Origin of the sequence: Stenotrophomonas hibiscicola ATCC 19867, from assembly GCF_000382065.1 — a bacterium.
Lineage (GTDB): Bacteria > Pseudomonadota > Gammaproteobacteria > Xanthomonadales > Xanthomonadaceae > Stenotrophomonas > Stenotrophomonas hibiscicola.
Window position 1 is genome coordinate 1 of record NZ_KB907500.1, and the last position, 230686, is coordinate 230686.

212 protein-coding genes and 6 tRNA genes (1 of these 218 cut by a window edge) are annotated in these 230686 nt (G+C 65.7%); 98 read left to right on the plus strand and 120 right to left on the minus strand.

Going from position 1 to position 230686, the window contains the following annotated elements; genetic code table 11:
- Positions 1-343: 343 nt before the first annotated feature.
- Positions 344-1627: an MFS transporter gene (locus tag G370_RS0108445; RefSeq protein WP_342662192.1), complete on the minus strand. Its 1284-nt coding sequence runs from the start codon at positions 1625-1627 to the stop codon at positions 344-346.
- Positions 1628-1629: 2 nt separating this feature from the next.
- On the opposite strand from G370_RS0108445, the gene G370_RS0108450 reads away from it, so the two are divergent.
- Complete coding sequence (locus G370_RS0108450) at positions 1630-2559, plus strand: LysR family transcriptional regulator (protein ID WP_019660202.1); 930 nt, start codon at positions 1630-1632, stop codon at positions 2557-2559.
- Between the two features lie 119 nt (positions 2560-2678).
- Here the strand turns inward: G370_RS0108450 and G370_RS0108455 are convergent, their stop codons facing one another.
- Both G370_RS0108455 and G370_RS0108460 read right to left on the minus strand, forming a co-directional pair.
- Complete coding sequence (locus G370_RS0108455; RefSeq protein WP_026347047.1) at positions 2679-4136, minus strand: amidohydrolase family protein; 1458 nt, start codon at positions 4134-4136, stop codon at positions 2679-2681.
- Between the two features lie 51 nt (positions 4137-4187).
- Entirely contained in the window at positions 4188-4889 is a 702-nt protein-coding gene (locus G370_RS0108460) for an ankyrin repeat domain-containing protein (RefSeq protein ID WP_019660204.1), read from the minus strand.
- A 122-nt stretch (positions 4890-5011) separates the two neighbouring features.
- Here G370_RS0108460 and G370_RS0108465 point away from each other — a divergent pair, with 122 nt between their 5' ends.
- Complete coding sequence (locus tag G370_RS0108465; RefSeq protein WP_019660205.1) at positions 5012-5893, plus strand: LysR substrate-binding domain-containing protein; 882 nt, start codon at positions 5012-5014, stop codon at positions 5891-5893.
- Positions 5894-6025: 132 nt separating this feature from the next.
- Positions 6026-6463, plus strand: coding sequence for a DUF3806 domain-containing protein (locus G370_RS0108470; RefSeq protein WP_019660206.1), 438 nt, complete (start codon positions 6026-6028; stop codon positions 6461-6463).
- Between the two features lie 78 nt (positions 6464-6541).
- On the opposite strand, the gene G370_RS0108475 is transcribed toward G370_RS0108470, so the two are convergent.
- The gene (locus tag G370_RS0108475; RefSeq protein WP_019660207.1) at positions 6542-7702 is read right to left on the minus strand and encodes an amidohydrolase family protein; all 1161 of its coding nucleotides are present in this window, start codon (positions 7700-7702) and stop codon (positions 6542-6544) included.
- A gap of 182 nt (positions 7703-7884) precedes the next feature.
- On the opposite strand from G370_RS0108475, the gene G370_RS0108480 reads away from it, so the two are divergent.
- Positions 7885-8526: a hypothetical protein gene (locus G370_RS0108480; protein WP_019660208.1), complete on the plus strand. Its 642-nt coding sequence runs from the start codon at positions 7885-7887 to the stop codon at positions 8524-8526.
- An 80-nt stretch (positions 8527-8606) separates the two neighbouring features.
- Here G370_RS0108480 and G370_RS0108485 read toward each other — a convergent pair whose 3' ends face one another.
- Entirely contained in the window at positions 8607-11333 is a 2727-nt protein-coding gene (locus G370_RS0108485; protein ID WP_019660209.1) for a TonB-dependent receptor plug domain-containing protein, read from the minus strand.
- 216 nt (positions 11334-11549) lie between these two features.
- Between G370_RS0108485 and G370_RS0108490 the strand changes: the two genes are divergently transcribed.
- Positions 11550-12149 carry a GNAT family N-acetyltransferase gene (locus tag G370_RS0108490; protein ID WP_019660210.1) on the plus strand — a complete coding sequence of 200 codons (600 nt, stop codon included), beginning with the start codon at positions 11550-11552 and terminating at the stop codon, positions 12147-12149.
- Here G370_RS0108490 and G370_RS0108495 read toward each other — a convergent pair.
- Positions 12146-12922 (minus strand): CDP-diacylglycerol diphosphatase, encoded by a 777-nt coding sequence (locus G370_RS0108495; protein WP_019660211.1) that lies wholly within the window; start codon positions 12920-12922, stop codon positions 12146-12148. The genes G370_RS0108490 and G370_RS0108495 overlap by 4 nt on opposite strands.
- 68 nt (positions 12923-12990) lie before the next feature.
- Positions 12991-13653 (minus strand): hypothetical protein, encoded by a 663-nt coding sequence (locus tag G370_RS0108500; protein WP_019660212.1) that lies wholly within the window; start codon positions 13651-13653, stop codon positions 12991-12993.
- Positions 13654-13829: 176 nt separating this feature from the next.
- Between G370_RS0108500 and G370_RS0108505 the strand changes: the two genes are divergently transcribed.
- Complete coding sequence (locus tag G370_RS0108505) at positions 13830-14126, plus strand: I78 family peptidase inhibitor (protein WP_010485066.1); 297 nt, start codon at positions 13830-13832, stop codon at positions 14124-14126.
- A 96-nt stretch (positions 14127-14222) separates the two neighbouring features.
- On the opposite strand, the gene G370_RS0108510 is transcribed toward G370_RS0108505, so the two are convergent.
- The 8 genes from G370_RS0108510 to G370_RS0108545 all read right to left on the minus strand — a co-directional run bounded on the left by G370_RS0108510 (position 14223) and on the right by G370_RS0108545 (position 22760).
- Positions 14223-15107, minus strand: coding sequence for a hypothetical protein (locus tag G370_RS0108510; protein WP_019660213.1), 885 nt, complete (start codon positions 15105-15107; stop codon positions 14223-14225).
- Positions 15108-15189: 82 nt separating this feature from the next.
- The gene (locus G370_RS0108515; protein WP_019660214.1) at positions 15190-15798 is read right to left on the minus strand and encodes an SMI1/KNR4 family protein; all 609 of its coding nucleotides are present in this window, start codon (positions 15796-15798) and stop codon (positions 15190-15192) included.
- Positions 15799-15890: 92 nt separating this feature from the next.
- The gene (gene dld / locus G370_RS0108520; protein WP_026347049.1) at positions 15891-17597 is read right to left on the minus strand and encodes a D-lactate dehydrogenase; all 1707 of its coding nucleotides are present in this window, start codon (positions 17595-17597) and stop codon (positions 15891-15893) included.
- On the minus strand, positions 17594-18733 hold the full coding sequence (gene lldD, locus G370_RS0108525; protein ID WP_019660215.1) for an FMN-dependent L-lactate dehydrogenase LldD: 1140 nt from the start codon (positions 18731-18733) through the stop codon (positions 17594-17596). Before lldD ends, dld begins: the two co-directional genes overlap by 4 nt.
- Before the next feature lie 4 nt (positions 18734-18737).
- The gene (gene lldR / locus G370_RS0108530; RefSeq protein ID WP_005417039.1) at positions 18738-19502 is read right to left on the minus strand and encodes a transcriptional regulator LldR; all 765 of its coding nucleotides are present in this window, start codon (positions 19500-19502) and stop codon (positions 18738-18740) included.
- A 53-nt stretch (positions 19503-19555) separates the two neighbouring features.
- Positions 19556-21214, minus strand: a complete 1659-nt coding sequence (gene lldP, locus G370_RS0108535; protein WP_019660216.1) for an L-lactate permease — start codon at positions 21212-21214, stop codon at positions 19556-19558.
- Between the two features lie 205 nt (positions 21215-21419).
- Positions 21420-21872: an MgtC/SapB family protein gene (locus tag G370_RS0108540; RefSeq protein ID WP_005413774.1), complete on the minus strand. Its 453-nt coding sequence runs from the start codon at positions 21870-21872 to the stop codon at positions 21420-21422.
- Between the two features lie 129 nt (positions 21873-22001).
- Positions 22002-22760 carry an SDR family NAD(P)-dependent oxidoreductase gene (locus G370_RS0108545; protein ID WP_019660217.1) on the minus strand — a complete coding sequence of 253 codons (759 nt, stop codon included), beginning with the start codon at positions 22758-22760 and terminating at the stop codon, positions 22002-22004.
- Positions 22761-23083: 323 nt separating this feature from the next.
- Between G370_RS0108545 and G370_RS0108550 the strand changes: the two genes are divergently transcribed.
- Positions 23084-24037, plus strand: coding sequence for a helix-turn-helix transcriptional regulator (locus tag G370_RS0108550; protein WP_019660218.1), 954 nt, complete (start codon positions 23084-23086; stop codon positions 24035-24037).
- A gap of 165 nt (positions 24038-24202) precedes the next feature.
- On the opposite strand, the gene G370_RS0108555 is transcribed toward G370_RS0108550, so the two are convergent.
- The 3 genes from G370_RS0108555 to G370_RS0108565 all read right to left on the minus strand — a co-directional run bounded on the left by G370_RS0108555 (position 24203) and on the right by G370_RS0108565 (position 28071).
- Positions 24203-26113 carry a CocE/NonD family hydrolase gene (locus tag G370_RS0108555; RefSeq protein WP_019660219.1) on the minus strand — a complete coding sequence of 637 codons (1911 nt, stop codon included), beginning with the start codon at positions 26111-26113 and terminating at the stop codon, positions 24203-24205.
- A gap of 213 nt (positions 26114-26326) precedes the next feature.
- Positions 26327-26713, minus strand: coding sequence for a DUF4440 domain-containing protein (locus G370_RS0108560; protein WP_019660220.1), 387 nt, complete (start codon positions 26711-26713; stop codon positions 26327-26329).
- Positions 26713-28071: an MFS transporter gene (locus G370_RS0108565; RefSeq protein WP_019660221.1), complete on the minus strand. Its 1359-nt coding sequence runs from the start codon at positions 28069-28071 to the stop codon at positions 26713-26715. Before G370_RS0108565 ends, G370_RS0108560 begins: the two co-directional genes overlap by 1 nt.
- 105 nt (positions 28072-28176) lie before the next feature.
- Here G370_RS0108565 and G370_RS0108570 point away from each other — a divergent pair, with 105 nt between their 5' ends.
- The gene (locus G370_RS0108570; RefSeq protein WP_019660222.1) at positions 28177-29082 is read left to right on the plus strand and encodes a LysR family transcriptional regulator; all 906 of its coding nucleotides are present in this window, start codon (positions 28177-28179) and stop codon (positions 29080-29082) included.
- Between the two features lie 132 nt (positions 29083-29214).
- Here the strand turns inward: G370_RS0108570 and G370_RS01000000120765 are convergent, their stop codons facing one another.
- Positions 29215-32010 (minus strand): beta-glucosidase family protein, encoded by a 2796-nt coding sequence (locus G370_RS01000000120765; RefSeq protein WP_019660223.1) that lies wholly within the window; start codon positions 32008-32010, stop codon positions 29215-29217.
- 338 nt (positions 32011-32348) lie between these two features.
- On the opposite strand from G370_RS01000000120765, the gene G370_RS0108580 reads away from it, so the two are divergent.
- Positions 32349-32783 carry a VOC family protein gene (locus G370_RS0108580; RefSeq protein WP_010485036.1) on the plus strand — a complete coding sequence of 145 codons (435 nt, stop codon included), beginning with the start codon at positions 32349-32351 and terminating at the stop codon, positions 32781-32783.
- 305 nt (positions 32784-33088) lie between these two features.
- Positions 33089-33793, plus strand: coding sequence for an AraC family transcriptional regulator (locus tag G370_RS0108585; RefSeq protein WP_019660224.1), 705 nt, complete (start codon positions 33089-33091; stop codon positions 33791-33793).
- A 9-nt stretch (positions 33794-33802) separates the two neighbouring features.
- On the opposite strand, the gene G370_RS0108590 is transcribed toward G370_RS0108585, so the two are convergent.
- A complete protein-coding gene (locus tag G370_RS0108590) occupies positions 33803-34681 on the minus strand; it encodes a sterol desaturase family protein (protein WP_227844431.1) in 879 nt (292 codons plus the stop codon).
- A gap of 116 nt (positions 34682-34797) precedes the next feature.
- On the opposite strand from G370_RS0108590, the gene G370_RS0108595 reads away from it, so the two are divergent.
- The 7 genes from G370_RS0108595 (at position 34798) to G370_RS0108625 (ending at position 43490) form a co-directional block, all read left to right on the plus strand.
- Positions 34798-35748: a LysR family transcriptional regulator gene (locus G370_RS0108595; protein WP_019660226.1), complete on the plus strand. Its 951-nt coding sequence runs from the start codon at positions 34798-34800 to the stop codon at positions 35746-35748.
- Positions 35749-35840: 92 nt separating this feature from the next.
- Complete coding sequence (locus tag G370_RS0108600; protein ID WP_019660227.1) at positions 35841-36491, plus strand: DsbA family oxidoreductase; 651 nt, start codon at positions 35841-35843, stop codon at positions 36489-36491.
- A gap of 34 nt (positions 36492-36525) precedes the next feature.
- The gene (locus G370_RS0108605) at positions 36526-37533 is read left to right on the plus strand and encodes a cyclase family protein (RefSeq protein ID WP_019660228.1); all 1008 of its coding nucleotides are present in this window, start codon (positions 36526-36528) and stop codon (positions 37531-37533) included.
- A 218-nt stretch (positions 37534-37751) separates the two neighbouring features.
- Entirely contained in the window at positions 37752-38366 is a 615-nt protein-coding gene (gene imuA / locus G370_RS0108610) for a translesion DNA synthesis-associated protein ImuA (RefSeq protein WP_019660229.1), read from the plus strand.
- Between the two features lie 9 nt (positions 38367-38375).
- Positions 38376-39785, plus strand: a complete 1410-nt coding sequence (locus G370_RS0108615) for a Y-family DNA polymerase (protein WP_019660230.1) — start codon at positions 38376-38378, stop codon at positions 39783-39785.
- A 6-nt stretch (positions 39786-39791) separates the two neighbouring features.
- Positions 39792-42902, plus strand: a complete 3111-nt coding sequence (locus G370_RS0108620; RefSeq protein ID WP_019660231.1) for an error-prone DNA polymerase — start codon at positions 39792-39794, stop codon at positions 42900-42902.
- Between the two features lie 81 nt (positions 42903-42983).
- Entirely contained in the window at positions 42984-43490 is a 507-nt protein-coding gene (locus G370_RS0108625) for a hypothetical protein (RefSeq protein ID WP_019336451.1), read from the plus strand.
- A gap of 102 nt (positions 43491-43592) precedes the next feature.
- Here G370_RS0108625 and ptsJ read toward each other — a convergent pair whose 3' ends face one another.
- Positions 43593-44879: a MocR-like B6 salvage transcription factor PtsJ gene (ptsJ, locus tag G370_RS0108630; RefSeq protein ID WP_019660232.1), complete on the minus strand. Its 1287-nt coding sequence runs from the start codon at positions 44877-44879 to the stop codon at positions 43593-43595.
- A gap of 76 nt (positions 44880-44955) precedes the next feature.
- Here ptsJ and G370_RS0108635 point away from each other — a divergent pair, with 76 nt between their 5' ends.
- The 9 genes from G370_RS0108635 (at position 44956) to G370_RS0108675 (ending at position 52835) form a co-directional block, all read left to right on the plus strand.
- Entirely contained in the window at positions 44956-45729 is a 774-nt protein-coding gene (locus G370_RS0108635) for a YggS family pyridoxal phosphate-dependent enzyme (RefSeq protein WP_019660233.1), read from the plus strand.
- A complete protein-coding gene (locus G370_RS0108640) occupies positions 45726-46427 on the plus strand; it encodes a glutamine amidotransferase (protein ID WP_019660234.1) in 702 nt (233 codons plus the stop codon). The genes G370_RS0108635 and G370_RS0108640 overlap by 4 nt, the downstream gene beginning before the upstream one ends.
- Positions 46424-46648, plus strand: a complete 225-nt coding sequence (locus G370_RS0108645) for a hypothetical protein (RefSeq protein WP_010485009.1) — start codon at positions 46424-46426, stop codon at positions 46646-46648. The genes G370_RS0108640 and G370_RS0108645 overlap by 4 nt, the downstream gene beginning before the upstream one ends.
- A gap of 94 nt (positions 46649-46742) precedes the next feature.
- Positions 46743-47249, plus strand: a complete 507-nt coding sequence (locus tag G370_RS0108650) for a hypothetical protein (protein WP_019660235.1) — start codon at positions 46743-46745, stop codon at positions 47247-47249.
- 124 nt (positions 47250-47373) lie between these two features.
- Positions 47374-47883: an RNA polymerase sigma factor gene (locus G370_RS0108655; RefSeq protein ID WP_019660236.1), complete on the plus strand. Its 510-nt coding sequence runs from the start codon at positions 47374-47376 to the stop codon at positions 47881-47883.
- Positions 47880-48806, plus strand: coding sequence for a FecR family protein (locus G370_RS0108660; RefSeq protein WP_019660237.1), 927 nt, complete (start codon positions 47880-47882; stop codon positions 48804-48806). The genes G370_RS0108655 and G370_RS0108660 overlap by 4 nt, the downstream gene beginning before the upstream one ends.
- A gap of 64 nt (positions 48807-48870) precedes the next feature.
- Entirely contained in the window at positions 48871-51342 is a 2472-nt protein-coding gene (locus G370_RS0108665; protein WP_026347051.1) for a TonB-dependent receptor, read from the plus strand.
- Entirely contained in the window at positions 51329-52129 is an 801-nt protein-coding gene (locus tag G370_RS0108670; protein ID WP_019660239.1) for a ChaN family lipoprotein, read from the plus strand. Before G370_RS0108665 ends, G370_RS0108670 begins: the two co-directional genes overlap by 14 nt.
- Positions 52122-52835, plus strand: a complete 714-nt coding sequence (locus G370_RS0108675) for an energy transducer TonB family protein (protein WP_019660240.1) — start codon at positions 52122-52124, stop codon at positions 52833-52835. The genes G370_RS0108670 and G370_RS0108675 overlap by 8 nt, the downstream gene beginning before the upstream one ends.
- Here the strand turns inward: G370_RS0108675 and G370_RS0108680 are convergent.
- The 8 genes from G370_RS0108680 to G370_RS0108715 all read right to left on the minus strand — a co-directional run bounded on the left by G370_RS0108680 (position 52832) and on the right by G370_RS0108715 (position 62845).
- Positions 52832-53266 carry a RidA family protein gene (locus tag G370_RS0108680; protein WP_019660241.1) on the minus strand — a complete coding sequence of 145 codons (435 nt, stop codon included), beginning with the start codon at positions 53264-53266 and terminating at the stop codon, positions 52832-52834. The two genes, G370_RS0108675 and G370_RS0108680, sit on opposite strands and share 4 nt — an antisense overlap.
- Positions 53267-53389: 123 nt before the next feature.
- Entirely contained in the window at positions 53390-54292 is a 903-nt protein-coding gene (locus G370_RS0108685) for a cation diffusion facilitator family transporter (RefSeq protein WP_019660242.1), read from the minus strand.
- A 28-nt stretch (positions 54293-54320) separates the two neighbouring features.
- Positions 54321-56609, minus strand: coding sequence for an Orn/Lys/Arg family decarboxylase (locus G370_RS0108690; protein WP_019660243.1), 2289 nt, complete (start codon positions 56607-56609; stop codon positions 54321-54323).
- 20 nt (positions 56610-56629) lie between these two features.
- Positions 56630-57982 (minus strand): arginine/agmatine antiporter, encoded by a 1353-nt coding sequence (gene adiC / locus G370_RS0108695; protein WP_019660244.1) that lies wholly within the window; start codon positions 57980-57982, stop codon positions 56630-56632.
- A 76-nt stretch (positions 57983-58058) separates the two neighbouring features.
- Complete coding sequence (locus G370_RS0108700; RefSeq protein WP_019660245.1) at positions 58059-59507, minus strand: DcaP family trimeric outer membrane transporter; 1449 nt, start codon at positions 59505-59507, stop codon at positions 58059-58061.
- 513 nt (positions 59508-60020) lie between these two features.
- The gene (gene dsbG, locus G370_RS0108705) at positions 60021-60863 is read right to left on the minus strand and encodes a thiol:disulfide interchange protein DsbG (RefSeq protein ID WP_019660246.1); all 843 of its coding nucleotides are present in this window, start codon (positions 60861-60863) and stop codon (positions 60021-60023) included.
- A gap of 30 nt (positions 60864-60893) precedes the next feature.
- Positions 60894-61697, minus strand: coding sequence for a TlpA disulfide reductase family protein (locus G370_RS0108710; protein ID WP_019660247.1), 804 nt, complete (start codon positions 61695-61697; stop codon positions 60894-60896).
- Between the two features lie 80 nt (positions 61698-61777).
- Positions 61778-62845, minus strand: coding sequence for a GlxA family transcriptional regulator (locus G370_RS0108715; RefSeq protein ID WP_019660248.1), 1068 nt, complete (start codon positions 62843-62845; stop codon positions 61778-61780).
- Between the two features lie 184 nt (positions 62846-63029).
- Here G370_RS0108715 and G370_RS0108720 point away from each other — a divergent pair, with 184 nt between their 5' ends.
- The 5 genes from G370_RS0108720 to G370_RS0108740 all read left to right on the plus strand — a co-directional run bounded on the left by G370_RS0108720 (position 63030) and on the right by G370_RS0108740 (position 64122).
- Positions 63030-63443 carry a heavy metal-responsive transcriptional regulator gene (locus tag G370_RS0108720; RefSeq protein WP_019660249.1) on the plus strand — a complete coding sequence of 138 codons (414 nt, stop codon included), beginning with the start codon at positions 63030-63032 and terminating at the stop codon, positions 63441-63443.
- Positions 63444-63532: 89 nt separating this feature from the next.
- Positions 63533-63608, plus strand: a tRNA-Ala gene (locus tag G370_RS0108725).
- A gap of 54 nt (positions 63609-63662) precedes the next feature.
- Positions 63663-63738, plus strand: a tRNA-Glu gene (locus G370_RS0108730).
- Positions 63739-63922: 184 nt separating this feature from the next.
- Positions 63923-63998 (plus strand) — tRNA-Ala (locus tag G370_RS0108735).
- A 48-nt stretch (positions 63999-64046) separates the two neighbouring features.
- Positions 64047-64122: transfer RNA gene (locus G370_RS0108740), tRNA-Glu, on the plus strand.
- Positions 64123-64262: 140 nt separating this feature from the next.
- Here G370_RS0108740 and G370_RS0108745 read toward each other — a convergent pair.
- Complete coding sequence (locus tag G370_RS0108745; RefSeq protein WP_019660250.1) at positions 64263-64679, minus strand: GNAT family N-acetyltransferase; 417 nt, start codon at positions 64677-64679, stop codon at positions 64263-64265.
- A 77-nt stretch (positions 64680-64756) separates the two neighbouring features.
- On the opposite strand from G370_RS0108745, the gene G370_RS0108750 reads away from it, so the two are divergent.
- Positions 64757-65713, plus strand: coding sequence for an SOS response-associated peptidase family protein (locus G370_RS0108750; RefSeq protein WP_019660251.1), 957 nt, complete (start codon positions 64757-64759; stop codon positions 65711-65713).
- Positions 65714-65723: 10 nt separating this feature from the next.
- Here G370_RS0108750 and G370_RS0108755 read toward each other — a convergent pair whose 3' ends face one another.
- Complete coding sequence (locus tag G370_RS0108755) at positions 65724-66104, minus strand: response regulator (RefSeq protein ID WP_019660252.1); 381 nt, start codon at positions 66102-66104, stop codon at positions 65724-65726.
- Between the two features lie 132 nt (positions 66105-66236).
- Between G370_RS0108755 and G370_RS0108760 the strand changes: the two genes are divergently transcribed.
- A tRNA-Leu gene (locus G370_RS0108760) sits at positions 66237-66322 on the plus strand.
- Positions 66323-66708: 386 nt separating this feature from the next.
- Complete coding sequence (locus tag G370_RS0108765) at positions 66709-68145, plus strand: GGDEF domain-containing protein (RefSeq protein ID WP_019660253.1); 1437 nt, start codon at positions 66709-66711, stop codon at positions 68143-68145.
- Here the strand turns inward: G370_RS0108765 and G370_RS0108770 are convergent.
- Entirely contained in the window at positions 68142-69968 is a 1827-nt protein-coding gene (locus tag G370_RS0108770) for a methyl-accepting chemotaxis protein (protein WP_019660254.1), read from the minus strand. The two genes, G370_RS0108765 and G370_RS0108770, sit on opposite strands and share 4 nt — an antisense overlap.
- Before the next feature lie 578 nt (positions 69969-70546).
- On the opposite strand from G370_RS0108770, the gene G370_RS0108775 reads away from it, so the two are divergent.
- Positions 70547-71635 (plus strand): DUF5694 domain-containing protein, encoded by a 1089-nt coding sequence (locus tag G370_RS0108775; RefSeq protein ID WP_019660255.1) that lies wholly within the window; start codon positions 70547-70549, stop codon positions 71633-71635.
- A 39-nt stretch (positions 71636-71674) separates the two neighbouring features.
- Here G370_RS0108775 and G370_RS0108780 read toward each other — a convergent pair whose 3' ends face one another.
- From G370_RS0108780 to G370_RS0108825, 10 genes are all read right to left on the minus strand, one after another.
- Positions 71675-71905, minus strand: coding sequence for a hypothetical protein (locus G370_RS0108780; RefSeq protein ID WP_019660256.1), 231 nt, complete (start codon positions 71903-71905; stop codon positions 71675-71677).
- A 62-nt stretch (positions 71906-71967) separates the two neighbouring features.
- Complete coding sequence (locus G370_RS0108785; RefSeq protein WP_019660257.1) at positions 71968-74157, minus strand: PAS domain S-box protein; 2190 nt, start codon at positions 74155-74157, stop codon at positions 71968-71970.
- Between the two features lie 208 nt (positions 74158-74365).
- Positions 74366-76753: a Tex family protein gene (locus G370_RS0108790; protein ID WP_019660258.1), complete on the minus strand. Its 2388-nt coding sequence runs from the start codon at positions 76751-76753 to the stop codon at positions 74366-74368.
- Between the two features lie 207 nt (positions 76754-76960).
- Positions 76961-77176 (minus strand): hypothetical protein, encoded by a 216-nt coding sequence (locus G370_RS0108795; protein WP_005410085.1) that lies wholly within the window; start codon positions 77174-77176, stop codon positions 76961-76963.
- A gap of 761 nt (positions 77177-77937) precedes the next feature.
- Entirely contained in the window at positions 77938-78390 is a 453-nt protein-coding gene (locus G370_RS0108800) for a hypothetical protein (protein WP_019660259.1), read from the minus strand.
- Positions 78387-78590 (minus strand): PspC domain-containing protein, encoded by a 204-nt coding sequence (locus G370_RS0108805; protein WP_019660260.1) that lies wholly within the window; start codon positions 78588-78590, stop codon positions 78387-78389. The genes G370_RS0108800 and G370_RS0108805 overlap by 4 nt, the downstream gene beginning before the upstream one ends.
- 64 nt (positions 78591-78654) lie before the next feature.
- On the minus strand, positions 78655-79023 hold the full coding sequence (locus G370_RS0108810) for a YfeK family protein (RefSeq protein WP_026347052.1): 369 nt from the start codon (positions 79021-79023) through the stop codon (positions 78655-78657).
- A gap of 33 nt (positions 79024-79056) precedes the next feature.
- Complete coding sequence (gene phaC, locus G370_RS0108815; protein ID WP_019660262.1) at positions 79057-80124, minus strand: class III poly(R)-hydroxyalkanoic acid synthase subunit PhaC; 1068 nt, start codon at positions 80122-80124, stop codon at positions 79057-79059.
- Entirely contained in the window at positions 80121-81185 is a 1065-nt protein-coding gene (gene phaE / locus G370_RS0108820; protein ID WP_019660263.1) for a class III poly(R)-hydroxyalkanoic acid synthase subunit PhaE, read from the minus strand. The genes phaC and phaE overlap by 4 nt, the downstream gene beginning before the upstream one ends.
- A 22-nt stretch (positions 81186-81207) precedes the next feature.
- Entirely contained in the window at positions 81208-81822 is a 615-nt protein-coding gene (locus tag G370_RS0108825) for a CDP-alcohol phosphatidyltransferase family protein (RefSeq protein ID WP_019660264.1), read from the minus strand.
- 293 nt (positions 81823-82115) lie between these two features.
- Here G370_RS0108825 and G370_RS0108830 point away from each other — a divergent pair, with 293 nt between their 5' ends.
- Entirely contained in the window at positions 82116-82817 is a 702-nt protein-coding gene (locus G370_RS0108830) for a class I SAM-dependent methyltransferase (protein WP_019660265.1), read from the plus strand.
- Positions 82818-82898: 81 nt separating this feature from the next.
- On the opposite strand, the gene G370_RS0108835 is transcribed toward G370_RS0108830, so the two are convergent.
- The 5 genes from G370_RS0108835 to ppsR all read right to left on the minus strand — a co-directional run bounded on the left by G370_RS0108835 (position 82899) and on the right by ppsR (position 87168).
- Positions 82899-84260, minus strand: a complete 1362-nt coding sequence (locus G370_RS0108835) for an MATE family efflux transporter (RefSeq protein WP_019660266.1) — start codon at positions 84258-84260, stop codon at positions 82899-82901.
- Between the two features lie 117 nt (positions 84261-84377).
- Complete coding sequence (locus G370_RS0108840; RefSeq protein WP_019660267.1) at positions 84378-84995, minus strand: DUF2239 family protein; 618 nt, start codon at positions 84993-84995, stop codon at positions 84378-84380.
- 143 nt (positions 84996-85138) lie between these two features.
- Positions 85139-85627 carry an NUDIX hydrolase gene (locus G370_RS0108845; protein ID WP_019660268.1) on the minus strand — a complete coding sequence of 163 codons (489 nt, stop codon included), beginning with the start codon at positions 85625-85627 and terminating at the stop codon, positions 85139-85141.
- A 41-nt stretch (positions 85628-85668) separates the two neighbouring features.
- Positions 85669-86178 (minus strand): DUF1249 domain-containing protein, encoded by a 510-nt coding sequence (locus G370_RS0108850; protein ID WP_019660269.1) that lies wholly within the window; start codon positions 86176-86178, stop codon positions 85669-85671.
- 168 nt (positions 86179-86346) lie between these two features.
- Entirely contained in the window at positions 86347-87168 is an 822-nt protein-coding gene (gene ppsR, locus G370_RS0108855; protein WP_005417170.1) for a posphoenolpyruvate synthetase regulatory kinase/phosphorylase PpsR, read from the minus strand.
- A 144-nt stretch (positions 87169-87312) separates the two neighbouring features.
- On the opposite strand from ppsR, the gene ppsA reads away from it, so the two are divergent.
- Together ppsA and G370_RS0108865 are read left to right on the plus strand one after the other, a co-directional pair.
- Complete coding sequence (ppsA, locus tag G370_RS0108860; protein ID WP_019660270.1) at positions 87313-89691, plus strand: phosphoenolpyruvate synthase; 2379 nt, start codon at positions 87313-87315, stop codon at positions 89689-89691.
- A 145-nt stretch (positions 89692-89836) separates the two neighbouring features.
- The gene (locus G370_RS0108865; RefSeq protein WP_019660271.1) at positions 89837-90736 is read left to right on the plus strand and encodes a mechanosensitive ion channel family protein; all 900 of its coding nucleotides are present in this window, start codon (positions 89837-89839) and stop codon (positions 90734-90736) included.
- A gap of 89 nt (positions 90737-90825) precedes the next feature.
- Here G370_RS0108865 and G370_RS0108870 read toward each other — a convergent pair whose 3' ends face one another.
- The 5 genes from G370_RS0108870 to G370_RS0108890 form a co-directional block, all read right to left on the minus strand.
- Entirely contained in the window at positions 90826-91941 is a 1116-nt protein-coding gene (locus G370_RS0108870) for an alkene reductase (RefSeq protein ID WP_026347054.1), read from the minus strand.
- 206 nt (positions 91942-92147) lie between these two features.
- Positions 92148-93020, minus strand: a complete 873-nt coding sequence (locus tag G370_RS0108875) for an EcsC family protein (protein ID WP_019660273.1) — start codon at positions 93018-93020, stop codon at positions 92148-92150.
- A gap of 170 nt (positions 93021-93190) precedes the next feature.
- Positions 93191-93763, minus strand: a complete 573-nt coding sequence (gene orn, locus G370_RS0108880) for an oligoribonuclease (protein ID WP_019660274.1) — start codon at positions 93761-93763, stop codon at positions 93191-93193.
- 74 nt (positions 93764-93837) lie between these two features.
- Positions 93838-94362, minus strand: a complete 525-nt coding sequence (gene tadA / locus G370_RS0108885) for a tRNA adenosine(34) deaminase TadA (protein ID WP_019660275.1) — start codon at positions 94360-94362, stop codon at positions 93838-93840.
- A 75-nt stretch (positions 94363-94437) separates the two neighbouring features.
- Positions 94438-94797 (minus strand): winged helix-turn-helix transcriptional regulator, encoded by a 360-nt coding sequence (locus G370_RS0108890; protein ID WP_010484895.1) that lies wholly within the window; start codon positions 94795-94797, stop codon positions 94438-94440.
- 77 nt (positions 94798-94874) lie between these two features.
- Here G370_RS0108890 and G370_RS0108895 point away from each other — a divergent pair, with 77 nt between their 5' ends.
- Both G370_RS0108895 and G370_RS0108900 read left to right on the plus strand, forming a co-directional pair.
- Positions 94875-95642 carry an NAD(P)H-dependent oxidoreductase gene (locus tag G370_RS0108895; protein ID WP_019660276.1) on the plus strand — a complete coding sequence of 256 codons (768 nt, stop codon included), beginning with the start codon at positions 94875-94877 and terminating at the stop codon, positions 95640-95642.
- A 68-nt stretch (positions 95643-95710) separates the two neighbouring features.
- The gene (locus G370_RS0108900; RefSeq protein ID WP_019660277.1) at positions 95711-96148 is read left to right on the plus strand and encodes an acetyltransferase; all 438 of its coding nucleotides are present in this window, start codon (positions 95711-95713) and stop codon (positions 96146-96148) included.
- A gap of 21 nt (positions 96149-96169) precedes the next feature.
- Here the strand turns inward: G370_RS0108900 and G370_RS0108905 are convergent, their stop codons facing one another.
- Positions 96170-96688 (minus strand): GNAT family N-acetyltransferase, encoded by a 519-nt coding sequence (locus G370_RS0108905; RefSeq protein WP_019660278.1) that lies wholly within the window; start codon positions 96686-96688, stop codon positions 96170-96172.
- Between the two features lie 254 nt (positions 96689-96942).
- Here G370_RS0108905 and G370_RS0108910 point away from each other — a divergent pair, with 254 nt between their 5' ends.
- The 3 genes from G370_RS0108910 to G370_RS0108920 are packed head-to-tail and all read left to right on the plus strand — an operon-like array spanning position 96943 to position 99621.
- Entirely contained in the window at positions 96943-97599 is a 657-nt protein-coding gene (locus G370_RS0108910; protein WP_026347056.1) for a hypothetical protein, read from the plus strand.
- A gap of 43 nt (positions 97600-97642) precedes the next feature.
- The gene (locus G370_RS0108915) at positions 97643-98296 is read left to right on the plus strand and encodes a hypothetical protein (protein WP_019660280.1); all 654 of its coding nucleotides are present in this window, start codon (positions 97643-97645) and stop codon (positions 98294-98296) included.
- Positions 98293-99621 (plus strand): XVIPCD domain-containing protein, encoded by a 1329-nt coding sequence (locus G370_RS0108920; protein WP_019660281.1) that lies wholly within the window; start codon positions 98293-98295, stop codon positions 99619-99621. The genes G370_RS0108915 and G370_RS0108920 overlap by 4 nt, the downstream gene beginning before the upstream one ends.
- Before the next feature lie 52 nt (positions 99622-99673).
- On the opposite strand, the gene G370_RS0108925 is transcribed toward G370_RS0108920, so the two are convergent.
- From G370_RS0108925 to G370_RS0109005, 19 genes are all read right to left on the minus strand, one after another.
- Entirely contained in the window at positions 99674-100942 is a 1269-nt protein-coding gene (locus tag G370_RS0108925; RefSeq protein WP_425423326.1) for a hypothetical protein, read from the minus strand.
- A gap of 97 nt (positions 100943-101039) precedes the next feature.
- Positions 101040-102047: an XVIPCD domain-containing protein gene (locus tag G370_RS0108930; protein ID WP_019660283.1), complete on the minus strand. Its 1008-nt coding sequence runs from the start codon at positions 102045-102047 to the stop codon at positions 101040-101042.
- Between the two features lie 57 nt (positions 102048-102104).
- A complete protein-coding gene (locus tag G370_RS0108935) occupies positions 102105-102641 on the minus strand; it encodes a hypothetical protein (RefSeq protein ID WP_019660284.1) in 537 nt (178 codons plus the stop codon).
- 541 nt (positions 102642-103182) lie between these two features.
- Positions 103183-103713, minus strand: a complete 531-nt coding sequence (locus tag G370_RS1000000121310) for a DUF4189 domain-containing protein (protein ID WP_080112519.1) — start codon at positions 103711-103713, stop codon at positions 103183-103185.
- 347 nt (positions 103714-104060) lie between these two features.
- A complete protein-coding gene (locus G370_RS1000000121315; protein WP_329842100.1) occupies positions 104061-104630 on the minus strand; it encodes a DUF4189 domain-containing protein in 570 nt (189 codons plus the stop codon).
- A gap of 266 nt (positions 104631-104896) precedes the next feature.
- Positions 104897-105448, minus strand: coding sequence for a DUF4189 domain-containing protein (locus tag G370_RS1000000121995; RefSeq protein ID WP_080112520.1), 552 nt, complete (start codon positions 105446-105448; stop codon positions 104897-104899).
- Between the two features lie 38 nt (positions 105449-105486).
- Positions 105487-106629 carry a TrbL/VirB6 family protein gene (locus G370_RS0108945; protein ID WP_019660286.1) on the minus strand — a complete coding sequence of 381 codons (1143 nt, stop codon included), beginning with the start codon at positions 106627-106629 and terminating at the stop codon, positions 105487-105489.
- Between the two features lie 79 nt (positions 106630-106708).
- Positions 106709-107506 carry a hypothetical protein gene (locus G370_RS01000000120770; protein WP_019660287.1) on the minus strand — a complete coding sequence of 266 codons (798 nt, stop codon included), beginning with the start codon at positions 107504-107506 and terminating at the stop codon, positions 106709-106711.
- 59 nt (positions 107507-107565) lie between these two features.
- Positions 107566-110004, minus strand: coding sequence for a VirB4 family type IV secretion/conjugal transfer ATPase (locus G370_RS0108955; protein WP_019660288.1), 2439 nt, complete (start codon positions 110002-110004; stop codon positions 107566-107568).
- A gap of 81 nt (positions 110005-110085) precedes the next feature.
- Positions 110086-110394, minus strand: a complete 309-nt coding sequence (locus tag G370_RS0108960; RefSeq protein WP_019660289.1) for a VirB3 family type IV secretion system protein — start codon at positions 110392-110394, stop codon at positions 110086-110088.
- Positions 110387-110797 (minus strand): TrbC/VirB2 family protein, encoded by a 411-nt coding sequence (locus G370_RS0108965; RefSeq protein ID WP_019660290.1) that lies wholly within the window; start codon positions 110795-110797, stop codon positions 110387-110389. Before G370_RS0108965 ends, G370_RS0108960 begins: the two co-directional genes overlap by 8 nt.
- Before the next feature lie 73 nt (positions 110798-110870).
- Entirely contained in the window at positions 110871-111854 is a 984-nt protein-coding gene (locus G370_RS1000000122050) for a lytic transglycosylase domain-containing protein (protein ID WP_019660291.1), read from the minus strand.
- A gap of 3 nt (positions 111855-111857) precedes the next feature.
- Positions 111858-112901 carry a P-type DNA transfer ATPase VirB11 gene (gene virB11, locus G370_RS0108975; protein WP_019660292.1) on the minus strand — a complete coding sequence of 348 codons (1044 nt, stop codon included), beginning with the start codon at positions 112899-112901 and terminating at the stop codon, positions 111858-111860.
- Between the two features lie 14 nt (positions 112902-112915).
- The gene (locus tag G370_RS0108980) at positions 112916-114187 is read right to left on the minus strand and encodes a TrbI/VirB10 family protein (protein WP_019660293.1); all 1272 of its coding nucleotides are present in this window, start codon (positions 114185-114187) and stop codon (positions 112916-112918) included.
- Positions 114184-114963 carry a TrbG/VirB9 family P-type conjugative transfer protein gene (locus tag G370_RS0108985; RefSeq protein ID WP_019660294.1) on the minus strand — a complete coding sequence of 260 codons (780 nt, stop codon included), beginning with the start codon at positions 114961-114963 and terminating at the stop codon, positions 114184-114186. The genes G370_RS0108980 and G370_RS0108985 overlap by 4 nt, the downstream gene beginning before the upstream one ends.
- The gene (locus G370_RS0108990) at positions 114960-116015 is read right to left on the minus strand and encodes a VirB8 family type IV secretion system protein (RefSeq protein WP_019660295.1); all 1056 of its coding nucleotides are present in this window, start codon (positions 116013-116015) and stop codon (positions 114960-114962) included. Before G370_RS0108990 ends, G370_RS0108985 begins: the two co-directional genes overlap by 4 nt.
- An 89-nt stretch (positions 116016-116104) precedes the next feature.
- A complete protein-coding gene (locus G370_RS0108995) occupies positions 116105-116551 on the minus strand; it encodes a hypothetical protein (RefSeq protein WP_021202791.1) in 447 nt (148 codons plus the stop codon).
- 424 nt (positions 116552-116975) lie between these two features.
- Entirely contained in the window at positions 116976-118655 is a 1680-nt protein-coding gene (locus G370_RS0109000; protein ID WP_019660297.1) for a type IV secretory system conjugative DNA transfer family protein, read from the minus strand.
- 36 nt (positions 118656-118691) lie between these two features.
- The gene (locus G370_RS0109005; RefSeq protein WP_019660298.1) at positions 118692-118949 is read right to left on the minus strand and encodes a hypothetical protein; all 258 of its coding nucleotides are present in this window, start codon (positions 118947-118949) and stop codon (positions 118692-118694) included.
- Positions 118950-119078: 129 nt separating this feature from the next.
- Here G370_RS0109005 and G370_RS01000000120775 point away from each other — a divergent pair, with 129 nt between their 5' ends.
- From G370_RS01000000120775 to G370_RS0109050, 9 genes are all read left to right on the plus strand, one after another.
- Entirely contained in the window at positions 119079-119375 is a 297-nt protein-coding gene (locus G370_RS01000000120775; RefSeq protein ID WP_233654032.1) for a hypothetical protein, read from the plus strand.
- 246 nt (positions 119376-119621) lie between these two features.
- The gene (locus G370_RS0109015; RefSeq protein ID WP_019660299.1) at positions 119622-120833 is read left to right on the plus strand and encodes an MFS transporter; all 1212 of its coding nucleotides are present in this window, start codon (positions 119622-119624) and stop codon (positions 120831-120833) included.
- Between the two features lie 196 nt (positions 120834-121029).
- Positions 121030-121299, plus strand: a complete 270-nt coding sequence (locus G370_RS0109020) for a hypothetical protein (protein WP_019660300.1) — start codon at positions 121030-121032, stop codon at positions 121297-121299.
- A 253-nt stretch (positions 121300-121552) separates the two neighbouring features.
- Positions 121553-121801, plus strand: coding sequence for a hypothetical protein (locus tag G370_RS0109025; protein WP_019660301.1), 249 nt, complete (start codon positions 121553-121555; stop codon positions 121799-121801).
- 10 nt (positions 121802-121811) lie between these two features.
- Positions 121812-121994, plus strand: coding sequence for a hypothetical protein (locus G370_RS1000000121735; RefSeq protein WP_019660302.1), 183 nt, complete (start codon positions 121812-121814; stop codon positions 121992-121994).
- Between the two features lie 217 nt (positions 121995-122211).
- A complete protein-coding gene (locus G370_RS0109035; RefSeq protein ID WP_026347058.1) occupies positions 122212-123915 on the plus strand; it encodes a hybrid sensor histidine kinase/response regulator in 1704 nt (567 codons plus the stop codon).
- 236 nt (positions 123916-124151) lie between these two features.
- The gene (locus G370_RS0109040) at positions 124152-126293 is read left to right on the plus strand and encodes a TonB-dependent siderophore receptor (protein ID WP_019660304.1); all 2142 of its coding nucleotides are present in this window, start codon (positions 124152-124154) and stop codon (positions 126291-126293) included.
- Between the two features lie 199 nt (positions 126294-126492).
- Positions 126493-127059 (plus strand): putative periplasmic lipoprotein, encoded by a 567-nt coding sequence (locus tag G370_RS0109045; protein WP_019660305.1) that lies wholly within the window; start codon positions 126493-126495, stop codon positions 127057-127059.
- Positions 127060-127067: 8 nt separating this feature from the next.
- Positions 127068-127526 carry an outer membrane lipoprotein gene (locus G370_RS0109050; RefSeq protein WP_019660306.1) on the plus strand — a complete coding sequence of 153 codons (459 nt, stop codon included), beginning with the start codon at positions 127068-127070 and terminating at the stop codon, positions 127524-127526.
- A gap of 133 nt (positions 127527-127659) precedes the next feature.
- On the opposite strand, the gene G370_RS0109055 is transcribed toward G370_RS0109050, so the two are convergent.
- Entirely contained in the window at positions 127660-128013 is a 354-nt protein-coding gene (locus G370_RS0109055) for a winged helix-turn-helix transcriptional regulator (protein ID WP_019660307.1), read from the minus strand.
- 101 nt (positions 128014-128114) lie between these two features.
- Here G370_RS0109055 and acuI point away from each other — a divergent pair, with 101 nt between their 5' ends.
- The 3 genes from acuI (at position 128115) to G370_RS1000000121325 (ending at position 133414) form a co-directional block, all read left to right on the plus strand.
- Positions 128115-129104: an acrylyl-CoA reductase (NADPH) gene (acuI, locus tag G370_RS0109060; protein WP_019660308.1), complete on the plus strand. Its 990-nt coding sequence runs from the start codon at positions 128115-128117 to the stop codon at positions 129102-129104.
- 150 nt (positions 129105-129254) lie between these two features.
- Positions 129255-132008, plus strand: coding sequence for a UvrD-helicase domain-containing protein (locus G370_RS0109065; protein WP_019660309.1), 2754 nt, complete (start codon positions 129255-129257; stop codon positions 132006-132008).
- 221 nt (positions 132009-132229) lie between these two features.
- Positions 132230-133414, plus strand: coding sequence for a tyrosine-type recombinase/integrase (locus G370_RS1000000121325; protein WP_080112521.1), 1185 nt, complete (start codon positions 132230-132232; stop codon positions 133412-133414).
- Between the two features lie 77 nt (positions 133415-133491).
- On the opposite strand, the gene G370_RS0109070 is transcribed toward G370_RS1000000121325, so the two are convergent.
- The 4 genes from G370_RS0109070 to G370_RS0109085 are packed head-to-tail and all read right to left on the minus strand — an operon-like array spanning position 133492 to position 135369.
- A complete protein-coding gene (locus tag G370_RS0109070; RefSeq protein ID WP_019660310.1) occupies positions 133492-134322 on the minus strand; it encodes a hypothetical protein in 831 nt (276 codons plus the stop codon).
- Positions 134323-134341: 19 nt separating this feature from the next.
- Entirely contained in the window at positions 134342-134503 is a 162-nt protein-coding gene (locus G370_RS1000000121595) for a hypothetical protein (RefSeq protein ID WP_019660311.1), read from the minus strand.
- A 30-nt stretch (positions 134504-134533) separates the two neighbouring features.
- Positions 134534-134968 (minus strand): hypothetical protein, encoded by a 435-nt coding sequence (locus G370_RS0109080; RefSeq protein ID WP_019660312.1) that lies wholly within the window; start codon positions 134966-134968, stop codon positions 134534-134536.
- A gap of 50 nt (positions 134969-135018) precedes the next feature.
- The gene (locus tag G370_RS0109085; RefSeq protein WP_019660313.1) at positions 135019-135369 is read right to left on the minus strand and encodes a hypothetical protein; all 351 of its coding nucleotides are present in this window, start codon (positions 135367-135369) and stop codon (positions 135019-135021) included.
- Between the two features lie 272 nt (positions 135370-135641).
- Here G370_RS0109085 and G370_RS0109090 point away from each other — a divergent pair, with 272 nt between their 5' ends.
- Positions 135642-135965, plus strand: a complete 324-nt coding sequence (locus tag G370_RS0109090) for a helix-turn-helix domain-containing protein (protein ID WP_050563267.1) — start codon at positions 135642-135644, stop codon at positions 135963-135965.
- 3 nt (positions 135966-135968) lie between these two features.
- Entirely contained in the window at positions 135969-136538 is a 570-nt protein-coding gene (locus tag G370_RS0109095) for a hypothetical protein (RefSeq protein ID WP_154081330.1), read from the plus strand.
- On the opposite strand, the gene G370_RS0109100 is transcribed toward G370_RS0109095, so the two are convergent.
- Positions 136535-137089, minus strand: coding sequence for a recombinase family protein (locus tag G370_RS0109100; protein ID WP_019660316.1), 555 nt, complete (start codon positions 137087-137089; stop codon positions 136535-136537). The two genes, G370_RS0109095 and G370_RS0109100, sit on opposite strands and share 4 nt — an antisense overlap.
- A 149-nt stretch (positions 137090-137238) precedes the next feature.
- Here G370_RS0109100 and G370_RS0109105 point away from each other — a divergent pair, with 149 nt between their 5' ends.
- The gene (locus tag G370_RS0109105) at positions 137239-138849 is read left to right on the plus strand and encodes an AAA family ATPase (protein WP_026347060.1); all 1611 of its coding nucleotides are present in this window, start codon (positions 137239-137241) and stop codon (positions 138847-138849) included.
- Positions 138850-138980: 131 nt separating this feature from the next.
- Here the strand turns inward: G370_RS0109105 and G370_RS0109110 are convergent, their stop codons facing one another.
- Both G370_RS0109110 and G370_RS0109115 read right to left on the minus strand, forming a co-directional pair.
- On the minus strand, positions 138981-139514 hold the full coding sequence (locus tag G370_RS0109110; protein WP_019660318.1) for a hypothetical protein: 534 nt from the start codon (positions 139512-139514) through the stop codon (positions 138981-138983).
- Positions 139515-140086: 572 nt separating this feature from the next.
- Positions 140087-140176 (minus strand) — tRNA-Ser (locus G370_RS0109115).
- A gap of 124 nt (positions 140177-140300) precedes the next feature.
- Between G370_RS0109115 and G370_RS0109120 the strand changes: the two genes are divergently transcribed.
- Entirely contained in the window at positions 140301-141371 is a 1071-nt protein-coding gene (locus G370_RS0109120; protein WP_019660319.1) for a DUF4241 domain-containing protein, read from the plus strand.
- Between the two features lie 81 nt (positions 141372-141452).
- Here G370_RS0109120 and G370_RS0109125 read toward each other — a convergent pair whose 3' ends face one another.
- Positions 141453-142445, minus strand: a complete 993-nt coding sequence (locus tag G370_RS0109125; RefSeq protein WP_005410175.1) for a LysR family transcriptional regulator — start codon at positions 142443-142445, stop codon at positions 141453-141455.
- A gap of 127 nt (positions 142446-142572) precedes the next feature.
- On the opposite strand from G370_RS0109125, the gene G370_RS0109130 reads away from it, so the two are divergent.
- Positions 142573-143160 (plus strand): FMN-dependent NADH-azoreductase, encoded by a 588-nt coding sequence (locus G370_RS0109130; RefSeq protein WP_019660320.1) that lies wholly within the window; start codon positions 142573-142575, stop codon positions 143158-143160.
- Positions 143161-143296: 136 nt separating this feature from the next.
- Positions 143297-143653: an SH3 domain-containing protein gene (locus G370_RS0109135; protein WP_019660321.1), complete on the plus strand. Its 357-nt coding sequence runs from the start codon at positions 143297-143299 to the stop codon at positions 143651-143653.
- Between the two features lie 148 nt (positions 143654-143801).
- On the opposite strand, the gene serS is transcribed toward G370_RS0109135, so the two are convergent.
- Positions 143802-145082 carry a serine--tRNA ligase gene (serS, locus tag G370_RS0109140; protein WP_019660322.1) on the minus strand — a complete coding sequence of 427 codons (1281 nt, stop codon included), beginning with the start codon at positions 145080-145082 and terminating at the stop codon, positions 143802-143804.
- Between the two features lie 113 nt (positions 145083-145195).
- On the opposite strand from serS, the gene G370_RS0109145 reads away from it, so the two are divergent.
- Both G370_RS0109145 and G370_RS0109150 read left to right on the plus strand, forming a co-directional pair.
- Positions 145196-145834 carry an energy transducer TonB gene (locus tag G370_RS0109145; protein WP_026347061.1) on the plus strand — a complete coding sequence of 213 codons (639 nt, stop codon included), beginning with the start codon at positions 145196-145198 and terminating at the stop codon, positions 145832-145834.
- A gap of 119 nt (positions 145835-145953) precedes the next feature.
- A complete protein-coding gene (locus tag G370_RS0109150) occupies positions 145954-146526 on the plus strand; it encodes an energy transducer TonB (protein WP_019660324.1) in 573 nt (190 codons plus the stop codon).
- A gap of 173 nt (positions 146527-146699) precedes the next feature.
- Here G370_RS0109150 and aroA read toward each other — a convergent pair whose 3' ends face one another.
- The 4 genes from aroA to G370_RS0109170 form a co-directional block, all read right to left on the minus strand.
- Complete coding sequence (aroA, locus tag G370_RS0109155; RefSeq protein WP_019660325.1) at positions 146700-148007, minus strand: 3-phosphoshikimate 1-carboxyvinyltransferase; 1308 nt, start codon at positions 148005-148007, stop codon at positions 146700-146702.
- 78 nt (positions 148008-148085) lie between these two features.
- A complete protein-coding gene (gene pheA / locus G370_RS0109160) occupies positions 148086-149285 on the minus strand; it encodes a prephenate dehydratase (protein ID WP_019660326.1) in 1200 nt (399 codons plus the stop codon).
- A 51-nt stretch (positions 149286-149336) separates the two neighbouring features.
- Positions 149337-150422 carry a 3-phosphoserine/phosphohydroxythreonine transaminase gene (serC, locus tag G370_RS0109165; protein WP_019660327.1) on the minus strand — a complete coding sequence of 362 codons (1086 nt, stop codon included), beginning with the start codon at positions 150420-150422 and terminating at the stop codon, positions 149337-149339.
- Between the two features lie 253 nt (positions 150423-150675).
- The gene (locus G370_RS0109170) at positions 150676-151482 is read right to left on the minus strand and encodes an FHA domain-containing protein (RefSeq protein ID WP_019660328.1); all 807 of its coding nucleotides are present in this window, start codon (positions 151480-151482) and stop codon (positions 150676-150678) included.
- 125 nt (positions 151483-151607) lie between these two features.
- On the opposite strand from G370_RS0109170, the gene G370_RS0109175 reads away from it, so the two are divergent.
- The 3 genes from G370_RS0109175 to G370_RS0109185 all read left to right on the plus strand — a co-directional run bounded on the left by G370_RS0109175 (position 151608) and on the right by G370_RS0109185 (position 153704).
- A complete protein-coding gene (locus G370_RS0109175; protein WP_019660329.1) occupies positions 151608-151883 on the plus strand; it encodes a polyhydroxyalkanoic acid system family protein in 276 nt (91 codons plus the stop codon).
- 80 nt (positions 151884-151963) lie between these two features.
- Positions 151964-152455 (plus strand): phasin family protein, encoded by a 492-nt coding sequence (locus tag G370_RS0109180; protein WP_019660330.1) that lies wholly within the window; start codon positions 151964-151966, stop codon positions 152453-152455.
- A 238-nt stretch (positions 152456-152693) separates the two neighbouring features.
- Positions 152694-153704: a restriction endonuclease gene (locus G370_RS0109185; protein ID WP_019660331.1), complete on the plus strand. Its 1011-nt coding sequence runs from the start codon at positions 152694-152696 to the stop codon at positions 153702-153704.
- A 101-nt stretch (positions 153705-153805) separates the two neighbouring features.
- On the opposite strand, the gene hutC is transcribed toward G370_RS0109185, so the two are convergent.
- Positions 153806-154534, minus strand: a complete 729-nt coding sequence (gene hutC, locus G370_RS0109190; protein WP_019660332.1) for a histidine utilization transcriptional repressor HutC — start codon at positions 154532-154534, stop codon at positions 153806-153808.
- Positions 154535-154561: 27 nt separating this feature from the next.
- Entirely contained in the window at positions 154562-155932 is a 1371-nt protein-coding gene (locus G370_RS0109195) for a formimidoylglutamate deiminase (RefSeq protein WP_019660333.1), read from the minus strand.
- Between the two features lie 67 nt (positions 155933-155999).
- Between G370_RS0109195 and hutI the strand changes: the two genes are divergently transcribed.
- The 4 genes from hutI to hutU are packed head-to-tail and all read left to right on the plus strand — an operon-like array spanning position 156000 to position 161276.
- Complete coding sequence (gene hutI / locus G370_RS0109200; protein WP_019660334.1) at positions 156000-157223, plus strand: imidazolonepropionase; 1224 nt, start codon at positions 156000-156002, stop codon at positions 157221-157223.
- A complete protein-coding gene (hutH, locus tag G370_RS0109205; protein WP_019660335.1) occupies positions 157220-158761 on the plus strand; it encodes a histidine ammonia-lyase in 1542 nt (513 codons plus the stop codon). The genes hutI and hutH overlap by 4 nt, the downstream gene beginning before the upstream one ends.
- The gene (hutG, locus tag G370_RS0109210; RefSeq protein WP_019660336.1) at positions 158758-159612 is read left to right on the plus strand and encodes an N-formylglutamate deformylase; all 855 of its coding nucleotides are present in this window, start codon (positions 158758-158760) and stop codon (positions 159610-159612) included. Before hutH ends, hutG begins: the two co-directional genes overlap by 4 nt.
- Positions 159609-161276, plus strand: a complete 1668-nt coding sequence (gene hutU, locus G370_RS0109215) for a urocanate hydratase (protein ID WP_019660337.1) — start codon at positions 159609-159611, stop codon at positions 161274-161276. Before hutG ends, hutU begins: the two co-directional genes overlap by 4 nt.
- A 146-nt stretch (positions 161277-161422) precedes the next feature.
- Here hutU and G370_RS0109220 read toward each other — a convergent pair whose 3' ends face one another.
- The gene (locus G370_RS0109220; protein ID WP_019660338.1) at positions 161423-162091 is read right to left on the minus strand and encodes a GAD-like domain-containing protein; all 669 of its coding nucleotides are present in this window, start codon (positions 162089-162091) and stop codon (positions 161423-161425) included.
- A 190-nt stretch (positions 162092-162281) separates the two neighbouring features.
- On the opposite strand from G370_RS0109220, the gene G370_RS0109225 reads away from it, so the two are divergent.
- Together G370_RS0109225 and G370_RS0109230 are read left to right on the plus strand one after the other, a co-directional pair.
- Positions 162282-163718: a serine hydrolase domain-containing protein gene (locus tag G370_RS0109225; protein ID WP_019660339.1), complete on the plus strand. Its 1437-nt coding sequence runs from the start codon at positions 162282-162284 to the stop codon at positions 163716-163718.
- 190 nt (positions 163719-163908) lie between these two features.
- A complete protein-coding gene (locus G370_RS0109230; protein WP_019660340.1) occupies positions 163909-166017 on the plus strand; it encodes a TonB-dependent receptor family protein in 2109 nt (702 codons plus the stop codon).
- Between the two features lie 46 nt (positions 166018-166063).
- Here the strand turns inward: G370_RS0109230 and G370_RS0109235 are convergent, their stop codons facing one another.
- The 6 genes from G370_RS0109235 to G370_RS0109260 form a co-directional block, all read right to left on the minus strand.
- Complete coding sequence (locus G370_RS0109235) at positions 166064-166582, minus strand: hypothetical protein (protein ID WP_026347062.1); 519 nt, start codon at positions 166580-166582, stop codon at positions 166064-166066.
- Between the two features lie 13 nt (positions 166583-166595).
- On the minus strand, positions 166596-167468 hold the full coding sequence (locus G370_RS1000000121055; RefSeq protein WP_050563261.1) for a hypothetical protein: 873 nt from the start codon (positions 167466-167468) through the stop codon (positions 166596-166598).
- Positions 167468-168313: a hypothetical protein gene (locus G370_RS0109245; protein ID WP_019660341.1), complete on the minus strand. Its 846-nt coding sequence runs from the start codon at positions 168311-168313 to the stop codon at positions 167468-167470. The genes G370_RS1000000121055 and G370_RS0109245 overlap by 1 nt, the downstream gene beginning before the upstream one ends.
- 52 nt (positions 168314-168365) lie before the next feature.
- Positions 168366-169145, minus strand: coding sequence for a hypothetical protein (locus tag G370_RS0109250; protein ID WP_026347063.1), 780 nt, complete (start codon positions 169143-169145; stop codon positions 168366-168368).
- 153 nt (positions 169146-169298) lie between these two features.
- Positions 169299-169682 carry a nuclear transport factor 2 family protein gene (locus G370_RS0109255; RefSeq protein ID WP_019660343.1) on the minus strand — a complete coding sequence of 128 codons (384 nt, stop codon included), beginning with the start codon at positions 169680-169682 and terminating at the stop codon, positions 169299-169301.
- Positions 169683-169734: 52 nt separating this feature from the next.
- Positions 169735-170310 carry a TetR/AcrR family transcriptional regulator gene (locus tag G370_RS0109260; protein WP_019660344.1) on the minus strand — a complete coding sequence of 192 codons (576 nt, stop codon included), beginning with the start codon at positions 170308-170310 and terminating at the stop codon, positions 169735-169737.
- Between the two features lie 69 nt (positions 170311-170379).
- Between G370_RS0109260 and G370_RS0109265 the strand changes: the two genes are divergently transcribed.
- On the plus strand, positions 170380-170925 hold the full coding sequence (locus G370_RS0109265; RefSeq protein WP_019660345.1) for a thioesterase family protein: 546 nt from the start codon (positions 170380-170382) through the stop codon (positions 170923-170925).
- Between the two features lie 89 nt (positions 170926-171014).
- On the opposite strand, the gene G370_RS0109270 is transcribed toward G370_RS0109265, so the two are convergent.
- Both G370_RS0109270 and G370_RS0109275 read right to left on the minus strand, forming a co-directional pair.
- Entirely contained in the window at positions 171015-171845 is an 831-nt protein-coding gene (locus G370_RS0109270) for an SGNH/GDSL hydrolase family protein (protein WP_032955301.1), read from the minus strand.
- 47 nt (positions 171846-171892) lie between these two features.
- Complete coding sequence (locus tag G370_RS0109275) at positions 171893-172858, minus strand: DUF2268 domain-containing putative Zn-dependent protease (RefSeq protein ID WP_019660347.1); 966 nt, start codon at positions 172856-172858, stop codon at positions 171893-171895.
- Positions 172859-172996: 138 nt separating this feature from the next.
- Between G370_RS0109275 and G370_RS0109280 the strand changes: the two genes are divergently transcribed.
- Positions 172997-173980, plus strand: a complete 984-nt coding sequence (locus G370_RS0109280) for a hypothetical protein (protein ID WP_026347064.1) — start codon at positions 172997-172999, stop codon at positions 173978-173980.
- Between the two features lie 13 nt (positions 173981-173993).
- On the opposite strand, the gene G370_RS0109285 is transcribed toward G370_RS0109280, so the two are convergent.
- The 3 genes from G370_RS0109285 to G370_RS0109300 all read right to left on the minus strand — a co-directional run bounded on the left by G370_RS0109285 (position 173994) and on the right by G370_RS0109300 (position 179025).
- Entirely contained in the window at positions 173994-174314 is a 321-nt protein-coding gene (locus G370_RS0109285) for a hypothetical protein (RefSeq protein ID WP_019660349.1), read from the minus strand.
- A gap of 250 nt (positions 174315-174564) precedes the next feature.
- Positions 174565-176397, minus strand: a complete 1833-nt coding sequence (locus G370_RS0109295; RefSeq protein WP_019660351.1) for a M3 family metallopeptidase — start codon at positions 176395-176397, stop codon at positions 174565-174567.
- Between the two features lie 165 nt (positions 176398-176562).
- Positions 176563-179025, minus strand: coding sequence for a S9 family peptidase (locus G370_RS0109300; RefSeq protein ID WP_019660352.1), 2463 nt, complete (start codon positions 179023-179025; stop codon positions 176563-176565).
- A 294-nt stretch (positions 179026-179319) separates the two neighbouring features.
- On the opposite strand from G370_RS0109300, the gene G370_RS0109305 reads away from it, so the two are divergent.
- Both G370_RS0109305 and G370_RS1000000121905 read left to right on the plus strand, forming a co-directional pair.
- Positions 179320-179991, plus strand: a complete 672-nt coding sequence (locus G370_RS0109305; protein ID WP_019660353.1) for a hypothetical protein — start codon at positions 179320-179322, stop codon at positions 179989-179991.
- Positions 179992-180092: 101 nt separating this feature from the next.
- Entirely contained in the window at positions 180093-180620 is a 528-nt protein-coding gene (locus tag G370_RS1000000121905) for a hypothetical protein (RefSeq protein ID WP_245541212.1), read from the plus strand.
- Positions 180621-180674: 54 nt separating this feature from the next.
- On the opposite strand, the gene G370_RS0109315 is transcribed toward G370_RS1000000121905, so the two are convergent.
- Positions 180675-181004: a hypothetical protein gene (locus G370_RS0109315; protein ID WP_019660355.1), complete on the minus strand. Its 330-nt coding sequence runs from the start codon at positions 181002-181004 to the stop codon at positions 180675-180677.
- Positions 181005-181243: 239 nt separating this feature from the next.
- Here G370_RS0109315 and G370_RS0109325 point away from each other — a divergent pair, with 239 nt between their 5' ends.
- A complete protein-coding gene (locus G370_RS0109325; RefSeq protein WP_019660357.1) occupies positions 181244-182020 on the plus strand; it encodes a HipA family kinase in 777 nt (258 codons plus the stop codon).
- A complete protein-coding gene (locus G370_RS0109330; RefSeq protein WP_019660358.1) occupies positions 181998-182399 on the plus strand; it encodes a DUF3037 domain-containing protein in 402 nt (133 codons plus the stop codon). Before G370_RS0109325 ends, G370_RS0109330 begins: the two co-directional genes overlap by 23 nt.
- Positions 182400-182521: 122 nt before the next feature.
- Here G370_RS0109330 and G370_RS1000000121330 read toward each other — a convergent pair whose 3' ends face one another.
- From G370_RS1000000121330 to ligA, 8 genes are all read right to left on the minus strand, one after another.
- On the minus strand, positions 182522-183058 hold the full coding sequence (locus G370_RS1000000121330; RefSeq protein ID WP_019660359.1) for an REP-associated tyrosine transposase: 537 nt from the start codon (positions 183056-183058) through the stop codon (positions 182522-182524).
- 205 nt (positions 183059-183263) lie between these two features.
- Positions 183264-185786: a membrane-bound PQQ-dependent dehydrogenase, glucose/quinate/shikimate family gene (locus tag G370_RS0109335; protein ID WP_019660360.1), complete on the minus strand. Its 2523-nt coding sequence runs from the start codon at positions 185784-185786 to the stop codon at positions 183264-183266.
- A gap of 373 nt (positions 185787-186159) precedes the next feature.
- Positions 186160-188874: a DNA gyrase subunit A gene (gene gyrA, locus G370_RS0109340; protein WP_019660361.1), complete on the minus strand. Its 2715-nt coding sequence runs from the start codon at positions 188872-188874 to the stop codon at positions 186160-186162.
- A 261-nt stretch (positions 188875-189135) separates the two neighbouring features.
- Positions 189136-190200: an S-methyl-5-thioribose-1-phosphate isomerase gene (gene mtnA / locus G370_RS0109345; RefSeq protein WP_019660362.1), complete on the minus strand. Its 1065-nt coding sequence runs from the start codon at positions 190198-190200 to the stop codon at positions 189136-189138.
- A 47-nt stretch (positions 190201-190247) separates the two neighbouring features.
- A complete protein-coding gene (locus G370_RS0109350; protein WP_019660363.1) occupies positions 190248-190976 on the minus strand; it encodes a DUF3011 domain-containing protein in 729 nt (242 codons plus the stop codon).
- Between the two features lie 142 nt (positions 190977-191118).
- Positions 191119-192075: an EF-P lysine aminoacylase EpmA gene (gene epmA / locus G370_RS0109355; RefSeq protein ID WP_019660364.1), complete on the minus strand. Its 957-nt coding sequence runs from the start codon at positions 192073-192075 to the stop codon at positions 191119-191121.
- Positions 192072-192557, minus strand: coding sequence for a GNAT family N-acetyltransferase (locus tag G370_RS0109360; protein ID WP_019660365.1), 486 nt, complete (start codon positions 192555-192557; stop codon positions 192072-192074). Before G370_RS0109360 ends, epmA begins: the two co-directional genes overlap by 4 nt.
- Before the next feature lie 47 nt (positions 192558-192604).
- Positions 192605-195076, minus strand: a complete 2472-nt coding sequence (gene ligA / locus G370_RS0109365) for an NAD-dependent DNA ligase LigA (protein WP_195670305.1) — start codon at positions 195074-195076, stop codon at positions 192605-192607.
- Between the two features lie 280 nt (positions 195077-195356).
- On the opposite strand from ligA, the gene G370_RS0109370 reads away from it, so the two are divergent.
- Positions 195357-196481, plus strand: a complete 1125-nt coding sequence (locus G370_RS0109370; protein ID WP_019660367.1) for a pyridoxal phosphate-dependent aminotransferase — start codon at positions 195357-195359, stop codon at positions 196479-196481.
- Between the two features lie 95 nt (positions 196482-196576).
- Here the strand turns inward: G370_RS0109370 and zipA are convergent, their stop codons facing one another.
- Positions 196577-197314, minus strand: coding sequence for a cell division protein ZipA (gene zipA, locus G370_RS0109375; RefSeq protein WP_019660368.1), 738 nt, complete (start codon positions 197312-197314; stop codon positions 196577-196579).
- 46 nt (positions 197315-197360) lie between these two features.
- Positions 197361-200864: a chromosome segregation protein SMC gene (gene smc / locus G370_RS0109380; protein ID WP_019660369.1), complete on the minus strand. Its 3504-nt coding sequence runs from the start codon at positions 200862-200864 to the stop codon at positions 197361-197363.
- Positions 200865-201175: 311 nt separating this feature from the next.
- Between smc and G370_RS0109385 the strand changes: the two genes are divergently transcribed.
- On the plus strand, positions 201176-201784 hold the full coding sequence (locus tag G370_RS0109385; RefSeq protein ID WP_019660370.1) for a DUF1963 domain-containing protein: 609 nt from the start codon (positions 201176-201178) through the stop codon (positions 201782-201784).
- Between the two features lie 110 nt (positions 201785-201894).
- On the opposite strand, the gene rplI is transcribed toward G370_RS0109385, so the two are convergent.
- The 4 genes from rplI to G370_RS0109405 form a co-directional block, all read right to left on the minus strand.
- Complete coding sequence (gene rplI / locus G370_RS0109390) at positions 201895-202344, minus strand: 50S ribosomal protein L9 (protein WP_005410227.1); 450 nt, start codon at positions 202342-202344, stop codon at positions 201895-201897.
- A gap of 104 nt (positions 202345-202448) precedes the next feature.
- Positions 202449-202679 carry a 30S ribosomal protein S18 gene (gene rpsR, locus G370_RS0109395; protein ID WP_002804494.1) on the minus strand — a complete coding sequence of 77 codons (231 nt, stop codon included), beginning with the start codon at positions 202677-202679 and terminating at the stop codon, positions 202449-202451.
- Between the two features lie 11 nt (positions 202680-202690).
- On the minus strand, positions 202691-203128 hold the full coding sequence (rpsF, locus tag G370_RS0109400) for a 30S ribosomal protein S6 (RefSeq protein WP_005410228.1): 438 nt from the start codon (positions 203126-203128) through the stop codon (positions 202691-202693).
- 221 nt (positions 203129-203349) lie between these two features.
- Positions 203350-203688: a HesB/IscA family protein gene (locus G370_RS0109405; RefSeq protein ID WP_019660371.1), complete on the minus strand. Its 339-nt coding sequence runs from the start codon at positions 203686-203688 to the stop codon at positions 203350-203352.
- A gap of 128 nt (positions 203689-203816) precedes the next feature.
- On the opposite strand from G370_RS0109405, the gene asnS reads away from it, so the two are divergent.
- The 12 genes from asnS (at position 203817) to G370_RS0109465 (ending at position 214293) form a co-directional block, all read left to right on the plus strand.
- On the plus strand, positions 203817-205211 hold the full coding sequence (gene asnS / locus G370_RS0109410) for an asparagine--tRNA ligase (protein ID WP_019660372.1): 1395 nt from the start codon (positions 203817-203819) through the stop codon (positions 205209-205211).
- Positions 205212-205241: 30 nt separating this feature from the next.
- Positions 205242-205541 carry a hypothetical protein gene (locus G370_RS0109415; protein WP_005417403.1) on the plus strand — a complete coding sequence of 100 codons (300 nt, stop codon included), beginning with the start codon at positions 205242-205244 and terminating at the stop codon, positions 205539-205541.
- Between the two features lie 7 nt (positions 205542-205548).
- Complete coding sequence (locus tag G370_RS0109420) at positions 205549-205863, plus strand: hypothetical protein (protein WP_019660373.1); 315 nt, start codon at positions 205549-205551, stop codon at positions 205861-205863.
- A gap of 7 nt (positions 205864-205870) precedes the next feature.
- Positions 205871-206509, plus strand: coding sequence for an FMN-binding negative transcriptional regulator (locus G370_RS0109425; protein WP_019660374.1), 639 nt, complete (start codon positions 205871-205873; stop codon positions 206507-206509).
- A gap of 72 nt (positions 206510-206581) precedes the next feature.
- Positions 206582-207244: a carbonate dehydratase gene (gene can, locus G370_RS0109430; protein WP_005417406.1), complete on the plus strand. Its 663-nt coding sequence runs from the start codon at positions 206582-206584 to the stop codon at positions 207242-207244.
- Positions 207245-207263: 19 nt separating this feature from the next.
- On the plus strand, positions 207264-207785 hold the full coding sequence (locus G370_RS0109435) for a 3-hydroxyanthranilate 3,4-dioxygenase (protein ID WP_026347065.1): 522 nt from the start codon (positions 207264-207266) through the stop codon (positions 207783-207785).
- A 138-nt stretch (positions 207786-207923) separates the two neighbouring features.
- Positions 207924-209198, plus strand: coding sequence for a kynureninase (gene kynU, locus G370_RS0109440; protein ID WP_019660376.1), 1275 nt, complete (start codon positions 207924-207926; stop codon positions 209196-209198).
- A 31-nt stretch (positions 209199-209229) separates the two neighbouring features.
- Positions 209230-210597 carry an FAD-dependent oxidoreductase gene (locus G370_RS0109445; protein WP_019660377.1) on the plus strand — a complete coding sequence of 456 codons (1368 nt, stop codon included), beginning with the start codon at positions 209230-209232 and terminating at the stop codon, positions 210595-210597.
- Positions 210597-212036: an exodeoxyribonuclease I gene (gene sbcB, locus G370_RS0109450; protein WP_019660378.1), complete on the plus strand. Its 1440-nt coding sequence runs from the start codon at positions 210597-210599 to the stop codon at positions 212034-212036. Before G370_RS0109445 ends, sbcB begins: the two co-directional genes overlap by 1 nt.
- Positions 212033-212719: a DUF2461 domain-containing protein gene (locus G370_RS0109455; RefSeq protein ID WP_019660379.1), complete on the plus strand. Its 687-nt coding sequence runs from the start codon at positions 212033-212035 to the stop codon at positions 212717-212719. The genes sbcB and G370_RS0109455 overlap by 4 nt, the downstream gene beginning before the upstream one ends.
- Positions 212719-213699: an aldo/keto reductase gene (locus G370_RS0109460; RefSeq protein WP_019660380.1), complete on the plus strand. Its 981-nt coding sequence runs from the start codon at positions 212719-212721 to the stop codon at positions 213697-213699. Before G370_RS0109455 ends, G370_RS0109460 begins: the two co-directional genes overlap by 1 nt.
- A gap of 42 nt (positions 213700-213741) precedes the next feature.
- Positions 213742-214293 carry a DUF2939 domain-containing protein gene (locus G370_RS0109465; protein ID WP_019660381.1) on the plus strand — a complete coding sequence of 184 codons (552 nt, stop codon included), beginning with the start codon at positions 213742-213744 and terminating at the stop codon, positions 214291-214293.
- 61 nt (positions 214294-214354) lie between these two features.
- On the opposite strand, the gene G370_RS0109470 is transcribed toward G370_RS0109465, so the two are convergent.
- The 3 genes from G370_RS0109470 to G370_RS0109480 form a co-directional block, all read right to left on the minus strand.
- Entirely contained in the window at positions 214355-215299 is a 945-nt protein-coding gene (locus G370_RS0109470; RefSeq protein WP_019660382.1) for a 5'-nucleotidase, read from the minus strand.
- Positions 215300-215346: 47 nt separating this feature from the next.
- A complete protein-coding gene (locus G370_RS0109475) occupies positions 215347-216120 on the minus strand; it encodes an NAD kinase (protein ID WP_019660383.1) in 774 nt (257 codons plus the stop codon).
- Between the two features lie 194 nt (positions 216121-216314).
- Positions 216315-221291: an NAD-glutamate dehydrogenase gene (locus tag G370_RS0109480; protein ID WP_019660384.1), complete on the minus strand. Its 4977-nt coding sequence runs from the start codon at positions 221289-221291 to the stop codon at positions 216315-216317.
- Positions 221292-221541: 250 nt separating this feature from the next.
- Between G370_RS0109480 and G370_RS0109485 the strand changes: the two genes are divergently transcribed.
- From G370_RS0109485 to G370_RS0109495, 3 genes are read left to right on the plus strand one after another with little or no spacing between them, the layout of a single operon-like run.
- Positions 221542-222198 (plus strand): TetR/AcrR family transcriptional regulator, encoded by a 657-nt coding sequence (locus tag G370_RS0109485; RefSeq protein WP_019660385.1) that lies wholly within the window; start codon positions 221542-221544, stop codon positions 222196-222198.
- Positions 222198-223466 (plus strand): efflux RND transporter periplasmic adaptor subunit, encoded by a 1269-nt coding sequence (locus G370_RS0109490; RefSeq protein WP_019660386.1) that lies wholly within the window; start codon positions 222198-222200, stop codon positions 223464-223466. Before G370_RS0109485 ends, G370_RS0109490 begins: the two co-directional genes overlap by 1 nt.
- Before the next feature lie 15 nt (positions 223467-223481).
- A complete protein-coding gene (locus G370_RS0109495; RefSeq protein WP_019660387.1) occupies positions 223482-226655 on the plus strand; it encodes a multidrug efflux RND transporter permease subunit in 3174 nt (1057 codons plus the stop codon).
- Positions 226656-226807: 152 nt separating this feature from the next.
- Here the strand turns inward: G370_RS0109495 and G370_RS0109500 are convergent, their stop codons facing one another.
- Positions 226808-227101: a hypothetical protein gene (locus G370_RS0109500; protein ID WP_019660388.1), complete on the minus strand. Its 294-nt coding sequence runs from the start codon at positions 227099-227101 to the stop codon at positions 226808-226810.
- 288 nt (positions 227102-227389) lie between these two features.
- Between G370_RS0109500 and G370_RS0109505 the strand changes: the two genes are divergently transcribed.
- On the plus strand, positions 227390-228307 hold the full coding sequence (locus G370_RS0109505; protein ID WP_019660389.1) for a hypothetical protein: 918 nt from the start codon (positions 227390-227392) through the stop codon (positions 228305-228307).
- Positions 228308-228352: 45 nt separating this feature from the next.
- Here G370_RS0109505 and G370_RS0109510 read toward each other — a convergent pair whose 3' ends face one another.
- Positions 228353-229501: an acyl-CoA dehydrogenase family protein gene (locus tag G370_RS0109510; protein WP_019660390.1), complete on the minus strand. Its 1149-nt coding sequence runs from the start codon at positions 229499-229501 to the stop codon at positions 228353-228355.
- Positions 229502-229654: 153 nt separating this feature from the next.
- On the opposite strand from G370_RS0109510, the gene G370_RS0109515 reads away from it, so the two are divergent.
- Positions 229655-230584, plus strand: a complete 930-nt coding sequence (locus tag G370_RS0109515) for an ArsR/SmtB family transcription factor (protein WP_019660391.1) — start codon at positions 229655-229657, stop codon at positions 230582-230584.
- Positions 230585-230597: 13 nt separating this feature from the next.
- Positions 230598-230686: the start of a homocysteine S-methyltransferase family protein gene (locus G370_RS0109520; RefSeq protein WP_019660392.1), read on the plus strand. Its footprint extends 1006 nt past the window's final position; the window shows 89 of its 1095 coding nt (coding positions 1-89); it begins with the start codon at positions 230598-230600; its stop codon lies off the right edge, out of view.

A 230686-nucleotide genomic window follows, 5' to 3' on the forward strand; every position in this document is an offset into this window, starting at 1 on the left:
CGAAGGCGGGGTGGGTCCGGTTGCGGGGGCGTGAGCGCCATGGGCCCGAGGCATGCCTCGGGCGGGTTGGGCAGGACGCCCAACCCCGGTCTTGCCGTGTGCGCAGGACAGCGCACACGAGCAAGGCGCGACCGAGCCCCCATGGGTGAGGGCGCTTCGCTTGCGAAGCATTGCTTCGCAAGCGCCCGAACGCCCAGCCGCCAGCGGCTGGGCCGGACTGGGGATTCACGGCGTCCCCCGCAACCGGACCCACCCCGCCTCCCTACAGGAACCCCGCTGTTGCTGTTGCTGTTGCTGTTGCCTCCAGCAGGTGCAGGGCTGCAAGCCCTGCCAAACACCCCCCTTACTTCAAGCGCAGCAGCAGGCTGCCGCCCGCACACACCACCGCCAGCCAGGCCACGCCGTGCCACCCCCACTGTGCCAGCGCCAGGCTGCCCAGCGCACCGCCGGCGGCCATGCCGATGAACATGCCGGTGAACAACAGCGCATTGAGCCGGCTGCGTGCCGGCGGTACCAGGCCGTAGACCAGGGTCTGGTGCGCCACCAGCGCCGACTGGAAGCCGAAGTCGAACAGCAGCGCACTCACCACCAGCAACGGCAGCAGCGCGGCGGCCGGCAACCAGGCTTCGGCGAGCAGCAGGCCGAAGCCCAGCAGCGCCACCGCAATCGCCAGCCGTGCCACCGCATGGCACCCCAGTCGATCAGCAAAACGGCCGGCAAACGGCGCGGCCAGTGCACCGGCCGCACCCGCAATACCAAACGCACCCGCCGCCGCACTACCCAGCCCCAGGCGGGCATGCAGCATCAGCGCCAGGGTCGACCAGAACGCGCTGAATCCCACGGCCAGCAGCGACTGGCTGGCCACCGCACGGCGCAGCTGCGGCTGCTCGCGCCACAACGCCAACAACGAACCCAACAACGCCGGATAGCGCAGCGTGCTGGTCGGCGCGAAGCGCGGCAGCGCACGCGCCATCACCGCGCCCATCGCCGCCACCGATACCGCCGCCAGCACGAACTGCGTGCGCCAACCCCACGCTTCAGCCACCACGCCACTGACCACCCGCGACAACAGGATGCCGAGCAGCAGGCCGGTCATCACCCGGCCGACGATCTGGCCGCGCTGCGCGTCCGGCGCCAACACCGCCGCTGCGGGCACGATGTCCTGAGCCAGGGTGGCCGTCAGCCCGACAAGCAGGCTGGCCACCAGCAAGCCCGGCAGCTGCCCGGCCATTGCTGCTGCGCCCAGGGCGAGCGCCAGCAGCGCGGACTTCAACAGGATCAGGTGGCGGCGGTCAAAGCGATCGCCCAGCGGTGCCAGCAGCAGGATGCCCAGTGCGTAGCCGAGCTGGGTCAGGGTTGGCACCAGGCCGGCGGCGCGCTCACCTGCGCCGAGGTCCTGGGCGATCAGGCCCAGCATCGGCTGGCTGTAGTAGAGGGAGGCGACCGAGAAGCCGGCACCGGCAGCCATTGCCAGCACCAACGGGGTGGAAGGTACGGTCGCCGGTGCGGCCGCAACAGACAGCGAGGGGGTAGACATGGGGGAGTCCGGATAGGAAGTGGGCGTATCCTGCCTGTATTCGCCAGACGTCTGTAGTAGGCTCTGGCACATATACTTCATACGCCACATGCATGAATGACCTCGCCACCGGCGCTGATCGCCTGGATCTGCTGCGCACCTTCCTGCGCATCGTCGATGCCGGCAGCCTGTCTGCTGCGGCCCTGCAGCTGGGCACCACCCAGCCGACGGTCAGCCGACGCCTGCAGGCACTGGAGCGGCAGCTCGGCCTGCGCCTGCTGCAGCGCTCCACCCACGGCCTGCAACTGACCGAGGACGGCCTGCGCTGCCAGCGTCATGCACAACGCGTGGTCGACGAATGGGAGTCGCTGCAGGCCGAACTGAACGGCGAACCGGAAACGCTGCGCGGACGCCTGCGGGTGATGGTGCCGCATGCCTTTGGCCAGGCGCAGCTGCTACCGACCATGCTCGCGTTCCTCGCCCAGCACCCACAGCTGAGCCTGGAGTGGATCCTGGAAGATCGTCGCCCGGATTTCATCGCCGAAGGCATCGACTGCGCGGTGCGTGTGGGACCGGTCGACGAACCGCGCATGGTGGCACTGCCGCTGGCCGAAGTGCCGCGCATCGTCGTGGCAGCGCCCTCGCTGGTGGACGTCACGGCGGTCAGTACGCCGGAACAGGCGCAGGCACTGCCATGGATCTCGCTGGTCACCTACTACCGCGAACGCCTGCTGCTGCATGACGCGCAGGGGCGCGCGCATACCCTTTCGATCAGCCCGCGCCTGCTCAGCGACAACCTGTTCGTGGTGCAGCAGGCTGCACGCGCCGGGTTGGGCGCAGCGGTGGTCTCGGCTTGGCTGGTGGCCGACGACCTCGCCCAAGGGCGGCTGGTGCAGCTGCTGCCGGACTGGCAGCCGCCGGCACTGCCGGTGCATGTCGTGTTTCCGGCCGCGCGCCAGCAGCCGCCGCGGCTGCGCGCCTTCATCGGTGCGATGAAGGCCGCACTGCCGCAGCTGCATGGCATGCGGCCGGCACCGCGTTAGGTCATCGGCCGCATCATCCACGCATGGCGTGGATCTACTGCTGATCGCGGGTATGGATGCCCGGACGGCAACCGGTAGATCCACGCCATGCGTTGCGTGGATTCCGCCCCGCCCCACCCTCAATTGGCCTTCGCCGCCTCCGCATTCCACGCCGCGACCTTGGCCCTGGTATCAGCCAACATCCTGTCCAGCGCAGCGCGGTCATACACGTTGCCGCGCAGGATCACGCTGTCGATCTTCTCGGTGGCGGCGATGTCCTGCAGCGGGTTGGCGGTCAGCAGCACCAGATCGGCAGCCTTGCCCTGTGCAACGCCACCGTAGCGGTCCATCTGGCCGAACCAGGCCGGGCCGGAACGGGTGGCGGCCGACAGCGCCTGCGGCGCGCTCAGGCCCTCCTTCACGAACAGCTGCAGCTCCTGGTGCAGGGCGATGCCCGGGAAATTGAACGAATTGAGGAAGCCCGCATCGGTACCGGCGATGATCGTCACGCCGGCCTCCTGCAGCATCGGCAGCACTGCGGCCACCTGGTGGTACTGCGCGTGGCGCGCTTCGATCTGCGCCGGCGTCGCCTTCGCCGCGCGGTCCACGCGCCACTGGTAGGTCGCGCGCAGGCCCGGGCCGATGTAGGCCAGGTACGGGTCGTTGGCGTGGTCATCCTGGTCGAGGAAGTCGAGGATGCGGCCGCCGTTGAGGGTCGGGGTCACGAATACGCCACGCTTGGCGAAATCACGGTAGGCCCGCATTGCGGTGTCACGGTCGAAGCTGGCGTCGAGGCGGCGATTGGCTTCGGCGCGATCGATGCGCCCGGCGCCGAAGTCGGCGGCGATCTGCGCTTCGTCCTTGCTGCCGGCCTTGAATGCGTAGTCCAGATGCTCGATCGAGGCCAGGCCGGCATCGACCGCCTGCTCCACGGTCAGCGCCATTGGAATGTGGCCCGAGGCCTTGAAGCCGGCCTTTCGCGCAGCGCTGGCCGAGTACAGGAACAGTTCCGGCGTCAGCGTGCTGTCGGTGATCTTCACGAAATCGACCTTGTCGTGCTGCAGTCGGGTAATCGCCTTGTCGACGTCGGTCTCGCTGCCCACTTCGATCGTGCCCTTCCACACCGGCTTGATGCCCTCGATCTTCGCGCCGGAACTGAGCAGGCGCGGGCCGAACAGCGTGCCCTTGGCGATTTCGCCACGCCACTGCAGCACCTGCTCGGGCAGATCGCCGGAACAATCACGCACGGTGGTGATGCCGTGCGCGATGTACAGCGGCAGCAGTGCCTTGTTCTCTTCGATCAGCGCCGGGCCACCGCCGAAATGCACGTGCATGTCCCACAGCCCCGGGATCAGGTACTTGCCCTTGGCGTCGATCTGGCGGGCCGCGCTCCATTGGCTGCGCAGCTGCGCATCTGGACCGACGGCGACGATGTCCTCGCCGCGGATCACCACGCTCTGCCCGGCCAGGGTGCTGGCGTGCTCGACATCGACCACGGTGGCATTGCGGATCAGCAGGTCGGCGCGCTCGGCGGCAGAGGCCGACAGCGGTGCTACCGCAAGGAGGATGGCAAGGGACAACGGACGGGAACGGAACATGGACAGCATCCTGATGGGCACGCCCAGCGTGCGGGTGGAAGGGGTTTGCATTCAGCGCACCGCGCCGTGCTGGCGCAGCAGGGTCTCAATTCCGGTATAGCCGCGCTGGCGCGCGTGCGTCAGCGGCGTCACGCCATCGCCGTCGGCAAGCTCCGGGTCGGCACCGGCCTCCAGCAGCAGCTGCACGATCTGCACGTGGCGCGCACCGCCATCGCCGAGCAGGATCGCTTCCAGCAGCGCGGTCCAGTGCAGGCGGTTGACATGGTCCACCGCCACGCCCGCGCGCAACAGCGTACGTACGGTGGCGACGTGGCCACGCTCGGCGGCCGGAATCAGCGCGGTGCCGCCATAGCGGTTGGTGCTGCGCAGATCGGCGCCATGCGCCAGGGTCATCGCCAGGATCTCATCCAGGCCACGCGCACCGGCGTACAGGTAGGCGCTGTCCTGCATCGCGTCCTTGGCATTGACGTCGGCACCGGCTTCGATCAGCTCGCGCGCGGCATCCACGTTGTTGCCGTGCGTGGCCAGCAGCAGCGCGGTGCGGCCCTGGCCATCGCGCGCCTCCAGCGTGGCGCCATCCTCGATCGCCTGTCGCACTGCATCGGCGTCGCCGCGGCTGGCAGCATCCCGCAGGCGCGCGTCTGCGTCGGCCCGGGACGTGGCGGTGCAGGCGGGGGTGACCATGGCCAGCAGGCACAACAGCAGCACGCGCGTGAAGGGCGCAGGCCAGCCAGCGGAATGATGGACGCGCATGACAGTGTCTCCTCGTGTCCGTCGCCACGGAACGCCGTGCGACGGTAGCAACAGCCGCGCATTGCCGGCCCCTGCCCTGCATGGTAGAAGTCGGCCTGGGTATCCAGAAGTGAAATGTTCAAATGCAAGACAGTGCCAAATCGAATAGAACCCTGTTCGAACTGGACCTGCTGCGGGCGCTGGTGATGGTGGCCGACTGCGGCAGTTTCACCACAGCGGCCACGCGCCTGCATTCGACCCAGTCCACGGTCAGCCAGAAGGTGCGGCGGCTGGAGGAACTGGCCGGGCATCGCCTGCTCGAGCGCGGCCACCGCGATGTACACCCCACCGACGCCGGCCACACCCTGCTCGGCTACGCGCGGCGCATGCTCGACCTGAACGAGGAAATGGCACAGGCGCTGGCCGGCGCGACGGTGGAAACCGCGGTCCGCATCGGCGTGCCGGAGGACTTCGTCAACCCGCAGACCACCCGCATGCTGGCCGCCTTCAGCCGCCGCCACCCGCAGGTGAAGCTGGAGATCAGCAGCGGCCTCAGCCGTGACCTGGCGCAGGGCTTCGACCACGGCGAGCTGGACCTGGTGCTGGTCAAACAACGCCGCAACAGCCGCCAGGCGGTGCATTGCCGGCGCGAGCCGATGCACTGGATCGACAGCCTGCGCAGCAGTTGCCTGCAGCAGGACCCACTGCCGCTGGTCACGTTTCCGCCGCGCGGCCTGTACCGCGACGAGATGATCCACGCCGTGGAAGCGCTGGGCCTGCGCTGGCGCATCGCCTTCACCAGCTCATCGCTCAGTGGCATCCAGGGCGCGGTGGCCGATGGCATCGGCATCAGCTTGTTGCCGCGCCGTGCAGTCACCCGCGAGCACCGCATCATCGATGGCGAGCGCGACCTGCCGGTGATCGACAACTACGAGATCGGCCTGCTGCATCGTGCCGACGCCGATGATGCGGTGCGGGCACTGGCCAGCGAGCTGTGGCGGCAGGTACGGCGCGAACCGGACTGACCACAGTAGATCCACGCCATGCGTGGATGCCTTTCGCGCATCACGCATCGAAACATGGTCACTCCGGCCGTACGACGGGCAACAATCGCCTCGTAGAGTGCCTGTTGTTTCCGTGCTCCACGGCGCCCTGGCATGTCCGACCAATTCCCCACCCGTTTCGATCCCCTGCCTGCTGCACTGCAGACCCATCTGCAGCACCAGCGCTCGCTGATCGCCGCGCGCGTGGCCGCCAGCTTCCCGACGCTGCCGGTGCAATGGCCGCTGGCCCCCAGCACATTGCAGCGCGTGGTCGATGCCGAGCTGATCGACCGCGCCGACTGCGATGGCTGGGAAGCACTGGGCGTGGCATTCGGTGACACTCTGGCCCAGCGTGTGCCGGGCCTGACCTGGATGCAGGTGACCGATGCCTGGGGCATCGACGCGGTGCTGCGCTATGCCGACAGCAGCCTGCAGATCGGCGCCAGCACCCTGCTGCTCAAGCGCGTGGAGCAGGGCGAGATCATCGACATCGCCCACCTGCTTGCGTGGCTGGAAGAGTTCGTCGCTACCCGCGCTGACGATTACGCCTGACGGCATATCGGGGTAGATCCACGCCATGCGTGGATGAATGAGACCGCGCGATGGTGCCGTCCACGCCATGACGCGGATCTACAGCCAGCGGCCGTCGACCACCACCCTGCGCTCCACCGGCACCCCGGCCACGGCGGCCGGGCCGTGGTCGGCACGCACGGCCACGAAGGTCGCCGGCCGGCCTTCGGCAATACCATGCTGCGGCAGGCCGATCACCTGCGCGGCATGGGTGGTGACCATGTCCAGCGCCAGCATCAGGTCGGCATCGGTGTAGAAGCCGGAACGGTAGCCCAGCAACATCGCCCGCTGCAGCAGGTCGCCGTTGCCGTAAGGCCACCAGCAGTCGCGGATGTTGTCGTTGCCTGCGAACACGCGCACACCGGCATCATGCAGCGCGCGCAGCGGCGGGAACGGATGATCGCCCGGCGCATTGCTCATGATCGCCACACCCGCCGTGGCCAGTGCTTCGCCCACCTGCAGCGCGCGCGCCAGCGGCACGTCGCCCAGCGAATAGGCATGGCTTACCGCAACCCGCCCCTGCAGGCCGGCGGCCCGCGTCCGCGCTGCAATGCGCAGAAGCTGCGCCAGGCCGGTTTCGCCGGGCTCGTGCAGATGGATGTCCAGCTGCACGCCGTAGCGCTCGGCCAGGCCGAACAGCAGCGCCAATTGGCCTTCGGCATCACCATCGAGCGTGGTCGGGTCGATGCCGCCGAGCACCTCCACGCCCGCAGCAAGCGCCTGCTCCAGTACGGCGGCGGTGCCGGGACAGGAGATCACCCCTGCCTGCGGAAACGCCACCAGCTGGATCCGCATGATGTCGGCGCAGCGCAGCGCCGCCTCGCGCACTGCTTCGAGATGGCCGAGACCGGTGCTGGCGTCGATATCGACATGGCAGCGCATCGCCACGGTACCGAAAGCACTGCATTGGCGGATCAGCGCCTCGGCACGGTCCACCATCGGTGCCGCATCCGCCAACGCCGCCTTCTCCACCGCCAGCCGCTCACGCAGGCTGTTCACCGGCTGGTGCGGGTGCCAACGGTCGCCGACAAAGCTCTTGTCGAGGTGAATGTGGCCGTCGACCAGCCCGGGCAGCACCGCGAAGCCCTGCAGGTCGACGCATTCCGCCCCTTCTGCCGGCGTGGCCTCGTCATTGAGGCCGCTGATGCGGCCATCACGGACATGGAAATGCAGTGGCGCACCGTCGCGGTCGACACCGCCATGGACGAACTGGAGGGTCATCGGGAACTCCCGGAATGCCAAGAATGGCGCCATCGTGCGCCTCGCCGCAGCCATCGACCAACGAAATATCTGGATGGTACGCATTCACCAGAACGATGATTGCCCTGCGACAACCGGTCGCAGCCACGCCGTGCACACCCCTGAACGGGTAACATGGGCGCCTGTTTCCGCTGTGATGCCGCATGGGCCCGTCCGACCGCCACGATCGTCTCCGCCGCTGGCAGGCCGCGTCCCTGCTTGCCGCCGCCCCGATCGCCAGCCTGTCCGCCACTGATGCGGCGGCCGCTGCGCCGCTGCAGTCGCCGCCGGGCCAGCAGCGCATTGCCCCGGCTGCACTGGTCGAGCGCCTGCACCAGCGCGTGCTGTCCGGGCAGAGCGCCACCGCCACGCTGGAACACTGGTGTGCCGAACATGGCCTGGCCGAACAGGCGCGGGTCCGCGCGGTGCGCATACACGGTCACGACAAGCCGGCCCCGGCCGACGTACTGCAGGCACTGGGTGCAGCACCCGGCGCCGAGCTGCGCTATCGCCGGGTGCAGCTGGTCTGCGGCAGCCGCGTGCTGTCCGAGGCCGACAACTGGTACCTGCCCGGCCATCTCAGCCCGGCCATGAACCAGGTGCTGGACAGCACCGACGAACCCTTCGGTCGCGTGGTCGGCCCGCTCGGTTTCCAGCGCCAGACCTTGGCCGACCAGACGTTCTGGCCGCCGCGGGGCGAAGGCGACCGCGGCGTGGTCCTGGAGGTGCGTGCCCTGTTGCGCGACCGCCAGCAGCAGCCTTTCAGCTACGTCATCGAGTCGTACCTGCAGCAGGCACTGCCCTAGGCCGCCGGCGCGCGCCATCACAGCGGATAGGGACACAGCAGAAGGCCCGGCATTGCCGGGCCTTCTGTCTGCCCGCCCGATCAGCGGAACCGGTAGTCCAGCTGCACCCAGTACTGGCGGCCATACGGGTCGTAGTTGCCGACCGGGTAGAACGGCCAGCCGCCACCGTTCCTGTCCGCCGGCGGGCGGCTGTCGCGCAGGTTGTTGACGATCACGCCCACCGACAGGTTCTCGCCGAACTGGCGGAACACGCTGGCGTTGTACGTCATGTACGGCGCGATGCGGCCACTGCCATCGGTCTTCGGCAGCGAGCCGAAGCGGTTGCCGTACAGCGTAGTGGTCCAGTCACCCTGGTTCCAGGTGATGCTGCCGTTGGCCTTGCTGCGCCACTGGTAGTCATCCAGCGAATTGCGGATGTCACGCTCCGGATCATCGGAGAACTGCCGGTACTTGTGCTCCAGCACCACGGTGTAGGCCAGGCGCGTGGTGAACCGCCCATAGTGGCCGGCATCGAAACGCCAGTTGCCCTTCAGGTCCAGGCCGCGCACCGATTCGGAGGCGGCGTTGATCGGGTTGATCAGCACGCGGGTTACCTGGTCCGGCTGCACCGTGGCATTGGACGGGTTGCGGATCACCCGCGACAGCGCGTCCTGGCACAGCGGTGAACCGATATCGCGTGCTTCGCCACCCAACGTGCGGCCCAGGCGGCAATCGGCTTCATCACGAAGAATACGGCTGGTGTCGAGGCTGGTGACCTCATTGTCGATACGGATGTCGTAGTAGTCAGCACTGAAATCCAGCCCGGACAGCGGCGACCAGACCACGCCGAAACCATAGGATTTGGCGGTTTCCGGCTGCAGCTGTGCGTTGGCGCGGTTGCTGTAGTCGATCGACAGGCCGTTGTAATCGCAGTTGTCATACGACTGGCCTGCGGTGCGGCAGCGCCAGTAATCGGTCATGCCCGGGTTGTAACCACGCGTCTCGGTCGCGAACACGTAGTTCATGTCCGGCGCCCGGAAGCTGGTGGCAGCGGTACCACGGATCAGCAGGCTCTCGATCGGGCGGAACTCGACGCCGAAGCTCCAGGTCGCCTTGCCGATGTGCTCACCACCGGCACGGTACTGGTCATAGCGCCCGGCCAGGGTGGTGGTGAGCGACTGCAGCAACGGCAGCTGCAGCTCCACGCCGGCAGCATAGCGGTCGCGCTCGCCACCGGCACCAATACCGGCGCTGGTGTTCCAGAATTCACCGGTGCCCAGTCGCGGGTCCGGTCGATTGCGATAGCCCTGGCTGCCAGCCTCGACCACCGCGGCCAGCGCAGCGTCGCCACCGGGCAGTGCGAACAGCCGGCCGTTGACGCTGGCGCTGAAGGTCTGCAGCCACGCCGCGTTGCGGCTCTCCTGGTAGCCGGACAGGCTCTGGTACTCGTTCGGGCTCAGCGGCTGGAACAGGCGCGCCGGATCCGGCGCATAGACCTCTACGCCATTCCGCACGCCCAGCTTCGGGCCAAGCAGGTATTCGTTGATACCGGCCAGCAGCACCGGGCGGCGGGTGCGGTTCTCGTAACGCGAGCGGCTGTAGACCGCCTCATAGTCCCAGCCACTGTCACCGATCTGGCCACGTGCGCCGACGTTGAACGACCACGAGTTTTCCAGGAAGCGGTTGGCATTGCGCGGCAGGCCGCCGATTTCTTCCGGCGCGAAGCGGCGGTACCAGCTTTCCAGATTGCCGGTGGTCTGGTTGTAGAAGTAGTTGCGCGCCGAGGTCCAGGTCGGCGCACGCGTGTTGTTGTAGATGCGCGCGCTGCCCACGGCGACATCGGCGAACAGATCGGTGGTCTCGTTGACGTGGAAGGTCAGCAGGCCATAGCCATTGAGGTTGCGCTTCTGGGTCTGCACGGTCCAGTAACTGGCTGCGGCCTCATTGCTGCCGCAGTACCAGCCCTGGCGCGGGTTGTTGGCGCGGAACACGCTCCCGCCATAGATGTCCGACGCTGCGTCGCAGCCGTTGACGCCCGGATCGATGTTGCGGCCGGTGGCAGCATTGCGGCGATAGGCGATCGCGGTCGCCTGCGGCGCCTTGCCGGCCGGGTCATCGTCCAGCGAATCCATGAAGTCGCGCTGGCGCGCATGGATCGCCTTGCGCACATCGAACTCGAAGCCGAACAGCGCATCCCAACGCTCGCCGGAACTACCCCCGACCACCTGCGCGCGCTGGTTGTCACCACCGCCCTGCTGGGTGCCACCGGCGCGCACGTTCACGTCCACACCCTCAAAGCGGTCCTTGAGAATGATGTTGACCACGCCGGCGATGGCATCGGAGCCATACACCGCCGACGCACCGGCCGCCAGGACCTCGATGCGCTCGATCAGCGCACTGGGAATGTTGGCCAGGTTGACCACGTTCACCGAGCCCTCGTAGGCCAGCGGATAGTCGGCCTGGCGGCGGCCGTTGACCAGCACCAGCGTGCGGTTCGGGCCCAGCCCGCGCAGGTTGATGGTGTTGGCGGCCGGGGTGAAGGTATTGCCGAAGTCCTCGCCCTGCACGTTGCCGGTGTTCTCGGTCAGCGCGCTCAGCGCATCGAAGGCATTGCGGTAGCCCTGCGCGTCGATCTGCTCGCGGCTGATCACCGTCACCGGCGAGGGCCCCTCGACACTGGCGCGCGGAATGCGCGAGCCGGTGACCTTCACTTCCTGCAATGTGGTGGGCGCGCTTTCCTGCGCGAAGGCCGGCAGCGAAACCAGCATCAGGGACGACAGTGCGAGCACCAGCGGACGCGGGCGCAGCGCCTTGGGGGAGGCGGACATGGGCTTCCTGGGGGGAGTTGGGCGGGTGGTAGCGGGAGCGGCCTGTGGGGCACATAACGATCCCGTAACGAAAGTGTCCTGAATGGGTGGTTTCAACGGAAATGACCAGGCCTGATGGCCTTATGCCTGAACCGAATCAGTCCCCCGGCGCCGCTCACCGCATTTTTGCAATGTTTTGAATGGTGCAGGGGGGCGGGCACGGCCATCGTGCCGGGGATGATGATCCCGTATCCCACCCCGCTTCTCCCCCCGTTGCGGCCGGTGCTGCGCCGTCACCTGCTGCAGCTGCAGGCCGCACCGGTCACCCTGCGCCCGTTCCAGCGTACCGACCTGCCGCGCTGGCGCCTGTTCGATGACCGCCGCCGGCGCGGCCGACGCCATCCGGCGGGTATCGACGAGGAAGCCCGCTTCCTGGCCCACATGCACCGTTCGCGGCTGGAGCAGGACAACGATCAGCTGATGCTGGGAGTATTCGATGACGAGCACGGCACAGTACTGGACCAGTTGCATGTCCGCCTGCAGTGCTTGCAGACGCGCTGCGCCGAGCTGCTGTCGCTGCAGCATTGGCACCCGCACGCGGATGCAGCGCTGCGGGCGCTGTGCCCGTTCCTTTTCGAGGATGTGGGCGTGCACCGCCTGTTCGTGATGCTGCCACCGGACTGCAGCAGCCCGTTCGCCACTGCACTGCACGCCTTCGGCTTCGAACAGGAAGGGCTGCTGCGCGACCATCACCTGGATCTGGACGGTTGGCAGGATCGCCAGCTGCTGGCGCTGACCGCGCCGGTCTGGCGCAGCCGCCAGCAGCCCCAGGGTTAGCGGACCCGCTCCAGCGATACGCCTGCGCCGGTCAGCACCGCGCAGGCGTGGTCCTGCAGCTCTTCAGCGCTGGCCTCGTTACCGGTGCCGGGGTCCACACGGGTGGCCAGCAGGATGAAACCCGGGCCACCCTGCACCGGGTCCCGTCCCGCCACCACCAGGCTCCACTGGCCCACGTCGTCCACGCCGGCGAGGTCATAGGCCAGCAGATTGAGCGGATTGGCGGTCAGTTCCGCGCCCGGCAACAGGCGGGCCTGGTACTGATGACCACGCAGCGGCACCGGCAGCGGTGCCCAGCGGCTGCCCAGGGCAACGGCATGCGCGTCCAACGCCTGCAGCACGTCGGCACGCAGGCAATCCACGTGGATGTGCAGCTGGTGCTGCGAACGGCCGTGCGGCGAGTTCAACGCCAGGCTCGCGACGTTGCGCGGCAGCGGTTGCCGCAAGGCCTGCTCGGTATGGCTGCGCGCCTGCCAGGCCGCAGCGAAGTAGTTCGGTGCACCGCGCTGGTACAGGCTGCGGCTCTCGATACCGCTGACCTTGTCCAGCGGCATCAGCAGGAACTGGTAGTCGCCGTGCGCGTCCTTGACCAGCACATCGCGGCGGTCTGCGGCCGGCTCCACCCGCAGGCAGTCACCCCGCGGCCCTCCAGCGCCACGGCAGTCACGCTCGATCAACCGCCACAGCGCATCGGCATGAGCCGGTGGCGGCGGCGCGCTTGCACAGGCAGACAAGAGCAGAAGGGACGGCAGCAGGAAGGGGCGCAGGGACACGGAAACAACTCACGGAACAGGCACCGCACACAGCGCCGCGCTGCATTCTAGCCAATGCGCTGCTGCAATCAGTAGGTGCCGAACGGCACTTCAACCACGATCGGTGCCCCGCCCTCGCCCGCCTGCAGGCTGTAGCGGTCCAGCGCACCATCGTCATCAGCATGCGGCTGGCGTTGGAAATGCAGCGGATAGCGAATGTCTCCCAGGCGGACGGCGCTGCCGTCGGCCTCCAGCGCGGCACCTTCGGGAATAAGCAGCCCGCCCAGGTCGCTGTAGGCGCCCGGCACGTCGGCGAAGCTGTAGTCGGCCAGTTCGTCCACCCGTTGCATCGCATAGACGTGCGGCACATAGGGACGTACCGGGCTGCGGCCATTGCTCAGGTCGGTCACCCAGGCCTGCGGCAGGTGGTACTGCTCACGCAGCGCGGCCACCCCCAGCGAGGGGCTGGCCACCTGCAGGCAGCACACCGTCCGCTTGCCTTCACGGTCGAGGATAGCGAAACGGTCGCCACGGGTCGCCGCCTGCGGCAGCATGGCAAAGGCCAGATTACGCTGCGCAGGCTCGTAGCCCGCTTCGGTCTGCAGGTTGCGCCAGGCGCCGAACACCGGGGTTTCGACCGCCGCAGGTTCCGGATCGGCAGCGGAGGCGGCAGACGCCACGCCCAACAACGATAGCGACAGCGCCAGCGCCGTCATCGTCTTGTTCTTGCCGCGGAAACTGCCTGACGTCATACCGTACCGTACCCAACACCTGCGCCGGAAGGGCCCGGCCTGCCTGCTGGCGTACTGCCAGCCATTGCTCCCACTATGCAATGACCACGCTGTGCCGGCAATGACCGGATCGCTGACGCCTTTCGCACGCCCGGTGCTATCGTTCCCGTCATCTTCCCCTGCGCAGGAGCGCTCGCATGTCCGCATTCCGTCTGTCCCTGTTGCTGCCGGCCTCTGCCCTGCTGCTGTCGGCCTGCGTCAGCACCCCTGGCCCGGAAGTCAAAGGCAGCGGCCGCTGCGACGCCAGCCAGCTGGGCTGGGCGATCGGCCAGCCGGCCAATGAGCCCAACATCCGCCGCCTGTCCCGCGAGAGTGGTGCCGGCCTGGTCAACCCGATCGGCCCCAGCACCATCACCACCAAGGACATCCGCCAGGACCGCCTGCGCGTGTTCGTGGACAAGGACAACGTCATCACCGCCACCCGCTGCGAGTAAGCGCCGCCTCAGTTTTTGTAGAGCCGAGCCCACGCTCGGCTGCTCTGCGGCCGGGCCACGCGAGAACCCGAGTCGAGCGTGGCTCGACTCTACACTTCAGGGTTCGGTATAGCCGGCGCAGTCCGGCAGCGCCTGGTCCGGGTGGAACATGCCCCCGCGGAAGTGGAACAACCGCGTATAGGTGCACGCCGGATCCTGCTCGGTGCGCAGGTCCTTCTTCTTCAGCGGCCCCTTGGCCAGCGAATCCTCGAAGCGCGAAACACCAGCCGGGAACCGGGTCGCCACCGTCTGGTAGCGCAGCACCGGCATGCCCTCGGCAGCCGTATCCAGCGCCAGCTTCGCCGAGAAGCCGTACTCGTCGTGGCAGGCGCCTGCGCGCTGCTTGCTGTCCTGCTCGCTGAAACAGGCGCGGATCATCGCATTGCCCAGCCATGGCACGGTCAGCACGTCGTCGTCCACCTGGATGTCGTCCTGTAGGTGGCGCACGCGTGCCAACTGCAGCGTGGACGCATCGGCACCGCCACCGGAGTACATGGTGCTGAACGTGACGATGCCGCCCACCAGCACATTCTGGCGGGTGCGCTGCTGCGGGTCGGTCACTGTTTCATCGCTGCCCATGCCCGGGGCCAGGCGCACGATCCACGGCCACAGCGACAGCTCGCTTTCCTGCGGCACGTCGATGCTGACGTGGTAGGTGTGCGGCTTGCCCTGGCCCGGCCCCTTCTCAAGCACTTCCAGCACGGTCGGCCGGTCACCCTCCTCAGCGACCGGCTGCACGCGCACGCACCAGTTGCCGTCCCGCGTGCAGTCATAAAGCCCCGACGGCCCAGTCTCACTCGCGATCAGCACCTGCCCCAGCGGCTCCATCACGTTGCCGGCGGCATCGCGCTGCTGCGGCAGGACCGAGCCCTGGGCCAGCACCAGCACCGGGGGAGCCAGTAGTGCAACGCACACGATCGTGCGGACAACGATGGTGGGCATGGAGGAGATTCCTGCTCGTGGAATCCAGATGGTAGCGCAGGAGTAACAGGACGATCGCGACCTGTCAGAACGGCGCTCCCAACTACGCCCCGCCAGCAGTCCGGAGAATGGCCGGGGGAGCGAAGCCGTCATCAGTTGGCGACTCGAGATTCTCACCATCCCAGCTTGCCTGACTGATCCACTCCACCGCCTTTTCAGCGAACTCAGCGAAAGTGGGAGCGAGAAGGTACTTGGTGTCTTCATCCGCACCAAAGGCAATCACCTGTCCTTCACCACCGTCAATGTCGGGATCGAAATCCAATCCCATGTGATTGCCGCCACCATCGTGAGTCAGCGGTATCCAACGCGCATTGGTGTACATCGGCTTCACCACCCCCGCGGGACTCGACCTCATGAACTCCGCGCAGTCCTCGTTCATGCCGTCGGCCTCAATCTCACGCCAACCGTGCCACTGCCGCCTGATCTCCATGGACGAAAGCATTTGACTCCCGAACAGAAGCCCGACCCCATCCTGCCCATCGTGAATCATCAGCAACTGCCTTAGCAGATCTGGCAAAGCGACTCCAAGCTGAGCCTCCAGTTCAACCAACTCGCTTTCGGAGGCTCCCGGCCGCAACTGCATTTCATCCAGACAACTCTTCTCGCGAAGCGACGCTTTGATGAATGCCCATATCTGATCTGCAGTCTGCATTGGTCCTGTATCCCTCCCAGCCAAGACCTCAGCCTAGTGCCAACCCGATCAGTGAGGAATGCAAGAAGTCCGAATTTTCAGATGGTGCGCCGCTAGTGCCCACTACAGTCGCAGCCACCCCACCCCTTGGCCTTCGAGGTCTGGCCGATGCCCGGGTTGAACGTATTGCTCGGGTCCAGCTGCCTGTAGAAGCCCGCCAGCGCAGGCTTGGCAGGGTACAGGTGGCCGACATTGTGCTCGGCCGGATACTCGGCGCCACGCTGGTCCAGCAGCGCCCACATCGCATGCTCGATCGCCATCGGGTCTTCACCTTTGCGCGCGATGTAGTCCTGGTGGAACACGTGGCACAGGAAGTGGCCGTAGTACAGCTTGTGCAGCAGGCGCGCGTCGATATCCGCCGGTAGCTGCTCGAACCAGTCGGCATCGTCACGTCGCAGCGCGATGTCCAGCGCGACGATGTCCTGCACCTGGTCACGATGCACTTCACGGTAACGCACTGCGGCACCGGCCACCGCGAAGCGATGCAGGAACGCCTTGCGCCCCTCCTCCGCCGTGCAGTGGAAATAGCCGCCTTCGTGGCCAGCGAAGAAGCTGCGCAGCCAGGCCTCGGTTTCCGCAGCGTCCTGGGCAGAGACCTTCAGCAACAGGTGATGCTCGTAGCGCTGGCGGAACTCGCCCATGCGCTTGGGCAGGTGCGAGGGCAGCAGGCCCGTCAGCACCTGCATCACACTGTCGGTCACGCCGCGCAGGCCCAACCGCTCGAACCAGCCATCGACACGGCTCTTCAACGCGAACGCGGCGGGCACGCGGGAAGTGCCAAGGCGGTCGATCAGCAGGAAGCTGTCCTTGCCGTAGCGCTCGCCGATATCATAGGCATCGCGGTGGATGTACTCGCCGGCAATCGGCAGGCGCTCGAAGCCGGTCAGCAGCTGGCGCCGGATCGCGGTGAGGCTGTCGGTACGGTTGCTGCCTATATAGAAGACCTCCGCAGCCTCTTTTTCGAAGGTGTCCAGGCGCACCGCGAACACCGCCAGCTTGCCGGCAGATCCCGCTGCCTCGAAGTGGCGGCTGGGGTCGGCATTGAAGCGTGCCGGGGTATCGGCGTCGACCTTGCGCACTTCCTCGGCATAGCGTGGGTCGGAAGCCGCACGGCCGTCGCCATCGCCCACGTCGGCGGCCGTGTAGTCACCGGCCTGCAGGCGCTGCAGGATCTGCTCGGGCGTATCACCCAGCGCGATGCCCAGATGATTGACCAGCTGCAGCTGGCCCTGCGCATCGACCTGCGCATACAGCGCCAGCTCGGTGTAGGCCGGGCCACGGCGCACCAGCGCACCGCCGGAGTTGTTGCAGATGCCGCCCAGCACCGAGGCACCGATGCAGGACGAGCCGATCACCGAATGCGGTTCGCGACCCAGCGGGGCCAGCGTCTGCTCCAGGCGGTCCAGCGTGGCACCCGGCAGGCACAGCACCTGGCGGCCTTCGTTCAACAACTGGATGCCGGTCAGGCGCAGCGTGCTGACCAGCACGATCGGCCGGCCATAGTCATCGCCGTCCGGGGTCGAGCCGCCGGTCAGGCCGGTGTTGGCCGCCTGCAGGATGATCGCCGCGCCGCCCTGCACCGCTGCCTGCAGCACGTGCCACAGTTCCAGCAAGGTACCCGGACGCACCACCGCCAGTACCGGGCCATCGCCGAAGCGGTAGCCGCGACGGAAGCGGCGCGTGGCCTTGTCACCGGTCAGTACATGGCGACCGCCGACCGTATCGCGCAACTGCGCCAGCACCGCATCGTGGCCACTCATGGCAGGCTGGCCAGCGAATCGCGGCCGATGTCGGCGATGCGGCGCGCGCCGGTCAGCGTCATCGCCACGCGCATTTCCTTGGCGATCAGGTCCAGCAGGTTGGCCACCCCGGCTTCGCCCTGCGCAGCCAGCGCATAGACGAAGGCGCGACCCAGCAGCACGGCGTCAGCACCCAGCGCCAGCATGCGCACCACGTCCAGGCCGGTACGGATGCCCGAATCGGCGAGAATCTTCAGGTCGCCCTGCACCGCATCGGCGATGGCCGGCAACGCACGTGCGGTGGACAGCACGCCGTCCAGCTGGCGGCCACCGTGATTGGAGACCACGATGCCATCCGCACCGAACTTCACCGCATCACGCGCGTCATCCGGGTCGAGGATGCCCTTGATCACCATCGGGCCCTTCCAGAACTCGCGGATCCACTCCAGGTCCTTCCACGAAATGGAGGGATCGAAGTTGCTGCCCAACCAGCCGATGTAATCCTCCAGCCCGGTCGGGTTGCCGCGGTAGGTGGAGATGTTGCCGAGGTCATGCGGGCGGCCGAACAGGCCCACGTCCCACGCCCAGTGCGGATGGGTGATGGCCTGGCCGATACGGCGCAGCGAGGCATTCGGGCCGCTCATGCCCGAGTGTGCATCGCGGTAGCGCGCGCCCGGCACCGGCATGTCCACGGTGAACACCAGCGTGGTCACGCCGGCGGCCTGCGCCCGCTCCAGCGCGTTGCGCATGAAGCCACGGTCGCGCAGCACGTACAGCTGGAACCACATCGGCCGCTGGATGGCCGGTGCCACTTCCTCGATCGGGCACACCGACACCGTGGACAGGGTGAACGGGATGCCGCGGCTGTCGGCCGCGCGCGCCGCCTGTACCTCGCCGCGCCGGGCATACATGCCGGTCAGGCCGACCGGCGCCAGCGCCACCGGCATCGCCAGTCTTTCGCCGAACAGCTCGGTTTCCAAGCTCAGGTCGGACATGTTGCGCAGGATGCGCTGGCGCAGCGCGATGTCGGACAGGTCGGAAACGTTGCGCTTCAGCGTGTGCTCGGCATACGCGCCGCCATCGATGTAGTGGAACAGGAACGGCGGCAGCCGGCGTTGCGCTGCGGCACGGTAATCGGTGGAGGCGGAGATGATCATGGGGTCAACCGTGTGGGGAAGGCAGGCGCGAGGCCCGCGCACGCCGGGCTTCGTTGTCATCGAGGGTGCGCAGCGTGGTGTGCACGAATTCGAGGTGGGCATGCGCGGCGGCGCGCGCGCGTTCGGGGTCGCCCGCCAGCACCGCGTCCATCATCTCGCGGTGCTGGTCGGACAGCGGCGAGAAGGTCCTCGCCGAGGTGTAGAGCTTTTCGCGGCTCTGCGAGATGTTGGTCTGCAGCAGTTCGAACAGTCCGCGCATCACCTGCAGCAGCACCAGGTTGTGCGAGGCCTCGGCGATGGACAGGTGGAAGGCCGCGTCGGCCTCTGCCTCGCCGGTGGGGTCGTCCTTGCCGTGCGCATCCATCATGGTCTGGAAGGCCTGTGCGATGCGCGCGCGGTCCTCGTCGGTGGCCCGCAGCGCCGCATGCCAGGCGGTGGCACCTTCCAGCGCGTGGCGGATCTCCAGCACGTCGAAGCGGTATTCCGGGTCGCCCTGGAACAGCGGCAGGTACGGCGCCAGCGGTTCATCCAGCGCCTGCCGCGCGCGTGCCGCAGGCTCGGCCACGTAGGTGCCGCCACCGACCCGTGCGGTCAACAGACCCTGGCTGGCAAGCTGCGCGATGGCCTCGCGCAGCGCGGTACGCGAGACCCCCAGCTGCACCGCCAGGGTGCGCTCGGCCGGCAGCCGGTCGCCCGGCCGCAGCTGTTGTTCCTGCACCAGGCCGCGCAGCTGCGCAGCCACCTTGTCCGAAATACGTTGCGTGCTCATGGCGCCATTGTGGCCCGAAGCGCGCAGCGGGTGGTTGGCCAGCCGCGCATGCCTCAGGGAATCATCCAGGTCAGCCAGTAAGCCTGGGCCAGGGTGATCAGGCCGACCATCGTGGTGAAGATCAGGCTGTGCTTGACCGTGAAGCGGAACAGGTCCGATTCCTTGCCGGCCAGGCCGACCGCCGCGCAGGCAATGGCGATCGACTGCGGCGAGATCATCTTGCCGGTGACACCACCGGTGGTGTTGGCCGCTACCAGCAGCACGTCGGACACGCCGATCTGCTGTGCGGTGGTGGCCTGCAGTGCCGAGAACAAGGCATTGGACGAGGTGTCCGAGCCGGTCAGGAACACGCCCAGCCAGCCCAGAAACGGTGAGAAGAACGGGAACGCGTCGCCGGTATGCGCCAATGCCAGCGCCAGCGTCGCCGACAGGCCCGAATAGTTGGCGATGAAGGCGAAGGCGAGCACCATGCCGATCGAGTAGATCGGCATGCGCAGCTCACGCACGGTTTCGCCGAAGGTGCGCAGCGCCGAACGGGCCGGCATGCGCAGCGCGATGATCGCGATCACCGCAGCGAGGATGATCGAGGTACCGGTGGCCGAGAACCAGTCGAACCTGTAGACGGCTTCGTAGCTCAACGGTGCATCCACGATCGGCGGCATCTTCTGCACCATCTGGTCCAGGCCCGGCACCGGGATCTTGAGCACCCAGCTTTCCAGCGGGCCACCCGCCGCGAACAGCGACTTGAACGGCTTGATGCTCCACAGCGTGACCATCGCGGTGAGGATCAGGAACGGCGACCACGCCCTGGCGATCTGGCCAACGCTGTAGCGGGGCGCTTCCAGTGCCTGTGCGGCCGCCTCGGCGCTGGTTTCGGTATCGAAGCGGAAGATCCGCACCGGCTTCCAGCGGCGCAGGAACAGGGCCAGGCACACCAGCGACGCCAGCGACGCGGTGATGTCCGGCAGTTCCGGGCCGATGAAGTTGGAGGTCAGGTACTGCGCGATGGCGAACGAGCCCCCCGCAACCAGCACCGCCGGCCACGTTTCCCTGATGCCGCGCCAGCCATCCATGATCGCCATGATCCAGAACAGCACGATGATGGTCAGGAACGGCAGCTGGCGGCCGGCCATCTGGCCGATCTCGAATGCGTCCAGGCCGGTGACCTGCCCTGCCACGATGATCGGAATGCCCATCGCGCCGAACGCTACCGGCGCAGTGTTGACGATCAGGCACAGGCCGGCGGCATACAGCGGCTTGAAGCCCAGCCCGACCAGCAGCGCTGCGGTGATCGCCACCGGCGCACCGAAGCCGGCCGCGCCTTCCAGAAAGGCACCAAACGCGAAACCGACCATCAGCATCTGCAGGCGCTGGTCTTCAGTCACGGACAGGATCGAGGCGCGGATGATGTCGAACTGCCCGGTCTTGACCGAAACTTTGTAGAGGAACACCGCACCGATGATGATCCACGCGATGGGCCACAGGCCGTAGACGAAACCGAAGCCGGCCGCGCCCAGCGCCTGCGGCACCGGCATGCGGTAGAACAGCAGGGCCACGCCGAGTGCGATGGCCACGGTGATCGTGCCGGCCAGCCAGCCCTTCATGCGCAGCACGGCCAGGGCAACGAAGAAGAACGCGATCGGCAGCAGCGCGATCAGGCTCGACAACCACAGGTTGCCGGCGGGGTCGTACAGGTGTTGCCAGGGCTGCATGAAGATTCTCGACTGGGAACGGAGGAGCCCACCGCAAGCGGTGGGTCGCCGTGGCCGTCGATCATTGGTATTACCATTGATGATTCGATCAGACCACTTGTAGCAGATTTAACCGCCACTCCGACGACGAGCCTATTAGACCATAAGGCTAGCCGTCATATTGGTCCGACCATTACAAACTTCATGGTAGGCAACGCGACCTTCCCTACGAAATCCGCTTCTCCAACCGCCGCATCACCGCCAGCACCAGCACGCACAGCACGCTCACGCCGATGGCGATCACGTACTTGCTGATCCCCACCGCAATCCCGATGGCCGCCGCCATGATCAACGAGCTGGCCGTGGTCAGGCCGCTGACCTGGTCCTCGCGTGAGCCGCGCAGGATGGTGCCGGCGGCCACGAAGCCGACGCAGGCCACCACCGCTTCAATCAGGCGTACCGGATCGACCTGCAACAGGTCGCGGTAACGCTCCTGCTGGAAATGTTCGGCCACCGAGTCTCCGAGACCGACGATCAACGCGGCGGCCCCGGCGATCAACATGTGCGTTCGCAGGCCAGCGGCGTGCTTGCCCATTTCCCGCTCGACACCGAGCACACCGCCGAACAGCATCGCTGCGGCTACGCGCAGCAGGATCGAGACATCCTGGGTAAGTTCCATGGGCAGGCTCCGGGAATTTCCCTGAGCGTCGCGTGGAATGCGTGGCATAGAGGTGAAGGCCACCCCACAGTGCGTTCACCCGGTAGCGCCGGGCGATGCCCGGCGACCCCGTAACCCGCGTTCAGCGCATCACTGCGCGAGGTAGCCACCATCGATGGCGTAGTACGTGCCGGTCGCGAACGAGGCATCGTCGCTGGCCAGCCAGGCTACCAACGCGGCCACTTCCTGCGGCGTACCCAGCCGCTTCAACGCGTGCCGCCCTTCCAGCGTGGCGCGCACCTTCGGGTCCATCTTCTCCAGCAGCGGTGTGCTGATGAAGCCCGGCCCCACTGCGTTGACACGGATGCCGTCAGCCGCATGTTCCCACGCTGCGGTCTGGGTCAGCCCGACCACGCCGTGCTTGGCCGCCACGTACGCAGTGGAACCGGCATAGCCCACTTGGCCCAGGATCGAGGCCATGTTGATGATGCTGCCGCCCGTGCCGGCCGCGCGCATGGCCTGGATCTGCGCACGCTGGCACAGGAACACGCTGGTGAGGTTGACATCGATCACGCGCTGCCAGCCATCGATAGGATAGTCACCGCTGGCGGCGGCCGGCCCGCTGATGCCGGCGTTGTTGACCGCCACGTGCAGGCCGTCGAGTTCCTTGATCGTGCGCTGCACCGCTGCCTCCACCGCCGCGTCGTCGGTGACGTCCAGCGCGATGCCGATGGCCTGTGCACCCGCATCCCGCAACTGCGCCACGGTGGCATCGACCGCATCCTGCTTCAGATCCCAGACCGAGATCCGCGCGCCGGACGCCGCCAGGGTCTGCGCCACAGCCAGGCCTATACCGGACACGCCGCCGGTCACGATCGCGGTCTTGCCGGTGAGCTGGTAGTCAATCATCTGCGTTCTCCATCAGTGGGGGTATCGAAGTGGCCTGCAACAGCCAACCGCCCCACCCTACGCGCGCGCCCGTGACGGCCAGGCTGACATCGCATCTTCAGGTGATCGTTCCAGCCATAAGACCTCAACTGAAGTTTATGTATGGAATTACGTACGGATATGCATGCAAAACGCCGGCGTATGTTCGGCGGCATTTTCACTTTGGCCGTAATCGCCAATCGTTTTGACCTTATTGAGGTCAAAAGCGCGCGAATCGCGGCGACAATGGGAAACACTTCCAGTTTCTTCGACACATCCAATTCAACCTGTGTTTGCGCAGAGCGATGTCCCGATATTTCACTTTTGCTGATTACCGCCACTTCGGCGAACGCCATGGCTACGACTACCGGATCGAAGGGAGTGAACTGCGCGACGACCAATGGGCAGGGCGTGGCGACGTCCACGAGCAGTCACTGCGCGGTGGCCTGGGCCTGATCGCCTCGGACGTGCACAACCGGTTCACCTACGCGGCCACCGCTGTGCACGGTGCCGGCCTGACCATCCGCCTGATGCTGCAGGGCGAAGTGGATGTCCAGTTTCCTCGTCGCAAGGGGTTCACGCTGCGCGCCGGCACAGGCATGACCACAAGTCACCATGAACCTGTTTCCATGGCCGGTCTGCATCCTGGTGGCAGCCACCTGCGCGGGGTCAGCTTGAGCGTACCGGCCGACCTGGACGTGGACATGCTGCGCCTGCCGGCACTGCAACGGGTCCTTCATTCCCCTCTGCAGTGCCGCCACTGGGCCATTCCGCATGCCTTGCTGCCAACGCTCGCCCAATTGTTCGACAGTCCCTGGCAGGACGACATCGATGCGCTGTGGCGCGAAGGCGTGGCCCTGCAGGTGTTGGCCGTCGGCCTCCAGGCCGAGGATATGCAGACCGAGCATGTCCGCACACTGCGCGCCGGCCAGCGCGAGCGGCTGGAGCGCGTGCGTGCCTACCTGCATGACGACCCCAGCCATGCCCACAGCCTGATCGAACTGGCCCAGCTGGCCTGCATGAGTCCCAGTTCGCTGCGCCGCCACTTCGCACAGCAGTATGGAAGCTCGGTGTTCGACTATCTGCACGAACAGCGCATGCGCCACGCCGAACAGGGCCTGCGCGAGGACGGCTGGACAGTTGAACAGGCCGCTGCGGCCTGTGGTTACCGCCATCCCAGTAACTTCGCTGCGGCGTTCCGCAAGCGTTTCGGACTGGTGCCCAGCCGCTGGCGCACGGGCCCATCGAAGGTGGACTGAAGGCCCGGGCCCTGGCAGGTGTCGACCTTGGTCGACACGCTCCTGCGCCATCGCGGATGCCGGCCAGCGGCCGGCACTACCAACGCCGCCGGGCATGGCCCGGCGCTACCGACACCGCACATCCCTGGGTAGCGCCGGGCCATGCCCGGCGTCACCCTGGCCGCTTCAATACACCGGCAGATCGATGTAGCTCGCCTGTGCCGCGCTGTGCCAGACCCGCTGCGTGGCCTTCTGGTAATCGCCCGGCCTGGCCAGGTAAATATTCGGCACGTAAGTCTGCGGGTTGCGGTCATACAGCGGGAACAGGCTGGACTGCACCTGCACCATCACCCGGTGGCCCTTCTGGAACGTGTGGTTTGCGTTGGGCAGATCGAAGCGATACGGCAGCACCTGGTTGGCGGTCAGAGGCTTCGGATCGGTGAAGCTCTCGCGGTAGCGGCCACGGAAGATCGCCAGCGACACCGGCAACTGGTAGCCCCCCATCTCCGGCGTGGACGCTTCCTGGTCCGGATACACGTCGATCAGCTTCACCACCCAGTCGCTGTCGGTGCCACTGGTCGAAGCCTGCAGGTGAACCACCGGCGCGCCGCCGATGCGCAGCGGCGCGGTCAGCGGTTCGGTGATGAAGGTCAACACGTCCGGGCGCCCATCGACGAAGCGCTGGTCCTTGACCAGCCAGGTGGTCCACATGTCGCGGTCGCCGAAGCGGATCGGGCGCGGCACGAACGGCACCGGCTTGGCCGGGTCGGACACGTATTCCTCGAAGTCGCCCTCGCCCGCCGCCGGTGCCTGGAACGCCAGCTTGCCGCCGGCGCGCAGGAACAGCGGCTTGCTGCTGGCGGCACAGCCCTTGTCGCAGCTGCGCGGCCAACCCTTCAGGCGATCCCAGTGGTTCTCACCGGTGTTGTAGATCAGCACCGGTGGCGTATCGGCCTTCGGCGCGCCATCCACCAGGTACTGGTCGAAGAAGGGCTTGAGCACGTCGCGGCGGAACTGCAGCGCGGTATCGCCGTCGAACTTCAGCGCACCCAGTTCGCTGCCGCTGTAGTTCACCTGGCTGTGTCGCCACGGGCCCATCACCAGGTAATTGCGGTTGTTGCCGCTATCGCGTCCTTCCATCGCCTGGTAGGCGTGGTTGGCACCCCACATGTCCTCCTGGTCCCACAGGCCCTGCAGCCACATGGTCGGCACCTTCAGCGGTGTCTTTGCCATCACCGCGTCCAGCGCCTGGCCCTGCCAGAAGCCGTCGTAGGCCGGATGCTCGACCAGCTTCTTCCACCAAGTCAGCTGGTCCACACCGGTGAAGCGCGCGTAGTCGCCGGCCGAACCGATGCGCAGGAAGGTGCTGTAGTCGTCGTAGCCGAGGCTGGGCAGCGGCGTGCCCTTGCCGCGCTTCTCGGTCTGCATCGCGAAATAGTTGAAGTTGACCTGGCGGAACGCACCGTAGTTGAGCCAGTCGTCGCCCATCCAGCCATCGACCATCGGGCTCTGCGGCGCAGCCACCTTCAGTGCCGGATGCGGGTCGGTCAGCGCCATCACCACGGTGAAGCCCTCGTACGACGAGCCGAGCATGCCGACCTTGCCATTGCTCTCCGGTACGTTCTTCACCAGCCAGTCGATGGTGTCCCAAGCATCGGTGGAGTGGTCCACCTTGGTGTTGTTCAACGGCCCGCGCAGCGGCCGGGTCATCACGTAATCGCCTTCGGAGCCGTACTTGCCGCGGATGTCCTGGAACACGCGGATGTAACCGCCGTCGACGAACACCTCGTCGCCCTGCGGCAGCAGATCGCGCATGCGTGGCGAATCACTGCGGCTGGCGCGGCCAGCGGCATCGTAAGGTGTGCGGGTCAGCAGGATCGGCGCGTTGCGGGCGCCCTTGGGCACCACGATCACCGTATACAGCTTGGTGCCGTCACGCATCGGCACCATCACCACGCGCTTGTCGTAGTCACGACCGACATCAGGGGCAACGAAGGGCTTGCCGCTGATGTCCGGGGTCATCGGCGGGGTATCGGCGGCCAGCACGGTGCTGGACAGGCAAAGGGCAATGGCTACAGCGACGGCACGCACACGCATGGACAACCCCTCCCGGCAGGAAAGCCTCAAGCCTACTCCTGCCCCGGGCCGTGAAGTGTGTGCAGGCTTTGCATTCTGCGGTGGATGCGGGTAGGACTGATGGCACATGTGCCGCTACGTTTGCCGACGACAGGTAGTGCCGGCCGCTGGCCGGCAACTTCATGATCCTGCGGCGCGTTACGACGGTTGCCGGCCAGCGGCCGGCACCACCGATCAATCTGCCGTTACCTCATGCAGCGCCAGCCAGCACCAGCGCCCCTGTTCTTGCCTCAGTACCGCCAGCGACTCCCGCCATGCGGATGCGCCACCGTCGATCGAATGACCTTCGCGATAGCGCAGCACCGCCAGCGGTGATATCGCATCCACCGCCTGCACGGCTTCGATGGAAATCTGCAGCCCCGGCCGCGCGCCATGGCCACCCGCGAACAGTGCCTGCACGGCATTACGGTCCAGCCTGCGACCCGCGATGCCGACCATGCTGAAGTCCGCGCAGAAATGCGCCATCAGATCATCCAGCGCATCCGCAGCCACCTCGGCCCGGAACCAGGCCTGCAGTTTGTCGTGCAGGTGGTGGATTTCATGTTCTGCGGTCGTAGCCATCAAGTGTTCTCCGGTTGCGAAAGGGTGATCCTCTGCGGCCGACGCAGCAACGCCATCGGCAACAGCGTCATTGCGGCGGCCAGACCCAGAGCTACGCTGGTGGCGCGTGCTGGCAGCCACTGCATGGCCAGCGCCAGCAACAGCGCAATGGCGGCAGTACCCAGGCAGAAACTGAGCTGACGGTTGAGGTTCCAAAGGGCACTGGCATCGCCCAGCGCTTCACCCTCCACGCCGTGGAAAGCCAGCGTCTGCGCGGTGCTGCTGCACAGGCTGCCGCCGGCGCCCATCAGCGCGAACAGCAGCCCGGCCAACGCGAAGGCCGGCTGTGGCAGCAGCGCCATCAACAGCAGGCCGCTGGCCTGAAGCAGCATGCCCACGCGTAGTACCGTGGCCGGGCCGAAACGGGCCAGCAGGCGTTTGCTGGCAGTAATCGCCACGGCCGAGGCCAGCGCCCAGGGCAGCATCAACGCGCCGATGCGTGCCGCGCTGTAACCGGCCTGGTGCAGCTGCAGGGTACTGACCAGCTGGCTGCCGATGAACACACCGGGCACTGCCAGATAGACCAGCATCGCCAGGCGCAGGCCCCGATGGGACAGCAGCGACCAGCGCAGCAGGGGCTGCGCCTGCTGCCGTGCATACCGCAGGTGGGCCGCCGCCAACAGCATTGCGATCAACAGCAGTACGGCACCGGCGGCCCGATGGCCGGGTTCACCCAGCCAGGTCAACGCCAGCAGCAGCGCGCCCAGCGCCAGCATCGCGGTGGACAGCGCATAGGCCTGCAGGCGCGGCGCACTGCGCGCGCCATCGGCCGGCATCCACGCCAGCACCAGTCCAATCGCCACCACGGCCAGCGGCAGGCTGGCCCAGAGCACGCCGCGCCAGGACAACCACTGCACCAGCAGCCCACCGAGCGCGGGCGCCAGTGCTGGTACCAGCAGCGCAACCAGCAGGATGCGGCGGGTCAGCGCGCCACGCTGGTCGGGCGTGCACTGCCGGTACGCTGCTGCCTGTGCCACCGGAATCAGCAGGCCACCGGCCAGGCCCTGCAGCAGGCGCCAGCCCAGCAGCCAGCCAATACCCGCTGCTGCGCCGGCCAGCGCAGCGGCAACCGCGAACAGCAGCAACGCCACCAGCAGCAGGCGACGCTCACCACAGCGCGCGGCCAGCCAGGGCGCCAGCGGGATCACCACGCTCAGGCCCAGCATGTAGGCGGTGCCCACCCAGGCCAGGGTGCTGATATCGGCGTGCAGCTCCGCTGCCAATACCGGATAGGCCACCGTGGCGATGAACATGTTGACCAGATCCAGAGCGAACACCAGCAGGAAGATCGCCTCATGGCGCAGGCGGGGAGACGGCATCGGCGGCGCTCCAACAGGGAAGCGGCCAGCATGCCGTGCGGGCCTTGTTGGAAAAACACGACAGCAACTGCAACACTGTCAAATCCACTTTGACAATGAATTGCCATGGTCAGCCTCGATCGCTTCGATATCTTCCGCGCCGTGGTCGAGGCCGGCAGCCTGACCGCTGCGGCTGATCGCCTCGGCCTCAGCCGCGCGGTGGTCAGCTTCAACCTGAAGCGGCTGGAGCAGGAGCTGGGCGTGACCCTGCTGTTGCGCAGTACCCGCCACCTGGCCCTGACCGAGGCCGGCGAACAGTTCCTGCAAAACTGCGTGCAGGCACTGGATGCCGCACAGGCAGCCATCGATGCCGCGCGCCGCGACCAGCACCAACTGCAGGGTGTGCTGCGCCTGACCACCACGCCGGAGTACGCCCAGCTACGCTTGATTGCTGCGTTGGAGGCGTTTCGTGCGCGGCACCCGGCCCTGCAGCTGCACCTGTCGACCTCACCGGCACCGGCCGACCTGATTCCCGAGCGGTTCGACCTGGCAATCCGTCTTGGCCGCCTGCCGGATTCGGGCCTGCACGCCAGCGAACTGGAACGCCATCCACTGTGCCCCGTGGCGGCTCCGTCCCTACTGGCACGCCTGCCCTCTGCCGATGCTGCCGACGACCCCGTGCAGCTGGGCGCCCTGCCCCGCCTCGGTTACCCGCGCCTGGCCGACGTGCCGGTGATCGCGCCTGATGGCAGCGGCGCCCTGTTTGCCACCAACCCGGGCAACGCGGTGGTACGCGTGGATGGTGCCAGCAGCCTGCGCGCGTTCGCCCTGGCCGGCGCCGGGGTCACCGTGCTGCCACGCTGGCTGATCGAGGACGACCTGGCCCAGGACCGGCTGCGCCCGGTGCTGCGCCAGCACCGCTTCCCGCAGCAGAGCGTGTACGCGGTCTACCCGCACAGCACGCAGCCCTCGCCGAAGGTGCGGCAGCTGATCGATTTCCTGCGCGGGTGGTTTGGCAGCGCGCCTGTGTGACTTCCGCGCTCGCCGGGCATGGCCCGGCGCTACCCCATCACCACAGCCCTGGTAACGCCGGGCCACGCCCGGCGAGCGCAGCGGTACCCCACAAACAAACACGGCCCCTTCCGGGGCCGTGTCTTCAAGGCATCAGCGCAGCACCTGCTCCACCAGCTGCACGTCCACGCTCTGCAGCGGCTCGGCCGCATTGCGCGACAGCTGCACCTGGTAGGTGCCGCCGTCGATCTTCCACTGGCGGGCCTGCGCATCGTAGTGCGCCAGCGTCTTCGGCTCGGCTTCGATGCGGATGCGGCGCTGTTCGCCCGGCTGCAGGGTCACCTTGTCATAGCCGATCAGGCGGATCGGCGTGGTGCTGCCGGCCGGCAGCTTCAGGTACAGCTGGGCCACGTCGGCACCGGCGCGCTTGCCGGTGTTGCGAATGTCCACGCTGGCGACCAGGCGCGAGCCTTCCACACTCACCTTGAGGTTTTCATAGGCGAACGAGGTGTAGGACAGGCCATGACCGAACGCGAAGGTGGGCTTCAGGCCCTTGGCCGCCATCCACTTGTAACCGACGTTGGCACCTTCGATATCGAAATCGAACACATCACCGAACGGCTTGGCCGGCTTGAAGCCGAGGCCGTCGATGTGCGGGCGCGGCAGCTGCGATTCGTCCACCACCCAGGTCACCGGCAGGCGGCCGGACGGATTGACCTGGCCGGTCAACAGCGCGGCAATGCCTTCGCCACCGCGGATGCCCGGGTACCAGGCCTGCAGCATCGCCGGCACCTGTGCCAGCCATGGCGTGCGCACCGGGCCATTGGTTTCCAGCACCAGCACGGTCTTCGGGTTGGCCTTGGCCACCGCCGAGATCAGCGCGTCCTGGTTGTCCGGCAGCTGCATGTCCGGCAGATCCACCGATTCGGCGGCCCACTGGGTGGCGAACACGATGGCCACATCCGCCTGCGCGGCTGCCTTGGCCGCGGCGGCGACGTTGGTGCCGTCCACGTACTCGATGGTCGCGTCCGGACGCGCTGCGCGCAGCGATTCCAGCGGCGAGGACGGGTGGAAGATCACCGGGCCCGGCCAGGTGGTCGGCAGCACGCCCGGCACCGCATTGGTGCCCTTGGCGGTCACGCCCACCATCGACGAACCACCACCACCGATCACGCCCTTGTCGGCATGGCCGCCAATGATGACGATGCGCTTCACCGTGTCGGCCAGCGGCAGCAGGTTGCCTTCATTGCGCAGCAGCACGCTGCCCTCTTCCACCGTGCGCTGGGCGACGGCGAAGCCGGCCTCGGCATCCACCTTCTGGTGCTGCGGCGGGTTGTCGAAGTTGCCATGCAGGAACATGGTGCGCAGGATGCGCGCGACCATGTCATTCAGGCGCGCCTGCGGCACCACGCCGCCATGCACGGCCAGGCGCAGCGGCTCATCGAAGAACACCGCCGCGTCGAACACTTCACCGGCCGACTGCTGGTCCAGGCCGGCCAGCGCCGCCTTCGAGCCGCTGTGCACGCCGCCCCAGTCGGACATCACGAAGCCGGGGAACTTCCATTCCTGCTTCAGCACCTGGTTCATCAGGTAGCCGTTCTCGCAGCCGTAGGTACCATTGATCTTGTTGTACGAGCACATCGCCACGCCCGGGCGGCCGGCTTCGAGCGCGATCTCGAAGGCCAGCAGGTCCGACTCGTGCATGGCCTGTTCGCCGATGCGCACGTCGTGGAAGTTGCGCCGGGTCTCCATGTCGTTCAGCGCGAAGTGCTTCATCGAGGAGATCACGTGCTGGCTCTGCACGCCCTGGATCAGCGCGCCAACCATCGAGCCGGCCAGCAGCGGATCCTCACCGGCATATTCGAAGTTGCGGCCGTTGCGTGGGTCGCGCTGCAGGTTGACGCTGCCCGACAGCAGGATGTTGAAGCGCTGCTGCCATGCCTCGCGGCCCATGGTCGCGCCGCCGGCGAAGGCGACTTCGCGGTTCCAGCTGGAGGCGGTGGATGGGCCGGACGGCATTGCGGTGGCGAAATCGCCCGGGCGGATGCCGCCCGGATTGGTCACGCCGACACCGGCATCGGCCGACTGCTGCGACGGGATGCCCAGCCGCGGTACGCCCGGCACGAAGCCGGCCGAACCGACCGCACCTTCCGGCAGCGGGCCACCGTCTTTGCCCAGCCCGAAGTAGCTGTGCAGCATCTGGAACTTCTCATCCTCGGTCATCGCCTTCAGCAGCAGCGCAGCGCGCGCATCGGCGTTGAGGGCGGTGTCCATCCATGGCTTTTCGCCGTGCTTGTCGGGGGCATAGGCCAGGGTCAGCAGGGTGGCGCGCAGGGTGCTGCCCTCCATCTTGAACGGTGCGCTGCTGGCGGCCTGGAAGCCGTCGCTGAAATAGCTGGCATCGGCTTCCAGCGCCACACGCGCCGGATCGAAGCCTGCGGCCTTGGCCGATTCACCGGCCACTGCGCCGAGCAGCACCGCCGGGGCGCCCAACCGCGAACGGGTGACCAGCGCCGGCAGCTGCACCGCACCTGCACCGGCATCGGTATAGACCGCCACGGTATGGCGGCCATCGTCCAAGCGCAGGTAGTTCAGGCCTGACTGGTCGGGGCCGGATTCGGCGGCGATCGGCAGCCGGGTCAGCACGGCCTGGCCGCGCTGGGTCTGGCCGTCGTCCTTGCCGGCGGCAACGAAGCGGTATTCATAGCCCAGGCCGTCGGCCAGCACCTGCAGCGGATCGACCTGGCCGATGCCGCGCTGCACCTGGCGCACGCTCACCGCGTCCACCTTCAGGCTCTTCAGTTGCGCCGCCAGGGCCGGCATCGCCTCGGCGTTGGGCGCCTGTTCCAGGGTCAGCACAGTGAACGCGGCGGGGTCGGCCCAGGCCGGAGCGGCCAGTGCGGCAGACAGGGCCAGAGACAGTGCAAGCGGTTTTGTAAACGTTTTCATCGGCAGGCGTAATTCCGTTGCCAAGGCAATCGGTCCAGGGAAAGTGCCGCCGAAGGGTGCAGCGTTCATGCCGCGCAGGGGTTGCCGGGCAACGTCCCGCAGGCCGAAGGGCGGGCCGGTCTGCGCGCGGGACCCTCCTCCCGGCGTGACAACCTGCCTGCCCGGGCCGCGCAGGGCGACCCAATCCTGTGAAGATTGTGCGAGGGCGTTCACACCTGTCAACAGGACCTAAGTCACAGGGGCAACCCGGCCAGCGGTTATCAGGCCATCACCGGCGGTCATCAGCAGGCCGCGTGGGGCTGCCGATAATGAGGTGTCACCGGCCCTGGACCCCGCCCATGAACATACACCGCGACTTCGACCATCTCTGGCGCGACCGCTGTGATACCTCCACCCAGCGCAGCCCACGCGTGCTGATCCGGGTATTCGTTGCCCCTGGCGAACTGGAGCGCAGCGTGGCGTTCTACGAGCAGTTGCAGGGTGTGGTGGCCGATGCGGGCTTCCCGTTTCCCGATGCCGGCCTACGCCTGGCGATGGTCGGTGCATTCCTGCTGATCGAAGGTTGCGATGAGGCACTGGCCCCGTTCACTTCGACCACGGGGACACTGCTGGTCGATGACGTTCGGCCCTATCACGACAAACTGGTCGCGGCTGGCGCCGAGATCATCTTCCCGTTGCAGGTGGTACCGACCGGGGCGGCGTTCAACGCGGTGCATCCCGATGGCACGGTGGTCGAGTACGTGCATCACCGGCCCGACCCGCACGGCCGGTGAGGGTGCGCACGGCCGGGCTGCGCCCGGCCCCCGCGGTAGTGCCGGCCGCTGGCCGGCAACCTCAGAAGCAACAGCCGAAGCAAAAGCGGGCTTCCTGTGCGATGGCGGGGTGGGTCCGGTTGCGGGGAACGCCGTGAATCTGTCCCTGGAGGCTCGGTCGCGCCATCCATGGCGCTCACGCCCTCCGCAACCGGACCCACGCCGCCTTCGACAATTCGTCGCAATCTGCAGTAGATCCACGCCATGCGTGGATGCTCTTCGTTTCATTGTCGAATTACTCGATTCCGATGGAGATTCATCCACGCATGGCGTGGATCTACAATCCCGTCATGTCTTCCCCCGCCCTGCCCTGGAACGGCACGTTGCTGCTGGATGCGCACGCCGCCGTACTGCACGGTCATGCCGGTGACAGCGCTTCGCATGCGCACTACGCCCATCAACTGCTGTTGAGCGACGGTACGTCCTGGCACATCGAGATCGATGGCGTGCAGCAGCAGGGCCAACGGCTATGGCTGCCTTCGTTCCAGCCGCACGCGATCCTGTCAGCGCCGGAAGCGGGCTGTACGGTGTTCCTTGAGCCGGCGCATGCCGATCCCGAACAGATCCAGCGGCACCTGCATGCGCTGCCGGGTAACGCGCTGGCGCTGCACGACTGGCTGCCACGGCTGAGCCGCCCGCAACCGCTGGACCGCCGCGTGCAGGCGGCACTGGCCCGTATCGCCCAGCACCTGCCTGGCCCGGTGCCGGCTGCCGACATCGCCAAAGCGGCGCACCTATCGACCAGCCAGCTGCACCGGCGCTTCCAGTCCGAGCTGGCAGTGACCTTGCGCGGCTGGGTGCTGTGGCAACGGCTACGCACTGCGCTCACGCATCATCTGAGCGGTCACAACCTGACCGACAGTGCGCATGCCGCTGGATTCGCCGATCTGGCCCATCTCTCGCGCAGCCTGCGCCGCATGTTCGGCATCGGTGCCGCGCAGCTGCAGGGCCTGCAGCTGCACGCGGCCTGACATGTTCAATCATTCGCGCCTGCGCAGGCCTTCCGGCAACTCCGGCACCTCGCCATGCGGCAGTTCGCGGAACGGCGCCAGCAGCTGCCCCGGATAATCGCGCGGATAGTCCGGTTGGCTGCCGATGCCGAGGTCGCGTTGCTGCAGCCGATAGCCCGGTGCATCGAAGGCGGTCCCCAACAGGTGATCCCATGCGGTCAGGAACAGGCCGAAGTTGACGTCGCCGGCGGTGCCGTAACGCATGTGGTGGAAGCGGTGCAGCGGCGCCCATGCCATCACCCGGCCCAGCACGCCGGGACGCATGTCCACGTTGGAGTGCTGCAGCAGCAGCTGGATGGCAATGGCGAAGGCCAGCACCGCAGCCACCGGCATCGGCAGGCCCAACAGCAGCAGCGGCAGTACGCCACCCACCGCTTCGGCCGCCTGGTGCAGCGGGTGTTTCATCAGCCCGTTGAAGCCGTACATGCGGGTGACGCTGTGGTGCACCGCATGCAGCCGCCACAACCAGCCGATGCGATGGCTGGCGTAGTGCACCAGGGTGATACCGAGATCAGCGCAGACGATGGCCAGCAGCGCCTGTAGCGCGAATGGCCACTGCAGAGGCCAGGCCTGCCATGGAATGATTGCCGCCAGCAGCGGCACCGCCGCGATCGACAGCAGGTTCAGGCTTTCATTGACCAGTGCATGCAGGGCGTCACGCAGGCTGTCGCCGTGGTCGTGATTGAACGCGGGGTCATACGGCCACGCGCGCTCGGCGGCGAACGAAACCGCAATGGCGGCCGCCAGCAAGGCCAGCAGCCACAGCGGGTCACCGTGGCAGTGGCCGATCCAGACGACGGCAGTGGCGACGAATCCAAGCAGGAACAGCGGGGCATACAGGCGGAGCATCCAGTGCTTCATGGGCAACCCGGAAAGTGAGGGGCCTGCATGCTGGCGTGGCGTGTGGATTGCTGGCTTGAACAAACGGCGCAACTCTGCGGGCACCACGCTTCCCACATCCACGCATGGCGTGGATCTACAATGGCGCCCTCATCGCGCCCGGGGCCGGCATGGATTCCTTCAACCTGATGCGTGCCTTCCGTCGCATCGTCGAACGCGGCGGGCTCGCTCGTGCCGCCGAAGACCTGGGCATGTCGCCGGCCGGGCTCAGCAAACAGCTGCGCACGCTGGAAGCGCATCTGGGCGTGGTACTGCTGCAGCGGACCACGCGGCGCATGAGCCTGACCGAGACCGGCCACGCCTATTACCGCGAATGCTGCCGCCTGCTCGACGAACTGGACGCATTGGAACGTGGCATCGCCGAACAGCGTGGCGAGGTGGCCGGGCGCCTGCGTGTCAATGCACCGCAGTCGTTCGCGCTGAGCACGCTGTCGCCGCTGCTGCCCCGCTTCCTGCAGCAGCATCCGCAGCTGTCGCTGGACCTGGTGATGGAAGACCGCCTGCTCGACGCGGTCGGCGAAGGTTTCGATGTGTCGCTGCGGCTGCGTGCCGAGCTGGATGATTCACGCCTGGTGGCGCGCCGGCTGGCGTCGCTGCAGCAGGTGCTGTGCGCGGCCCCGTCCTACCTGCGGCAGCATCCGGCACCGCAGGCAGTGAACGATCTGCAGGCGCACAGCGTGCTGGCTTACAGCCTGTCCGACTCACCGGGCAGCTGGCCGTTGCTCGGTCCTGATGGCCAGGTGACGATCACCCTGCCAGCGCGCGTCACCGTCAACAACAGCCTGCTGCTGCGCGACCTGCTGGTGGCCGGCATGGGCATCGGCGCCCTGCCCTCGTTCCTGGCGGCACCCGCACTGGTCCGTGGCGAACTGCAGCAGGTGCTGCCCGACCACCGCTATCCGCCGCGCTTCGTGCATGCGGTCTACCCCACGTCGCGCCATCTGCAACCCAAGGTGCGTGCCTTCATCGATTTCCTGCACGCCGAGCTGCCCGGCTGCGCTGGCCTGGATTTGTAACCGCCAGCGAAAACTGAGCTGCCCGCGGCGTGCTGTTTCGGCCACGCCGCGCTGCCTACTCTGCCGCCTCCCCTCTCACCGATGGCAGGCAGATGTCTTCCGTTCCTTCCCCCGCCACCGCCGCGCCGGTGGTCGATTTCTTCCACGACGTGGTCTGCGGCTGGTGCTTCGTGCTGGCCCCGCGCCTGAAGCAGGTCTCCGCCGAACTCGGCATCCAGGTGCGCCACCGCAGCTTCGTGCTGCAGGACTCGCGCGCACAGATGGTCGAGGTGTTCGGCTCGATGGAGCGCGCCAAGGCGATCATCCTGCGCCACTGGACCGACTGCGCCGCGCATGAAGACACCGCGCGCATCGATATCGAAGGCATGCGCGCGCAGGACTTCGAGTATCCGTCCGGCTGGCTCGGCGCACTGGCCTGCCAGGCTGCCGGCATGCTCGGTGGCAACGACGCCCATGGCGCGATGTTCGATGCCGTGCAGTGGGCGCACCTGCACCAGCACCGCAACATCGGCGACGCCGAAGTCCTGCTGGATATCGCCGAAACGCTGGGCCACCCGCGTGGCGCCTTCGCTGACCACATGCGCAGCGACGCAGTAGCCCGGCGCGTGCAGGCCGACCGTGCCGAAGCCGCGACCCTCGGCATCCGCTCCATTCCCACCGTGATCGGCGGCAACGGCCTGCGCCTGCAGACCCTGCCGCTGCCACACCTGCGCCAAGCCCTGGCGCACCTGGTCGCGGCCTGAGCCGCGCCCCCCCCACCCTGCAAGGAGACTCCCCATGACCCCACGTACCCTGGCCACCGCGCTGGCCCTGCTGCTGGCCGGCACCGCAGCTTCCATCACCGTATCCGCGCACGAACGCGTCCCCTCCGGCCAGCAGGTCGGCACCAGCCCCTGGGGGCCGAAGGACGAGATCGGCCGCCTCAACCTGATCACCGAGGCCTCGCGTGCGGCGATCCTGTCGCGGGTCAGCGGCGGCAAGGCCTATGACCTGGCCACCGAGTACTACGTCGGCATGCCCAGCTGGCAGGATGCCGGCGACCCGCACTACCAGTTCTGGATGACCCACACCCCGCGCGGCACGGTGATGGACGACCCGATGGGCGTGGGCGAGACCATGAACCTCACCCGCAGCTACACCGGCACCGCGTTCTCGATGTACAGCCACACCGGCACCCACATCGATGCGCTGAACCACTTCGGCATCCACGGGAAGATCTGGAACGGCTTCGAGGCCGACAAGCATCTCGGCGATCGTGGCTGGAATGTCACCGGCATCGAGAAGTTCCCGCCGCTGATCGCGCGTGGCGTGCTGATCGACGTGGCCGCCGCCAAGGGCGTGGACATGCTGCCGGACAGCTATCGCGTCACCCGCCAGGACCTGAAGGATGCGCTGGCACGCCAGAAGGTGAAACTGCAGCAGGGCGACGTGGTGCTGATCCGCACCGGCCGCATGCGCCTGTTCGAACAGCCCAGGGCCTACATGGCCAACCCGCCGGGCATGGGCCTGGATGCGGCACGCTTCCTGGTCGAGGACGGCGGCGCGATGATCGTCGGTGCCGACAACCTCAGCTTCGAGACCTTCCCCTCCGAGGTGTCCGACGACTACGTGCCGCTGCACACCTACCTGCTGGCACAGCAGGGTGCGCCGATCATCGAGCTGGTGGCGCTGGACGAACTGGCCCGCGACAAGGTCTACGAATTCGCCTTCATCGGCGGCCCGCTGAAGATCCGCGGTGGCGATGCCGCGCCCCTGCGCCCGGTGGCGTTGCCGGTCCACCCGTAACCGCATCCTGTGGGTGCCGACCTTGGCCGGCACTCCTACCCCCTTCAGCAACCTGAAACCCGGCCCTCGGATTTCATTAGTAATTCTACTTACAACGCGAGTAGCATGTCTGGTCTCAGCCCCTGATACCGGCCCGTCGATACTCGCGCCATGCCCGCCGTTTCCGCCCGTTCCTGCCGTTTCCAGCCCACCCGGCGCCTCCCCGGGAGGATCGGCTGATGGGTGCGGTCGTTGCCCTCGACCGGCTGCTGGACGGGCGCCAGCTGTGGCGCGGCCCGGCCCGCCAGGGCCCAGCCAGCGACCATCTGGCCAGCGGCCATCCGGCACTGGATGCACGCCTGCCCGGCGGCGGCTGGCCGGCCAGCGGACTGTGCGAGGTGCTGCAGGCGGCGCCCGGCGTTGGCGAACTGGCGCTGGTATGGCCGGCACTGGCCAGGCTGAGCCAGCGCGACCGCCCGATCGTCCTGGTCGCTCCGCCCTACCGTCCGCATGCCCCGGCCTGGGCCGCCGCCGGGCTGGACCTGGGCCAGTTGCAGATCATCCACGCCGCGCCGAAGCAGGCACTGTGGGCCGCCGAACAGTGCCTGCGCTCTGCGGCCTGCGCGGCGGTACTGTGCTGGCCGCACCAGGCCGACGACCGTTCACTGCGCCGGCTGCAGGTGGCTGCCGACAGCGGCCAGTGCCTGGGCTTCGTGTTCCGCGAGGCGCAGGCCGCGCGCAATCCCTCCCCGGCCAGCCTGCGCCTGCAGCTCGACCACGGCCAGGTGCGGGTGCTGAAGTGCCGTGGCGGGTTGCCGCCGGCGCAGCCGTTGCCGCTGGCCATCGCCCACTGAGGACGCGCCATGCACTGGGCCTGCCTGTTGTTGCCGCAGCTGGCGCTGGACAGCGTGCTGCGCCTGCAGCCGGATCCGCAGCGGCCGCTGGTCCTGCTGCAGGGGCCGGCGCAGCGTCGCGTGCTGCGCGCGGTCAGCCCGTCGGCACGTGCAGCAGGGCTGCGCCCAGGCATGCTGCTTTCGGCTGCGCAGGTACTGGTGCAGGACATGCAGCTGCACGACTACGACCCGAGTGCCGAACAGCACACCCGGCAGCTGCTGGCCAGCTGGGCCTATGCCTACAGCTCGCAGGTCAGCCTCGATTTTCCGCATGCGCTGGTGCTGGAAATCGGTGCCAGCCGCGCCCTGTTCGGTGACTGGCTGACGATCCAGCAGCGCCTGCGCAACGAACTGCACGAACTCGGCTTCCGCCACCGCCTGGTGGCCGCGCCTACCCCACATGCCGCGCGCGTGCTGGCCAACGTCCACGATGGCCTCGGCCTTGATGCGCAGCAGCTGCCGGCGGCGCTGGCGCAGCTGCCCCTGGCACGTTGCGGCCTGCCCAGCGAGGCGGTGACCGTGCTTGGCCGTTCCGGCCTGCGCACGCTGGGGGCGGTGCTCAAGCTGCCGCGCGACAGCCTGGCCCGGCGCTTCGCCCCCGAGGTCCTGCAGCAGCTGGATGCATTGCGCGGGCTGCCCACCGCGCCATTGCGCTACTACCAGCCACCGGACCGTTTTGATGCGCGCATCGAATTCGAATACGAGATCGAATCCAGCCAGGCCCTGCTGTTCCCGCTGCGCCGCCTGCTGCTCGACCTGGCCGCCTTCCTGTGCTCGCGCGATGGCGGCGTGCAGCGCTTCGACCTGCATTTCGAGCATGACCTGTTGCCGGCCAGCGTGCTGACCATCGGCCTGTTGGCGCCCGAGCGCGATCCCACGCTGCTGTTCGAGATCGCACGCAACCGCATGGAAGCGTTCGCCCTGCCGGCCGGCAGCCGCGCACTGCGACTGCAGGCCGAACAGCTGCCGCCGTTCGTACCCGCCGCGCGTGACCTGTTCGATACCCGTCCGGCGCAGGCGATGCCGTGGAACCAGCTGCGTGAGCGCCTGCGCGCGCGGCTCGGCGATGACGCCGTGCAGCCGCTGGCAGTGCAGGCCGACCATCGTCCCGAACGCGCCAGTGGCACCCAGCCACCGGCCAAGCCCCCGTCGTACTGGCCACTGCGCCCTGGCTGGTTGCTGGATGCGCCGCAACCGCTGCGTGATCCGAGGCTGCGCATCGTCACCGGACCGGAGCGGATCGAATCGGGCTGGTGGGACCAGGCCGACGCGCGCCGCGACTACTACGTGGTGGAAACCGCGCATGGCCAGCGCGGCTGGGCTTTCCGTGACCGCAACAATCCACATGCGCCGTGGATGCTGCACGGCTGGTTCGGCTGAGCCGCCATGCACAGCGAACTGCCCGGCTACGCCGAACTGCACTGCCTGTCGGCCTTCAGTTTCCAGCGCGGTGCTTCGATCGCCGAAGAGTTGTTCGCGCGCGCCGCGGGCCAAGGCTACCGCGCGTTGGCGATCACCGACGAATGCTCGCTGGCCGGCATCGTGCGCGCCTGGCAGGCAGCGAAGACACATGGCGTGGCACTGATCGTCGGCGCCGAATTCCAGGTCGAGGACGGGCCGAAGCTGGCCCTGCTGTGCACCGACCAGACCGCCTATGCCGGGCTGTGCCAGTTGATCACGACCTGTCGGCGGCGGGCTGCCAAGGGCGAGTACCGCTGCCTGCGCGACGATCTGCTCGGCCTGCCCGACGGTTTGTTGTGCCTGTGGCTGGACCGGCAGCCATCCGCCACCGATCTCGAGTTGCTGCGCACCGGCTTCGATGATCGGCTGTGGCTGGCGGTGGAACTGCACCGTGAACACGATGACGCACGCCGCCTGCAGCAGCTGCGGGCCTTCGGCGAACGCCACCGCCTGCCCCTGGTCGCCAGTGGCGATGTGCATATGCACGTGCGCCGCCGCCGTGCCCTGCAGGACACACTGACCGCGATCCGCCACCGCTGCAGCGTGGCCGAGGCCGGCTGGCGCCTGTTTCCCAATGGCGAGCGCCACCTGCGCCCGCGTACCGCGCTGGCCCAGCTGTATCCGCCCGAACTGCTGGCTGAAACCCTGCGCATCGCCGAACGCTGCCACTTCACCCTGGAACAGCTGCAGTACACCTATCCGCGTGAGCTGGTGCCCGAAGGACACGATCCGGACAGCTGGCTGCGCGTGCTGGTCGAGCGCGGCATCCAGTGGCGCTGGAAAGGCGGCATCGAAGCGAAGCAACGCACGCAGATCGAGCACGAACTGGCGCTGATCAAGCAGAAGAACTACGCCTCCTACTTCCTCACCGTGCAGGACATCGTGCGCTTTGCGCGCAGCCAGGACATCCTCTGCCAGGGCCGTGGCTCAGCGGCCAACTCAGCGGTGTGCTTCGTGCTGGGCGTGACCGAGATCGACCCGGCACGCAGCAACCTGCTGTTCGAGCGCTTCATTTCCGCCGAGCGCGACGAGCCGCCGGATATCGACATCGACTTCGAGCACGAGCGTCGCGAGGAGGTGCTGCAGTACGTGTTCAAGCGCTACGGCCGCGAGCGCGCCGCACTGACCGCGGTGGCGATCAGCTACCGTGGCCGCAGCGCGATCCGCGACGTGGCCCGCGCACTGGGCCTGCCGATGGACCAGGTCAACGAACTGGGCGCGGCGATGGACCACTGGGGCGGCAACATCCCATTGCCGGAAACCCTGCGCGAGCGCGGTTTCGATCCGGACACGCCGTTGATGCGGCGCCTGCTGGCGCTGACCGCCGAGCTGATCGACTTCCCGCGCCACCTGTCGCAGCATCCGGGCGGTTTCGTCATCTCCGAGCATCCGCTGTCGACCCTGGTGCCGGTGGAGAACGCGGCGATGGCCGATCGCACCGTCATCCAGTGGGACAAGGACGATCTGGATGCCACCGGCCTGATGAAGGTCGACTGCCTGGCGCTGGGCATGCTCACCGCCATCCGCAAATGCCTGGCGATGTTGAAGCAGCACGGCCTGCACGAAGGGCGCATGGACGCCATCCCGCCCAAGGATGCGAAGACCTTCGACATGATCTGCGCCGCCGATACCATCGGCGTGTTCCAGATCGAATCGCGCGCACAGATGGCGATGCTGCCGCGCATGCAGCCGCGCACGTTCTATGACCTGGTGATCGAAGTGGCGATCGTGCGCCCCGGACCGATCCAGGGCGACATGGTGCATCCCTACCTGGAGCGGCGGCGGATCCTGCGCGAACAGGGCCCGGAGGCACTGAACGATCCGGACAATCCGCTCTACCCACCGCAGCTGGAACGCGTGTTCGCGCGTACGCTGGGCGTGCCATTGTTCCAGGAACAGGTGATGCAGCTGGCGGTGGAAGCAGCCGGCTACACGCCTGGCCAGGCCGATGCCCTGCGCCGTTCGATGGCGGCGTGGAAGCGCCGTGGCGGTCTGGAACCGCATCGCGAGAAGCTGCTGGCCGGCATGCTGGAGAACGGCTTCAGCCGCGAATACGGCGAGCACCTGTTCGAGCAGATCAAGGGCTTCGGCGATTACGGCTTCCCGGAAAGCCACGCCGCCAGCTTCGCCCTGCTGACGTATAACAGCTGCTGGCTGAAATGCCATCATCCCGCCGCGTTCACCGCCAGCCTGATCAACAGCCAGCCACTGGGCTTCTACAGCCCCGACCAGCTGCTGCAGGACGCGCGCCGGCATGGCATCCGCGTGCTGCCGGTGGACGTGCGCTACAGCGACTGGGACTGCACCCTGGATTTCAGCAAAGGGCCGGCGGCGATCCGGCTCGGCCTGCGCCTTGTCGATGGCTGCAGCGAAGCGGCCGTGCAGGCCATCATGCGCGAACGTGCGCGTCGTCCGTTCGACGACGTCGGCGACCTGTGCCAGCGTACCGCGCTGGATCGCCGCCAGCAGGGCCTGCTGGCCGACGCCGGTGCGCTGCGTGGGCTCAGCGGCCATCGCCATCGTGCACGCTGGGATATCTCCGGCGTGGAAAACCGGCTGCCGCTGTTCGATCAGGCCCGCGCCACCGCCGAAGCGCGCGTGCCGCTGCCCCTGCCCAGCGCCTGGCAGGATATGCAGGCCGATTACCGCAGCACCGGCACCACCCTCGGCCGTCACCCGATCTCGTTCCTGCGCGCGCAGCTGCGTAGCCGTGGCTGCCTGGATGCCGCACAGCTGGCCGGGCACGGCCACGGCCGCCGTGTGCGCATCGCCGGACTGGTGCGCATGCGCCAGCGGCCACAGACCGCCAGCGGGGTGACTTTCCTCACCCTCGAGGACGAGACCGGCATGGTCAACGCCGTGGTCTGGCGGCACCTGGCCGATCGCCAGCACCGGGTGCTGGTCGATACCCAGCTGATGCAGATCGATGGCCGCCTGGAACGCGTCGATGGCGTGCAGCACGTCATCGTGCAGCGCATGCACTGCCTGGATGAACTGCTGCAGGGACTGCGCAGCCACAGCCGCGATTTCCACTGACGATACACAACGTCACACAACGAACTGGCCATTGCCGGTCCGCATCCGCTATCGTCGGCACATCCAAGGAAGGACGACCCGATGCCCCGTGCGCTGCTGCTGACCACCCTGGTGGTCTCGACCCTCGCCCTGCTGGTTTCCGGCTGGACCGCCTGGAGCCTGCATCGCAGCCAATCACCACAGCGCATCATCGAGGCGCGCGGGCTGGTCATCCACGATGCAAGCGGCCAGCCGCGGGTGATCCTCGGCGCACCGGTTCCCGATCCGCTCAGCCAGGGCCGCACCCAGGGGCCGCGTGCCACCGCCCTGTCAGGCCTGATCCTGCTCGGTCCCGATGGTTCCGAACGCGGCGGCTACGGCACCAGCGACCGCGGCGGCGAAGCCCTGCTCACCCTTGACGATGCCACCGGCACCACCGAGGTGTTCAAGGTCGTCGCCAACCCGGACCGCGGCGCCAGCCTGATGGTCAAGCACCAGAACAACACCGGCGCCATGCTCACCTCCTGGCAGGGCAAGCCGGAGCTGATGTTCGTCGATGACAGTGGCCAGTCCTACTACGTGCGCCCGGGCGCCAACGCCGCGCCCTGATCTGCTTGTGTAGCGTCGAGCCATGCTCGACTGCTTCTATCAACAGCAGCCGAGCATGGCTCGGCTCTACAAAGGCGAAGCAACGTCGAGCATGGCTCGACGCTACAGAGCGAACACCGCCGCCAGGTCATCCGCCAGCTGCCGCAGCTGCGCTGCCCCCAGCGCAGCGCAGGTGATGCGCAGGCCATGCCCCGGCGCTGCCACCGAGAACACTTCGCCCGCGCGCACATGCCATCCACGCGAAGCCAGGGCCAGCACCTGCGGATGGCTGTCGGCCTGCAGCGGAAGCCACAGGTTCAACCCTTCCATCGGCTGTGGCGTCGCTACGCCACGCGCACGCAGGAGCTCCTGCAACGACTGCAGGCGTTGCTGGTAACGCTCACCTGCCGAGGCAATCTTCGCCCGCTGCGTTGCCGACGCCAGCACCGACGTCGCCGCATCCTGCAGCAGATGACTGACCCAGCCGGTGCCGGACGCCAACCGCAACCGCAGCCGCATTGCGGTCGCTTCATCGCAGGCCAGCCAGGCCAGCCGCAGGTCCGGGCCCAGCGGTTTGGACAACGAACGCAGCAGTGCCCAGCGCCGGCCATCCAGCGGTAGCACCGAGTGATAGTCCTGCTGAGAGAGCAGCGCGTAATGATCGTCGATCAACACCGCAACCTGCGGATAGGCGGCCAGCAGCTGCCGCAACGCCCGCGCCCGCTTCGCATCCAGGCTGGCCCCGGTCGGGTTGTGCGCACGCGGGGTCAGCAGCACCGCGCGTGCACCGGCCTCCAGCGCCTGCCGAAGTGATTGGACCTGCATGCCATGCGCGTCCACCGCCACCGGCAACGGCGCGTGGCCCACGGCATTGAGCACATTGAGGCTGCCGAGGAAGCACGGATCCTCCACCGCGATGCGATCCCCCGGCAGCAGCCAGGCCGCCAGCAGGCGTTCAATGCCATCGACCGCACCATGGGTCAGCTCCAGCGCATAACCCGCCGGGCAGTCCGCATCCAGCGAGGCGCGCGCCAGCGCCTGCAGTCGCGGGTCGACCGTACCCACGCCATACAGCCGCGGTGCGGCCGGAGCCAGGCGCAGGTTCGGCAGCAGGCGCGGATCCGGGTTGCCACCGGCCAGGTCCTGCAGCGCCAGCCCCGGGGTGCTGCCCTCGCGCGCCAGCGGCGGCGGCAGGCCACGCACCACCGTGCCGCGGCGGCCCGCCGTGCTGGCCAGTCCCGCCGCATCCAGGCGCTTGTAGGCAGCAGCCACGGTGTTGCGGTTCACGCCCAGCTGCTCGGCCAGTTCACGCACCGGCGGCAGCACGCTACCGGCCGGCAGGCGGCCCTCGCCGATGCCGTCGCGGATGCTGTCGAAGATCGACTCGGCACTGTGCCCGGTGATTTTCATTTTGTCCTGTGCCAAAATATCTCTTGTCCTGTGCCAGTGTATCCCAACCTGGCCGCCCTGCATTGGAGGTGCCCGCATGCCCCTTGCCGCCGCCGACTGGCCCGTCGCCCAGTCCGTTGAACAGATCGCCGCCAACCTGGTCAAGGTGCGCCAACGCATCGCCGATGCCTGCGCCCGCGTCGGCCGCGACCCGGCCAGCGTGCGCCTGCTGCCGGTCAGCAAGACCGTCGATGAAGCCCGCATCCGCATGGCGGTGGCCGCAGGTTGCCACGAACTTGGCGAGAACAAGGTGCAGGAGGCACAACGCAAGGCCGAGACGATGGCCGATCTTGGCGTGCACTGGTCGGTGATCGGGCATCTGCAGACCAACAAGGCGCGCTACGTGGCGCGCTTTGCCAGCGAGTTCCAGGCGCTGGACAGCCTGCGCGTAGCCGAGGCCCTGCAGCAGCGCCTGCAACTGGAAGACCGCACGCTGGATGTATTCGTGCAGGTCAACACCTCGGCCGAACCGAGCAAGTACGGCCTGGAGCCCGACGCGGTCGAGGCCTTCGTGCAGCAGCTGCCGGCCTTCGATCGCCTGCACGTGCGCGGCCTGATGACCCTGGCCATCTTCACCCCCGATGTCGAGCGCGTGCGCGCCTGCTTCGTGCGCCTGCGCGAACTGCGCGACCAGCTGCAACGCACCGCCCCGCCCGGCCTCGACCTGTCGCAGCTGTCGATGGGCATGTCCGGTGATTTCGAAGTGGCCATCGAGGAAGGTGCCACCGTGGTCCGCGTCGGCCAGGCCATCTTCGGTGCCCGTGCCACCCCGGACAGTTTCTACTGGCCGAACAGCGGAGCACCGGCATGAAGCACGCGGTTGTCCTGCAACACGTTGCCTTTGAAGACCTCGGCACCCTGAAACCGTTGCTGCTGGCGCAGGGCTGGCAGCTGCACGTGCTGCAGGCCGGCGTCGATGTGCTCGATGGCGCCGAAACCGCCGATCTGCTGGTCGTGCTGGGCGGTCCCATCAGTGCCAATGACACAGGGACCTATCCCTTCGTCAACGACAGCATTGCCCTGCTGCAGCGCCGGCTGCAGCGGCAGCGGCCGACCCTGGGCATCTGCCTGGGTGCACAGCTGATGGCGCGGGCACTCGGTGCCAGTGTCGCTCCCAGTGGTGGCAAGGAAATCGGCTTTGCGCCACTGCTGCTGACCGATGAAGGCCAGCGTTCTCCGCTGCAGTCCCTGCAGGGCATTCCGGTACTGCATTGGCATGGTGAAGCGTTCGAACTTCCGGCCGGTGCACGCCGCCTGGCCAGCACGCCGGCCTGCCGTCACCAGGCATTCGCCATCGGCAGCCACGCACTGGCCCTGCAATGCCATCCGGAACTGGACGCCCGCCAGTTCGAGCGTTGGCTGATCGGCCACACGCTGGAGCTGGCCCAGGCCGGCATCGATCCCAACGACCTTCGCGCGCAGGCGCGTCGCTATGGCGCACCACTGGCTGCGGCCGCCACCGCGATGTTCGACCATTGGCTGCAGGACCTGCCGGAGACACCACAATGAACTACCGATTGCAGATCCACCGCGATGGTGCCCACTGGGGTCACTTCGACTGCAGCGGCCCCGATGCCCTGCAACGCATGGACGCCATCGCCGCACAGCTGCCTGCCGATCAGGGCTTCCAGCTGAAACGGCAGAAAGGGGTCAGCGAAGAGCGCATCCTGTCCAGCAATGCCGATGGCCTGCGCGTACTGGCTTCGCAGATCCAGTACCGCGACATCTGACCCGATGGTAGTGCCGGCCGCTGGCCGGCACCCGAATCTTCCGGCCAACGGCCGGCACTACCCTGGCTGTTCGCCCGCGTGCGAAGCTTCACGGATGCTGACCCTGCAACGCGGCAGCCACCACGGACTGCTCATCGCCCCGGGCTGGCCCTCCACCCGCATCCAACTGGAAGAAGAGGTACTGCAACGCCTGCTCGACGCGCAGGCAATGCTGCCTGCCGGGCTGCGCCTGCTGCTCACTCGTGGCTTCGAACCCAGCCACAGCCGTCTCGGCGGCTTCCGCCGCGTGGTGCGACGGCTCGGCATTGCAGTGTTCCGCACCTGCTACCCGCAGCGCCGCGATGAGATCGATGCCATCTTCGGTACCAACGGCCACGACATTGATGGCCGTCATATCGATGTCTCACTGGTACTGCACGGCAAGCGGCTGCGGCTGCTGCCTCTGGGCGTGTTCACCCCACCGCGCTGGCAGGATCGTCGCGTCGCCCATCATGCCGAGGCCGTCGCGCAGGTGAAGCGCAGCCTGCAGCAGTGCGGCTTCGAGCTGCATCACAACGCCACCGAAGCCCTGCAGATCCACTGCGACTATCGTCCGCGCTGACGCTGCGGCGGCCCATGCGTACTGCGCCTCATGCCATGGATGCAAATGATTCTCTTTTGCTGTAAGGTGCAGCTGCTGCCCTTGCCGCCGCGGGCTGTTCCCTTTCCCAGTTGTCGCCCGCCCCGTGTCCACGCCTGTCGAACCGACGGATGTCGCGCAGCTGTGCGCAGCCCATTACCGGCCGCTGCACACCCATGTCCGCCGCAAACTCCCGCAACGCAGCGACGCTGATGACGTCGTCCAGGAAACCTGGCTGCGTGTCGTCAAAGTCGCCACCAGTGGCCTGCTGAGCAATGGCCGCGCCTATCTGTACCGCGTCGCCCACAACCTGATCGCCGATCACTACCGGCAACGCCAGCGCCGTCGCGAAGAGGTGCTGGATGACACGCAGTTGAATGCCATCGCCGATCCTGCGCCGCTGCCCGAGCAGCGACTGCTCGACGCCGAACAACTGCGCCACCTCGACGCGATCATCGCCGGGCTGCCGCCACGCTCGCGCCAGGTGTTCCTGCTGGCCCGTGTGGAACAGTTGGCGCTGGCCGAGATCGGGCGCCAGCTGGGGATCAGCCGGCAGACCGCGCACGGCCATCTGCTGCGCGCCCTGGTCGCGTTGCAGCAGGTGCCGGGCGCATGAGCCAGGAGACCATTGCACGCGAAGCTGCACGCTGGTGGCTGGATGCGCACGACGGCGACCGCGATGAGAACGCGTTCGAGCAATGGTGCCGGGCCGATCCACGCCATGCGGCGCAGTACCTGCACCTGCAGGAGTTGTGGCAGGCCGGTGCGGCGACGCCCAGCCTGCAGCGGCAACAGCAGCGCAGGCAACGCCGTCGCCTGCGCGAAGCCGGCATTGCGGTTCTGTTGCTGTGCGCGCTGGGTCTCTACAGCCGCCATGCCTCGCCACCCGTGGCACAGGTACTGCGTACGGCCGCTGGCGAGATCCGCGAGGAAACTCTTCCGGATGGTTCGCATGTCCTGCTGTCACCTGGCAGCGAAGTGAAGGTGCGCATCGATGGGCAGCGCCGCCAGCTCCAGCTGCAGCGCGGCCAGGCCTGGTTCCAGGTCGCCGCCGATGCCGACCGGCCCTTCCAGGTGCATACCCCACAGGGCACCGTCACTGCACTGGGGACCGCATTCGATCTTGCCGTGCAGGGCAACAGCAGTGTGGTCACCGTTACCGAGCATCGCGTGCGCGTGGACAGCGGCAACGTCAGCATGCTGGCCGACGACGGCGAGCAGCTGCGCTTCGATGGGCAGGCAACAGCCCATGCAACAACGGCTGCCCCCGGAACATTGGCCTGGCGCGAGCGGCGCCTGCACTGGGTCTCGGCCCCGCTGGTCGACGTCACGCAGGGCCTGGACCGCTGGCATGGCGGGCATACGTGGGTCGTCGGCGAGCAGCTGCGCCAGCAGCCGGTCACCCTGCTCGGCAGTGCCGACGGTGCAGCCCGCAATCGCGACCAGCTGGCCACGCAACTGCAGGTGCGTGTGCTGCGCCTCGGCGCGGGCATACAGGTGTGGCTGCCGCCACGCAGGGAGCAGCGTGGTGGACCCTGACATCCGGCCTGCGACGGCGTCTCCCCAGGATGACGACGTTCTGCGTCAGCCCCTGGAGCCCCCGATGCTGTGCCCCCGCCCCATTGTCCTCGCCCTGTCGCTGGCCTGCACCAGCGCCCTTCCGCTGCTGCCCGGCAGTGCCCACGCACAGACCGCCACACGTACCTACGATCTGCCCGCCCAGCCGCTGGCGGCCGCGCTGGACGCCTACAGCCGGCTGACCGGTGTTGATCTGGTGATCGGCGCGGCGCTGCCTGCCGGTCATTCGGCCCCTGCTCTGCGCGGTGACTTCGACGATGCGCAGGCCCTGTCGCGCCTGCTGGCAGGCAGCGGCCTGCGACCGCGCTTCGTCGATGCGCGCCGCGCCGCCCTGGAACCGGCGCCGGCTGAACGCACCGATGGCAGCCGTCGCACCGGCCCGCTGCGGGTGCAGGGCACTACCGCGCACGGCCAGGCACCGGGGGCCGGTGCCAGCCAATATGTATCGGTCACCCACGATGGCTTTGCGCCCTCGGTCGGCAGCGAGCGCGTGGCGATGGCCGAACGCCAGGATGGCAACAGCCTGCTGCGTTCGATGCCCGGCACCCACAGCTTCCATTCGCGCAGCCAGCCGGGCCTGCAGGTCAACATCCGCGGCATGACCGGTGCCGGCCGGGTCAACACCATGATCGACGGTGTCACCCAGACCTTCCGCAACAATGCCGGGCATGGTTCGGGCGGTCCGTTCGCCTATGTCGATCCCTTCCTGCTGGCCGGTGTGGACGTGCAGCGCGGTGCGGTCGCTGGCGGTGACGGCGCTGGTACGCTGGCCGGCAGTGCCAACTTCCGCACCCTGGATATCGACGATCTGCTGAGTGAGGGCCGTGACTGGGGCCTGCGCGCCGGCTATCGCCATGGCAACAACGGCTATGGCAGCGGCCGCACCTTCGCCGGTGCATGGCGCCACAGCGAAGAAGGTGGCGACCGTCAGTTCGGCCTGCTGGCCGCCGCCAGCAGCAGCCGCAGCAGCGAATACGCGACCGCGCGTGGGCAGAAGAACAGCGCCGACCCCGGCAGCCAGCAGCCCAGCAGCTGGCTGCTGAAAGCACGCCTGCAGCCCAGCGACCAGCATCGGCTCGACCTGAGCCACATGCGTTACGAAAACGACTTCTACCACAACTACCCGTGGCAGATTTCCGCGCGCAACCAGCGCGCCAGCTACCAGTACACGCCCTATTCGCCATGGATCGACCTGCGCGCGACCTTCGCGAGCAACAAGACCCGGCTGTTCTATCCGCCGGTGGAAGATTCAAGCTACATCGGCCGCCGCACCCACAGCAGCCTGAGCAGCTGGACCGTCGACAACACCAGTCGCTTCGACATCGGCGCACTGCAGGCGCGCTGGAACACCGGCATCAAGCACCAGTCGGACATCTATGTGGCCGATACGCCCATCCTGCGCGGTGCCAACCCGCAGGGTCGCAGCCAGCTGGACAGCGTGTTCAGCACGCTGGAACTGCAGTACGACATCTACGCGCTGACTGCCGGCCTGCGCCAGGACCGCTTCGGCATCCGTGGCCACATCCCGGTGTGCTCGGATGTACCCGGCCAGTGCGCGGAGATCAATGGCGGCGACATCGACGTGCGGCGCAGCGAGCGCGCACTCAGCCCGAGCCTGGCGGTTTCACTGCAGGCCACTGACTGGCTGCAGCTGTTCGCCGAGGTCTCGCGGACGTCGCGTCCGCCGCGCGTGCAGGAGATGTTCTTCGAGAAGATCCCGCTGGAAGGCATGAGTGATGCCGATGGCGTTGGCGCCAACCCGTTCCTGCGCCGTGAGCGATCGCGCAACCTGCAGTTCGGCGCCAACCTCAGCGCCTCCTCGCTGCTGGTCGACGGCGACCTGGCGCAGCTGCGGGTCACCCGCTTCGACAACCGCATCCGCGACTACATCAAGCCGCAGTACCTGCTGATCGTGCATCCGCCGGAAGTGGAACCGTTCGTGGTGCCGATCGACGGCGATCCGCAACTCACTGCCTGGACCGATGCACTGGACGTGGACGACTTCAGCACCACCACGCGCTGGATGAACCACCCCGGCGTGGTGCGCATGCGCGGTATCGAACTGGAAGCGCATTACGCCAGCGAGCACTACCACACCACGCTCAGCTGGACCCGCTCGCACACCAGTGCGCCGGCCATCGAGTTCGTCAACCTGGAAGACATCACCTCCCTGCCCGACCGCTACTGGACGCTGGACGTGGGCGGCCGCTGGTGGCAGCAGCGCGTGCAGGCCGGCCTGCGCGCCGAGTACTCCGGGCCGACCGAGGAAGGCTACGACTTCTTCCAGACCCGCAAGACCGGCGGCACCGGCGTGCTGCTGGACTTCTACGCGAGCTTCAAGCCCCAGGCCAACACCACGCTGTGGCTGAACATCGAAAACCTGCAGAACAAGGCCTATGACAACAATGCCTCGATCGACAGCATCTTCAGCCCGATCCTGGACCGCGGCAACGGCCGTGGCCGCACCGTTTCGATGGGCGTCAATGTGGCGTTCTAGCCGTCGCTGGCTGCCCGTATGCCTGCTCGCGCTGGCCGCGGTGGCTGGCGCGCAGCCGGTGCCCGGCACAGTGATCGACCTGGCCACTGGCCAGCACCTGGACGAAGCCGCATTCGTGACACGCGCGGCGGACGCCCAGCGGCTGTTGCTGGGTGAACGCCATGATCTCGCCGGAGACCACGCCGCCCAGCGCTGGCTGCTGCAGGCCCTGAAGCGGCAGCGCCCGCAAGGTTCACTGGTGCTGGAAATGATCGCCAGCCAGCGCCAGCCACGCCTGCAGCGGGTGCAGCGCTGGCTGGCCAAGGGCAACCAGGCCGAAGGTGCACGCCTGCGGGAACTGCTGGACTGGGATACGCGCTGGCCGTGGGCCGCGTATGGCGGGCTGGTACGGGAGGCTGCCGATGCAGGCACGCCGTTGTTCGGCGGAAACCTGTCGCGTGCCGAGGTCAACGCGCTGCTGACCTCGACCGAGGGCGTGCGATTCCCGGTGGTCGCTGCCCGCCAGCGCCTGTCGGCGGTGGTGCTGGCCCAGCACGCAGACGCGGCACCGATGCTGGAAGGGATGCTGGCCGTGCAACAGGCCCGCGATACGCGCATGGCGCGGGTGCTGCTCGATGCGCCCGCGCCAGCGCTGCTGGTAGCAGGTCGCTGGCATGTACTGCGCGGTACCGGGGTACCGGGCTACCTGTCACAGGATACGCCTGCGCTGGTGATCGCATTGGCTTCACCGGGTGAAACCGTCGATGCAGCTGATGCCGATCTGCTGTGGGTGCTGGACGATGAGTGAGCGTGGCCAACACTGGCAGGCGATCGCGATCACCGTCGTCCTGCATCTGCTGCCACTGCTGCTGTTGGTGCACTGGGTCGCGATGCCGCCATTGCTGCCGCCGCCCGAGCAGGACGTGCGCATCAGCCTGCGCCTGCTGGCACCGGCCACGCCGCCGCAACCGGTGGAGGAACGCCAGGCCGAGACCCCCAGCCAGGCGCAGCAGGCCCGCGCCTCGCAGCCCACGAAGTCGCCGCCGCCACCCAAGCCTACGGCGGCACGCGAGGGAGAGCTGGCCGCCAGCGAAACGGGTGGGACGGGCCGCCAGCCACTGCCAGTCGCCCCGCCTGCGGCCGCGACCGATGCAAGTCCCGCACCGGCATCGATCACGGCCGCGCCGCCCGCTCCAGACGCGCCACCGGCAGACTTCCAGGCCGGCGCCGCCAGCGACCAGTGGGAAGCCCGCCTGATGGCGCGGCTGGAGCGTTACCGCTACTACCCTGCCGCCGCGCGCTCGCGCCGGCAGCAGGGCACTGCGTGGGTCAGGGCCAGCATCGACCGCGAAGGTCGCCTGCTGGCGCTGCGGCTGGAGCAGTCCAGTGGCCAGCCGATGCTCGATGACGCCGCGCTGCAGACCTTCCGTCGCGCGCAGCCGCTGCCGCCCATTCCCGATGAACTGAAGGCACCGCAGGAGCTGGTGGTGCCGGTGGAGTACTACCTGCGCTAGGCGGCATAAGCCTCCGCCTCGATCTCGAACAGCATGCCGTCCAGCGCCAGCCGCGGCACCGGGATCAGCGTGCAGGTGGGCGCCGAGCGGTTCGGCCAGCGCCGCCGCACCTGATGGGCGATGATGCCCAGCCGGTCTTCGTCGTGGTCCACCACCAGGATGCGCAACCGTGCGACATCGGCCAGGCTTGCCTGCGCCGACCGCAGCGCGATCTCCAGGTTGTCCAGCGCTTGCCCGACCTGTTCCTCGAAACCGGGGGAGAGATGGCCATTGGCATCCTCACCGCCCTGCCCGGCAATATGGATCACCCGCGCGGGCAGGCGCACCACCGCCACGTGCGAGTAGCCGTTGGCCGAAGGATCGTAAAGCCCCGCAGGATTGAACAGTTCCAGCAGGCCATGGCCGAGGCCCGGGGTGGTCAACAGGTTCATGCCGCGCGCCTCGTGGGGGATGCGAGGCAGTCTGCGACCTCAACATTGGTTCAGGTCAAACAGATCCGGTGCAACAGACCGGTCCGCCACGCGCAACGATCGCGCCCACGTGTAGATCCCGGCTCACGTCCACGCCGGATCGGCAGTGAAATCGATGGTCAGCCAGAACGTGCTGCCCCGCGCATCCAGCCGCACGGCGATCTCGTCGCGCATCGCATCGACCTCCCCCACTGAGCCGAGCGGCGTGGCCGGATCAGCCAGCACATGGATCTCGATGAAGCGCATCCGCCCCATCTTCGCCACGTGGCTGGTGAAACCGAGGTAGCCACGCTCGGCCACGAACGCCTGCATCACCTGCTGCACGCGCCGGTCCAGATCGTCCGGCGCAACCTGCAGCACTTCACGCATGGCCTTCCACGCGCTGCGCGCCGGGACCGGCAATACCGCCAGGCTGATCAACGCCAGCACGATCGAATCCAGATACGGCACCCAGTGGTGCCACTCACCGCCATGCAGGACCAGGGCCAGTATGAAGGCCAGCACTACTGCCAGGCTCATCAACCCACCCAGCAGCCAGCCCCGTACATCCAGCCACAACAGCGCCGAGCGCAGGCGCCGCGCCCGCTGGGCGACGAACGCCGCCATCGCCAGGTTGCTGGCACTCAGCAATGCCGCCCACCACAGCGCGGGCCCTAACTTCACCTCGTGCCCGCCCGTGGTCAAGCCGATCACGGCGTTGGCCAGCGCATACACGCAGGCCAGCGACAGGATCACCCCGCCCAGTGCCTCGACCATCGGTTCCAGGTGCCAGTAGCCGTACTGGAAGCGCGGGCTCTGTTCCCGCGCCACCAGCCGCAGTACCGACAGCGACACCAGGGTCAACGCAACGTCGACGAGGCTGTACACGCCGTCGAACAGGATGGCCTGCGATCCCACCAGCAGGCCACCGCTGAAGCCGACCACGCTGACCGCGATGGTGACCCCGATCGAGAACTTCAGGATGCGTTGCTCGCGCGCGGTATCCATCGTTCGCCGAAGGGCCGACCGTCGCCGGTCAGGCCTTCAGTACCTCCACCTTGTACGAGGTCACGTCGCCGTCGTGCTCGATGATGAGCCCGTGCACGTCCGACTCGAAGCCCGGGAAGCGGGCATTCTGCTCACGGGCGATGCGCAGCGACTGGATGATCGGCTCATCGCTGTCGCCAAAGCGCTCGCCCGGCATGATGGTCGGGATGCCCGGCGGGTACGGAACCAGCATGGTCGCCGCAATACGGCCACTGATCTGCTCGATATCGACCCGCTCGATCTCGCCCTTCACCAGGTGGTTGTAGGCGTCGGCCGGGGTCATCACCGGTGTCGGCAGATCCACGTACATCTCGCGCATCACCTTGGCCACGGCGAATTCCTGGTTGAACGAATGAAGCGCGTCGCACAGGTCGCGCAGGCCCCAACCGGCGTACGCGTTCGGATAATCAGCCGCCAGCGTGGGCAGTGCCTGGCTCAGCGGCGCGTTGCGGTCATACAGTTCCTTGAATGCCATCAGTTCGGTGACCAGCGTGCTCCACTTGCCCTTGGTGATGCCCATCGAGAACAGGAACAGCACCGAGTACAGGTTGGTCTTCTCCACGGTAATGCCGCGGCCCCACAGGAACTTGCTCAGCACCGCCGCAGGGATGCCCAGCTTGCCCATGCTGCCGTCCATCGCCAGGCCTGGGGTCAGCAGGGTCACCTTGATCGGGTCGATCAGCACATAGTCGTCGACCAGGTTCTCGAAGCCGTGCCAGTGTGCGTCCGGTTGCAGGTACCACTCTTCGCGCTTGGCCACCATCGGCGCCGGCGTATCGCCCTTGTCCAGACTGCGCTCGAGCCTGGTCGGCTGCCATACGCTGAACCACCAGTCGTCGCGCCCCAGGTCATCGCGGACATGCAGCATCGCGCGGCGGAAGGCAATCGCCTCGTCATGCATTTCCTGCACCAGCGAGCGGCCGGCATCGCCTTCCATCATCTTCGAGGCCACGTCACAGGCCGCGATCACCCCGTAATGCGGGCTGGTCGAGGTATGCATCATGAACGACTCGTTGAAGCGCTCGGCATCCAGGTTCCGTTGCGCCGAGTTGCGCACGTGGATCATCGACGCCTGCGAGAACGCCGCCAGCAGCTTGTGGGTGGAATGCGTGGTGAAGATGATCGCATCCTGCTCACGCGGCTTGCCCTTGGCCATGCCGTAGTGGTTCTCGTAGAAAGGATGGAAAGCGGCGTAGGCGTACCAGGCTTCGTCGAAATGCAGGAAATCGACCGCGCTGCCGATTTCGTCGGCAATCTTCTCGGCGTTGTAGCACAGGCCGTCGTAGGTCGAGTTGGTCACCACCGCGATGCGCGGCTTGGAGCCAGCCTGATAGGCCTTGCTGGCCAGCGGATTGGCGGCGATGCGCTGCTGCAACGATTCCGGCGTGAACTGATCCAGGCTGATCGGGCCAATGATGCCGTGTGCATTGCGGCTGGGGGTGAAGTACACCGGTACCGCGCCGGTCATGATCAACGCATGCAGCAGCGACTTGTGGCAGTTGCGGTCGACGAACACCACGTCGCCGCGCGCCACCGTGCCATGCCAGACGATCTTGTTGGCGGTGGAGGTGCCATTGGTGACGAAGAAGGTATGGTCGGCACCGAAGTTGCGCGCCGCCTCTTCCTCGGCATCCTTGATCGGGCCGGTGTGATCCAGCAGTGAGCCCAGCTCCGGCACCGAGATCGACAGATCGCTGCGCAGGGTGTTCTCACCGTAGAACTGGTGGAATGCACGGCCCACCGGTGACTTGGTGAACGCCACACCGCCGGCATGGCCCGGCGTGTGCCAGGAGTAGTTCGACTCGGCCGCATGGTGGATCAACGCCTTGAAGAACGGCGGCAGCAGGTTCTTCATGTAGTCTTCGGCTGCGCGCATCACCTGCCGCGAGATGAAGCTCTTGGTGTCTTCGAACAGGAAGATGAAGCCGTGGATGTACTTGAGCAGCTTGCTCGGCACCTTCTCGATGGTGCGGCGCTCGCCGTACAGGAACACCGGCAGGTTGGCGCGGCGCGCACTCTGCTCACGCAGGAAGGCAGTCAGGCGCTGGAACTCGCCATCCACCTCTTCGCTGCCATCGATCGAAATCAGCACTGCCGAGGCCGCCACGTAGGTGCGGGCACCGGCGCGCGCATCATCCAGGTTCAGGCCGCACAGCACGCGCTGGTCGTTGCTGCGCAGTTCTTCCACCAGGGCGCGGATCAGGATGCCGCCGATGCGCGGCGACTCGTAGTCGTTGTCGATGACAATGACCGGATAGTCCAGGGACTTGAAGTACACGTTGATTCTCCTTGTCGAACTCAGGAACGCCGGGCGCCGGCGCTGATGGCCGATGCCTCGCGGGCGCGCTGCCGCTGCTGGCGGCGCTCCTCGCTGAAGAAGGGATAGAACACGGTGATGAACAGCACGAACAGGAAGGCGTACTGCACGATGGTTCCCGACGAGCCGTAGATCGCCCACAGGCAGTACACAACGGTCAGGCTGGTCAGGGTCCAGAACGCACCGGTATGGACCAGGGTGTGCGAACGCTCGACCACGAAGTAGCAGGCCACGCACGAGTAGATGTAGGGCAGCAGGGTCAGTACCACGGCGGCCGACGTGATGACGTCGAACTGTGCCGACGCGGTTTCCGAGGTGGAGGTGACCAGCACCGCCAGGGTCATCAGCACCGCTACGATCAGCACGCCCTTGACCGGCACGTCGTCCTTGTTGGTCTTGCTGAAGATGCTCGGGAACAGGCCATCATCGGAGGCCGCCTTGGCACTCTGCGCGGTCAGCAGGATCCAGCCACCCAGCGAACCGGCCGCGCCGATGAACGCGCACAGGCTGACCAGTGCACCGCCCCAGCCACCGACGGCCTTGGCCGCGGCCAACGCGAACGGTGCGTCGGACACCTGCAGTTCCGCGTTCGGCACCATGCCCATGATTACCGAGGAACTGGCGATGTAGGCAATGGCAGCCAGGAACACGCCGGCCAGCGTCGCGCGGGCGACGTTCTTCTCCGGATTTTCGACCACACCGGCAGTCACCGATGCAGACTCGACGCCTATGAAGGCCCACAGGGTCAGTGCCGCGGCGCTCGAGATCGCACCGAAGTTCGACTCGCCAGACACGTTGTAGGCGCCCTTGAAGATGTCGGCATCGAAGAAGAACCAGCCGAAAATGGCGATGCCCAGGATCGGCACCAACGCAAAGCTGGTGGTGACCGTCTGCACGCGGCTGACGAAGGCCGGGCCGATCACGTTGGCAAAGCTCAGTGCCCACACCAGCACCAGCACCGCGATGCAACGCACCAGTGGCTCGGACAGGATCGGGAAGAAATAGCTGAAATAGCCCACCGCCGCGATCGGGATGGCGACGTTGCCGATCCAGTTGGCGAACCAGTAGATGGTGTTGGTCTGGAAGCCCATGTACGGCCCGAACCAGTCGCGCGCGTAGGCATAGGGACCGCCCGCCTTTGGGGCGAGCTTGCCCAGCTTGGCGAACACGAAGGCCAGCAGCAGCGCACCGGCGGTGGTGATCAGCCAGCCCCAGATCGAGGCGGTACCGATCTTGGCCAGGCTGGACGGCAGCAGGAACACGCCTGAGCCCATCATGTTGCCGGCGACGAGGAAGGTGGCTCCGACCACCCCGATTTTCTTTGCTTCTGCCATGACGATCTCCGGTACTGGCATCAGCCCGGCAGCACCGGGCGTGGGGACGGTTGCGCTGGCTTACGACCGCTGGCGCCTATTTGATGAAGTTGTATTGCAGGCTGCCCTGCACCCGGACCGTGTCGCCGCGTGCGCCGCCCTGCTGTTCCAGGCGGCCGTACAGCAGCTCCATGCCCATCGTCCACGACGGCGCGGGGCTCCAGATCAGGTTGAATACGCCGTACCGGCTCTGCCGGAAGGCATCGGCCGCCAGTGCGGCATTCCGCTCCAGGGTCAGCTGGCCGAAGATCAGGTTCGATCGCCACAGCTCGGACCAGTAGTGGGTATAGCCGACGAAGCCGCCGTGCAGGTCCAACGCGTCGAGGCGGCCATCGGCACCGACCACCGCGTCCAGCCCGGAGCCGGTCAGGTCGGCGGTATAGCGGCTGAGACCGCGCCCTCCCAGCGCACCGAACAACAGCAGGTCGCGCTCGCCCACCGACGCCGAGCCGCTCAACTGCACGCCGCCAGCCATGCGCCGGTCGCGCTCGTTGTCACCGTCGTATGCCAGGCTGCGTGCCACTGCGCCCAGTTGCAGGTGGCCCCAGTCGCGTTCCATGCGCGCAGTGACGGTCACGTCCGGCAGACGGTTCACTGCAGCGCGCTCTTCGCTGGCACCGGCAAGTTCGGTCTTCGGATCTTCGGCGGCGACGGTCAGAGTGTTGCCCTTGCCCAGCGCAAAGCTATGGTGGATGCCGGCCACCAGCAGATAGCCCGCGCCGCCTGGACCAGCGAAATCCAGCGTGTCGGGCAGGCTGTCCGGATCCATGAAACTGGAATAGTCATAGCCGGCATAGGTGTTACCGAGCTGGCCATAGGCGTGACGCAGCCGGAATTCGTAGCCATCGCTGCTGCCGAAGAAGTCGTTTTCCAGGTAGAAGCGGAGGTTGCCGTGCGTGGTCGGGCGCCGCGCCTCGAAACTGAAGCGGGTCTGCTTGGCGTGGATGTTGAAGTTGGACACGTCACGGTGGCTGCCACCGACCGGCATCGACGAAGGAATGAACTGGTCCTCGTCACCGGCTGCGCGGGAATCCGCGATGGCATCCAACTTGGCATAGCCGCCGATGCGGATCACCGTATCAGTGCCGGGAATGGCAAAGAACCCCTTCAGATCGGGATCGGTCGGGCCCGCGGCACTGTCCGGACGCGATGCCGCCGTGGATGGATCGGCGACCGAATCGCGTTGTGGCAATACGGGCTGGGCGACACCCGGCACCTGGGTGGGATGGATCACCCCCGTCGTGGCCGCTGTGGGGGCGAAAGATAACGCTCCGGGCTTCGCCTGTGCCTGCGGCTGCGCCTGCACAGGCGCATGATCCCGCTGCTCCAGCCGATCCAACCGTTGCTGCATGCCTTCCAGCGCCTGGCGCATGGCGGCAATCTCACGCCGCAATGCCTGCGCATCCTGCGCATCACCCTGTTGCGCGTACGCCGGCATGACCGCCAGTGCCCCGAGACATGCCAGATTCAGTACTGCCAAACGCATTGCATCCTCCCCGGACGAACACTCGCATCACGGTTCCGGAGCGCACGCATGCGCCGCCCTGGCCTCGCGTTGCCGTTGCTGGAAATGCGGGTACTGCGTCGACGACACCAGTCAGCCTGCACGCGGCAGACAACAGGACAATGACACTGCCCTGCCTCTATCAATGTCGCTTCCATCAAGGCCGCGCAGCCAGAGAGGTGGCGACCGCAGCAGTCTGGGTAACAATCAGGGAGTGAGAGTGTCGTGAATGGCTGTGCCGACCTGCCCGCATCCGGGCAGCCGCGGCGCGGCATCCATGGCGCGTTGACGCTGTATTCCATGCGTCACAGGCTAGTCCGCCTGTCGTTTTTGGCCTTGATTGGAATCAAGGCGCGATGTTTGATCTCAGTCACGATTCAGCCGTGACGACGAACAGCCCATGCGCAAGCAGTTGTGTTCGCCTGGGGCTTGGAACGCAACAGGCCCGCACGTCACCATGCGGGCCTGTGGTCGACATCATGATGCAGGCTCAGATCAGCGCGGGCCGAGCACCGTCTGCAGGTCATCCCCCTGCGGCAGACCGGCGCGGCGCTGCACCTGGCCCTGCGCATCCTGGAACAGGATACCCGGCGTGCCCTGGAACCCCATCTCGACCATCAGCACCTGGTTGGCGTCGAGCTTGCCCGCGATGTCGCGGCTGATGCTCGGCAGGGCCTTGATGCCGCCACGGTCGAACTGGTGCTCGTTCTGAAGCAGGGCCGCGCTCGGGTCACGCGCCGAGAGGATCGCTGCCGCCTTGGCCGGACTGTCCTCACGGATGACGCCGACCATGATGTGGCGCAGTTGTACCTTGCCTGCATCCACCCACGGACGCGCCGCCTCCCAGAATTTGTGGCAGTAAGGGCAATTGGCATCGCTGAAGGTGTAGACCACGCGTGGCGCATCGGCCTTGCCGTCAGGCACCCACGCGCTGGCTTCCAGCTTGCTCCACATCCTGGCGGACATCGGCGAGGCGACCAGCTTCTCAACCGCCTCTGCGGATACATCATTGCCTTCCGCGTCGAACAGACTGCCGACCAGTACGTGCTTGCCATCGGCAGTGACATAGGCCGCCGCCGGCTGCTGGCCACCGACCACGCCAGCGAAGCCCCGCAGGCCTTCGGGGGCATCGAACTCGGCAACGACCTCGAAACCGTGCTTCTCGATGCCCTTCAGCACCGCAGGGCGGTCGCCCTTGTTGGCAGCAGCTGCGGCGCTCGCGGCCGGTGGCGCAGCGCTCTTGCCCGGCGGCGTCTGTGCCTGGCTGCAGGCGGCCAATGCCAGCAGGACCGGCAGCAACAGCACCGCGGGGGCGGCGCGCAGGGAAGTCGACAACATGGGAACTCCGTAGTGAGATGCCCGCGCAGGCTACCGCAGCCGACGCAGTTTGTGTTCAAGACCGGCTGCCGTCAGTTCGCCGAGGTGCAGCTCTCGCAGGCGCCCTTCCGCGTCGAAGAACAGGGTCGAGGGATAGGCCTGCGCGCCCAGCGCCGTAGAAGCCGCAGCGTCGCCGTCCAGCAATACGTTGTCCAGCATAAGGCGTTCGCGCGCAACAAAACCCTGGACCTCGTCGAGGGTTTCACCCTGATTGAGGAACACGAACTGCACCTCCGCATGCGCCTCCTGCGCGGCTGCCAATACCGGCATCTCGCGTCGGCAGGGACCACACCAGCTGGCCCAGAGGTTCAACACCAGTGGCTTGCCACGGAACTGCTGCAGATCAACCCTGCCCCCCTCCAGGTCAGCAACCTGCACTGCTGGCAGGGGCATCTGCCGCGCCTGCCATGCGGACAGCAGTTGGCTGCCACCCGCCCACAGCAGCACCCCTGCCAACGACGCGCCCAGCACGGGCATGCGTAACGCCCGCCACGGGCGTAGTCGCCACAGCCCCCATGCCAATCCCGCAACCAGGACGATCACCAGGTGATAACCGCCATCGGCAATCTGCAGAATGCCCCACGGCGCCTCGCGGTACAGCGTGAAGTTCAAGGCTACGAAACTGATGCGGCCGCACAGCAGGCCGACCAGCAACATGTCCAGAACCATGCTGGGTGCAGAAGGCAGCGGCATGCCGTCCTTCCTGCGTGACCACAGGCGAGCCACAGCCATCGCCAGAAAAACGCACGCGAGAATCAACACCACCGGCATCGGCACCGGCCCAACGCTCGACATCAAGCCACCTGTTCAATCGTCCACTGACTGCATGGTCGAAGTGTCGCGCCCCGGTTGCAAGCGCGACGATGTTGGCGCCGTCAGGCCGCGCTTCGCCCGTGTTGCATCACCGACGGCGATTGCAGCCCACGCAGGCTGCCCGCCACCGATGGCATCAACGGCCGCTCGCGGCGCTTGCTGTTGACGTGACGCCGATAGTTGGCTGGCGTCATGCCCACGATGCGTAGAAACAACCTGCGGAAAGCACTCTGGTCAGCGTAGCCGACGCCCCAGGCCACCTCGTCGATGCCTGCTCCCTGCTGCAACAGGGTCTGGGCCTTGGCGATGCGCAGCCGTTGGCAGTATTCGATCGGCCGCAGGCCGGTGGCCTTGAGGAACCGCCGCTGCAGCGTGCGCGGCTCCAGCCCGGAAACCTCGCAGATCGCGGCAAGCGTGGCGCCGCGTGCGGCCGTGGTGTGCAGCCAGCGCTGCGCCTTCAACACATCACGATCGCCATGTGCGAAGTTGGCACTGAAGCGTTCAAGATCCTGCTGGATCGTGGCGGGCACGGTGATGCCCAGTTGCTGCGCGACCGCGCTGGCCACGCCCTGCCCATGCAGCCGGTACAGCAGGCGCAGCCCCAGGAAGCGCCAGGCCTGGACCCCACCGACCGTCAGCAGGTCGCCGTCATCCACCAGTGCCCGCTCGCTCGGCACCCAGCTCGCTGCCTGCGCCAGCAGGCCTGGATGGCGCCCCAGATCGGGGCCACTGACCGTGCGTCCCGCCAGCAACCCTGCCCGTGCGAGCACGCTGACGCCATCACTGGCAGCGGCCAGCAGGCTGCCGCCGTCGTAGTGTGCGCGCAGCCAGTCCAGCAGGACCTCGTCCGCGCGCAGGCACGCGCCGGCACTGATCTGGCCGGGAACCGCAATCACGGCCGGAATGGCCGCATCAAGCATTTCCGCACCGGCAATACGATGCACACCGGTCTGGCTGGCCGGCACGATCCAGCGGGTGACCAGCACCCGCTTGAACGGCCGACGCTGCTGCTGGGCCAGGCGATTGGCAACGTGCGCCATTTCGGCCAGAACGGAGGCGGCGGACGGATCACCTCCGGGGTACTCGACCACCGCGATCTCGACGAATCCTTCGTTCCTGAATCCTTCCACAGCCCCTCCTCGCTTCGTTGCAGGCCATCGAACGGCCGGTTCAGGCGAAGGGTAGGAACTGGGCCAGCGGCGGGGCTATGAAGAAAGTTGCAAAGTGCCCTGAATGCGCGCCCCCGGACCCAGCCTTGACTCTCGACCAGACTCCATCCTTCAAAATGACCGGCAGCATCCGCAGGAATCCGCCATGAACATTGGACAACTGGCCCGCCAGGCGGGCGTGCCGATCGATACGGTGCGCTACTACGAACGGCAGCAGCTGCTGCCGACCGCTGCCCGCTCGGCGGGCGGTTACCGCATCTTCGGCGAGCAGGACCTGCGCCGGCTGCGATTCATCCGCCGCGCCAAGGCACTGGGCTTCAGCCTGGAAGAGATCGGCGATCTGCTCGCACTGAGCGATCACCACTCACAGGACATGGCCAGCGTGCGCGATACCGCGCAGGCACGCCTGCAGGACATCTCACAGCGAATGACGGAGCTGCAACGCATGCACACCGCACTTTCGCAGCTGGTCGACGCCTGCCCCGGCCACGGCACACTGGACCAGTGCCCAATCCTGGCGGCGCTGACCGACGACGCTGCGCAGGCGACAGCGGACTGATATCGGCGTCGCAACGCGCGTGAAGAAAAGTGCAACAAATGCTTGCCAACCCCCTGGGGCGAGGCTATTATTTCGCTCCTCAGCGACGTGGGGCCATAGCTCAGCTGGGAGAGCGCCTGCATGGCATGCAGGAGGTCAGCGGTTCGATCCCGCTTGGCTCCACCAATCTTTCGGCATTAGGCCGTCGAAAGGTCGCTAAAGAACATTGATGAGAATTGCGTCCCCATCGTCTAGAGGCCTAGGACATCACCCTTTCACGGTGGCGACCGGGGTTCGAATCCCCGTGGGGACGCCACTCATCACGAACAACGAGGACCCGGCCGATAACCGGGTCTTTTTTGTTCACCGCCTACCGGCATTCAGGTTGTGGCGTAGCGGTTCCCCTGCCCCCGTGGCCGCGGTTGAACCGAAACGAAAAAAGCTCGAAAAAAGCTTCCACAAAGGTGAACACGCAGGTATGATAGGCGGCTCGGTAACACGGGGCCATAGCTCAGCTGGGAGAGCGCCTGCATGGCATGCAGGAGGTCAGCGGTTCGATCCCGCTTGGCTCCACCACTTTCGACATTAGGCCGTCGAAGGTTCTACAACTTGAAGTTTTCGTGCGTCCCCATCGTCTAGAGGCCTAGGACATCACCCTTTCACGGTGGCGACCGGGGTTCGAATCCCCGTGGGGACGCCAATTCTTGAAAACCCCGACCCTGGTCGGGGTTTTTCTTTGCCTGTGATTCCTGGGAAGGCCCTGTCCACGCATGGCGTGGATCTACTGCAGGGCCCGGGTAGATCCACGCCATGCGTGGATGCCCTCACCGCCACCCGCCTTCAGAACCGCCGGTACATCCCGATCGATGCAGGCGCGGTGGGAGCGAAACCAAACCGCGCGTACAAACGGTGCGCTTCGCCATCTGCCAGAAGGCTGACATATGCCGATGGCGGCAGGTTGGCCTGCATCCAACCATCCAGGCGACGCATCACCTCCTTGCCCAGGCCCTGCCCCTGCAGGCGCGGCAACACGGCGATATCGCAGACCTGCAGGTGGCAGCCGCCATCGCCGACGATGCGTCCCATCGCCACCAGCTCGTTGCCCTGGTAGGCACACACGCCATACAGGGTATTGGGCAGCGCGCGTGCCGCCGCCTCCTGGCTCTTGGCACTGAGGCCCGCCAGTACACGCAGCTGGCAATAGTCTTCAACCGTGGGCACGGCGTCGCGGAACTGGCAGGCGACGGAATCATTCATGCGCAATCTCCCTGTAGGTCGGGCTATCCTGCCTTATCCATGTCGCAGCCGCTGCGACCCACGCCCGCAGAGTTCCCATGTGCTACTCCGCCCTGATCCGCGCCGACTACGCCAAGCTGGTGCGCGAATTCGGTGCCATCCTGTCGCTGGAAGAGTTCGCCGAGCTGTACGCGCACGATCCCGGCAAGAAGCGACCGAAGACCCCAAAGGCCATGGACGACGGCTTTGCCGGCGCGCGCACCGAGCAGGGCCGCGATATCGTCGCGAAAATCCAGCAGTGGCATGCGCAGGAACGGCAGCAACTGGAAGCGGAACTGGCCCGCCAGCGCGAGCGACGCGATATCGCCAATGCCACGCTGGCGACCCGCCCCACCCAGAAAGCCCGCAACGACCTGCGCGTGGCCGGCAACCGCATCGGCCGCGCGCAAGCCCGACTGGAAGACCTGCACCGGGTGCAGCTGCTGCCACGCGACAACCGCATCTTTCCCGGCACCTATGCACCGGTCATGGTCAGCGATGGCGGCAAACGCGTGATCAAGCCGATGCGCTACCAATGCCGGCTGCCGGACAAGACGGCGCGCAACGATGTCCTGTACCCCGGCACCTACAACGCCAGGCGCGACAGCCTGGAAGGCTATTGGCGCGGTGCGTTTGGCCTGCGCCACGGCGTCGTGGTGGTGCAGGCGTTCTATGAGCACGTCCCACGCCATGCCATCGCCGGCCGGATGCTGGGTGCCGACGAGAAGGAACAGGACGTGGTGCTCGAGTTCCGCCCCGATCCGCCACGTGACCTGCTGCTGGCCTGCCTTTGGGCGGAATGGGAGGGACCGGAAGGCCGCCTGCTCTCGTTCGCCACGATCACCGACACCCCGCCACGCGATGTCGCCGCCGCAGGTCACGATCGCGGCGTGATACCGATCCGCAGGGAGCATCTGGATGCGTGGCTCAATCCCGATCCGGACAACCTGGCCGGGCAGTACCGCGTCCTCGACGACCGCGAGGACATCCGCTACGTGTACGAGGAGGCCGGCTGAAGCGCCGTTCTCACGCCGTTGCGCTGGAACGACCCACCGCACGGGCCAGCGCCCTGGTCAGATCCGCCGACAGATACGGCTTGACCAGCAGTACTCCGGCCAGCATCGACTCGGGCAGCTGCTCAGCCAGCATTCCGGTGGCGAGCACGAATGGTACGCCGCGCGCCGACAATGCTGCCGCCACTGGCTCGCTGGTCTCGTTGCGGGCCAGGCGATAGTCCAGCAGGGCCACATCCGGGGCCGAGTCTTCCAGCATGCGCAATGCTTCAGCCACGCTCGCCGTCAACCCGACCACGGTCGCGCCGGCATGCACCAGCTGCATCTGCAGCAAGGCTGCGCTCATCTCGTCGTTCTCGACCACCAGCACCCTCAGGTCCTGCAACACTGTCATCCGGCACCGCTCCTGCAGGCATTCAAGCCGGCGCAGTATAGCCACCACAGAGCCGATGCCGACAGGAAGCGCCCCGATTGGCCTTGCCTCTATGAAAGCCCTGCCGACCTCGGTTACACTCGCACGCTGCCTGCCGGTGTGGCGGAATGGTATACGCAGCTGACTCAAAATCAGCCGGGGGTAACCCCATGAAGGTTCGAGTCCTTTCACCGGCACCACTGCATCAAAGGCCAGGTCCCTGACCTGGCCTTCTGCATTTCCAGTGCCGGGCGCCGGAACTGGGATCGATGCCAACGCCCGCCCTGCCCTCGCTCCCCGAGATCCCGACCGCACGGCTGCGTCCACCTCACGCGGATGACACGACGCCCTGGTCGCGCTGCTTCTCACTCTGCCGGGCGTGGCCAAGCGCGGCTGCACCCTCGACCGCGTGGGGACACCCGTGCCTTCTGGATGAACGCCCGCGGCACAGGCTCCGCGCCAACACAGAGGAACGCAACTGCGACTTCCGGCAAGTATTTAAATAGACACAGCGCACACTTTTCTTGCAAGCCTCACGTGCTTCTGCCTATCGTGATCCCAGCCGGAGCTGGGGGTGGGGGAATGCATGACGTTGCGTACGGCGCTGTTTTTTCTGGTTACGCACGCGCTCGTCATTGCCTTTATCGGCCCGCAGGACCCGGTCGGCTCATACCTGATGCTGATCACCGCACCGCTGCTGGCTGCACTGGCCTGCGTGCGGCGTGCACGTGACAGCCACCAGGCCGTCTGCAAATGGCGGACGCTGGGCGCGGCCGTGGGCCTGTTCTCTCTCGCGCTGCTGGCCCTGCTGCACCGCAATGTGGCCGGCCTCGCCCCTGCGCAGATGACCGCCTCAACACTGATCCTGTACGTGTTCTACCGGATCCCCTTGACCTACGTCGCTGCAAGCCCGGGTGGCGGGAACCGCTACGTCCGTGCGGTGGACCTCGGGATCATTGCCCTGCTTTGGCTACTGTACTACCTGCATGCGCGGACCATCGCGCCGCTGAACACCGCCTTGTGGACGCAGTGCCTGAACACCATGAGCGGCGTGCAGAACAGCCTGGTGTTCTGCTTCGCACTGATCCGTTTCCTGGCCGAGGACGATCCGGACCGCCGCGATTTTTTCCGGACGCTGACGATCTACGCGCTGGGCTACTTCCTGCTGGCCTTCTACATCAATACCTATCAGCCGCAGGTGCCCGACGGCAGTTGGGGCGACCTGCTGATCAGTGGACTGTTCGTGCTGCTGGCCACCCTGGCGGGCAGCCATCGTCGCTACCCGACAGTGGAGGTATCCCGCAGCCTGCGGCGCATCATCGATGCCGGCGTACCATTGATGCTGCCATTGCTGCTGATGCTGGTGGCGCTTCTGGTCGCGCGCGTGCAGCCGACCCTGGCCACGGTCGGCTTCATCGGCTCCCTGCTCGGCTATGCCCTGCGCAGCGTGCTGAGCCAGGTGGAGATCCAGCGCCAGCGCGACGAGCTGGAAAAACTGGCACGCCGTGATCCACTGACCGGCCTGGGCAACCGACGCAGCTTCGATGAATCGCTTGGCGCGGCCCACCGCCGCGCGCGGCGCCAAGGTCTGGGCCTGGCCGTTCTCATGATCGATATCGACCACTTCAAACGCCTCAATGACACCTATGGCCACCCGGAAGGAGATCAGCGCCTGCAGTCGGTCGCCGCCATTCTTGATGGCTGCCTGCAACGGGGTGACGATCTGCTGGCCCGCTATGGCGGCGAGGAGTTCATCGCTGCCCTGCCCTCGCCCGATGCCGCCCACGCCATGGCCCTGGGCGAGCGGGTCCGCGCTTCGGTCGAAGCGGCTGCCCTGCCCGCCCCCGAGGCCACCGTCACCATCAGCGTCGGCGTGGCGTGGCAGGCACCGGGCGAAGAGCACGATCCGCGCGACCTGGTCGAACGCGCCGACCAGGCCCTGTATCGGGCCAAACGCGCCGGGCGCAACCGCGTATATGGCGACGCAGATACTACGGAAGACAGATGCAACCGCCGGGCCTAGACGGCGTGCAGCGACGCCGCTCCCTGCCGCTGCCCTGCCGCGCCCTGCACGCGGAAGCTGGCCACGGTCTGCAGCAGCTGCGCCGACTGTTCTTCCATGCTGCGTGCCGCCGCCGATGCCTCCTCGACCAACGCGGCATTCTGCTGGGTGCCCTGGTCAATCAGATCGACGGCCTGGTTCATCTGCTGGATATCGTCGCTCTGCTGCTGCGCGGCCGTGCTGATTTCGCTCATCAGGTCACTGACCCGGCGCACGTTTGTCACAATCTCATCCATGGTGCGGCCCGCGCTCTCGACCTGCGCGGTACCGGCGCCGACATTGGCCACCGACGCATCGATCAGGTGCTTGATCTCCTTGGCTGCGCTGGCCGAACGCTGCGACAGCTCACGGATCTCGGTGGCAACCACGGCGAAGCCACGACCATGTTCACCGGCGCGCGCGGCCTCCACCGCTGCGTTCAGCGCAAGAATGTTGGTCTGGAAGGCGATGCCGTCGATCACCCCGATGATGTCGACGATGCGCCGCGATGAGGCATTGATCACCGCCATCGTCTCGACCACCTCATGCACCACATTGCCGCCCCGTGCGGCGACATCGGCTGCCCCACCGGCCAGCTGGCTGGCCTGGCGGGCATTGGTTGCGGTGCGCTGCACCGTCTCGGCAAGACCCTTCATCGACACCGCAGTCTCCTCCAGCGAGGCCGCCTGCTGCTCGGTGCGCTGCGACAGGTCGCTGTTGCCCTGCGCGATTTCAGTCGCACCCACGGCGATGGTGTCGGCCGCGAACTTGATCTGGCCGATGATCGCGGCCATCGCCTCCACCAGCGAATTCACGCCTTCGCACAACTCGGCAATCGGCCCGCTCTTGTCGGCGGTGGCTACGCGCTGGGTCAGGTCACCCAGCTTGGCGGCAGCCACCACCTCTCGGGTCTGCGCCACGGCGCGCTGCATGGCCTGGTTCTCGTGCACCTGCGCGGTGATGTCGGCGGCATACTTCACGACCTTGAACGGCTTTCCGTTGAGGTCCAGGATGGGGTTGTAGGAAGCCTGGATCCAGACCTCGCGCCCGTCCTTGCCCAGGCGCCGATACTGCCCCGCATCATATTCGCCGCGCCCAAGTTTCTCCCAGAACTGGCGATATTCCACGCTGCTGCGATGCCCGGGCTCGACAAACAACGAATGGTGCTGCCCGCGCACTTCGTCCAGGCTGTAGCCGGTCACCGCCAGGAATTTGTCATTGGCCGACAGGATGCGGCCATCCATGCTGAACTCGATCACCGCCTGAGACTTGGCGATCGCCGCAAGTTGCCCCGCCGAGTCGGCCGCCTGCAGCTTCTGCTGGGTGATGTCGGTCGCGAACTTGACCACCTTGTAGGGCCGCCCCTGCCGATCCAGCACCGGGTTGTACGAGGCCTGGATCCAGATCTCGCGCTGGCCCTTGCCGAACCGGCGGTACTGCCCGGCGTCGTATTCGCCGCGCCCCAAGCGCGCCCAGAAGTCGCGGTATTCAGCGCTGCGCGCCTGCTCGGGGTCGACGAACAGGGAATGATGCCCGCCCTGGATCTCCTCCAGCCGGTACCCCATCGCCTGCAGGAAATTGTCATTGGCCTGCAGGATGGTGCCGTCGAGCGCGAACTCGATGACGGCCTGCACGCGATGCAGCGCGGCCACCTGCGCTTCCAGCTCGGTGCGGTCGGTCACCGCCTTCTCTGTGCGGGTGCGTTGCTGTGGCGCCAGTACGCCAAGCAGCGCACGCCACGGCGACCAACGGGTATGCAGCTCGGCCGGCGCCTGCGCGCCCGCCGTGAAGCCTGGAATGAGCATTGTCTGATCCTCGGTGTCCGGTAAGCGGTTGTGACCCGACGGGCGGGATGCCCGGCGGCAACATCAGTTGCCAGGGACTACAGGTGCCAACCGGCACCTCTCGAGCGACTGCCAAGAACGTCTGCTGCGGGTGCGATCGGCATCTGGAAGCGGCGGAACACACTGCGCGGACCGCCCATCGGGGGCAGTCTGGGGTCCTGCGGCGGGTGACTGGAGCGGGATCCAGAGGGAGTATCGGCGATGCCGTCGGCCGCTTTAGCGGGATTCCGCGACGTCCGTCGCAACTCCGTCCATTACAGGCGGAATGCGGTGGACAATTGCCGTGTACTTCACACCTTTCTCACGTGCCTCCGCCTTCACACCGAGGCATTGGGCCAATGAACGGCTGGACCGGATCCGTTCCGCCACCGGTTGGCGGAACGCTGTACAGCGCAGGCGCCGGGAGGCAGCCGACCACATCGCCGACAGAAGGATGCAGCTCAAGGAAAAAAGGTTTACATGACCGATGCGGGGTTCGCCCGCAGGGGAAAACGACCAGCATGAAGGTCCCGCAGGATGCTCATCTACATGGAGATCGCATGTCCCCTCGCTTTGCCAGCCTTCTTCTCCTGGCCCTATGCAGCAGCAATGCGCTGGCCACCGGCACCGCCTATCGACCGGCCTTCCACCCGGACCAGCTGAAGGGACCGCCCGCAGGACGCCCGAACGAAGTGCTGGTGCTGGGCAGCCCACACCTGTCCAGCCTGCCGGAGACCTTCACGCCGGCGATGCTGGAACCTCTGCTGCAGCGCCTGGAAGCCTGGCGGCCCACCGCGATCGCAGTGGAGAACCTGTCCGGCCTGCAGTGTGACTTCATGCGCCGCAATCCGGCCCGATACGCGGAGAGCGTCGCGGACTACTGCGTCGATCCGGCACCGGCGCAGGCCGCCACCGGTCTGGACGTGCCCAGCGCCAACGTGGAAATCGAACGCCTGCTTGCAGATTGGCCCAAGGCGCCAAGCGCTGCCCAGCGACGTCGCTTGGCCGCAGTCTTCCTGGCTGCGGGCGAGAGCAGCTCGGCAGTCGTCCAATGGCTGCGGCTGCCCCGGGAAGAGCGCCGTGCGGCCGACAGCCTGACTCCGGAGCTGGTGCAATTCCTCGACACGCGCATGACCCGCCGCAACGAGGCCGTCCTGGTGGCCGGCGTGCTTGCCGCACGCCTCGGACTGGAGCGCCTGTGGTCGGTGGACGACCACACTGCGGATTCGCCCACACCGGAATCGCAGCAGAAGGCCTACGCTGCCGCCATACGCGGCGCCTGGGACAACGCCTTCGTCAAAGCACGCAGGGCGGCTGATGAACGGCTCGGAGCCAATCTTGTTCAACCGGAAGGATTGCTCGCGATGTATCGCGCCTACAACGCACCCGAGACCGCGATGGTGGCGTTCAACAGCGACTTCGGCGCGACGCTTGTCGAACCCTCACCGGAAGGCTTCGGCCGCAACTACCTGGGCTACTGGGAAACCCGTAACCTGCGCATGGTCGCCAACATGCGCGACGTGCTCGGCCAGCATCCAGGCACCCGCATGCTGACCATCGTCGGCGCGTCACACAAGGGCTATTACGAGGCTTACCTCAACCTGATGCATGACGTGCAGCTGGTCAGTTCGGATGAAGTACTGCGCTGACGCAACTGCGCATGGGGGATGCGGTAACCATCCACCGCATCACTCCACCGCGTTCCTGCCCGCCCGCCACAGCATGATGCTGGCGGCACCGATGCAGGACAGCGTGAACACCAGCAAGGCGACCGCGCCGCCCTGCAGCACCGGCAACAGGGCCTGCGCGTGCAGGTCGCCGCGCAGCTGTTCCGCACGCAGGCAGGCGGCCAGGGCCAGGCACCAGCCGACCATTGCCGGGGCGTAGGCACGCAGCGTCACCGGGTTGCAGACATTCATGGGACCACCTGTAGGAGGGGAAGTACGCGGAGTATTCGCGCACGCCCTCTCACAGGTTGAGATCAGCCCTCGGTCGGATCGATGTCGCCGCCCGGCAGCTCACTCGCCTCGCCCTGTACCTGCACGTTGTTGCGGCCCATTGCCTTGGCCCGGTAGCACTGGGCATCGGCCGCCGCCACGGCCTGGTCGACGCTCATCCCGCCCGTCAAGGGCGCGATGCCGATGCTGGCGCCCACATGCAGGCGGTCCTGGTCCCACGGAATCGACAGCGACGCCAGGGTGTGCAGCAGCTCGCCGCCAATGCGCGCTGCACGACGCGGCGTGCAACCGGACAGGATCACCGCGAACTCATCGCCACCCAGCCGCGCCACCACATCCGAATCCCGCACGCCGTGGCGCAGCACGCTGGCCACCGCCCACAGCACGGCGTCACCGGCCAGATGGCCCCAGGTGTCGTTGACCGGCTTGAAGCGGTCCAGGTCGATATACATCAGCGAGGCGGCCTGGCCGGTACGCTCCACGCGGGTGATCGCCTGCTGCAGATGCACCTCGAAGCCACGACGGTTGCTCAGCTCGGTCAGCGGATCGATCTCGGCCAGGTGGCGGGCTTCGCGCTGCCGCGCCCGCTGCTGGGTGTCGTCGCGCAGCACCCACACCGCGCCGCGCACATGGCCCTCGTCATCGCGCAGCCAGGCGCGGGTCAGATCGACCGGGATCGTGGCCGTGCCCAGGCGCAGCAGAAGGTCGGCATGCAGGTCCACCGCATTGCTTTCCGGGTCCAGCAGCACGGATACATCAAGCACCGAGCCGGGCGCGTATTCGGTGGTCAGCGCCAGTACGTCCTGCACGTTGTGCCCTGCCAGCGACAGCGCGCCATCACCGGCGAGAGTGCGGACAGCAGCGGCGTTGGCGTAATCGATACGACCGTCCAGACTGACGCTGAGCACCAGATCGGCCACGGCATCGAGGGTGATGCGGCTGCGCTGCTCGCTCTCGAACAGGCGCTGTTCGCTGCTGCGCTGGGCGCTGATGTCCTGGATCTGCGACACGAAATGCAGCGGCTCGCCATGCTCGTTGCGCACCAGCGAGACCGACAGCCGCGCCCAGATCACCTTGCCGTCGCGATCGAGATAGCGCTTTTCCAGGTGATAGTGACTGCGCCGCCCGGCCAGCAGATCCTGCACCAGGGCCAGGTCGGCCTGCAGGTCATCGGGGTGGGTCAGGCGTTGGAAATCAACCTGCAGCAGTTCCTCGCGGGGGTAGCCCAGGATCCGGCACAGGGCGTCATTGACGTCCAGCCAGCGCCCCTCCAGCGACACCAGCGCCATGCCCAGCGCCGCCGACGTGAACGCACCAGCGAATTTCTCCGCCGCCAGGCGTGCTTCGGCACGTGCCTGCAGGATCTCGGTGATGTCGATGGACATGCCGACGTAGCCGATGCGCGCGCCGCCGGCACCATCCATGCGGCTGATCGACAGGCGCACCTGGCGTGGCTGGCCGTCCTTGCGCCGCAATGTCCATTGCCTTGAATAGGTCTGCGCATCGGCACGGGCGCTGAGGGCTTCAAACGCGCCCGGCAGGCGTCCGTCCGCAGCCGCCAGCGGGCGCAGCCATGCCGCCAACTCGTCCGGATCGTGGAAATCACCCAGTCGCCGCTGTCCGACCACTTCCTCCGCGCTGTATCCCAGCAGGCGTTGCGCACCGGTATTGAACAGGGTAATGGTGCCTTCGGTATCGGTCGCGATCACCGCCACCTCGTCGGACGCATCGACCACGGCCTGCAGCCGCTGCCGGCTTTCGGCGGCGTCCTGCCGCGCCTGCTGCAGCTCGGTCACGTCGGCATGCGCACCGGCCATCCACAGCGGTCGTCCCTGCCCATCCCATTCGAACACGCGGCCACGGTCGTGGATCCATATCCACTGGCCGTTCCTGTGGCGCATGCGGAGCAGGCAGACATAGTTGTCGCTGCGGCCTTCAAAATGATCCTCAAGTGCCGCGTCGGACAGGACGATGTCATCGGGATGGACCAGCTTCAGGAACGTCTTCTGGCACACCGGCTCCAGCTCTTCCAGGCGATAACCGACGATCTCCGCCCAGCGCGCATTGACCCGCATCTCGCCGGTCTGCACGTTCCACTCCCAGGTGCCGGCGGCGGTGCCGTCAATGATCATCGCCAGGCGACGACGCTCTTCGGCCAGCGCCTGCAGGCGCCGCTCCAGCAACCCGTTGCCGTTGGTTCCCTGGCCGGCCATCAACCCGTACCCCGGCCCGCACAGGGAGGCAGCGGCCGCAGCGCGACGCTGCAGACCTCAACGAAGACGACGGGTCCTGCTGGCGTCATGGCCCTCCCCAGCAACAGCGGGGTGGCCGGACGCCTCCCCTCAAGCGCAAGTGTGCGCAATCACGGGGAAAATCGACAAGTCCCCCGCCACGAATCAAGCGTGACGGGGAACACGGTCCTCAACTGCGCTTGGCGCGGGCGAAGGCCTCGGCCAGGGCGTTGTTGGCCGGGGGCGCGGACGCGGCGGGACGGCCGCCATTGCCCTGGCCCCGGTTCGGCCCGCGGTTCTGGCCGCCTGCATCGCGGCGCGGACCCTGCCCATGGCCGCGCTCATCACGCTGGCCCGGGCGGCTGGTGGCTTGGCCGGGGGTATCGTCCAGGCGCCGGGTCAGGGCGATGCGCTTGCGCGCCACGTCCACCTCCAGCACCTTCACCTTGACGATATCGCCGGCCTTGACCACGTCGCGCGGGTCCTTCACGAACGTATCGGACAGGGCCGAAATGTGGATCAGGCCATCCTGGTGCACACCGATATCGACGAAGGCACCAAAGGCCGCCACGTTGCTTACCACACCCTCGAGCACCATGCCCTCGCGCAGATCCTTGATGTCCTCGACGCCCTCGGCGAAGCGTGCCGCCTTGAACTCGGGGCGTGGGTCTCGGCCCGGCTTCTCCAGTTCCTTGAGGATGTCACGCACGGTCGGCACGCCGAAGGTGGCATCGGTGAACTGCTCGGCCTTCAGGCCACGCAGGAAGCTGCCATCACCGATCAGCGCCTTGATCGGGCGTGCAGTGCTGGCCACAATGCGCTCGACCACCGGGTAGGCCTCGGGGTGTACCGCCGAAGCATCCAGCGGCTCATCACCGTCGGCAATGCGCAGGAAGCCCGCGCACTGTTCAAAGGTCTTCTCGCCCAGGCGCGCCACCTTCAGCAGGTCCTTGCGGCGCTTGAACGGGCCGTTCGCATCACGGTGGCGCACGATGTTCTCGGCCACCGTGGCCGACAGGCCGGACACCCGCGACAACAGTGCAGCCGAAGCGGTGTTCACGTACACGCCCACCGCGTTCACGCAGTCCTCCACGCGGGCATCCAGCGCGCGCGCCAGACGGTACTGGTCCACATCGTGCTGGTACTGGCCGACACCGATGGCCTTGGGTTCGATCTTCACCAGTTCGGCCAGCGGGTCCTGCAGGCGGCGGGCGATCGACACCGCCCCACGTAGCGACACGTCCAGCTCCGGGAACTCCCTGGCCGCGAACTCGGACGCCGAGTACACCGACGCGCCGGCCTCGCTGACCACCACCTTCTGCAGCTTCGGGTTGCCAGCGGCCTTGATCGCTTCGCCGGCCAGCTTGTCGGTTTCACGGCTGGCGGTGCCGTTGCCGATCGCGATCAGTTCCACGTTGTGCTTGGCGCACAGCTGCTTGATCGTCTGCAGCGACTGCTCCCACTGGCGACGCGGCTCGTGCGGGTAGATGGTGTCGGTGGCCACCAGCTTGCCGGTGGCATCGACCACGGCGATCTTGCAGCCGGTGCGGATGCCCGGGTCCAGTCCGAGCACGGTCTTCGGGCCGGCGGGTGCCGCCAGCAACAGGTCCTTCAGGTTGTCGCCGAACACCGCGATGGCCTCGGCTTCGGCCTTCTCGCGGGCCTGGTTGAACAGGTCCAGCAGCAGGTGCGTGTGCAGCTTGGCGCGCCAGGTGAGCCGGCAGGCGTCCAGCAGCCAGCGGTCGGCGGCGCGGCCCTGGTCGGCGATGCCGGCCCTGCGCGCCACGCGCCCTTCGGCGTACTGGTGGCCGGCCTCGGCATCACTGCCGGGGTCCAGCTCCAGGAACAGGATCTCCTCGCGGCGCGCGCGAAACAGCGCCAGCAGCCGGTGCGAGGGAATCTTCGCCAACGACTCGGCGTGATCGAAGTAATCGCGGTACTTGGCGCCTTCGGTTTCCTTGCCCTCGGCCACGCGCGCGCGGATCACGCCGGTTTCGCCCAGCCAGGTGCGCAGTTCGCCGACCAGCGCGGCGTCTTCACCCCAGCGCTCCATCAGGATCGCGCGCGCACCTTCCAGCGCAGCCTTGGTGTCGGCCACGCCTTTGTCGGCATTGACGAAGCTGGCCGCAAAGCTCTGCGGGTCCTGCGTCGGGTCGGCCAGCAGGCCATCGGCCAGCGGCTCCAGCCCCGCCTCGCGGGCGATCTGGGCGCGGGTACGGCGCTTGGGCTTGTACGGCAGGTACAGGTCTTCCAGACGGCTCTTGGTATCGGCGGCCAGGATGTCGTTGCGCAGTTCGTCGCTGAGCTTGCCCTGTTCGCCGATGCTGGCCAGCACCGCTGCGCGACGGTCCTCCAGCTCGCGCAGGTAGGTCAGGCGCACTTCCAGGTTGCGCAGCTGGGTGTCGTCCAGGCCGCCGGTCACTTCCTTGCGGTAGCGCGCGATGAACGGAACGCTGGCGCCCTCGTCGAGCAGGCCGACGGCGGCGCGCACCTGGGCGGACTGGGCACCGATCTCGTCGGCGATGGTCTGGGCGATCTGCTGGGCGAGCGCGCTCTGGGCGTTCTTGGCGTCGTGCATTGCTTCAGGTCTGTGCCGCATTACGGGAAGACCCCATTCTGGCAACCCGCGACGGAGCCGGACAAGGCATTGACAGGGCGCAAGGTTCAGCGGCGTAGCCGGATTGGACGCCGGCATCCTGGCAAAGCGCGGGCCCGGACTGGCCCTGGGCTGGGATGCCGGCGCGGGCGCGCGATGGTGGGCGCGCCCTGCCGCGTGTTACGAAGGTCAGCGGTAGTGGCGGGCGGCGCGCTGCATGACGATCTCGTCACGCATGCCTTCCAGGGCCATCAGGCGGACCTTGCCGACACCCTGCAGTTCCATGAACCGCTCCGTGTAGAACTCCGGCCCCAGCGCGGTGTCGGCGCGGGATTTGCTGAAGCCATAGGGCACCACGCCCTTCTCGCCATCCTTGCTACCACCGACATAAAGAACGATTGCCATGTGATGTATTCCTCCAAATTGCTACTGCGTACTGCACTCGATGAGCGATGCTGCGAGCTCATCAAGGGAGAGCTTACCGCGTCGAACCTGACTGGAACGTCACGAAGGCTAATGACGATCGGTTGCATGCAGATGACGGCGGAATCGCATCAGAATGCTTACGGATCTTTAACTTTCGGCTAACGAATCAGTACGGGATTCCCGCCAACGGCGCAGCCCCTCGTGGGTGGTTTGGTTGGTCGCGGAAAGCCGGTTTCCTGTGGGCTGGCCGGGAGGGTGGGTAGGCCGGGGACACCGTGAACCCATCCATGGGGGCTTGGCCGCGGCATCCATGCCGCGGACACCCCGCCCTACCCACCCTCCCGGCCGCTGACAGATTCCTGGTGCCTGCCGCCACCCACGGAGAATAAAAAGAAGATCAAAAGCAGAAGCAGCCGGGCTGGCCGCTTTTTTGTTGTAGAGCCGAGCCTGCGCTCGGCTTCGCGAGCTGGCCTGAAAGCAGCCGAGCGTGGGCTCGGCTCTACACGAGCGCAGCGCGCGACCCGCTTTTGCTGTTCTTTTTCTTTTCCGTGGCTGGACGCGGCCGGGAACTGTCAGCGGCCGGGCGGGATGGGTTCGCGGGACCGTTGGCGCCATGGATGGCGCCATCGAGCCCCCATGGATGGGTTTACGGCGTGTCCCGCGAACCCATCCCGCCCGGCCCAATCGCATGAAACGTATTCCGCGACCAAGCCACGAGGGGCTGCGCCGTTGGCTGGAAACTACGGCCACCAGCCACGCCCGAACCGGGCGAAATGATCGGCCGCCCGTTCAAACGGGTTGCGCGCACTCACCCCGCCGCACAGCAGGTATACCGGCAGGTACAGCGGGCCCAGCACCATGTACTGGTACACGTGCGCACGTTCGTGATCATCCAGCCGGATCAGCGGTTCCACGCCCCACCCCGCCTGATGCGCATAGGTGCGGCAGGAAATGCCCAGGTCATGGCCGGTATGCAGGATCACGTTCCCCAGCGTGATCGCCCCGCCCGGCCCCCACGGCCAGCGGTCGAACACCAGCGCACAGTCGCGCGCGCTCCAACGCAATGACGCGCCGCCGAGCATACCGGCCAGGCCGCCAATCAGGCCGAGCAGCGAATTGGGCAACGTCCATGCTGCGCCCAGCATCTGCAGCGCACGCAGCCACAGCGGCCAGGGTCGAGCGGCCGTGTTCAATCGGCCTCGTTCGGCATCAGCAGCCACAGGATCAGGTAGATCAGAATGCCGGGGAAGGCGGCCGAGCCAATCGATATCAGCACGAACACGATCCGCACCAGCGTGGCGTTCCAGCCGAAGCGGTGGGCGATGCCGCCCATCACGCCGGCGATCATGCGATCGTTCAATGAGCGCGACAGCGTCTTGGGCGTGGTGTTCATGGCAGCGGCTCCGGGAAACGGACAAGGCAGTCGAGCATGGCTGGACTCTACACCGCCCCGATGTCTACGGCGTGCGGTGGCGCAGGGCCTGCAGGCGTGCGCCGAACCAGGTGGCTGCGGTCTGTTCAGGCTGACCCGGGCACTGGATGCGGTAAGGCTTGCCGCTCATGCTGCTCTGGCTGGCGGCGCGCTCGATGAACTGCTCGGCGCTGTCCACCATGTCCTTCTTCAGCAGGTAGTCGTACTTGCGCTGCAGATGGGCGCGCGCATCGCTGCCGTCGTACCAGCTGCCATTGCGCTGGAACCGGCACTGCGAGCCGTCCAGGCTGGCGATCAACTGGGCGATCTCCCGCCGTGCATCCGCACTGGGTGCGGCCTGGGCAAGTGGCGCTGCCAGCAGTACCGCAAGAATCAGCAAAATCCGGTACGTCATCATCCCTCCAAGTCAGTCGAGCAGGGCCCGACTCTACGGGTCGCGCGCCTTCAGCCAGCCATCGATCGTGGCCGGCACTTCGCGCTGCGCGCGGCCGGACACGTAGATACCAATATGGCCACCGCGGAAACTGGACTCGGTGTAGTCATCCGTACCCAGGCGCCCGCGCATCGCGCGCGAGGCGTCCGGTGGCACCAGATGGTCCTGCTCGGCGTAGATGTTCAACACCGGCAGCGTCACCTGCGACAGATCCACCGCTTCGTCGCCGATCCGTACCGTGCCCTTCATCAGGCCATTGGCCTGGTAGAACTGCTTGATGAAATCGCGGAACGCCTCGCCCGCCAGGTCCGGCGAATCGAAGATCCACTTTTCCATGCGCAGGAAGTCCTCCAGCGCCGCCTTGTCATCGAGGATGTCGAGCAGGCCGACGTACTTCTGCACGTTCAGGCGGAATGGCTTGAGCATCAGGTAGCTGGCATTCATCAGGTCGGCCGGGATGTTGCCCAGCGTGTCGACCAGCAGGTCCACGTCCACCTGCCGCGCCCAGTGCGAGAGCATGTTGTCGGCGGTCTGGAAATCGACCGGGGTGACCATGGTGATCAGCTTGCCCAGCTTCTGCCGGCGCAGCGCCGCGTAGCACAGCGCGAACACGCCACCCTGGCAGATGCCGAGCAGGTCGACCGGGCTACCACTGCGCGCACGCAGCGCATCCACCGCGCCGTCGATGTAGCGCAGCAGGTAGTCCTCCAGGGTCTGGAAGCGCTCCGAGCGATCCGGGTAGCCCCAGTCCAGCACGTAGACGTCCTGACCCAGCGCCAACAGCTTCTGCACCAGGGAGCGGTCGGCCTGCAGGTCGACCATGTACGGCCGGTTGACCAGCGCGTACACGATCAGCAGTGGCGTGCGCCGGGTCGGCGCCTGTTCGCCGACGAAGCGGTACAGCACCACCTTGCCGTCGCGCCAGACTTCCTCGCGCGCGGTCACGCCATAGTCCACGTCTTCCACCTGCGGCAGCAGCTTCAGCCCCTCCATCAGCTTGCGCTGCATGGCCAGGGTCTCCTGCATCAGGTCATCGGCGTTGAAGCCCAACGGTCCCTTCATCGGTCACTCGCCCGTGAGGAGGTGCGAGATTGGGGCTTTTTCGCAGCCGCCTTTTTTGCAGGCGCCTTCGTTGCCGGTGCGGTCTTCTTCGCGGCCTTGCGCGCGGCAGGCTTCACTTTTGCCGGCGCCGGCTGCGCAACCGGATCGACCGCAGCGGTTCCGGCCTGCACTGCCACCTGCGCCTGCAGGCGGCGCAGGCTGCGCTCCAGCTCGGCGATGCGGCGGTGTGCGGCATCCATCTCGCTGCGGGTCGGCAGGCCGATACGTTCACTCATCTGTTCCACCTCGCGCTGCAGGCCGGCACGCAGACGCATCTGCGCGTTGCCCAGCGAGGCGTACACCTGCTGGAACGGTTCGGACATGGCGACCTTGGCGTAGGCCTCCTCGGCCACTTCGATCCACAGGTCGAACATCGCGCGGGCGCTGGTCAGCTGGCTGCCCGGCTGTTCGTGCTCGGCCAGGCGCTGCTCGAACAACGCAAAGGCCTCGTCCAGTGCCCGCTTGATCAGGTCGACATAGGCGCGCGAATGCTGCTGGTATTCTTCCTGCGCACGCAGCAGGGCCTGCCAGCGCGCCTGGTGCTCGCGGCCGGGGCCGAATGCCGGGCTCTGCAGCCATGGGCCCGCCTGCAGCTGGAACTGCTGCAGCCATGCGGCGAATTCGGGCACGGCGGCGCCGGCGTGGGTGCTGCCACGGGCCCCTTGCAGCATCCATTGCAGCATGCCATCGCCCTGCCCCTGCACCGCCTCACGCCAGGCCTGGGCCACATCGGCACTGCTGGCGTCGCGGCCGGCAAACCGAGCGGCGACCTCTTGCATGGTGCCGTACCAGCTCCCGGCCTGTTCGCGGAACCGGCGCACGGCATCTTCCGGCGCGCCGGGCGCCTGTTCGGGCAACAGCTGGCCCCACCAGTCGAACAGGCGCTGCCAGCTGCCCGGGTCGTCGCCCGCCGGTGCGCCGGGCGTGCCCGCGTGGCGCAGGGCATCGCCCCAGGCGCCGAAGTACTGCCGGGCCAGGGTCTCGAAATCACTGCTGCCGGCGTCGTGGGCCGAGCTGGTCATCGCAGGCCTCCGCAGGGCTGGCTCATGGCTTGGGAATGCGCAGGGTCTTGCTGATCATCAGCGACCCGGACAGGGCGAACAGCAGCACCATCGGGTGCAGCTGCCACGGACCGATCTGCCACTGGCCGAACCAGATGTTCTGGCCGATGGCATCGGTACCGGCGGCGATCGCCAGCACGATCACCAGCACCAGGCTGGTCGGGATAGGGGTGCCTTCAAAATACGTGACCTTGCCCTCGTCGCCGGTCATTGCCTCGGCGGTGACGTTGTAGCGAGCCAGGCGGCTGACGCCACAGCAGACGAAATAGCTCAGCACCAGCCAGTCCCAGCCGCCCTGCATGCCACATGCATAGGCCAGCGCCGCCGGCGCGACGCCGAACGAGATCACGTCGGACAGCGAATCCAGCTCGCGCCCCAGTGTGGAGCTGGACTTGCGCCAGCGCGCGATGCGGCCATCGAGGGCGTCGAAGATGAAGGCCAGCGGTATCAGCGCCATGCCGAACAGCAGGTAGCCGCGCTCGCCGTCCTGCAGGAAGCGCATTGCGGCAAACACCGCACCGGTGCCGCAGAAAGCATTGGCCAAGGTGAACCAGTCGGCCAGCTGAAATTCGCGCAGCATCGAGAAGTGACGTTTCATGGGGTCTCACGGAGCATCGAGGCCCACAGGTTACCGCGAGCGCCGCTGCCGGCGACAGCGCCGGCAGGCCGCGGCCTTCACCGTTCCCTCACACGCCCTCACCGGCGGTGAATTTTTCGCCACCCATCTTGACAGCCTAGGGGGGTGGCGCCTGTCGCGGCTTATCCACAAAGTTGCCCACGCGTAATCCACACCCCCTGTGGACAACCAGATCTCACCGACTGCGACGCTGGACATTTCCTCATCACCCTGCAGCGGGGTTTCCCTACTTCCCAAGCCGCAAGGTCAGCGCTATGGTCATCGGCGGACCCGCCGCCGCCACGTCCGAATCTCTTCGATGGACGACGACGATGCTGGATGCTTCCACCCTGGCCGCGCAGCTGCGGCAGCCCCATGGTGACGCCGCACTGGCGGTGGCCGACTCGATGAACCGCAGCAACAGCGCCCTGAACCTGGCCGCGATCGGGCTGCTGGCGGTGGCGGCCGGCGAACGCATCCTGGAGGTCGGCCCGGGCAATGCGGGCTTCGCGCCGCTGATGCTGCAGGCCACCGGCAGCCACTATCTGGGCATCGAGCTGTCCACCGCCATGGTCGAGGCCGGCAACCAGCGGCTGGCCAGCGCCGGGTTGGCCGAGCGTGCGGCGATGCGGCACGGCGACGCCCATGCGCTGCCGGTCGCCGATGCCGCGATGGATGCCGCGCTGGCGGTCAACACCCTGTACTTCTGGCCGAACCTGGCCCCGGTGCTGGATGAGCTGGCGCGGGTACTGCGCCGGGGCGGCCGCCTGTGCCTGGCCTTTGGCGACGCCAGCTTCATGCGCAGCCTGCCATTCGCTGCCGACTTCCAACTGCATGAGCTGGATGTGGTGGAGCTCGCACTGCGGGTATCGGGCTTCCGTGTCTCGGCCTGGCGCAGCCACCGGGAATCCGCGGCCGGCAATGACGGCCAGACCCGCGAAAAGCACTTCCACCTGCTGTTGGCACAGCGGCGCTGAAGCTGCCCGCCTGACCGAGTGGTAGAGCCGGCCCCTGGCCGACTGCCCCGGCCATTCCGGATTGCCGGCAAGCGGCCGGCACTACCCAGCCTGCACCCGCCTCCAGCGAGCAAAACAGAGCACCTGCATCACCAGCATGGCCAGCAACCCCAGCGGCCACGCCCACCACAGCCCGGCCAGTCCGTGCCGGGACTGCAGCCACATCGCCAGTGGCAGCTCCAGCAGCAATACGGCCACCATGCCCAGCAACGCCGGCAACAACACCGTGCCACCGCCTCGCATCACTCCGACCAGCACCGCACTGCCTCCCATCGCCAGCACGCCCCACACCACGGTGCGCAATTGCTGCGTGGCCAGTTCGCGCACGTCGGTCGCCGCCAGGATCAGGCCAGTCAACCAGGGCGCCAGCGCCACAACCAGCATCACCACCCCGCTCAGTATCGCCAGTCCAAGCAGCACGCCGGTGCGGGCGATGGCGGGCAGCCGTGCCGTACGTCCCGCCCCCAGCGCATGCGCGGCGAGGATGGTGGCGGTGATGCCCAGCGACATCGCAGGCAGCTGCACCCAGCTCATCAACTGATTGACCGCGCCGTAGGCGGCCGTGGCGGTATAGCCGTGGCGATTGATCCAGCCCAGCAGCACGATCTCGGCCACGGCCAGACTGAGCATCTGCAGCGAGGACGGTACGCCGATGCGTAGCATCGGACGGATGAGTGCTCCATCGAAACGGATCGCTCGCAGCAACTCATGCCCCGGTGCCAACGGGTGCCCCATCCGCTGCCACCGCCACATCAGCCAGGCCAGGGCCAGCAGCGAGGCGAGCGCCGCCGAGACTGCCGCACTGGCTGCGCCCAGCTGCGGCAGGCCGGCCCAGCCCAGGATCAGCAGCGGCGTGCACAGCAGGCCGACCACCGTGGCCAGCAGCAGCGCATGCAGCGGCGTCTTCGCATCGCCCACCGCGCGGCTCACCGCAGTGGCCAGCCACAGCAGGAAGAACACCGGTACCGCCAGCAGCAGGATACGGGCATAGACGATGGATTCGCCGAGGATCGGGGCCGGCGTACCGAGTGCCACCAGCAGCTCTGGAGCGAAACCGCCGCCCACGACCATCACCAGCACCGACATGAGCAGGATCAGCGCCACCGCGCTGCCAGCCACAGCGCGCGCCTGCTGCGGCCGGCCCGCGCCCCAGGCCTGGCCGATCAGCACCATCGCACCGGTCGCCAGGCCCATTACCAGGGCCAACAGCAGGAAGAAGACCGGGAAGAACGCTGCGGCGGCAGCCACCGCCTGCGTCCCCAGCAGATGGCCGAGGTAGATGTTGTCCAGCGTGCCTGCGGCAAGCTGCAGTGCATTGGTCATCAGCATGGGCAGCAGCAGGGCCAGGTAGGTGCGCGACAGAGGCGGCGCGACCAGGGGCGTGGGATGTACAGGGGGGGGCATGGGACTCTCTGGGCAAGGGCTGCCCTGCCCGGCGTTTCCGCCAGCAAAGCACGCACAGGGGAAGCGGGCCGTGGCCCGCGATCAGGTGGCGCCGCCGCTCAACGACGGCGCGATGGCTCAGCCGTCGGCGCTCTCGAATGCCAGGCGCAGGGCGTGGTTGCGCACGTCCTCGGGCCAGCTGCGCAACGCCATTTCCAGGCCCGCTCGGTCGTGCGCGAACAGGACACGGATCGCCTCCTCGAAACCCGGCAGGTCGCCGGCGATGGTCTGCAGGAAGTGATAGGCACGCTCGCTGTGGCGGCGCTGCTGGTCCTTGTCCGCACCGGCACGGCTGGCCGCCTCCACCAGCCTGCGCAGAACCACGGAGGCGCCACCCGGCTGTTCGGTCAGCCACGCCCAATGGCGCGGCAACAACGTCACCTCGCGGGCAACCACGCCCAGCTTGGGGCGGCCACGGCCGCGCGGGGTTGCCGGCACATCTTCGGCAGTGATGTCGGCATCCGCCTCGACGGCGGCGGGAAACGCTTCGATGACCCGCGCCAGCAGTTCTGCGTCGCTACCACGCGTATCGAAATCACGGGTGCGGCCGGTAGCGTTGTCGAACACCAGCAGCGGTCCGGCAGCGTTGCCGGCGCGCAGCTGTTTCAGCGCCAGCGCCGCCACCTCCGGGGTACCGGAAGCGACCAGGCGATGGCCGTCGAAGCAACTGAAGGGAGGGAGTCGGGACGCAGGCATGGCAATGGCATCAGAGGCGATGCGCCAATATTGCCCGGGTAATTTGCGGCCGTCAATATTACCCGGGAATTAATCAACCAGAAGAGCGTGCCAACCACGGTTGGCCCCCACCGGAATGGGTGGCACCCACACGATTCGCCAGGTTACAGACGGCTGAAGGACCAGCTCACCATGCGGCCGTCCTTGTACGGCATCACGCCGTGGAACGGGCGAGGGTCGGTATCGAACACCAGCGGCAGGAAGTTGCGGTCGCCCTCCCACATCGGCAGCGTGTCCAGCTTGTCCAGGTCCACCCACTCCAGCGTGCCCTCGTGGTTACCGCCGTGTGGGGTGCCCTCGAATCCATCGATGACGAACACGAAGCCCAGCCAGTCCTCCCCATGCTTGCCGAAACCCGGCCAGCTGAGAGTGCCGCGCAGACGCATGCTGGTGCAGTCGATACCGGCCTCTTCCTGGATCTCGCGGCGCATGCTGGCGGCCACGTCCTCGTCCGCTTCGATCTTGCCACCCAGCCCGTTGTACTTGCCCAGATGATGGTCACCGGGACGGGTATTGCGATGGATCATCAGCACCTGGCGACGATCGGGCGACAGCACGTAGCCCAGGGTGGCGACGATCGGGGTGTACGGCATGGGCAGCATCCAGCGGCAGGTGAGCCGTGGATTATGGCCGATCAGCGCACCAGCGACAGGCGGCGTTCGGCGCGCGCCGCGACGCCATCGGCATCGCGGCGCAGCGTGGCCACGCCGTGGCCGCGCTCGGCCAGGTACTCCAGCCACTTGCCGAGGAAGGTGTTCATCCGCATGCGGTGGCTGATCAGCTCCGCCGGCGGCGGGTACAGCCCCATGGTGTCCTGCCAGCGGCGTCCGACGTAGCAGTGGGTGGTCTCGGCCTGGCGCGCGTCACGGTACAGGCGAACATAGGCCGATGGATCAGGCTCGCCAGTGACCGGGTCGGCCAGGTCGTAGGTCAGCCGCAGTTCCACCGTGTAGCGGTGGCACTCGATCACGTCCAGGCGAACGTCCAGGCCATCTCCGACCGAGGAGACGTAGCTGCCCGTCATCAGTCCAGCCGGTTCGAACAGGCGCACCAGATGGCGGTAGTTCTCCGCGTACAGGCCCATGAGCCAGCTCAGCCGGCTCAGGCGGGGAATGCGTTCGGTACGGGGCAAGGCTCGGGCCATGGGTCGATCCTACACGTTGGTGCTTCAACGTGGGGGCGGGATCACCCCGACCAAAGGGGCTCGGTATCGACCAACGGTCGATACCCACCGTGCAGGAGGGTCGATGCCCCAGCGCAGGAGGGTCATCACCCCGGAGGTAGGCCACGACCGTTGGTCGTGGCGCACGGATCAATACAGCTCGCGCTGCAGCCCCAGCGTGGCCAGCACCTTGCTGGAAATCTCCTCGATCGAGGTATGCGTGGTGCTCAGGGTCGGAATCCGCTCCATGCGGAACATGGTCTCGGCCGCGGCCACCTCGCGCTTGCAGGTGTCCAGGTTGGCGTAGCGCGAGTTCGGGCGGCGCTCCTGGCGGATCTGCTGCAGGCGGTCCGGGTCGATGGTCAACCCGAACAGCTTGCGTCGGTAGTTGCGCAGGCGCGGCGGCAGGCGGTCGCTTTCCAGGTCCTCGTCGGTCAACGGGTAGTTGGCCGCGCGCACCCCGTAATGCAGGGCCAGGTAGATGCAGGTGGGCGTCTTGCCGGCGCGCGACACCGCCACCAGGATCACGTCGGCATCGTCGTAGTTCACCGCAATGCCATCGTCATGGGTCAGGGCGAAGTTCATCGCGTTGATGCGGCGGTGGTAGGTATCGAAATCGACCATGCCGTGGGCCTGGCCGACCCGGGCCAGGCGCGGGCTGGCCAGTTCACGCTCCAGGGGCTCGATGAACGGCGCGAACACATCCAGCATCAGCGCCCCGCTGTCGGCCAGGATCAGGCTCAGGCTCTGGTCCACGCAGGAGTTCACCACGATCGGCCGGACCTGGTAGCGCTCACCTGCCGCCTGGATCCGGGCGCAGGCTTCACGCGCTTTTTCGGGGTCGTCGACAAACGACATTCGGTCGGTAATGAAGCTGAATCCGGAGAACTGGGTCAGCAGGCTATGCCCAATGGTTTCAGCGGTGATACCGGTTCCATCGGAAACGTAGAACACCGGACGGATGGTCGACATGCGCGCTTTTACCCCCTACGAAGCTTAAAAAGGCCGCCAGCACAAGCTTGTGCCGACGGTGCTCTGCCCGGCATCATATCGGCTTCTTCCTACGGACGCGGCCACTCAGCCCGCCTCGGGCGATGGCCAAACGGAGCATCGCGCTTGAACGAGAACATCCTGTGGTTGCACGAACTGCGTCTGGCCGATCTGGCCCGCGTAGGCGGCAAGAATTCGTCCCTGGGCGAGATGATCGGCAACCTGGCCGGTCTGGGCGTTTCGGTGCCGGGCGGTTATGCCACCACCGCTGAAGCCTTCAAGGACTTCATCGCGCACAACGACCTGTCCAAGCGCATCTTCGACAGGCTGGCCACGCTGGACGTCGAGGACGTCAATGCGCTGACCGCCGCCGGCAAGGAAATCCGCGGCTGGGTAATCGACGCCCCGCTGCAGCCGCAGCTGGACCAGGACATCCGCACCGCCTACGCCAAGCTAAGCGCCGAGAATGGCGGCGGCGACGTTGCCGTGGCCGTGCGTTCGTCTGCCACCGCCGAGGATCTGCCGGATGCGTCCTTCGCCGGCCAGCAGGAAACCTTCCTCAACGTGACCGGTGCCGACGACGTCGTGCACAAGGTCAAGGAAGTGTTCGCCTCGCTGTACAACGACCGCGCCATCGCCTACCGCGTGCACCACGGTTTCAAGCATGAGGACGTGTTCCTGTCCGCCGGCGTGCAGCTGATGGTGCGTTCGGGCGTCGGCTCCTCCGGCGTGCTGTTCACCCTGGACACCGAGTCCGGCTTCCGTGACGTGGTGTTCGTCACCTCCTCGTTCGGCCTGGGCGAGATGGTCGTGCAGGGCGCGGTCAATCCGGACGAATACTACGTCTACAAGCCCACCCTGCAGGCCGGCAAGCCGGCGATCCTGCGCCGCTCGCTCGGCAGCAAGGCGATCCGCATGGTGTATTCGGATGTCCCCGGTGAGCGCGTCCGTATTGAAGACACCCCGGCCGAACTGCGCACCACCTTCTCGATCAGCGACGAGGACGTGCAGGAACTGGCCAAGCAGGCGCTGGTCATCGAAAAGCACTACGGCCGCCCGATGGACATCGAGTGGGCCAAGGACGGTGTCAGCGGCAAGCTGTTCATCGTGCAGGCGCGCCCGGAAACGGTGAAGTCGCGCAGCCACGCCACCCAGATCGAGCGCTTCGCGCTGACGGAGAAGGGCGGCAAGGTGCTGGCCGAGGGCCGTGCCGTCGGCGCCAAGATCGGTTCAGGCGTGGCCCGCGTGGTGAAGACGCTGGACGACATGAACCGCGTGCAGCCGGGCGACGTGCTGATCGCCGACATGACCGATCCCGATTGGGAACCGGTGATGAAGCGCGCCTCGGCCATCGTCACCAACCGCGGTGGCCGCACCTGCCACGCCGCGATCATCGCGCGCGAGCTGGGCGTGCCAGCCGTGGTCGGTTCGGGCAACGCCACCCAGGTCATCGAGGATGGCCAGCTGGTCACCGTCAGCTGCGCTGAAGGCGATACCGGCTTCATCTACGAAGGCAAGCTCGGCTTTGAACGCACCACGACCGATCTGGGCAACATGCCGCCGGCCCCGCTGAAGATCATGATGAACGTGGCCAACCCGGAACGTGCCTTCGACTTCGGCCAGCTGCCGAACGCCGGCATCGGCCTGGCCCGCCTGGAAATGATCATCGCCAGCCACATCGGCATCCATCCGAATGCGCTGCTGGAATACGACCGCCAGGACGCCGCGACCAGGAAGAAGATCGACGAGAAGATCGCCGGCTACGGTGATCCGGTCAGCTTCTACGTGGACCGCCTGGCCGAAGGCATCGCCACCCTCACCGCCTCGGTTGCACCGAACCCGGTGATCGTGCGCCTGTCGGACTTCAAGTCCAACGAGTACGCCAACCTGATCGGCGGCAGCAACTACGAGCCGCGCGAAGAGAACCCGATGATCGGCTTCCGCGGCGCCAGCCGTTACGTCGACCCGAGCTTCTCGGCCGCCTTCGCGCTGGAGTGCAGGGCCGTGCTGCGCGTGCGCAACGAAATGGGCCTGGACAACCTGTGGGTCATGATTCCGTTCGTGCGCACCCTGGAAGAAGGCCGCAAGGTCATCGAGGTGCTGGAACAGAACGGCCTGAAGCAGGGCGAGAACGGCCTGAAGATCATCATGATGTGCGAAGTGCCGTCCAACGCACTGCTCGCCGATGAGTTCCTGGAGATCTTCGACGGCTTCTCGATCGGCTCCAACGACCTGACCCAGCTGAGCCTGGGCCTGGACCGCGACTCGTCGATCGTCGCGCACCTGTTCGACGAACGGAACCCGGCAGTGAAGAAGCTGCTGTCGATGGCGATCAAGGCTGCACGCGCCAAGGGCAAGTACGTCGGCATCTGCGGCCAGGGCCCGTCCGATCACCCCGATCTGGCCGAATGGCTGATGCAGGAAGGCATCGAGTCGGTGTCGCTGAACCCGGACACCGTGGTTGATACCTGGCTGCGCCTGGCCAAGCTGAAGGCCAACGGCTGATGCCGTGATGGGCTGACGTCGCTTTCATCGACGTCCGCCCATACTGCTGCTGCACGCAAGCCCCGCCTCTGCGGGGCTTGCTGTTTCTGGCGTCCGCGCACGCCCTGCCCCACGCAGACATCGCTACGCAACAAAGGACTTTCGCATGATCGCCGCCGCACCTCCCACCCCCGCCCCCGCCGCAACGCCCTGGTTCCACTCGCTCGACTGGGAACGCCTGCTGGAAACCTACGGCGTGCCGTTGCTGGCCGCGATCGTGGTGCTGCTGGTGGGCCTGTGGGTGGCACGTCGCTTGTCCAATGCAATGCCGCGCGCCACTGCGCGCATGGGTGTGGACCCGATGCTGGGCAGCTTCCTGCGCAACGTGGTCTATGCCACCTCACTCGTGATCGTGGCGCTGCTGGCCATCGACACGCTCGGCGTGAAGATCACCCCGCTGCTGGCCGTGCTCGGCACCGCTGGCCTCGCTGTTGGCCTTGCATTGAAGGATTCGCTGTCCAACATCGCCTCGGGCGTGATGCTGGTGACGCTGCGACCGTTCCGCGTGGGCGATGTGGTGACCGTGGCCGGGCAGACAGGCACGGTGCGCGAAGTGCGCATCTTCCAGACCGTCATCACCGGTGCCGACAACCAGCACACCACCATTCCGAACACGCTGATCACCGCCGCACCGATCATCAACCTGACCGCCGAACCGACCCGCCGCGTCGAACTGGTGATCGGCATCGGCTACGCGGACAACATCCAGCTGGCACGCGACACCGCGCTGGCGCTGATGAAGGCCGACCCGCGCGTGCTGCAGACGCCGGCCCCGGACGTGGTGGTGTACGAGCTGGGTGCGCACGCCATCAACCTCGGCATCCGTTGCTACGTGAAGTCGGCCGACTGGTTCGGCACCAAGGTCACGCTGCTGGAGCAGCTGAAGCTGGGCTATGACAAGGCCGGCATCAACATTCCGTATCCGCAGCAGGACATGCACCTGTACCTGCATGGCAAGGATGGCGGCGTGGTTGAGGCCGACGCGCTGGTGCGCGACAAGCCCTGATCCATGCCGGTAGTGCCGACCAACGGTCGGCACCCACCCGTCGGCGATACGACATTGAAATGCCGGCCGCTGGCCGGCAGCCTTCAGGATCAGGCCGCGACGCTCTCTTCCAACGTCGGGTAATCGGTGAAGCCGACCGCGCCACCGCCAAAGAACGTCGCGCGATCCGGCGGATTCAGCGCCGCACCGGTACGCAGTCGCTCCGGCAGATCCGGGTTGGCGATGAACGGCCGGCCGAAGCCGATCAGGTCAGCCCAGCCTTCCGCCAGTGCCTGCTCGGCGCGCTCGGCGGTGTACTTGCCGGCGTAGATCAGCGTACCCGGGTAGACCATGCGCAGCGCCTGCTTGAACGCCACCGGCATCAACGGTGCATCGTCCCAGTCGGCCTCGGCGATGTGCAGGTAACCCATCTCCAGTTCGCCCAACAGGTGGGCTGCCGCCAGATAGGTCGCCTGCGGCGTATCGTCCACCGCGCCCTGCAACGTGGTCAGTGGCGCCAGGCGCACGCCGACGTGATCACCACCGACCACCGCAACCACCGCCTGCACCACCTCGCGCAGGAACCGCAGGCGGTTCTGCAACGCGCCGCCATAGCCGTCGGTGCGCTGGTTGGCCTGCGAGTCGATGAACTGGTTGATCAGGTAGCCATTGGCACCGTGCAACTCCACGCCATCGAAGCCTGCGTCCAGCGCGTTGCGTGCCGCCTCGGCGTAGTCGGCGACGATGCCCGGAATCTCGTCTTCGCGCAGCGCGCGCGGCATCGAATGCTGGATCATTTCGCCCATCCCGGCTTCGGGACCTGCCCCGGTCGGGTCGACGAACACCTTCACGCCTTCCGCCAACAACGCCGACGACGACACCGGCGCGGCGCCGCCCGGCTGCAGCGCCACGTGCGAGACCCGGCCGACATGCCACAGCTGGGCGTAGATGCGACCGCCGGCAGCGTGCACGGCATCGGTCACCCGGCGCCAGCCCTTCACCTGATCCGGGCTATGGATGCCCGGGGTCCAGGCATAGCCCTGGCCTTGAGGGCTGATCTGGGTGCCTTCGCTGACGATCAGGCCGGCGCTGGCGCGCTGCGCGTAATACGTGGCCATTTCGGCAGTGGGCACGTTGCCGGCCGACGAGCGCGAGCGGGTCATCGGCGGCATCACGATGCGGTTGGGCAACGTCAGCGCGCCCAGGCGGTGGGGAGTGAACAGCATGGCGGCAATCTCTTGCAGGGGACTGCCGGCAAGGATGGGGATGGCGGCGGCCACGCAACAGGCACGCACTGGCAAAACAGTTGTTCCCTCAAGGCAAGGATGGCCGGCCGGGGGTCAGAGCCCCTTCCTGCGGAACGGGCTCCGACCCCGCGCGCAACCGGGGTCGGATCCCTTTGCAACGCAAAGGGCTCCTACCCCGAAGCCGGTTACAGCGTGGGTTCGATCAGCACACCACCATGCGCCACGCGGTCATAGCAGGTGCGTACCACGTCCTCGCCGTACTTGCGCTCCAGCCGGCGCACGATGAAGTGGCCGCGCGCCATGTCCTGGTAGTAGTCAGTGAACATGGTGTTCAGTGTTGCGCCGGCAGCGGCACCGACGATCGGCACCGCCTGCGCGGCGAACTTCTCGGTAACGACCACGCCAAAGCGCGCCGCCACCTTCTCCACCAGCTTCGCCAGCAGCTTGCCGGCTTCCTTCGGCGCCACACCCAGGGTCAGGTCGCGGCCGGTCACCACCCGCCCGGCCAGCTCGGCCGAGAGATGGCGCATCACATCGGTCGTGAAGCCGCGGGCCAAGTAATAGCCCGTCTCGCTGGCGTCATCACGCGGCGAGTTGCCGCCCAGCGCGAATACCTCAAGGCACGCCTGGCGGGTGCTGAAGTCGGACAGGTCAAACCCCTCGCTGCGGGCCACGTCGGCCACCGCACGCATCATGATCGTGGTCGACACCGGCAACTCGATGAGCAAGGCGGCAAAGCCGAAGGCGCCGCCGACCGCACCGGAGGTGGCTGCCGCCAGTTTGTGCCAGCGGGTCGACGCTCCCTTGCCGGGCGAGTTGTCCATGCTCCACAGGGCTGCCTGCGCCGACTTGGACAGCGCCGCCTGCACCGCACCGTGGATGCGGTTGGAGACCGAGCTGGGCAGCGCCTTCACCGCGAACTCCAGCGGCGTACCGACCAGGTTGGCCATGCGCGCGGTCAGGGTCGGCGCTTCCAGCAGGGCCACCGCGCGCTGCAGGTCGGACCAGTCGCGGGCGTCATGGGCGATGTCGCGGGGGAGCAGGATCGGCTCGTTCATGGCGCCGATCTTAGCGCCCGGAAGTTGAACGGTTCGTCGCGGGGTACGACAGAGGGGTCACAGCCCTTTCCGCAGCAAAGGGATCCGACCTCCGCGCCTTGCCGGCCAGCGGCCGGCACTACCCGTTGGTGTGTCACCCGGTAGCGCCGGGCCATGCCCGACGGCGTCGTTCAGGCAGCCGGCAGGCCCGACAGCGCGCCCATGAACTGGCGGTAGTGACGCAGCTCGGCGATTGAATCGTGTACATCGCTCAGCGCGGTATGGTTGCTGTTCTTGCCGACGCCGGCGGCCACGCTCGGCGCCCAGCGCTTGGCCAGCTCCTTCACCGTGGACACGTCCAGGTTGCGGTAGTGGAAGTACTTCTCCAGGCGCGGCATCTGGCGGTGCAGGAAGCGGCGGTCCTGGCAGATCGAGTTGCCGCACATCGGCGAAAGGCCGGCCGGGATCCACTGCGCCAGGAAGTTCACCGTCTGCGCCTCGGCCTGGCCCAGGGTGGTGGTGCTGTCCACCACGCGCTGCCACAGGCCCGAGCGGCGGTGCTGGTTGCGGTTCCACTCATCCATCGCTTCCAGCGTTTCCAGCGGATGGTGGATGGCGAATTCCGGCCCTTCGGCCAGCACGTTCAGCTGGGCATCGGTGACCACGGTGGCGATCTCGATGATCGAATCGTTGTCGGTATCCAACCCGGTCATTTCCAGGTCGATCCAGATCAGTCGCTCGTTGGCCGCGCCGTTGTCCGCCATGTGTCGCCTCGTTGCTGGGCAGGCGCGGGGCCTACCGGTGAAGGAAAGAGGCGCCCATCATACCCGTTCGCCCCTCAGCCCTCGCCGGCGTGGTCTTCCAGCAGCAACGGCGGCTTGCCACGTTTGGCGCGGAAATAATTGGTCAGGCGTGTACTGGCTTCCTTGGCCAGCACCCCGCCGTGAATCTCGACGCGATGGTTGTGGCGGGCGTCGCCAATGAGGTCGAACACGCTGCCGCAGGCGCCCGTCTTGGGGTCACTGGCGCCGTAGACCAGACGGGCGACGCGTGCGTGCACGATCGCCATCGCGCACATCGCGCACGGCTCCAGGGTCACATACAGCGTGCTGCCGAGCAGGCGGTGGTTCGCCAGCAGCTTTCCGCCGGCCCGCATCGCCACGATCTCGGCGTGCGCGCTGGGGTCGTGCGAGGCGATGTTGAGGTTCCAGCCCTCGCCCAGCAGCTGGCCATCGGCACCCACCAGTACCGCACCAACGGGGATCTCGTCGTACTCGCGCTGCGCACGCTCGGCCAGCGCCAGCGCGTGGCGCATCCAGTGTTCATCGGTGTCGTGCACCGGCACGCCCAGGGCGTCGGTCATGGCGGTTCTCGCGTGTGTGCAGGGCCAGGATGGCCGCCGGGGCCGCATTGTACGCCCCGGGCCGTACAGGCGCCGCTAGCGCGCGTCGAAGCGCTCGCGGGCCGCATCCAGCGCCGGGAAATTGTGCTCCGCCCAGCGGTCCAGGGCGGACAACGTCTCGACCAGACCGTGCGCGACCTCGGTCAGGCGGTACTCGACATGCAGCGGTTTGCTGCCCCGGTCACACCGCTCGACCAGCCCATTGCGCTCCAGCTGTCGCAGGGTCTGGGTCAGCACCTTCTGCGAAATGCCTTCGATCTTCCGCAGCAACGCGCCGTTGCGAAGCGGGCCCTGCGCCAATGCCGGCAGCAGCAGCATCACCCACTTGCCGGAGATCAGCGCCAGCGCATCGCGCGCCGAGCAATCGGCGGCATAGACATCGCCCGGATAGGCCATGGTTACCTCAAGGTGCGTAATTGCCGGGGCATGCCGGCACCGCGAGGATGGTCGCACACTCCTCGAACACCTCGCCCATGCGTGCCCTGATCCTGCTTGCCCACCCCGAACCCCGCTCCTTCAATGCCCACCTCGCCGCGCAGGCGGCCGAGCAGCTGAGGCACGACCACTCGCAGGTGGATGTGGTCGACCTGTATGCGGAAGGCTTCGCTCCGCTGGAAGCGGCCTGGCACCATCCACGGCGCCTGCAGCCCGAGCGCTTCGATGCCCAACGCGAACAACGCCACAGCGCCGAACTGGAGCAGTTACCCGCCGATGTGCGACGTCACCTGCACCTGCTGCGGGTCGCAGACCTGGTGATCCTGCAGTTCCCGCTGTGGTGGTTCGCGGCGCCAGCCATCCTCAAGGGCTGGCTGGACCGCGTGCTGGTATATGGGCCGATGTACAACAGCCGTCAGCGCCACGAACATGGCGTGATGCAGGGCAAGCGTGCCTTGCTGAGCGTCACCACCGGTTCATCGGCACGGGCATGCGCGGTGGACGGCCGCGAAGGCGACACCCGATTGCTGCTGTGGCCGTTGATGTACAGCCTGCGCTACGTCGGCTTCGAGGTGATGGAGCCATGCGTGGTGCATGGCGTGCGTTCCGAGCTTGCAGCGGAACGCGTGCAGGCCCACGACGAAGCACTGGTTGCAGCCACCCTCTCCTACCGCGAGCGACTGACGCACTGGCGGCAGTGGCCAATCGTGCCCTTCAACGACAGCGATGACTTCGAGGATGGGGTGGTGCTGCGCGCGGACGCGATCGCGCACAGCCCCTTCATCCGCCACCGCGACGCGGGATGAATCTTCGCCTGCAGGCGCTACCGGAAAGCCTCATACTTCGCACTCTTCCGAAGCACCTTGGTGAACCCATGACCACCCTGCGCCCCTCTCGCGCCGACGACGGCGCCGCCCTTGTCGACCTCTGGCGTCGCGCCGTCGACGCCACCCACGACTTCCTCAGCGCAGAAGACCGCCAGGCCATCGACGCCGAAGTCGCCGGTTTCCTGCCGCTGGCGCCGATGACCGTGGCCGTCGACGCTCAGGACCGCCCCCTTGGCTTCATGTTGATCGATGGCACGCACATGGAAGCGCTGTTCATCGATCCTGACGTGCGCGGTACCGGTATCGGCCGGCGACTGCTGCAGCATGCGCTGGCCCTGCATCCGCAGCTCAGTACCGACGTCAACGAACAGAACGCGCAGGCCGTAGGCTTCTACCAGCGCATGGGCTTCGTTGAAACCGGTCGCTCACCGCTCGATTCGCAGGGCCGCCCGTATCCGCTGATCCATCTCCGGTACGAGGGCTGAGATCAGCCCCGGCGGCGGGGGTCAATCCACGGGCGGGGCGCTTGCCTCGAATGCCGCTGAGTAGCGCACTTCGCCCTGCGCGATCGGCGGCACCAGGGAGAGGGCCTGGAAGTACGCTGCTGGAACACCCGGCAGTACCAGGCCCGGTTCGGCATGGAACCCGAATCGCCCGTAGTAGGACGGCTCCCCCAGCACCACGCAGCCCTGCGCGCCCTGCCCACGCAATGCGTCGAGCGCCGCTTGCATCAGCGCCGCGCCAATGCCCTGCCCCTGGCATCCGGGCAGCACCGAGATGGGCCCCACGCCAAACCAGCCGGTGCTGCCATCGCTGATCGTCACGGGCGACAGGGCGATGTGCCCGACGACCTGCCCGTCCTTCTCGGCGACCAGCGAAAGACTCAGCTCTCCACGCGAACGCAGCGCATCCACAATGAACTGCTCGGTGTGGCTGCTGTGCGGCACATCGCGGAAGGCCGCCTCGGTGAGTGCGTGGATGCTTGCCCGGTCTTTACTGGACTCAGGCCGAATCGTGTAATTCATGGCACCCGTCTCTGTGATGGAAATGTGAATTATTGATTTGAATCACACATCTGCAGAAGAGCCTGCGTCGCGCGCAGCGCCAGCGGAAACACCGGATCGCCCACGGCACAAGCGATACGCCCGAGGTAGCACCCGCCAGCGCGTCAAAAACTTGGCGCGCCGGGTGGCAATGGCTTGCCGGCACGCTCCATAATCGGAAAACCTGTCACCTAGGAAGGATATATGGACATGGACGCGCCATGCAGGACCGGGCCATGGATGTAGCACAGCGCGAACGCAGGGGACGGTCGTTGTTGGCGTTGCTCGCGCTATTGCCGCTGGCCGCGTGCTCACCTTATGCCGATGCCGAGCGCGACGTTGCTGCGGGTGGACGCGGCCTGGCCAGGCTCAACCCGGCGCCGAAGCAGGCCTACGAACTGGTGCTGACAGTGAAGGATGCACCGGGCCCGTTCGCGGTTGTTGAGGGCGTGGGCCAGTATGACGTCAGCAACTACGAAGACTGCGGGCGGGTCATCTGGTCCACCGGCACGGCCAGCCGCATCACCAGCCAGGAACCGGTGGAACTGCGCAGGACGGGCGACAACGAATACCGCGGTACGTTCTACCTCGACCGCATGCAGGACCAGGACTATTACGATCGCGGTACGTGCCACTGGACGCTGACCGGCGTTGGCGCGATGTTGCGTGCCACGACCGGCGAAGCTGATACGCGATTCCTGACGTTCATCGACAGGAAGCGCATGGAGAGGGATTCACCTCTGACGCTCTATTACCCGAAACTCATCTATCCGCGCGCCACCACCGTCGCCAACTTCGGCGCCAGTGGCGAAGAAGATCCGTCAGGGTATAGCGAAGATCTGCGCGACGCGCTGTTCTCGACCACAACCACTGTGCGGACGCTCGCGCCATGAGCTGCCAGTGCCACATTTCCCCCTACACACCAGGAGGCCGACATTGCGCCACAAGATGATTCCGTGCCTTGCTCTGCTTCTATTGACCGCCTGCAATCCGGAGACCGCCATGAACCAGGAACGTGCCGCTGCTGAAGCCGATGTCGCCCAGGGTGGGCGTGGCCTCGCCAAGCTCAACCCCAGCCCGCGCAAGGCCTATGAACTGGTGCTGCGCCTGAAGGATGCCCCCGGTGATTTCGCAGTGGTCGAAGGCGTAGCGCAGTACGACGTCACCAACGAAGACCAGTGCGGCCACATCGAACCAGCCACCGGTACCGCCGCACGCATCACCAGCCAGGAGCCGGTGGAGCTGCGCAAGGTCGCTGATGGTGAGTACCGGGGCACTGTATACATCGACCGCATGCTGGACGAGGATTACTACGGTCGCGGTGTCTGCAAGTGGGAGTTCACCGGTGCAGGCGCGATGCTGAAGGCGACGGGGGCTGAGGGCGAGACGCGCTTCCTTTCATTTATTGAAGCAGCGCCATTCGTCAAAGGCGAGACCGAGACTCGCTACTATCCTCGTTCGGACTATCCGCGCGTGAACGAGATTCCTGACTACGGCGCAAGCGGCCAAGAAGACCCCACCAAGTTCCGCCCTGAGCTGCAGAATTCACTGTTCTCGGCTTCACTTGAAGCCAATGAGGTCCGCCAATGAGCCTCAGCAGCCAAGACTATGCGGGTATTTCCGACGACGTGTACAAGGACCGTGCGGTCGGTCGACGCGCTCCCGGCAAGGAAGAGCTCGTAGCGATCAACGGGCACAAGTACAAGATCCTCGAGCACGTTGATAATCGGCTGAACGGTTATCAAGGAACGATCTACCAGCGAGTCGACACCAATGAAATTGTCGTCGCACATCGCGGCACCGAACAGATCGCCCGCGATGCGATCCTGACCGATGGTGGCATGGTTGTCGCCCGCACCAACGTCCAAGCACCGGACGCCATCGCGCTGACCCAACGCGCCCTCGCCTATGCCAAGAAGGAGGGGCAGGATCTCGGACAGCGCCCACCCGAAGTCACCGTCACCGGCCACTCTCTCGGTGGCGCTCTGGCCCAGATCACCTCGCACCATTTCAACGTCAAGGGCGAAACCTTCAACGCCTATGGCGCGGTCAGCCTCAGCTACCGCATCCCGGAAGGCGGCAACACCATGATCAACCATGTCATGGCCTCCGATCCGGTCAGCGCGGCGTCGCCGCACTTCGGCCAGGTGCGCATCTACGCCAGGCCGAATGAAATCAGCACGCTCGCCGCGAACGGTTTCAGCAATCACTCGTTGCGCGCCCTTATCCCCGACCGGCCGATCATCGCCGCAGGCAGCTCGTTCGGCGCGCACAAGCTGGGCAACTTCCTCGGTGACGGCTCGGTGCTGCAGCACCCAGAAACGCAGAAGCTGGCAAAAGACAACGCCAGGATGATCGAGGAGTACCGCGACGACGTTGAATCACTGCGCCGTGGTGTCACCCGCGCGGCGCGGGGCATTCCAGGCGGCGCCGTCGACCTGTACGACCACATCCGCGGCCCGCTGCAGCCCGGTGAGCCGGCACGCCGCGAAGCGGAGAAGAACGGCCATCACACCAGCATGCTGCGAATGGACGATGCCAACCATGTGGGCAACCCACTGTTCAACGACGCGATCCGTGGCGTGCACGCGCAGGATGTCCGCGTCGGCCGGGTACCAGACGTGATGAGCACGCAACTGGCAGGCAGTCTGGCCGCCGAAATGCACGCAGCAGGCGGCAAGCGCATCGACGAAGTGGTCATGAATGCCGATGCCTCGCGCAGCTTCGCCGTGCAGGGCCAGGGCGGTGACCCCGCCCACCTTCGTGTGTCGGTGGATACGGCAGTGGCGATGAACACCCCGCTGGAACAGAGCAGCCAGCGCATCGACCAGCAGGCCGCCGACCAGCGCGTTGCGCTGGAGCGCGACCAGCAGCTGGAACAGCAGCGGAACCAGACCCGCAGCCTGCAGGCCTGATGCAGCGCGGGAGCCGGTCAGCCCGGCTCCCGCATCACTTCGAAACTCCGGCTCAGGGGCTGGACGCTGCCATTGGCACGGATGCTCCGGCCGTCACGAACGGATCCGGGCCCGAATCCGGGAATCCACCGCAGGCGCGATCGCCGGGAGCCACCGGATCACAGGGCCACTGCGCGCGTGCGACCTTCTCGCGCAGCTCGAAGCGATCGCCGGTCCAGACCACGAACGCGATGTGCTCGCGGTTCCAGTCGCTGTAGGCGCGCGGACCGCCCTTCTGCGCCGTTTCCGGGTATTGCACGAACCAGCGCATCGCCGGGCCGTACTGCAACTTGCTGTGGTCCAGATTGAGCCGGCCCTCACGGGACAGCTGTCGCGCACGGTCGGCGTCCGTCACCGGCGGCGTGGCCGGCAACGCATCGGCGGTCACATCCCTCGGCGCCGCGTCCCCGCGGACTTGGTACACACGCTGGGCCACATGAGCCTCGCGGCATTCACCCGCTGGCACGCGGACCGGCTCCGCGCCGTACTCATCGCGGTTGGCGACCTGGTCGCTGCAGGTGAACGGTGCTGACACCAGATAGAACGTGCTGTCGGCGTCGCGCCCTTCCAGCGAACGCACCCAGATGTCGCCCATCCGAACGATGAAGTCCGGGCGTTGGCCATAGCCCGGCACAGCCTTGAACCAGGCCTTCTGCCGCACCTCGCGCTCGCGCCAGCTGCGCGGCAGGTGGATGTCCTGCACGGGCAGCGCGACCAGCAACGCGGCCAGATGCGCCGGCATGGTGCCCTGGCAGGCGCCAATCAGCAGGTCGCCCTGGGTCGCCAGCCGCCCGGCCAGATCCACCGGGCAGCGGGCACCGAGCGCCCGCTCGGTCGCCTGCTCTGGCGGCAACGGCACGATGGCCAATGCGGGCGGAGCGGGGGCTACCGCGGGAACGGTTGGCTCGACGGAGGCGGGCGGTGCAGCCACAGGTGCCGCCGCTGCGGGCGCAACGGGCGCCGGCGCCGGATCCGCAGTCGGCGCCGGCTGCGCGTCCACCACAGGGGGCGCAGGGGGTGTCACGGCAGCCGACACCTCGGGCGTCGGCGCCACGACAACGGCGTCGGCCGCCGCGCGCGCGGCAACGGGCGCCGCCTCTGCAGGCGCCTCAACGGTAGCCTCGGCAGCGGGGGGCGTCTCCACCACAGATGCCGCTACCTCCTGAGCCTGTGCCGCCCCCGCGACAAGTCCAAGTGACAACAGCCAGACCGACGGCAGGCAGCGCACGGATGCAGTGCAGCGGGCAGCGGCGTGCCGGGTATTCGAGGGAACGATTCGCATGTGGTGTCCTTACGAGTGGGTTTCCATGTCGGCGCCACAGGGCGCCACGCGTCGTACGTAAAGCGCCTGCGGGCACTCTGCCCGCCGGCATCAGGTGCTACAGGGATCGAGAGCGCTGCTCCTGCTCGCGGGCGAGCGCGGCCGCGGGGTCCTGCTGGGCGACACTGGCGGCCAACTGCTGGCTGCTCTGCGCCAGCGGCTGCTGCGCCGCCTGTTCGCGCTCGACCGAAGCGCGCAGCATGGCCGGGTCACCCAGCGCGCCCTGCACGGCAAACAACGTGCGGCCGTCGTTGCCAGCCAGGAGATGATCGATGCGCGACATCCCCGCCTTCTGCGCGCTCAGCGCCAGTGCGCCGGCAGCATTGTCCAGTTCCTGCACGCTGCGCAGACCGCTTTGCGGCCCCATCTGCTGCAGGTACTGGCGCGCTCCCGAGAACAGCGTGTATCCCGGCTCGCCCGGTTGCGACATGTCGCGTCCCGTTGCCTGCTGGGCCGGCGCCCCGACTTCGCCCCGCTCCAGCCGCGCCATCACATCTGGCGTCAGCTTCTGCTGCCACACCTCGAATCGCTGCTGGCGGGCCTCGATGCCGTTCAGGCCACCATTGATCGCGCGCGTCGCTTCGCGCACGTCCTCGCGCGCCGCTTCCGGCACCCGCGTCTGCCACTGCCACACGGCAATGCGGCCTGCGTGCTCGGGCTGCGCGGCCAGTTCCGGGTGATTCACCAGGTCCAGATCCAGCGCTTTGCCGGCACGCTCGTAATTCTCCTTGCCGACCAACGGCAGATAGCCGCGGCCGTGGTACTTCAATGCGTCGCCGGGCACATCATTGCCCATGCGTCCGCCGTACATCAGCTCAGCCAGGTTTTCCGGGCGGCCACGCAGCGCTTCCTGGCGGGCGCTCTCCAACGCAGCCTTGCCATTGCGCCACGCAGCTTCCACCGGGATCTGCGAGATGCCCCGGGTGAAGTTGAAACTCTCGTTGAGACGGCTCAAGCCACGGGATTCATGCCCGGCCTGCGCCATGAAGTTGGCCAGTTCCCGGGACGAAGTCATGCCGGCCTCCGTGGCCTGCCGCAACAGCAACGACTCCCTATCCTGCGACACGGTGAAACTCCTGCTCGATCATCGTTGGATACTCCCGCCTCCTCACCGGCATGGCACTCAGGGCAAGCTCACGTCGGCGACGACGGAAGGGTCGAAATCCTCGAATCGCACCCGGCCAAGCTCGGCCGCGGAGAAATCGCGCGTGTGGGTCGCTTCGGTTTCGGTGTCCACCACCTTGCGCTGCACGCCATGCACCCAGCACGCCTGCTCGGCAGGTGCATACCGGAAGGTGTAGACGCTGCTCCAGCGTTCGCGGCTGCCGCCGTTGGTGATCACGCTGAACGCGCCGTCTTCAATCGTCACGTAGGCGAAGGGGTCACCGGCCATGCCACCGCGCGTTGAGCACGGCACCAGCTTGTCGTTGCGTGCCGCCAGCTGCCAGCGGCCCGTGGCATCGCCCAGCAGCAACAGCAGGACCCGGTTCGGTCCGTGCTCGCCGGGCAACAAGCCCTCCGGAGGAGGTTGGTCGATCACCAGGAGCTGGTCCTGGAAACCATTGCCGGTCAGATCGCCGCGTACAGCTTCCAGCAGGTTCGCGCCGGACGGAACGAACGCCAGGGCATTGTCCATGTGCGTGCCACTCCCCTTCTCCATCCCCTGCAACTCCTTCAATCCCGTCTTGCCAGTTCCCGAGCGGAGGCCGGAAACGGGGCGATGCCCCGCACGTGCCCGGCGGCCGCCATGGCGGATGATAGCCCCGAGCCCACGGCAACCGCGATGGTGGCAAGCGTCACCCGCACCGCGGGGGGACACAGTCCTCATGGACGGAAAAGCTCCTGCGTTCGATGGCACCGGCGCGTCGGGATTTTGACGCGCACGCAGCTTACTTCGAGGAGGCAGCGCTCGTCGAAGGGGGCTTGGGATGAAAAGCGCACTTGATCACAGAATGAGTGCGGTTAACGTGAATGGATGCCTACTTGGAGATGACGGCAGCGCTGATCAGGCACTTAACACTCGTGCAGACGCAAGCGGAACGGGTGCAGCGAACACGGATCAGGTGAACGAACCCACCCGAATACAAGCACCATTGCGGCGCTCGGGATCCGTCATTCGCAATGAGAATTTCCAAAAAATTGAAAACACTACGGCCGGTCCAACGAAACAACCGGGGCGCTAGCCCGGCGCTATCCTCGCTTCACTTCCGCACATACTCAGGAGCTGAGCACGCGGTGTACACGACGTGGCATCCCTGCCCCCCATCCCTTATACAAAGACGAGTTGCCAATTGAATTGCTTCATCGACAGTCGCCTTTCCACCAAAGCTGGTGCCGCCGGAACCCGAACTGGGGACCACCGCAGCAACGCACTGATTCTCGTAGGAAAAAGAAGTTCGACAGGCACGACCACCTGAGTGCCGGCATTGCATCACAGCCTCTGCCTCTGCCTCAGACTTACTACGCTTCCCGATAGACACTCCGGACGCGCCCTCAGGAGAAACAGAGATCGCGCCCCACGTTTCGATCCACTTCCCTTCGGGTTGCGGCGTCTTGAGCGAGCCGTCACCCGCCCCAGGGATCGGAGCGCATCCTTGGACACCTTGCCCGCCAATAGGATACTGCCCCGGAGGGCACCCGCCCTCCGCGAACGCTGCCGACTGGAAGACTGCGGCCAACAAAAGGCCCAGGATCACCCGCCAACTACGTAGAAGCGTAAACCTCCAAGACATCGCGCCTCCTGCCTGTATTCGACTGCACTGCTACCCATCTGCAAATATGCCATGAAGCTGCCCAAGGCGCCCTAGACGAACATGGCCGCCATTGGCGACAGTCAGATAGTGTTCGCTAGGATCGAGCCCATGTCGCGCTACTGCTGCCCGGACCTACTCAGATGTGAGCGCAGCACCCGCCACGTCAATTGCTGGGGCCAAATTTGTCGCTGCTGAACGCCTGATCATACCGAGAATCTCCCAACATCAAGAGTAGAGTTCTTCTTAGTTGATGGGCGCAAAAAAAACAGCCCGCTCAACGGCGGGCCATTCTATCGCCGCATCACGAGAAAAATGCGGGCAATTACTCAAAACTTCTCAAACTCCGGCTCGGTGCAATTGGACATGACAACTTCACATGTCTCTTTGGACGCAGCACGACATTGCGCCAAGGATAGGCCTTCCGCCTCCTCCTTTGTGGCTGCAGCAGAGTAGAAAGTCCCCCCGGTTCCCGCATTCGAGACAGCCGCCGTCGCGCATTGATTCTTATAGGTGAACTTCACTCGGCAATCCCGACCGCCTGCATCAGAGCAGGATCTCACCGCCGCGCTTCCCGCATCCGCCTTCTTCCTCCACCCACTTGCCGCTCCTGCGATTCCGGAAGGCGCGGCGGCAAATGCTCCCCAAGTCTTGATCCACCGTCCCGTTGGACGCGGGCTTTCCGCTCCTGATCCACCAGCAGGAATCGGCGCACATCCGCCGGCACCCCGCCCGCCAATCGGATACTGGCCTGGAGGACACCTTCCTTCCGCCCAAGCCAGGTCGGACGTAAGTGCTAGAACTACCGCTAGACTCGCCGCGAACCTATACATGACCTTCGAACCCCTGATGACGTTCGAAATCCCCCAACATCCGAAGGAAAGCTTTTCACCTGTCATCCAGAGCCAAATCCCGAAGAATCCACTATCAGCTAGCCATTCGCAGCCGGTACAGTCACCCGTGCTCCGCCAATCCGCAGAACGCAGGAAACTACGAAAGAGTGGCCACGATTGACAATGCGCAAGAATCTAAATCAACGCATCAACATCAAGCCAACTCTCTGAATTTCCGGCCCTTTTACGCAAGCCCTGGATGCACCTTCAAGCTCCAGGCGACTCCGACGCAACCAATCAATCGACTTAAGAGAATCGACGAACTTGCATCGCTAGAACTTACGGAAAACAGGTTCAGAACAGTCTGCGTAAAAGACCCTGCACTTCTTTCCACTGGGATCTACGCAACCTTTACCCGCCAAGGAGATCGCTTGCCTTTTCTTTGGAGCCTTACCAACTGCGGATTTAGCCCCCGAGCCACCTGAAGAAGGAATCAACCACGCGACGCACTGATTTGAGTAAGAGACAGTAACCTTGCAGTCCGTGGCTCCTCCACCACCACAGCGCCTCACAGCCTCGGCAGCGGCGGCTTCTGCGGAATTCATTCCGGAGGCCATTCCTACCTCAGAAGTAGCTTCGGACGCAGCGATTGCTCCCCACGTACTTAACCATTCCCCCGTCGGCGTTGGAGGAAGTAGCGGCAGCTGATCCGAGCCACCGCTGTCGCCACCAGGAATCGGAGCACAGCCTCTGGCCCCTTGCCCTCCTATCGGGTAGAACCCTGGCGGACAACTACCGCCTTCGGCAAGTGCGGACACAGGAGCCAGCAGCACCCCAAAGAAAAGGAGCAAAGAAAGCAGCTTCATCGTTTTCACCTCTTGCATCCACTACCCTACCCATTCAGCAACTGCCGTGACATAGCTCACCGAACTGCGGCGTTACCAAGCGACCCCGGCGTATGTACCGAGTTGCTAGTACCCGGCGCGATTTTCGGGATCGTAAGGCTCTGGCTACTCACGGATTCCTCTGAATTGGTTGGAGCTGCCGGCTTGTAACTACCCGGCGGCTGTCCGCTCGGTCCCGGCGCCTGTGCCACCGGGCTGCCACCTATCTGCGAATATGCCATGAAGCTGCCCAAGGTGCCCTGGAAGAACATGGCCGCCATTGGGGGCGCAGTCAGAATCAAGGTCGTCAGAATCAGGCCCATGCCGCCCTGCTGCATCGCCTGACTGGTCATACCGTCGCTGGAAGCCCCGTCAAGCAGGAACCTGTTCACCAGCGCCGTCGCCCAGAACGAGGAAGACACGCGGATCACCATATCCAATGCAATGGACACCATTGCCGACAGCACCGCCATCGAGAACATGGTCCCGATTCCGTAGAAGAGCCATCGCTGGAACAATTGTTTGGTCTGATCGAACAACAGACAGAGGATGAACAGTGGGCCGAAACCGATGAACAACGCCATCGCGACCTCATAGAGCAACAGCATCGAGCCAGCAGTCACAGCCGGGCCGCCCGTACCCAAGCCGATGAACCACATGGCTCGTGTCTTGTCTTCCTGCAGCCCCGGGTCATTCAGGATCTTGATTCCATCCACACTGGACAGCGCAACCTGCATCCAGGCCAAGCTCTTGTCGATCTGCTCCTCGGGCTTCTGATCCTTCCCGGTAACGACATGGGTGATGAGACCCTTCACGTCCTCGGTCAGGAATTCATGAAGATCCCGGCCAAACATGCCCATGCTTGTCGCTACAGCCACGATAAGTGCGGCGCGCGCCATGTTGGTCACCAAGATCATCATCGAATCGCGGCTGCGTCCGGTGACGATACGATAGCCCTGAATGAGGACCCACAAGGTCATGAGGGTCAGCGCCATTCCGCCCACCCACGCCATCATGTTGTCCATGACGTCGAAGCCGAACTTGCCGATTCGCTCCCGCAGATAGTCCAGGATGAGCTTGAAGAAAACGAAGTCGCCGACCGACTGGACGCGCGCCACGTGCCCCATCAAATCCTGGAATCCGCCCGAAAAATCAAAGTTGGCAATCGACCTGATCGTCATACCCACATTCCCTTGGTGATACCGCTATCGCTTGAGGCGCCCCGTAGGGACTCGAACCTCAGGTGCTTCATTCCACGCATCAGTCGATGGACAACGCCGTCTTCAGCGCTGCTGTCTTGACCAGGTCACTGATGACGGTCTTGGTTGGATCGCCCTTGAGCGCAGACTGGGCCACGACCTTCTGATTGGCCTCCATCACATCGATGTAGGCGTCGTATGCCTTGATCCGGGCTTCAAAGTTCTTGATCGTTGCGTTCATTTCGTTCGCAGTACGCATCGAGTCGTTCGCCACTGCGTTCATGTCACCGAGCCGATTGCTACCAAAACGCAACTGCGCGATGTCATCCATGCTCTTCAGGAACGCAGGCCCGGTCGTCTGCATGAAGTAAACCGCATCGTTGTATTTGCGATTCTGCATCATGCGGATGTTCACGCAGATCTGCGTCTGCTGGCTCTTCCAGTCGCCCTTTGAATTGAAAATGATGTTGGGCAGCATGTCTTTCAAATCTGCGCCCGTGCCACAGGTTTCAGCGACCAGGTACTTGGGCGAAACGGGCGTCAGCTGTGCAGCGGAAGGAAGACCGAAGTTGTTGACGATACCCTGCACCTGAACCAGCATCTCGCCATACTCCTTGATGGTCTGGTTCCAGTCCTGAAGCCACTGTGTATTTTCTCTGACGAACTGGGTCTTCTCCTGCACCTTGGACTGCAGGGTATTGAACTGGTTCCAGATGTGCTGCATCAGCGCTGGACCGGTTTCCTGCACCGGACCAAATGCCCCAGCGTTGGTGGCAGACAGCGCCAAGGCAACACCCAGCACCTTGGCCACCGGCTTGAGTACCTTGCGGGCGCTGGCCCGACGCTTGACGATGTTCATGGCAAAACTCCTGTTGTTCAGATTGACATCCACTTGCCTGTCTCCTGCTTGCGCTGCCATCAAGCAGCGTCGGAACGGGGTTCCTTCCCCGAACCCTTCCGGTTCTTGTAGAAATCTTCCAACCACTGTTCCGGCGTGAGCTCGTCCACGGTGATCCGATTGCGGACTGCAGCGGTCTGCAACACCCGATGCATGATGTCGATGTTGTCGGTCGAGGCCGAGATCACCGAGAGGATGTCGTCCATGCCACGCAGGTTGAGCTGGCAGACGCTGGACGCATGGCCCTGCTTGACCAGGAAGCAGCGTGAGCGCTCGTCCAGGGCGGTAACTACCCTGAACTCGGCCTCGGTCAGCTTCAGGCCGTCCATGTAATCGCTCTTGCTGGCATTCGGGTTCGGCAGCAGGATCAGCGTGGCGGTCTGTTCGATCAGTGCAGCCGAGATGTCGCTCTTCAGCGCATCTTCCGGGCTCTGAGTTGCGAATATGCCCAGACCGTTCTGCTTACGGATGGTCTTCTGCTTGTTCTTCGCGAATTCCTTCAGGCCACCCTCGCCGTCCAGGATCTTCCAGAATTCGTCCATCACGTAGATCAGCGGACGACCATCGATCAGCGACTCCAGGCGGTGCAGCAGGTAATTGATGACCGGCACGCGCACTTCGGGATTGTCGATGATATCGGTGTAGTCGAAGCCGATGATGTTGGCCCTGCTCAGGTCAACGGTGTCGACCGGATTGTCGAACACCCAGCCCAGCGAGTTGCCCGAGGTCCAGCGGCGCATGCGCGCATAGAGCCCATCGTCGCCCATGTTGGGCAGGCTCTTCTGGAAGTTGGTCATGCTGCGCAGGTGCATGGGCGTATCGAGCATGCTTTCCACTGCGCGGTAGATGTCCTCCTCCTCGCGCGCACTGTACTCACGCTTACCGGCCAGCACCTTGATCAAGTCGGCCAGGAACTGCACGTTGGCTTCATTGTTCTCGCACTGGAACGGGTTGAACCCGGTCGGCGCGCCGTTCTCCAAGGCCAGATAGTTACCACCGCAGGCGCGCACGAAGATCTCCGCACCCCGATCCTTGTCGAAGAAGAAGATGGTCGGTGACGGCTCATACTTCTGCACCTGGCTGAGCAGGAAGTTGATCAGTGCGGTCTTACCGGTACCGGACTTACCAATCACCATGGTGTTGGCGATCGCCTTCTCGCCCAACGAGTTCTCTGACGGATGGGTCGCGTGGAAATTGAAGTAGTACGGCTGGCCGTTGGTGGTCTGCAGCGTGGTGACGCAGTCGCCCCACGGGTTGTTGTGCTGCTTGCCGGTCGCGAAGTTGTGCAGTGGCGACAGGCCCAGGAAGTTCAGCGAGCTGACATTGGCCAGGCGGGTGCGGTAGCGCCAGTTGGCCGGCAGCTGCGAGTAGAAAGACGAGGTAACCGCCAGATCTTCCTTGGTCGACACAAAACCGGCATTGGACAGCTCGGCGCGCGTCGTGGCCACGTTCTGTGACAGCTTGGCCTGGCTGTCGCCGTAGACCGCCATGATGAAGTGATATTCGCCCAGCACGAAATTGCCCGACGAGAGCTGATCCATCGCCTGGTCCAGCTCGACGATCTGGCTGACCGCCTTGTCGCCGGAGGAGATCATCATGCCCTTGGTGCGGTCGAGCACCTTGAGCGCGTCCTGGCGCCCCATCGGGCTGAACGAATGGGTGATGACGTACTCGTAGTCCAGGTACTTCAGGCCGTTGAGGATGCCCGGGTACGTTCCCTCAGCATATTCCTTGATGTTCAGGATGGCGCCGAAGTGGTTGGCACCGTTGGGGGTGTTGATGACGAAGTCACCGGTCTTGGCCGAAAACATGTGCCGGCTCACTGGCAGGTAGTCCTTGATCGGTGCCGACAGCACCGGCACCGGCTCGTCGATGCGATTGATCAGGTAGCCGAACAGCTCCAGCGTTTCAGAGAACACCACGCCGTTCTTTGCCTCGTACATTCCCAGGCGGTACGGCGCATAGTCGCGGATGACGGCCTCGACGTTGCCGGCCAGCTCCATCAACTTTTCTACTGCCTGCTCCTGCTCGGCGCGCAGCTTGTCCACGTTCGCCGACTTCTCGACGAAACGCTTACCCGCCACCACGGGGCGGTAGATCATGGTCAGGTACAGCTCGTTCTGCATGATGCGCTGTGAGGACAACATGCCCATGTACTGATCGGACACATCCTGGTTGAAGCGCTGCTTGTAGTTGCTCTTGCCCTTCAGGGTCCGGCGACGACGGATGTCATGCACCCAGAACGCCACGTTCACGAAGTCGGGTGCACGCAGCGTCTGCAGCAGGCGGTTGAACGTGTTGTGGCGATGCTCAAGCTCCCACTCCTCACGGCCGACGAACGGCAGCCCTTCCAGATGCCAGGTCAGCAGGTAATCGCCGCCCGTGGTCTTGACCACGTTCGGGGCGACGTGCGACGACAATGGAATGAACTCACTGATGGAGGTGTCAGGGCTGAACATACGACTGCTTCCAAAGAGGTAGTGCCAAGGAGTTACAAAAGACCCGACGGGCGCGGACGCCCGCCAGGCCGGATCCGGACCTCAATCCATTCGGGCCGGCTTGTCGCGGTAATGGTTGGGGTTGAACACCCACATGCCATCGTGTTCCTGCACGTTGCGGACTTTCAGCTTGAACATCAGGCGCAGGCCCAACAGGCGGAAGATCATTTCGTCACGCTTGGCCATCTGCCGCATGATGAAGACCGCCACCGGAATGGTGAGCAGGAACCAGAAGTTCGTGTACATGCTGAGCAGCAGCAACCCGCCTGCCACCATGAAGAATGGCAGGTAGGGCACGCCCAGGAACATTGCTGGGCGCGTGCAGCCGCGGAACACGACGTTCTTATGCACTGTAGTACTGGATCGCGTTGTTGATCAGGTAGTAGGTGCTGCTGCCGCCACCGCACTTGCCGTCGCTGCCGTCACCCAGCAGCATGCGCGCGATCTGGCCCGCAGCGCCGATCAGCACGCCGCCGATCAGGATCGGTGCAACGTCGGCGATGCGCTTGTGCGCGAAGGCGATCTGATAACCGGCGAAGATCACCGCGATGGTGACCACGGCGATCGAGGCGATGTTCAGCAGGCCGTTGATGTTGTTGAAGAAGCCGCACACCTTCTTGTCGGTGCCGCCGAAATCGACGGCACCGTTGGCGAAGACCTGCGGGGCGAACATGGCGCCGACGAAGATCGTGGCCATCAGCAGGGTCTTCAGCGTGCGCTGGGCCTGGACGAGGTCGAGATTGGATCGCTTCATGGATTGATTTCCTTGTTGATGGACTAACACAACTGAATCGGCCAGCCGGGGGACTGGCCGCACCACGACTTCGTCAGAACACGAAGGCCGCATCCCCTGCGGGAATCTGCTGCACCGGTGCGGCCTGCACCGGTGCGTTGTACGAATTCTCGGCACCCGCCACAGGCTGGTTGCGCTCGCTCCAGGGCCGCAGCATCACGGGCCCCTCATTGCTGGCACCGGCAGCGCCCGGCAACTGCTGCGGCATGGCCATCGCCTGCGCAGCACCCTGCTGAGGCAGCTGCTGCGGCATGCCACCGGCCTGCTGCTGGGGATAGGCGGGCCCTTGGCTGGGCTGCGCCTGGGGCTGCATCATCCTGTCCACTGAACCCAGCACCACCTTGGACAGCGCCTGGTCGGCGAGATTCAGCAGACTGCCCCGCGCCATCGCACCGGTGGACGGGTACACGACATAGGCGCGTGCCGGATCTTCCGACGGCACGTACACCGGGCCATTGGACTGTGCAACGATGCGCGCCTGCGCCGGCGAAGCGAGCTGCGGATGATGCTCGACCTTCACTGCACGGCGCTCACCGCGACTGACCACGTCGATCGGTGCGACACCATTGCTGGCGACCTGCTGGCCGCGGCGGATCGAGTCGTAGATCTTCTGCACGTAGCCGTGACGGAAGCCGGTCTCGAAATTGCCCGAGTAGTAACAGCTGAACGACTTGCCCCAGTCACCACCGGAGCGCTTGTAGCAGTCGGCGAGAATGCGCGAACCGGCCTGCAGGTTCGGGCACTGCTGGAAGGCCTTCTCGTAGGAATCCAGCCCGTATTTGCCCAGGTTGTAGCGATTGACCTGGGCCAACCCGATCGAGAAGTTGTAGCCCTTCTCTTCCAGCATGCGCACCGTCGCCAGCGCTTCATCCAACGCCTTGGGCTGACGCACCAGTGCACCGCCGACCACGCCGATGGCATACGGGTTGCGCGACGACTCCACGTTGATGACGTGTTGCATCACGTCCATCGAGACGGCCATTTCCGGGCACGCCATCATTTCCAGTCCTGGCAGCATTGGTCAGCCCTCCTGCCCCTGGGCACGCCCAGGATTGAAGTCGATGCCGGTGATGTAGCGCGAGCCGGCATGCGCCTTGATATGCACGACGATGTCGATGGTCATCATCAACAACCGCTTGATCACGTTGAACTCCAGGCCCGAACCTTCGGCTGAAGCCTTCACCATCAGCGCCAGCTGGTCCCAGGTCTGCTCCGGGCTGCCGGCATGGCAGCTGGTGATCGAGCCCGGGTGGCCGGACGCGCAGTTGCGGATGAAGTAGAACGCTTCGTCACCGCGCAGCTCGGCCAGGATGATGCGTTCGGGCTTCATGCGCAGGCAGGCTTCCATGCAGCTCTTGGCCGTCACATTGCTGGTGCTCTGCCCGCCCTTGGAATACAACAGGTGCACCACGTTGGGCTGGGTCAGAAACAGCTCGCGTGCGTCCTCGATGGTGACCAGGCGCTCGTTGTCCGGAATATGGTTGACCAGCGCCTTCATGAAGGTGGTCTTGCCGCTGCCGGTCGCGCCGGATACCACGATGTTCTTGCGGTACATCACCGCACGCCGGAAGAACTCGGCGTACTCTCGCGAATGACGCAGCTCCAGCAGCTCGCGATCCTGCTCGCTGATGCTGCCATCGCTTTCCAGAATCTGGTTGAAGAAGCCGTCTTCGTGATACTGCGTGAGCGACTTGGTGTGCTTGGAAGGCAAACGGATGGTGATCGACACCTTCCCCGCGTCACAGGCCGGCGGAATCACGAACTGCGCACGCTGGCCGGTGGGGAACGTGAGCGACACCACCGGATCGGCATCGGTGATGCGCTGGCCGGTGTTGCTCTCGTTCACCACTGCCGTGCAGAACTGCCGGGCCCGCTCGAACGTCAGGCTCGGCACCTCCACCCGCTGCCACCCCGCCCGGGTTTCCAGGTACAGCTCGCCGGGACGGTTGATGCAGATTTCCGTCACTTCCGGAGAAGTCATGTACTCGGCGATGCCCAGCACTTCGTACTGATAGCGCAGGAAATCGCTGGAGACGAGGGCGAGGGGGGACACTTCGGCGTCCATGATCGTTCGTTGGGTTACCGGCGGGGGTTCAGCACGTTGGTGAAGTCAACGTCCTTTGCAACGTAGACGTTCACGATCGTGCCCTGGTTGATGGTGACGGTCGGCGGACGACGCTGGCTCAGCGATTCATTGGCCAAGCGCTCCATGGTGCGTGCGGTGGCGCTCTCATAGGGCGACTGGATGGTCATGCCGTTATTCGCCACGGTAGTGGTTTCCGGGCCATGCTCTGCAGCGGCGTACTTGAACGCATCCGCCAGCAGACTGATCATCAGCGCCGAGGCGATACGGCTGCCCCAGTGCGCGCTGTACTGGCCCGGATGCCCGGCGCCGCCCAGCTGATCCACGCCCGGACTGGACATGGCCACGTCGATACCATTCGGCGTAGTGATGCGATCCCAGATCACTTCCACCCGCTTGCCGGTGGGACCGCCGCCATAGGCGCCATAGATCTTGGAGCCCTTCGGCAGTAGAAGATTGCGGCCGTTGATCGAGTACACCGGTTCGGTCAGCAGGCACGAAGTGTAGCCCGCGATATCGGTGATGATGCGGGTTTCCAGCACGCAACGCAGGTAGGTACCCCGCACCAGCAGCGCATCGGGACTGCGGATGTAGCTGGCATTGGACACGTCATCAACATCGGGGCCGCGACGAACCCGGGCCGGCGCTGCATTCTGCTGTCCACCCATCATCTGGGCCTGGAGGCGAAGGGTACGGGTCAGCTCGTCTTCCTGGCCCCCCTGCCCATCACCGCCCGCGCTGTCGCCAGCACCAACGAAGCCGTTCCCCGACGCTCCCATCCGGCGCTCGGCGAGCGTCGGACCCCGCGGGGCTTCGCGCTCGCTCATGCTGAAGGCCGGTTCTGCGCGAGTAGGCCCGGACGGCGGCGGCGGCAGCATCGGAATCGGGTCAACGGGCTGCATCGCCTGAGACGGAACCGGATCCGTCTGCACAGCGTCCGGCAGCGTCGGCGTGGACACACGCGCGACTTCCGGCACCTTCTGTGCAGCGTCCTTGTCATCCTGGCCCTTGCGGAACAGCAGGAAGCCCATGGCCACCAACAGCAACACGATGCCACCGAGGAACAGCAGCGCCTTCCGGTTCAGCCGCTGCTCTTCGGCCGAGCGCAGCTGCGGCGCGGCCGCGTCCAGATCCGGCGCCGGCTCGGCCTGGGCCGTGCCGAAGTAGGGATTCGACGGCGCGTCCGCGGCACCCTGTGCGCCGTACGGGCTCTGGCTCTCGTCGCGTCCATTGTTCGGGTCGTTTCCGGGAGTGTTCTGCTGGCTCATTTCTTCACGTTCCTTCGCAGGCCGACGACGAAGTCGCCGTGGCGGATGACCAGGTACGGGTAGGTCCCGTGCACGATCAGCGTATTGCCTTCAACCGTGGTGTTGACCACGAAGTCTTCACCGTATTCCGTTTCGCGACCAAACACGGCCGGGAAGATGCCGGTCTTGTACTCCGGCGAGTTCGGCAGTTTCAGATAGGTGAAACGGCCATCGTCATAGGCGTTGACCGGGATCAGCCACCCCATCTTCTTCGCCTTGCTGGTCGAATAGGAGTAGTTGAAGTTGTACTGGCGGTCCTTGGCCAGTTCCGAGCTCAACAGCGGTTTGGCCTCTTCCTCGACCGCTTCCTGGGCGACACCGAACACGGTGTCGTTGGGATAGACGAAGGCGATCTTGTACTGCACGCCTGCACGACGGGCCTGCTCCAGCTGGCGCCAGTCGGTGGCCACCACCTTCAGTTCGAAGATGTAGGAATGGGTCTCGGTGCGCACCATCATGTTGGTGTCGACGTCGACGTTCTTCGGCTTGAGGTAGAACACGTTCTCGCGACGGGTCAGTTCCCAGCCGCTGCTGAAGCCGGTGCTGTAGTCGAGGATCTTCTCGTTCGGGCTCAACTCGATCTGGGTGGTCAGGCCCAGGCCGGTGCGAACCGGATAGATGCGGTCCTTCTCGTACTCGTAGTGGTCAACCGCCTGCGCCATCGCCGCTGCCGGGAACAGCAACGACAACATCGACAGCAGCGCCAGCGCGCTTCCCCTGATATTTCGACTACTCATCGGTTGCTTGCTCCATCAGCAGTTCCGGTGGAATTGTTCTGCGCCGGCCTCATGGCCGGCTGTCCGGGCATGGCCTGCCCCGGCATTGCTTGCCCCTGCACCGGCTGACCCGGCATCGGTTGGCCCTGTACAGGCTGTCCCGGCATTGCCTGGCCCGGTACCTGGCCGTTGGCTGGCACCGCGACCGGCTGGCCGGTGGCCGGGTCGATCATGGTGGCTGCGGCCGGATTGTTGGGATCGTAGACACCCTGTGCCTGCTGCGCCGCCTGTGCGGCCTGCTGCGCCTGCGCCTGCATGGCACCGTCATCCGGCACCGGCACGCCACGCGAATAGTCGTTGTCGACGCGGTACTCGGTGACCTGGAAGGCCAGCGGATTGAGGATGCGATCCTGTTCGGACAACGCCAGGTTCTGGTTGTACTCGAAGCGCATCGTCACCAGCTGGTTGTCCAGGTAGGTAGAGACGCCGGTGCGCTTGTCCAGCAGGCTGCGCTGGATGCGCACCGAAGCGCCGCGGAAGCTGCCGTTCGGCTCGGCACCCAATGGCGTGATGCTGAGGATCTTGACCCGGATGGCGCGCTCGCGACCGTACATCACGAACGGGTTCTGCGGATTGTTGCCGGCATAGCGGACACGCATGGACTGCGCCACCGGATCGGTGGACATCACGAACACCAGTTCCCAGTCACGCAGGCCCATCACCGCCGAGTCATACGATTCGCGCGCGAGCACGTACTGGGCGACGTTGCTGCGATTGATCGCTTCGTTGGTGGTGATCGTCTCGCCCTGGAAGGTGCCACTCAACCGCGCGACGGTCGCCGTACCCGTGTAGGCATCGGCCATCACCAGGAACGGCACCTTTTCCTTCAGCGGCAGCATGTAGTAGTAGCCGCCCGCCAGTGCGAGCGACATCAGCAATGAGCCTGTGGCGACCCACCATGCACGCCGCTCGCTGCGGCGTGCCATGTCGGCCACGGTGATCTCGTAGCTGACCGCCTTGGCGACCGACTGCTCGACCTTGGGGCTATTGCCGGGATCCTTCTTGCGGAACATGGATTCTTCCGTACTGCTGAAACATCAATGGGCGTGGCACCCCTGCGACAGGCGCGGGGAGCGGCACGTTCGATGATTTCGAGGTGGACTCAGGTGCCGCTGTTGGAATCAGCGCCCTGCGCCGACGCGGTCGGCGTCGAGCCAGCGCTCTGCACAACGATCTGGTTGCCAACGATGGAGACCGAGATACCCTGCGCCGAATAGGCCGATGTCAGATCGATCACGGCCTGCTGCGCGTTGGTCGTATCGATCTTCGAGACCGCGCCATACAGGGTGAAATCCGAGCTGAGGCGGTAGTCCAGCGTGCGCCCGGAATCCTTGGCCCAGCGCTCGAGCATGGCTTTGAGCGTGCCATCCATCGGCGAGGCCTGGTAGACGTAGCTGGAGTACAGCGGAATTTCGGTCGTTGTCGCAGCAAAGCGGTTGACCGGCTTCCAGCGGCCTCCGAAATCGGGAGCGGACTTGGTGGCGCAACCGGCCACCATCAACGCCGCCACTGCGGCGATGGACATTTTCGCGATAAACGCCTGATTCATACGGGCTTCACTTTGACGTACGAAAAAGCAGTCCCGAGCATTGGTCCCCTGGTCGTCCGGCGCTGCATCGCGCACGCCGGAATCAGAGGGATGCGCTGCGTGCGGCACACCCACTCCGGCTCCCCTGCAGCCAACGGCTGCCAACCAAGTTGCGGGGCCGCCGGACATAGCCGACAACCCACCCGCATACATCACCAACGTCGAAACCATCCTTGTTTCCATGGCACAAACTCCTGGCCACCCTACTGCCACATCTTTGACATCCAGCACACATTTCTGGACGACAGACATAGGGTCGCACAACCACGCGTCAATTCCATGTCAGACAAGTCTGAAAATCTATGAACAGATGCCGAATTCTTGACTTACCTCACGTTTTCACTTCAGTGAATATGAATCCAAGTCACAAATTTAGCGTCGTGAATTAGACGTTAAGCATCGGAACATCGACCTTCGGCAGCAGTCTGGACGTGAAATAGCGATCCTTGTAATAGCGGATCTTGTCGCATTTCACCGGATGCGGTATGCCTTCGTAGAGGAACACTTCCTTGTCGGGCCCCATCGCCTTCAGCTCCTGCGGCAGCATCAGTGCACGCCGCTCTTCGGTGAAGTTGTGGGTCTTCTCTCTGGCATGCGTGACGTTCTTCTTGCGCACCGTGGTGTAGCCCAGCATGTCCGAATAGTCGTTGGCATCCTGCTGCTCACGCGGCGCGTACAGGATCTGCAGGGCATGGTTGGTGATGATCGTGCGCGAGACTTCGCGGCCGTATGTGGCATCGAGCTGGGCCATGCTCTGGATGATCGGCAGCAGGCGGATGTTGTAGCCAGCCATGTAGGACACCGCCGAGGCGATGATCTCGACTTTGCCGATCGAGGTGAATTCGTCCATCAGCAGCAGGCACTGGTACTTCAGGTCCGGGTTGGACCTGGGCAGTTCCTTGGTATTGAGGTTGATCAGCTGGCTGAAGAACAGGTTGATGATCAGCCGGCTCTCGGCCAGCTTGTTCGGCTGGATGCCGATGTAGATGGTCATCTTCTTCTTGCGGACGTCGGTCAGCAGGAAATCGTTGCTGCTGGTGGCCTTGTCCAGCACCGGGTTGATCCAGGGGTTCAGCGGCTCCTTGAAGGTGCCCAGGATCGAGGCGAAGGTCTCGTCCGCCTGCGACAGCATGTTGGCGAAGGCCGAACGTGCGTTGGCACTGAGGAACGGCCGCTCCGACAGGGTCTTGAGGTACTTCTTCAGGTCGGTCCCGTCGCCGGAGGACAACCGATACACCGCGCCGAGCGTGGGCGTGCCGGCGCCCCCCGGGAAACCGCTGCTGCGCTCGTCGTCCCAGTTCTCGAACAGGTACAGGGTGAAGGCCATGAACGCGTTGCGCGCCTGGCTGACCCAGAACTTCTGGTCCTCGGCCCCATCCGGATACAGCATCGCAGCGATGCTCATCAGGTCCGAGACGCGGAACGCCGGATCGTCGGAGACGTAGCTGAGCGGATTCCAGCGATGCGTTCGCCGGTCCTCGGCGAAAGGATTGAACAGGTAGATTTCCTGACCCTGGCTGGCGCGCCAGCCGCTGGTCAGGTCGAAGTTTTCCTGCTTGATGTCCAGCACCACCAGCGATTCGCCGTACTCCAGCAGGTTCGGGATGACCACGCCCACGCCTTTGCCCGAGCGGGTGGGCGCGGCCAGGATGACGAACTGCTGGCCATCCAGGCGCACCAGCTTGCCACCATGGCTGCCGACCACGATGCTCTGGCCAGTCTTCTTGAACATGCCATGCCTGGCCAGGTCGGCGCCGGTGGCAAAGCGTGCATCGCCGTGCAGCGAGCGCTTGTCCTTCTTCAGCAGCAGCACCAGGCCGGTCACCACCAATACCAGCAGCGGCAGGCCGAAGCCCACGTAGCCGGCCCATCGGATCTTGCCAACGAAGGGCGCGACCTGTGGCTGGTCCAGCGCGTTGAAGTACTGGTAGTAGGTGTTCCAGGTGAACAGCTTGGTATCCAGGCCCAGGAACAGCAGCGTCAGGTAGCCGGAAAACACGAAACCAAGCAGCAGGGTCGCCAGCGTGATGATGGCGATGAGCAGATACTTCTTACTGGGCAACACCCGAATCCTCCATGATGCGCACGAGGGCGCGACGGCCTAGCGGCGGCGCCAGCGCGACGCCTTTTTCCGCAGGTGATTTTCGTTCTCCAGCCCGGGCTCTTCGCCCTCTTCACGCACCCGTTGCAACAGCAACTGGCGCGCTTCGGCCAGCGATACCAGGTCGGTCAGACGATCCCCATCGTCGGCGACGACCGCATGGCCGACCACATCGCCCGGAGCGTACACCGGCTCGTGGGACACCGCTACCAGCTGGTAGCGGCCACGGGTTTCCAGCACATGCCTGAATTCCTGCATCGAACTCCTCCTCCTCGGGGCGACGCCGCGCCCCTGCCCAGCCATCATGCCCATCGCAGTGTCATCGCCGCATCGACAACCGCTCCTGCTTTTGCGCGAAACTGTGCGCCGATATCCAACGAGACCGATATGGACTGGGTAGCACTTGCCCGCACCCTGGCCACCGAGGCGCACGCCGGCCAGATGGACAAGGCCGGCCAGCCTTACATCGGCCATGTGGCACGGGTGGCGGCTGCGGTGCGCGGCGACGATGACGCCGAAGTGGTGGAGTGGCTGCATGATGTGGCCGAGGACTGCCCGGCGTTTGCCGCACGCATCGAGGCATTCCCCGCCCCGCTGCGCGAGGCGGTGCACCTGCTCAAGCGCGCCGCGGCCCCCGACGCGGACAGCTACTACGCGCGCATTGCCGCCCACCGCTGGCACTGAAGGTGAAGCGGGCCGATCTGGATGACAACGCCGATCCGCAGCGCCTGGCGATGCTCGACACGGCGACGGCCGGGCGCCTGCGCGGCAAGTACGCGCACGCCCGGGCAGCGCTGGGCATCTGACCAGGCCGCACGGACAGCGGGGGGCGGCGTGTCACTGATCGAACGCTGATTTACCTGAGCGCTGCTGCCCTTGTTGCGGTGCAGCAGTACAATGGGGGGCTCCCCCGCCCCGTCGCGCCCCCGCATGAGCCCCACCTCTTCCCTGGCTGCGCGGCTGACGCCCCGTCAGCGCACCCTGATCATCCTCGCCCTGTCTCTGGGTGGCTTCGCCATCGGGACCAGCGAGTTCGCCAGCATGGGCCTGATGCTGGAGATCAGTCGCGGCTTGTCGATCTCCGAAACGCAGGTCGGTCACCTGATCAGCGCCTATGCCATCGGCGTTGTCGTCGGTGCGCCGATCCTCGCCTTCGTGGGTGCCAGCTTCCCGCGCCGCAAGCTCTTGTTGGCGCTGATGGGCTTCTACGCGGTGGGCAACCTCGCCAGCGCGCTGGCACCCAATTACGGCACCATGCTGGCGGCACGCTTCGTCGCCGGCCTCCCGCATGGCGCCTACTTCGGCGTTGCGATGCTGGTGGCCGCGGCGATCAGCCCTGCCGGCCAGCGCGGCCAGGCGATGTCGCGGGTGCTGCTGGGCCTGTCGATCGCAATCCTGGTCGGCAACCCGCTGACCACCTGGCTGGGCCAGCAGCTGAGCTGGCGCACCGCCTTTGCCCTGGTCAGCGTGCTGGCCATCGCCACCGTGGCGATGATCGCCCGCTTCCTGCTGCCGGATCCGGACGAGGTGCGCACCTCGCCGATGCGCGAACTGCGCGCCTTCAACACGTCCCAGGTGTGGCTGGCGTTGGCAATCGGCGCAGTCGGCTTCGCTGGCATGTTCTGCGTGTTCACTTACCTGGCTCCGACCCTGGTGCAGGTCACCGGCGTGGCCGAATCGTGGATGCCGCTGGCGGTGGGCGTGTTCGGCATCGGCGCGATCATCGGCAACATCGCCGGTGGCTGGCTGGTGGACAGGTTCCACTTCAAGGCCGCCGCCGTGGTCCTGCTGTGGTCGATCCTGATGCTGCTGCTGTATCCGCTGGCCGCGCAGTCCGTGTGGACGATCGGCCCGATGATCATCACCGTCGGCACCATGGGCGCGCTGGCGGCAGTGCTGCAGACCCGCCTGATGGACGTGGCCGGTGAAGCACAGACGCTGGCGGCCGCCTCCAACCACGCCGCGTTCAATACCGCCAATGCGCTCGGCCCCTGGCTGGGCGGCATGGCGATCAGCGCCGGCTTCAGCCCGGCCAGCACCGGCTATGTCGGTGCGGCCACTGCCATTGGCGGCCTGCTGCTGTGGTGCGTGGCGGTGTCACTGGACAGGAAGCGTAAGGCCGCCGTCGCCGGCAGCCACTGAAGAACCGGCATTCACAGGCAAGTGGATGCCAGCGCCTTGACCAGCACGGCGCTTCGTACCGGCAGCACCTGCAATCTGCCGAGGGGTGTTCCACCAAGGATGCTCGACCACGCGCTTCGGGTGCAATGAACACATTTCGTGGATGTGCCTTTGGGCAAAGTGCAGCCGACGCCCCTCGGCCTGCACCGGACCCGCAATGCGCCACCACCGCGTTCCTGCCCACCACGATGCCATTGCCTTGCAGGCCGGCATGCTGGGCAGTGTGCTGGGCGTGGCGCTGTTCAAGGCCATCGCGTTATCTGCATTGGCGGCCGGATCGGTGATGGCCATCGGGCTGTGGCTGGTGGCCTGCGCGCTGCTGGCTGCATGGGCGCTGGCCGCCTATCTGGCGTGCCTGGCGCTGAGCCGGCGTGTGTTCGTGCTGATGCTGGTGCTGTGCACGGTACTGATGATCTGCATCGCCTGAGCCGGCAGGGCGGGACTTCTTCTGCCGCCTTCATTGTCCTGCGGGACCCGCTGCAACAAGGGCGTGGAGTGTGATCAAGCGAGCGCGACGGCTGTGACAAGCCGTGGGACCTGATTGGAAAGGATCCCTGAAAAGGAACCGCTCCCCATTGCCGCGCCTGTCTTGATCGTGTCCATGCATCTGGCTGACTGCGCCATCACGGCCAACGCGCGACGATGCGATTTCCCAACCTCCCTGCCCTGTCGAGATCCAGATGCCGGACACTGCCCATCCTGTCATTCGCGCATTCGAGGCCGTGTTCGATCTGTCCGGCGGCGTGCAGCGCATCACTGCGCTCACTGTTACCTGCCGGCATTGCTCCTCGACCAGTTCGGCCAGCGAAGACAATCTGGTTCACCTTCCGGGTGGAGCACTGTTCCGCTGCGACGAGTGCGGCTGCCACCAACCGGTCAGCCACGCCAGGCTGTCGGATTGGCAACCGACCTCGTTGCTGGGCATCTGAGGGCCGGCTCATGGGCATGACGGCGCAACAGCGGGAGATCCTGGAGGCAATCGCCGCTGCGCAACCGGTGCGCGGCGACGCGGCGACGTGGGCAGTCAACGCGGGTTTGGCGGTACAGGCGGAAGACGGGGATATCGATCTTACCGACGCCGGCCGCGACGCCCTCGCCGCGCGGAGCGCACGTGAGGACTAGACGCGGCGATCAGGCCGCCTTCGCGACCTTCCGCCAGGGGCAGAGTCCGCGGGCGTAGTGAGCAGCGCGCGGCGGTCCCGATCGCGGCAACCTGCAGGACAGAGGTGCAACGCTGCCCCGTCAACCGAAGTGGTGATGCCCTTCATGCCGGTGATGTGCAGGGCGCCATGACATCCACTCGGCTATGCTGCGCCACCTTCCTGCGCCAATGGCGGCCATGCATCCTTTTCCCCTGCCCGTCTCGGCGCCTGAGCAGCTTGCCTACCGACTGCTGCAGGACAGTGACTGGGCGCGTTCGGCCACTGCCGCGAGCGCACCGGCCGAGCTCCGCATGTTGCTGGCGATGATCCTTGATTCGCCCGAACCCCTCTGGCTCGCCTGGGGCAAGGAAGACAAGGCCTTCTTCTTCAATGATGCCTACCTGCCCTTGCTGGGAGGAAAGCTGCACGGCGCGATGGGCAACCGCCTGGAGGATGTCTGGGCCGATGTGTGGCCGGACGTTGCGCAGGCGGTCAACGATGCCTTTGCCGGCACCAGCCGCAGCTTCAAGAACCTGCCATTGATGATGGATCGCGACGGCTCGATGCGCGAAACGTTCTGGACGTTCTCCTATTCACCGCTGCGCGTCGGCTGCGGCAGCGTTGCCGGCATCCTGTGCGTGGTCAGCGAGCAGACCGAACGGGTGATCGAGCGCGACCTGCACAGCCGGCAGGTCGCGGCGATCACCGAGCAGGCGCGGGAAGCCCACCTGGAACTGGTACGCGCCCGCGAGCAGCTGCGCCAGTCGCAGAAGCTGGAGGCGATCGGCCAGCTTACCGGCGGCGTGGCGCACGACTTCAACAACCTGTTGCAGGTCATCACCGGTTCGGTGGACATGCTCCTGCACACGTGGCCGGCAGATGACAACCGACGCCGCTACATCCAGGCCATTGCAGCAGCATCGGACCGCGCCACCAAGCTGACCGCGCAACTCCTTGCATTTTCGCGCCGCCAGAGCCTGTCGCCGGAGGTCTTCGATCTGTGCGAAAGCGTGCGCGCGCTCTCGGATATCATCACCACGGTTCTGGGCGCGCGCATCCAGGTATCGTTGTCGTTGCCGAGTACGCCGTTGCCGGTGCTGCTGGACCGGACCCAACTCGACACCGCATTGATCAACATCGCGGTCAACGCCCGCGATGCGATCGACGGGCACGGCAGGGTGACCATCGAAGTGGAACAGGTCACTGCGGTGCCTTCGGTGCGCTTCGCCGCCCCGATGAAGGGCGACTTTGCTGCCATCAGTGTCACCGATACCGGCGCAGGCATCGACCCTGCAGTGGTCGACCGCATCTTCGAGCCCTTCTTCACCACCAAGAGCGTCGGTGCCGGGACCGGGCTCGGTCTCAGCCAGGTGTTCGGTTTCGTCAAGCAGTCCGAAGGCGAGGTGGACGTGCAGAGCCAGGCGGGCGCCGGTAGCCGCTTTACGCTGTACCTGCCGCTGGCGCAGGCAGGAGAAACGACGGAACGGCCGGCGGCGCAATCGGGGCTGCAGCATGGCCACGGCGTCTGCGTGCTCGTGGTGGAAGACAACGTCGACGTGGCCGAATTTGCGGTTGGCGCCCTGCGCGAGCTCGATTACAGCGTGATGCTTGCGCGCAATGCAGACGAGGCCTTGGCGGAGCTGGAACGGGATGCCTCGCGCTTCCACGTGGTGTTCAGCGACGTCGTGATGCCGGGCATGAACGGCCTGGATCTGGCCCGCACCATCCGCGACCGCCTGCCAGAGCTCCCCGTCATCCTCACCAGCGGCTACAGCGAGTTGCTTGCCCGGGATCCGGGCCACGGCTTTACCCTGCTGCGCAAGCCTTACTCGTTGAAGCAGCTGGCCTCGGTAATGACCGAGGCCGCGCGCCGCGCGCAGGCCGTGGTGGCATCGCCCTAGCGGGCGCGTTGCTGAAGCGAACCGAATCCGCGTTCCAGTGAGGACTCCAGCGCGGACGCTTTGTCGCCGACCTCGCACCGCTGATGGCACGTGCGGGGCCGCACCGGTGTGCGGGTGGCTTTGCCGGGCACACCGTACACCCACCCGAGCCTGCGTCCACAGCGCACCAGGGGGGATGGGCCACGAACCTTTGCAAATGCTAATCTTTCTCATTTGCAGCCCATCCTGACTCCCTCATGCCCCTTCCCGCCCTTCTGAAGAACGCGCTCTGCGCGGCGCTGTCCCTTTCCCTGGCGACGCCTGCATTGGCCTCCCAAGCCCCAGCCGACGCCCCGAAGGATCTGGACAAGGTCGAAGTCCGCGGCCGCGCGCAGACGCTGTACCGCGCCAACGATGCCGCTGTCGGCACTCGCACTGACACGCCTCTGGAACGGGTCCCTCAGTCGATCCAGGTCGTGCCGCGCGAGCTGATCGACGACCAGGCCGCGCGTCAGGTCACCGACCTGTATCGCAGCATCAGCGGCATCAGCTTCTTCAGCTATGCCGGCGTTACCTTGCGCGGTTTCCGCCAGGAAAACGTGCTCTACGACGGTCTGCGCGGTGATCCCTATGCAGGCTTCTCGGTACCGCAGCTGTTCAACATCGAACGCGTGGAAGTGCTGAAGGGTCCGGCCGGTGCGCTGTACGGCGGTGGTGATGCGGGCGGTGTCATCAACTATGTGACGCGCAAGCCCAAGGCGCGCGCCGAACACCGCATCGAGCTGCAGGCAGGCGACAAGGACTTCCGCGCCGGGTCGATCGAAGGCACCGGCCCCTTGAATGCCAGCGGCAGCATTCGCTATCGCGCCGGCCTCTATGCCGACAGCGAGCAGGGCGTACGCTGGAATGCCGACAGCGAAAGCGTGATCGGCGACGCCTCGCTGGCCTTCGACGTTGGCCAGACCGGCGAGCTGGTGCTGCAGTTCACCGACATCACCCAGAACCTGGGCGGCAACCGGCTCCGGGGCGTCCCAGTGAACGATGCCGGCACCTTCCTGACCGACCGGCGATGGAACCACAACGAGGCCAGTGATTTCCTCGACATGCGCGCCAGGGTGGCGCTGGCGCAGTATCGCTTCGCACCGCTCGATACGCTGGACGTGGATATTGCTGCGCGCTGGTTCAGCAACAACGAGCACCAGATGTACCACGAACCGATGGGGCTGATCGACCGTGACCGCGATGGCGTGGCCGAGTGGATGACGCGCCAGCTGCGCAACCAGATCCGCGACAACGAGGCGTTCACCGCCAGCGGCAATGCCGTATGGCGGATCAACACCGGCCGTATCGAACACAAGGTGCTGTTCGGCGCCGACGTCTACCAGCTCGACGCCGACTTCACCGCGCAGACCGCCAACAGTGCCGACCTGGCACGCGGCGCCGGTCCGGTGCGCGGCATCGATCTGTTCAACCCGGTCTATGGCGCCAGCACCTGGCACGACTACAATCTGGCCGCCCTGCCCTGGCGCAGCACCGCCACCCGCAGCAAGCGTTACGGTGGCTATCTGCAGGATGAGCTGGCACTGGGCACGCGCTGGCATGTGCTGGCCGGACTGCGTTGGGATGGTTTCCAGGACGACGATCGCATCACTGGTGGCAGCGTGGATGGCAACGACCTCAGCTGGCGGCTGGGCAGTACCTTTACCGTCCGGGACGGCGTGAACCTGTATGCCAACATCGCCAGCGGCTTCGTGCCGCAGAGTGCCGCCAACCAGAATCCGGCAGCCGGTGGGCCCTTCGACGCTGAGCGCAGCAGGCAATGGGAAATCGGCCTGAAATCCCTGCTGGCCGACCGTGTGACCCTGAACATGGCGGCCTACCGCATCGACCGCAGCAAGATCGTGCAGGCCACCGGCGAAGTGCGGGACGGCGTGAACCAGCTGGCCGCGCTGGGCCTGGTACGCAGCACGGGCATGGAACTGGACCTGCTGGCCGACGTGACCGAGCGCTGGGTGGTGAACCTGACCTACGCCTACAACGACGCACGGGTGAAGGATGCCGGCCCGAACGGCATCACCAATGCCTCCGGAGACCGCTTCGCGAATGCGCCACGCAACAAGCTCGGCCTGTGGACGCGCTACGACCTGCCGTCGATCAATTCGGCCATTGGCTTCGGCGCCGACCATGTGGGCCAGCGTGTCAGCCTGGATGGGCAGACGGTCAAGGCTTACACGGCGTTCGACATGAGCTGGAAGACCACGTGGAAGCAGTGGCAGTTCCAGGCCAACGTCAAGAACCTGTTCGACAAGGTGTACGCGGCCAGCGGCTTCATCGAGCGCAACGGGCATTTCCCGGGCGAGCCGCGACGGGTGTATGTGCAGGCGGCCTACCGCTTCTGATCCATTGATCCGGTCCCCCTTTTGGGAATTCAGGCGAGCCGCGGGGCGGGCCGCGCATGCGCCCCCGATTCAGGTATGCTTTCGCGCGTTCAGCCACACCAGCAGGTCGCCGGCGGCAAAGCACGCGGTGCAGCACGGACGTTGCGGACGAGCACGAGACACACCATGGATGTTTCAGCGTAACCACAGGGGAAAATGGATGAAGAAGTTTCTGTTCGCAGCGATCCTCGCTGTGTCGCTGGTGGGCTGCACCACCAATCCGCCGCTCAATTTCTCGGTGCCGAACGTCGGGGTCAGCAGCAAGAAGATCGACGGTGAGCTGAAGTCGCTGACGGTCACACTGGCACGCCCGGACGAGGCCAAAGGCAAGATCCCGGCGCAGGCCCAGCACGAAGTGCCGCAGATGTGGCAGAACGCGCTGACCGAAGCACTGAACAAGATGGCGGTGTTCCGCGACGATGCACCGGTGAAGCTGAGCCTGTCGGTGAAGATCCTGGCCATTGACATTCCCAGTTTCGGGGCATCGATGACCACAAAGACGATCGCCCGTTATGAGCTGATCGATCGTGCCACCGGCAGCATCGTCTACACCCAGGACGTCAGCGCTTCCGGCGAGGTGCCGTTCAACTATGCATTTGCCGGTGTCATTCGCGCTCGCGAATCCATCAGCCGCTCGGCGCAGAACAACATCGCCCAGTTCCTGCAGGCGCTGGAGACCGTGGACATCACCAAGCCGATGTTCCCCAACAAGCAGGAAGCGCCGTGAGACGCCCGTTGCTGACCGCTTCGGTGGCGGCAATGCTGACGGCCTGCGCACCCAACGTGCGCACCGACAGTTACTCCATCGGCTCGGTGGGACAGGTCAACCGCACGGTGGGCGGTACGGTCGTCAGCGTTCGCGCGGTCAGTATCGACGGTTCGCAGGGAGGCGGAGCCGTTGCCGGCGCTGCGGCTGGCGGGGTGGCCGGCTCCACCATCGGCGGCAGCGACCAGGCAGCGGCCATCGGTGCCATTGGCGGCCTGGTGGCAGGCGCGATTGCCGGTGCGGCCTCTGAACGCGCACTCTCCCAGGCCAAGGGCCTGGAGTACGTGGTGCAGACGGAGAACGGCAATCTGATGACCGTTGTGCAGGGCCCGGACCCGGTGTTCAGCACCGGCACGCGAGTCTTGGTGCTGTATGGATCCCCCTCGCGGATCATTGCCGATCCGCGTCAACCGAAAGCTGCTCCGTAGTACCCGTGGTGCCCCTCCTGCCAGGGGCATCGCTCCAGCCGCTACGGGTGGTGTCATTCAACCCATCCGTATTGCGTGTAAGCGCGAGCGCATCCGGCCGGAATGCGCCGCCGCAGTGGAACCGGAAGTGTCTTCAACCCTGGCAATCGCCTTCCGTGCTTCCATGGCCGCGATAGGTTTCTCCCCACTCGCGCATGGCCAGCAGCACCGGCACCAGCGTGCGGCCGAACTCGGACAGCTCGTATTCCACCTTCGGCGGCACTTCCGGGTACACGTGGCGGATCACAACGCCATCTGCTTCCAGTTCACGCAGCTGGCTGGTGAGCATGGACTGGGTGGCATTGGGCACCCGCCGGGTCAGCTCCATGAAACGCCGCTTGCCGGTCATCAGGTGAAACAGAATGATCGGCTTCCACACGCCACCGATGACCGACAGCGTGACTTCCACCGCGCAACCACTCTTGCCGTCCCACCGTTTGCTACGCATGCATACTCCGGAAAACCATAGTACCTACGGAAAATCGTCGTTCTTGTTGCGATAGAGGCGCGAGCCTAGCATGGCCCCATCCCATGAATGTGAGGCCATCCATGACGTTCAAAGCACTGCTGACCCGCAAGACGAACAACCAGCTCTCGACCGAGCTGGTCGATTTCGACGAGGCCGACCTGATGGACGGCGACGTCCTGGTACAGGTCGAGTACTCCACGCTCAACTACAAGGATGCGCTTGCCCTCACCGGCAAGAGTCCGATCATCCGGACGTTTCCGCTCATTCCCGGCATCGATCTGGCAGGCGTAGTGCTGGAATCCAGCAGGGCCAACTTCAAGCCAGGCGATCGCGTCGTGCTCAATGGCTGGGACCTGAGCATGGGCCACCACGGCGGCCTGGCCCAGCGCGCGCGCGTGCGGGGCGAGTGGCTCAACCGGATTCCCGACAACCTGACAACCCGCGACGCCATGGCCATCGGCACCGCTGGCTACACCGCGATGCTGTGCGTGCTGGCCCTGGAACATGCCGGGGTGGCGCCTGCACAGGGCGATGTGCTGGTCACCGGCGCCAACGGCGGCGTCGGCTCGATCGCGGTGGCGATCCTCTCGAAGCTGGGCTACCGCGTGGTGGCCGCCACCGGGCGACCGGAGCACGCCGACTATCTGCACAACCTGGGTGCGGCCGAGATCATCGATCGTGCGCAGCTTTCGGAGCCGCGCGAGCGGCCGGTGAGTGCCGAGCGCTGGGCCGGCGTGGTGGATGTGGCCGGCGGCACGACGCTGGTCAATGCCATCGCCGAAACGAAGTACCGCGGTGCCGTGGCCGCCTGTGGCCTGGCCCAGAGCGATGCGCTGCACGGCTCGGTGCTGCCCTTCATCCTGCGCAATGTGACCCTTGCTGGCATCGATTCGGTGAATGCGCCACAAGAGGTTCGCCAGCGCGCCTGGGATCGGCTCGCGACCGACCTGGATCCGCGGAAGCTGGAAAGCACCGTGCAGCAGATCGGCCTGGCAGAGGTGCTGGATGTCTATGAGCAGATCATCCCCGGCAAGGTGCGCGGCCGCATCGTCGTGGATGTGAACGCCTGACGCCTGTCGCGCTGGCGAGGGTGCAATGCCATCGCTGGCGCGCGTGTGCGAGTGACCGGAAACGCAGCGTGCCATGCCAAGCCGCCTTATCATGGGTCGGCAAGGGCGCTTTACGCCCGGTGACGTACGCAAGGCAGTATCTGGATGTCTATGGAATGGCGCCCCTCGCGCTGGGGCCAGCGTGTGACCCGCTCGCCGGACTGGCAGTTGCGGCTGGATGGCGAACAGGTCGCGCTTTTGATCGACGGCAGGCAGTACCGCCAGCATGTAGCGAACGAACACAGCGTGCGGGTCGTTCGCGGCGTGCTCTGGTCCAGGGTCGAACTGACGACCGAGCGCGGTGAGGCACTGTCCGTGGATGGGCTGCCCAACAGCCAGGGCTCCCGGCTTGCGGCTGCCGTGCAGCACGTGCTTTTCGCGCGCTCCAGGCGGGGGCGCAAGGCACTGTTTGAGCGCGTTCTGGCGCAGATCCAGGCGTGGCTGGCCGAGGCAGATGCGCTTACCGACCGAGGCACCACCGGCCGCCGCTGGATCACGCACGAACAGCAGCAGGCGCTGCTGGCCGACCGCCCCACCCTGCCCCTCCCGTCAGCCGAGCTCGAGCAGCTGTTCCTCGACGAGGAGGTGCACGACGACCTGCACGCGCCCGGCCACCGCATGGCGCTGGACGCACTGCACGACTGGCAGCTGGATTGGCCCGCCGTGTGGGCGGACGCCAATGAGGCAATGGCGACCCGCGAACTGGGTCTGGCCAAGCCCTTCCTGGACCGGGTCGAGAGCAGGCCGCTGACCGAGGAGCAGGCTCGCGCCGTCATCTGCTTCGACAACCGCGTGCAGGTCGTGGCCGCGGCCGGCTCCGGGAAGACCTCCACGATGGTCGCCAAGGCCGCGTATGCCATTGATCGCGGCTTTTTCGAACCCGAACGGATCGTGATGCTCGCCTTCAACAAGGATGCCGCCCAGGAGCTGCAGGAGCGCGCACAGCGATGCTTCAGCCGGCTCGGCATGGGCGACACCGTAGTGGAGGCCCGGACCTTTCACGCCCTGGGCCTGTCCATCATCGCCAAGGCCACGGGGCGCAAGCCGGATATCCCGGAATGGGCGGTCGACGCGGCGCTGGGCTTCAACAAGCTGGCCGACCTGGTGGACGACCTGAAGGATCGCTCGACCCACTTCCGCACCCAGTGGGACATGTTCCGCCTGGTGTTCGGGCGCGACCTGCCGCCATTCGGCGCGGAAATGGAGGCCGATGGCTACGACCGCGATGGCACGCCCTACATCCGCACACTGCAGGGCGAGCGGGTAAAGAGCCTGGACGAGTGCGTGATCGCCAACTGGCTGTTCTACAACGGCGTGGTGTACGACTACAAGCGGCGCTACGAGTTGGATACCGCGACGGATACCCATCGCCAGTATCGCCCGGACTTCTACTATCCGGACGCCCGGCTCTGTCACGAGCACTTTGCGCTGGATGCCGATGGCCAGCCGCCGAAGCACTTTCCCAACTACAACGAAGGGATGCACTGGAAGCGGCCGCAGCATGCGGCACGCGGCACCGCAGTGGTCGAAACGACGTCGTTCGGCCTGCGCAGTGGACAGGCCCTGCAGGATCTGGCCGAGCGGCTGGGTGCGTCTGGTGTCGAACTCGACCCGAACCCGGATCGCGAGCTGCCTGACCAGGGTGCCAGGCCGATGCCCGATGCCGACCTGATCGGCTTGATGCGGACCTTCATTGCGCACGCCAAGAGCAACTGCCTGACGCTGGACGATATGGCAGCGCGCCTGCGGCAGATGCCTGAGGATCAGTTCAAGGAACGCTACCGGCGCTTCCTGGAGATCGCCGGGCCGGTTTTCCAGGCCTGGGACGATGCACTGGCTGACGAGCGCAGCATTGATTTCGAAGACATGCTCAACATGGCCGCCGGGCTGCTGGAACAGGGCCACTATGAATCACCCTACGAACTGGTGATGGCCGACGAATTCCAGGACGCTTCGCGCGCCCGTGCGCGCCTCTGCCGTGCGCTGGTCAGCCAACCGGGCCGCCATCTGTTTGCGGTGGGCGATGACTGGCAGTCGATCAATCGCTTCGCTGGCGCCGACGTTTCGGTGATGACCGGTTTCCGCGAGTGGATGGGGCATGGCCAGGTGCTGAAACTGGAGCAGACGTTCCGCTGCCCGCAGGCACTGTGTGATGTTTCCAGCCGCTTCATCAGCCGCAACCCCGCGCAGATGGCCAAGAAGGTCCGCTCTGCTGCGCCGGCAGTCGGCCCGGTGCTGCAGGCGTTCCAGATGAACCGGCGTGAGGAGGTGCAGGATGGCGTTCGCCAGTACCTTTCGAAGCTGCACCAGCAACTGTTGTCAGGCGCGGTGGCGCAGGGCCGCAATGGACGCGTGACGGTCTTTGTTCTGGGGCGGTATCGCGCGGATCGCGGTGCGATGCCTTCGGATTGGAAGACGGCCTTTGGCAGCACGATGGACGTCGAGTTCCTGACCGCACATCGATCGAAGGGGCGCGAGGCGGACTACGTGATCCTGCCGGGCATGATCAACCGCAGCTTCCCGAGCCTGCGTGCGGATGACCCGGTGCTTTCGCTGGCAATGCCGGACGGGGATACCTATCCACTGAGCGAAGAACGACGGTTGTTCTATGTCGCGCTCACGCGTGCGCGGCGGTCGGTTGCGATGTTCACCCTGCAGGGCAAGCACTCGCCATTCCTGGATGAGCTGGTGAAGGACGGAGCAGTGGAAGTGACCGCGATTTCAGGTGCGGCCATTTCGGAAGAGCGCTGCCCAGCGTGCAAGGTGGGCGTGTTCGTGGACCGCAATGGGCCGCATGGGGCCTTCCGGTCGTGCTCCAGCTATCCGTTGTGCCACAACAAGCCGAAGGATGGGCGTCGCGGGTAGAGAAGCTTGAGAAAACAAGAAGGCCCCTGTCGCCAGGGGCCTTGTGGAATCCTGGCGGAGAGAGTGGCAGACGAACAAAATTTATGTTTAAAGTCTGAGCAGCTCACCCCTCCAGAAAAAACACATAAATTCAATGTCTTATTTCAAATAAATTGGTTCGCCTTCGCTGGCCAGCAAATCAAGATGTCCCTACAATGTTGGGAACAAAGTAGGGAACACATATGAAGCTCACGGTCCCATTCATCGGCAAGGCAACCCCGGGCAGACACGGTGATGGAGGGGGACTCTATCTGCTTGTGAAGTTGGATGGGCGGAAGACTTGGGTGTTCCGTTATCGAGACAGAACAACGGGGAAGCAACGCGACAAAGGACTAGGCCCTTACCCGGATGTCAAGCTTGCTGAGGCCCGGGAACTTGCCGCCAACTGTCGTTCACAACTCCGGCAGGACATCGACCCTATTGCCTTCAAGAGGGACGCCCGAGAGCGAGCGAAGGCTGAGCAAGGAAGAATGATGACCTTTGGTGAGTGCGCCACACGATTCATTGCCGCCAACAGGCCCTCATGGCGAAACGCAAAGCACGCAGACCAGTGGCAGTCGACCATTGAGACCTACTGCAGCGCAATTCTTAAGCTTCCCGTGTCCGAAGTCGATACCAACCATGTCTATCGTGCTCTTTATGAAATCTGGGAAAGAAAGACAGAGACAGCGACGAGATTGCGTGGGCGCATTGAGCGAGTTCTGGATTGGGCTAGCGTGAACAAGCTTCGTTCAGGCGACAACCCGGCGAGATGGAAAGGCAATCTGCAGCACCTCTTACCTGCACCCGAGCCACTCAAGAATGTCGAGCACCGCCCTGCCCTACCGTACTCAGAGGTGCCTGGATTCATGAAGAAGCTCGAGCAGCGAAGAGAGCTCTCAGCCCTCGCGCTACAGCTTCAGGTACTGACAGCCACCCGGCCTGGTGAAGCAACAGGCGCAAAATGGGAAGAAATTGATTGGCAGGCGAAGCTGTGGACAGTGCCGTCCAGCCGAACAAAGAGCAAGAAAGCGCACGAAGTTCCGTTAAGCGAAGAAGCCATTGCGCTTCTGAAAAGGGTGCCCAATTGCGGGAAGCCCCACATCTTCCCCGGCAGGGCGAACAGGCCAATAGTTACCGCGTCTTCCTTGAAGGTTCTGCGGGGAATTCCTGGTGCCGAAGAAGCCACTTGCCACGGGTTTCGCAGTTCGTTCCGAGACTGGGCTGCTGACAAGACAAATCATGAAAGGGACATCATCGAGATGTCCCTTGCACACAAGGTGGCAGGGAAAGTTGAAGCCGCTTATCTGCGAACCAAGATGCTTGAAAAGCGGGCAGCGCTCATGGCGGACTGGGGAAATTACTGCCTCGCAATCACTGGCGACTGAAAGCACCATGCCCCTGTGCCACAGCAAGTACCTAAGCGCCTAAGTCGAAAGAATGTCGAACTTGTTGCCCCGAAGCGCTAGCCCTCGTTGAGAAATCGTCCATTCTCGTAGCTCCAAGCCTTCCTCCCCGGAAGGTCTCGGACCTTGACTACTCCGCCACTCCAATCGAGGTAGTAGTTGCTGCCATTCCTGCTGAAGTATCCAGGCAACGTCGCGGCACTGACATCCCGCCATTGCCGACCGTCGAAACGCTCCACGGTTAGGAAGGGTGTGCCAGCGTTGTTCTCGGTGTAGATGACAAGCGTATCGGTAGAACCAGGCGGCAAGAACAATTGCGTGCTTGCATCCAGCTCGGCAAGACCGCTGGCAGCATCCACGCGCACAAAGTCCGATATCGCAAGGGTGGCGTAGTCCGAATGCGCCTTGAGGGCCGCGATTGCGTCGTAGATGCCCTTAAATCCCCCGAAGGCCGACGACTCGTTGTTGCCGCAATCCGAAGTCAACGGAGAGGCGATTCGCCTGGCTTTAACGTTGACCAGACGGGCCTCCAGTCGCTCATCGTACATTTCGTCCTCGGGCAGTACCCGCAAGCCCGACAGGACCACTGTCGCGTCACCATCGGCTCCGTAGCCGCACCCGGCCCGACGTGGCCGCTGAGCAATACCCAGGAGCTTCGAACCTTCGGCAGGATTGGACACGCAGAGAGCACCGCCGAAATGGCGTAGCTCGGGGCTCTGTGCAATCGATACAGCCCGCAGTCGGAAGCAAAGGCTCATCCCTTCATCTGTCTCCTTCTGCGATGCGTCTTGGTACTCCCATTGACCACTGACTACCAGCGGGATGACTTGAGCCTGCGACGTCAGCGGGTACAGCGCCAAAGCCGTCACCAACACAATTTGCTTATACATTCTTCGTCCTTGTGTCAGGTCAGTTCGAGTACGGCAGGCGATAGACAGACTGCGCCTTGTAACCGGGATTCTGGGCCTCGGCGGTACGTCGGGCTTGGTCCGGGGTGCTGGCGTGGACTGTCACCACGAACGTGCCACTGCCGCCTCCAGGGCGGCCCATCTTCACTTCATATGCTGCCATTGTGGTTCGCCTTCATCCTTGTTGGAGTTGTCAAAGGGGCAGAACGGACGTGATGTCCTTTGCCCTCGAGTCGGAAAGCAGTTCACGCATGCGGTCGTACGGCGGGATGCTATCTCCCACATCAGCGCAGACTATCGTTGCCACCCCCTTTTCATAGAAGAACGTTGCTACTCGCTCTTCGTGCGGCTGCATCGTGACGTGCATCAGCGCGTGTACGCTCTTGGAGCGCCCCACCATTCGGCCCTCCGCATCAAAGCCAGCACACTCCATGTTCACTTCACGCAACCCGTTAAGGTGATTCCTCATTACGCAGTTGTAGCTGATGGGGCCGCGCCGCTCGCATGACACCGGCCGAACATAGCCGAATGAAACCAGCTCGCCGGGACCGGCCTTAGACGCGAGCTTGTCGCAACCAGCTGGCAAGAACAGAACGATGGCAATGCAAAGCGAGCGGAAAGCGCTCATAAGACTCCTCATTGAAGATTGGTTAGGAAAATTGCCGTCGCCAGCACCACTCAGCGCTGGTGCAGGTCGGCTTCGCAGTTGGGGCAGGAGTGAATGTCCCGGCCGCCCGAGAGCCCCAGAGCGCTTGCCAGGCCGCCCACGATGACAGCGACCATCGTCCCGATACCACCAAACAGAACAGAGGCAATGCTCGCCGCTATCGCGGCCAGCAGAATGCTGCCCCACCACGTGGCATACCAAGGCTTGATGCGCGCCTTGATGCCCATCGGACCTACATAGCCGCATTCGAGGCATGTGATGCGCTCGGCGTGCTGACGATACTTCTTGAGGTTCTGCCGGATGTGCTCGGGCAGGACTCCCTGCTGAGCGGGAGTTCCGCCGGGTCCCATACGCTGACTCATCTATCCCCCTGTGGTTGGCAATTCCATGCAGCGCGCTGTAGGCGTAGTTGACTAAATCACTTGCACCTTAGGAGCCGACCATCACCCTCAAACCATTGCTAGGCAATGGTTTCGGACGAAGCGGCACCACCCGTTCTCACGAAAACAAATAAGACCGCGAGAGCACCACGCTACAAATAATGTAGCATACGAAGGGTGTCGGGAAAGCCATCCTGTAGGACGCTACAGGACTGTTTCTTTCACGGCTCATGGCGCTTCCCAAACTCCGCAGCATGTTCACCAAGCGCCTGAAAGAGGCGCGCTTGGCTATGGGCATCTCTCAACGAGAGCTTGGAAGGCGAATTGGCCTCTCGGAGGAAGTCGTGTCCAGCAGGGTGACTAGGTACGAGTTGGGAACTTCGGAACCCGACTTCGCCACGGCAGATAGGCTCGCCAAGGAGCTTGGCGTTCCGTTGGCCTATCTGGTGGCTGACAATGACGCAATGGCCCAGATTATTCTGAGCGCAGCCTCCCTATCACCATCCGAGCAGCGAAAACTAGCGTCAGAGCTGTCTGCCGACGCCGTGCGCAGTCCCATTAGACCTAAACGCGAGTGACCAGTGGTCCACCACATTAGACAGAGCTTGGCATGGCACTACCACAATGATGCTCGGGAGTTCCTTCGCCGCTATGGACTACTGCGGCCAGAGGATTTCACCAAATCCGGCCGGGTGAAGAATTTCGTGGACGTGCTGTTAGCTGCTGAGTGCGTTCTCAAGGCGCACATCTTCCTGGGAAAGAGTCAGACCGAGCCGCTGGCGCTGTATCGAGAGGTCCGAGGACTCCGCCACGGCATTCGCTCCCTCGCCGACAGGGCTGACTACTCGGACGATAGAGAGCCCTACAATGCCCTCTCCGCTCGCTTTGACCAGCTATCTGTCAATCTCAGGTATTCCCTCGACATGTGGGAGACGTTCTTCCCTGGCTTGGGGGGCGAAGAACAAGTCGCGCGATATGACAACACCGTGGCCAACACCCGATGGCGGGAAGCAGCGGTTGCCGAGGTGCAGCATCTGGTTGAGATGTTAAGCGGGGAGCTCACCGGAGAGGAGGACTGCGGAATAGATGATGAGTTCAGGCAGATGGTGGAGATGGCTGAGTTCGTGCGTGAGGCCAAAATCATCCGCTAGGTCTGCAGTGCGCGATATACGCTACTGCGACTTATGGAGAAGCGTTCGGCCAGCTGCTCGATGCTAAAGCCGTCTTCAGCGCGCATCCTGCGGATACGCTCCTCCTGCACCTCTGTCAAAGCCTTTTTCCGGCCAAATTTGGTTCCCTTCTGCTGAGCAAGCGCAATCCCGTCACGCTGGCGCTCAGCCCGAATATCCGCCTCGAACTCAGCGAAAGCCCCCAGTAGGTTGAACATCAGCTTCCCCTCTGATGTCGTGGTGTCCAAACCCTGGTCCAAGACGCGAAGACTGACGTTCTTGCGCTTAAGCCTGTCTGCAATCTTGGCCAAGTCCAGGACGGACCTAGCGACACGGTCTAGACGGGAGACCACAAGCACGTCGCCATCCCGCACGTACTCAAGAGCTGCTTGAAGCTCAGGACGATTCTCTGCCTGACGGCCAGAGCGCTTCTCTTGGTAGACCTTCCCGCAGCCCGCTTTGGTGAGCTTGTCCAGTTGGACATCCAGAGATTGACCAGCCGAGCTGACACGTGCGTAGCCAATGATTTCCATTTCAATGAGTCTCCAAAGCTCTAGATGTTTTGAGAATACCATTTTGAAATGAGATTTGGAACATGCTGACAGGCATCCCAAGATGTATACAAAATGAGACGCACAGGAGAAACTTGAGGCTCATCGCAAGCTAGCCCTGGGACAGGCAAATGCCATTCGAGTTCTCCATACCAACTTCCGCTGCGAGCGCCCTGCGCACCGTTCTCAAGGAGGGCGAGTCACTAATAGTTGTGGGAGCCAATGGAAGTGGCAAGACACGACTTGCTGCATGGATTGAGAAAAACTTCGGAGAGCGAGCTCATCGAATATCTGCGCATCGCGCACTCACGCTCAAGCCAGGAGTTCCCAAAATTAGAGAGTCTGATGCGCTTCAAGGTCTGCGGTTCGGGACGACTGGTAGTAATATTAGCCTCGCGCATCGCACGCTCAATCGGTGGGGCAAGGACGAGGTGGGCGGTATCCTCAATGATTTCGACTATCTACTACAGGCCTTGTTTGCGGAGCAGTCACGTACCGCGTTACTGAGTCATAAACGTGTTCGTTCGGGCGACCATACTGCCGCTGAGCCGACGAAATTTGAGAGGCTGCAGTTCATATGGGAGCAACTGCTTCCACATAGAGAGCTAGTCGTTTCCGGCGATGACATCCAAGCCCAGAGAATTGGTGGCGACAGCCTGTATAGCGCATCAAGCATGAGTGATGGCGAGCGAGCAATCTTCTACTTGCTTGGTCAAGCATTGATGGCCTCAGAAAATTCTTTGTTTATCGTGGACGAACCAGAGCTTCATATGCATCGCTCTATTATGAGCAAGCTCTGGGATAGGATTGAGAACGAAAGGCCGGATTGTGCCTTTGTGTTCATCACGCATGACCTTGAATTTGCCACCTCTCGGGTGGGGCAAAAGATAGTTATCGGCGACTATCAATCTGAGGTCCCTAGCTGGAGTGTCGAACCTGTTCCGGAAGATAGCGGGTTTAGTGAGGAATTGACGACACTGTTACTTGGAAGCAGACGGCCAATCCTATTCGTCGAAGGTGATATGTCCAGTTTGGACAAGGCGATATACCGATGTATCTATCCTGGCTGGACCGTCATACCGCGTGGTTCATGCAAGGATGTCCTTCACGCGGTCTCAACCATGAAATCCAACGCGACGCTGACACGTATTACCTGCGTCGGAATTGTCGATGCCGATGGCTACGACAATGAGGAAATTGAAGCATTAAATGCAGGCTCAGTTCATGTGCTTCCAGTCTCGGAAATTGAGAATTTGCTCATGCTTCCGGAGGTTAGCAGAGAGATTGCGGCAGCCGACCACATGTCAGATGCTGAAATTGAGGAGCGACAAGCTCAACTGTACGACGCACTTTTTGCGCATGTAAGTCAAGATGATGTTATTGAAGCGACGGTGGCACGTTATTGCCTTAGACGCATAGACCGCGCGCTTAAGAAAACAGACTTGAGTAAGTCCAAGACAGTTGAGGCGATTGCGAAAAACTATGCGGCTCAAGTTCAGACCCTTAGCATTGAGGCCATAGCTGACCAGCGACGAGCGCGAATCATAGGAGCTGTCTCGCAGCGCGATATCCCCGAGTTACTTGCGTTGGTTGACGACAAGGGAATGCTTGCTGAAGCGGCATCTAAGCTAAAGAACACTACGCGCGCGTTATTTGAATCATGGCTTACACGCGTACTTATGAATGAACGTGCGCCACAGCTCGTGGCACAATTAAAGACGAAGCTTCCAGAAATTGACTGAAATGGTTTTGACCCCATGGATTCATTGCATGGCAACTTAAATAGAAAATCTGGGGAGAGCTGACTCCCCAGAGCTATTCGATAGCAATGTACCCCGAGGTATAAACCTCCCATACGAAGTGAATCTAGTTCTTAAGTCGTAGCCCGTACAGGTACAAATTTCACAAGCACACCATCGACGCTATCGCTGCACTTCTTTAGGGCATAGTTAGTCAACTCCACCCTGTCCTGCTGCGCTAGTATTTCGACATACCAATCGTCTCTGCCGGGGCAGTTGACTCTCGGGTCACCACAGCGTCGCCCTGAAGCCCGCCAGAGCCTTCTGACCACATCCTTGTGGTCCATCGGGCTACCGGGCAGGCGCATAAGGCAATGGATGTGCGTTCCTTGTCGCACCCCGGTCGGTGATGTACTCCATATCATTTCCGCACCGTAGTCCTCGACTATCGGACACATGGCGATTCGCTTCTTCGACTTCGTACCGAACAGGTAGCCCTTGAGTTTGTGGGCGAAAGTACCGAATGCCTTCTCCGCAAACTTGTAGCTCACCCCGTCGCTCCCACTGAAGGTCAGTGTCACCATCACGTTGTGCTGCCCAAGGAGGAGCCAATCGGCGGCTTGCTCCTGCAGGGCTGTTCTTGATTTCGTTGAATCCGTGTCGTCCATTGATATGCCTTCAAGAGCGTTTGCGCGCGTGCTCTTGTGCAATACTTATCGCCGCTATTTACATTTCGCAATTGGGAGGCGGCATTGGTCAGAATCGGCGGCAACCCGACCCTTCGCGATGTGCGCAATACCGACACCACGGCCGCAAATCGCAAGCGACGAAAGCTCGCAGACGAGTACGCCAGAAAGACGGCAGAACTACTGCGGGAAGCATCCCGGCAGTACCCAAGCATGCTCCATGTCGACTATGCGGACTGGCTAAATGACAACAATTGGCCTACCCGGAAAGGTGGACGCTGGACCGCAACGCAGGTTGGTCGTGTCTTCAAGAGATTCGGGCTAGCAACGCCACCCAAGCGAAAGAAGCGAGGGATACGGCAATACGTGCAGCGGTCTACCACTCCAGCGGAGTGACCGTTATGAGCGAAGCCGCCAGAACGGGGCAAGCCGTTATCGATAGCCGGTGTCGACAGGGAGAACGGGCACCTGCCCGCTTGGCAGGGAACAATGTTGGGAACAACGCGAGCCACTCAGTGCAACATCCTTTACAATCATGATGTTGCGTTTGTAATTGGCGGAGAGAGTGGGATTCGAACCCACGGAAGGTTTGACCCTTCGCCGGTTTTCAAGACCGGTGCCTTAAACCGCTCGGCCATCTCTCCAATCGGGTCCCGGTCGCCCGGGCAGCGGCATATTCTCGCACGTGAAGGCCATTTGCCCAAGACCACCTTGCCCCTGCCCTCCGCATCCGGCACGGTGGGGGCCTTCACCGCACTCGGAGCCCCCATGGCCCACCTCGACCTGGCCAACCTGCGCACCACCCTGCTGGATGACACCCAGCTGGCAGCTGTGGCCCTGCACCGCACCTTCGCCGGCCATCTGCCGGTCAGCAGCGGGCACCTGGTGGTCTGCGATCCGCTTGTCCAGGCCGAAGCACCAGCGCTGGCCGACTACACCGCCCCGCTGGGCCGGCATCCGGTTGAGATCATCGTGCACAGCGGCCGCCCGGCGCTGGCCGTGGTCTGGTTCAAGCCCCGCGAAGCCCTCACTGCGTCTGCCCTGCACTGGCAGATGGCGCGCTGGACCACGCAGGACCTGACCGGCCTGGATGAGGACAGCTTCATCGGCTACCCGGTCGACGCCGGCATCGGCTGCTTCATGGATACCGACACCCAACAGGCACTGCTGGCGCTGATCGAACGGGCCGATGGCGACGAAGACAATGCGTGGTCGGATGCCCTGATCGACCACGACGGCCTCGACGAAGGCGCCGAGTACCGCCCCTGGGGGGAAGACTCGCCGCACGGCCTGGTGGTGTTCACCAGCGGCTGGGGCGACGGTGTCTATCCCAGCTACTGGGCGCTGGATACGTCCGGCATTCCGGTCGCCCTGGTCACCGATTTCCTGTGCATCCAGGGCGGCGATGGACGCGACGAGCGCGAGATTGCCGACCAGGCCTATCGCGACAGCCTTCCACCCGACGAAGCTGAAGCGCTGGCACGGCTGGTAGCGGCCGTTGAACGCGACGACCCGGATGCGCTGCACGTCCTGTTGAAGGACGCGCCGCAGCGCGCCAACCAGATCGAACCAGGCTGTGGCGGCACCGCTCTGTACGAGGCGATCCGCCTGGACCGCCCGCAGGCATTGCGGGTGCTGCTACAGGGTGGCGAGCTACCGGCGATGCCCGAGCGCCTGCACATGAGCAAGGTGACCGGCTATCTGGACTACGCGCGGTTCCTGAAGAAGCCGCGCAGCGCGGAGCTGATGGCGGTGCTGGAAGCACCGGCCATTGCCGAGCCCACACCGGCCGCACCGCCGCGGCGCGGCTTCTGGGTCCGACTGTTCGGCCGGAACTGACCGGGGCCGGAAAGCAGCAACGCCGGGCATGGCCCGGCGCTACCGTTTCACAGATTGGCGGTGCAGTTGCGGGCAGGTGCCTCAGCCCGCATCCACTGCCAACGCGCCCAGCGCACTGGCCTTGATCCGCTCCTTGGCCTTTTCACAGGCGCCACCGCAATCCAGGCGCGAGGCCTCCAGCTGCGGCGGCAGGTGCTCGGCCAGGAAGTCGATGAACACGCGCACTGCCGGCAGCAGGCCGCGACGCGAGGCGAACACGGCATGGCACACGCCCTGCGGCAGCGACCAGTCCGGCAGCACCACTTCCAGTTCGCCGTTACGCACCGCGTCGGCGCACACGGTCTCCGGCAGCATGGTGATGCCGAAACCGTCCTTCACCATGCTCTGCAGCAGCGGGAAGTCGAAACCGGCCACGCGCGGCTGCAAGTCGACCCGGCGCACTTCGCCTTCCGGGCCATGCAGTTCCCAGCGCTGGCGTGCTTCGTCTTCGCTGATGCTGAGGGTGACGTGCTGGGTCAGCTCTTCCGGGTCCTTGGGGCGGCCGGCGCGATCCAGGTACTTGGGGCTGGCCACCAGCAGTTCCTGCACCTGGCCGAAGCTGCGCATCACCAGGCTGCCGTCGTCATCCAGGCGCGAACGCACGCGCAGGGCCACGTCGTAGCCTTCGTTGATGATGTCCACGCGGCGGTTGCTGATGTTCAGCTGCAGCCGCACCTTCGGGTACTGCTCAAGGAACTTGGGCAGCAGCTTGGGCAGCTGCATCTGCGCCAGTGACACCGGCACGCTGGCGCGCACCACGCCGCGCGGCTCCGCGCTGAGGCGGTCCACCACCTCGCGGGCGGCCTGGGCCTCGGCCAGCATCGTCTGCGCATGGCGATGCACGCTGGTGCCGACATCGGTGACCGCGAAACGGCGCGTGGAGCGCTGCAGCAGGCGTACGCCCAGGTCGGTTTCCAGCTGGCTGATGCGGCGGCTCAGGCGCGACTTGGGAATACCCAGTGCGCGCTCGGCGGCGGCGAATCCGCCGTGGTCGACCACCATCGCGAAGTAGTACAGGTCATTCAGGTCATGCATACCCGAGTTCCATATCTAGAACAATACGTGGCATTCAACCACCTTTATTCCGCCATTGCAACAACCTATCGTTCTCTCTGTCGGCGGGGCCACCCCGCCCCTTCCTCCCAGAACATAGGTGACTGCCATGAAGCTTCTGCATCTCGACGCCAGCGTGCTTGGCGACAACTCCGTCTCGCGCCAGCTGTCGGCCGCCGTGGTCGCCCGCCTCGCCAGCCAGATCGACGGCCTGCAGGTCGATTATCGCGATCTTGACGCCAATCCGGTACCGCATCTGCGCAGCAGCTCGCTGGCCAGGACCGACGCCGCTGAAGCGACCGATGCTGAACAGGTGATGCAGCAGTTCCTGGAGGCCGACATCGTTGTGATCGGCGCGCCGATGTACAACTTCAGCATCCCGTCCACCCTGAAGGCCTGGATCGATCGCGTGGCCGTGGCCGGCCGCACCTTCAAGTGCACCGAGAACGGCCCGGTGGGCCTGGCCGGTGGCAAGCGGGTGATCATCGCCAGCAGCCGCGGCGGCATCTACACCGACTCGCCGGCCGACTTCCAGGAGCCGTTCCTGCGCCAGGTGTTCGCCTTCATGGGCATCAACGAGGTCGAATTCGTGCGCGCCGAAGGCATCGCCTATTCGCCGCAGCACCGTGAAAACGCCATTGCCGGTGCGCTGGCGGCGCTGCCGTCGCACGAAGCGGCCGAACCCGTCGCCGCATAACGCGTCCCAGCGTTCGGCGCCCCTCTCTCCTCGTCTGGGCGCTGAACGCGGGCCGGGATCCCCTCCCCCATCCCGGCCCACCCTGGCGGCCCTGCTTTGCGGGGCCGTTTTTTTGTGGGCGCGTTAGGCTGGGGCCATGGACTACACCGTGACGGCTGCGCACCGCAGCGAATTTCCGCACCCGATCACCCTGCGCCGTGGCCAGGCGCTGGTGGTGGGCGAACGTTATGAAGGCCCGGAGGGCTGGGAAGACTGGTTCCTGTGCCAAGCCGAAGGGCAGCAGCCCGGTTTCGTGCCGGCGCCGGTGATCGGTCGCAATGCGCAGGGTGACGCCTATGCCACGGAGGATTACTGCGCGCGGGAGTTGGATGTGGATCCGGGGCAGCTGCTGCGAGGAATGCGCACGCTCAATGGATGGGCCTGGTGCGTGCCGGAGACCGGCGAACCGGGATGGGTGCCGCTGGAGAAGCTGAGGGCAGCAGAAACCCGGTAGCGCCCGAGCCTATGCTCGGGCGGCGGCGCGAAGCGCCGATAATCAATGCGGCCCGCGAGGGGCAGGAGCAGCCGAGCATAGGCTCGGCTCTACATGGATCTGTAGCGCCCGAGCCTAAGCTTCGGGCGGCGGCGCGAATCGCCGGCTGTCAGGCGATGGTTTCCAGGCCACCCATGTACGGGCGCAGGGCCTCCGGCACGGTGATGCTGCCATCGGCGTTCTGGTAGTTCTCCATCACCGCGATCATCGCGCGGCCGACGGCCACGCCCGAGCCATTCAGCGTGTGCGCCAGCTCCGGCTTGCCGGTGGCCGGGTTGCGCCAGCGCGCCTGCATGCGGCGGGCCTGGAAATCACCACAGTTCGAGCACGAGGAAATCTCGCGGTAGGTTTCCTGCGACGGCAGCCAGACTTCCAGGTCGTAGGTCTTGATGGCCGAGAAGCCCATGTCGCCGGTGCACAGCAGCACCTTGCGGTACGGCAGGCCCAGCTTTTCCAGCACCACTTCAGCGCAGCGGGTCATGCGCTGGTGTTCGGCATCGCTCTCTTCCGGGCGACAGATCGAGACCAGCTCGACCTTCTCGAACTGGTGCTGGCGGATCATGCCGCGCACGTCGCGCCCGCCGCTGCCGGCCTCGGCACGGAAGCACATCGAGTGGGCGGTCATGCGCAACGGCAGGCGCTCGGCATCGACGATCTCGTCGCGCACGATGTTGGTCAGCGGCACTTCCGAGGTCGGGATCAGGTAGCGCGTGGAATCGCCCACGGCGGTCTTGAACAGGTCGTCCTCGAACTTCGGCAGCTGGCTGGTGCCGCGCAGCGAATCGGCGTTGACCAGCAGCGGCACGTTGGTTTCCTCATAACCGTGCTCGCCGGTATGCAGGTCGACCATGAACTGGGCCAGCGCACGGTGCAGGCGCGCGATCGGGCCGCGCAGCACGGTGAAGCGCGAGCCGGACAGCTTGGCCGCAGTCTCGCCGTCCAGCCAGCCGTTGCGGGCGCCCAGTTCGACGTGGTCGAGCACCTTGAAATCGAACTGGCGCGGGGTTCCCCAGCGCGCCTGCTCGACGTTGTCGCTCTCATCGGCACCGGCCGGCACGTCATCGGCCGGCAGGTTCGGAATGCCCATCGAGATCGCTTCGATCTTCTCGCGCAGTTCGTCCAGCGCCACTTCCGAGGCCTTCAACTCGTCGGCGAAGGCAGCAACCTCGGCCATGATGGCCGAAACGTCCTCGCCCTTGGCCTTGGCCTGGCCGATGGCCTTGGAACGGCTGTTGCGCAGGCTCTGCAGTTCCTGGGTCCGTACCTGGATGCGCTTGCGATCAGCCTCCAGGGCCTCCAGGGCAGACACGTCGAGCTCGAAGCCGCGGCTGGTGCGCAGGCGTTCAGCGAGGTCGGCGGGCTGGTGGCGGAGCAGGGCTGGATCAAGCATGGCAGGTGTCGTGGTGGGTATCAGGAACGGGATTATCGCTTGTTATACGGATTTCTGCCGCCCGGTTCATTCCCGCCGTGGCAGAATCGAGCCATTCCGTACTGGTCCGGTCCATGTCTGCACCCCGCTCGTCGTCCGCCAAGTCCTTCACTGTGCATATCCCGCGCAACGCCCTGAAGATCGCCGGCATCGCCTTCGGCGTGGGCGTACTGCTGTTCGTGCTGGTCTGGCTGACCGGCCGCGACAAGGAGTTCTTCCGCGCCGACCCGGCCGCGCAGACCCCGCAGGAAACCGCCCAGGTCGAGCCCCTCCCGGAACCGTTGGCCGCTGCGGCCGGTTCCAGCGACATGCCCGATGCCAAGCCGGCCCCGGTCGAGGAAGAAGCGCCGAAGCTGGTCGAAACCGCCCCGCCACCACCCGCCCCGATCGCCGAGCCGGCCCCGGCCAACCCGGGCGCTGCGCCGGCCACGACCGGCAACAGCCAACCGATGCCGATTGCCGGTCAGTCGCCGCCGCCGTCGTACCCCGCCGCCGCCCTGCGCGCCGGCGAAACCGGCACCGTGGTGGTACGCGTGGATGTAGACGCCACCGGCTATCCGAACAACGCCACGGTGATCCAGCGCAGCGGTTCACGCGACCTCGACCGTGCCGCGACCGACGCCGTGCGCCGTTGGCGATTCACTCCGGCCCAGAGCAACGGCCAGGCCGTGCCTGGCAGCATTGAAGTGCCGTTCGACTTCAAGACGCAGTAACTGAACGCTCCCCAGCAGGCAAGCTGAACCCTGCCGGTGATGTTGACGCAACGCTGACACTTTCCGTCTGTGGCTCGGGCAACACTGCCCATGTCGTCCATTGACGGAAGGAGTTTGCGATGGCTGTTACCACCCACGAAGACCTTCATTCGCCGCGGTTGCAGCGGGACTCAAGCGTACAGCACAAGAACGCGTCGCCCTGGATGTGGATCGCACTGATCGTGGCGATGTTTGCTGCCGCCCTGCTCTGGCTGCGTCATTCCAGCCAGGAAGAGGTGGCACCTGCGCCGGTCGGCGAGCGCATGCTGCCGGCCCCCGAGCAGGCGGCGGTGACGGACGCAGCGACGCCTGCCGCGCGCCAGGCAACCCCGGCTACTGCTTCGCGGAAGGCCGCGCCGGTAGTGCGCAATCGTGAAGCCCGCCCGCTGGCCAGCAACCGCATGCCCACCTACCCCGCCGCCGCGCTGCGTAGCGGCGTGCAGGGCAGCGTGATCGCCAGCCTGAATGTGGATACCCGCGGCAATGTCGCCAACGCTGCGATCGTCTCGCGCAGCGGCGAGCGCAGTCGTGATCTGGATCGTGCGGTGCTCAGCACCGTGCAGAACTGGAAGTTCCAACCCGCGGTGCAGGATGGCCGCGCAGTAGCCAGCGTGGTGCGGGTCCCGGTGGATTTCCGTACCGAGCAGCGTTGATCGCGGACGAGGGGTTCGTGATGTTTAGACGGAGGCTTCGGCCTCCGTCCTTTTATGCGGAAAGCGTGTCAACCAAGGTTGGCACCTACCGGGAGATGTGAGCGTGCCAACCAAGATTGGCACCTGCCGGGCAATGCGATCCGCCGGGCATGGCCCGGTGCTCGCGATGCCGATCAGGCCAGGTTGAACCCGGCGCTGCGGGCCAGACCATCGAAGTCCGGGAAGGACGTGGCGACGTTGGCGATATCGTTGATCCGCACTTCGCCATCGCTGATCTGGCCGGCAATGGCGAATGCCATGGCGATGCGGTGGTCACCGTGGCTTTCGATGGTGCCGCTGCCCAGGCGCACACCGCCGTGCAGGGTGGCGCCGTCTTCGGTTTCGTCCACCTGCATGCCCAGCGCGCGCAGGCCTGTGGCCATCGCAGCAAGGCGGTCGGATTCCTTCACCCGCAGCTCGGCCGCACCGCTCACCACGGTCTGGCCTTCTGCGGCGGCGGCGGCCACGAACAGCGCCGGGAACTCGTCGATCATGTCCGGCACCAACGCTTCCGGAATGCGCGCGCCCTTGAGCGGGGCGTAGCGCACCACCAGATCTGCCACCGGTTCACCGCCCTGCTCGGCAGGATTCTCTTCGGTGATGTCCGCCCCCATCAGGCGCAGCGCGTGCAGCAGGCCGGTGCGGCGCGGGTTCAGGCCGACCTGCTTCAGGCGCAGCTCGGAGCCGGGAATGATGCTGGCCGCCACCAGGTAGAACGCGGCCGAAGAGAAGTCGGCCGGTACCACGATGTCGGTGGCGCGCAGGCGCTGGCCGCCACGCAGGCGGGCCTTGCCGGGCGAGAATTCGATGTCCACGCCGAACGCCGACAGCATGCGTTCGGTGTAGTCGCGGGTCGGGTGCGGTTCGACAACGCTGGTTTCGCCCTGTGCGTACAGGCCTGCCAGCAACACCGCCGACTTGATCTGCGCGCTGGCCACCGGCGAGGCGAAGTCGATGCCATGCAGCGTCTGGCCGCCATGCACGTGCAGCGGCGGCGTGCCGTCATCCTGGGTGTCGATCTTCGCGCCCATCTGCGACAGCGGGCCGGTGACGCGGCGCATCGGTCGGCCCGACAGCGACTCATCGCCGATCAGCGTGCAGTCGAACGCTTGGCCCGCCAGCAACCCGGCCAGCAGGCGCATGCCGGTGCCGGCATTGCCGCAGTCCAGCGGTGCATCCGGCGCTTTCAGGCCGTCGATGCCGACGCCGTGCACGATGCGCTGCGACGGGCTGGGCGTTTCGATACGCACCCCCAGCTGGCTGAAGATGCGCGCGGTCGCGCGGGTGTCCTCGCCTTCCAGGAAGCCCTCGATATGCGAGGTGCCATCGGCCAGCGCGGCGAACATCACCGAGCGATGCGAGACCGACTTGTCGCCGGGAATGGTCAGGCTGCCCTGCAGGGGCTGGCCCTTGCGGGCGATCCAGTGTTGCGCGTTGCTCATCGTTCGATCATTCCGTAAACGCCGGCAGCCCGCCGGCGATGCATCAGGGGGTGGCGGCCGGGGCCGCCCCAGCAGCACTCAGGGCACGGCCACAGGATAGGAGCCCAGCACCTTGATCTGCGCCGAGTGCGCTTCAAGTTCGGCCAGCGCCGCCTGCATCGGCGCGTCGTCGATGTGGCCGGCCAGGTCGATGAAGAAGCCGTACTCCCACTTGCCGTGGTGCGACGGCCGCGACTCGATGCGGTTCATGCTGATGCCGTGGCGGGCGAACGGGCTGAGCACGTCGAACAGCGCACCGGGCTTGTCATGGATGAACACCAGCACCGAGGTGCGGTCGTGGCCGGAGGTCGGGAAGATGTTGCGGCCCACCACCAGGAAGCGGGTGGTGTTGTCGGCATCGTTCTGGATCGGCTTGGTGACCACCTTCTTCAGGCCGTACACGTGGCCGGCACTCTCGCCGCCGATGGCCGCCGCGTCGTCGGCGTTGCGCGCACGGCGCGCACCCTCGGCGTTGCTCGAAACCGGAATCTTCTCGGCCTTCGGCAGGTTGGCGCGCAGCCACGCCGAGGTCTGCATGAACGACTGCGGATGTGCGTAGATGCGCTCGATGTCCTCGATGCGGCCGCTGCGCGACATCAGGTACTGCTGCACGCGCAGTTCCACTTCGCCGCAGATCTTCAGGTTGGAGGTCAGGAACATGTCCAGGGTGATCTGGATGGTGCCCTGCCCCGAGTTCTCCACCGGCACCACGCCGAAATCGGCGTTGCCCGCTTCCACTTCCTGGAACACTTCCTCGATGCTGGCCATCGGCAGGCCCAGCGCCGAGCGGCCGAAGTGCTTGAGCACGGCCTGCTGGCTGAAGGTGCCTTCCGGGCCGAGGTAACCGATCTTCAGCGGCTCCTGCTGGGCCAGGCAGGCCGACATGATCTCGCGGTAGACGTGCACCAGCAGCTCATCGCTGAGCGGGCCTTCGTTGCGATCCACCACCATGCGCAGCACCTGCGCTTCGCGCTCGGGGCGGTAGTAGTCGACGGCGGCGGCGAGCTTGCCCTTGGCCTTGCCGACCTGATGGGCGAAGCGCGCGCGCTCGGCGATCAGGCTCTGGATGTCGCGGTCGATCTGGTCGATCTTCGAGCGCACATCGGCCAGCGCCAGCGGCGCCAGGGTGGGTGCCGGGTTCGAGGCGGCCTTGGCCTTGCCCTTCGCCTTGGCGGGCGCGCTGTCCTTGGCCGGTTCGGCCTTCTTCGGCGCCTTCTTGCTGGATTTGCTGCTTGCCATCGGAATTCCTTGTTGCGGGGCCCGCACCCGACGGTGCGCGCCGTTCATTGCTCAGCCGTGACGCTGCTGGAAATCGGCCATGAAGGCGACCAGCGCCTCGGCCCCGGCCAGCGGCATGGCGTTGTACAGCGAGGCACGGATGCCACCGACGACCTTGTGGCCCTTCAGCGCCAGCAGGCCGGCCGCCTTGGCCTCGGCCACGAAGCGGGCATCGAGATCGGCGTTGGGCAGGAAGAACGGGATGTTCATCCGCGAACGGGCCGCATGTGCAACTTCATTGCGGTAGAAGCCGCCGGAGCCGTCGATGGCTCTGTACACCAGCGCGGCCTTGGCGGCATTGCGCTTGGCGAATTCGGCCACGCCGCCTTCGGCCAGCATCCACTTGAACACCAGCCCGGCCAGGTACCAGTTCCAGGTCGGCGGGGTGTTGAGCATCGAATCGCGGGCGACGTGCGAGCGGTAATCGAAGATGTCCGCACGTGGCTGGCCACTGCGCTCGAGCAGGTCGCGACGGACGATCATCACCGCGATGCCGACCGGGCCAAGGTTCTTCTGCGCGCCGGCGTAGATCACGCCATAGCGGCGCACGTCCAGCGGTTCGCTGGCGATGGACGAGCTGAAGTCGGCGATCAGCGGAACGTTGCCGGTATCGGGAGCATCACGGAACTCGACGCCGTGGATGGTCTCGTTGGCGGTGATGTGCACGTAGGCGGCACCGGGCGACAGCTGCCAGTCGGCACGCGCCGGCAGCGTGCGGTAGCCGTTGGCCTCGCTGCTGGCGGCGATGTTGACGTCGACGTAGACACCGGCCTGCTTGACCGCGGTCTTGCCCCAGTGGCCACTGACCACGTAGTCGGCACGCTGGCCCGGGGCGGCGAAATTGAGCGGGATCAGCGCCTGCTGGGTGGTGGCGCCACCGGACAGGAACAGCACCGCATAGTCGTCGGGGATGTCGAGCAGGCGCCGCAGGTCGGCCTCGGCCTCGGCGGCCACGGACATGAATTCCGCGCCGCGATGGCTCATTTCCACGATCGAAGCACCGGACCCGTGCCAGTCCAGCATTTCCGCCTGCGCCTGGCGCAGGACCGATTCCGGCAAGGTTGCAGGGCCGGCACTGAAGTTGAACGCGCGCGTCATGTCACACCTGTGGGGCAAGACCCCTAGTATGCCGCAGTGCACCAGCCTTGCGGCCTTGTGGCGCAAGGGAAATTTGGTTTCATTGGAATCCATTGGCCGCCCGCATGGCGCCGGTAGTCGCCGACCTTGGTCGGCGTACGCCGTCAGCAGTCATTCCCGCCGAAGGAGCGTGCCGACCAAGGTCGGCACCTACCGGAAGCGGGTGGACACACGCCACGTGGGTAGCGTCGGGCCATGCCCGGCGGATACGGGGTCAGCGCGCGCCGAACCAGAGCAGCAGGCTGAGCAGCGCGGCCAGCAGCAGCGCACTGACCAGCAGCCACGGCCAGCGCCGGACCTTGCGCGGCACGGCCGGCAGCACCGGCGCCTGCTCGGCGTCCTGGCTGGACTCGTCTTCATCCGGCAGCGGGCGCCGGCGCGGGTCATGCGGCACTTCCAGCACAAACCGGTGCTGGCCATCAAACACCACCTGGTCGCCGGCCTGCAGCCAGCAATGGCGCACGGCCACGCCATTGACGCAGGTGCCGTCGGCACTGCCCAGATCGCGCAGCAGCACGCGATCACCATGCACTTCCACGCGGGCGTGTCGTTCGGCGAAGGCCGGATCGTCAATAGCGATGTCAGCGTCGCCGCCGCGGCCGATCAGGCGGGCCCGCGACAGGGTGAAGCTGCGGCCGTGGTGCAGGCCGCCAACTCCGCGCAACAGCCGCTGCTGCTCGTCGCTGCCTTCCTCGTTCTTCGGCGCAGGCGCCTGCAGCAGGCTCTCGACTTCACCTTGCAGGACCATCTCCACGCCGTCCACATACACCGCATCGCCCGCACGCAGCAGCGCCATGCGCCGCACCGGTCGACCGTTCACATGAATGCCGCGGATCCCGTTGCCGACCTGCAGCCACAGGCCGCGATCATCCAGGCAGAACTGCGCCAGCAACAGGGCACCATGGCCGGCATCGCCGAGCCGCACACTGCCGTTGGCCTGGCGCACGATGCGTTGCACCCCGGGCCGCAGCGGCTGGTCGGGCTGTTGTTGTTGGCTGAAGTGAACAAGCAGGTTCTGCACGCGGCGCAGCCTAGCAGGTTGGTCGCCAACGAAGAAGAACCCAGGATGAGTGCTTGGCGCGGAGGCCCTCGATGCGCACAATGCTCGCCCTCATTGATCATCCCCGCCCTGCGCCAGGAGCCTGCATGTCCACCATCGATGTCCGCCACGCCCACGGCCTGCCCGACGCGCAGGCGCGCGCCGCGATCGAGCAGGTCGCCGCCAAGCTGTCCGAGCGCTTCGGCCTGAAGTCGTCGTGGACCGCCGATGTACTGAACTTCTCCGGCAGCGGCGTGGACGGCGCGATCGAACTGCAGCCAGGCGCCGTGCGCGTGACGGCCAAGCTGGGCTTCCTGCTGTCGGCGATGAAGGGCATGGTCGAAGGCGAGATACAGCGCGTTCTGAAGGAAAAGCTGGGCTGAACCCCGGCCGCGGCCATCACGGCCGTGCAACGCCACGGCGCGCTACTCTCGGGGCAGGCCCAACTCCCACGGGAACTGCGATGAACCACTATGAGAACGACGACCGCCGCAACGACGACGCCTCTTTCGGTGACCAGGCCGAGCGCTTTTCGCGCAAGCTGAGTGACTCGGCGCAGCAGGTGTGGCTGGCCGGTCTTGGCGCTCTCGGCCGTGCACAGGCCGAAGGCAGCCGCTTCTTTGACGGCCTGGTGAAGGAAGGCGAAGCCTGGGAAGCCCGCCGCCGTGAGCGCAGCAGCGAACAGGGCCCGGGCTGGCGTGATAACGTCGAGAGCTCGCTGGACGAAGCCCGCGAGAAGGCCTCGGGCACCTGGAACAAGGTCGAGAAGGCCTTTGATGACCAGGTGCAGGGCGTGCTCAAGCGGTTGCATGTACCCACCGCCGACGAAGTGACGGCGCTCGAAGCCCGCATCGATGCCCTGCACGCGCGCCTGGCCAAGCTGGAAAACCGCGCCGCGTCCGGCACCGACGCCCCTGCTCCGGGCAGCCATCAGTCGCCAGGCGGCCTGCCCTGACCGGCTCATTGTTGCAATGCAATAAACTTTGATTGACAATCGCGAGCAACCCGCCAATCGCTTCGGCTGCCGTTTGTTCCCTCCCCTCACGGCTTCAGGATTGGCGGGTTTTTCGTGCCTGCTGTATTCCGAACTGGGCGTTCCATCACGCTTCCTGTCAGGAACCTCCTGACCCGGCCAGGTACCGCGACCTTTACACTGTCGTTCTCCGCTTTCGCCCCTTCCGCCCTACTCCTGCATGCTCCCCTGGATCCTGGCCCTGCTGTCGGCCCTGCTTACCTGTTCCCTGGCTGTTGTCTATCTGTGGTGGATCAAGCGGCGGCAGAAGGAGATGCAACTCGGCCTGCAAGCCCTGGCCGGCATGCACTGGCGCGAGTTCTCGGTACTGGTCAAGCGCATGCTGCGCGAACAGCGCGGCCTGCGTGAACTGAATGACCCGGCGGAGGAATCCCGCGAGCCGAGCAGCGACTTCCTGCTCAGCGACGGCCCCAACCAGTGGCTGGTGTCCTGCAAGCATGGCCTTGCCTACCGTATCGGCACCGCCGCGGTGAACGAGCTGGGGGCTGCTGCGCGCCTGGCCGGCGCCAAGGGCGGCGTGCTGCTGACCGAAGGCCGGATGGAACGCGACGGGCGCAGCGCTGCCGAGAAGCAGGCGGTAGAAGTACTGGACGGTCCGCGCCTGTGGCCGTTGCTGCAGCCCTACCTGCCGGCAGAAATCGAAACCCGTGTGCGCGCCAGCGCCCGCCATGAAGCACTGCGCCGGATCGCCATTGCCGCGCTCGGCGCGGTCACGCTGGGCCTGCTGGTGGGATTGAGCCTGCAAGGCTTGCATGTGCAGGACACCCCGCCTGTTGCCGAGGTGGCGGACACCCCCGCGCCGGTTGCGCCTGTGGTTGAAGCGGCGCCCGAACCGGCGCCGGCCCCCGCCACCACGCCGCCGGCCGCTGCGCCTGCACCGGCCACGCCCTCAGCCGACGCGCGCAGCAACCCCAACCCGGATGCCGCCACGCTGGAGCGTTTCCAGGCCGATCTGTCCCGCGCCTTGGCCGGCAAGCCCGGTATCGCCAGCGGGGTCTGGCTGACCCGGCAGACGCTGGCGATCAACCGCACCGGCGAGCTGGACGCGGTGTGGCCGCAGGTCTGCGAGGAAGTGCTGCACTACCCCGCCCTGCGCAACGTGCGCATCCAGCTCAATGCCCGCCCCGGTGTGGATGAGCCGGTGCGCTGGCGCCAATGCGCCACGTATTGATGGGGCAGCATCCACGCATGGCGTGGATCTACCAGGGATTCACACGCGTCGGATAATCCCAACCGGGATTCAGTAGATCCACGCCATGCGTGGATACACCTCTAGCGCGCCCCAGGCGCGAAGCGCGCAACCAGGTCCCAGGCGTCGCCGAGGAACACCTGGCGCACGCGGGTGATCGGCTGTTCGCCACGCCAGGTCAGGCGTTCGATCACCAGGCAGGCGGTACCGGGCTTCACGTCCAGCAGCCTGGCGGTGGCGGTATCTGCCCCCCAGGCACTGATGCGGTGCTGGGCGCGGGTCCACGACACGTTCTGCAGCAGCCAGCTGCCCGGCGCGGTGGTACTGAAATCGACGTCCAGCACCTCGGGCACGCCGATGGGGCTGATCAGGCGATGCTCCAGCGCCAGCGGGCGGCCATCAGCCAGGTGCAGGCAACGCATCGCCAACAGCATTTCGCTGCCGGCCAGTTCCACTTCGCCGGCATTGCCCACTTCAGCCAGGCGCATCTCGCGCTGCAACAGCGTGTAGCCGTACTGATGCCCGCGCGAACCGACCTCCATCGCAATGTCCGGAATTTCCAGCGCCACCTGCTCCAGGTGTGGCGGCTGTCGCGCCACGAACGAACCCGCACGACGGCGACGTTCGATCATGCCGCTCTCGGCCAGCGCGGTCAGCACCTTGTTCACCGTCATCCGCGAGCAGCCGTACTGCTCCATCAGCTCGTGTTCGTATGGAATGCGGAAGCCCGGCGCCCATTCTCCGCTGAGGATGCGGCTTTCCAGATCGCTGCGGATACGCTGGTTGAGCGTGGCGGACTTGCTGGCCTTCACGTAATGGGGTCCCGGTGGCGGAGGCGATCAGCCCAGCACGCCCTTCAGGGCGGCGGCGAAGGCGGTGGTGATCGCCTCGCGTTGCAGGTGGCGGCCCTCGGCCACGCATTGGCGGCCATGGCGCCAGACCGATCGCAGCGCGCCATTACGTGCGGCGAACACCCAGCTGTCAAGCCATGCGTCACCCTTCCGCGCCTGCAGCGCGGGGTGCCCGGCATCCAGCTCGACCAGGTCGGCACTGGCCCCCACCTGCAGGCCAGCGGCCACGCCCAGCGCCTGTGCGCCACCGTGCAATGCACCTTCGAACAGGAAGCGACCGGTGCTGCGGGTGGCATCCGGCGCCAGCACGTTGCGACCGCGCAGGGTCAGCCGCTGGCCGTATTCAAGCAGGCGCAGTTCTTCGGCCGCGTCGATCAGCACATTGGAATCGGAGCCGACGCCAAAGCGTCCGCCCTCGCGCGCGAATGCCTGCATCGGGAACAGGCCGTCGCCCAGGTTGGCCTCGGTGATCGGGCACAGGCCGGCCACGGCCTGGCTGGCCACAATGGCCGCGCGCTCGTCATCGGTGATGTGGGTGGCATGCACCAGGCACCAGCGCGCATCCACCGGCGCATGGTTGTACAGCCACTGCACCGGGCGCTGGCCGCTCCAGGCCAGGCAGGCCTCCACTTCGCGCACCTGCTCGGCGATATGGATGTGCACCGGGCCGTCGGTTAGCGGCAGCAACGCACTCAGTTCCTCGCCGGTGACCGCACGCAGGCTGTGCGGTGCGATGCCGAGCACCGCGTCGGGCAGCGCGGCCAATGCCGGCTTGGCGGCCTCCAGCAGCTGCGCGAAACCCTCCACGTCGTGGATCAGGCGCCGCTGCGCTGGATTCGGCGCCGCCCCGCCGAAATCGGCATGCGCATAGAACACCGGCAGCAGGGTCAGGCCGATGCCGGTCTGCTCGGCTGCCGCCGCGATCCGTGCACTCATCTCGGCGCGGTTGGCATAGGCGCGACCATCGGCGTCGTGGTGCAGGTAGTGGAATTCACCGACGCGGGTAAAGCCGCTTTCGAGCATTTCCATGTAGGCCTGGGCGGCGATGGCCTGCACCGCGTCCGGCCGCAGGTGGGCCAGGAAGCGGTACATCAGCTCGCGCCAGCTCCAGAAGCTGTCACCGTCACCGCCGCCGATCTCGGTCAGGCCGGCCATGCCGCGCTGGAAGGCATGGCTGTGCAGGTTGGGCAGGCCGGGCACCAGGATGCCGACGCGGGTGTCGTCGTGCTGGGCGCCCTGCCCCGTGTGGATCGCCGTGACGCGGCCGTCCTGCACCTGCAGGCGGACATCGCGGGCCCATCCCTCGGCCAGCAAGGCGTGGACGGCATGGAAACTGAGCGGGGAACGCGAATCGGACATGGCTGGACAACCCGAAATGGACGCCTATATTGTATAGACATATAAGCACAGCCGCGTTGTGGATGCCATGCACGTCGATACCCTCTGGTCCAACGTCCACCTGATCACCCTCGACGGCGAGGGGCTGGGTGTCATCCGCGATGGCGTGCTGGCCTGCGCCGGCGGCCGCATCGTCCATGTCGGCCCGGCCGGCAGCGATGCCCACCTGGAGCCGACCACCCGCATCGATGGCGAAGGCCGCTGGATTTCGCCCGGCCTGATCGACTGCCACACCCACCTGGTCTACGCCGGCAACCGCGCCAACGAATTCGAGCAGCGCCTGCAGGGCGTGAGCTATGCCGAGATCGCCCGTGCCGGCGGCGGAATCGTCTCCACCGTGCGCGCCACCCGCGCCGCGACGCCGGAACAGCTGGCCCGCGAAAGCCGGCCGCGCCTGCTGGCCCTGCGTGCCGAAGGCGTGACCACGATCGAGATCAAGTCCGGCTACGGCCTGACCTTGCCCGACGAACGCAAGCAGCTGCAGGTAGCGCGTGCGCTGGGCGAGGAATGCCAAGTCAACGTGGTCACCACCTTCCTTGGCGCGCACGCGATTCCGCCGGGCCGCGAGGCACAGGAGTACACCGACGAGGTGTGCAACGTGATGATTCCGGCCATCGCCGGCGAAGGCCTGGCCGAAGCGGTGGACGTATTCTGCGAGAACATCGCCTTCTCGCCGGCGCAGGCGCGGCAGGTCTTCGAAGCGGCGCGCGCGAACGGGCTGGCGGTGAAGATCCATGCCGAGCAGCTGAGCAACCAGCATGGTGCTGAACTGGCGGCCAGCTTCGGTGCCCTCTCGGCCGACCATATCGAACATCTGGACGATGCCGGCATCGCCGCGATGGCCGCCGCCGGCACCGTCGCCGTGCTGTTGCCCGGTGCCTTCTATTTCACCCGCGATACCACCCTCCCGCCGATCGCCGCGCTGCGTGCGGCCGGCGTGCCGCTGGCGCTGGCCACCGACAGCAACCCGGGCACTTCGCCGCTGACCAGCCCGCTGCTGGCGATGAACATGGGCGCCACCCTTTTCCGCCTGACCGTGGACGAGTGCATCGCCGGCTTCACCCGTGAAGCGGCGCGCGCGCTCGGACGCAGCGACCGCATCGGCCGCCTCGCCGTGGGCCTGGACTGCGACCTGGCGATCTGGGACATCGATGCCCCCGCCGACCTGGTCTATCGCATTGGATTCAACCCGCTGCACGCGCGCGTGGTGCGCGGACAGCCCGACCTGCCTGCCTCCTGGAGCAACACATGAGCAACACCCTGGTTCTTCGCCCCGGCCATGTCACTCTCGCCCAGTGGCGGCAGGTCTATCGCGGTGCGCCGCTTGCACTGGACCCGGCCGCGCTGCTGGTGGTGCGCGCCAGCGCTGCGGCGGTGGCCGCCATCGTCGCCAAAGGCGCACCGGTGTATGGCATCAACACCGGGTTCGGCAAGCTGGCCAGCGTGCGCATCGAGCGCGAAGACCTGGCCACCCTGCAGCGCAATATCGTGCTCTCGCACGCTGCTGGCGTGGGCGAACCGATGCCGGCCAGCGTGGTGCGGTTGATGATGGCGCTGAAGCTGGTCAGCCTGGCGCAAGGCGCATCGGGCATTCGCGAGGAAGCCCTGCTGCTGCTCGAAGCGATGCTGGTCAAGGGCGTATTGCCCGTGGTGCCGGCACAAGGCTCGGTGGGTGCTTCCGGCGATCTGGCACCGCTTTCGCACCTGGCCGGCGTGATGCTGGGCGTGGGCGAAGCCTACATCGGTGACGAACGCCTGCCCGCAACCGACGCACTGGCGCGTGCCGGCCTGCAGCCGATCGAACTGGGCGCAAAGGAAGGTCTGGCCCTGCTCAACGGCACCCAGTTCTCCACCGCCTATGCGCTGGCCGGCCTGTTCGAAATCGAAACCGTGTTCCAGGCGGCACTGGTCACCGGCGCGTTGTCGGTGGAAGCGGCCAAGGGTTCGGACACGCCGTTCGATCCGCGCATCCATGCCATCCGTGGCCAGCGCGGGCAGATCGCCACCGCCGCCACGCTCCGCGCGCTGATGCAGGGCTCAGGCATCCGCGAATCGCACCGCGACAACGACGTGCGCGTGCAGGACCCGTACTGCCTGCGCTGCCAGCCGCAGGTGATGGGCGCGGCGCTGGATATCCTGCGCCAGGCCGCGACCACGCTGGAAATCGAAGCCAACGGCGTGTCCGACAATCCGCTGGTGTTCACCGATACCGGCGAAGCGCTGTCCGGCGGCAACTTCCACGCCGAGCCGGTAGCCTTCGCCGCCGACATGCTGGCGATGGCGGTGTGCGAGATCGGCTCGATCAGCGAGCGCCGCCTGGCGATGCTGGTGGACCCGGCGCTGTCCGGCCTGCCGGCGTTCCTGACCCCGCGCCCGGGCCTGAATTCCGGCTTCATGATTCCGCAGGTGACCGCCGCCGCGCTGGTCTCAGAGAACAAGCAGCGCGCCTACCCGGCCAGCGTTGACTCGATCCCGACCTCGGCCAACCAGGAAGACCATGTGTCGATGGCCGCGCATGGCGCACGCCGGCTGATGCAGATGGCCGAGAACGCCGCCAACGTGATCGGCATCGAGCTGCTGGCCGCCGCGCAGGGCTGTGATTTCCATGCGCCGCTGCGCTCCAGCGCCGCGCTGGAAACCGTGCGCGCCACCCTGCGCGCGCAGGTGCCGACGCTGGAAGAAGACCGCTACTTCCATCCGGACATGGTGACCGCCACGAATCTGGTGCGCAGCGGCGTGCTGGCGCAGGGTTTGTCCGATCTGTTGCCGACCGTGGAGCCCCAGGCATGACGCCCCTTCCCGAATGGTTGACGGTGCACGAGGGCGACGCCCCGTTGATCGTCAGCTTTCCACATACCGGCACCGAGCTGCCGCACGACCTGATCGGCGACTACCACTCGCCGTGGCTGGCCCGCCGCGATGCCGACTGGTGGGTGCACGAGCTGTACGACTTCGTGCGCGGCATGGGCGCGACCACGGTGCGCTCGGCGATCTCGCGTTCGGTGATCGACCTCAACCGCGATCCCAGCGGCGTGTCGCTGTACCCGGGCCAGAACACCACCGGCCTGTGCCCGCTGACCACCTTCGACAACCAGCCGCTGTACAACGCCGGGCGCGAGCCGGACGACGCGGAAATCGCCCGTCGCCGCGACACGTATTTCCTGCCCTATCACGATGCGCTGGCTTCGCAGATCACGCGCCTGCGTGCACGCCACGGCACCGTGGTGGTGTACGACGCGCACTCGATCCGCTCGCATATCCCGCACCTGTTCGAGGGCGAACTGCCGCAGTTCAACCTGGGGACTGCCGGTCCGTCCGGTGCACCGGACACGTCCTGCGACAACGCCTTGAGCGACGTGGTGGAGAACCTGCTGAAGATCAGTGGCATGAGCCAGGTGCGCAACGGCCGCTTCAAGGGCGGCTGGATCACCCGCCACTACAGCAACATCGCCGGCGGCGTGCACAGCCTGCAGATGGAACTTGCCTGCCGTGGCTACATGCACGAGCCCCTGCCGGACCAGGTGGACGAACACAGCTGGCCCACCCCGCTCGACCCCGACCACGCCGCACCGCTGCGCCACACCCTGGCGCAGGTGCTCAACGCCTGCCTTGAATTCGCTACGAACCGGAGCGCCGCATGACCCGCAACGACCCGTCCCGCACCATCGCCACGCCGACCGGCACCACGCTGAACGCCAAGAGCTGGCTGACCGAAGCGCCGCTGCGCATGCTGATGAACAACCTGCACCCCGATGTGGCCGAGCGCCCGCAGGAACTGGTGGTGTACGGCGGCATCGGCCGCGCCGCACGCGACTGGGAGAGCTTCGATGCCATCGTCGAAACGCTCAAGCGCCTGGACGACGACCAGACCCTGCTGGTGCAGTCGGGCAAGCCGGTGGGCGTGTTCCGCACCCACGCCGATGCACCGCGCGTGCTGATTGCCAATTCCAACCTGGTACCGCGCTGGGCCAACTGGGACCACTTCAACGAGCTGGATAGGAAGGGCCTGGCCATGTACGGCCAGATGACCGCCGGCAGCTGGATCTACATCGGCGCGCAGGGCATCGTGCAGGGCACCTACGAGACTTTCGTGGAAATGGGCCGCCAGCACTTCGGTGGCGACCTGACCGGGAAGTGGCTGTTCACCGGTGGCCTGGGCGGCATGGGCGGCGCACAGCCGCTGGCTGCCGTGATGGCCGGCGCCTCCTGCCTGGCCGTCGAGTGCCGCAAGAGCAGCATCGACATGCGCCTGCGCACCGGCTACCTCGACACCTGGACCGACAACCTGGACGAAGCGCTGCGCCTGATCGACGAGTCGTGCAAGGCCGGCACGCCGAAGTCGGTGGGCCTGCTCGGCAACGTTGCCGATGTGCTGGCCGAACTGCTCAAGCGTGGCGTGAAGCCGGACCTGCTGACCGACCAGACCTCCGCGCACGACCCGGTGAACGGCTACCTGCCGCAGGGCTGGACGGTCGAACAGTGGGATGAGAAGCGTGTCTCTGCGCCGAAGGAGGTGGAAAAGGCAGCGCGTGCTTCGATGGCCAACCACATCCGCGCCATGCTCGGCTTCCACGCGCTGGGCGTGCCGACCGTGGACTACGGCAACAACCTGCGGCAGATGGCGCTGGAGGAAGGTGTGGCCAATGCCTTCGATTTCCCGGGTTTCGTGCCGGCCTACATCCGCCCGCTGTTCTGCCGTGGCATCGGCCCGTTCCGCTGGGCGGCACTGAGCGGCGACCCGGAAGACATCGCCAGGACCGATGCCAAGGTGAAGGAACTGATTCCGGACAACCCGCACCTGCACCGCTGGCTGGACATGGCCGCCGAGAAGATCAAGTTCCAGGGCCTGCCGGCGCGCATCTGCTGGGTCGGCCTGGGTGATCGCGATCGACTCGGCCTGGCGTTCAACGAGATGGTCGCCAACGGCGAACTGAAGGCGCCGGTGGTGATCGGGCGCGACCACCTGGACAGTGGCAGCGTCGCCTCGCCGAACCGCGAAACCGAAGCGATGGCCGACGGTTCCGATGCGGTGTCCGACTGGCCGCTGCTGAACGCCCTGCTCAACACCGCCAGCGGCGCGACCTGGGTCTCGCTGCACCACGGTGGCGGCGTGGGCATGGGCTTCTCGCAGCACGCCGGCATGGTGATCGTCTGCGACGGCACCGAGGCGGCGGCCAAGCGGATTGGCCGCGTGTTGTGGAACGACCCGGCGACCGGCGTGATGCGCCATGCCGATGCGGGCTATGAGATCGCAATCGACTGCGCGAAGGAGAAGGGGCTGGATCTGCCGGGGATTCTCGGCTGATCGCAGGGGTGCCGGCCACTGGCCGGCACTACCGCAAGGCACCTGTATAGCCGAGCCATGCTCGGCTCAGTGCTTCCAGGGTCACGACGTCTGACCGGAAGGCAGCCGAGCATGGGCTCGGCTCTACATGATTCGACTTGATCGGATCACTTCCGGGCCAGCGGTTTAACATCAATCGCATAGCGTGGAAACGCAGGTGTGGCGAACTCCCTGAGCATGTGCAGGTGCGGCTGAATCTTTAGCTTGCGCACATTCTCAATGGTGAATTCTCCGCCGCAAACCAACGCTGGCTCAAAGCCAAACATCTCATCCGCCAGCAAGTTCCCACAAGTGTTCACAGCCCTATCGAAGAGCAGTTCTTCATCCCCATCCATCAGATCAAAATCGTCGAGCTCCGCACAGGCGAAGAAGGCCTTGATGCCACCGTCCTGTCGTGCAAGAGACTTCGGCCTCAAACAGTTCTGAAGAGCAAACACTTCACTGCTGACTGGATCGATGTTCAAGCCCGCACCTGATGCTTCGCCGCACAGGTAGAGGCGTCCAAACCCGCTTCTGGCAAACACATGGTAGGTATCGATCTGTGTAAATGGAGTACCGGCCAACCACGCGCGCATCAGGCCGTCGTAGTCCTCGGGATTCACCGTCCACAGGCGTCCGTTGCCATAGTTCGCCCATCCATCCCGACGCCAATAGCTCAAGAGCGATTCGGGCAAGATGCCCGTCCACTTGGAGAAGCTGGTCTCTGGCACCGGATCGTGTTCAGTTGCCTCTCCGAAGCTCTCGATGAAGAGCGCGAAATCCTCATCCCCCTCCATTAACCCTCCCATGCAAGGCTATCTCGTCGGTTTGGACTGAGGCGTTCTTATATCTGGTGCCTCATCCGTCGCGAAGAGCTGTTTACGACAGGCCATTGGAAATTCACGCATTCACATAGGCGCCCGCCTCCGCTTGACCCGTCGACCGCCGCTGAGCAACATGCGCCATCACCGCTGATGGATCACCGCGATGTACCGCACCTTTGCTGCTGCATTGCTCTGCGCCCTGTTCGCTGCTCCACCCGCTTCTGCGCGTGGGCTCCCCGTCGGCCTCTCTTCACAGCTCGAAGCCCAACTGCAGACCAACCGCAAGCGCTACGGCATCGCCGGGCAAGCGGTGCTGGTCGCCCACAACGGACAGGTGCTGTACCAGGGAGCCAGCGGCGAGCGTGACCCGGCCTCCCACGCACCGGCCACCGTCGATTCCATTTTTGCCGCGCAATCGATGGCCAAGCTGCTGACCAGCACGCTGGTGATGCAGTTGGTCGATCAGGGCAAGGTGGATCTGGATGCGCCGGCCAGTCGCTATGTGCAGGACCTGCCCACTGCATGGCAGGCGATCCACGTGCGCGATTTCCTCAACCACAGCTCAGGTATCGGCGAGTACTACGACCGGGTGGAGAACCGCTGGGTGAGCAAGGGCTACCCCGGTGTAGCCCCTGATCTTGCCGCTGCACTGAAGGTGGCCGGCGCGGCACCAATGCAGTTCGCCACCGGCAGCCGCGTGCAGTACACCCAGGCCAACTACCTGGTGCTGACGGCGTTGCTGGAAGCGCACTACCGCAAGCCCTATCCGGCCATCGCGCGCGAACGCATCCTGCAGCCGCTGAAGATGACCAGCACCTCGTGGGGCGTGGCCAGCGTACCGGCGCAGCGCGCGGCGGTGCCGTACATCGGCAAGGAGCGGCAACTGCAGCCTGCCAATGAAGATCCCTGGCCGAACTACGGCTGGGGCCATGCCGACCTGCAGACCACCGTGGGTGACATGAACCGCTTCCTGCAGGCGCTGGCGACCGGCGAGCTGCTGCGCACGGCAACGCTGGAAAGACTCTGGCAGCCGCAGAAGCTGACCGGTGGCGGCAGCAGTTTCTTCTCCACCGGCTGGGACACCATCCGCAGCGACGGCTACACCCAGGTCGGCCACGATGGCGGCACCCGCGTGCGGGCGCGGCTGGCCTACAAGGGCTCGCTGGCCAGCGGTTACTGGGTGTTCGTGTACCTGAGCAACGGCAGCGCCCGCAATGTCTGGTCGAGCACGCTGGTGGAAAGCACGATGGCGGTGGCTGCGCCGCAGGAGTTTCCGCATGCAGTGCTTTCCGAGCGGCTGATCGGCTATGCGCTGGATGAAAGCACCGATGCGACACAGGCGATGCGTAGCTGGCTGCGCGACAGCAATGGGGTTCCCACGAGCGAACTGGAGCGTGCGATCAATGCCGATGGTTACGCTATCCGCGAGAGCCTCGGGGCACGCAAGGCGTTGAAGGTGTTCGCCCTCAACAGCGAGCTGTATCCGCAGTCCGCCAACGCTTGGGACAGCCTGGCCGAGTGCCATGCCGCGCTGGGGGAGAAAGAAACCGCTGATCGGCTGTATGCGAAGTCGAAGGCGCTGGCGAAGCCTTCGCCGTAAATCCTGTAGAGCCGAGCCCATGCTCGGCTGCTTTTCGTTGCGATTGGAGAAAACCCGCGCTGCGCGCGATAGCCGAGCGTGGGCTCGGCTCTACAGGGACACTGCGAGCGGCCATACCCAGGTGGAGGGTGACGTGGGGCCATCGACCTGTTAACTTGCGCGCCAATTTCGTGGTTTACAGCATTCCCGCATGCCGCTCTCGCCGTACCGCCCCACCCCGTCGCTGTTGTTCCTGGCCGTAACCCTCGGCCTCGCCACTACCGCCCAGGCCGCGCCACAGGCCACCACCCTCGATGCCGTGCAGGTCACTGCCGCCGATGCCAGCGCGCAGGCGCGAGAGGCGCTGAAGCGCGTGCCGGGCGCCAGCAACGTGATCGACGTGGCCAAGGCGGACAGCCGCCTGGCCAGCACTGCCGATGTGCTGGCCTACCAGCCGGGCATCAGCGCACAGTCACCGGGCAACGAAGGCACCAAGGTGTCCATCCGCGGCTCCGGCATCAACCGTGGCCCGGGCGCACATGCCTCCGGCATCGCGGTATCGATCGACGGCCTGCCGCTGACCGGCCCGGGCGGCACACCCTACGAACTGCTGGAACCGTTGTGGCTGTCGCGTGTAGAAGTACTTCGCGGGGCGAACGGTTTCGAGCGCGGCGCGCTGGCGCTGGGCGGTGCCATCGACTATGTAAGCCGCAGCGGCCGTGATTCGGCCGGCGTGCAGCTGCACTACGAAGCGGGCAGCCGTGGCTATCAGAAACGCGGCATCAGCTGGGGCGGTGTCAACGGAGATCTCGATTACTTCCTGGCCTATACCGATACCGAGTTCGATGGTTATCAGCGCCATGCGCGCGGCGACGGCAAGGGCGCGATGGCCAACATCGGCTGGCAGATCACCCCCGATCTGCAGACGCGCTTCTTCGTGCGCTACCGCGAAACCAATCATGAAACGCCCGGCCGCCTGACCCGCGATCAGATCCGCAACGATCCGCACGCCGCGAATGCGTCCAACCTGGCCATTGATGCGCGCCGCCCGCAACCGGGCAGCACCTGGGTGGGCAATGTCACCACGCTGCAGATCGATGAGGACTCCTCGCTGCAGGCCGGGCTGGTCTACCACACGTATCCGATGGACTTGAACGAGAGCCTGTACCGCCAGCAGCTGGACTACGCCAACCTCAACGCCACGCTGGACTACCACCACCGCCACCGGCTGTTCGGCCTGGACAGCCAAACCACGATCGGTCTGCGCGTCACCCACGATCTGGACGCCGATGTGCGCGAGTCGCTGCGCTTTGCCAGCAACGGCTATGCCGCCGGTACGCGCACGCGTGACTTCCGCCACCACGGCACCGACAGCACGCTGCACGTCGGCAATACCCTCACCTTCAACGACCGCCTGCGCATGCAGACCGGGCTGGCACTGATCAGCACCCGCCGCGACGTGCAGGTGACCTGGCCGAGCAGCGGCGGCCGCCTGCGCGACCACGACTGGGACTACGCGCCGCGACTGGGCTTCACCTGGCAGCACAGCGCGCAGACGCAGTGGTTCGGCAACCTCAGCCGTTCGGTGGAGGCGCCGCACCCGTGGTCGATGATCTGGGGCTCGAACCAGTACTTCGGGCCCGGCACTGGCCCGTCTACAGGCCGCCAGCGCGCGCCGGTGCCGATGCAGAACCAGACCGCCACCACGCTGGAACTGGGCGCGCGCGGTGACGCGGCGCTGGGTCGCTGGGAACTGACCGGCTACTACGCCCACGTGAACCATGAATTGTTGAGCGTGGAGCTGCAGCCGGTACCGAACCTGTTCATCGCAGAGAACAACGCCAGCCCCACCGTGCACCGTGGCATCGAAGCCGGATTGGACAGCACACTGTGGCAGGCCGCGCCGGGGCGCCTGTCGTTGCGCCAGGCGTACACCTTCAGTGATTTCGGTTACCGCCACGATGCGCGCTTCGGCAGCAACCGCCTGCCGGGCCTGCCGCGCCACAGCTACCAGGCCGAGCTGCGCTTCGATCATGCCTCCGGCCTGTACGCCGCGCTGAACACCGAATACGCCTCGCGCATCGCGGTGGACTACGCCAACAGCTACTGGGCCGACAGCCACGTGATCTTCGGCAGCCGCATCGGCTACGAGGCACCCGGTGGTCGCTGGCAGGCCTGGGCGGAGATGCGCAACATCGGCAACCGCCACTACGCCGCCACGGTCACGCCGGGCTACGACGACGCCGGCAAGGATGTCGCGCGCTCGACGCCAGGCGAAGGCCGTGGCGTCTATGCGGGCGTGCGCTGGCGCTTTGACTGATGGCCGCAGGCGGCGCCGGGTCTGACCCGGCGCCGTCGTTCCAGGGTCAGCCGATGCGCCAGGCCGGCAGGCGTTCGCTGCGCTTCCAGATGGAAGGCGCGAAACCAATCAACACCAGCGCCGCCAGCCACTTCGGTGAGGTGTTGAGCAGTGTCGAGGTAAGCGAACCATCGCCGGGGGGGGCCATGTCCTGCCACGGGTTGTAGCCCAGGTAGACGACGCTGCCAGCCCACCACAGCAACGCCAGGCCGATGCCCACCAGCAGCAGAGCCAGCGTGCGGCAGGTCCAGCGCTGCGACGTGGTGCCCCATTCCCGCGACGCTGCGATCAGCAGACCCACCACCAGCAGCGATACCAGTGCAACCAGTCCGATATCGACCTTGGGCCCGATACGCTCATAGCTGCAGGCGCGGCATTGGGCCTCTTCCGCGGCAGTGGCGGCTTCGGCGCCATCGGCCTGCCCGGCTGCGGGCTGCGCCAGTGCTGCAAACGGCATCAGTACTGCCAGCAGCGTCACCATGATCCAACGAAACAACGTCCTGTTCCTGCGTACAGCGACATCCATGCGCTCTTCCTCGTCAGTGGTTGTACGTCCAGGGCCGCAGTATGCGGCCGTCCCATACGCCGCCCAGACCCCGTTCCGGGGGTTCGGCCATCCAGCGTCCTTGTTCCCGATGCAGCACGACAAGCTCCCGGTAGACGAAATCGTCGGAACACGAATCCCGGGCGACCGCAATCATAGCCCACTGCCCTTCGACGCTGAAAACAGGCCGGGTCAGATAGGCGACGTGGTCGTATGTCCGAGTCGGCCCATGCACCGTTGCCCCGCACCCCTGCTCCCGCAGCGCTCGAAGCCCGGCGCCGTCCATCCGCTGCGCATCGGCCAATGCGGCCGCAGGCACTGGCGTGGACCGGCGATTGGCGGGAACCAGGTCCGCCTGCAGCTGCAACCGCAGCGCATGGATGTCCGGCGGCCACCAATCGTCCAGCGGCAGGACCAGATCGTCCACCTCCTCGCAGATGGAGGCACTGCTGCCAGGCCAGCAATAGGGCAAGGTCTGCTCCATCACGTAGATGTCCTCCCCCACCGGGTCGGTCAACTGCGGCTGTTCCTGCGGGCGCCATTGATCAACGCGCGTGGACGGTGTCTGCGTTGCGCTGGGCACCTCGCTCAGCGACGATGGCAGAACTGGCGTTGGCTGCGGCACTGGCGGGGGTGGAGGGGGGAATGGGGGGCTCTGCCGGATCGCCAGCGCCAGCGCCATCGCCTGCATCTGCGCTGTTCCCAGGTTGATCGGTAGCCGACCGATCTCCTGCTGCCACCTCGGGCGCAGGCTGCAGATCCCGGCCATGAGAGCCAAAGCCGACAGCGCCGCCGCCAGCGATGCAATGCGTCGCCAGGTGATCCGTTGTTGGCAGTCACGGTCTGGCTTGAACGAGGTATCTGTCATCACGACTCCGCCAACGCGGGCCACAGGCCGTGTCCAACGCTCATATGGCGGACAGGCTCCACTCGAATACGCTCCCATCCGCTCTTCCTGCGGTGCAGAAGGTAGAGGACGCGCATCGCCGTTCCTCCACTGCACAGATCCGAGGCGACCGATGCCATTGCCCAGTTCCCCTCCTGGCTGAACACAGGACGCTGCAGATAGACAACGCCCAGATCGGGATTGCCCGGGCCACCCGTGCATCCCTCGATGCCACGCGCACGCCGTTGCTGAAGCTCGTCCCACGTCATCCGTTGCGCTCGCACATGCGCAAGCTCAAACGCAAGGTCGGGTACGCGTACAGCCCGGCGGTTCGCAACCTGCAGCATCGACTCCAGATGCTGCTGCAGCTGAAAGGACGCCGCACTGTCATCATCACGCCATTCCACGACGCTGTGACGAACCTGGCAGACAGGGGCGGGGTCTCCTTCGCCACAGGTAGGCGCAGTCCATTCCATCACGACAAATGGCATGTCGGGCTCCCAGCCGCGCGGCTCGAAGTGTGCTGGCGCGACATCTTCCAGCGGCACTGCCGCGGTCGCGGATCCACTGTTACCGGTCAGCATCGGGGAGAAGATTCCCTTGATTGGAATCGGTGGTTCCGGCGGCTTCCCTGGTGGTGTCGGTCGCAGGTCGATGAGCTCTGCCATCACTTCGGCCTGCATCCGTGCCGTTCCCAGATTGATCGGAGGCGGGCCGACTGCCTGCCCCCATTGCGAGCGCATGCTGACGATCAGCGCTACGACTGCAACCATCGATAGAACGACCGTTGTGGCCAGGACGCGTTTCCGTGCAATGCGCTGTCGCATGAAGTTCCTGGAAGAAATGAAGCAGGTTGGGATATCGGCCGGGGACGTGACGCTACAGCGCTTGAATGACCTGCAGCAGATGGGTCGCATCTGGCGCGAGTTCCTGCGCGAGCCCGCCCAGCACCACGAAGAACAGCAGCAGGCCGAGCAGCGGCCAGATCGTGTGCGTCACGCATACCCGCCACCACCCCTGCTCGTGCATGCCCTGCATGCGCCGGTACAGGCCACTGGCGATGGCCGCGTCCACCAGCAATTCGGCCATCAGCACCGGTGCCGACCACACCACCCACACGCTCGCCAGCAGGACGGACGCCACAAGCGCGACGATGCCGAGGATCGCCAGCAACGGCAGGCCTGCTTCGTCTTCGGCCAGGCCGGTCAACGGCAGCTCACCGGCATCGCCGCCGCCGGCCTGCGCCGACTCATTCCACGAAGCTGACGCGCCGCCACCTCCAGAACGGCCACCGACGCCGCCCCACGGTGATTCCACGGCACTTCCGCGAGGCGAAGGGCTGCCACTGCCCACATCCGGCGACAGGCCATCCAGCACGTTGTCCCAGCGCCAGCGGATCCAGATCCACATCAGCAGCAGGAACACGCCATAGGCCAGCAATACGGCCATCGGGTAGCGAAGCAGCATCGCGTCGATACCGGCCAGACGCAGCAGGTGCGAGGCAAGGAAACCGGCCGCACCGGTCAGGGCCACGATCAGCGTCATCTGCAGGCGTGGCCAGCCGCGTTCCCGCAGGTGTTGCCGTGCGCGCACAAGCTCACCGGCGGGGTTCACCGGCAACTTCAGCGGGTTCCGCGCAAAGAAACGGGTGCGTTTCATCGGCGCCACCGGGTGCCGCGGATCGTGGAGCGTGGAAGCTCAAGAACCTGATACAGCATGCGGACATCCTTGCCGGGCACGCGCGGGGGGTGTTGCGCGGATTCTACCGCGGCCGGGGCCTCTGTCCAGGCGACGGGCCCAGGCCATTGATCATCAACTGCGGTCGACGATCCGCACGATGCGACCGTCCTCAAAAGCGAACTCGCTGTGTCCCTGCAGTGCCAGTTCCGTACCCGCGCCGGGACCATCGGGAATGTCCTGCGCGAACACGCCACGCCAGCCGATGCTGGCCAGCACCACGCCATCCTTGAAGATCAGCTCCAGCAACCGCTGCTCGCGCTCGCGGAACAACGGCGCCGATTGCCGTGCCAGTTCGCCGAAGGCATCGATGCCTTCGGTGACCATCGTCAGCTGCCCACCGCTGTGGTTCTCGAAACGCACGTTATGCGCCAGCACCGCCAGCATGGCGTCGATGTCGAAGCGGTTGTAGGCCTGCAGGTAGTGCTCGATCAGATGGCGGCAGTGCGATTCGTCCACGGCGGTGTCCAGTCAGGGCCTGCGCCAAGTCTCCCGCGACCGTTCAGCCGTATCAAGGAGGCGCGGCGGCCTTCAGCAACTGCGCGGCCACCTGGTCGAACGGGGCGATGTCCTGCAGTGCGCGGCACATCGCCACCGCACCTTCCACACTGGCAATCACCAGATTGGCCAGCCCACCCGCGGCGACCGGATCGTGGCCGTCGGCGATGAACGCTGCGGCCAGATGGCCCTGCCAACGTGCGAACACTTCAGCAGCTGCTGCACGGGGCTGGCTCGGCACTGCCTCCACCGGCTCCTCCACGGCAGCGGCCAGTACCGGGCAGCCCGCCCGGAACCCGGAGCGCAGCAGGCGCTCGCGCCACATCGCCAGGAACTGCTGCAGGCCCTGCACGGCTCCGCCTTTCAACAGTTCAACGAGAAGCGCCTCCACCTTGTCGCCAGCCATGTAGGTGGCGCGCGCCAGAAGCTCCTGCTTGCCGCCAGGAAAATGGTGGTAGGTCGAGCCCAACGGCGCCTCGGCCAGCTTGGTCACCTCACGGATGCTGGTGGCATTGAGGCCTACCCGCGCCAGCATCAGTGCTGCGGCATCAATCACCCGTTGCGGGGCATCAGAGGGTCGTGGACTCACGGCGATCGCCTTGCTAAGACAGTCGTCATAGATTAGCGTACCGGCCGTTCTATAACAGTCGTCATAGCGATGAATCTCTGGTTCCGCCTGCTCCATCTACTGCTTTGCAGCCTGTTCCGGCCCAAGCTGGAGGCCCCGTTCGGGGTCTCACGGCTGCAGTTCCGGGTACTGCCCAACGACCTGGACAGCAACCTGCACATGACCAACGGCCGCTACTGGAACATCTTCGATCTGGGCCGGCTGGACCTGATCCTGCGCATGGGCCTGGGCCGGGTGGCGCTGCGCGAGAAGTGGGCACCGATCGTCGGTGCAGGCACCATCCAGTTCCGCCGCGAACTCAAGCCGTTCCAGCGCTTTACCTTGGAAACGCGCCTGGTGGGCTGGGTCGGCTCGCGCGGCATCATGGAGCAGCGCGTGCTGATCGGGCCCGAGCAGAAGATCGCCACACGTGCGCTGCTGGTCACCGGCATCTACGACCGTCGCGCGCGCCAGTTCCTGGGCATGCCGAAGATGATGGAAGCGATCGGCGTGGTCGCCCCACCGTCGCCGTCGCTCAGTGCAGCCGCCGAGGCGCTGCTGGCGGCCGATGCGGCGTTGAAGCAGGACGATGCCTGAGGCACAGATGGGGGCGACCTGCATGGGGCGCTTTCCGCCGCGCCGCAGTAGGCTGATGCCCCAGTACAGGGCGGTAGATCCGCTGCTGATCAGTTTCGATACGTGGTGGTCGACAAACCTGCCTGCCGCTGCGACCTCTGCTGCAGCGCGCGCTTGACTGCCGCTTCGGCCAGCGGCGCCATCACCGCATAGCCCTTCGCCGTAGGATGCACGCCATCCTCGGCCAGCTGCGGATCGAGTCCGCCGGCGGCATTGGCCATCGGCGTGTGGTAGTCCAGATAGACCAGCTGCTGTGCATCGGCATGGCGCTTCAACGCCGTGTTCAGCGCACGCACCTTGGGCGCAGGCGCGATCCCGGGCATCCATGGGTAATCGCTGACCGGCAGCACCGATGCCAGCACCACGGCAATGCCATGTGCGCGGGCCAGGTCCACCATCGCGTGCAGGTTGTCTTCGATCATCGCCTGCGTGGATGGACCGGTGTTGCCTGCAATATCGTTGGTACCGGCCAGGATCACCACCACCTGAGGCTTCAGCGCCAGCACGTCTTGCGGGAAGCGCACCAGCATCTGTGCCGTGGTCTGGCCGCTGATACCGCGGTTGAGCCAGCCCTTGCCGGGGAAGAAAGCCGCGCTGCCTTCCCTGCCCCAGCCTTCGGTGATGGAGTCGCCGAAGAAGACCACGCGTGGCTGGCCCGGCGCCGCCGCGGGCAGTCGCGCGTTGGCATCACGATAGTGCTGCAGCTGCGGCCAATCCGCCAGGCGCTGCTGCATGAAACGAATCTCATCAGGGCGCAGCTGCTCTACGGGCTTGAGCAGCATCGGATTGACCGCGCCCGTTTCAGCAGCCGCGGTCGGAATGGTCAAGCCAATGCTGGAGGCGATGGCCAACGTTCCGGCAAGCACTACAGGAATACGCATGGAGACTCTCCCGGTTCACGGTGGCAGTCTAGCGCCCCGGCCTGCAATCAGCGTGCTGCCGCGCGCGCTGCCACGCCGGTCACCTTGGCCGGCATCCACATGCCGGGCGTCCAGCCACTGGCAGCCAGGATCGCCTTGGGGTTGTCCTGCTGGATCAGCGCGCGCACCGCGTCACGCTTGTCCTTGGCCTGCAGGTAGTAGGCTTTGGCGATGCGGTAGCCCACCCAGTAGCCCAGGTCATAGGGCTCCTGCGAGCCCGGCTTGTAGTTGTACAGCCACTGCGACAGATCGGTGCTGTCCAGATCCAGCGCGAAGGCGCTTTCGATATGCACTTCCCGGCCACGGGTCCAGGCCGCGTGGCGCCCGTTGCCGACGTTGCCGGAAATCAGTTCGGCGATGAACTCGGCGATGCCTTCGCCCAACGACACGCGCAGCACCGTGGCATGCGGATCGCCCGGCTCGAAGTCGGTCAGGCCGGTCTGCTGGATATGCACGTACTCGTGCGCGATCACGTGGACGAAGCGGTCCTGCACATTGGGATTCATGAAATCGGCTGCGCACAGCGCTTCCAGGCCGATGATCACCCCGCATTTCGAGGTCAGCCCGACCGGACGGCCACGGCCCACCGCGATGGTCACCGGCGAAAACGCGGCCTGCGGGTAGACGGCCTGCAGGTTGGAAAACACCTGCGTCAGGCGTTGTTTCACCGCCGGCAGTTCGGCCAGGCAGCTTCGTCCCTGCGCGTACAGTTCCGGCTGGTTGGCGATGGACTCGGCAATGCGCTCGGGGGTGACCCGGCGCGCCTTCGCCAGTTCACCCAGGCCCGTACTGCCTTCGGCGAGGTAGCCGGCCAGCTGGGCGACGCTGGGCTTGCCTCCCGTAGCATCGTAAAGCGCGTAGAAGCGGCTGGCATCGTGGGTGAGTATCTGCGGGCCCGGCGGCGCAGCCGCCGACGCCACGCCGAACGCCCCGGCACCGGCCAGGGCAAGCAGGCAGCGCAGGAAACCGGACATCGCTCCGTCCTTGGTGGAGTGCATGCGAAGCGCGCAATCTATCACTCCGCCCGGCCCACTGCAGCAGGCGGATGCGGGCGCACCGGCGCTGTGCCAGACTCGCTTCGGCACCTGCCATGGAAGATGGAGCACCGCACGATGATGATCGTTCCCGCGTACTGGGCCGAAGCCCGCCTGCAGGCCCGTTTCCGTGGCCGGCCGGTGGTCGTGCGCCGCTTTGGCTGGTCCGACGAAGGGCCTGCCGAAGCCCAGGTCCACGCCGAACGCCGTGCCAATGAGGCACTCAACGCCATCCTTGCCGGGCAGGTGCTGCCGCGTCGCGAAGTGCGCAGCAACTACGGCGTGGAGGGCGTTCCGATCCGCGAGCAGATCGTGCAGCGCGACGGCGACGTCATCATCACCCGCAACAGCTACGGTGCGCTCTGCCTCAATACCCCTGACGTGCTGTTCGCCGATATCGACCATGCGCAGCCACCGGCGGGTTGCGTGATGCCCGCTGTCATCGCCGCAGCGCTGCTGTTTGCTGGCGCCATCGTCGGCACCCTGCTGTGGCACTGGCTGGTGGGACTGGTATTGGGCGTGGCGGCCGTAGTGCTGGTGAATGCCGCGATGCTGATGCAGCGCAGGCGGCGGCTGGCCGCCGCCGGTGGCGCCGAAGGTGTGGCGCTGCAGCGGGTCGCGGCCTTCAGCGAACAGCATCCGGACTGGCATCTGCGCGCCTACCGCACGCCAGCCGGACTACGCGTGCTGGTCATGCATGCCACGTTCTCGCCCGAAGACGAGCAACTGCAGGCCTTCTTCAAGGCGCTGGGTACCGACGCCCTGTACGCGCGCATGTGCCGGCTGCAGCATTGCTTCCGTGCGCGACTGACACCGAAGCCCTGGCGCGTCGGGCTGAAATACCGCATCCGCCCACCGGTGGCCGCGTGGTCAGCCGAACAGGCCAACAACCCGGACCGTCTGGCCTGGATTGCCGAATACGAAAAGAAGAGCGCTGGCTTTGCCGCGTGCACCTACCTGCGCAGTTTCGGTGATACCGCGCGCATCCATGCCAAGGCCGAGCACGTGCGTGCGCTGCACGACCGCCTGTCGCACGCGCAGGACCGTCTGCCGCTGGCGTGAGCGCAGCAGGCGCTCAATCAGCGCCCTGTACGAACGGCTGCCCTGCCAGGGTAGTGCCCAGCCGCATCGCGACCTGCTGCCCGCCCTTTTCGAAGGTTGTTGCGCATTGCTTGGCGCCCTTCTGGCATCCAACTTCCGGAAAGCCCTCGAGTGACTCAGGCGCGCCCTGGACCGGACTCGCCTGCCACCCTGCCGCATCCATCAGGCGCTTGGCCTTGGCATAAGGCATGCCGGCAACAATGCCCAGCTGCGCCAGTTCGCAGGGGAGTGATTGCGCATGCAGGATCGGCGTCATCACCAGCGCCAACACTGCGGCGATACGTTTGGACTTCATTGGTGAAACCCATGGCAGACAGCAACAGGCCTGCAGCGTATCGCAGCTTCCGCACGCCATTGCACCCGCATCACATACGGTTACGCAATCGCAACGGCCAATGACACGAGGTCACCCCGGGGCCGCATCCGGTTCGCTTCGCGCGCGGCCGGCGCATTGCTGGCCGAGTCGAGGACCGCGGAAAGCGCGTCCGGCTCGCTGCGCACCGCGTACATCACCCGGGTGCCGGCAGCAGCAGGCTGTCGCCTGTTCAGCGACCGCGCTGGCGCTCGATTTCCGCGTGCAGTACCTGCAGCTGCGCCAGGTACTGCTGGAAGATGCCCAGATCCTCCTCGACCAGGCGTGGCCAGTCGGGCTTCGCATTCAGCAACTGCTCGACCTGCTGCTGCGGCGGGCGATCAAACCCTTCGCCCAGGACGGCCAGGTAGCGCTCCCTGAATCCCTCCGGATCCTGCTGGTCCTGTGCGAAGAGCTGCACCGCAATCAATCCGGCATACAGGTAATTGGCGAGGTAAAGCGGATCCTCATACATCAGCCGCTTGGATACCCAGGTGCTGCGCAGCTCGGGATACTGCTCCGATGCGCCCCCATACCGGCCCAGTACCTTCACCGTCATCGCATCAAGCGCGTCTGCGTTGCCAACCTCATCGGCGGCCACTTGCTGATAGATGGACTGTTCCAGATCGGCCTCTTCAGACGATACGAACAGCTGCAGGATGATGTCATCGAGCAACGACTTCAGGTAATACGCCTTGGCACGTGGATCGCTGGCCTGTCGATAGAGCTGATCGCGGAACTTCAGTTCGTTGTAGATGGCGAAGGCCTCGGTCAACCACTTGTTGCCGTTGCGCTGGAACGAGGATGCGCCACCGCGCTGCATCCACTGCCCATGCATGGCATGGCCGGCTTCGTGAGCGATCTGGACATCCCCCTCCAGATCGCCCTGTCGATGACCAACGAACAGCAGCGAAGGCGCGCCAGGGGCGCTGATCGAAAACGCATCCATCGCGCGCCGCCCTGCCGATCCACCCAGATCCATGTGTCCGCCCGCAGGATCGAGCAGCCCGCGCAGCCCTGTCACGTAGTCCGGCCCCAGCACCTGCATCGATGCCGCTGCCGCATCACGCAATTGCGCCAGGTCAAGCGGCGGAGGGATATAGCCCGCATCAGGCAGGCCCATGTCCCAGATCCTTGGAGAGGCCTGGCCCATGCGCTCAAGATGGGTCAACTGCATCTGTTGATAGTTGCCTCGCAGCGGCGCGTGGCGCGCTACCGCCGCCAGTGTCGCGTCGACGGCGGCCTGATCCAGGCCCATGTGCCGGTAGCTGCGGTCAGGCGCAGTTCCATCGCCCTGCAGTTCCGACGCTTGCTCGTTGAGGCGGACCAGGCCCAGCAGCACCGTTGCCATTTCGCTGCGCCGCGACGCCATTCCCTGCCAGTAAGCACGCCATGCCGCTTCGCGCAGTGAACGGTCCGGCAGGCGGGAAAGGGCTCGCGCATCGGTGCGGCTGTCAAACGTGCCGCCTTCATGTTCGAAGCGCGCAAAGGGCGCCGATTGCAGCAGCTGCCGGTGCAGTCGCCCGAAGCTGTCCAGCGCCGGGTCGGCCAACGTGTCGACCGCATCCACCAGCGCTGCATTGGCCGGCTGCACACCCTCCCGCAACGCCCGTTCACGCAGGTCGGCATGCGGCTCGATCCAGGCAGCCTGCGCGGGCGCATCACGTAATGCCTGCTTGGCAATCGCCGCGATGCGTCCACATGTGCCGGCCACTTCGCCCTGGGTGTTGGCCAGCCGGGCATCATCAGCATTGCGCGCTGCCTGAAGATGCAGGTAGCCATGGTGCCGGAGGCACTCGCCATACAGCTGCTCGGCCTGCTGGAACCGCACGTCTGGCGGCGCCTGAAGGGCCTTGAGGGCATGGGTGCTGCGCTCGAGGTTCTGCCATGCCTCACGTTCAAGGGAGGCGCTGCCAAAGTAGCTGCGGTCATCTGCCCGCAGAGCCTGCGCTTCCACTCCTTGTGTCATCCCGGCCAACAGCGTCGCGATGACAAAAGTGATGGCGCGCATTCCATTGCGATGCATCGATGTCTCCTGGTCTGTTTCCATTCCCAGCTTAGCAGCCCGGGTGGACCCGGATGCCGCATGGCAGGTGGCTTCCCGATTCCCGATTGCGCATCCGGATCCAGGCCGTCTGCCCACTCACATCCCGAGACAGAAAGGCCACCCGGAGGTGGCCTTTCTGTTCCCTTACTTGGCGTTCTTCACGTAGGTGTCGAACCAGTTCAGCATTTCCGCTACAAGCTGCTCGTTCGATTCCAGCGCGGTGTACCAGTGCGGTTCGTTCGGCAGCATCACCAGGCGGGTGGTGCCGCCGTTGCCGCGGATCGCCTGGTAGAGCTTGCGCGACTGGAACGGCTCGGTGCCCGGGTTGGCGTCGTCCTCGCCGTGGACCAGCAGCAGCGGCAGCTTGATCTTGTCGGCATAGAAGAACGGCGAGGCCTTCAGGTACACGTCCTGCGCCTGCCAGACCGAGCGGCGTTCGTTCTGGAAGCCGAACGGGGTGAAGGTCTTGTTGTACGAACCGCTGGTCGCCACACCGGCCTTGAACAGCTTGGTGTGCGCAATCAGGTTGGCGGTCATCAGGCCGCCATGGCTGTGACCGGTCACGCCGATGCGGTTGCGGTCGACCACGCCCATGTCCACGGCCTTGTCCACCGCCGCCTTGGCGTCGGCTTCCAGCTGCTCCAGGTAGGTGTCGTAGGCGTTCTTCGGGTCACCCACGATCGGGAACGAGGCGTTGTCGATGATCGCGTAGCCGGCCAGCAGCATCAGGCGGTACGGCTGCAGGCGGGTGAAGGTCTGCTGCGAACCGGACACCTGGCCGGCCTGCGCGGCGTTCGCGAAGTCGGCCGGGTACGCATACAGGATCGCCGGCACGCGCTGGCCCTCCTTGTAGCCCGGCGGCGTGTACAGGGTGAACGACAGGTCCACGCCGTCGGCGCGCTTGTAGGTCACCAGCTGCTTCTTGATCTGGCGCACTTCCGGGGTCGGGTCGACCAGCTTGGTCAGCGCGGTCGTGGTGGACGCGAACTGCGCCTCGCCGGCCTTCGCGTCGGCCACCGCCTCACCCTGCTGTCGAATGAAGGCGTTCGGAGGATCGATCACCGACTGGTGCCAGGTCAGGTAGCGCCCCGGCGTGTTGCTGAAACCGAGGAACTGCTCGTAGGCATCGGCGCTGCTGCGGAACAGGCGCTCGCTTTTCAGCGTGCCCAGGTCGAGGCGGTCCAGGAACGGACGGTCGCCCTGCGGCGAGGCGCCACGGCCGCTCAGGAACACGTGATTACCCTCCTGGCGCACGACCTGTGCGCCGTTCGGCAGGCGGGTAAAGACCAGGTTGCCGGGGTTGCCGTACAGCTCATCGCTGGACATGTCCCACAGCAGGCGGCCTTCCTTCTTCGGCTGGTCCACATCGACGATGCGGGTCTGCATCCAGTGGCGGTTCTCGTCGTTCTCGAACTGGAACGCCACGGCCGGATCGGCGGTCCATGCGAAGCCTTCGAAGCGCTGTGCGGTGCGGGTGATCTCGACCGGCTTGCCGTTGAACGGCGCCTTCAGCATCAGCACGCGATCGCGATGCGGCACGTTGACCTTCCAGTCGCCCTTGTCCAGCGCTTCGGCATAGACCAGGGTGGCCGGATCGGTGGCACGCCAGTCGAAACCGCGCGGGCCTTCCGGTACGCCGTGCACCGGCACGCGGTCGGCCAGCGGCAGGCTGGCGATCGGCGTGGACTTGCCGCTGGCGATGTCCAGCACGGCCACGTCGTTGGCGAAGCGCTGGTAGGTCACCGCATGCGAATACGGTGCCTTGATCGATTCGGTCAGCACGTGCACGCCATCGGGCGCGGCGCTGACTTCATTGAACAGCGCCGGTTGCCCGACCGGGCGCACGCGGTTGGCGACGGTATCGACCACGGCCAGCTGCGAAGTACCGTAATAGGCGAACAGCTTCTCGTCATGGACGCTGGTCAGCGTGTCGCGGGCTTCGTAGGTGCTGCTTTCGCCGCTGCTGCCCAGCGACTCCTGCGCGTCCGGACCGGTCGGCACGCCGCCATTGGACGGCGCCGGGCCCTGATTGGCCGGCACCAGCTTCACCAGCAGATTCTGGCTGCCGCCCAGCCACTGCACGGTGTAGCCGAAGATCGGGTTCAGCTGCACGTTCGGCACCTGCTTCACCTGGCCGGTGGCCGCATCGCCCACCCACAGCTGCACGCTGGTATCGACCGCATTCTGGAAGGCGAAGTGGCTGCCATCGGCCGACCACAGCGCGCCGGTGGCGCAGCCCTGCGGCAGGTTGACCTTGGTCTCCTTGCCGCTGCCGATATCGACCAGGGTGAAGTCGGCCACGCAGGCCGGAATGCCGTAGCCACCGGGGGTGTCATGGCGGCTGCGGTTCTTCGGCTCCAAGCGCACGCCGGCCAGCTTCAGGTACGGCTGGGCGACACGGCTGATCGAAGGGTAGGTCTGCGCAGTGGTCAGCAGCAGGCGCTGCCCCCCCGGGGCCACGTTCGGCGCTGGCGGCGGCGGCGCCTTCAGCACCTTGAGCAGGTGTTCCGGTGGCTTGGCGTAGTCGGCAAGCGCCGGGCCAGCGGCCAGCAGGCCGGCGGTGGCGACGGCAACGGCCGCCGCCAGAGAGGTTCGACGGATCAGCATCCTTATCCCCTGGAGTGTGAATGGGTACCCGGAATCGGGCATGGACCCGAATCTAGCACCGCAGGGGTTGTCGTGAATGGGCCGGAAGGGCTAGTGGCCGGATGGGGCAAAGTGCGGCCGGAAGCGCAGCCTCCCCGCTTGTCAACAGCCAGCCGCAGAGCGCGCTAAGCCTTTCGGGCCAAGGGTCCCAGCGAATTTCGGCTCTGTCCGCGCAAATTGCCGTTCGAGTCAACAATGGGATGCAGGTCTCGACCGCGCCAAAAATTGGAGATGCGATCTTCTACCCCGTAATTCATGATCCTGCGCAATATCTATCTCTACCTGAACCCAGACGAGCATTGGGGCGATCCAATCTCAGATCTCGGGTTTTCGCTGGGCACCACATTCGGATTCAAAACCAGATATATCTGCAATTACCTGGAGCGCCACCTCAAGAAGCTGCGTTTCATAACGGCTGGCTTCAACAAGATCTGTATTCAAGGATCGAAGCTGAAAACGGCAACATGGGCTGTGCAGGGCGCCCATGCCGTTGTTCCGCGTGTTTCATTTAACGCCAGCGTTTATGAAGCACTTGACGATGACAACAGGCACGAGCTTTACATCGCCATGATCCTGGACGGACTCTCCGGTCTGGCAGAACACCACGTCATCCCGATTTCGGAGATCCTCGACGGGATTGCCGAATTCAGGGCCGGCGGGTACAAGAACGAATGGGTGCACCAAACCAAGTACTATCGCACTGATCGGGTTCGAGCAACGCTCCACTGCAGCCTCAAACCAAACAACTTCAGCATGACACTGGACATCAGCAAGGACGGTCATACCGTGCTAAGGGAGGTCATCCTCGAATGTCTGCCGGACGAAATCATTTTTGCCCATCGACTTGGCAGTCTTGAGTGGTGCGAGGACACGATCACTCTCCGCCAGAAGGATGGGGCGATCCTCTATCGCTCTACAAGCCTATGAATCCCTCAGATCCAGCCAAAAGGTCGACAGGTACTATCAGATGGAAGCCTGGGCAGCATGTCGTACTCAAGCTGAGGGAGGATCTATTCACGATTGCGCAGATGCGCAACAGACCAGTAATGCGCTTTTTCGATATCTGCTCAAGTGAAGATTCTTGGGATTCCCCTGACTTGAGCCAATACCGTCCATTGTTCCAGGTGTTCGTTGGAACGGTGGTCCACCAACGACTGGCAATGCGGAAGATAGCCATTGGTACCCGTTGCCTGATTGAGGTTCCCAACTACTGGACTCGCCCCTACAGCTCAATGGATCGGCAGTATTTCACGAGTTCCGCCGACAGCCTATTCTTTGGTGGACGGCTGATCGATCTAGGACCCGGGAATGATCTTGATGTCACACAAGCTCCCGTAATCAAGCAAAGCCTCTCAGTCGACGAAGACCGGGAAGCGATCGAAGCGTTCGAGCTGACCAACATGCGGGGGAGTGACGACCTCCAGGACAGGCTTGTTCGACATTTCACCACCGGGATAGATCGGGACGATCTCAAATTTGAGATCTTTCCCGATCTTTGGCCCGATCGTCAGGCATTGAGCTCGCTGACCCGCAGATTGCCCGAACGGCTGCGCTAGCTGAGTTCGGTTCCAACAGGGCAATCCGTTGCACCTGCCAGACTTGGCCTGGCACTACTGCTGCGCGTGCAGGTCCCAGGTGGCCAGGTAATCGGGATCGACCACGATCATGCCGCTGGTGTGCATGCGGTACTCCCCAGGCTCGGCTGGCTGGTACTGGTCCAGCATCGGCGGCAGATAGCGCTCGTGGCCATCATTCTCGTCGGCCAGCACCACGCCCTCGTCGGCGCTGATGCGCAACACCGTGCCGGCGTACTGCTCCAGCCCCTTCACCTGGCCGTCGCCACCATAGCGGGTGACCCCGACCAGTACGACCTTGCCGATCATTTCTTCCGCCTTGGCATCGTCCAAGGTCGGCAGAATGGGAGTGAATTCGTCGCTCATCGGTGCACCTCCGTAGCCTGCAGGACATCGTGGATGAGGTTTCCGCTTCGCAGTGCGCGCCGCTGGCAGCCGAGCAGGTACCCAGCCTGGAGCCTCTGCATCGAGAGTGCCAGTACGCCCATGAACCCAAGGGTTCCTGGAGCACGATGCTGCCATCGCAGGCAGAAGGGACAGGTGAAGGCCGAAATCGGTCCCCGCCGATCAGAGGGTTGCACCTGCACCCACGCTAGAATGCACGCATGCGCACCGTACATGCCCTCCGCTACATCACGCCCTTGCGGGAAGGTGGCTCCCTGCCGGCCGTGGTCGAGACCGACGACGACGGCATGGCCGTGCTGAAGTTTCGTGGCGCCGGCCAGGGCCCGAAAGCGTTGATCGCCGAGCTGATCGCCGGCGAGATGGCACGCACGCTGGGCCTGCCGATTCCGGAAATCCTGTTCGTGGACCTGGACCGCGAGTTCGCCCGCACCGAACCGGACCCGGAGATCCAGGAGCTGATCCGCGCCAGCGAGGGCCTGAATCTGGGCCTGGACTATTTGCCCGGCGCGATCAATTACGATCCGGCGGCAATGCCGGTGGATCCAGACCTCGCCTCGCGCATCGTCTGGTTCGATGCGTTCACCAGCAACGTCGATCGCACCACGCGCAATCCGAACCTGATGGTGTGGCATCGAAAGCTGTACCTGATCGATCACGGTGCCGCCATGTATTTCCATCACGACTGGGCCAACGCCGGCGATGCCTGCGAAAAGCCGTTCGTGCTGATCCGCGACCACGTGCTGCTGTCGTTCGCCAGCCGCGTCGCCGAGGTGGATGCCGAACTGGCCGCGCGCCTGACCGATGCCGAGATCGAGCGCATCGTCGGCCTGGTGCCGGACAGCTGGCTGGCCAACGAGCCGGCATTCGAAAGCCCGCAGGCCTATCGCCAAGGCTACATCGACTATCTCAAGCATCGCCTGAAAGTGCGTGCGGTGTTCGTGCAGGAGGCCATCCGTGCCCACGCTGCACACGTATGACTATGCGGTCATCCGCGTGGTACCGCGGGTGGAACGCGAGGAGTTCATCAACGTCGGGGTGATCGTCTCCTGTCCTGGTGCGCGTCATCTGGAGGCGGCCATCGAGATCGATCCTGCGCGCCTGCGCGCCTTCGCGCCGGCGCTGGACCAGGAGGCGCTGCAGCCGTGGCTGGATGCGATCGTGGCGATCTGTCGCGGCGACGCCAGCGCCGGGCCGATCGCACAGCTGCCCGCGCGTGCGCGCTTCCATTTCCTTACCGCCAAGCGCAGTTCGGTTGTGCAGATGTCGAGCACGCATGTGGGCCGCACGGCGGACCCGGCGGGCGTGGTGGAACACTTGATGACGAAGATGGTGCGGGTACCGGCGCCATCCGAGTAACGTCGATCGGGTAGAGTCGACTGTTAGCCGACTAACGCGCGCAGCGTGGGCTCTTTGGCTGTGGTTGAGAAAGGCAGTCGACTAACAGTCGACTCTACCCAGTCGACTCTACCCAGTCGACTCTACCCGGTAGACGCCACCGGGCCGGTCCCACACCGTGCGCGTTCGCCTGTCGACTCAAGCTCGCTCAACGGCCAGCGGCACCATCCATACGGATCGTCACTGATCTGCGCGGCAAGACCGGCTTGAACGGGATTTGCCAGAATGTAGCAAGCGTGCCTGTGCAGCGACGCGTCACTGCGGATCGCATGATCGCAATAACCCGCCTGCCAGATTGCCCCCCGGCTCCCTCGCCGTCGGTTTATTAGAAAGCTGCTGCGTGCCTTGAAACGCTGCACGCAGTAGCCCAGCGATTGACCACGAAGTTGAGCCAGCCAGTGAAGGTGATCCGGCATGATGATCCAGGCAAGTGATGCAGTCAGGCCTTCCCGATCCATCGATCCGAGGAGCTGCATGGCAAGGTCGGCATTGGCAGGACAATCGAAGACGCGATGGCGGTTCCGGCACACCATGGTGATGGTGTAGACGTTGCCCGCGATGGATCGCCGGCCGGCAAGCAATTGGGGACTTGGCATGAGTTCGAGAATGCCCGCCCGCATGGATTTCCGGCATCGGTTCCCTGCCAATGCCAGAATCAGGGATCCTCTCGATACAGCATCAGGGTATGTGGAGTCGACTGGGTAGAGTCGACTGTTAGTCGACTATCGCGCGAAGCGCGGGCTTTCCAGCGTGGGAGAGAAGAGCAGTCGACCAACAGTCGACGCTACCCGGTCGGCTCTACCCAGCCGGTCATACCTGTCGGCCCTACCTGGGCAGCGCAAACGCCATCACGTAATCGCCGTTCGGGGTTTCCATGAAATGGTGGCCCCCGGCCATGATCACCACGTACTGGCGCCCACCCTGCTCGTACACCATCGGGTTGGCCTGGCCGCCGGCAGGCAGCTTGGCATGCCAAAGCTCCTTGCCGGTCTTCAGGTCGATGGCGCGCAGCAGGTCATCGGTGGCGGCGGCGATGAAGATCAGGCCGCTGGCGGTCACTACCGAACCACCGTTGTTCGGCGTGCCGATCTCGATCGGCAGGCCGGAACGGATGCCGAACGGACCATTGCCGCGCGCACTGCCGAACGGGCGGTCCCACAGCAGCTTGCCGGTGCGCAGGTCGATGGCACGGATGCCGCCATAGGGCGGCTGCTTGCACAGCAGGCCGGTGAATGGCAGGCGCCAACCGGCGTTGACGTCGATGGCATACGGCGTGCCGACCTGCGGATCGCCGGCGCCCTCGCCACCGCCCTTGTCGGCGCGGATCTTCTCGCGCGGCAACCAGCCCAGCCGGTCGGCCTCCGCGCGTGGCACCAGCCGGTTGTAGTTGGGCATGTCGTTGTAGTTGGCTACGATCACGCCGCGTCGCGTGTCGATGGACACGCTGCCCCAGTCCGAGCCGCCGTTGTAGCCGGGGTATTCGATGGAATGGCGCTCGCTGCTCGGCGGCGTGTAGAAGCCTTCGTAGTACGCCTTGCGGAACTGGATGCGGCAGACCAGCTGGTCGATCGGGGTGATGCCCCACATGTCACGCTCGGTCAGGTCATGCTCGCGACGCAGCGTGTGGTACAGCGAGAACAGCTGGGTGGGTGAACGCTGCTCGGGCTCGACGCCACCCACCGGTACCTTGCGCTCTTCGGCAGCGGTCAGCAGCTGGCCGTTGCGGCGGTCGAGAATGTAGATGTCACCCTGCTTGGTCGGCAGCAGGATCGCCGGCACCTTGCCTGCAGCCGTCGGGTAGTCGATCAGGCTGGCCTGCGAACCGAGGTCGTAGTCCCACACATCCTTGCGCACGGCCTGGAAATGCCAGGCCGGCTTGCCAGTGCTAACGTCGATCGCCACCAGCGAGGTCGAGTAGCGGTTCTGGTTTTCCGTGCGTGAGCCACTCCAGTAGTCGCCGGCTGAATTGCCCAGTGGCAGGTAGACCAGCCCAAGCGCCTCATCACCGGTGGCCGTGGTCCACATGTTCGGGGTGCCACGCGTATAGGTCTGCTCGCGTGGCGGCAGTCCGCTGCGCTCGGGCTGGTCCATGTCCCACGCCCAGCGCAGCTTGCCGCTGACCGCGTCGTAGGCCTGGATCACGCCCGACGGCGCATCGCGGCGCTGCCCATCCAGCACCTGGTGACCCGTGACGATCACTCCACGCACGATGGCCGGTGGCGAGGTGATCGAAACATAGCCCGGTGGGACCTCGCCCATGCCCAGGGTGATGTCGACCTGGCCGTTGTTGCCGAAATTCACGCACGGACGGCCGCTGTCCGCGTCCACTGCAATGATGCGCCCGTCCAGCGTGCCTTCGATGATGCGCGCCCAGCACGCCGGACGGCTGCCGGGTGCGGCGCTGCGGGTGACCGTTGGCGGTGGCTCGGGAAGGGCCAGATCCGCAGCGGCATCGGCCAACGCCGCATCGGCAATGGTCGGCGTGCTGGGCTGCTCGTAATAGCTCACGCCACGACAGGCGGCGGTATACGGAATCGAAGCATCCCTCACCTTTGGATCGAACCGCCACAGTTCCTTGCCACTGGCGGCGTCGAGTGCGATCAGGCGGTTGCGCGCGGTGCACAGGTACACGCGGTCGCCGACCTTCAGCGGCGTGGTTTCCGCACCCCAGCGCTTGTTCGGCATGTCGCCAGTACGGAACTGCCAGGCCAGCTGCAACGTGGCCACGTTGGCCGGGGTGATCTGCTGCAGCGGCGAGTAGCGGGTGCCGGCATTGCTGCGCCCCCAGGCCGGCCAGTCGCCTTCGGCGGGCTGGTCAGCCGGCTGCAGGCCAGTGGTATCGCGCGTAGGTTCCAGTCCGGCACTGGCTGCGCCTTCCGGGAATGGCAAGTGCCCATCCACTTCGCCATGCGGGGCGAAAGCCAGACCGAAGGCCGCCACGAACACCAGCATCAGCACGCACGCCACGCTGCGCGACAGGCGCTTTGAAACCGGTTCGCGAAGGGTCGGCGCGAGCAGCGCCAGCACGATGCCGAGCGCGGTCACCAGGCCCAGCCGCGGCACCCAGCGCCAGTAGTCGCTGCCTGACTCCCACCAGGTCCACAGCAGCGTACCAATGAACACCAGTGCGTACAGCAGCGCCCCGCTGCGGCGGTTGCCGAACAACAGGATGCCGCTGGCCAGCAGGCCGGCCCCGGCGATGGCGTAGTAGGCCGAGCCCCCGAGACTGAGCAGCCACGCCCCCAGGCCGCCGATGACCAGGCCGAGCACGACCAGCAGCAGCGACAGCACGGTGACAAGGGGATGCCGGGAGGCGCGGGCGGGAGCGGACTGCGGCGTGGCGGACATCGTCGATCTCCGGGGGCAGCATGCGCCCTTATCCCACCGCCGATGTGAAGCGCGCGCGTATTTTCTGGGTGGACCTGACGGGGTGATCGTCGGCTGGGTGGTTGCCGACTGGGTGATTGTCGGCTGGGTGATTGTCGGCTGGGTGATTGTCGGCTGGGTGATTGTCGGCTGGGTAGAGTCGACTGGTAGTCGACTATCGCGCGCAGCGCGGGCTTTTCATCGCCCTGCGCAGAGCAGTCGACTGACAGTCGACTCTACCGCAGCGATCGGAGGGTCCGCAGCGATCGGAGAATCCACCACGACTGGAAGATCCGCAGAAATGACGACGCCGGCACAGGGCCGGCGTCGTCGGGTACCTCTCACAGCGGCAGGGTCATTCCTGCGCGGCGTCCTCGCTGCTGGCCGCAGCCGGTGCGCCGTCGGTCGTGGCGGGGGTGGCGACCGCCACCTCGTCCTCGTCCTCATCGATCGAGGCATCCAAGCGCTCCACCGCCTGCAGCTTCTCATCCTTGGACAGACGGATCAGGGTGACGCCCTGGGTGTTGCGGCCGACGCGGCTGATTTCCGAGCCACGCGTACGCACCAGGGTGCCGCCATCGGAGATCAGCAGGACTTCGTCATTCGAGCCCATCAGCACCGCAGCAACCAACTTGCCGTTGCGCTCGGTGGTCTGGATGCCGATCACGCCCTGGGTGCCACGGCCCTTGCGCGGGTAGTCCGGCAGCGGGGTGCGCTTGCCGTAGCCGTTCTCGGTAGCGGTCAGGATGTACTGCACGCTGGCGTCATCGGCACTATCGATCACCGCATCGCCATTGGCGGTGGCTTCCTCGACACCGTTGTCGTCCTCGTTCTCGTCCTCGATGCCACCGGCACTTTCGGCCACGATCAGGCTGACCACTTCCTCGCCGGCCGGCATCTTGATGCCACGCACGCCGGTTGCGGTACGGCCCATCGAGCGGACTTTGTCCTCGCCGAAGCGCACGGTCTTGCCATTGGAGGCGAACAGCAGGATGTCGCGCTGGCCGTCGGTCAGGCCGACGCCGACCAGGGCATCGCCCTCATCGAGATTGATCGCGATCTTGCCGCGGGCCAGGCGGAAGGCGAACTCGCCCAGCGGGGTCTTCTTGACCGTACCGTTCTTCGTGGCAAAGAACACGAACTGGCCATCGGCGTACTCGCGCACCGGCAGCACGGCCTGCACGCGTTCGCCCGGTTCCAGCGGAATCCAGTTGATGATCGGACGGCCACGGGCGTTGGAACCCGCTTCCGGCAGCTGGTAGACCGGCAGCCAGAACACCTTGCCCGAACTGGTGAAGGTCAGCAGCGTATCGTGCGTGTTGACCAGCCACAGCTGTTCGATGAAATCCTCTTCCTTGGTCGCCGCCGCACTGCGACCACGGCCGCCGCGGCGCTGCGCGCGGTACACGCTGACCGGCTGGCGCTTCACGTAGCCGGCGTGGGACACGGTGACCACCACGTCTTCCGGCGCGATCAGGTCCAGGATGTCCAGGTCTTCTTCGCTGTGGCGGATTTCGGTGCGACGTTCGTCGCCGAACTCGGCCTTGACGTTGACCAGCTCCTCGCGGATGACCTGCAGCAGGCGATCGGGATCTTCCAGGATGTGGATCAGCCCGGCGATCACTTCCAGCAGCTGCTTGTACTCGTCGGTCAGGCGGTCCTGCTCCAGCCCGGTCAGGCGGTGCAGGCGCATTTCCAGGATCTGGGTGGCCTGGATCTCGGTCAGCTGGTAGCCGCCCTCGACCAGGCCGACGCCCTTGGGCAGGTCTTCAGGACGCGATGCTTCGGCACCGGCGGCACCCAGCATCGCACCGACCAGGCCCGGCTCCCACACGCGTGCCAGCATGCGCTCGCGGGCTTCATTCGGGTTCGGCGAGGTCTTGATCAGTTCGATCATCTCGTCGATGTTGGCCAGCGCGACGGTCAGGCCTTCCAGCACATGGGCACGGGCGCGCGCCTTGCGCAGCTCGAACACGGTGCGGCGGGTGACCACTTCGCGACGGTGGCGGACGAACGCCTCCAGCATCTGCTTCAGATTCATCAACTGCGGGCGGCCGTCGACCAGCGCCACCATGTTGATGCCGAACACCGATTCCATCTGCGTCTGCTGGTACAGGTTGTTCAGCACAACCTCGGCAGATTCGCCGCGCTTGATCTCGATGTAGATGCGCATGCCGTCCTTGTCGGACTCATCGCGCAGCTCGCTGATGCCTTCGATCTTCTTTTCCTTGACCAGCTCGGCGATCTTCTCGATCAGACGCGCCTTGTTCACCTGGTAAGGAATTTCGGTGACGATGATCGATTCGCGGCCGTTGTCGGCCACTTCGATATCGGCCTTGGCGCGGATGCGCACGCGGCCACGGCCGGTGCGGTAGCCGGCGACGATGCCGGCAGTGCCGTTGATGATGCCGGCAGTCGGGAAATCCGGGCCCGGGATGTATTCCATCAGGCCGTCGACATCGATGTCCGGGTTGTCGATCAGCGCGATGCAGGCGTTGATCGATTCGCTCAGATTGTGCGGCGGGATGTTGGTCGCCATGCCCACCGCGATACCGGCCGAACCATTGACCAGCAGGTTCGGGAACCGGGTCGGCATGACCGTCGGCTCCAGTTCCTTTTCGTCGTAGTTGGGCTGGAAATCGACGGTTTCCTTGTCGATGTCGGCCATCAGCTCATGCGCGAGGCGCGACATGCGCGCTTCGGTGTATCGCATCGCTGCGGCGGAGTCGCCGTCGATGGAGCCGAAGTTACCCTGGCCATCGACCAGCATGTAGCGCAGCGAGAACGGCTGTGCCAGGCGCACCAGCGTGTCGTACACCGACTGATCGCCATGCGGGTGGTACTTACCGATGACGTCACCGACGATACGTGCCGACTTGAAGTAGGGCTTGTTGCTGTGCGCGTTCAACTCGTTCATCGCGAACAGCACGCGGCGATGCACCGGCTTGAGGCCGTCGCGCGCATCCGGGAGCGCGCGGCCCACGATCACGCTCATGGCGTAATCGAGGTAGCTCTTGCGCATCTCGTCTTCCAGGTTGACCTGGATGATTTCCTTGGCGGTTTCTGCCATTCGGGTTCCGTTGTCTGGTAGCGGTCCAGTCCGGCGCAGCCCTCTGCGGGAGGGGGTCGTGCCGGAACCTCGATTCAACCTGTGGATACTACCACAACAGGCCGTTTTCCGCCTCCCTTTACGGGGATTTTACCGGCACAAATCAGGAACTTAGGGCCCCATACCGCCCCTGTAGAGCCGAGCCCATGCTCGGCTGCGGCGGATTCGCTGGCTGAGCCGAGCGTGGGCTCGGCTCTACAGACATCCGCGACCCTGCCCGCCTCAGCCGCCGAAGGCGGCGCGCATGTTGTCGGGGGTCGGGTTCAGGATCACCCCGCGCTCAGTCACGATGGCATCGATCAGCTCGCCCGGGGTGACGTCGAACACCGGGTTCCAGGCGGCGATGCCCTCGGCCACGGTGCGGGTACCGCCCACGCCGTACAGCTCGCCCGGATCGCGCTGCTCGATCTCGATCTGGCTGCCGTCCACGGTGTCCATGTCCACCGTCGAGGACGGCGCTACGACCATGAACTTCACGCCATGATGGCGGGCCGCGATGGCCAGCTGGTAGGTGCCGATCTTGTTGGCGGTATCGCCATTGGCGCAGATGCGGTCTGCACCGACGATCACCCACTGCACGGCGCCGGTCTTCATCAGGTGCGAGGCAGCCGAATCGGCGATCAGGGTAGCGTCGATGCCATCCTGCTGCAGTTCCCACACGGTCAGGCGGGCGCCCTGCAGCCAGGGCCGGGTCTCGCCGGCAAACACGCGGGCGATGCGGTGCTGGGCCATGCCAGCGCGGATCACGCCCAGCGCCGTGCCGAAGCCTGCGGTGGCCAGCGAGCCGGTATTGCAATGGGTCAGCACGCCGCTGCCGGCCTCGATCAGGCCAGCACCCAGCGCCCCCATGTGGCGGTTGGCGGCCAGGTCTTCATCGGCAATCGCCTGCGCTTCCGCCTCCAGCAACGCCTTCCAGTCTGCGCCGGCGGCGTTCAGGCAACGGCGCATGCGCGCCAGCGCCCAGGCCAGGTTGACCGCCGTCGGGCGCGACGCATTGAGGCGCTGCAGGGCTGGCTCCAGCTGCTGCAGCGCATGCGCGCCATCGGCGGCCTGCACCTCGCGTGCCGCCAGCACCACGCCCCACGCGGCGGCAATACCGATCGCCGGCGCGCCACGCACGGTCAGCGTGTGGATGGCGCTGGCAACCTCGTCACTGTCATGGCAGACCACGTGCTCGACCACGAACGGCAGCTTGCGCTGGTCCAGCAGTTGCAAGGCATCGCCGGTCCACAGGATCGGGCGGATGTGGTCGTAACGGGCGTAGTCGATGTCGGAGGCAGTGTTCATGGGCCCATTGTAGGGCCACGCCCCGCGTGGTTGGAGCCTGCCCCGGCTCAATTCACCGAGAATTCGGCGCGGCAGCCGCCGTCCACCCAGATCCCGTTGCGGTTCCAGCCCCAGGTGCTGCCTTCCTCGCAGGGCGTGCTGGACAGCTGCTCGGAGACCACAGCACCCACCGAGATGCTGGCGCCGCAGAAGCGGCGCTTCTTCGACTTCGATTCGCAGGTCAGGCGGCGCGGCACATCGACGAAGCGGCCCTCCTCGTCGGCCACCTCGAAATCGCCCTGGCAGCCACGGCTGGTCCAGACTTCATTGCGCTTGTAGCCCCATCCCTGGCCTTCGCGGCACGGCAGCACCGACAACTGGCGAAGCAGGCGCACCGGCGCGCCATCCAGGCGTACCGGGCAACTCTGCGGACGGCCATTGGATTCGCAGCGCACCACACGGCGCACCAGGCGCTTGCCTTCCGTTGCCGCAGGCGCTGCACCTTGCGCTCGACGCGCACGGAACTCGGCCCGGCAGCCCAGGGTGACCCACACGCCACTGCGGTCGGTGCCCCACTCGCTGCCACGGATGCAGCTGTTGCTGGACAGCTGGCGCACAAGGTCGATGCCATTGCTGACGTCGATATCGCAATGCACCCAGCCCATGTCGCGCGATTCGCAGGTCACCACTTCGCCGTCATAGCCCGCCTGCTGGGCCGACGCCGATGACGGCAGCCAGGCACCCCAGAGCGCGATGGAGTACACCGGTGCAGCGACAACCGCAAACCACTTGACCAAAGCCTTCCCCAGCAGGAATGGATGAACTGCGTGCCAGTGTCCGGCATCTGCCGTGATAAGAGCATCATCCCGCTTACCGAAGCAAGCGCAGAAACGCGGAATTCCGTTCAGTCTTCGATGTTCAGGAACGTGCGCACCGCGCTCACGCGTGGGCGAAGTCGTAGGCCAGCACATCGGCGATACGCGGCGTGCGGTTCATCGCCATCAACAGGCGGTCGACACCCACCGCCACCCCGGCGCAGGCGGGCATCGACGGCAGCGCCAACAGCAGCGCCTCGTCCACGGCCGGTAGCACCTGGCCGCGCTCGTGGCGGCGCTGCAGATCGCGCTGGAAGCGCGCGCGCTGCTCGTCGGCGTCGTTCAGTTCGTGGTAGCCGTTGGCCAGTTCCACCGCGCCCAGGTACAGCTCGAAACGTTCGGCGAGCGGGGGCGTGCCCGGGCGGATGCGGGCCAATGCTGCCTGGCTGGCCGGCCAGTCGTGGACCACGGTCATGACATCGCCATCGAAGCGCGGCTGGATACGGTGGGTCATCAGCAGATCCAGCCAGTCATCGCGGGTCAGCCCGACCGGGTCAATGTGCACCTCGCCCAACGCGGCACGCAGCGCGGCCTCATCGGCCTCGAACGGATCCACGCCCACGTACTGCTGGAACAGCTCCCGGTAACTGAGCACATGCAGCGTCGCATGGCGCCCGACCAGGGCCAACGCCTGGCCTACCAGCTCGGCGGTTTCCTGCACCAGCCGGTGGTGGTCCCAGCCGACCCGGTACCACTCCAGCATGGTGAACTCCGGGTTGTGGCGGCCGCCGGCCTCGCCATTGCGGAACACCCGGCCCAGTTCATAACAGTCGCCCACGCCGGCAGCGAGCAGGCGCTTGAGCGGATACTCCGGCGAGGTGCGCAGCCAGCGGCGGCGTCCGCCGGCATCGACATGGCCGGTGAAGTCGGTATGGAAGCTGTCGATGTTCGGCTCGGTGTTGCCCGCGACCGACAGGATCGGCGTCTCCACCTCGAGCACATCGCGCTCTGCAAAGAAGCGGCGCACCAGCGCATTGAGCGCGGCGCGCTGCTGCAGCGCGCGCAGCAGGGCCTCGCTCACAGGATGCCCTCCGGGCGCGGATGGTCGAGCGGCAGGGTCAGCAGATCGCGCGTATCGTCGATGTAGCCGCTGGCCAGGTACAGGCGCCGTGCCAGTTCGTTGTGGTGGTTCACTTCCAGGCGCAGGCGGCTGACGCCACGACCGCGAGCGCGCTGTTCGCAGATGGCCAGCGCCTGCTTGCCGCGGCCACGACCGCGCGCCCGATGGCTCAGGTACAGCTCGTCCAGCAGCATGAAGTGGCCGCCCTGCTCCAGGCTGAAGCCCATCGCGATCACCGCGTAGCCGACCACCTCGCCCGCCTCGTCCAGCCACAACAGCACTTCGCCATTGCGCGGATCGGCCAGCAGCGCGTCCACGCCGCGACGCACGCGCGCGTCATCGAAGTCGATCCTGTCTTCGGCGTAGAACTCGCGCATCAAGGTGATCAACAATTCCTCGTCGGCACGGGTGGCCAGGCGGAAATCCAGTGGGGCGGTCTGCATCGGTGTTCCTTTGTGCTGCATGCCAGGCGCGGCACCCGGCGGGATCGTCATTCGTGTTCGGCAAGGTAGGCCAGCAGGCGTTCCTCGTCCCACACCGGCACGCCCAGCGACTGCGCCTTGTCCAGCTTGGAGCCGGCCTCGGTGCCGGCGACCACGAAGCTGGTTTTCTTCGACACGCTGCCGGAAACCTTGGCGCCCAGCGCCTCCAGGCGCTCCTTGGCGACATCGCGGGTGAGCTGGGCCAGGGTGCCAGTGAGCACAACGGTCTGCCCGTCCAGCGGGCCCGCCACGATCTCGGCCAGCGCCGGCGCCTTGGCCAGGATCTGCTGCATCGCCTTCTCGGCCGCCAGCAACATCACGCCATGGCCATCGGCATCGAGCCACTCCCCCAGTCCGCGCGCGGTGTCATCGGGCAAGCCGGCATTGACGAACTGGCCATGCTCGGCATCGAGCACCGCCTGTGCCCCCGGGAGCGCTGCCACCAGTTTTTCGGCGCGCAGACGGGTGATGCCGGGGATCTCAGATTCGACCAGCAGCTGCGCCAGGTCCAGTCCCTCGCGCAGCTTGGCACTGGGGGCATGTACATCGCTGATGCGCACCTGGCCGACCTGCAGCAGGTCATCGATGGCCTGCTGGTTGCCCTGCTGTTCGAAGAAGTGACCGAGCGAGCGCGCCACTTCGCCACCGATGTCCGGCACGCGCTTGAACAGCGGCCACGGCAGATGGCGGATCAGTTCCAGGTCGCCGAACCACTGCGCCAGGGCCTTGGCGGTGCTCTCGCCAACGTGTTCGATGCCGAGCGCGAACAGCAGGCGTTCCAGCGTGGCGGCACGACTGGCGTCGATTGCTGCGATCAGGTTGTCGGCCCACTTGGTGGCGATCTTCTTCGTGTTCCATTCGAAGCTGGCGGGCTGTGCCAGCGCCTTCGCGCGCCAGCCCGGATCGCTGCCGTCCAGCTTCAGCACGGCGTTGAGTACCGCGCCACTGCCCTCGGCGGGCAGATGCGGTTTCAGCGCAGCGGCCAGTGCGGACGGGTCTTCCGCATCCAGCACCAGCTTCAGGTGCAGCAGCTGGTCACGACTGAGCCGGTACAGGTCGGCCACGCTCCTGACGATGCCGGCGTCGACCAGGGTTTCGATGTACTTGTCGCCCAGGCCATCGATGTCCATCGCGCGACGCGAGGCGAAATGGGCAATGGCTTCCTTGCGCTGCGCCGGGCAGGACAGTTCGCCCGAGCAGCGCCATGCTGCTGCCCCTTCCTCGCGCACGATCTCCGAGCCGCACACCGGGCAGCGCGTCGGCATCTGCCACGGCATAGTGCCCTGTGGGCGGCGATCAAGGATGACGCTGACCACTTCCGGGATCACGTCGCCGGCACGGCGCACGATCACGCTGTCGCCCACGCGCACATCCAGGCGTGCGATCTGGTCGGCGTTGTGCAGGGTGGCGTTGGACACGATCACGCCGGCCACGGCCACCGGTGCCAGTCGCGCGACCGGTGTTGCGGCACCGGTGCGGCCGATCTGGATCTCGATGGCCTCTACCGTCGTGCTCTGTTCCTGCGCCGGGAACTTGTGCGCGATGGCCCAGCGCGGCGCACGCGAAACGAAGCCCATGGCCTGCTGGCCGGCGCGGTCATCCAGCTTGTAGACCACGCCGTCGATGTCGAACGGCAGGCGATCACGGCGCTCACCGATATCGCGGTAGTAGCCGAGCAGGCCATCAGTGCCCTCCACCACCTTGCACAGCTCGCTGACCGGGAAGCCCCAGGCGCCGAGCTGGGCCAGGGTGCCCGAATGGGTATCGGGCAGCTCGCCGCCCTGCACTTCACCGGTACCGTAGGCAAAGAAGCTCAACCTGCGCTGCGCACTGATCTTCGGGTCGAGCTGGCGCAGCGAACCGGCCGCCGCGTTGCGCGGATTGGCCAGCACCTTGCCACCGTGCAGGCGCGCACGCTCGTTGTAGGCCTCGAAGTCGGCGCGGGCCATGTACACCTCGCCGCGCACCTCCAGCACATCCGGCCAGTCCTTGCCGTGCAGGCGCTTGGGAATGTCGCCGATCTCGCGCAGATTGGCCGTCACGTCCTCGCCGGTCGTGCCATCGCCACGGGTCGCGCCGAGCACGAAATGACCGTCCTCGTAGCGCAGGCTGATCGCCAGCCCGTCCATCTTCGGCTCGGCCGAAAACCGCAGGCTGCGACGCCCCAGCCGCTCGTCAATGCGGCGCACGAAATCAGCCACCTCCTCGTCGCTGAACGCATTGGACAGCGACAGCATCGGCACAGCATGGCGCACCTCGGCGAAGCGGCCGGAAGGACGCGCACCGACCTGCTGGGTCGGGCTGTCGGCGCGGGCCAGTTCAGGATGTACGCGCTCCAGTGCTTCCAGTTCGCGCACCAACCGGTCGTAATCGACGTCGGGGATCTCCGGCGCGTCCAGCTCATGGTAGGCGCGGTTGGCCTGGGCGATCTGCCGGCGGAGGTCGTCGGCGCGTTCGGCGGGGCTGGGACTCATCGGGATCCGGTGGTTCTGGGATGGCCGGGGATTCTACCGCGCCCGGCCGTCAGGCCCTGTAACGCCCTGCCTTCGCAGCGTCGCGCCATGCTCGACGGCCGCTCCCCTGCCCTGGTGGCCAACCTTCTCCCCTCCCGGCAGGTGCCGACCTTCTCCCCGCCCCGGCAGGTGCCAACCTTGGTTGGCACACCTGCAGCCGAGCGTAGCTCGGCACTACAAAAAGCGGGCTTGCCGCCCACCGCAACCAGCGCTAGCGTGCGACGGTCTGCCCTTCGGAATCGTGCCCGTGACCCTGCCTGCTTCCCGTCGACGCTTCCTGCAACTGGCCGGTGCTGGCCTCGCCGTCGCTGGCAGCGGGCTGCCGCAGCTTGGCCATACCCAACCGGCGACAGCCGCCGCTCCCGCCCCCGCCGAAGGTGCGGTGCTGCTGAATTTCAACGAATGTCCCTACGGCCCCTCGCCTGCAGCCCAGCAGGCAGCACGCGACAGCATCGCCGGATGCGGTCGCTACCGCTTCGCGCTGGCAGGCCAAGTGCGCGATGCCTTCATCGAGCAGGCGCGCATCCCGGCTGATCACGTGCGCCTCTATCCGGGTTCCAGCGAACCGCTGAACCGTGCCGCCGTGCTGTGGACCGGGCCGCAGGCGGGACTTGTAGTCGCCGACCCGACCTTCGAGACGCTCGGCGAGGTCGCCGCCGCCCACGGTGCGCATGTGCAGAAAGTGCCGCTGCGCGAGGACGGTGCGCATGACCTGCGTGCGATGGTCGCTGCCGCGCACGCGCGCCCGACCGGGCTGCTGTATGTGTGCAACCCGAACAATCCGACTGGGTCGATCAGCCCGCCAGATGAGCTTGCCTGGCTGCTGGTCCACAAGCCCGCATCGACCCGCGTGCTGGTCGACGAGGCCTACCTGCAGTACAGCGATCAGCCCAGCCTGATCACCCAGGTGACGCAGCGCGATGACCTGATCGTGCTGCGCACGTTTTCCAAGCTGTACGGCATGGCCGGCCTGCGCCTGGGCGTGGCGGCCGCACATCCCGACCGTCTGCGCGAACTGGCCAGCCTGGGCGACAACCCGCTGCCGGTTCCGGCGCTGGCGGCGGCACTGGCCAGCCTGCGCGACCCGCAGCTGATCCCCCAGCGGCGCCTGCAGAACGCCACGGTGCGGCAGGCCACCATCGCCTGGCTCGGCAAGCGCGGGTTCAGCTGCGTACCCTCGGAGGCGAATTGCTTCATAGTCGACGTGCAGCGCGATGGCAGCGCGTTCGCCAAGGCAATGGCGGAGAACGGCGTGGTGATCGGGCGCAGCTGGCCGATCTGGCCGCAGCGCGTGCGCGTAACGGTCGGCACCGAAGAGGAGATGGCCGCATTCCGCCGTGCGTTCGCCAAGGTGGCCGGCGTACCGGCCTGACCCTGTTGGTGGGGGCGAACCTTGGTTCGCCCCATCCACGCATGGCGTGCATCTACTGTTGTGGGTGCCGACCGTTGGTCGGCACACCATGGCGCTCACCAGCGCGGGGTCTTGGTCAGCGGCGGTGCCTGGTGCTGGCGGTCGTAGGCGCGCAGCTCGTCACGGATGTGCGCGATGCGCTGGCGCCCCAGGGCGTTGCGGCTGTCATCCAGCACCACGCCATCGAGCAGCTCGGCCATGCGCTGCACGGTCGGCAGCATCTTCTCCCAGGCGTCCAGCGCGGTCAGCGGCGCCGGCAGCGTCAGGAAGAATGCGATGGCCGGGGTTTCCATGGCGCGGATGTTGGCCATGTCGAAGCTGCCCGGCTTCATGATGCTGGCCATCGAGAAGATCGGCCCGCGTTCGGGGTGGCCTTCCACCAGGCGGTGGAACACGTTCATGTGGCCGAACACCAGGCCGGTCTTCTCTGCGGCCACCACGATGTCCTCGCCACGCAGCTGCTCGCCGGCCCGGGCGGCCACGAACAGCGAGACGATCTTGTCGAAATCCTGGGTGGCGCGCTTGCCGAGGTCGCTGGCGCCCGGGTCGGTATCGGTCAGGCCGAGTTCGGCCTGCTCGCCCTCCGTGCCCATGCCCGGTTCGACGCGACCCTCGGCCACGGCGACGCCGTCGTCGCCCAGCACCGGCTCACGGCGCTCGCCACTGGTGGGCTCCGCGCTTTCCACGCGGCGCCCCTGGGGCTTTTTCTTCGGACGGCCAAACAGGAAGATCGCGGCGATCAACAGCAGGCCGGCGGCCAGGATGCCGATGCGCAACAGTGCCGTGTCGGACATTCGATAGGTTCTCCGGCTAGTTCATTCAGGTAACTAGGATGGCACGTCAGGCCGCGCCCGCCAATCGCGCGGCCTCTTCCAGGTCCACGCTGACCAGGCGGCTGACGCCTGGCTCACGCATGGTCACGCCGGACAGCTGGTGCGCGGCCTCCATCGTCGCCTTGTTGTGGCTGACGAACAGGAACTGCACCTTCTCGCTCATTTCCTTGACCATGTTGGCCAGGCGGCCGACGTTGGCTTCGTCCAGCGGTGCGTCCACCTCATCCAACAGGCAGAACGGCGCCGGATTCAGCTGGAAGATGGCGAACACCAGCGCCACCGCGGTCATCGCTTTCTCACCGCCGGACAGCAGCGAGATGCTGGACACGCGCTTGCCCGGCGGGCGCGCCATGATGGTCACGCCGGTGTCGAGCAGGTCTTCACCGGTCAATTCCAGGTAGGCGTGGCCGCCACCGAACAGGCGCGGGTACAGCGCCTGCACGCCGGCGTTGACGCGGTCGAAAGTGTCCTTGAAGCGGCCGCGGGTCTCGCGGTCGATCTTGCGGATGGCATCTTCGAGGGTTTCCAGCGCTGTGGTCAGGTCGGCGTGCTGCGAATCCAGGTAGTCCGAGCGCTGCGACGCCTCGCCATACTCGTGGATGGCCGCCAGATTGACCGGCTCCAGCCGGCGCATGCGAGCATCGATCTGGTGGACCGCCTGCTCCCAGTCGCCCAGGCGGGCATCCTCGGGCAGTGCGTTGAGCACGTCCTGCAGCACGAAGCCGGCCTTTTCCACCGCCGCTTGCAGGGTGTCGGCACTGAGCACCAGCGCCTGCTGGTCGAGCTTGCGCTGCGAAATGCGCTCGCGCTGGACCAACGCCTGCTCGTCGCGCTGGTGGCGGGTCTGCTCGTAATTGCGCAGCTCAGCGTCGATGCCGTCCAGCAGCGTTCGCGCCTCGGTCAGCACGCGATCGGCGCGCACACGCTCTTCCAGCGCATTCTGGTGCTCGGCCTGCAGTGCTTCGATCGGCGAATCACCTTCGTCCAGCTGCGAATGCAGTTCGCCCAGCCGCGAATCCAACTGTCCACGTTGGGTGCCCATGCGTTCCAGCGCCTGGCTCAACGAGGCCAGCTGCGCCCGCTGCGATTCCAAAGTCAGGGCCAACGAATGCGCGCGCTCGCGTACCGCGCGGGCGGCATCGCGGGCCAGGTCGCGGGCTTCGGTCAGCTGGCGGCGTTCGCCCTCCAGCCGCTGCCGGGTCGACTCCAGGTCGCCCATGCTGCTGACCGCACTCTCCAACCGCGAGCGTGCTTCACGCGCCTGCTCGTTGTTGGCTTCAATGGTTTCCTGCAGTTGCTTCAGCTCGCCTTCGATGCGGTCGATGCGCGTGCGCGCCGCCTCCACCTTGCCCTGCTGGCCCTGCAACTGGCCGGCCAGTTCGGAGACCGCACGATGGGCCTGGTACAGCGCGCGCTGCGCGTCTTCACGCTGCTGTTCGGCAGCGTGCAGCTGCTCACGGAAACCGGCCAGCTGTTCTTCCAGCTCGGCCTCGCGGTCCTGCAGCTGTTCGATCTGCTCGCGAAGCTCCTGGATCTCGCGTTCGCGCAGCAGCGCACCCTGCTGGGCCGCGCCGGAGCGCGATACGCGCAGCCAGCCCTGGCCCAGGCGCTCGCCACCCTGGGTGATGACCGAATCACCTTCCGGCAGGCTGCCCTGCAACGCCTTCGCTTCGGAAAGGTCCTTGGCAGCATGCAGGTGTGCCAGCAGGCGACGGATCGCCACCGGACCACGCACGCGCGCGGCCAGCGAGGTCGGGGCGACCTTCAGCTCGTCATCGCCGTTGGCGACCAGCGCAAGGTGACCATCGCCGAGCTCACCCAGGGCATCGACCAGGCTGGCCGGGTCATCGACCAGCACACCTTCGATCAAGTGGCCGAGCGCGCTTTCCACCGCGTTTTCCCAGCCGGCATCCACGTCGAGGCGCTCGCCGACACGCGCCGCAGAATCCAGCCCCCGCGCCTTCAGCCACGCGACTGCCGCGCCCTGCTCCTGGCCCAGCGCGGCCTGCTGCAGGGCCTCCAGCGAGGCCAGGCGGCCACGCAGGCCGTTGGCCTGCTTGCGCAGTTCGGCCAGTTCGTTCTGGCCATTGCGCTGCTGTTCCTGCACCGCCGCCACGCCCTGCTTGCGCAGCTCGACGTCTTCGCTCAGCTCATCCAGCGCAGCCTTCTGCGTGTCGTGTTGCAGGTGCAGCTGCTCGAAGGCCTCTTCCAGCGCATCCACATCCAGCCCGGCGCGCTCGGCGGCCAGGGCCTCACGACGCCGGTCGGCATCGAGGATCTGCTTGTCCAGATAGTCCACGCGCGTGCGCTCGACATCGCCGGCGCGTGAGGCTTCCGAACTCTGCGAGGTGTGCTGTTCCCAGCGCTGCTGCCAGCTGGCCAGCCGCTCTTCGGCCTCGCGCAGGCTTTCCTGCTTGATCTCGTTTTCTTCCTGCAGTGCTTCCAGCTGCGGAGTGGCGGCCTCCACCGCCTCACGCAGCACCCTCAGCCTGGCCTCATCACCGCTGATGTGCTGCCCCAGTTCGGCCAGGGCCTGCTGGGTTTCATCGCGTGCCTTGTGCAGGCGCTGCGACAACTCGCGCTGGTGCTGGATCTGCTGTTCCAGGCGCGCCAGCGTACTGCCGACCTGGTAGACCGCCGCCTGCGCGGTGTTGAGCGCGTCGGCAGCCTCTTCGCGCCGCGCGCGCGAGGTTTCGATGCGGGCTTCGGCATCACGCTGGTCGGCGATCAGCTGCTGCAGCCGCGTTTCTTCCTGCGACAATCCTTCGCGCAGCTTGGACAGGCGTCCGTCGAGGCCGCGGAATTCCAGCGCCTTCCACTCGGCGTCCTTGACCCGGCGCTCTTCCTGCAGGGCCTGGTACTGCTCGGCCTGCTTGGCCTGGCGCTTGAGGTGCTCCAGCTGCTTGCTGATCTCGTCGCGCAGGTCGCCCAGCCGGTCCAGGTTCTCGCGGGTGTGGCGGATGCGGGTCTCGGTCTCCTTGCGGCGCTCCTTGTACTTGGAGATGCCGGCCGCCTCTTCCAGGTACACGCGCAGGTCTTCCGGGCGTGCCTCGATGATCTGGCTGATCATGCCCTGCTCGATGATCGAGTAGCTGCGCGGCCCCAGGCCGGTGCCGAGGAACAGATCGGTGATGTCGCGGCGACGGCACTTGGTGCCGTTGAGGTAGTAGTTGCTGGTGCCGTCGCGGCTGACCGTGCGCTTGACCGAGATTTCGTTGAACGAGGCGTACTCGCCCGAGATCGTGTGGTCGGAGTTGTCGAAGATCAGCTCGACGGTGGCCTGTGACACCGGCTTGCGGGCATTGGACCCGGAGAAGATCACGTCGGTCAGCGAGTCGCCGCGCAGGCGGCTGGCCGAACTCTCACCCATGACCCAGCGCACGGCGTCGATGATGTTCGACTTGCCGCAGCCATTGGGCCCCACCACGCCGGTCATGTTGGTCGGCAGGTGCAGGGTGGTCGGATCGACGAACGACTTGAAGCCGGACAGCTTGATCGTGGAAAGACGCATGGCGTGATTGGGTTCCAACAGGCGCCCAGAGGGCGTCCGTATTGTGGATGTCAGGTCAGCCAGCACCTCAAGCCATTGATTTCAAAAGAATTCAATGAAGCCAAGGGTGACACAATGGAATGAGTATAACGGCGCGAATGTTCCACGGGCGGGATGACCGGCCGAGAATGCCCAGACACGCACTCCCTTTCACGTTTGAATGTCGCCTCAGGACCGTGAAGCCCCCTCCATCCGAAACCAAATATTTGATTTTAAAGTACATTTCAAGGATCAGCCTAGCCAGCCACGTCTCCAGGCTGCAGCATGGACCTATGAACAGCCCTAGCCAGCCTGCCTACCAGGAGCTGAAGTTTGAGCACCTTGGCCAAGTCCGGGATCGAGCCTTTCTTGGAGGCAATCCATACCTGCCTCCCGATACTCCCTGGCCTTGCGACGCAAAGGGGAAGCCGATGCTTCATCTTGCGAGCCTGCCTGCACCCTTCGTTCAAACGCATGCCCAGAAGATCGAAATCAGAGCTGATCTCTGCGTGTCGATCTTCACGCCTTATGACGTTCTTGACGATGCCTACATCGAAACCGCTCTACTGACTGGCGGACGTGTCATCGCTTACGCACCCCACGAATCCGGCCCAGACAGCGCAGCGCCCCCTTTTGATCCGCGCCTGATCACCACTGCCACGGCCTCCATCCCGGATGACGCCGAGAACGGAATCGCCAAGATTGGCGGAATTCCCGCTTGGCTTCAGGACGATTGCACTGATGGACGGGAATTCATCCTCCAGATCAACGGTTCCCGATTGAACCGGGCTGCACCGACGCATCGAGGAATCCTGGTCGGCGGAATGGGCTATCTGTTGCTTGATCGCAACATTTCCTCACCTTCGATGGATTGCGGTCGATTCGTCATCCAGACGACCTGAGCAGCCAGTCGAGCATGGCTCGACTCCACATGTCCAACGTTCCCACAAAACAAAACGGGCACCCTTGCGGGCGCCCGTTCTGCGGTGATGCCAGGCCTTGCGGCGTGGGATCAGGCTTCGGCGACGACGACGACCTTGACGGTGGTCTCGACGTCGGCGTGCAGGTGGACCAGCACGTCGTATTCGCCGATGTTGCGGAAGGCGCCTTCGCCCAGGATGACTTCGCTCTTTTCCAGCGGCAGACCGGCGGCGGTGAAGGCCTCGGCGATGTCGCGCGGGCCAACCGAGCCGTACAGCTTGCCTTCGGTCGAAGCGTTGGCGGCGATGGTCACGCTCGCGCCTTCCAGCTTGGCCTTGCGGCCTTCAGCGTCGGCGTGGATGGCCTGGGCCTTGGCTTCGTATTCGGCGCGCTTGGCTTCGAACTCGGCCTTGTTGCTCTCGGTGGCCGGCACGGCCTTGCCCTGCGGCACGAGGAAGTTACGGCCGTAGCCCGGCTTCACATCAACCAGGTCGCCCAGGTTGCCAAGGTTGGTGACTTTCTGCAGGAGGATCAACTGCATGGTATTGCTCCAGATAAGTTATTCGTTAGCGAGGCAACGCCCCGCAACAAAGGCTGTCCGAATAGCTGGCACAGCGGGGGCGGCGTCGGGCCGCCCCGCCTGCATCAGACGTCGTGGTTGTCGGTGTACGGGATCAGGGCCAGGAAGCGAGCGCGCTTGACGGCGGTCGCCAGCTGGCGCTGGTACTTCGACTTGGTACCGGTGACGCGGCTCGGCACGATCTTGCCGTTCTCGGTCAGGTACTGGCGCAGGGTGTTGAGATCCTTGTAGTCGATCTCCTTCACACCTTCAGCAGTGAACTTGCAGAACTTGCGGCGACGGAAGAACTTGGACATGGGAAGGCTCCTTAGGCGGCGGAAGCGGCGTCGTCGCCGGCTTCGTTGTCAGCGGTGTTGTTGGACTCGCCTTCTTCGTCGTCACGACGACGGCGCTCACCGCGCTCCGGCTTGTCACCCTTCTCGTCCTTGCTCTTCATGATCAGCGACTGCTCGGTGTCAGCCTCGTCACGCTTGATGACCAGGTTGCGCAGCACGGCGTCGTTGAAGCGGAAGCTCTCGGTCAGTTCGTTCAGAACGGCCTGGTCGGCTTCGATGTTCATCAGCACGTAGTGGGCCTTCACCAGGTTCTGGATCGGGTACGCCAGCTGGCGGCGGCCCCAGTCTTCCAGACGGTGGATGGTGCCGTTGCCGTTCTCGACCAGCGACTTGTAGCGCTCGATCATGGCCGGGACCTGCTCGCTCTGGTCCGGGTGGACCATGAACACGATTTCGTAATGACGACTCATGTTTTTTTCTACCTTTCGGATGTGGCCTTGCGGCCGGACAGCCCCCCGCCGTTGAGACCGCGGTGGGGCAAGGGTTCCCGCCAGGGTGGCAGGAAGCCGCGCATTATGGCGCAGATGGGGTGGCCGGGCAACCGGTGGGCCACCTGACACCCTGAACCGGGGGCGAGCGCCCAGCCAACCCGGGTTGGGCGCTACCAGAACGATCAGGCCCCGGCCGGCCGTCAGGCCTTGTCGGCGTCAGTGGTGAAGCTCTCGCCGCAGCCACACTCGGCGGTGGCGTTCGGGTTGCTGAACGTGAAGGTCTCGCTCAGGCCGTGCTTGCCGAAGTCGATCACGGTGCCGTCCACCAGCGCCAGGCTCTTGGCGTCAACATAGATCTTCACGCCGTCCTGCTCGAACACGGTATCGCCCTCGCGCTCATCGCGGGCCAGGTCGGTGATGTGGCCCCAGCCGGAGCAGCCGGTCCTGGTCACGCCGAAACGCAGGCCCAGCGCGCCGGGGGTCTGGGCGACAAAGCGCTGCACGCGCTCGAAGGCAACGGGGGTCAGGCTGACGGCCATGGGGCTACTCCAGAGGTACGGGGACATTATAAGGAGCTGTGGCTGCGAAAAATGCCTCGCAAGCAGAACGCTGCAACCGGTAAACTCCCGTGTTCACAGATCGAGTCGATCAGCAGAGGATTCAAGTCATGACGGTGGTCAGCGTTGAACATGCGCTTGCCGGGAAGATCCCGGAAGGCGGCGAAGTCACGGTACGCGGATGGGTGCGCACGGTGCGCGGTTCAGCGAATCTGGCCTTCGTGAATGTGAGCGACGGCTCCTGCTTTGCCCCGATCCAGATCGTGGCCAACGACACCCTGGGCAACTTCGACGAGATCAAGCGCCTGACCAGCGGCTGCTCGGTCATCGCCACCGGTACCCTGGTGAAGTCGCAGGGCAAGGGCCAGTCGTTCGAGATCCAGGCCAGCACGCTTGAAGTGGTCGGCTGGGTCGAAGACCCGCTCACCTATCCGATCCAGCCCAAGCCGATGTCGCCGGAGTTCCTGCGCGAAGTGGCCCACCTGCGCCCGCGCACCAACCTGTTCGGGGCGGTCACCCGCATCCGCAACTGCCTGGCCCAAGCTGTTCACCGTTTCTTCCACGAGAACGGCTTCAACTGGATCAGCACCCCGATCATCACCACCTCCGACGCCGAAGGCGCCGGCCAGATGTTCCGCGTGTCCACCCTGGACATGGTGAACCTGCCGCGAGACGAGAAGGGCGCGATCGATTTCAGCCGCGACTTCTTCGGCAAGGAAACCTTCCTGACCGTGTCCGGCCAGCTGAACGTCGAGGCCTACTGCCTGGCGCTGAGCAAGGTCTACACCTTCGGCCCGACCTTCCGCGCCGAAAACAGCCACACCACCCGCCACCTGGCGGAGTTCTGGATGATCGAGCCGGAAATCGCCTTCGCCGACCTGGCCGAAGACGCACGCCTGGCCGAAGAGTTCCTGAAGTACCTGTTCCGCGCGGTGCTGAACGAGCGCAGCGACGACCTGGCCTTCATCGCCGAGCGCGTGGACAAGAACGCGATCACCAAGCTGGAAGATTTCATCAACGCACCGTTCGAGCGCATCGACTACACCGATGCGGTCAGCCTGCTGCAGAAGTCCGGCAGGAAGTTCGACTTCCCGGTGGAATGGGGCCTGGACCTGCAGACCGAGCACGAGCGCTGGCTGACCGAGGAACACGTCGGCCGCCCGGTGGTGGTGACCAACTACCCGGAGCACATCAAGGCCTTCTACATGCGCCTGAACGACGACGGCAAGACCGTTGCCGCGATGGACGTGCTGGCCCCGGGCATCGGCGAGATCATCGGCGGCAGCCAGCGCGAAGAGCGCCTGGACGTGCTGGATGCGCGCATGGCCCAGTTCGGCCTGGATCGCGAGCACTACAGCTGGTACCGCGATTTCCGCCGCTATGGTTCGGTGCCGCACGCCGGCTTCGGCCTGGGCTTCGAGCGCCTGGTGGTGTACGTCTGCGGGCTGTCCAACATCCGCGATGCGATCCCCTACCCGCGCGCCCCGGGCAGCGCGGACTTCTAAGCCCCAAACGACCACGGAGGTGCTGCCCCCATGACCCTGTTCTTCGCCCTCTGTTTCGTTGGCGTTGCAGTGGCCGGGTTCAGTGCCTTCGTGATCTTCTGGCCGCTGACCCTGGTGCACGTGCGCGACCGCCATCCGGCGCTCGCCGAGCGCTTCGGCAGCGGCGCCTTCCTCAAGCCCGATGCCCTGGCCTGGCTGCTGCGCCGCGACTATCGCCAGCAGCCGGACCGATCATTGTCCGGGCTGGCGACGCCGGCCTGGGTATCGCTGCTGACCCTGCTGGCCGGACTGGGCATGGCTGCCCTGCTCTGGCTGGCCTCGCTCTGGTAACACATCCATGAATGACATCACCACTTCGCGCGACAGCTGGTGGCTGGCCAGCCTCGGCAACACCCTGATCTGGGCACGCCTGCGGGTGCGCCCTGCCGGCACCGCCGAAGTGCTCGACAGCGACGGCAACACGCTGAGCTATGACAGTGAAGACACCGCCCGTTCGCAGCTGTTCGACGCCGAATTCGTCGAGTATGACGGCCTGGACGAGGAGGACGCGCTGGTGCGCGGCTTCAGCCTGCACGAAGTGCAGCCGCCGCAGGCCGACAGCGACGAGGGCCTGCGTGGCCGCATGATCCAGTCGCTGGGCGGGCGCGCCTGACCCTGGCATGTTCACCCCGCGCGCCTTCGCCGAGACCGACCTGCACTGGCTGGACCGCCTGCTGGCGCGCGATCCGTTCGTCAGCGTGCTCACCCCGGGCAGCGATGGCCTGCCGGAGCTGACGCGGATGCCGGTGTTGTACCGGCGCGAGGGCGAGCGCATCGAGCTGCGCGGGCACTGGGCCCGCGCCAACCCGCAGTCGCGCCACAGCGGTGCGGCCAAGGTACTGGTCGATGGCCCGCACGGCTACGTCTCGGCCAGCTGGTATCCGGACAAGGAGCCCGCCGCGCGGGTGCCGACCTGGAACTATGCGGCCGCCGAGCTGCGCGGCCAGCTGCACACCTTCGACGACACCGATGCGCTGGCCGAACTGGTCGGCGCGATCAGCGACCATTTCGAAGCCAGCGTCGGCCAGGCCTGGCGCTTCGATGCCGCGCGCGCCGAACACGGCCCGGAGCTGCGCGCCATCGTCGGCTTCCGCTTCAAGGTTGAACACGTGCAGCTGAAGCTGAAGCTGAGCCAGAACCACCCCGATGCGAACCAGCGTGCCGTGATCGCCGAACTGGAACAGCTGGGCACCCCTTCCTCCACCGAGTTGGCGCAGTGGATGCGCTGGCACCGCGAACAGGCCACCCGCAGCGGCTGAACGCCCCCGATTCCCGCGACGACGCAGCCGGATGGCTGCGGCGCGCCCCCACCCGACGCCAGGCATCCGAACATGAAAGACATCCACAAGCTGCTGCAGAACAACCGCGACTGGGCCGACCGCATCGAGAAGGAAGACCCGGACTTCTTCCACCAGCTGGCCAAGCAGCAGCATCCCGAGTACCTGTGGATCGGCTGCTCCGATTCACGAGTTCCGGCCAACCAGATCATCGGCATGGCACCCGGCGAAGTGTTCGTGCACCGCAACGTTGCCAACGTGGTCGCCCACACCGACCTGAACTGCCTGAGCGTGGTGCAGTACGCGGTGGACCAGCTGAAGGTCAAGCACATTCTGATCGTCGGCCATTACGGCTGCGGCGGCGTGCACGCCTGCCTGCACAATACCCGCGTCGGCCTGGCCGACAACTGGCTGCGCCACGTCGGCGACGTCGTTCAGAAGCACCAGGGCATCCTCGATGCGATCGAAGACGATGAACTCAAGCACGCCCGCCTGTGCGAGCTGAACGTGATCGAGCAGGTCGCCAACCTCTGTCGCTCGACCATCGTGCTGGACGCCTGGGCCCGCGGCCAGAAGCTGATGGTGCATGGCTGGGTGTACAGCCTGAAGGACGGTCGCGTGCGTGAAATGGGCATCGACGTAGGCTCGCTGGAAGAGCTGCAGCCGGCATATGAGAAGGCACTATCCTTCGTGCCGCGCAAGGGCCGTCGCGACTGATCCCCCACGGATGACCACCATGCTCGCTTCGCCGATCAACCTGCACGCCTGGATCGAAGAGAACCGCCACCTGCTGAAGCCGCCGGTGGGCAACAAGATGATCGACAACGGCGATTTCATCGTGATGGTGGTCGGCGGGCCGAATTCGCGCACCGACTATCACTACGACGAAGGCCCGGAGTGGTTCTACCAGCTCGAGGGCGAGATGGTGCTGAAGGTGCAGGAGGACGGTGCGGTACGTGACATCCCGATCCGCGCCGGCGAGGTCTTCCTGCTGCCGGCGAAGGTGCCGCACTCGCCGCGCCGCCCGCCCGGGGGCATCGGCCTGGTGGTCGAGCGCAAGCGCCTGCCGCACGAGAAGGACGGGGTGATCTGGCACTGCGAACGCTGCAACCACAAGCTGCACGAAGAGTTCTTCGCGCTGCAGAACATCGAGACCGACCTGCCCAAGGTGTTCGCGCGCTACCACGCCAGCCTGGAACTGCGCACCTGCAGCCAGTGCGGGCACGTGGATCCGCTGCCGGTGCCGGCGGCGGGCTGAGCACCTGCCCCTGTAGAACCGAGCCCATGCTCGGCTTCGTGGCCCGGCAGCCGAGCATGGGCTCCGCTCTACAGGTTCGGCGGCAGGCACGCCGCCAAGCGCTACACTGGCGGTCCCGTTGCAGCCTGTTGCCCGACCATGTCCGACCTGCTCAGCCGCACCCACGCCATTGCCCTGGACGCCGCCGATCCGCTGCGTCCGATGCGTAACGAATTCCTGATTCCGCGCCATGGCGGCGGCGAGCAGACCTACTTCGTCGGCAACTCGCTGGGCCTGCAGCCGCGTGGCGCTCAGGCCGCGGTGCAGGAAGTGATGAAGCAGTGGGGCGAGCTGGCGGTGGAAGGCCACTTCACCGGCCCTACCCAGTGGCTGTCCTACCACCGCCTGGTGAGCGCGCAGCTGGCCCGCGTGGTCGGTGCGCTGCCCAGCGAAGTGGTGGCGATGAACACGTTGAGCGTGAACCTGCATCTGATGATGGTCAGCTTCTACCGGCCGACCACGCAGCGCCCGGTGATCCTGATGGAAGCCGGCGCATTCCCGACCGACCGCCACGCGGTCGAAGCACAGATCCGCTTCCATGGCTTCGACCCGGCCCAGTGCCTGGTGGAAGTGCAGCCGGACGAAGCCAACGGCACGATCTCGCTGACCGCGATCGAACGCGCCATCGCCGAGCACGGCCCGCGCCTGGCGCTGGTGCTGTGGCCCGGCGTGCAGTACCGCACCGGCCAGGCCTTCGACCTCGATGCAATCACCCGCGCCGCACGCCTGCAGGGGGCGCGCATCGGCTTCGACCTGGCGCATTCGGTGGGCAACCTGCCGCTGCGCCTGCATGACGTGGCGCCGGACTTTGCGGTGTGGTGCCATTACAAATACCTCAACAGCGGCCCGGGCGCGGTTGCCGGCGCCTTCGTGCACGAGCGCCACCATCGCGACACCACCCTGCCCCGATTCGCTGGCTGGTGGGGCCATGAGGAAGCCACCCGTTTCCAGATGGCACCGCAGTTCACCCCGGCCATCGGTGCCGAAGGATGGCAGCTGAGCAATCCGCCCATTCTGGGGCTGGCACCGTTGCGCGCCTCGCTGGACCTGTTCGAGCGAGCCGGCATGGACGCGCTGCGCAGCAAATCGCTGGCGCTGACCGGCATGCTCGAAGCACTGGTGCGCGCACGCCTGCCGCAGGTGCTGGAGATCATCACCCCGGCAGACCCGCAGCGCCGCGGCTGCCAGTTGTCGCTGCGCGTGATCGGCGGCCGCGAGCGCGGGCGCGCCCTGTTCGAGCACCTGCGCAGCATCGGCGTGCTCGGCGACTGGCGCGAGCCCGACGTGATCCGCATCTCGCCCACCCCGCTCTACAACCGTTACCTAGACGTGCACCACTTCGTCGAGGAAGTGGAAGCCTGGGCCGGCCTCTGAGCCGTCCCCTCCCCTACTGCTGGACAGTTCGTTGATCGCACACGCCTCCCGCTCGTTGAGCATTATCGGTGCCGGCCTTGCCGGCTCCCTGCTGGCCATCCTGCTGTCACGCCAGGGCTGGCGCATCACCCTGTACGAACGCCGCGGCGATCCGCGCGTGGCCGACTACGAGAGCGGCCGCTCGATCAACCTGGCGCTGGCCGAGCGTGGGCGCAACGCCCTGCGCCAGGCCGGTGTGGAAGACGAGGTGATGGCGCGCGCGGTGATGATGCGCGGACGCATGGTGCATCCACGCGACGGCGAACCGCAGCTGCAGCGCTATGGCCGTGATGACAGCGAAGTGATCTGGTCGATCCACCGCAGCGACCTGAACACCACGCTGCTGGAACTGGCCGAACAGGCAGGGGCCACCGTGCATTTCCATCGCCGCCTGCACACCGTTGATTTCGATGCCGGCTACGCCCGCTTCATCGATGACCGCGATGACAGCCCGCACGACATCCGCTTCGACACCCTGATCGGTGCAGACGGTGCCGGTTCGGCGCTGCGTGCGGCAATGAACCGGCGAGCGCCGCTGGGCGAGGACATCGCCTTCCTCGATCACTCCTACAAGGAGCTGGAGATTCCGCCGGCCGAAGACGGGGGCTTCCGCATCGAGCGCAACGCGCTGCACATCTGGCCACGCGGCCACTACATGTGCATCGCCCTGCCCAATCATGAAGGCACCTTCACCGTCACCCTGTTCCTGCCCAACCAGGGCGATCCCAGCTTTGCCACGATCAATACCGGTGCGCAGGCCGAGGCGCTGTTCGCTCGCGAGTTCGCAGACGCGCTGCCGCTGATCCCGAACCTGCGCGTGGATTGGGAACAGCACCCGCCGGGCCTGCTCGGCACGCTCACCCTGGAGCGCTGGCACCAGCAGGGCCGCGCCGTACTGATCGGCGACGCCGCGCATGCAATGGTGCCGTTCCACGGCCAGGGCATGAACTGCGCGTTCGAGGATTGCGTTGCGCTGGCCCGTCACCTGATGGAGGCGGATGACCTGGAAAGTGCGTTCGCTGCGTTCGAGGCCGAGCGCAAACCCAATGCACGCGCGATCCAGCAGATGGCGCTGGAGAACTACCTGGAAATGCGCGACCGCGTGGCCGATCCCTCGTTCCTGCTGCAGCGCGAACTGGAGCGGGAACTGCAGCGGCGCTGGCCGACCCGCTTCGTCCCGCACTACACGATGGTCACCTTCCTGCACACGCCGTACGCCGAAGCGCTGCGCCGCACCGAACTGCAGCGCGATTTGCTGGCGGCGGCCACGGTCGGCCACGAGTCGCTGGACAACATCGACTGGGCGGCGCTGGAAGCGCAGATCCACGCGCAGCTACCGGTCCTGGAGGGTGCGCACTGATGGCTGACAGCTTCCTGTTCTACGACCTGGAAACCTTCGGCCAGGATCCACGGCGCACCCGCATCTCGCAGTTCGCCGCCATCCGCACCGACGCCGGCCTCAACGAGATCGACGCGCCGGTCAGCTTCTTCGTGCGCCCGGCCGATGACCTGCTGCCCTCGCCGATGGCCACCCTGGTCACCGGCATCACCCCGCAGCAGGCCTTGGCCGAAGGCATCAGCGAGGCCGAAGCGTTCGACCGCATCAACGAACTGATGTCGCGACCCGGCACCTGCGCGCTGGGCTACAACACGCTGCGCTTCGACGATGAATTCGTCCGCTACGGCCTGTTCCGCAACTTCCATGACCCATACGAACGCGAGTGGCGCAACGGCAATTCGCGCTGGGACCTGCTGGACATGCTGCGGCTGATGCGCGCGATGCGCCCGGATGGCATCCAGTGGCCACTGCGCGAGGACGGTGCCACCTCGTTCAAACTCGAGCACCTGGCCGAAGCCAACAACGTGCGCGAGGGTGATGCGCACGAAGCGCTATCCGACGTGCAAGCCACGATCGGCATGGCACGGCTGTTCAAGCAGTCGCAGCCGCGCCTGTGGGACTACGCCCTGAAGCTGCGCGACAAGCGTTTCGTCGGCAGCCTGCTGGATGTCACCGCGATGACGCCGGTGCTGCACATTTCCATGCGCTACCCCGCCAGCCGTCTGTGCGCGGCGCCAGTGCTGCCGTTGTCCGTGCACCCGACGATCAGCAACCGGGTGATCGTGTTCGACCTGGACGGCGACATCGACGACCTGCTGGCCCTGCCGGCCGAGGTGATCGCACAGCGCCTGTACCTGCGCGCCAGTGAACTACCCGAGGGCGTGGCACGGGTGCCGCTGAAGGAAGTGCACCTGAACAAGGTGCCCGCCCTGGTCGCCTGGAACCACCTTCGTGGCGACGACCACGCGCGCCTGGGCCTGGACGTGGCCGCGATCGAGGCCAAGGTTGAACGGCTGCGCGGGTTCGCCCCTCAGCTTGCCGAGAAGGCGCGCCAGGTCTACAACCAGCCGCGCGCGGCCACCGTGGCCGACGTCGATGCCTCCCTGTACGACGGCTTCCTCGGCAACGGCGACAAACCGCTGCTGGCGCTGGCCCGCACGACCGCACCGGAGCAGTTGGCTGCGCTGGAAGGCCGCTTCCGCGACCCGCGCCTGCCGGAGCTGCTGTTCCGCTACCGTGCGCGCAATCATCCGGACAGCCTCGCGCCGGCTGAACGCCAGCGCTGGCAGGATTACCGGCGCCAGCGCCTGCTGGGAGACGGCGGCCTCGGCGAACTCAACCTGCCCCAGTACCAGCAGCAGCTCGATGCGCTGGCCGCCGAGTCGCCCGACGACGCGCGGCGCCAGGCCCTGCTGCAATCGTTGCGCGACTGGGGCCAGCACCTGCAGGAGACCTTGTGAGTACCTATTTCTCGGACGCCAGCTTCAAGTTCCTGCGCAGCCTGGCGCGCCACAACGAAAAGGCGTGGTTCAACGACCACCGCCAGCAGTACGAAGAGCATGTGCGACAGCCGTTCCTGGGCCTGTTGGGTGACCTTCAGCCAGCCCTTGCCGAGGTCAGCGAACACTTCCGCGCCGATACCCGCGGCGTCGGCGGCTCACTGTTCCGCATCCACCGCGACGCGCGTTTCTCCAACGACAAATCGCCTTACAAGACCTGGCAGGGTGCGCGCCTGTTCCATGAGCGCCGTCGCGAAGTGGCCGCGCCCTCGTTCTATGTGCACCTGCAGCCAGGCGAGAGCTTTGTCGGTGCCGGCCTGTGGCACCCGGAACCGGAAACCCAGCGCCGCGTGCGCCACTTCATCCTCGACAATCCGGGCAGCTGGAAGGCCGCGGCCCATGCACCTGCGCTGCGCAAGCGCTTCGAGTTCGAGGAGAGCGAAAAACTGGTGCGTCCGCCGCGCGGCTTCCCGGCCGACTTCGAGTTCATCGACGACCTCAAGCACCGCAACTGGGTGATGTGGCGCCCGCTGGATGACGCCACCATGACCGGTCCACGCCTGCTGTCCACGCTGGGCAAGGATCTGGCCGCACTCGGCCCGTTCGTCGACTATCTGTGCGCAGCGCTGGACCTGGAATTCTGATGCCGTTGGCGCACCAACGGCGCACGCTGGGCCGCACCGGCCTGGCGGTTTCGCCGGTCGGCCTTGGGTGCTCCGGCTTCTGGGGGCATCGGCGCTTCCCGGAGCAGTCGGCCGCGCACGTCGTCGAGCATGCACTGGCACGGGGCGTGAACCTGTTGGACACCGGTCACAACTACTCCGGTTTCCACGCCGAGCCGCGGCTGGGCCGCATCCTGCGCTCCTTGCTCAAGCAATACCCGCGCGATTCGCTGGTGATCTCCAGCAAGGGCGGCACGCTGACCGGCCAGGCCGGCGTCAGCGGCGCCGAGCAGCGCAATTTTTCGCCAGCGGCCATCACCGCCAGCTGCGAAGCCTCGCTGCGCAACCTCGGCCTGGATTACCTCGATATCTACCAGCTGCATGGTGCCAGCCAGCACGACATCAACGATGACCTGCTGGCCGCGCTGCAGCGACTGCGCGAACGCGGGTTGATCCGGCATACCGGCATCAACACGCACACGGCGTCGACCCTGCACTGGATGATCGACCATCCCACGCTGTTCGACGTGGTGCTTCTGGACTACAACGCCCTGCAGCAGGATCGTGAACCTCTCATCGACCGGCTGCACGCGGCCGGTATCGGCGTGCTGGCCGGCACCGTGCTGGCGCAGGGCCACCTGCTGCCGTCACGCGCCCGCCTGCCGCGCCCTGCCGACGCCTGGTACCTGGCCAGAGCCTGGCTGAAGCCGAGCAGCCGCTCCCTGATGCACAGCGCACGCCGGATGCGCCACACCATCGCCGCCATCCACAGCCAGCGCCCCGCCCAGACCGCGTTTGCCTACGCCCTGGGCCATCCCGGCGTTGCCAGCGGCATCCTCGGCACCACCCGCACCCGCAGCCTGGACGAAGTGCTGGCGACGCGGCTGGAGGCGCTGACCGCAGCCGAACGCCAGCAGCTGGTGAACGCCTTCGGTGATGGGCGCGGATCACCCAGTCATTGAGTCTTCACCCCATGCCGCTGCGGTTGCGGCAGTCTGTGCGGCATGAAGAAACTCACTGTACTCGTTGTGCTGCTGGTCCTGGCCCTGGCGGCCTGGTGGTTCGGTGGCCCCTACATGACCGTGCGCGGGCTGTCCCAGGCCATTGAACAGCGCGACACCGCGCGCCTGGAGCGCTACGTGGATTTCCCGCGCGTGCGCAGCAGCCTGCGGGCGCAGCTCAACGACTACCTGGTGCGCCAGGCCGGCCCGGATGTGGCGGCCAGTCCCTTCGGTGCCCTGCTGTATGGGTTGGGCGACCAGCTGGGCGGTGCCGCGGTGGACACCATGGTGACCCCGACCGGTATCGGCGCGATGCTGCAGGGCCACGTGCTGTGGAAGCGCGGCCGCAATGAACTGCAGGGCGGCGATGCCTTCGGCCCGACCGAACCGGCGCGACCGTTGAAGAATGCCGAACACCATTTCGAAGCGCTGGACCGCTTCGTGATCGATGTCGATCGCGGTCCGGGCCAGCCGCCGATGAAGGTGGTACTGGAGCCGCAGGGGCTGCGCTGGAAGGTGGTGGATCTGCAGCTGGGGATGTCGGGCAGCCCTTGATCGGACCCGTGGCCTGACGGCAGTGCCAACCAACGGTTGGCACCTGCCGGTCGAATCCGCCCTATCCCTCGTTGGCGACGCCGTGCGGTACGTGGCCGGCAGCCACATGCTCGCGGGCGCTGTCGATGTTGTGCTGCGAATCGTCGAAGAAGATGTCGGCGCCGAACGCCTGCAGGAACGGCCCCTTGTGCCGGCCGCCGAGGAACAGCGCTTCGTCCAGGCGCACGCCCCACTCGCGCAGGGTGCGGATCACCCGCTCATGGGCCGGCGCCGAACGCGCAGTCACCAGTGCGGTACGGATCGGCGCGCTCTCGCCGGCAGGGAATACTTCCTGCAGCGTGTGCAGCGCTGACAGGAAGCCACGGAACGGACCGCCGCTGAGCGGCTCGCGGGCCCGTTCGCGCTCATGGCGGCCAAAGGCTTCCACGCCCTGCTCGCGCGAAATGCGTTCACTCTCGTCACCAAAGATCACCGCGTCACCGTCAAAGGCGATGCGCAGCTGCCCGGCAGGGCGACCGATGTCGATCTGGTCGGCCGCTGCGGCTGCGGTCTCGCCAGGCGGCTTGGGCAGGATGGTCGCCGCCGCGATGCCATGGCGCAGCGCGCTGCGCACCGATTCGGGGTTGGCCGACAGGAACAGGTCGGTGCCGAACGGCTTCACGTAGGGCCAGGTCGGCTCGCCGGCGGTGAACGTCGCGCGGATGATGCCCAGGCCGTAGTGCTGGATCGAATTGAAGATGCGCAGGCCGGTATCGGCCGAGTTGCGCGACAGCAGGATGACCTCGACCCGCGGGTTCTCCGGGCTGGCGCCCTGGTTCAACGCCAGCAGCTTGCGCACCACCGGGAACGCCACACCCGGGCCGAGGATGTCGTCTTCGTGCTGACGCTGGAACTCGGCATAGGCCGCCACGCCATCGCTCTCGAACAACGCGTGGCTTTCCTCGAGGTCGAACAGCGCGCGCGAGGTCACCGCGACGGTCAGCAAACGGGGGGAGTTGTCGCCCATCGGTGGGGGTCCTTCAAGCGGTCGGCATGGCCGGCCGCCCATTGTCCTCAAAAAACGAACTGTTCGCTCAGGATCCGGTCTTCCAGATTGTGCTCCGGGTCGAACAGCAGGGTCACGCGGCGGTCCTTCGACTCGCGGATGGTCACCTCGACCACGTCGCGGGTCTCGTGCGAATCGGCGGTCACGCTGACCGGACGCTTGTACGGATCAAGCACGCGGAAGCGCACTTCGGTATCCGCCTTCAGGATCGCGCCGCGCCAGCGCCGTGGGCGATAGGGCGCCAACGGCGTCAGCGCGATGGTGTGCGAGCCCAGCGGCAGCACCGGGCCATGCGCGGAATAGTTATAGGCGGTGCTGCCGGCCGGGGTGGCCACCAGCACGCCGTCGCCGATCAGTTCGGCCACGCGCTCCTGGCCGTTCAGGTCGATGCCGATATGCGCGGCTTGCCGGGTCTGCCGCAGCAGCGAGACATCGTTGTAGGCCAGCGAACCGGTACTGGTGCCCGATTCGGTCAGCGCGACCATTTCCAGCGGGCGCAGGTTGGCCGGTTCGGCGCGCGCAATGCGGGCCTGCACGTCATCGTCGCCATGGTACTGGTTCATCAGGAAACCGACCGTGCCCAGCTTCATGCCGAACACCGGCTTGCCCAGGTGCCCGTGCCGGTGCAGGGTCTGCAGCATGAAGCCGTCGCCACCCAGCGGGCACAGCACGTCGGCCTGCTCCGGCGCGTGATCGCCATAACGCGAGACCATCGCCGCGCGGGCCATCTGCGCGGGCTCAGCGGTGCTGGCCAGGAAAGCGATGCGGGGGGTGTCGCTCATCGGTGGATCCGGGTGGGTGTGCCAGCAAGAGCATACCCGGTAGTGCCGGCCGCTGGCCGGCAGCTTCAGCCGATAACGGTTCATGCAGTTGCCGGCCAGCGGCCGGCACTACCAAGGCAATGCAGAACGGCCCCGCTTTCGCGGGGCCGCTCCTTTTCTCCACGCAGGCCGGGCATGGCCCGGCGCTACGTCACTTACGCGCCGTGGGCAGCAAGCTGGCCCAAGCGCTGCACCGCGACCGAGACGGTCGGGTAGTCCAGGGTCTTCTGCTCGGCCAGTTCGGCCAGCATCGCCAGGGTGAAGCGCAGGCTGTTGTCATCACGGCCCATCCAGGCAGCGACCTTGGCCTCGGCACTGTTGCCCTTGGTGCCCAGCACCTGCCCGGCCAGGTTGCGGTGGTTGGCTGCCAGTTCGTCACGCAGCACGCCACGTGCCACGGCGTGCCAACGGCCATTGACCTCCAGCGCATCGACCTGCTCGAACAGCCACGGCAGCTGCAGGGCATCGCCCAGGCGGAAGTGGACCTTGGACACGTCCACCGGCTTCAGCTTGCGGGTGCGGGCCAGTTCGATGATGTCGAACGCCGGTTCCAGGAAGTGCAGTTCGGCCAGCTGCTGTGCCAGTGCAGACGGCAGGCCCTTTTCCTTCCACTCGGCCACCAGGGCCTCGTAGGTCGGACGCTGCGAATCCGGCAGCACACCCGAGGCAACGCGGATGTCGTTGAACGGTCCCTGGTAGCGGTTGACCGCTTCGGTGATGCCCGGCATCGCGCCCGGGCGCGACAGCAGCCAGCGCACGAACGAACGCTGCAGCTTCCAGATCACTTCCAGTGCGTCGATCTGCACCGACTCCGGCACCTTGCCGTCGAGGGCATCGATCTGCGCCCACAGCGCGCGTGCATCCAGCGTTTCACGGCTGATGGTGTACGCCTTGGCGACCTCGGCGATGGAACGACCGGTGTCTTCCTGCATGCGCATCAGGAAGGTGGCGCCCATGCGGTTGATGGTCTGGTTGGTCACGGCCGTGGCGATGATTTCGCGCTTCAGGCGGTGACGCTCCATCGCGTCGGCATACTTCTTCTGCAGCGGGGTCGGGAAATAGCGCTGCAGTTCCTTGGACAGGTACGGATCTTCCGGGATGTCCGAATCCAGCAACTGGTTGAACGCCACCAGCTTGGAGTAGGACAGCAGCACCGACAGTTCCGGGCGGGTCAGGCCCTGGCCGCGCGCCTTGCGCTGGGACAGCTCGGCATCGGACGGCAGGAACTCGATCTGGCGATCCAGCAGGCCCTGCTGTTCCAGCGTGCGGATGAAGTGCTGCTTGGAACCCAGGCGCTTGACCGCCATCCGCTCCATCAGGCTCAGCGCCTGGTTCTGGCGGTAGTTGTCGTTGAGCACCAGCTCGGCGACTTCATCGGTCATCGAGGCCAGCAGCTTGTTGCGCTGCTCGACGGTCAGCTTCTTGGCCCGCACCACATCGTTGAGCAGGATCTTGATGTTGACTTCATGGTCGGAGGTGTCGACACCGGCCGAGTTGTCGATGAAGTCGGTGTTGAGCAGCACGCCAGCCTGGGCAGCTTCGATGCGGCCCAGCTGGGTCATGCCCAGGTTGCCGCCCTCGCCCACCACCTTGCAGCGCAGCTCGCCACCGTTCACGCGCAGCGCGTTGTTGGCACGGTCGCCGACGTCGCTGTGCTGTTCGCTGGCGGCCTTGACGTAGGTACCGATGCCACCGTTCCACAGCAGGTCGACCGGTGCCTTCAGGATCGCACTCATCAGATCGTTCGGCGACAGCGCCTTGACGTTCTCGTCCAGGCCCAGCGCCTCACGCACCTGCGGGGTGATCTCGATCGACTTCAGGCTGCGCGGGTACACGCCGCCGCCCTTGCTGATCAGCTTGGTGTCGTAGTCCGCCCAGCTCGAACGCGGCAGGGTGAACAGGCGCTCACGCTCGATGAACGACGTGGCCGCATCCGGATTCGGGTCCAGGAAGATGTGGCGGTGGTCGAACGCAGCGACCAGGCGGATGTGGCGCGACAGCAGCATGCCGTTGCCGAACACGTCGCCGGACATGTCGCCGACGCCGACCGCAGTGAAGTCCTGGCTCTGGCTGTCACGGCCCAGCGCACGGAAGTGGCGCTTGACCGATTCCCACGCACCGCGCGCGGTGATGCCCATGCCCTTGTGGTCGTAGCCGACCGAACCACCGGAGGCGAACGCATCGCCCATCCAGAAGCCGTGCGCGACGGCCAGGCCGTTGGCGATGTCGGAGAAGGTCGCGGTGCCCTTGTCGGCGGCCACCACCAGGTACGGATCGTCCATGTCGTGGCGCACGACATCCACCGGCGGCACGATCTTGTTGTTGACGATGTTGTCGGTGATGTCCAGCAGGCCCTGGATGAACAGCTTGTAGCAGGCCACGCCGTTGGCGAAGATCGCATCGCGGTCGCCGTTCACCGGCGGGGTCTTGGCGAAGAAGCCACCCTTCGCGCCGACCGGCACGATGACGGTGTTCTTGACCATCTGTGCCTTGACCAGGCCCAGCACTTCGGTACGGAAGTCTTCGCGACGATCCGACCAGCGCAGGCCGCCACGCGCAACCGCACCGAAGCGCAGGTGGGTACCTTCCACGCGCGGGCCGTACACGAAGATCTCGCGGTACGGGCGCGGCTTCGGCAGGTCCGGCACCAGCGCCGAATCGAACTTGAAGCTGATGACATGGCCGTGCTGGCCGTTGGCATCGGTCTGGTAGTAGCTGGTGCGCAGGGTCGCGTCGATCACGCCCATGAACGAGCGCAGGATGCGGTCCTCGTCCAGGCTGGACACGCGGTCCATCAGCTTCAGCAGCGCATCGCGCGCGGCCTGCATCTGCGCGTCACGGTCGCCCTTGCGGGCGTCGACCACGGTCTTGAGCACCTTCAGGGTGGCCTCGTCGCCAGCAGCCAGCACATCGAAGTGGGCCTTCAGCTGGGCCTGGCCGGCGGCGATGTCGTCCTTGCTCTCGTGGCCGGTGGCCGGATCGAACCGGGCTTCGAACAGCTCGACCAGCAGACGGGCCAGCAGCGGGTAGCGCGCGAACGTGCCTTCCACGTAGGCCTGCGAGAACGGCACGCCGGTCTGCAGCAGGTACTTGCAGTAGCCACGCAGCATGGCGACCTGGCGCCAGTGCAGGCCGGCCGCCAGCACCAGGCGGTTGAAGCCATCGTTCTCGGCATCGCCGTGCCAGACGCGGGCGAAGGTCTCGCCGAAGGCTTCATCGACACTGGCGGCATCGATCGCGCCAGCGGTGGACTCGACCTCGAAGTCCTGCACGTATACCGGGGCGTTGTCGACCGACAGGCGGTACGGACGCTCGGCGATCACGCGCAGGCCCATGTTTTCCATCATCGGCAGCGCGTCCGACAGCGGGATGTCGTCCAGCTGGCGATACAGCTTCAGGCGCAGACCATCGCCGCTTTCGCGCGGCACGGCCTGCAGGCTCAGGCGCAGGTCGTCCGGGCCGGTCAGCGCGTCGAGCTGGCTGACATCGTTGGCCGCAACAGCTGTGCTGTTGTCTTCGATGTAACCGGCCGGCAGCGCCTTGCCGATGCGGGCGGCGATGCGCAAGCCTTCGGTCTCGCCATGGCGGGCCACCAGCGCCTCGCGCAGGTCGTCCTGCCAGTTGCGCAGGACCTGGGCCAGCTTCTGCTCCAGTTCGGCGGTATCGACGTCGAGCATTTCACCCGGCTTCGGGCGCACGATCAGGTGCACCTGGGCCAGCGGCGATTCGCCCAGCACCACCGAGCTGTCGACGAACTCGCCGTGCAGCGCGTCCTTCAGCATCGCTTCGATGCGCAGGCGCACGTCGGTGTTGAAGCGCTCGCGCGGCAGGTAGACCAGCGCGGAGATGAAACGGCTGTACTTGTCGCGGCGCAGGAACAGGCGGCTGCGCACGCGTTCCTGCAGGCCCAGCACGCCCATCGCGGTGCGGAACAGTTCGTCCTCGCTGGACTGGAACAGTTCTTCGCGCGGCAGGGTTTCCAGGATATGGCGCAGGGCCTTGCCACTGTGGCTGGCCGGGGCCAGGCCGGACTGCTTCATCACGTGCTCGTGGCGCTGGCGCACCAGCGGGATTTCCCACGGGCGACGGTTGTAGGCGCTGGAGGTGAACAGGCCGAGGAAACGCTGCTCGCCGATGATCTTGCCCTTGGCGTCGAACTCCAGCACGCCGATGTAGTCCATGTAACCGGCGCGGTGCACGCGCGAACGGGCATTGGTCTTGGTCAGGATCAGCGCGTCCTTCAAACCGGACGTGGTGTTCAGGCCCTGCGCGGCCAGGGTCTTGACCGGACGGGCGGCGGACTTGTCCTTGCCGCGCATCAGGCCCAGGCCGGTGTCGTTCAGCGGCGCCAGCACCTCTTCCTTGCCCTGCTTCTCGACGCGGTACTCGCGGTAGCCGAAGAAGGTGAAGTGGTTGTCAGCGGCCCAGCGCAGGAACTCCTGTGCTTCCTTGCGCGACGTGTCGTCGACCGGCAGCTGGCGGCTGCCCAGGTCGTCGGCCAGCGCCAGCGCCTTGTCCTTCATCGGCTGCCAGTCGCGCACGATCGCACGCACTTCATCCAGCGCCTTGTTGATGGCCTGTTCGATGGCGGCCATGGCGTCGGCCGGTTGGCGGTCGATCTCCAGCAGCATCACCGACTCGGCATCACCCTCGCCGACCTTGACCAGCTTGCCGGCCTTGTCGCGGGTGAAGCGCAGCACCGGGTGGCCCAGCACGTGGACACCCACGCCCTGCTCGGCCAGCGACATGGTGACGGTGTCGACCAGGAACGGCATGTCGTCGTTGACGATCTGCAGCACGGTATGCGGCGATTCCCAACCGTTGGCCTTCGCGGTCGGATTGAACACGCGGACGTTGGCCTTGCCAGCCTTGCGGGCACGGGCGAATTCCAGCGTCTCAGCCGCGAGAGCGGCCCACTCTTCAGCGCTGTGGTGCGGGAACTCGTCCGCCTCCATACGCTTGTAGAAGTCAGTGGCAAAGGCCACTGCTTCGGCCTGTGCGGCCGCGGGGTAGCGCTTGCGCAAGGCCGTGTACACCGGCTCCAGGGAGAAACCAGCGGTCACTGCGACCTCCGCTTCTGCTGGTTTGGTCTTGTTTTTCACGGTCTTGGCTGCGGTTTTTTGCGGTTTCATGGCAGAGCGATGCGCTTGCTCAGTTGGGAAAATGAAATTGTAGCCCTACCGCGGGAAAAGGCCTTGCTGCAGGACGGAATAAGCAGATTCGGGTTTGCTGCGGTTTAGACGCCTATTCAGTTCGCGCCGGTAGGGTGATGGCGCCCGGTTCGGCTCTGGCGACAGGATCGGCAAAGCGTGTTACCGGAAGACACACGCGGCAACGCCGTTTCGATTCCACAATCCTGAACTGGACGGTATAGTCCACCGCGTGAATCCGGCCTACCTCCCCGTTGCCCTCGACGCACGCGATGAGCGCGTGTTCGAAGCCGTACGCCAGCTGTTGGCCCAGCAGGGCATGCAGATGAGCATGGACGCAGTGGCCCAGCATGCGGGCTGCTCCAAGCAGACCCTGTACTCGCGCTACGGCAGCAAGCAGGAGCTGCTGCGCCGGGTGATGCAGCGCCATGTCGGCCACGCCACCGGCGCCATGGTCCGTGCACTCCGCACTGACGACCTGCGTGCCAGCCTGCTCCAGTTCGCCATTGACTTCCTGGAGCACTTCAACCAACCGCACGTGGGCCAGGCCTGCCGGCTGATTGCCGCCGATGCGGCCCAGTTTCCCGAAGAGGCGCGTACGCTGTACCGGCACGGTGCCGGCGCGCTGACGCTTCATCTTGCTGAATGGATTGAAACCGTTTGCATGCGTGGCCAGCTCCGGCATGACGACCCGCACTTCATGGCCGAACTGCTGCTGAGCATGATTGCCGGTCAGGATTTCGACAAACAGCGTTTCCATACCCCCCACCGTGATGACGCACTGCTGCGTCGGCGTTGGGCAGAGTTCTCCGTCGACAGCTTCCTGCGCGCCTTCGCGCCACAGCCGTCGGCGGCCCCGTCTACAAACCAACCCCGGAGTTCCTCCTGATGACCGCCCCACTCCGCACCCTTGCCTTGACGTGCGCCGTTGCTGTCGCGCTGGCTGCCTGCAAGAAGCCGGAACAGCAGACGCCCCCGCCGCCGGAGGTGGGCGTGATCGACGCCAAGCCGCAGACCCTGCCGCTGCAGCGTGAGCTGGTCGGCCGCCTGTCGCCGTTCCGCAGTGCCGACGTGCGCGCGCGGGTGCCGGGCGTGCTGCTCAAGCGCGTCTACCAGGAAGGCTCGCAGGTCAAGCAGGGCCAGACCCTGTTCCTGATCGACCCGGCGCCGCTGCGTGCCTCGCTCAATGCGTCTGAAGCGCAGCTGGCCTCGGCCCGCGCGACCTACGCCAACGCCAAGGTGGCCGCCGACCGTGCACGCTCGCTGGCGCCGCAGCAGTTCGTCTCCAAGTCCGACCTGGACAACGCCGAGTCGGCCGAGCGCACCGCGCTGGCCGCGGTCAAGCAGGCCGAAGCCGCCGTGACCTCCTCGCGGATCAACCTGGGTTACGCCGAAGTGACCGCGCCGATCAGTGGCGTGGCCAACAAGCAGCAGGTCACCGAGGGCGCACTGGTCGGCCAGGGCGATGTGACCCTGCTGACCACCGTCGATCAGCTCGACCCGCTGTACGTGAACTTCTCGCTGAGCGTGGACGAACTGACCCAGCTGCGCGCGCAGCAGGCCAAGGGCGCGCTGGCGCTGTCCGGCGACGGCAAGGCGACGGTGGCAGTGAAGCTGGCCGATGGCAGCACCTACAGCGAGCCGGGCACGCTGGACTTCTCCTCCACTACGGTCGACCCGGCCACCGGTGCAGTGTCATTGCGCGCTGTGCTGCCGAACCCGCAGCAGATCCTGCTGCCAGGTGCCTTCGTCAGCTTCCAGGCCAACCTGGGCGAGCGCAACAACGCCTACCTGGTACCGCAGCAGGCCCTGCTGCGCGATACCTCCGGCGGCTACGTGATGGTGGTCGGCGCCGACGGCAAGGTCGTGCGCAAGAACGTGAAGACCGATGGCGCGCAGAACGGCAACTGGCTGGTCAGCGACGGCCTGGCCGCCGGTGACAAGGTGATCGTGGCCGGCGTGCAGAAGGTCAAGGAAGGTGCACCGGCGGTGGCCAAGCCGTGGACCCCGGGGCAAGACGCCAACGGCAAGCCTGCCGCAGGCGGCGCCGCTCCGGCGGGCGCGGCACCGGCCGCAGGCAAGGCACCGGCCGACGCTGCCAAGCCCGAGCAGGCCGATACGGCCAAGCCGGCCGCCACCGATTCGAACAAGCAGTAACGGGAACCTTCCGTCATGCCTAAATTTTTCATCGAACATCCAGTCTTCGCCTGGGTGGTTGCGATCCTGATCTCGCTCAGCGGCGTGATCGCGATCCTCAACCTGGGCGTGGAGTCCTATCCCAACATCGCCCCGCCGCAGGTCACCGTCTCGGCGACCTACCCGGGTGCCAGTGCCGACACCACGGAAAAATCGGTCACCCAGGTGATCGAGCAGCAGCTGACCGGTATCGATCACCTGCTGTACTTCAGTTCCTCGTCCGCGTCCAACGGCCGTGCGCAGATCACCCTGACCTTCGAGACCGGTACCGATCCGGACATCGCCCAGGTGCAGGTGCAGAACAAGGTCTCGCTGGCCACGCCACGCCTGCCCTCGGAAGTGACCCAGCAGGGCGTGGTGGTGGCCAAGGCCAACGCCGGCTTCCTGATGGTGGTGGCGCTGCAGTCCGATACCCCGACCATCAACCGTGACGCCCTGAACGACATCGTCGGTTCGCGCGTGCTCGACCAGGTCTCGCGCATCCCCGGCGTCGGCAGCACCCAGCAGTTCGGTTCCGAGTACGCCATGAACATCTGGCTGAACCCGGAGAAGATGCAGGGCTATGGCCTGTCGGCCAGCCAGGTACTGGCCGCGGTACGTGCGCAGAACGTGCAGTTCGCCGCCGGTGCGCTGGGTTCGGACCCGTCGCCGGAAGGCCAGCACTTCACCGCCACGGTCTCGGCCGAAGGCCGCTTCAGCTCGCCGCAGGAATTCGAGAACATCATCCTGCGCGCCAACGCTGACGGTTCGCGCGTGCTGCTGAAGGACATCGCCCGCGTCGCCTTCGGTGCCAACAACTACGGCTTCGACACCCAGTACAACGGCAAGCCGACCGGCGCCTTCGCCATCCAGCTTCTGCCGGGCGCCAATGCCCTGAACGTGGCCGAAGCGGTGCGCGCCAAGATGGACGAGCTGCAGCCCAGCTTCCCGTCCGGGGTGACCTGGTTCTCGCCGTACGACAGCACCACGTTCGTCAAGATCTCGATCCAGGAAGTGGTCAAGACCCTGTTTGAAGCGGTCTTGCTGGTGTTCCTGGTGATGCTGATCTTCCTGCAGAACTTCCGCGCCACCCTGATCCCGACCCTGGTGATCCCGGTCGCCCTGCTCGGTACCTTCCTGGGCATGTGGATGATCGGCTTCACCATCAACCAGCTGACGCTGTTTGCGATGGTGCTGGCGATCGGCATCGTGGTCGACGACGCGATCGTGGTGATCGAGAACGTCGAACGCATCATGACCGAGGAGGGCCTGGCGCCCAAGCCTGCCACGCAGAAGGCGATGACCCAGATCACCGGTGCGGTGGTGGCGATCACCGTGGTGCTGGCCGCGGTGTTCATCCCCTCCGCCCTGCAGGGCGGTGCCGCCGGTGAGATCTACAAGCAGTTCGCGCTGACCATCGCCATCTCGATGGCATTCTCGGCGTTCCTGGCCCTGGGCTTCACGCCGGCGCTGTGCGCGACCTTCCTCAAGCCGACGCACAACGACAACCCGAACATCGTCTACCGCACCTTCAACAAGTACTACGACAAGATCAGCCACACCTATGTGGGCCACATCACCTCTGCGGTGCGCCATGCGCCGCGCTGGATGATCCTGTTCGTGGTGCTGACCGCGCTGTGCGGCTTCCTGTTCACCCGCATGCCGGGCAGCTTCCTGCCGGAAGAAGACCAGGGCTATGCGCTGGCGATCGTGCAGCTGCCGCCGGGCTCGACCAAGGGCCAGACCAACGAAGTGTTCGCGCAGATGCGTGGCATCCTGGAAAAGCAGGATGGCTATGAAGGCATGCTGCAGGTGGCCGGCTTCAGCTTCGTCGGTTCCGGCGAGAACGTGGGCATGGGCTTCATCCGCCTGAAGCCGTGGGAGGAACGCAAGTTCACCGCGCCCGAGTTCATCCAGAACATGAACGGCGCGTTCTACGGCATCAAGGAAGCGCAGATCTTCGTGGTCAACCTGCCCACCGTGCAGGGCCTGGGCCAGTTCGGTGGCTTTGACATGTGGCTGCAGGACCGTAGCGGTGCCGGTTACGAACAGTTGACCCAGGCCCGCAACATCCTGCTCGGCCAGGCCGCGCAGAAGCCGGACCACCTGGTTGGCGTGCGCCCCAACGGTCTGGAAAACGCGCCTCAGCTGCAGCTGCACGTGGACCGCGTGCAGGCGCAGTCGATGGGCATGTCGGTGTCGGACGTGTACAGCACCATCCAGCTGATGCTGGCCCCGGTGTACGTCAACGACTTCTTCTACGAAGGCCGCATCAAGCGCGTGACCATGCAGGCCGATGGTCCGTACCGCACTGGCCAGGAATCGCTGAAGAGCTTCTACAGCCCGTCCAGCCTGACCCAGAACGCCGATGGCACCAACGCGATGATCCCGTTGAACACGGTGGTCAAGTCCGAATGGGTGTCGGCGCCGCCGTCGCTGAGCCGCTACAACGGCTATTCGGCGATCAACATCGTCGGTTCGCAGGCACCGGGCACCAGCTCGGGTGAGGCGATGCAGACCATGGAAGGCATCGTCAACGACGACCTGCCGGCCGGCTTCGGCTACGACTGGTCGGGCATGTCCTACCAGGAAATCCTGGCCGGCAACGCGGCGACCCTGCTGCTGGTGCTGTCGATCGTGGTGGTGTTCCTGTGCCTGGCCGCCCTGTATGAAAGCTGGTCGATCCCGGTGGCGGTGCTGCTGGTCGTGCCGCTGGGCGTGCTGGGTGCCCTCGGCCTGTCGATGCTGCGCGGCCTGCCCAACGATCTGTTCTTCAAGATCGGCCTGATCACCGTGATCGGCCTGGCGGCGAAGAACGCGATCCTGATCGTGGAGTTTGCGGTGGAGCAGCGCGCAGCAGGCAAGAACCTGCGGGATGCCACCATCGAAGCGGCCCGCCTGCGTTTCCGCCCGATCCTGATGACCTCGTTCGCGTTCATCATGGGCGTGATCCCGATGGCGATCTCCACCGGCGCCGGCGCCAACTCCCGCCACGCCATCGGCACCGGCGTGATCGGCGGCATGCTGTTCGCCACCCTGCTCGGCCTGCTGATGATCCCGGTGTTCTTCGTGGTCGTGCGCCGCATGCTGGGCGACAAGCTGGATGAACCGTCGAAGGAGTTCATGGAGCGCCAGCGCGACGCAGAGTCCGCCCACCGCCCGGATCGTTGATCCGGCGGTGCGCTGAAACGAAAAGGCCCCGGAGCGATCCGGGGCCTTTTTTGTTGCCGCTTCTGCATCCATGTCAACCCAGGTTGGCATCTACCGGAGCAACGGCATGCCCAGTAGCCGCCAACCTTGGTTGGCGCTGTTCAGGCAACGTCTCAGCGCAGCAGCGCCACCACCACGCACACCGCTACAACCGCCATCGCAGGCCATTGCATCGGCAGGAAGAAGAAGTGATGCGGAGCATGCAGGCCATGTGCACGCGGCTTTCGATTGAGCACAAAACCCAGCACCGTATTGATTGCTGAGCCAAGGCCGAACGCCAGCAGGACCTGGCCGAGTGAAGTATTGCCGCGACCCACCACTGGATCCGGGAACAGGATGAGGATGAGCAGCACGGCAGCGATCGGTGTGAGCAGGATCAGCAGCCCCGCGCCTCGATAGATGAGCATGTGGTGGTGTCCATGAACGGCGGAGCATTCTGCGCTCATCGAGCCGGAATGCCAATGGATCGCTGACACATCGACTGCACGGAGACCGGTCGCATACGGCCTGTATTGAGAAGCCTCGACCGCTGCGCCGGAAGGCATCACCCGACACTGAAGCGCTCAAGGCGTCTACCGTGTTCGCAGAAAGCCACCACCCCGGATTCATGGGCACACAGAAATGCGGCACACCCGGATCGCTGCTATCCAGATGTCTCGACGGCAATCGATCCGAAGCCCTCCAGGAGACTGATCATGGAAAGAGCACCACTACGATTCTTCAGCTGCCCTGCCCTGCTGTTTGGCGCGCTCTTCGCGGCCAGCAGCATCCAGGACAGCCACGCGGCAGGCGTCCTCGTCTGCGACAACTGTCGTGACCCGCGCGCATTGGCGCTTTCCTCGGGTACGGGGCCGACCATCGTCGCCGACTTCCAGCAGCGCCGGATCCATGGTTTCGATGTGGAATACGATCGCGAGCTACGGCGCTATCGCGCAACAAGGGCGCAGATTCCCGGGCCAATCAACGCATCCTTCAATCGGATCATGGGCATGCTCGACAACAACGTGCCAACCGTACAGTTCGCGCCGCGGCAGCGGGCCGGAAGAGGAGTCCAGTACGAGGTTCATCCTGATGACCCGCAATACGCCAACGGCATAAGCTTCCCGGAAGAGCACAAGAACCTCAACGCCTACGATGTCGTTCAGATGGCCACGGAGCGATCAAGGCTGGAAGGTGACATCGGCAAGGCCTTCACGGGGGCGACAACATCGTCGGCCGCCTGGAACGGCATGGCAACATTCCTTTCCTCGATCGGCCTGAGCTTCGTCAGCAAGACCGTCGGCATTGACAGCGCCATCTATCGGATCACATGGCGCGATGGTTCAAAAACCACGCTGGTCATCACGCCTTCTGCGGTTGATCAAGCCCGCTATGTGCAAGGTGAAAGCCGTGACGCCAAGGGCAACAAGATTCCGGATGGTGCGGCAACCGATCCAGAGATGGCCCGGAGCTTCATCGGCAACTATCGCTTTGACGATGCCGACGAGCTCGAACGATGGGTTGACTCCGCCCGGCTCTACGGCGTGACCATGCATCCGGGAATGCCACGGGAATCCCTTCAGATCGTCTGTGAATGGAATGGAAAGGATATCGTTTGCCGGTTGCCACGTTGACAGCGCAGAGGAAACGGGGCGGCAATCGCCGCCCCGTCGTGTCCATCAGCGCAGCCCGGTCTCGTTGCGTGCGATCACCAGGCGCTGGATTTCCGAGGTGCCTTCGTAGATCTCGGTGATCTTGGCATCACGGAAGTAGCGCTCCAGCGGCATTTCCTTGGAATACCCCATGCCGCCGTGGATCTGCACGGCCTGGTGGGTAATCCACATTGCTGCCTCAGAGGCGGTCAGCTTGGCAATGGCAGCCTCATTGCTGAAGCGCTTGCCCTGGCCCTTCACCCACGCCGCGCGCAGGGTCAGCAGCAGCGCTGCGTCCAGCTTGCACTTCATGTCGGCGATCTTGGCCTGGGTCATCTGGAAGGTGCCGATGGCCGCGCCGAACGCCTTGCGCTCCTTCACGTATTCCAGAGTCGCTTCATAGGCGGCACGGGCGATGCCGATGGCCTGCGAAGCGATGCCGATGCGGCCGGCATCGAGCACGCTCATGGCGATCTTGAAGCCCTCGCCTTCCTGGCCCAGCACGTCTTCGGCCCGCGCCACGTAATCGTTGAACTCGATCTCGCAGGTAGCCGAGGCGCGGATGCCCAGCTTCGGCTCGGTCTTGCCGCGGCCGAAGCCGGCCTTGCCGGTGTCGATGAGGAAGGCGGTGATGCCGCGTGCGCCCTTGTCCGGCTCGCTCATCGCGAACAGCACGATGTACTTTGCCACCGGGCCGGAGGTGATCCAGCTCTTCTTGCCATTGATGACAAAGGTGCCGTCTGCCTGCTTCACCGCGCGGCAGCGCATGGCCGTGGCGTCGGAGCCGGACTGCGGCTCGGTCAGCGCAAACGCGCCGATGGCCTCGCCCTCGGCGATGGCACGCACGTACTTCTGCTTCTGCTGCTCGGAACCGTGAGTGAGGATGCCGTTGCAGAACAGCGAGTTGTTGACGGACATGATCGTCGAATGGGCTGCGTCGGCGGCGGCGACCTCCACCATCGCCAGCACGTACGCGATCGGGTCCATGCCCGCGCCGCCGTATTCGGTCGGCACTTCGATGCCCATCAGGCCGTTCTCGCCCAACAGGCGAATGTTGTCCAGCGGGAACTCGCCGGTACGGTCATGATGCTCCGCGCTCGGGGCGATCTTCTCCTGCGCGATACGCCGCGCCACGTCCTGCAGCATCAACTGCTCTTCGGTAAAGCTGAAATCCACAACACCCTCCCGGGTACATGAAGTTATGGGCCGCATACGGCGCGCCCAGGTGCCTCGATTGTACCGGGGGCCGGCTGCTTCCGTACGCTGCCGACTTGACCGCGACAGGCCCTCTCGGCGAATATATCTCTATATCGCGATAGGTAGATGTTTATGGATCTGGAAGACTGGTCGACCCGCCTGAAGGTGTTCGCCGATGCCACTCGCGTCCGCCTGCTGGCGCTGCTGGAGCAGGAGGAACTGACCGTGGCCGAACTGTCGGCGATCACCCGGCTGGCGCAGCCGCGCGTGTCCACCCACCTGGCACGCCTGAAGGAAGCCGGCCTGGTCCGCGACCGCCGTGCTGGCGTGTCGGCGTACTACCGCTTCGACGAGGCCCAGCTGGACCCGGCGCAGCGTGCATTGTGGCATGCCTTGAGCAACGGAAGCGATGACCCGCTGCTGCGCCAGGATGCCGAACGCGTCGCCGCCGTGCTGGCGCACCGCGCCTCGGACCAGAACTGGGCCGACAGCGTGGCCGGCGACATGGAACGCCACTACTCACCTGGCCGCACCTGGGAGGCACTGGCGCGTACCGCGCTGCCGCTGCTGGAGACCGGCGACGTGCTGGATATCGCTTCCGGTGACGGCGTGCTGGCCGAACTGGTAGCCCCACATGCCAAGCGCTACATCTGCATCGACACCAGCGCGCGCGTGGTCGCCGCCGCCAGCGAACGCCTGCGCCGCCTGCCGAACGTGGAAGTGCGCGAGGGCGACATGCATGCACTGCCGTTCAAGGATGCCAGCTTCGATCTGGTCGTGCTGATGCACGCGCTGACCTACGCCAGCAAGCCGGCGCAGGCGGTGACCGAAGCCGCGCGCGTGCTGCGGCCCGGTGGCCGGCTGCTGCTGTGCAGCCTGGCGCGCCACGAGCACAAGGCCGCCGTGGAGGCCTATGGCCATGTCAACCTCGGCTTCAGCGACAAGGAGCTGCGCAGGTTCGTCGACAAGGCCGGCCTGCAGGTGTCCAGCCTGGAGACGGTCACCCGCGAGAAACGCCCGCCGCACTTTGAAGTGATTTCGCTGATCGCCAACAAGCCCTGAGCCCGAGACCGCCATGCCTGCCCTGCCTTGGTTGCATCCCGATCGTGCCAACGCGCTGCTCGACGCCCTGCGCGAGCGGATCCTGATCATCGACGGCGCGAT

Coding starts and splice junctions, on each gene's coding strand:
- G370_RS0108445 (WP_342662192.1), bottom strand. CDS start 1,627: ATGTGGCGTATGAAGTATATGTGCCAGAGCCTACTACAGACGTCTGGC.
- G370_RS0108450 (WP_019660202.1), top strand. CDS start 1,630: ATGAATGACCTCGCCACCGGCGCTGATCGCCTGGATCTGCTGCGCACC.
- G370_RS0108455 (WP_026347047.1), bottom strand. CDS start 4,136: ATGTTCCGTTCCCGTCCGTTGTCCCTTGCCATCCTCCTTGCGGTAGCA.
- G370_RS0108460 (WP_019660204.1), bottom strand. CDS start 4,889: ATGCGCGTCCATCATTCCGCTGGCTGGCCTGCGCCCTTCACGCGCGTG.
- G370_RS0108465 (WP_019660205.1), top strand. CDS start 5,012: ATGCAAGACAGTGCCAAATCGAATAGAACCCTGTTCGAACTGGACCTG.
- G370_RS0108470 (WP_019660206.1), top strand. CDS start 6,026: ATGTCCGACCAATTCCCCACCCGTTTCGATCCCCTGCCTGCTGCACTG.
- G370_RS0108475 (WP_019660207.1), bottom strand. CDS start 7,702: ATGACCCTCCAGTTCGTCCATGGCGGTGTCGACCGCGACGGTGCGCCA.
- G370_RS0108480 (WP_019660208.1), top strand. CDS start 7,885: ATGGGCCCGTCCGACCGCCACGATCGTCTCCGCCGCTGGCAGGCCGCG.
- G370_RS0108485 (WP_019660209.1), bottom strand. CDS start 11,333: ATGTCCGCCTCCCCCAAGGCGCTGCGCCCGCGTCCGCTGGTGCTCGCA.
- G370_RS0108490 (WP_019660210.1), top strand. CDS start 11,550: ATGATGATCCCGTATCCCACCCCGCTTCTCCCCCCGTTGCGGCCGGTG.
- G370_RS0108500 (WP_019660212.1), bottom strand. CDS start 13,653: ATGACGTCAGGCAGTTTCCGCGGCAAGAACAAGACGATGACGGCGCTG.
- G370_RS0108505 (WP_010485066.1), top strand. CDS start 13,830: ATGTCCGCATTCCGTCTGTCCCTGTTGCTGCCGGCCTCTGCCCTGCTG.
- G370_RS0108510 (WP_019660213.1), bottom strand. CDS start 15,107: ATGCCCACCATCGTTGTCCGCACGATCGTGTGCGTTGCACTACTGGCT.
- G370_RS0108515 (WP_019660214.1), bottom strand. CDS start 15,798: ATGCAGACTGCAGATCAGATATGGGCATTCATCAAAGCGTCGCTTCGC.
- dld (WP_026347049.1), bottom strand. CDS start 17,597: ATGAGTGGCCACGATGCGGTGCTGGCGCAGTTGCGCGATACGGTCGGC.
- lldD (WP_019660215.1), bottom strand. CDS start 18,733: ATGATCATCTCCGCCTCCACCGATTACCGTGCCGCAGCGCAACGCCGG.
- lldR (WP_005417039.1), bottom strand. CDS start 19,502: ATGAGCACGCAACGTATTTCGGACAAGGTGGCTGCGCAGCTGCGCGGC.
- lldP (WP_019660216.1), bottom strand. CDS start 21,214: ATGCAGCCCTGGCAACACCTGTACGACCCCGCCGGCAACCTGTGGTTG.
- G370_RS0108540 (WP_005413774.1), bottom strand. CDS start 21,872: ATGGAACTTACCCAGGATGTCTCGATCCTGCTGCGCGTAGCCGCAGCG.
- G370_RS0108545 (WP_019660217.1), bottom strand. CDS start 22,760: ATGATTGACTACCAGCTCACCGGCAAGACCGCGATCGTGACCGGCGGC.
- G370_RS0108550 (WP_019660218.1), top strand. CDS start 23,084: ATGTCCCGATATTTCACTTTTGCTGATTACCGCCACTTCGGCGAACGC.
- G370_RS0108555 (WP_019660219.1), bottom strand. CDS start 26,113: ATGCGTGTGCGTGCCGTCGCTGTAGCCATTGCCCTTTGCCTGTCCAGC.
- G370_RS0108560 (WP_019660220.1), bottom strand. CDS start 26,713: ATGGCTACGACCGCAGAACATGAAATCCACCACCTGCACGACAAACTG.
- G370_RS0108565 (WP_019660221.1), bottom strand. CDS start 28,071: ATGCCGTCTCCCCGCCTGCGCCATGAGGCGATCTTCCTGCTGGTGTTC.
- G370_RS0108570 (WP_019660222.1), top strand. CDS start 28,177: ATGGTCAGCCTCGATCGCTTCGATATCTTCCGCGCCGTGGTCGAGGCC.
- G370_RS01000000120765 (WP_019660223.1), bottom strand. CDS start 32,010: ATGAAAACGTTTACAAAACCGCTTGCACTGTCTCTGGCCCTGTCTGCC.
- G370_RS0108580 (WP_010485036.1), top strand. CDS start 32,349: ATGAACATACACCGCGACTTCGACCATCTCTGGCGCGACCGCTGTGAT.
- G370_RS0108585 (WP_019660224.1), top strand. CDS start 33,089: ATGGCGTGGATCTACAATCCCGTCATGTCTTCCCCCGCCCTGCCCTGG.
- G370_RS0108590 (WP_227844431.1), bottom strand. CDS start 34,681: ATGCTCCGCCTGTATGCCCCGCTGTTCCTGCTTGGATTCGTCGCCACT.
- G370_RS0108595 (WP_019660226.1), top strand. CDS start 34,798: ATGGCGTGGATCTACAATGGCGCCCTCATCGCGCCCGGGGCCGGCATG.
- G370_RS0108600 (WP_019660227.1), top strand. CDS start 35,841: ATGTCTTCCGTTCCTTCCCCCGCCACCGCCGCGCCGGTGGTCGATTTC.
- G370_RS0108605 (WP_019660228.1), top strand. CDS start 36,526: ATGACCCCACGTACCCTGGCCACCGCGCTGGCCCTGCTGCTGGCCGGC.
- imuA (WP_019660229.1), top strand. CDS start 37,752: ATGGGTGCGGTCGTTGCCCTCGACCGGCTGCTGGACGGGCGCCAGCTG.
- G370_RS0108615 (WP_019660230.1), top strand. CDS start 38,376: ATGCACTGGGCCTGCCTGTTGTTGCCGCAGCTGGCGCTGGACAGCGTG.
- G370_RS0108620 (WP_019660231.1), top strand. CDS start 39,792: ATGCACAGCGAACTGCCCGGCTACGCCGAACTGCACTGCCTGTCGGCC.
- G370_RS0108625 (WP_019336451.1), top strand. CDS start 42,984: ATGCCCCGTGCGCTGCTGCTGACCACCCTGGTGGTCTCGACCCTCGCC.
- ptsJ (WP_019660232.1), bottom strand. CDS start 44,879: ATGAAAATCACCGGGCACAGTGCCGAGTCGATCTTCGACAGCATCCGC.
- G370_RS0108635 (WP_019660233.1), top strand. CDS start 44,956: ATGCCCCTTGCCGCCGCCGACTGGCCCGTCGCCCAGTCCGTTGAACAG.
- G370_RS0108640 (WP_019660234.1), top strand. CDS start 45,726: ATGAAGCACGCGGTTGTCCTGCAACACGTTGCCTTTGAAGACCTCGGC.
- G370_RS0108645 (WP_010485009.1), top strand. CDS start 46,424: ATGAACTACCGATTGCAGATCCACCGCGATGGTGCCCACTGGGGTCAC.
- G370_RS0108650 (WP_019660235.1), top strand. CDS start 46,743: ATGCTGACCCTGCAACGCGGCAGCCACCACGGACTGCTCATCGCCCCG.
- G370_RS0108660 (WP_019660237.1), top strand. CDS start 47,880: ATGAGCCAGGAGACCATTGCACGCGAAGCTGCACGCTGGTGGCTGGAT.
- G370_RS0108665 (WP_026347051.1), top strand. CDS start 48,871: ATGCTGTGCCCCCGCCCCATTGTCCTCGCCCTGTCGCTGGCCTGCACC.
- G370_RS0108670 (WP_019660239.1), top strand. CDS start 51,329: ATGTGGCGTTCTAGCCGTCGCTGGCTGCCCGTATGCCTGCTCGCGCTG.
- G370_RS0108675 (WP_019660240.1), top strand. CDS start 52,122: ATGAGTGAGCGTGGCCAACACTGGCAGGCGATCGCGATCACCGTCGTC.
- G370_RS0108680 (WP_019660241.1), bottom strand. CDS start 53,266: ATGAACCTGTTGACCACCCCGGGCCTCGGCCATGGCCTGCTGGAACTG.
- G370_RS0108685 (WP_019660242.1), bottom strand. CDS start 54,292: ATGGATACCGCGCGCGAGCAACGCATCCTGAAGTTCTCGATCGGGGTC.
- adiC (WP_019660244.1), bottom strand. CDS start 57,982: ATGGCAGAAGCAAAGAAAATCGGGGTGGTCGGAGCCACCTTCCTCGTC.
- G370_RS0108700 (WP_019660245.1), bottom strand. CDS start 59,507: ATGCGTTTGGCAGTACTGAATCTGGCATGTCTCGGGGCACTGGCGGTC.
- dsbG (WP_019660246.1), bottom strand. CDS start 60,863: ATGTTGTCGACTTCCCTGCGCGCCGCCCCCGCGGTGCTGTTGCTGCCG.
- G370_RS0108710 (WP_019660247.1), bottom strand. CDS start 61,697: ATGTCGAGCGTTGGGCCGGTGCCGATGCCGGTGGTGTTGATTCTCGCG.
- G370_RS0108720 (WP_019660249.1), top strand. CDS start 63,030: ATGAACATTGGACAACTGGCCCGCCAGGCGGGCGTGCCGATCGATACG.
- G370_RS0108745 (WP_019660250.1), bottom strand. CDS start 64,679: ATGAATGATTCCGTCGCCTGCCAGTTCCGCGACGCCGTGCCCACGGTT.
- G370_RS0108750 (WP_019660251.1), top strand. CDS start 64,757: ATGTGCTACTCCGCCCTGATCCGCGCCGACTACGCCAAGCTGGTGCGC.
- G370_RS0108755 (WP_019660252.1), bottom strand. CDS start 66,104: ATGACAGTGTTGCAGGACCTGAGGGTGCTGGTGGTCGAGAACGACGAG.
- G370_RS0108765 (WP_019660253.1), top strand. CDS start 66,709: ATGACGTTGCGTACGGCGCTGTTTTTTCTGGTTACGCACGCGCTCGTC.
- G370_RS0108770 (WP_019660254.1), bottom strand. CDS start 69,968: ATGCTCATTCCAGGCTTCACGGCGGGCGCGCAGGCGCCGGCCGAGCTG.
- G370_RS0108775 (WP_019660255.1), top strand. CDS start 70,547: ATGTCCCCTCGCTTTGCCAGCCTTCTTCTCCTGGCCCTATGCAGCAGC.
- G370_RS0108780 (WP_019660256.1), bottom strand. CDS start 71,905: ATGAATGTCTGCAACCCGGTGACGCTGCGTGCCTACGCCCCGGCAATG.
- G370_RS0108785 (WP_019660257.1), bottom strand. CDS start 74,157: ATGGCCGGCCAGGGAACCAACGGCAACGGGTTGCTGGAGCGGCGCCTG.
- G370_RS0108790 (WP_019660258.1), bottom strand. CDS start 76,753: ATGCACGACGCCAAGAACGCCCAGAGCGCGCTCGCCCAGCAGATCGCC.
- G370_RS0108795 (WP_005410085.1), bottom strand. CDS start 77,176: ATGGCAATCGTTCTTTATGTCGGTGGTAGCAAGGATGGCGAGAAGGGC.
- G370_RS0108805 (WP_019660260.1), bottom strand. CDS start 78,590: ATGAACACCACGCCCAAGACGCTGTCGCGCTCATTGAACGATCGCATG.
- G370_RS0108810 (WP_026347052.1), bottom strand. CDS start 79,023: ATGACGTACCGGATTTTGCTGATTCTTGCGGTACTGCTGGCAGCGCCA.
- phaC (WP_019660262.1), bottom strand. CDS start 80,124: ATGAAGGGACCGTTGGGCTTCAACGCCGATGACCTGATGCAGGAGACC.
- phaE (WP_019660263.1), bottom strand. CDS start 81,185: ATGACCAGCTCGGCCCACGACGCCGGCAGCAGTGATTTCGAGACCCTG.
- G370_RS0108825 (WP_019660264.1), bottom strand. CDS start 81,822: ATGAAACGTCACTTCTCGATGCTGCGCGAATTTCAGCTGGCCGACTGG.
- G370_RS0108830 (WP_019660265.1), top strand. CDS start 82,116: ATGGTCATCGGCGGACCCGCCGCCGCCACGTCCGAATCTCTTCGATGG.
- G370_RS0108835 (WP_019660266.1), bottom strand. CDS start 84,260: ATGCCCCCCCCTGTACATCCCACGCCCCTGGTCGCGCCGCCTCTGTCG.
- G370_RS0108840 (WP_019660267.1), bottom strand. CDS start 84,995: ATGCCTGCGTCCCGACTCCCTCCCTTCAGTTGCTTCGACGGCCATCGC.
- G370_RS0108845 (WP_019660268.1), bottom strand. CDS start 85,627: ATGCCGTACACCCCGATCGTCGCCACCCTGGGCTACGTGCTGTCGCCC.
- G370_RS0108850 (WP_019660269.1), bottom strand. CDS start 86,178: ATGGCCCGAGCCTTGCCCCGTACCGAACGCATTCCCCGCCTGAGCCGG.
- ppsR (WP_005417170.1), bottom strand. CDS start 87,168: ATGTCGACCATCCGTCCGGTGTTCTACGTTTCCGATGGAACCGGTATC.
- G370_RS0108865 (WP_019660271.1), top strand. CDS start 89,837: ATGATCGCCGCCGCACCTCCCACCCCCGCCCCCGCCGCAACGCCCTGG.
- G370_RS0108870 (WP_026347054.1), bottom strand. CDS start 91,941: ATGCTGTTCACTCCCCACCGCCTGGGCGCGCTGACGTTGCCCAACCGC.
- G370_RS0108875 (WP_019660273.1), bottom strand. CDS start 93,020: ATGAACGAGCCGATCCTGCTCCCCCGCGACATCGCCCATGACGCCCGC.
- orn (WP_019660274.1), bottom strand. CDS start 93,763: ATGGCGGACAACGGCGCGGCCAACGAGCGACTGATCTGGATCGACCTG.
- tadA (WP_019660275.1), bottom strand. CDS start 94,362: ATGACCGACGCCCTGGGCGTGCCGGTGCACGACACCGATGAACACTGG.
- G370_RS0108890 (WP_010484895.1), bottom strand. CDS start 94,797: ATGGCCTATCCGGGCGATGTCTATGCCGCCGATTGCTCGGCGCGCGAT.
- G370_RS0108895 (WP_019660276.1), top strand. CDS start 94,875: ATGCGTGCCCTGATCCTGCTTGCCCACCCCGAACCCCGCTCCTTCAAT.
- G370_RS0108900 (WP_019660277.1), top strand. CDS start 95,711: ATGACCACCCTGCGCCCCTCTCGCGCCGACGACGGCGCCGCCCTTGTC.
- G370_RS0108905 (WP_019660278.1), bottom strand. CDS start 96,688: ATGAATTACACGATTCGGCCTGAGTCCAGTAAAGACCGGGCAAGCATC.
- G370_RS0108910 (WP_026347056.1), top strand. CDS start 96,943: ATGGATGTAGCACAGCGCGAACGCAGGGGACGGTCGTTGTTGGCGTTG.
- G370_RS0108920 (WP_019660281.1), top strand. CDS start 98,293: ATGAGCCTCAGCAGCCAAGACTATGCGGGTATTTCCGACGACGTGTAC.
- G370_RS0108925 (WP_425423326.1), bottom strand. CDS start 100,942: ATGCGAATCGTTCCCTCGAATACCCGGCACGCCGCTGCCCGCTGCACT.
- G370_RS0108935 (WP_019660284.1), bottom strand. CDS start 102,641: ATGGAGAAGGGGAGTGGCACGCACATGGACAATGCCCTGGCGTTCGTT.
- G370_RS1000000121310 (WP_080112519.1), bottom strand. CDS start 103,713: ATGTCTTGGAGGTTTACGCTTCTACGTAGTTGGCGGGTGATCCTGGGC.
- G370_RS1000000121315 (WP_329842100.1), bottom strand. CDS start 104,630: ATGACAGGTGAAAAGCTTTCCTTCGGATGTTGGGGGATTTCGAACGTC.
- G370_RS1000000121995 (WP_080112520.1), bottom strand. CDS start 105,448: ATGCAAGAGGTGAAAACGATGAAGCTGCTTTCTTTGCTCCTTTTCTTT.
- G370_RS0108945 (WP_019660286.1), bottom strand. CDS start 106,629: ATGACGATCAGGTCGATTGCCAACTTTGATTTTTCGGGCGGATTCCAG.
- G370_RS01000000120770 (WP_019660287.1), bottom strand. CDS start 107,506: ATGAACATCGTCAAGCGTCGGGCCAGCGCCCGCAAGGTACTCAAGCCG.
- G370_RS0108955 (WP_019660288.1), bottom strand. CDS start 110,004: ATGTTCAGCCCTGACACCTCCATCAGTGAGTTCATTCCATTGTCGTCG.
- G370_RS0108965 (WP_019660290.1), bottom strand. CDS start 110,797: ATGAAGCGATCCAATCTCGACCTCGTCCAGGCCCAGCGCACGCTGAAG.
- G370_RS1000000122050 (WP_019660291.1), bottom strand. CDS start 111,854: ATGCTGCCAGGACTGGAAATGATGGCGTGCCCGGAAATGGCCGTCTCG.
- virB11 (WP_019660292.1), bottom strand. CDS start 112,901: ATGGACGCCGAAGTGTCCCCCCTCGCCCTCGTCTCCAGCGATTTCCTG.
- G370_RS0108980 (WP_019660293.1), bottom strand. CDS start 114,187: ATGAGCCAGCAGAACACTCCCGGAAACGACCCGAACAATGGACGCGAC.
- G370_RS0108985 (WP_019660294.1), bottom strand. CDS start 114,963: ATGAGTAGTCGAAATATCAGGGGAAGCGCGCTGGCGCTGCTGTCGATG.
- G370_RS0108990 (WP_019660295.1), bottom strand. CDS start 116,015: ATGTTCCGCAAGAAGGATCCCGGCAATAGCCCCAAGGTCGAGCAGTCG.
- G370_RS0108995 (WP_021202791.1), bottom strand. CDS start 116,551: ATGAATCAGGCGTTTATCGCGAAAATGTCCATCGCCGCAGTGGCGGCG.
- G370_RS0109005 (WP_019660298.1), bottom strand. CDS start 118,949: ATGCAGGAATTCAGGCATGTGCTGGAAACCCGTGGCCGCTACCAGCTG.
- G370_RS01000000120775 (WP_233654032.1), top strand. CDS start 119,079: ATGGACTGGGTAGCACTTGCCCGCACCCTGGCCACCGAGGCGCACGCC.
- G370_RS0109015 (WP_019660299.1), top strand. CDS start 119,622: ATGAGCCCCACCTCTTCCCTGGCTGCGCGGCTGACGCCCCGTCAGCGC.
- G370_RS0109020 (WP_019660300.1), top strand. CDS start 121,030: ATGCGCCACCACCGCGTTCCTGCCCACCACGATGCCATTGCCTTGCAG.
- G370_RS0109025 (WP_019660301.1), top strand. CDS start 121,553: ATGCCGGACACTGCCCATCCTGTCATTCGCGCATTCGAGGCCGTGTTC.
- G370_RS1000000121735 (WP_019660302.1), top strand. CDS start 121,812: ATGGGCATGACGGCGCAACAGCGGGAGATCCTGGAGGCAATCGCCGCT.
- G370_RS0109035 (WP_026347058.1), top strand. CDS start 122,212: ATGCATCCTTTTCCCCTGCCCGTCTCGGCGCCTGAGCAGCTTGCCTAC.
- G370_RS0109040 (WP_019660304.1), top strand. CDS start 124,152: ATGCCCCTTCCCGCCCTTCTGAAGAACGCGCTCTGCGCGGCGCTGTCC.
- G370_RS0109045 (WP_019660305.1), top strand. CDS start 126,493: ATGAAGAAGTTTCTGTTCGCAGCGATCCTCGCTGTGTCGCTGGTGGGC.
- G370_RS0109055 (WP_019660307.1), bottom strand. CDS start 128,013: ATGCGTAGCAAACGGTGGGACGGCAAGAGTGGTTGCGCGGTGGAAGTC.
- acuI (WP_019660308.1), top strand. CDS start 128,115: ATGACGTTCAAAGCACTGCTGACCCGCAAGACGAACAACCAGCTCTCG.
- G370_RS0109065 (WP_019660309.1), top strand. CDS start 129,255: ATGGAATGGCGCCCCTCGCGCTGGGGCCAGCGTGTGACCCGCTCGCCG.
- G370_RS1000000121325 (WP_080112521.1), top strand. CDS start 132,230: ATGAAGCTCACGGTCCCATTCATCGGCAAGGCAACCCCGGGCAGACAC.
- G370_RS0109070 (WP_019660310.1), bottom strand. CDS start 134,322: ATGTATAAGCAAATTGTGTTGGTGACGGCTTTGGCGCTGTACCCGCTG.
- G370_RS1000000121595 (WP_019660311.1), bottom strand. CDS start 134,503: ATGGCAGCATATGAAGTGAAGATGGGCCGCCCTGGAGGCGGCAGTGGC.
- G370_RS0109080 (WP_019660312.1), bottom strand. CDS start 134,968: ATGAGCGCTTTCCGCTCGCTTTGCATTGCCATCGTTCTGTTCTTGCCA.
- G370_RS0109085 (WP_019660313.1), bottom strand. CDS start 135,369: ATGAGTCAGCGTATGGGACCCGGCGGAACTCCCGCTCAGCAGGGAGTC.
- G370_RS0109090 (WP_050563267.1), top strand. CDS start 135,642: ATGTTCACCAAGCGCCTGAAAGAGGCGCGCTTGGCTATGGGCATCTCT.
- G370_RS0109100 (WP_019660316.1), bottom strand. CDS start 137,089: ATGGAAATCATTGGCTACGCACGTGTCAGCTCGGCTGGTCAATCTCTG.
- G370_RS0109105 (WP_026347060.1), top strand. CDS start 137,239: ATGCCATTCGAGTTCTCCATACCAACTTCCGCTGCGAGCGCCCTGCGC.
- G370_RS0109110 (WP_019660318.1), bottom strand. CDS start 139,514: ATGGACGACACGGATTCAACGAAATCAAGAACAGCCCTGCAGGAGCAA.
- G370_RS0109120 (WP_019660319.1), top strand. CDS start 140,301: ATGGCCCACCTCGACCTGGCCAACCTGCGCACCACCCTGCTGGATGAC.
- G370_RS0109125 (WP_005410175.1), bottom strand. CDS start 142,445: ATGCATGACCTGAATGACCTGTACTACTTCGCGATGGTGGTCGACCAC.
- G370_RS0109130 (WP_019660320.1), top strand. CDS start 142,573: ATGAAGCTTCTGCATCTCGACGCCAGCGTGCTTGGCGACAACTCCGTC.
- G370_RS0109135 (WP_019660321.1), top strand. CDS start 143,297: ATGGACTACACCGTGACGGCTGCGCACCGCAGCGAATTTCCGCACCCG.
- serS (WP_019660322.1), bottom strand. CDS start 145,082: ATGCTTGATCCAGCCCTGCTCCGCCACCAGCCCGCCGACCTCGCTGAA.
- G370_RS0109145 (WP_026347061.1), top strand. CDS start 145,196: ATGTCTGCACCCCGCTCGTCGTCCGCCAAGTCCTTCACTGTGCATATC.
- G370_RS0109150 (WP_019660324.1), top strand. CDS start 145,954: ATGGCTGTTACCACCCACGAAGACCTTCATTCGCCGCGGTTGCAGCGG.
- aroA (WP_019660325.1), bottom strand. CDS start 148,007: ATGAGCAACGCGCAACACTGGATCGCCCGCAAGGGCCAGCCCCTGCAG.
- pheA (WP_019660326.1), bottom strand. CDS start 149,285: ATGGCAAGCAGCAAATCCAGCAAGAAGGCGCCGAAGAAGGCCGAACCG.
- serC (WP_019660327.1), bottom strand. CDS start 150,422: ATGACGCGCGCGTTCAACTTCAGTGCCGGCCCTGCAACCTTGCCGGAA.
- G370_RS0109175 (WP_019660329.1), top strand. CDS start 151,608: ATGTCCACCATCGATGTCCGCCACGCCCACGGCCTGCCCGACGCGCAG.
- G370_RS0109180 (WP_019660330.1), top strand. CDS start 151,964: ATGAACCACTATGAGAACGACGACCGCCGCAACGACGACGCCTCTTTC.
- G370_RS0109185 (WP_019660331.1), top strand. CDS start 152,694: ATGCTCCCCTGGATCCTGGCCCTGCTGTCGGCCCTGCTTACCTGTTCC.
- G370_RS0109195 (WP_019660333.1), bottom strand. CDS start 155,932: ATGTCCGATTCGCGTTCCCCGCTCAGTTTCCATGCCGTCCACGCCTTG.
- hutI (WP_019660334.1), top strand. CDS start 156,000: ATGCACGTCGATACCCTCTGGTCCAACGTCCACCTGATCACCCTCGAC.
- hutH (WP_019660335.1), top strand. CDS start 157,220: ATGAGCAACACCCTGGTTCTTCGCCCCGGCCATGTCACTCTCGCCCAG.
- hutG (WP_019660336.1), top strand. CDS start 158,758: ATGACGCCCCTTCCCGAATGGTTGACGGTGCACGAGGGCGACGCCCCG.
- hutU (WP_019660337.1), top strand. CDS start 159,609: ATGACCCGCAACGACCCGTCCCGCACCATCGCCACGCCGACCGGCACC.
- G370_RS0109220 (WP_019660338.1), bottom strand. CDS start 162,091: ATGGAGGGGGATGAGGATTTCGCGCTCTTCATCGAGAGCTTCGGAGAG.
- G370_RS0109225 (WP_019660339.1), top strand. CDS start 162,282: ATGTACCGCACCTTTGCTGCTGCATTGCTCTGCGCCCTGTTCGCTGCT.
- G370_RS0109230 (WP_019660340.1), top strand. CDS start 163,909: ATGCCGCTCTCGCCGTACCGCCCCACCCCGTCGCTGTTGTTCCTGGCC.
- G370_RS0109235 (WP_026347062.1), bottom strand. CDS start 166,582: ATGGATGTCGCTGTACGCAGGAACAGGACGTTGTTTCGTTGGATCATG.
- G370_RS1000000121055 (WP_050563261.1), bottom strand. CDS start 167,468: ATGACAGATACCTCGTTCAAGCCAGACCGTGACTGCCAACAACGGATC.
- G370_RS0109245 (WP_019660341.1), bottom strand. CDS start 168,313: ATGCGACAGCGCATTGCACGGAAACGCGTCCTGGCCACAACGGTCGTT.
- G370_RS0109250 (WP_026347063.1), bottom strand. CDS start 169,145: ATGAAACGCACCCGTTTCTTTGCGCGGAACCCGCTGAAGTTGCCGGTG.
- G370_RS0109265 (WP_019660345.1), top strand. CDS start 170,380: ATGAATCTCTGGTTCCGCCTGCTCCATCTACTGCTTTGCAGCCTGTTC.
- G370_RS0109270 (WP_032955301.1), bottom strand. CDS start 171,845: ATGCGTATTCCTGTAGTGCTTGCCGGAACGTTGGCCATCGCCTCCAGC.
- G370_RS0109275 (WP_019660347.1), bottom strand. CDS start 172,858: ATGTCCGGTTTCCTGCGCTGCCTGCTTGCCCTGGCCGGTGCCGGGGCG.
- G370_RS0109280 (WP_026347064.1), top strand. CDS start 172,997: ATGATGATCGTTCCCGCGTACTGGGCCGAAGCCCGCCTGCAGGCCCGT.
- G370_RS0109285 (WP_019660349.1), bottom strand. CDS start 174,314: ATGAAGTCCAAACGTATCGCCGCAGTGTTGGCGCTGGTGATGACGCCG.
- G370_RS0109295 (WP_019660351.1), bottom strand. CDS start 176,397: ATGCATCGCAATGGAATGCGCGCCATCACTTTTGTCATCGCGACGCTG.
- G370_RS0109300 (WP_019660352.1), bottom strand. CDS start 179,025: ATGCTGATCCGTCGAACCTCTCTGGCGGCGGCCGTTGCCGTCGCCACC.
- G370_RS0109305 (WP_019660353.1), top strand. CDS start 179,320: ATGATCCTGCGCAATATCTATCTCTACCTGAACCCAGACGAGCATTGG.
- G370_RS1000000121905 (WP_245541212.1), top strand. CDS start 180,093: ATGCGCAACAGACCAGTAATGCGCTTTTTCGATATCTGCTCAAGTGAA.
- G370_RS0109315 (WP_019660355.1), bottom strand. CDS start 181,004: ATGAGCGACGAATTCACTCCCATTCTGCCGACCTTGGACGATGCCAAG.
- G370_RS0109325 (WP_019660357.1), top strand. CDS start 181,244: ATGCGCACCGTACATGCCCTCCGCTACATCACGCCCTTGCGGGAAGGT.
- G370_RS1000000121330 (WP_019660359.1), bottom strand. CDS start 183,058: ATGCGGGCGGGCATTCTCGAACTCATGCCAAGTCCCCAATTGCTTGCC.
- G370_RS0109335 (WP_019660360.1), bottom strand. CDS start 185,786: ATGTCCGCCACGCCGCAGTCCGCTCCCGCCCGCGCCTCCCGGCATCCC.
- gyrA (WP_019660361.1), bottom strand. CDS start 188,874: ATGGCAGAAACCGCCAAGGAAATCATCCAGGTCAACCTGGAAGACGAG.
- mtnA (WP_019660362.1), bottom strand. CDS start 190,200: ATGAACACTGCCTCCGACATCGACTACGCCCGTTACGACCACATCCGC.
- G370_RS0109360 (WP_019660365.1), bottom strand. CDS start 192,557: ATGCAGACCGCCCCACTGGATTTCCGCCTGGCCACCCGTGCCGACGAG.
- zipA (WP_019660368.1), bottom strand. CDS start 197,314: ATGTCCGACACGGCACTGTTGCGCATCGGCATCCTGGCCGCCGGCCTG.
- smc (WP_019660369.1), bottom strand. CDS start 200,864: ATGCGTCTTTCCACGATCAAGCTGTCCGGCTTCAAGTCGTTCGTCGAT.
- G370_RS0109385 (WP_019660370.1), top strand. CDS start 201,176: ATGAACAGCCCTAGCCAGCCTGCCTACCAGGAGCTGAAGTTTGAGCAC.
- rplI (WP_005410227.1), bottom strand. CDS start 202,344: ATGCAGTTGATCCTCCTGCAGAAAGTCACCAACCTTGGCAACCTGGGC.
- rpsR (WP_002804494.1), bottom strand. CDS start 202,679: ATGTCCAAGTTCTTCCGTCGCCGCAAGTTCTGCAAGTTCACTGCTGAA.
- rpsF (WP_005410228.1), bottom strand. CDS start 203,128: ATGAGTCGTCATTACGAAATCGTGTTCATGGTCCACCCGGACCAGAGC.
- G370_RS0109405 (WP_019660371.1), bottom strand. CDS start 203,688: ATGGCCGTCAGCCTGACCCCCGTTGCCTTCGAGCGCGTGCAGCGCTTT.
- asnS (WP_019660372.1), top strand. CDS start 203,817: ATGACGGTGGTCAGCGTTGAACATGCGCTTGCCGGGAAGATCCCGGAA.
- G370_RS0109415 (WP_005417403.1), top strand. CDS start 205,242: ATGACCCTGTTCTTCGCCCTCTGTTTCGTTGGCGTTGCAGTGGCCGGG.
- G370_RS0109420 (WP_019660373.1), top strand. CDS start 205,549: ATGAATGACATCACCACTTCGCGCGACAGCTGGTGGCTGGCCAGCCTC.
- G370_RS0109425 (WP_019660374.1), top strand. CDS start 205,871: ATGTTCACCCCGCGCGCCTTCGCCGAGACCGACCTGCACTGGCTGGAC.
- can (WP_005417406.1), top strand. CDS start 206,582: ATGAAAGACATCCACAAGCTGCTGCAGAACAACCGCGACTGGGCCGAC.
- G370_RS0109435 (WP_026347065.1), top strand. CDS start 207,264: ATGCTCGCTTCGCCGATCAACCTGCACGCCTGGATCGAAGAGAACCGC.
- kynU (WP_019660376.1), top strand. CDS start 207,924: ATGTCCGACCTGCTCAGCCGCACCCACGCCATTGCCCTGGACGCCGCC.
- sbcB (WP_019660378.1), top strand. CDS start 210,597: ATGGCTGACAGCTTCCTGTTCTACGACCTGGAAACCTTCGGCCAGGAT.
- G370_RS0109460 (WP_019660380.1), top strand. CDS start 212,719: ATGCCGTTGGCGCACCAACGGCGCACGCTGGGCCGCACCGGCCTGGCG.
- G370_RS0109465 (WP_019660381.1), top strand. CDS start 213,742: ATGAAGAAACTCACTGTACTCGTTGTGCTGCTGGTCCTGGCCCTGGCG.
- G370_RS0109470 (WP_019660382.1), bottom strand. CDS start 215,299: ATGGGCGACAACTCCCCCCGTTTGCTGACCGTCGCGGTGACCTCGCGC.
- G370_RS0109475 (WP_019660383.1), bottom strand. CDS start 216,120: ATGAGCGACACCCCCCGCATCGCTTTCCTGGCCAGCACCGCTGAGCCC.
- G370_RS0109480 (WP_019660384.1), bottom strand. CDS start 221,291: ATGAAACCGCAAAAAACCGCAGCCAAGACCGTGAAAAACAAGACCAAA.
- G370_RS0109490 (WP_019660386.1), top strand. CDS start 222,198: ATGACCGCCCCACTCCGCACCCTTGCCTTGACGTGCGCCGTTGCTGTC.
- G370_RS0109495 (WP_019660387.1), top strand. CDS start 223,482: ATGCCTAAATTTTTCATCGAACATCCAGTCTTCGCCTGGGTGGTTGCG.
- G370_RS0109500 (WP_019660388.1), bottom strand. CDS start 227,101: ATGCTCATCTATCGAGGCGCGGGGCTGCTGATCCTGCTCACACCGATC.
- G370_RS0109505 (WP_019660389.1), top strand. CDS start 227,390: ATGGAAAGAGCACCACTACGATTCTTCAGCTGCCCTGCCCTGCTGTTT.
- G370_RS0109515 (WP_019660391.1), top strand. CDS start 229,655: ATGGATCTGGAAGACTGGTCGACCCGCCTGAAGGTGTTCGCCGATGCC.